We start from the raw sequence: 226,994 nt of genomic DNA, 5'->3' as shown, positions 1-226,994 counted from the left end.
GATCAACCGCAAGTTCCCGGCTGACAAGTTCGATGCCCTGTGGGCTCGCGTCGAGGCGTTCAACAACGCCCAGGATCACTTCGTTTCCTATGTTCACGTAGGGGCCGCAGCCGAGCACTACCTGCCGGTGAAGATGACCACCCAGACTGCCTGGCAGAACCTGTTCGGTCGTTGCCTGTTCATCAACCCGGAGCAGTACAATCCGGCTGGCCGCGACCAGTGGGAGATCCTCAACGTCGCCAACTTCGTGTGCGAGCCTGAGCGTGACGGCACCAACTCCGACGGTTGCGTGATCATCAACTTCGCCCAGAAGAAAGTGCTGATCGCTGGCATGCGCTACGCCGGCGAAATGAAGAAAGCCATGTTCTCGGTGCAAAACTTCCTGCTGCCGGCTGCCGACGTACTGCCTATGCACTGCGCAGCGAACATCGGCGAAGAAGGCGATGTGACCTTGTTCTTCGGCCTGTCCGGCACTGGCAAGACCACCCTTTCGGCTGACGAAAGCCGTTACCTGATCGGTGACGACGAGCACGGTTGGGGCGAAGGCGTTGTCTTCAACATGGAAGGCGGCTGCTACGCCAAGTGCATCGACCTGTCCGAAAAGAACGAGCCGGTCATCTGGAAAGCCATCAAGCACGGCGCGGTACTGGAAAATGTCGTTCTCGACGCCAACAAGCACGCCGACTACACCGATGTCAGCCTGACTCAGAACAGCCGTGCGGCCTACCCGCTGGAGCACGTTGCCAAGCGTTCGGAAGCGAACCTGGGCGGCGAGCCTAACGCAGTGATCTTCCTCACCTGCGACCTGACAGGTGTTCTGCCTCCGGTTTCGATCCTGAACAACGAGCAGGCGGCCTACCACTTCCTGTCCGGCTACACCGCGCTGGTCGGTTCCACTGAAATGGGTTCGGGCGGCGGCATCAAGTCGACCTTCTCCACCTGCTTCGGCGCACCGTTCTTCCCGCGTCCGGCTGGCGAGTACGCCGAGCTGCTGATCAAGCGTATCAACGGTTTCAACTCCAAGGTCTACCTGGTTAACACTGGCTGGACTGGTGGTGGCTACGGCGTTGGCAAGCGCTTCAGCATCCCCACCACCCGTGCTGTGATCGCTGCAATCCAGAGCGGCGCACTGGTCGGTGCCGAAACCGAGCACCTGGACATCATCAACCTGGACGTGCCGAAGGCCGTTCCGGGCGTTGAAACCGAACTGCTCAACCCGCGCACCAACTGGGCTGACAAAGCGGCCTACGACGAGGCTGCCAAAGGTCTGGCCAAGCTGTTCATCGAAAACTTCAAGAAGTTCGAGGTTTCCGACGCCATCAAAGCCGCTGGCCCGCAGCTCTAAGCCGAGCTCAGCCGCAACGAGAAAGCCGCCCCCAGGGGCGGCTTTTTTGTGGGCGCACATCGGGCCGTGGGCGCAGGCCATTGTAGGGCTTGCCCGCGAACGGGCCCGCATAGCAGCGAAAGTCTGGTTTTTCTGTTTCACTGTCAGCATCCATTGCGAAGACAAGAGCCAGTCAGATGACCGAAGCCCCTCAGCGAATTGCCTTCTCCCACTTCCACCCGATCCTCACCCGCCCCCAGGACAACGACCTGAACGGCCACATCGCCGGTGCAACGGTGCACGGTTTTTTCGAAACCGCGATCCAGGCGTTTCTCGTCGAGCAGGCCGAGCTGGACCTGCGGCACGGTGAACTGGCTGCCTTCGTGGTCAGTTCGGCTGCGGATTTCTACGCGCTACCGGGCTTCCCGGATTTGTTGGAGGTGGGGTTGGGCGTGACGCGTCTGGCGGGCAGCACGGTAGAGTACCGGCTGGCGCTGTACCGCCCGGGCGAATCGGACGCGTGCGCAGCGGGCACGGTAGTGCAGGTGTTCATCGAGCGCGCCAGTGGCCGGCCTGTGGCGTTGCCAGAGGCGCTGCAGGTGATCCTGTCCGGCCTCGTGCTGGAGCGGCAGGCATAAAAAAGCCCCGCTGGCAGGGGCGGGGCTTTTGTTGCCGAGGCAGGGCCCTCAGGCGTTAGTCGCGCCAGTGGCGCTTGTGCTTGCGGTGGCCATAGTGGTGACCACGGTCCCAGTGACGACGGTCGTCGTCGTAGCCGCGACGATAGCGGCGGCCCTCGTGGTAATCGTCTTCGTCGGCCTTGTTACCCATGTAGTTACCCAGTGCACCGCCGGCACCACCGCCGGCTGCCGCGCCAATGTAGCTACCTGTGGTACCGCCCACGGAGCGACCGACCACGTTACCACCTGCGGCGCCCAGCGCGCCGCCGATAGCGGCCTCACCACGCTGGCGTTTGTCTGCGCCCAGGGCGCCACCTGCCGCACCGCCCAGACCGGCACCAATGGCGCCGCCGGTGCTGCCACCGATGGAGTTGCCCACGACAGAGCCCAGTACCCCACCCAATGCGCCGCCAATGCCGGCCTCGGTGGTGCCGCCTGCCATGGCAACGCCGCTGAGCAAGCTGAAAGACAACAACAGAATCGAGGAGTACTTCTTCATCAAGAGAGCCTCATAGGGATGACGAGGCGAATTTGAGGCTAAGAGGCGTGGCTGGCAACGGAAATCCGACGAGTAACACGAGTTGTACACAATTCTCTAACTTGCTGTATTTACTATGAAACTTTATCGTTTTTAAGCTGTCTGAGACCTTTATGACAAAGCCCTGAGCCGCCACGGAACAGGGCTTTTTTCATTTTTACAGGATGCGCCCGTCCTCGCGCGCACGCTCCAGCCTGATGGCAATAAACTTCGATGTTGGCGTATGGCTACCAACGCCAATGCTCTCCAGCGGCACCAGCGGATTCACTTCCGGGTAATACGCCGCCGCCTGCCCGGCAGGTATGTCGAAGGCCAGCAAGGTAAAGCCCTGCACCCGGCGCACATGTTCATCCCCCCACAGCGAAACGATGTCGACCTTCTGCCCCGGCTGGAAGCCCAGGCGGATGATGTCGGCTTCGTTGGCGAACAGCACCTCGCGCTGGCCGCGCACACCGCGGTAGCGGTCGTCCAGGCCGTAGATAGTGGTGTTGTACTGATCGTGCGAGCGCATCGATTGCATGATCAGGTCTGGCAACTGGCCGCTGGCGCGTACGCGTTCGTCAAGCAGTGTGTCGGGCAGCAGGTTGGCCTTGAAGTTGGCGCGGCCGGTGCTGGTTGCCCATTCGCGGCTGGCCGCGCTGTTGCCCAGATAGAAGCCGCCCGGATTACGCAGGCGCTGGTTAAAGCCGCTGAAACCGGGAATGGTGTCGCCGATCAGGTCGCGGATGCGGTCGTAGTCGGCCACCAGCCAGTGCCAGTCCACCGGTTGTTTGCCCAGTGTGGCGGCAGCGATACCGGCGATCACCGCAGGCTCCGAGCGCATTTGCGTCGACAGCGGCTTGAGCTGGCCGTTGGAGGCGTGGACCATGCTGAACGAGTCTTCCACCGTGACTGCCTGCGGCCCGTCGGCCTGCAGGTCGATGTCGGTGCGGCCCAGGCACGGCAGGATCAGTGCCTGCTTGCCATGGATCAGGTGGCTACGGTTGAGCTTGGTGCTGATGTGCACGGTTAGTTCGCAGTTGCGCAGCGCTTGGGCGGTACGTTCAGTGTCGGGTGTGGCTTGGGCGAAGTTGCCGCCCAAGCCGATGAAGACCTTGGCCCGGCCATCGAGCATCGCGTGAATGGCTTCGACGGTGTTATGGCCATTGCGCCGTGGCACGGGGAAGCCAAAGCGCTTTTCGATGGCATCCAGCAGTGCCTCTGGCGGGCGCTCGTTGATGCCCATGGTGCGGTCACCCTGCACGTTGCTGTGGCCACGCACCGGGCACAGGCCGGCGCCGGGCACGCCGATGTTGCCACGCAGCATCTGCAGGTTGACGATTTCCTGAATGGTCGGCACCGAATGACGGTGTTGGGTGATGCCCATCGCCCAGCACATGATCACCCGCTTGCCACGGCAGTACATGCGCGCGGCCAGTTCGATATCGGCCAGGGGCAGGCCGGATTGTGCCTGGATGTGCGACCACGGCGTGGCGTCCACCACGGCCAGGTACTCGTCGACACCATGGCCATGTTCGGCAATGAAGGCGTGATCGAACACGGCCGGTTCGCCGTTGGCCTGGGCTTCGCGTTCCCATTGCAGGGCGAACTTGGCCATGCCACGCAGCATCGCCATGTCGCCACCCAGGGCCGGGCGGAAGAAGGCGGTGTTGGTCGGGCGGTCACTGTTGGTCAGCATTTCCAGTGGGTTCTGGGGGTGCTGGAAGCGCTCCAGACCACGCTCCTTGAGCGGGTTGATGCACACCACCTGGGCGCCACGTTTTACCGCATCGCGCAGTGGATCGAGCATGCGCGGGTGGTTGGTGCCGGGGTTCTGGCCCCAGACAAAAATGGAGTCGGCGTGCTCGAAGTCGTCGAAGGTGACTGTACCCTTGCCGACCCCGACGCTTTGCCCCAATGCCACGCCGCTGGCCTCATGGCACATGTTCGAGCAGTCAGGGAAGTTGTTGGTGCCGTAGGCGCGCACGAACAGTTGGTACAGGTACGCCGCTTCGTTGCTGGCACGTCCCGAGGTATAGAATTCGGCCTGGTCAGGGTTGGCCAGCTTGTTCAGTTCGCGTGCGATCAGGGCGAAGGCGGCATCCCAGCTGATCGGCAGGTAACGGTCGCTGGGGGCATCGTAGACCAACGGTTCGGTCAGACGCCCCTGGTACTCCAGCCAGTAGTCGCTCTGCTGCAGCAGCGAGGTGACGCTGTAACGGGCGAAGAAGGCAGCATCGACACGGCGTTTGGTAGCTTCCCAGTTCACCGCCTTGGCGCCGTTCTCGCAGAACTTGACCATGCCGCTTTCCGGCGAATCCCCCCAGGCGCAGCCGGGGCAGTCGAAACCGCCGTTCTGGTTGGTCTTGAGCAGGGCGCGAATGTTTTTCAGCGCGTTATCGCTGCCGACCCAGGCCTTGGCCACGCTACGCAGTGCGCCCCAACCGCCGGCGGGGCCGTGGTAGGGCTTGTAGCGAGGAGGGGAGGCTGGGGCGTTGTCCGGAAGAGGTTGGTACGAGGTCACGACTGTTACGACTCCGCCGCTGGGCTGTAGACCCGCGGTGCGCTGTGCTTGGGCAAATGGATAAGGTTGAGGTTGTGCTTGCGTGCCCATTGCAGGGCAAGGCCGGTGGGCGCTGACAGGCTGACCAGGGTCTGTATGCCGGCACGCAGTACTTTCTGGATCAGCTCCAGGCTGCAGCGGCTGGTGACGATGGCCAGGCCACCCTGGCTGTGGATGCCTTGCCGCAGCAGGGCGCCGATCAGTTTGTCGAGGGCGTTGTGCCGGCCGATGTCTTCGCGGCCGAGCAGCAGTTCGCCATGCTGGTCCATGAACAATGCTGCATGCACGGCGCCGCAATGCTGGCCCAGTGGCTGGAAGGCGTCGATGCGCTCGCGCAGGCCGACCAGCCACTGGGCCGGGGGCAGGGGCGCACCCGGCAATACGGCCAGGTCCGGCAGCGCCTGCTCCAGGGCCTCGACCCCACACAGGCCGCAACCACTGGTGCCGGCCAGTTGGCGGCGCTGGTTTTTCAGGTTCCAGAACGCCCGGCTGGAGATTTCCAGGTCGGCGTACATTGCCGAGCCACTGCCGGAGAGCTTGAGGTCGTAGATTTCTGCTGTGCCTTCGACAATGCCGCTGCCGACGCTGAAACCGACGGCGAAGTCTTCCAGGTCGGTAGGGCTGACCAGCATCACCGCCTGGTTGAGGCCGTTATAGACAATGGCCAGGGCCACTTCCTCGGCCAGCGGGGTGCTGTCGCGTTTGGCGTCGCTGAGCTGGACATAATCGTAGGTGTTGCTGGCGGCGGGCATGGACAAGGGCGATGAGGCCGCACAGACCGGAGGCTTGCTGTTCATCGGGGTGCTGAATACCGGCGGCTTTCTGATAGCACAAGCCTAGGCGTGCGGGCCGGCGGCGTCTAATCGCTAGGGTCTATGCCTTGATAGACCGCGTCGATTGGTTGCGCAGGGCAGGAGTGGTAAAGCTGGCCTAGACTCCTGTGTCCAAGGTTTCGTCAACAAGGAGAGCGCAATGAGCCTGTTCAGTTTCGTGAAGGAAGCCGGCGAGAAGTTGATCGACCTGCTTACCCCAGGCAACGCCAATGCCGAAGAGCAGCTTAAGAAACACGTGGAAGCTGTCGGCCTGGGCAACCCCAACATCACCGCCACTGTAGAGGGAGACAAGATCATCCTCAAGGGTGAAGTGGCCAGCCAGGAAGAGAAGGAGAAGATCATTCTGGCGGCGGGCAACATCAGCGGCGTGGCCAGCGTGGATGACCAGATCACTGTGACAGGGCCAGTGGTGAAGGCGGCCAGGTTCGTTACAGTGAAAAAGGGTGACACGTTATCGGCCATTTCAGTCGTGGTTTATGGCAACGCCAACCAGTACAACAAGATTTTCGAGGCCAACAAGCCGATGCTCTCGCACCCGGACAAGATCTATCCGGGGCAGGTGCTGCGTATTCCTGACTGATCTCTGAAACCTGTACCGGCCTCTTCGCGGGCGCGCCCGCTCCCACAGTATCTGTAGGAGCGGGTTCACCCGCGAAGAGGGCCTCATAGGCCTACCAGTAACTCCCGGTAATCCTCGACCGCCGCAAACTCTTCAGTATCCCGCGGCCCTGCTTTGCTATCTGGCTGGCGCACCGCCAGCAAGTGTCCCACACCAAACCGCCGTGCACTGCGCAGAATCGCCAGCGTGTCATCGATGAACAGGCTGCGTTCCGGTTCGAAGCCGATATCCGCCTGCAGGGCATCCCAGAACTGCGGGCTTTCCTTCGGGTAGCCATAGTCGTGCGAGCTGATCAGCCGCTCGAAGTACGGTGCCAGCTCCACCCGCTCCAGCTTCAGCGACAGCGAGTCACGGTGGGCATTGGTGATCATCACGACACGCTTGCCGGCCTGGCGAATCGCCGCCAGGAAGGTATCGGCATCCGGGCGCAGGGCTATCAGGTCGGCAATTTCCCGCTTCAACTCGCGAATGGGCAGGCGTAGCTCGCGGCTCCAGAAGTCCAGGCAGTACCAGTTCAATGTGCCGGCATTGCGTTCGAACAGCGGTTGCAGCTCCATTTCCGCCATGGCCCGGCTTACACCGTGCAGCTCGGCATAGCGCTGGGGCAGGTGGTCCAGCCAGAAGCGGTTGTCGTAATGCAGGTCGAGCAGGGTGCCATCCATGTCCAGCAGGACGGTATCGATGGCAGACCAGGGAAGAACAGGCATGGGAAACTCTCGATCAGTCGGCAAGCCACGGTATAGTAACCCGTTCACGCCAAGGAGCCGCCCCATGCGCCAGAAACCCACCGTACTCAGCCGCGAAATTGTCGCCAGCAGCCGCCTGTTTCGCGTCGAAGCCGTACAACTGCGCTTCAGCAATGGCGCCGAGCGCACCTATGAGCGCCTGGTGGGCCGGGGTAACGGCTACGGCGCGGTGATGATCGTGGCCATGCTCGATGCCGAGCACGTCGTGTTGGTGGAGGAATACTGCGGTGGCACTGATGAATACGAGCTGTCGCTGCCCAAGGGCCTGATCGAGCCGGGCGAGGACGTGCTGGCAGCAGCTGACCGGGAGCTCAAGGAAGAAGCCGGTTTTGGCGCACGCCAGCTGGAGCACCTGACCGAACTGTCGCTGTCGCCGGGCTACATGAGCCAGAAGATTCAGGTGGTGCTGGCCAGCGACCTGTACGAAGAACGGCTGGAAGGCGACGAGCCCGAGCCGATGCGGGTCGACAAGGTCAACCTGCGTGAGTTGTCAGCCCTGGCCATGCATCCGCAGTTCACTGAGGGCCGCGCCCTGGCGGCGCTGTACCTGGCCCGTGACCTGCTGATTCAGCGGGGGCTTCTGGAGCTATGAACGACCTGCAACTGATGCACGAAGTGGTCAAGCTGGCGCTGAGGGCAGGCGAGGCGATCCTGCCATTCTGGCGCGCCGATGTCGCGGTAACCAACAAGGCCGACGATTCGCCGGTTACCGCCGCCGACCTGGCGGCGCACCGGGTAATTGCCGATGGCCTGCTGGCGCTGGCGCCGCAGATTCCGGTGCTGTCCGAAGAGGACTGCAATATTGCGCTGGCCGAGCGGCAAGGCTGGAGCCGCTGGTGGCTAGTCGATCCGCTGGATGGCACCAAGGAATTCATTGCCGGCAGTGAAGAGTTCACGGTCAACATCGCCCTGATCGAGAACGGCGACGTGGTGTTTGGTGTGGTGTCGATGCCGACCAATGGGCGCTGCTACTTTGGTGGGCGCAGGATGGGGGCCTGGCGTGCAGATGCCGGCGAGGCAGCCCAACCGATCCAGGTTCGCAACGCTCCCCCGGAGGGCCAGCGGTTTACCGTGGTTGCCAGCCGTCGGCACTCAAGCGCGGAACAGGAAGCCCTGTTGTCCAGGCTTGGGGCTGCGGTGGGCGAGCTGGAGCTGGCCAACATTGGCAGCTCCTTGAAGTTCTGCCTGTTGGCCGAGGGCAGCGCCGATTGTTATCCGCGCCTGGCGCCGACTTCGCAATGGGATACTGCAGCGGCGCAAGGCGTGGTGGAAGGGGCCTGCGGCGAGGTGATCGGGCTGGATGGCTTGCCATTCCGGTATCCGCCACGTGAGTCGCTCCTTAACCCGTATTTCCTGGCATTGCCCGCCAATGCTGCATGGCGCCAGGCCTTCCTGAACCTGATCTAACTGCCCGGCACGATCCTGTAGGAGCGGCCTTGTGTCGCGAAAGGGCCGCAAAGCGGCCCCGACAATTCTGGCGGGGAAGCTGAAATCCTGGGGCCGCTTTGCGGCCCTTTCGCGACACAAGGCCGCTCCTACAAAGGCCGTGTTAGTTGTACTAGCGGTGCAGAACGTACTGGCCGCTGAATTTCACTGCAGGCTCGTCACTTTCGGCATTGCTCACGGTGGTTTCCAACGTCAACCGTGCCCGCCCACGCCGCTGGTACAGGGTCAGGAACCGCTCCCAGGTTTTCTCGTCCGGCGCCGCACAACGCGCCACCGCCGTGCCGGTCACTGGCAACGGGTAGCTGATTTGCCCTTCCTGGATGACGATATGCCCGTCATCGATCCCCAGTTCACGCAGGCGCAGGTGCAACCAGCCCCAACCTACCAGCACTGCTGCGCAGTACAGGCTGCCGCCGAACATGGTGCTTTTGTGATTGACGTTGGCCGCCAGCGGCAGCTGCAGGCGCAGGGTGTGCTGCTGCCAATCGATCACTTCCAGGCCCATCTCGCGTGTCAGGGGGATGTCGCTGTGCAGTACGGACTGCAGGTACTGGCTATCGGTGCTCATTAACGGTTGTCCTCTTGATCATCATGCCCGCCGCTGCCGCCCTCGAAGTTCAAGCCATGCTTGCGCAGCTTGTCATGCAGGGTTTTGCGGGGGATACCCAGTGCTTCGGCCAGGCTTCGCATGGATCCGTGCGGCTGGGCCAGTTCGGCGGCGATCAGCGAGCGTTCGAATTGCTCGACCTGTTCGCTGAGGTTGCCGCTCAGCAGTGGTGCTGCCGGTGTTGCTGCCGGGGGGGGCTGGCCATCCAGTGCCAGTTCCAGGCCAAGGGCGAAACGCTCGGCGGCGTTCTGTAGCTCGCGGACGTTACCTGGCCAGTCATGACGCAGCAGTAGGGCGCGTTGCGCGGGTTGCAGCGCATGCGGCGACAGACCATGACGTTGGCTGGCCGCATCGGCGAAATGCTGGAACAACACCAATATGTCGTCACCGCGTTCGCGCAGTGGCGGAATACGCAGCGGCGCCACGTTCAGGCGGTAATACAGGTCCGCGCGGAAACGCCCTTGGTCGGCAGCCTGACGCAGGTCTTCCTTGGTGGCGGCGATGACGCGGATGTCCAGCGGGACCAACTGGTTGCCGCCCAGGCGTTCCACTACCCGCTCTTGCAGCATGCGCAGCAACTTCACCTGTACATCCAGGCTCATGCTCTCGATTTCGTCGAGGAACAGCGTGCCGCCGTTGGCAAATTCGAACTTGCCGATACGGCGCTTCTGCGCGCCGGTGAACGCACCGGGCTCGTGGCCGAACAGTTCGCTTTCGACCACCGACTCGGCCAGCGCGCCGGCGTTGATCGCCACGAACGGCCCTTCGCTGCGGCTGGACAGGTCGTGCAAAGCGCGAGCCACCACCTCTTTGCCAGCGCCAGTCTCACCCAGAATCAACACGTCGGCTCGGGTGCCGGCCAAGGCGCCGATCTGCTCGCGCAGGCGCAGCATGGCCGGTGAATGGCCGACCAGGCGGGTTGCCAGTTGCTGGCGGTCGCTCAATGCCAGACGCAGGCTACGGTTGTCCAGCACCAGCCGGCGCAGCGCCAGGGCGCGGCGTACGCTGTCGAGCAGGGCGTCTGTGGCAAAGGGTTTTTCCAGGAAGTCATAAGCCCCGGCGCGCATCGCCTGCACCGCCAGGGGCACATCGCCATGGCCGGTAATCAGCAGCACCGGCAGTTCGCTGTCGCGGCTGTGCAGTTGTTCCAGCAACTGCAGGCCATCGATGCCCGGCATGCGGATGTCGCTGACCACCACGCCGGGCCAGTCGGCCTCGATACGTTCGGCCAGGCCTTGGGCTTCGGCCAGGGCGACTACCTTGAGCCCGGCCAGGTCCAGGGTCTGGCTCAAGGCTTGGCGCAAGTGGGGGTCATCGTCGACCAGGATGACCTGGGCTCGGCTGTCGATCAGTGTCTCGGTGGTCATGCCGAGGGGTCCTCCGAATTGGGCAAAGTAGCGCCAGACACGGCCACACGCAGCTGGAGGGTCAGCAATGCGCCGCCTTCCGGGTGGTTGGCCAGCAGCAGCTCACCGCCCAGGGCGCGCATCAGGCTTTCACAGATGGCCAGCCCCAGGCCCAGGCCCTGGGTACGCGTCTTGGTGGTAAAGAACGGCTCCTTAGCGTGCTCCAGGGCCTGGCGGCTGAAGCCGGGGCCGTTGTCACGGATGTACAGGTAGACGCAGTCATCACGCTGCTCGGCACTTAGCCACAGGCGGCGCGGGTTGGCTTTTTCAGTCAGGGCGTCGAGGGCATTGGCCAGCAGGTTGCCTAGCACTTGGCGCAGGCGGGTTTCGCCGGCCTGTACCCACAAGGTGGCTTCCGGCAGGTCGCGGATCAGTTCTACGGCCATTGCACGGCGGCGCTTGGCCAGCAGCGCCAGGGCATCGTCCAGAGCCGGCTGCAGGGCAACGCTCTCCGGGGCATGGCGGTCACGACGGGCGAAGGCACGCAGGTGGGCAATGATCGAGGCCATGCGCCCGGTCAGCTCACCGATCAGCTTGAGGTTGCCGCGGGCGTCTTCGGTACGTTGGTGGTCGAGCAGGATCTCGGCGTTTTCCGCGTAGCTGCGGATGGCGGCCAGGGGTTGGTTCAACTCATGGCTGATACTGGCCGACATGGTGCCGAGCACCGACAGCTTGCCGGCCTGCACCAGTTCGTCCTGCGCACGCACTGCCTCCTGCTGAGCGTTTTCGCGCTCCAGCACGGCATTTTTCAGGCGGGTATTCAGGCCTTCAAGGTCGGCGGTACGTTCAGCCACGCGCTTTTCCAGTTCCTGGCGGCCACGGGCTTCGAAGTCGATGCGGTCGATGTAATGGCGCCGCCGTTGCATTACCAGGCCGGCTAACAGCATCAGTACCAGCAACGTACCGGCACCGATGGCCATTACCGTCTGCACCGATCGATCAACCAGTGTGCGCGGGGCGAGGATGCTGACTTGCCAGCCAGTTTCCTTGATGTCGCGGGTCTGGGTGATCCAGGCCTGCGGGTTGAGCACCAGCGGCTGTGGGGCCTGGGTCGGATAGGGCTGGATGGCGATGATGGCCTGGCGCTCGGCGTCGGTCAGCGTGCGGGTAGCACGGAAGCGCCAGTCGGGCCGCGAAGTGAGGATGACCACGCCATTGTGATCGGTCAGCAACAGCTGCTCGGGCGTACGGCCCCACAGGGTTTCGGTGTGGTCGAGGTCGACTTTGACCACCAGCACGCCGACGATCCGCTCGCGGTCCCGCACGGCCGCGGCAAAAAAGTAGCCGCGCTTGGCCGAGGTGGTGCCCTGGCCGAAGAAGCGGCCCAGGTGGCCGGCCATGGCTTCGTTGAAGTAGGGGCGGAAGGCGAAGTTTCGGCCGACGAAGCTGTCGTGCTTGTCCCAGTTCGAGGCGGCCAAGGTGTTACCGCTGACGTCCATCAGGTACATCACCTCGGCACCGGTCTGCTGCACGATGTCCTTGAGCAGGCGGTTGGCGTTGGTCACCGCTTCCAGGCGGAAAGGGTCGGCCAGCACGCCACGCAGCGCCGGCAAGTCGCCGAGAATTTGCGGCAAGGTCTCGTAGCGGTGCAGGGTACCGAGCAGGTTGGCCACATACAGGTCGAGGGTCTGGCGGTTCTGCGAGGCCAGTTCTTCCTGGTAATAGCGTTCTGCCAAGTGATGCAAGGGCCACAGTAATGGGGCCAAGATCAGCGCCAGCAGGGCCAGGCTGCGCCAGCGGGGACGGCGTGGGGGCGTGGGTTTTGCAATCATCACGTAAATGCGCCAGAAAAGTCTGACGCAATTATGCGCTAGTTAAGGCAGCAGTTCCGCCTCTGCCAATGGCAGGCCCACCTTGTCCTTGTCCGACAACAGCGGTGGCTGCTGCAGCCCCCAGTCGATGGCCAGTTGCGGGTCGTCCCAGCGGATGCAGCGGTCGGCGCCCGGGTTGTAGTAGTCGGTGGTCTTGTACAGGAACTCGGCCGATTCACTCATCACCGCAAAGCCGTGGGCGAAGCCAGGCGGAATCCACAGCTGGCGATGGTTGTCGGCCGACAGGTGCACCGCGACCCATTTGCCGAATGTTGGCGAGCTTTTGCGCACGTCCACGGCGATATCGCGGATTTCCCCGTGCACCACGCGCACCAGCTTGCCCTGGGTGTTTGCCACCTGGTAGTGCAGACCACGGAGCACGCCCTTGATGGAGCGCGAGTGGTTGTCCTGAACGAACGCCACGTTCACGCCGGTTTGCTGCGAGAACTCACGGGCGTTGAATGCCTCGAAGAAAAAACCACGGCTGTCAGCGAACACCTTTGGCTCGATGATCAGTACTTCAGGGATTGCTGTAGGGATGATGTTCATAGCGGCTCGCTGGCCCGTCGTTCAAGTATTGACCCTAGTCGGCCTTGCCGAAAATTTCCGCGCGTAGCTGTAACAGGATGCATAAGGTGTGGCTATGGTAGACGGCAGGCCGTTCCTCTCACCAGACCAGCGCTGATATGTGCCGATTGTTATCGATTTAAATTCGCTGAATGGTGCGATATTCTTCAGTTTTCAGGCTTCAAATATCGATATATATCGGTTATAAATTGACAAACGCCCCAGCATACCCGGCTCAGGGCCATCACAGAGGTTACCCATGAAAACCCTCAACTCCACGCCCCGTGCCGATGGTTTCCACATGCCCGCCGAGTGGGCCCCGCAGACTCAGGTATGGATGGTCTGGCCGGAGCGCCCGGACAACTGGCGCCTGGGCGGCAAGCCGGCGCAGGCTGCCCACGTAACACTGGCCAAAGCCATTGCCCGTTTCGAACCTGTGACTGTCGCGGCCTCCGCCGGTCAATACGAAAACGCCCGGCGCCAACTCGACCAGCCGAACATTCGTGTGGTTGAAATCAGCAACGACGATGCCTGGGTGCGTGACACCGGCCCGACCTTTGTCATCAACGACCATGGCGAAGTGCGCGGTGTAGATTGGGGCTTCAATGCCTGGGGCGGCTTCGACGGCGGCCTTTACGCACCCTGGAACCGTGACGAGGAACTGGCCGCCAAGGTGCTGGAAATGGAGCGCTGCCAGCGCTACCAGACCGAAGGTTTTGTGCTTGAAGGTGGTTCGATCCACGTAGACGGTGAAGGCACCGTGATCACCACTGAGGAATGCCTGCTCAACCGCAACCGCAACCCGCACCTGAGCCGCGAGCAGATCGAAGCGGTGCTGCGCGATCACTTGGCGGTCGACACCGTGGTATGGCTGCCCGATGGCTTGTACAACGACGAAACCGACGGCCACGTTGACAACTTCTGCTGTTACGTGCGCCCCGGCGAAGTGTTACTGGCCTGGACCGATGATTCCAACGACCCCAACTATGCGCGCTGCCACGCGGCCATGGATGTGCTGAAGAACACCCGCGACGCCAAGGGCCGCGAGTTCATCGTGCACAAGATGCCGATCCCGGGCCCGCTGTTCGCCACTGCCGAAGAGTGCGCCGGTGTCGACCAGGTCGCCGGCAGCCAGGAGCGTGACCCGTCGGTGCGCCTGGCGGGTTCGTACGTGAATTTCCTGATCGTCAACGGTGGCATCATTGCCCCAAGCTTCGACGACCCGGCAGATGCTGAAGCCAGAGCCATCCTGGCAAGGATCTTCCCCAACCATGAGGTGGTGATGATCCCGGGTCGCGAGCTGCTCTTGGGGGGCGGCAACATTCACTGCCTGACCCAACAGCAGCCGGCGCCGGTCAAGCGCTGAACGCGTGGGGAATGAAGAGGCCCGTCATTTGACGGGCCTTTTTTGCGCAGGCGACGCCCGGAGGCCGAGCTGGCATACGTTTTGTATTGTTTTTCAAGCAGATAGCGAGATGGCACGGCCAGGCCGCGCCTCTTATCTGTAACAATACCTACGTAAATTTAGCCACTCACGGGCCAGGGAGTACGTGTGGACATGAACGCAGCAAGTGAGTCGGCTTTGCGCCCATCGGCAGTTGATCGCCAATCGCTCAGGCTTTTGGCGAAGCGGTTGAAACACCATGGAAGCATCAGGGTCAGGACGACCGACCCACGACGTCTGCTTGCCGGGCGATACCCCCAAGGGTTGATCAGCGAAGCAGAGATGCAGGCGCTGATGGCGGTGTGGCACTAATCGATTTACACCCTTACCTGCCTCTTCGCGGGCATGCTCGCTAAGAGGCCGGTCCAGGCAACTAAGATCAGAAACTGTAGCTACCCGTCACCACAAGGCTACGCGGATCGCCTACCTGGATCTGCGCCGCACTGGTCGCCGAGCTGTAATAGGTCTTGTCGGCAATGTTGCTCAACGCCGCCCGCACATCCCAGTCATGGGTCCGATACCCCGCCAGTGCATCCCAACGGCCATACCCTGGCAATACCGTGGTGTTCTGGTTGTCCGCATAACGCTCGCCCACCAGTGTCAGCCCGGTTTCGGCGTACCAGCCCAGCTCAGGTTTCCAGGTCACGAACAGGCTGCCGTTGCGCTTGGCCACGTCATTGATGCGGTTGCCTTCCTGGCCGTTATTGTCCTTGACGATGGTCGCATCCTGCAGGCCAATGCCGCCGCGTACAAACCAGTTGCCGACGATGTTGCCGGTGGCAGTCAGTTCGATGCCGCGCGAACGCTGCATGCCGCTGAGCAAGATGATGTTCGGGTCGTTCGGGTCGCGGGTGCGGCGGTTGTAAAGCTCCAGCTCGTAGATGGCCAGGGTGGTGGTCAGGCGCTGGTCCAACCAGTCGCTCTTTACGCCTATTTCTTTCTGCCGGGTCTCTTCCGGGTCGGTTTTATTGGTGTTGCCCGGCGCCCCCGGGGTGATGCCGATCAAGCCGCCACCCACCGGTGAGAACGTTTTGCTCCACGAGGCGTAGAACGAATGGTCGCGCCATGGCGTGTAGACCACGCCCAGGCGTGGGCTGGTGCTGTTGCTGTCCTGCGGTTCACGCACGCCATCCTTGTTGGTGGTTTCCACTTCGAACTGGTCAAAGCGCACGCCGGCGAGAACCTGCCACTGATCGTTCAGGCGAATCTGGTCCTGCAGATAAACCCCGCGACTGTCGACCACGGTGTGGTTGTTGCTCGATACCGCCAACGTACCATTGTGCGGCTGGCTGGGTTTGCCCAGGCCTGGCAGGCTCTGGTTGCCGGCGCTGTAAAGCAGCGGGTCGCGCCGCTGGTTGCCGAACTCCAGGCCCAGCAGCAGCTTGTGTTCAAGGCCCACGGTGTCGAAGTCGCCCTCGGCCTCCAGGTTGTTGAACAGGTTGCGGGTGTTCAGGTCCTGCTGCCAGCGTTGGCGGGTCAAGGTATTGGTGCCAGCGTTGTAGCCCGTGACATAGGTGTTGTCGAACTCGCTGTCGAGTTTGAACAGGCCCAGGGTGTGGCGCAGTTGCCAGGTTTCGTTCAACTGGTAGTTCAGGCGCGAGCGCAGCGACTGGGCGCGGTCGTCAATGTAGTCGCGATTGTCGCCGTAGGTGGCGCTGCGGCTGACGTCTGCCGGTCGGCCGTTGACACTCGGGATGCCCCGGTCTGGTGTGCGGTTGTAGCGGCTGTATTCGTACTGCACCAGCCAGTTCAGGTCGGGGGTGATCTGCCAGCTGATCGACGGGGCGAACAGCTGGCGGCTGCCGTTGATACCGTCGCGGAAGCTGTTGTTGTCCTGGTTGCCGATGTTCAGGCGCAGGCTGACCGTGTCGCTGGGGTCGGCGCTGAGGTCGGCATACAGGCTGCGCAGGTCTTCGCTGCCGGCCTGCGCTTCGATGGTCGAGCGGCGACCCGGCTCCGGCGCCTTGCTGACCCTGTTGACGATGCCGCCCTGGCTGCCACGGCCATACAGTACCGCTGCAGGCCCCTTCAGCACTTCGACCCGCTCGATGTTGTGCAGGTCGCGGATGTACTGGCTGTCGTCGCGGATACCGTCCAGATAGAAGTCGTTGCTGGCTTCGAAGCCGCGGATGCGGACGCTGTCAAAGCGGGTGTCGGCGCCGCTGCTGACGTTGGGGATACCCTCCAGCGCCTTGCCCAGCGTGTTGCTGCCGTAATCCAGCACATTGGCGGTTTTCACCGTATCGATGGCCTGCGGCACATAACGCACGGGCGTCGAGGTACGGGTTGCGGTGCTCACCTCCTTGACCCGCGGGCTGTCCTTCTCGCGCTCGCTGTCGGCGGTCACCGACGACTCCGGCAATGTGGTGGTGGCGGCACTGGCCAGGCTGGCGCTGAAAAACAGCGACAGGCCGAGCGTCAGGGGTGAAAGGCGGCAGGGTACAAGCATGGGCACATCCGGAACGGGCAGTTGAAAATAAAGTGCGGATGGTAATGCTTGTTATTTGCTCTTGCTCGAGTATTCGTAAAGGCTTGTCTTTACATATGTGTCTGTTTGTAACCACGTCAACGGGCACGCTTTGCCTGCCTGCAGGAAATTGTCCGATCGATCAAAGGGCAATTTCCTACACCAGATAAATTGACCGCTGATAGCGAAAACCTGCATGGAAATGCACCAGGCCGGCCGGTAATTTTGGTTATATCAACCTGCATTTCACGATTTTTTGACATTTGTAATCGCACGCGGCTAGGATTCGGCCAACGCCTGCTGGCCATGTTATTGGCCAAGCTGCTGCCAAGGGCCGCCGTGAACTTACCGGTCGGCCCGCCCGGCTGGATCCGCATAGCGTCGAACCTACGAAGGGGCGTTGGTTCCTGGCGTCATATTGCAGAGCGTTTTTGATTAAGAAATAAGGAAAACAACATGTTGAAAACCAGGATCAGCCTGGTCGCCCTGGCGATGATCGCCGCGACCCAGGCCCAGGCCAATGACCAGGCCGCCAGCAAGGGGTTCATCGAGGACAGTCACGCCAATGTCCTTCTGCGCAACGCCTACATCAACCGTGACAAGAAGCATGGCACCGACGACCAGATCGAATGGGGCCAGGCGTTCATCGCCAACTTCTCCTCCGGTTTCACCCAAGGCACCGTAGGCGTCGGTGTTGACGCATTCGGCCTGTACGCCGTGCGCCTGGATGGCGGCAAGGGTCACAACGGTGGTGGCGGCGTCGACTTCTTCAAACCGCACGAAACCACCAATGCCGAAGGCAACGCCAGCTCGCCGCACAACCTGGCGCGTGGTGGTGCTGCTGTGAAGTTCCGCATTTCCAACACCGTGCTGAAGTACGGTGACCAGATGCCAGCACTGCCAGTGCTGCAGTACGACGATGCGCGTCTGCTGCCAGAAAGCTTCACCGGCACCCTGATCACCTCCAAAGAGATCGAGGGCCTGGAGCTGAACGCCGGCCGCTTCACCCAGGAAGCGCGCAAGAGCGCCGAGCGCCGTGATGGTGGTGGCCTGAAGTCGATCAACGTCCTCGGTGGCAGCTACAAGTTCACCGACAACTTCACCGCTTCGCTGTACACCGCCGACAACGAAGACGTGATGAAGAAGCACTACCTGGGCTTGAACTACGTCTTCCCGATCGCCAGCGACCAGTCCCTGACCCTGGACTTCAACGGCTACAAGTCGGACATCAACAACAAGTACGTAAAAGCCGCAGGCCTGAACGGCGACTCCAACACCATCTGGAGCCTTGCAGCCACCTACGCGTACGGTGCGCACTCGTTCACCCTCGCTCACCAGCGCAGCACCGGCAGCACTGGCTACAACTACGGCTTCTACCAGAACGCCGGTGGTGTGGGTGACGGTGGTTCCACCATCTACCTGGCCAACTCGTACTGGTCCGACTTCAACGCCGAAGACGAGCGCTCCTGGCAGCTGGGCTATGGCCTGGACTTCGGTGCCTATGGCATTCCTGGCCTGACCTACAAGCTGGCCTACGTGGTGGGTGACAACATCAACACCCGTAACGTCGCCAACCCGCAAGGCTTCGGTGAAGGTAAAGAGCGCGAGATCTTCAACCAGATCCGTTACGTGGTGCAGGACGGCCCGGCCAAGGACCTGTCGATCAAGCTGCGTAGCTCGTTCTTGCGTACCAACAACGCCGTACAGCAGAACGGTTACAACGACGACGGCAACGAAGTCCGCGTATTCGTCGAGTACCCGATCAGCATCTTCTGATGCTGATCTGATGTATCGAACAGCCCCGGCCTATGCCGGGGCTGTTTCTTTTCGGCGAACGGTTACTGTTTGAGCCGGCGCTGGGCTTACGGTCTCCGGTGCAAAACTGTCGCTACGCGCCATCCGCCACATCCGCGCATAAAACTCGCTCTCGATCGAGCCACTGAGTAATTCGCCCGGTTTGAGGAATGTGTGCAAGTCTGAAAACAACCCGATTTCGCTGGGGCTGACACGCCGTGCCAGGTGCTTGGGCTTGAGCTCCGAAGGGTGCTCCAGGCCTGCGGCAGCCAGCATCTCGGCCAGTGCGTGCAGTGTGTTGCGGTGGAAACTGGCCACCCGCTCGGCCTTGTCTGGCACCACCAGGGCGCGCTGGCGCAGAGGGTCTTGGGTAGCCACCCCGGTCGGGCACTTGTTGGTGTGGCAGCTCTGCGACTGAATACAGCCAATGGCAAACATGAAGCCGCGTGCCGAATTGACCCAGTCAGCGCCGATGGCCAATACGCTGGCAATGTCGAAGGCGCTGACGATCTTGCCCGCCGCACCAATGCGGATGCTGGAGCGCAGGTTAAGGCCAACCAACGTGTTGTGCACGAACATCAGGCCTTCGCGCATCGGCACGCCCATGTTGTCGCTGAACTCGCGAGGTGCCGCGCCGGTGCCGCCTTCCTTGCCATCGACAACGATGAAGTCAGGGGTGATGCCGGTGGCGAGCATGGCCTTGGCGATGCCCATGAACTCCCATGGGTGGCCCAGGCAGAACTTGAAGCCCACGGGCTTGCCGCCCGACAGCTCGCGCAGGCTGGCCACGAACTGCAGCAGCTCGACCGGTGTGCGGAAGGCGCTGTGCGCCGCAGGCGAGATGCAGTCTTCGCCTACGCGCACGCCACGGGTCTCGGCAATTTCGGGGCTGACCTTATGGCCCGGTAAAATGCCGCCGTGCCCAGGCTTGGCGCCCTGGCTGAGCTTGATCTCGATCATCTTCACCTGCGCCGAGCGGGCCTGTTCGGCGAAGCGCTGTGGATCGAAACGACCGTCCTCGGTGCGGCAGCCGAAGTAGCCGCTGCCGATTTCCCAGATCAGGTCGCCGCCGTGTTCACGGTGGTACGGGCTGATGCTGCCTTCGCCAGTGTCATGGGCAAACCGGCCCATGCGTGCGCCGCGGTTGAGCGCGGCAATGGCGTTGGCGCTGAGGGCGCCGAAGCTCATCGCCGAGATGTTGAAGATCGAGGCCGAGTAGGGCACCCGGCATTGCGGCCCGCCGATGGCAATGCGGAACGAGGCAGGGTCTGGCGTGGCCACCGGTAGCATGGAATGGCTGATGAACTCGAAACCAGGTTTGTAGGCGTCGTTGAGTGTGCCGAACGCTTTCTCGGCGCTTTCGTTCTTGGCGCGGGCGTAGACCAGCGAGCGTTGCGAGCGGGAGAACGGCAGCTTGTCGTCGTCACCTTCGATCAGGTACTGGCGGATTTCCGGGCGGATGGTTTCGATCAGGTAACGGATGTTGCCCAGGATCGGGTAGTTGCGTCGCACCGCATGGTGGCTTTGACGCAGGTCATTTAGGCCGATCAGGCTGAGCAGCGCGGTGATCAGCGTTACCGGCCACAACCAGGCATGTTGGGCCAGCAGGGGCAGGCTGGCGAACGTGAAGACAAGGCAGAGTACGAGGCAGGCGTAGCGGCTGGGAAGAGAGTGTTTCATGGGTCCATCGCAGGCAGGATGACCGGGCATAGGATAGGCAAACGCAGGGGAGGGAAAACCTGGGTAATCGGTAAAAGACTGTTACCTGATTGCGAATTCCCAGGCCTGCGCAGCCCATCGCGACACAAGGCCGCCCACAGAAGATCGTGTTAGCCAGGCAGCATTATGCTGACCCGCAACCCACCGCTCTCACGGTTCGACAGCATAAGCTCACCCCCATGGCTGGCGGCGATCCGCTGAGCAATGCTCAACCCCAACCCATATCCGCCGGACGCCTGGTTACGTGATCCGTCACCGCGCACGAAGGGGTCGGTAATGGTCGCCAGCAGCCCCGGGGCAATCCCTGGCCCGCAGTCGTCGATATGAATGAACACACCTGTGGTGGCCCGTTCCAACGTGACCGAAATGTGCTTGGCGTAGCGCAACGCATTGACCAACAGGTTTTGCAGGCAGCGCTGCAACAGCAAGGCATCTCCCCGCACGCTGCCCGCCTTGCCGTGCACCGTAAGTGGTTCTTCGGCAGTGGCCAGGTCCGCACACTGGCGCGCAACCAATCGGTCCAGGTCCACCTGCTGCAAATTCTGCTGCTCTCCGGCACGCAGGTAATCCAGAACCTGGCCGATCATATCGTCCATCTGCGTGATGTTCTGCCGCAGGCGCTGGCGGTGTTCGTCATCGGGTAATCGCTCCAGACGCAGGCGCATGCGGGTCAGTGGGGTGCGCAGGTCGTGAGACACGGCGGCCAGGAAGTAGGCCTTGTCGTTGACCATGGCAATCAGCCGCTGCTGCATCGCGTTGAACGCCTGCGCCGCCTGGCGCACTTCCTCCGGGCCATCCAGCGCCAGGGGAGGCTGCTCGAGGTTGCTGCCCAGGCCGCGTGCGGCATCGGCCAGGCGCCGCAACGGGCGCAGGCACAGGCGCACGGCAACCAGGCATACCAGCATCACCGCGACGATGCGCAGCGCGTACACCCGCAGCAGGTAATCGCTGATCAGCACCCAGGCCGACTCGCCGCTCCAGCCCTGCAGTTCCTGGCCCGCAATGGTCAGCCAGCGGCCATCGGGCAGCGGCACCGCTAACTGGATATGCGCCTGGGCCGTGCGCAGGCCGAACAGGCTGCGCCAGACGATTGGCTGGCCTAGTTCGTCGGTAAGTTGCACGTTCATCAGGCGCACGTCCTGGGCATGGCCCAGCTCGTACTTCAGCGCCTGCTGCAACAACAGCTCGACGCGCCTGCGCCCGCGGCGCTCGTCATGCTCTTGCGCTGGCAGGCTTTCGACGCAGCGAAGCTGATAGTGGGCTGGCGCCTGCAGCGTACTGCCGTGGCATTCGGCCTGGGCAATCAGGGGTGCGCTGCGTGCAGCAACCAGTCGCACGGGCACCTCCAGCGCCTGAGCGAAACGCACATCGAACCAGATGCTGCTCGACATCAATTGGATTACCAGCGTGCCACTGACCATGATCAGCAGCAACTGACCAAACAAGGTGCGTGGCCACAGCCGGTTAAGCCAGCGCATGTCAGGCACCGGCCGCGAGGGGGGCGATACTCAGCAGGTAGCCTTCGTTGCGGATGGTCAGGATTTGCGCGCTCCCCGCCGGCGCCCGGCGCAGCTGCTGGCGCAGGCGGCTGACGCACATGTCCACCGAACGGTCATCGGGCAGGTGGTCGCGGCCGAACGCGCTGCGGGTCAGTTGGTCGCGGGAGACCACACGGTTGTTGGCTTCCAGCAGTTCGCGCAGTACGCGGTAGTCGGAGCGCGGCAGGGTCAGGGTCTCACCATCCGGGCGGGTGAGCAGGCGCTTGACGTGTTCCAGGCGAAAGCCTGCGAACAGCTGGGCGTCCACCACGGGTTCTTCGGCAGAGGTGCCCAGGCGTTGCGGACGACGCAGTACGGCTTTGATCCGGGCGATCAGTTCGCGTGGTTCGAAGGGCTTGGCCAGGTAGTCGTCGGCGCCCACTTCCAGGCCGATGATGCGATCCAGCGTGCTGCCCTTGGCTGACAGCATGATCACTGCCAACCCAGGTGTGGCCTGCAACTGCCTGCACAGGCTAAGGCCGTCCTCACCCGGCAGCATCAGGTCGAGCACCACCAGCTCCACTTTGTGCCGGGCCAGCTGGTCGCGCATCTGTTGACCGTCGGCGGCCGCCAGCACGTTGTAGCCGGCATCGGTCAGGTAATCACAAAGAAGTTCGCGGATCTCGTCGTCATCATCGACAACCAGCAGGGTCGTGCTCATGCAGAAAAACACCTGTTAGGTGAGGGCCGGTGGCGCTCGTTACGTTCAGTTACATCCCCGTACATGTCGGGTCTGGAGCCCGGAGGGCCGATCCCTAGAATCCTAACAAAAAATCATCTGCAAATACGAAGCCTTCCCAAATGAAGCCCCAAAGCATCACGACAGTGTTCACCCCCTTCAGTCAAAGCGGCAATCGCCTCAAGCCGCTGGCCTTCTGCGTCGCCGTTGCCATCAGCGGTGGTGCAGTGGCTGCCGACAGCAAACCCCTTGAACTGGACGCCACACAGATCGAAGACAGCGCATTACTGCCTGCCGACGAGGCCGGCCAATTGGGCTACACGGTCGAGAGCACCCGCAGCTCCACTGGCCTGGCACTGACCCCACGGCAGACACCGCAATCGGTTACCACCATCACCCGCCAGCAGATGGATGACCGCGACATCCATACCATCGAGCAGGCATTGGAAACCGCCCCAGGCGTAACGGCCAACAAGTCCGAGGTGGGTGGGCGCACCGACTACCGCGCGCGTGGTTATTCGATCAGCAACTGGAAGGTCGATGGCCTGCAGACGCAGGGCGGCTCGGATTTCAGTGGCAGCGGCAATGCGCTGAACATGGACCTGTACGAACGCATCGACATCGTGCGCGGTGCCAACGGCCTGCTGGGCGGCACCGGCGACCCCTCGGCCACTGTCAACCTGATCCGCAAGGCACCGACCAAAACCTTCGGCGGCAGCGCCTATGCCACCTACGGCAGCTGGGACAAGCGTCGTCTGGGGGCGGACTTGAACCTGCCGCTGTCCGAAGATGGCCGCCTGCGCTCGCGCTTCGTGATGACCCAGCAGGATGCCAACTCGTTCCGCGACAACCAGTCCGAGCGCTCCCGCGCCGCGCTGGCCAATTTCGCGTTCGACCTGGATGACGCCACCACCCTGGGCGCCGGTTACCAGTATGAGTACAACAAGGTTGTGGGTGGCGGCTGGGGCGCGAACATCCCGATCTGGTACCGCGACGGCAGCAAGACCGACTTGCCGCGCAGCACCAACGTGGTGCCCAGCTGGAGCTTTGGCGAGTACACCACCCGCACTGCGTTCGGTTCGGTCGAGCACCGCTTCGACAACGACTGGACCCTGGACGTGAAGGCCGCCCAGGCCACCACCGAAGCCCTGAACCACCGGGGCCTTGCCAAGGTGAACTCGGCAGGGCGCGGCAGCTACGGCGGCTATTGGGACCAGGACGGCAGTGGCGCCGTACTGAATGGTTTGCACAGCTCCAGCGACACCACCCAGCAGTCGGCGCAGATCGACCTGTCTGGCCCGTTCCAGCTGTTCGGCCGCACCCACCAGGCCATGGTTGGCTACAACGACAGCCGCACCGTCGGCTGGTCGCCCCAGTACACCTGCACCATGGTCGGCGACGGCATGACCAGCGCGCCTGCACTGGGTTGCCAGTTTCGCGCCAACAACGGCTTCCCGGTGACCGATTGGCACAATGGCGTGGATGACGACTACGACCTCATCGCCTCGCGCACCGGCCTTCACAGCAAGACCACCACCCGCCTGCAGGGCATGTACGCCGCCACTCGCCTGAGCATCACCGACCCGCTGTCGGTGATCGTTGGCGTGCGCACCAGCAACTATTCCTCGGTCACCCGCAGCGTGGCCGGCGAGCGCAGCAGCCAGGAAGAGAACGGTATCGTCACCCCCTACCTGGGCGCGGTGTACGACCTCAACGACAACTACTCGGTGTATGCCAGCTACACCGACGTCTTCACCCCGCAAACCTCTGAAACCAGCAGCGGCAGCAAGGTAGAACCGATTCGTGGGCAAAGCTACGAAACCGGTATCAAGGGTGAGTGGTTCGATGGCCGCCTGAACGCCTCGGCGGCCTACTTCCGCACCAAGCAGGAAAACAAGGCCGTGCTGGACGGCGACCTGACCACCCCGACCGGCGGCAGCGCCTACAAGGCCGGCTCCGGGCAGGAAACCGACGGTATCGACCTGGAAGTCGCGGGCGCCCTGACCCCCAACTGGAACGTCTACGCCGGTTACACCTACCTGCACTTCCGCCGCGTCGACAGTGACGGGCGCAGCGACCCGTCGCACCTGTTCAAGGCCTCTACCACCTACCGCCTGAGCGGCCCGCTCGACCGCCTGACCCTGGGCGCCGGCGTGACTGCGCAGACCAACATTCGCGCCATTTCCAGCCCGGCTGGCCAGCCTACCAACGGTGTGAGCAATGGTGCCACCGACGTGAACTGGTCCGGTTATGCCATCTGGAATGCCATGGCCAAGTACCAGCTCACCGATGAGACCAGCGTCAGCCTCAACGCCAACAACCTGTTCGACAAGCACTACTACACCCAGTACGGGTTCTATGCCGGGGCGATTTATGGCGACCCGCGTAACCTGTCGTTGACGGTAAGCACCGCGTTCTGATCAAGCCCTTCCACAGAGCCTGGCGCTGTACCTGTAGGAGCGGGTTCACCCGCGAACACCGGCGCAGCCGGTGCCTGCAACCGCATCGCCAGCTTCGCGGGCATGCCCGCGCCCACAGAACCAGCGGCAGGTTCAAGGCCTGCGCTGGGTCGCCAAGCGGCCCGTTTCTACCTGGGCTCTACCGCTTGCTCTGGATCAGCCGGCTTCTCCAAATGGCCCTCGAAGCTATTCCAATCCTCGCCAAACAGCTCCACCGGATGCATGGTCCGGTCTGCGCCATTGCCACAGGCTAGCGCCTTGGCAGGGCAGTACAGGTCGCAACCCCAGCAGATACGCTCGGGGTGGCGAGGGTTTGTGGGGAATTTCTTGGCCATGCTCATCCTCCCTCAGGCTGCCTGATCTGAACGTAAACCCCTCGAGCAGCCTGTCGTTTGACCGCCATCAATCCATTGGCGATCCAATGAGGTGAATGTTTTACAATCTTGCGAGCTTCGCCTTGGCGGGGTATCGCAGGGTCAATGATGCACATTGCTGTATCGCAAAAGGAGTTGCTTTGGAGCACCATTCAACCGGCAAGCGCGGCGTGAGTTACGATCCGCCGCAACGGCGGCAACGCAGGGACATCCCTTCCATCGTGCGCCGGGTGACGATGGGCGTTGTGGTCGTCTGGTTGGCATTTGTGGCAAGCCTGGGCGGGTGGATAACGCAGCGCCTTACGGCAGAAGAACTCGACAACCTGGCGGCAGGCGCCGAATACGAAGCCCAGATTACGGGGCGAATCGTAGACCGCCTGTTCACCGAAATGGCCAGCGTGGCCAACATGGTGGCCCGTCAAAGCGAAGTGATCCAACTCGCTGCCCGATATCGCCATGATCCGCCCGGCTTCGCCGCACTCACGCGCGAGGAGCGCGCTTCGAAGTTCACCCGTGACCCGCTGGTGCGAAGCGTGGGTAATTTCATGGATAGATTGGCCAGTGATCTTCACTATGCCCGTATCTACATGAACAACCTCTCAGACGATACGGTGACGGCCAGCAACTGGGCGGAGTCATTCAGCATCGTTGGCCAGATCTATACGGGCAGGGCCTACCTCATCGACGCATTGCGTACCGGCAGTGGTGAGATGTTCGGCATCGCCCGCCTGAACAAAACCCCCTCCTATTTCGTCGCCAGCCGCATCGACGATGCTGACGGCAAGCCACTTGGCTCTGTCACGGTCAAGTTCGATGCCCCGGACATAGCCCTCTACCTGACAGGGCGTCACATTGCCTTGATAGTGAACCGTCAGGGCCGTGTGACCACCGCGTCCAGCGAACTTTTCATGCTGCGTAACGTGGTGACACTGCTCCCGCCCGATATTCGCAGGCCTCTGGATGGCGACGAAGAGCCGGGCGAGCCCATGGATATACGCGCTGTGGCAGGCGCGGGTCAGGCCAATCAATGGCTCATTGACGGGCACCCTTATCTGGTGCATCGCCAGCCCCTGAACGACGCGCAATATCAGCTGCTGACGCTGGCAAAGCTTGATCACCTGCAGCCGATGCGTCAGCAGTACTACTGGACCGGAGCCTCTGTAGCCGCGCTCGGGTTGATCTTGATCCTGCTCTCCAGCCGTGTGGCCGGGCAGATGCTGTTGCGCCGCCAGGAAGAACGCTATGCGGCAAACTATGACGCGCTGACCGGGTTGAAGAACCGGCGTGCAATCCTGGCTGCCTTGCATCGGCATTTCGCGTTGGCGAAGCGAACAGGGCAGGGGGTGCTGGTGGCGTTTATCGACCTCGATGAATTCAAGGCGATCAACGACACGTACGGGCACGAGGTGGGGGACAAGTTCCTGATCGAAAGCAGCCGGCGCCTGCAGGGTGGATTGCGGGCGTCGGATGAACTTGGGCGCTGGGGCGGCGACGAGTTCGTTGTGATCGGCTTGACCGCTTCTGTCCACCCGGACGAAATGGCCAAAACTGCAGCCGCGATGCGCAGACGGCTGGTGCCGCTGCTGATTGGTAGCTACGAATTTGACGACTGCCGGTTCGACTATGCGGGTGCGAGTTTTGGTATTACGAGTGTTGATCCCGCTGCGACCTCGCTGCAGGCCGCGCTTAAAGTGGCGGATCAGTTGATGTATGCCGATAAAGAGGTGCGGCGGGGGTTGCGGAGGGTTTGAGAGGGGGCTGCTGGATCGAAAGCAAGCACCAAGCTTTCAGGAGAGGCCTTCGCAGCCCGCCCCTAAGCAAGCAGTCTCTCGCAGCTTGTTGCATCCGCCGCCGCATCCAGCTCAGCCCCAGCCAGATGCATAGCGGTGCGGCGCAGCAGTCGTTCTCTCAGCCATCTCGCATCGCATCATCAATGAACCCAGGTACCGAAGGTTTCCGTGCGACCAGCAAGTGTCAGCCTACCCAACGTCACAGTCTCACCTGTTTCCGGACACTCCATGTATGTCATGGAAAGATATCTTATAAAGGGGGTGAGCTAGCTGCCAGGCGTTTGGGTGATCACGATCTGGGGCGGTGAGCCGGCATCGTTCGAGGGCAGGGTCAGGGTTGTGCGAAAGCCGAGCTTGTCCAGCATGTCCATCATGGCGTCCAAGGTGAATTTCTCGATCTTGCCATTTGCAAGCTCGGATATGCGGGATTGGGTTACGTTCAGCTTGGCTGCGGCATCATGCTGTTTGAGGCCCATTTTTTTGATGCAGTCAGTGATGAAAATAGACAAGTCCATTTTCAAGGCCATTTTGCTGGCGGTATCTGCGTCGTGGGTGGCGTGGAAAGGGCTTTCTTGAAATTGAAGCGCCATTGGCTTGCCTCGGCAGAAATATATAAAATTTGCGATAAATCGTAGCGGGATTGGTTGGTGAGTCAAAGCGATTGTATTCGAGGGTGTGTCTGTTTTTGAGCTGAGCTGATGATTAGAGAATGGCATCTGCTGGGGTTGTTGGGGCTGCTGCGCAGCCCATCGCAGGCAAGCCAGCTCCTACACCGATCGTGGTGGCTTCGGGGCATTTGTAAGGCAGGGGATTGGGGGCTGCGGGGGGGAAAACAAAAAGGCTCACCTTTCGGTGAGCCTTTTTTGATACTGCGTATGGTGCGGCACCAGGAGTCGAACGATTTGTTATGTATATGATTTTCATGGAATTTATTTGATAGTTTAAATGGGGTTATCCCTTTAAGTATCCTTTTTCTGGGCATAGACCGAATCGGTCAGCACACCTGATTCTTAGCTATTCTGACCGTATTTGGATCGCTCTCCAAAAATGCAACTTGAGTTGTATTGCAACGGCCGAGCAGTAGGAAGCGGTGGTCGCTCTTCGGCGAGCCTAGTGTTGAGCATCGACTCACTATCTCTATCTTGCTTGGGCTGATATGGCTGCAGTAACAGAAATTGCTGCCAAAAGCGGACGGTGAGATAGAAGGCAAATCTATCCATTTCGTGCTACAGCTCATCGCGGGCTGTTCCCTACTGTTTTCGTGCAAGGATCATTTGAGAGCTGGATAGGTACGCCTAGCAGGCCCCTTCAAGGTTTTTAGGGGGGCGTATGAGGTCTCGGTTTTGTACAGAGCCTGGGGTCGGAGGTTCATGCCGGGCCTACTCCGAAGGGGAGATCCAGAATCAGGTATAAAGAGCAAGCCCCCTTCACATAACACGCGAGTGATGGCATTCTGCTCTCCACCATGGAAGAGGGAACGCCGTTGCCCACAGACGATCTAGGCATGAGAATATTGAATGCACTCACTCTGGAGAACTACGCCGTTCATTCAGTATAAGAGTTAAGTTAATTGTTTGATGATAATTAAGGTGGTTGGCTTTCTATTTAAAGAGGTTGCGTAGCAACTGAATGCCTCGGCTGTATATAATTAATATTAAGGAGCAAGATTAATGAATATTCAGTTTGATGTTGATTTAAATCAACAAGACATATCCGATATTAGCTTAATACTCGGCTGCGAAGAAGCTCAATTACCCGCCGTCTTGAGCAACTACGCAATGCCTGCTCTATTGGAATATCTCGCCATGGCACGCGGACAAAAAGCATTTAAAAGAGGTTCCGACATACTTGAATATCGGTTATTTCTTTTAATTGAACATGCTTTTTCAGGGCGGGTTCCGGATGAGCAAACAGTTAGTAAGATATTTCAGACAACCGCGACTGAAAGCAGGGGGTTAATTCGGTCAGTGATATCAAAATACCAGTACCTTCTTCGTGGGGCTATTGACGAAACATTAAAGGATGTACTTGCGAATGCTAGTCCAGAATCGGCTGCGGGACCGTACTGTGTGACTATGAATAGTGTGAATGTGATTGAGGAATTAAACAAAAAATTAGCAAATATAGATGGCACGTTGACCTCTATTGCAAAGAAAAGAGGAAGCGTTTCAACCTATGAGATTTCTAAGTCATCTTATGATGAGCTTTGTGGGGCTTTGGGCATTGCCCCAGTAACGTATCAGCCATGAGCGATGCAATATCTGCTGCTAGTCTTCTGATGGCTGTTGTTGCCATATTGTATGGGGCGTGGTATCAGGAAATTATACAAGCTATCAATGTTGTAATACCTAAGCATGATCGAGCTATCCCCCTTGTTACTGTGAATCAGGTTTTATTATCTCGGTGTGTACCTCTTACGTTTATGGCAATCGCGGTTTCTTTAGTTTTCTTGCCAGATGCTTTTGAGATTTTAAAGCACAGTTTGAGTGTGGCTGAACAGATGGGGTTTGGGGCCTACACTAAATATAGCTCAGTTAGGACTGCGTTTTGTTTAGTCGTTCTAGTAAGCTGTGCTGTTGCAGTGCATTTATTGATGCTTTTAAAAAGTTTGTTAAAGGTAAGAAGAGAACTTATGAGGTCTTGAGTGATTTTTGCGGGATTTTGTTGGTGAATGACTTTTAATGTGGGAAGTTGCAAGGCGCTGGCAGGATTCTTAAAGATTAATACCATGTGATGGGCTGTGAATGAAGACAGGGAATGGTTTTAAGTTTGAAATTTTGATAAATGATTTTTTTGAAAAAATTAATCCAGGTAGCGGTCTTGCGCCAGTCCATAATAAAAAAATAATAGGATTAATTAATGACTATGAGGATGGGGACTGGCGATTCTCTAAGTTTCAAAACTTCATATGGGATAATATCGCAGAAACTGCTCTGTCACAAAGAGAGCGTGATAGCTTAGTTAATCATTCGTTGCTAACCGCAGCCGCTAAAAACCTTAGGCTTACAGATAAGGATAAAGTTGGTGAGGGGAGTGAGCTAGCAGAAATTATCTTGTACGGTATTATGAAGCATCATTTTGGTGCTCTTCCAGTTGTCCCTAAGATTTTCTATAAGCAAAACCCCCAAGACAATGCTAAAGGAGCTGATAGCGTTCACATCGTAATAGCTGGTGATGAGTTTACAATATGGTTTGGTGAGGCAAAGTTTTATAAAAGCATTGAAGATGTAAGTCTCGCTAGGGTTGTTGAATCAGTTGCCAATTCAATAAAGTCTGAAAAATTAAAGAAAGAAAATTCGATAATTGTAAATGTCAACGATATTGATCTGATTGTTGATGACCAAGAGATGTGTGATCGGATTAGAACTGCTCTGTCACCTCAGGAGTCAATTGATGCGATAAAAAGTAAGATTAATATACCGATTCTATTGCTATATCAATGCGGTATTACAAGCTCACATGTCGAGATAACTGCATCTTATAGGGAGCAGGTGATTAATTATCAAAAGGAGCGTGCTGCTGCTTATTTCAAAAAGCAATTGACAAAAATGAAAAGTTCTCACAAATATGGAGATATTAATTTTCACATAATTTTATTTCCGGTGCCATCTAAAAAAACAATAGTTGATAAGTTTTTGGCAAATGTTAAGCACTATAAGGATCAGTAATCGTGGAGATTTTTAGTCGCTGCTCAGAAATCAATGAACTGATCAATGCAAACCAAGAAAATGAAGCAAGAAACTTGCTCATCAAGCTCTTGGCTTACCATGAATCCCAAGATATCGATCATAGCCCCCTAGTTAATCATTTAATACGCGCCACTGGATTGTATCCATATATCCAGAAAGAAACTGCATCTTGGCAGGACAGATACGTATATGAGGCGTTCAAGGTTGATACAGGCGGGTTGTTGCCAATAACCTTGCATCGAGAGCAGTCAAATTTACTCAAGTTATTGTTGAGTGGTGAAAGTTTGGCGATAAGTGCTCCAACTAGCTTTGGGAAAAGCTTCGTTATAGATTCGTTTATATCGATAAAGAGACCAAGAAACATTGTAATCATTGTCCCCACCATTGCGCTTACTGATGAAACACGTCGTAGACTTCATGTTAAATTTTCAGAAGAATACAAAATAGTAACTACGACTGATGCCGAACCTAGTGATAGAAATATATTTATTTTTCCGCAAGAGCGCGCGATAACATACATACCGAAGCTAAAAAAAATTGATCTTCTTGTTGTTGATGAGTTTTACAAGGCGAGCGCGACCTTTGACAAGGAAAGGTCAGCTGCGCTCATAAAAACCATCATGAAACTCAGCGCAATATCAAAGCAACGGTACTTTCTAGCTCCCAATATTTCAAGGCTAAATGAAAATCCATTCACAAAGGGAATGCGGTTTATTTGTCTTGATTTTAATACTGTTTTCTTAGAGAAGCATGACTTATATAAGAATATTAATGACGACTCTCAGAAAAGAGTGGCTCTTAGGAAAATCCTTAGGGAAAAACCAGGCAAGACATTGATTTATGCCGGAACTTATGCCGATATAGATAGGGTTAGTGATATTGCGCTGAAATCCCTTCCTGAGAAGGAAGGTAAGTTGTTGGATCAGTTTTCTAAATGGATTGCAAAAAATTACGGGAAAGATTGGAATCTAGTCGATTTAGTGAGGAGGTCGACCGGTATTCATAATGGACAGCTTCACCGATCCTTGAGTCAAATCCAGGTCAAACTTTTTGAAGAGACTGATGGGCTAAATAACATAATATCGACATCCTCGATTATAGAAGGTGTTAATACCTCGGCCCAAAATGTTGTGATATGGCGTAATAAAAATGGTAGTTCAAAGCTGACTGATTTCACCTATAAGAACATAATAGGTCGTGGTGGCCGTATGTTTAAGCATTTTATAGGTCATGTATATATTTTGGAAAAGCCTCCCGAGTCAGTTGATACATCTCTGGATTTGACTCTGCCAGATGCATTGCTTAGTGATATTAATGAGCAAGATTACAAGGGGGAGCTGTCAAAAGAGCAGATAGGAAAAATAATAGCTTATAGAGAAGAGCTTTCGGAAATTATTGGGTCGAATAATTTTGAGAAATTTCAAAATGATAATTTGCTCCAGTGTAGCGGGAGTGTTGTTAAAGCTATCGCGACTGACTTGTATGAAAATTCATCGGATTGGCGTGGTTTAGCATATTTAAACTCAAATGAGCCATTAAGCTGGGAACCTTATCTATACAGGCTGGTAAAGTTTCAGCCAGGCAGCTGGGAAATTGAGTACAGTAGGTTTGTCGCATTTGTGCAAATTATTTCTAATAACTGGGGTAGGACTATTCCTCAGCTTCTTAAAGAGCTTGAAAAGCACCGTATAGATATTAATTTGTTTTTCAAGCTTGAGAAAAATGCTACATATAAATTGTCTTCTCTGCTGAGGGATGTAAATACTCTGCAGAGGGTTATACTGAATAAGTCTAATATAGATATTTCTCCGTTCGCATCCAAAGTAGCGCATGCTTTTCTACCCTCAGTTGTTTATCAGCTTGAGGAATATGGCTTGCCAAGAATGATTTCAAGGAAAATTCACCAGTCGGAAATTTTGAATTTTGAAAATCAGGAGTTAACTATTCATCAAGCAATTGATGAATTTAATGAAATTGGATTCTTGCATGTTAAGCGGAATATAAAGAATCTAACTTATTTTGAAGCTTATATACTTGAGTACTTCTTTGAGGGAATTACTGGGGGGTAGGTTTTTTATCTATCCCAATTTTCACTATCTGAAAAAAGGGGCTTTACTTTGCTTTTTCTGACTTGATGAAATTCTGTTCTCTAGGATATACATTGAGTCGATTTTGTTGAAATGGTATCTCTCTTGGTTTTCGTTTTTCTTTTGGGGCTGAGTAAGAAAGCAAAAGATTTATTCACTGGATTGGCTTAGTGTTTGGTCATGGCTATCAATATTAGTGTTCGCTCAGAGAGTGAAAATCCATGAACTTTTTAGACGTCGAGCAAGCAGCCGGATCGTCAGCATGTAGTAATATCGCGTCGCCTCACTCCGCTGACTGAGGCGATGTTCGAGAAACCAAGCCAAATGTTTTCTCTGCCAAGCCCAAGGTATTTCTCGCTGCCAGCGTGCTGCGATTTCAGCTTGGATTACCTTTGCTTGGCGCAAATGGCGTTGCCGAGTTGCGTGTGAGCCGGTCAGTACGCCAGCCAGGAACAGTTCCATATCGAAGGGCTTACCCATGTCGGCCACCGATATAGGCAGCTATCACATCGATCCGACCGTGCCCCAGCTCATAGCTGATTTGCATGCGGGCATCACGGTCTAGGCACCTATCTATTTCGTAGCAGCGACCGCCATTGATAGGCGCCCGGAGTCGGGTGATCTGTTGATAGCGCTCACAGGCGTAAGCCGCTCGCAGTTCATGAAAGCCTTTGAGGTCATGTGTGTGCAGGACATCTCGCGCCGGGCGTACTACGTGTCGAAGCACACTCATGTAGCTTCCGTCAGGGGCAATCAGGTTTCGGCTACCTGCTGGCGAAACCTGCGCTGCAAATTCAAGCGCATCACGAACATACTGATCCACGGTAATCCAGCGCGACGCTGATGCACCGGCGCGGCCACCTTTGGTGCCATCCTGAATGTTAATCCTGCCAAGGTTGTTAGCCTCACGGCTTAATCGTGGCAGGTCGACCAAGATGGCTTCTCGCAAGCGCATGCCGGTGGCTCGGGCCAACAGCACAAGCGCGGCGGCGCGTTGACGATGTTGGCTGCAAAGTGCATTGACGATCTGCTTCACGTGCTCACGATCCTGGCCTTGCGGCACTGACTGCCGAATCCCGGAGCGCTGCATACCCAATGTCTTGCTCGGACTGGGCATTTTCACATACTGATCACCGCGAAGCGCCGCGATGGTCCTGTTAACGCTCGATAGCCGGTTTTGTGCGGTGCTGACAGCGAGGTCACCGCGCCTAACCACGTCACGCAGATACGCCGCATAGTCGGCCAACACTTTGCGATCAATCTGCCGCGCATCATTGATACCGGGCCCCTGTTCGGAGCGGCACCATTTGACGAATGCCTGCCACCGATCACTGTGCGCCTTGACCGTGCCGTAGTGGCCGCCGCCGAACATGTCCTTAAGCGCCTGCGGCCCTGCGTAGCTCAATTGCCTGCCATAACCGAAATTGCGACCATCGCGTCTGCCTACCAATGCCATGTCGGTCACCTCATCTGCCGTTCTCCGATCCTCGCCCCACGTCATCCCGCCAAGAATGTTGAGTGTTATCAGGTATCAAGGCCCCTGCGACCTGTGGGGATGTCCTCTAACGCGGGACTGGCGGCTCCTTACGACCGGGAGCAAGGGCATCTCATGATCTGGCCTCCTGAACACCGTTACCGGTGGGCGGGTGGAGGCTGCATTGGCTGACGAGACCAGTGCCGCGAGATCCTGAGCCGGGTGAGCGCAGCAATGCGATGACCGGGGCATGCCTGACTGTCAGTCAGGTGCAGTCCATTCCTTGGTCTGCGGCACCATCATCTACATCGCTGTTGCTGGAGACATCGGCGTTTGTCACGCCGATTGTCACGAGGGGAATTGCCGCAAAGCCATGTGCGACGTGAGCTGCAGCAGTAGTAGGAGCGTCCGTCTCTTTCCAGAGAAAGAGACGGGCGCAGGTTGGCGCATAAGAAATTGCCAAGCGGATAGGATGCTGCTGGGCAGGAGGGTAGGTTGGCTGCCGCATGGGCAACGATATTTAGTTGGCATCCATCACATGGGTGGTGACCGTACGAGCTACCGGACGCGAATCGTACTTGGGGGCGAACCACCGCGGTAGCGGCGTGACCTTTCAGGTTTCTGGCCACATTCGGCTGCCTCGGCAGCGCTTGCATCTACCGGTCTACGCTTGTGGACAATGTTCGTCAAGCAAAGCGATTTCAGGGGGTTAGCGCCTGTGGATAAAACTATCCCCCGGTGGACATCAGTGGTTTTCCACAGAAGACAACTGTGCCATTGGTTTTTAATAAGGTTAGGTCCATTGAAACGGGGCGGCTTTGCCGTCTCGTTTCAATGGACCCGCGCGGAGGAGCTTCATGCGGAGCTGTGGGTAACTTCACAGCGGGCTTGGGAGGTAGCGCGGCGGGCTACTCGGTCCTCTTGGCACTGCGAAGGCGCGTGACGTTCTCACCTGACTGATTGGCGAACTCATGCGGGGTGACATGCTCCTCGCGGTTTGCCTCCAGAAACCGGCTCCACCAAGTCATGATCATCCGGCGCTCTTCGAGGAACTCGGCCTTGTGGGTATAGGCGGCGCGGACGTTGTTGCGTTCCTTGTGGCTCATCTGCCGTTCGATGGCCGTCTCCGACCACAGCCCGGACTCAACCAGCGCACTGCACGCCATGGCTCGGAACCCGTGGCCGCAGATGTTCGTCTTGGTGTCGTAGCCCATCGTCCTGAGCGCAGCATTCACAGTGTTTTCGGACATCGGTTTCCATGGCTTGGCATCCCCAGCGAATACCAGGTCGAATTTGCCGGTGATCGCGTGGATTTGCTCAAGCAGGGCCACTGCTTGCGGCGATAAGGGTACGACGTGAATGTCCCCGGCCATCTTTGTACCCCTTGTGGAAAAGGGCACGCCGTCGAGGGCTGGGCGAGTGTCGGGGATCTCCCAGATACCTCGCTTGAGGTCGAACTCATTCCAGCGGGCGAAACGCAGCTCACTGGAGCGTACGAACACATGCAAAGACAGCATCACCGTGAGGCGCGTGAGCGGGCGACCTTTGTAGCCGTCGATACGCGCCTGCAGCTCAGGCAACCGCGATAAGGGTAGTGCGGGTCGATGTATAACCCGTGGTGTTTTGATCGACCCATCGAGGTCGTGGGCTGGGTTCGCCGTGATCAGCCGCAGCCGTTTGGCTTCGCGCATGATGCTTTGCAGGTAGTTCTTGACCCTGAGCGCCACGTCGATGGTGCCGCGCTTCGTCACGACCTCTAGTGGTTGCATGAGGTCGTGGGTGTCCAACTCAACGATTGCTCTGGCACCTATCAAAGGGAATACGTGAGTCTTTAACCGGCTGAGCACAGTCTTGGCGTGGCCCGGCGCCCACTTCGGCACCATCCCGGCATACCAATCGAGCGCAACGCTTTCGAAGGTACGGCCATTGATCACGGCTTGCACCTTGGCCTGCTGCTTAGACTGTATAGGGTCAATGCCATTGGCGAGTTGCTGTTTGAGCTCGAAGCGCTTACGGCGAGCGTCAGCCAGTCCGACCACCGGATAATTGCCGAGAGAGGTAAGGCCCTCGCGACCATCGGGCTTCACGTACCTGAGCCGCCAGCCTTTGCGGCCGTTGGGCTTCACGAGCAGGTAAAGACCGTCGCCGTCAAAAAGCTTGTACTCAGTTTCGCGAGCCTTTGCAGTGCGGCAGGCGTTATCGGTGAGGGGTGCCGTTGTGCGAGCCATAAGGGTACTTTCCAATATCGAATTGGTAGGTATCCTTAAAAGTACCCTTATTTGCGCTGGCTACCCTCGGAATCCGACGGAACGCCAAAACGAAAAAACCCGCCAGAAGGCGGGTTTTTCGGGGGTTCCAGAGATTTTGAAAGCTTTCTATGGAACCTTGAATGGTGCCGGCACCAGGAATCGAACCCGGGACCTACTGATTACAAGTCAGTTGCTCTACCATCTGAGCTATACCGGCAATGGGGCGTCATTATAGCGATCGTTTGGCGCCTGTAAACCACTTCCTTGCGATTGTTCGCAAAAGACCTAAGTCACCGGCCCAAAAGAAGAATTTTCCTACCAGCCGCGGTGCAGGGTGGTGACGCTAGGCTCGCTTTTGCCCGGGTTGAAAAACAGCTTGTCGTTGTCGCAACCGCGCTTGCGGCATGGGGCTTCTGTGCGCAGGGGCAGGCCGTTGTCGCCGCCCAGCTGCATGCCGGGGTGGTTCCAGCCCAGGTTGCTGTTGGGGTGGGGCGAGGTGCCGCTGGCGCAGCCGGTCAGGGCCAGGGCGAAGGTTAGCAGGGCGAGGGGGTTGGCTCGGGTCACGATGCTCAGGTCCGGTGGTCCATTGTCGGTTCTGGCGCAACGCCAGAAGGTCGCGGGGCTGGCGGGCAGCGCGCGACGTCACTTTTTAATGATTTGGGGGCGGATGATACACCGTTGTGGCGGTGGGGCATTAGCCTTGTGTTGTCTGGTAGGGCCTCTTCGCGGGTGAACCCGCTCCTACGACGGGGGGCGGGTAAGCCGGGTTATCTGTGTAAGGCAATTCTGAACCATGGGGCTAAAAGCTTCAGCATTTGAATGCTTCGGACGTATCCTACGCGCGCCGCCGAAGTGTCGCTGTTGTCGGGGAAATGGCTCACAGATACCGTTTGCGGGTCGCTCTGGCGACCGGGTGTGAGAACCCGACTTTGAACGTGTCGGCTGCGTAATGGCGATCGTGCGCGGGCAGACCTTGGTCTGGCCGAGCTTCCTACGTTCACTCGGTTTCTCACCTCGTGCACGGTTGCCGCCTTTGTTCCGTGAGAAAGAATGAACACGGCAACTCCTTTGAACTAGGGAGTTTGAAAAGTGAAAACGATCGATGCTGATCCCAACAGCCCCAAACCAATCACAACCGCAGGCGTGGAAACCTTCCTCGCAGCCGGCAACCCGTCCCTCAATCTGCTACGCGTAGAGCCCGGCGTCCCTATCGATGCTGCCTACGAGCATGTCTCGATCCTGATGGGCTACATCAAGCACCTGGTGCGCGAGGGGGATATGGAGGATGACCATAAATTTCTGGGGGCTGCCGATTACCTGTGCGACATGGCCAAGGCGCTGATGAACGATATCGAGATCGCCAAGGGCAAGGCGCATTAGGCATTGACGCGGTCATTTGTGGGAGCGGCCTTGCGGCCCTTTCGCGACGCAAGGCCGCTCCCACAAAAGCCGCTTGCGCTAACCACAAGAAATCTTTATGCACAAGTGGCATTTGGGACCTGAGCGAAAGGCATGCCGGATCGCTACGCCGCTGGTCTTTGCGCAAACGCCTGTTTTTACTGGGCTTCAGCCGCAGGCAGGAATAAGCCAAGCGCTTGAAATAGCGCTTGGATCCAACAGGTAATCACAAGCTTGTTCACAGACTTATCCACAGGTTGTGCTGCGGCTAACCGTCGCGTTCCGCGAGAATGAGCAGGTTGCGCGGGGTCAGCGGGTAGTCGCAGAACAGGCCCAGGCGCACGTCATAGCCTTGTTCTTTGAGGAACAGGGCGCGATCGAGTACCAGCCACATCTCAAGCGGCCGACGGAACAGGTTGCGTACGCGCTCCAGGTTCCGAACCTCGGCCAGGCGTTGCCAGCCCGCAGCTTCCAACATTGCCCAGTCCGGGTTGCCGCTCACTGGCAATTGCTTCAGTTCCGCCAGTTCACGGCAGTATTGCTCGAAGGGCTTCTCCAGCCAGGCCACCGGCAGGGAAGGCGTCGGCAGGTATTCGTCGGCCTGGCGCTGCTGGCGTTGCAGCAGGTCGAAGCCCAGGCGCCGGGCCATCGAGGTGTCGCGCTGGCGCCGCACGCGGGCGCCGGCAGTGACGGTTTCGCTCAAGGGCAGGCCCAGGTCGTCCAGCGACAGCTGCAGGCTCGACGCCTGCGCGGCTGTGGATAACGCCTGGTATTGCTGCGCGGCGATGCGGTTGTAGCAGCAGGGGGCTATGGCCAGTTGCCGGCAACCTTGCTGGCTGGCCAGTTGCATCAGGCGTACATGAAGGTCGCCACATGCATGCAGGGCTACCACGCTTTTATCGTCAGCCAGGTGGCGAGCGCTGTCGCTGGCCATCACATCCTGATGTACGTGCTGTGCGGGCAGGTGGTGGTGAGCGCTCAGGGTCTGGCCGGCGTTGACCAGCTCCAGGTCGTATTCCAGGCAGGTCAGCTGCTGGCCGGGTTGCAGCAGGCGACGGCCGAGGTGGCCTTTGCCGGCGCACCAGTCCAGCCAGTGCCGGGGCTGCTCGCGGAAGGCCAGGTGGCTGGCGAAGGCTTCGATCTGCTGCCATTTGCGGCCGGGGACAGCGACGTCCAGGCGGCGGGCGGCAGGCGGTAGATTGGTTTGCGGCAGGCTGCCCAGGGCGGCGAGTTGTTGTGCTTGTTCGGCCAGTTGCGGGAATGGGGCAGGCAAGCGGTCAGCGGCGCTGTCGGCTTCGGCGTCGGCCAGGGAACATTGGCGCAGGTAGGCGGCAAGCTCTGGATGGGTGGTTTCCCAGGGCAGTTGCAGGGTGGTGAAGGGGCGGGGTTTCCACAGCTGTTGGTGCTCGATCAGGAACTGGTCGAGGGCCTGGAAGCGGGTACTTAGGTGGTGGCTGTGGAGGTGGCTGGGCATGGGGATGTATGTTGGGTTTTAGGGCCTCTTCGCGGGTGAACCCGCTCCTACGAAGGTTGAGCATAGGCCTGTTGTAGGAGCGGGCATGCCCGCGAAGAAGGCTAGGAGATGTCAGCGGCCCTGGCAGGCATCCACGCGTAACCAGCGCTCCAGCAGCTTGAAGCCTTGCACCAGCAAGAACGAGATCACCAGGTAGAACACGCCTGCGGCGAAGAAGATTTCCACCGGCAGGTAGGTGCGGGCGATGATGGTTCGGGCCATGCCGGTCAGTTCCAGCAGGGTCACGGTACTGGCCAGGGCACTGGCCTTGAGCATCAGGATCACTTCGTTGCTGTACGCCGGCAGGCCGATGCGCGCAGCGCGTGGCAGCATGATGTAGAACAGCGCCTTGCCCCGCGACATGCCCAGCGCCCGCGCCGCTTCGATCTCACCTTTGGGGATCGCCTGCAGCGCGCCACGCAGGATCTCGGCGATGTACGCGGCGGTGTGCAGGGTCATGGTCAGCACCGTGCACCAGAACGGATCGCGCAGGTACGGCCACAGCGAGCTGGAGCGCACCGCATCGAACTGCGCCAGGCCGTAATAGACCAGGAACAACTGCACCAGCAGCGGCGTGCCGCGGAAGAAGAAGATGTAGCTGAACGGCACGGCGCGCACGTACCAGTGGCGCGAGGAACGGGCGATGCCCAGCGGGATGGCCAGGATCAACCCGGCAACCACGGCAATGGCCACCAATTCCAGGGTCAGGACCGCGCCTTCGGCCAGGCGTGGCAGCCATTTGAAGATGACTTCCCAATTCATTATTCAGCCCTCGCAAAGCCGCGAGCGGCGCGTTTTTCCATGAAATGCATACCGGTCATGGCAAGCACGGTCAGGCCCAGGTAGATGCAGGCCGCGACCATGTAGAAGGTGAACGGCTCCTTGGTCACGGTCACGCCAATTTGCGAGTGACGCATGATCTCTTCAAGGCCGATTACCGACACCAGGGCGGTGTCCTTCATCAGGATCATGAACAGGTTGCCAAGGCCGGGCAGGGCGATGCGCCACATCTGCGGCAGGATGATCCGCGAGAGAATACGGCCCTTGGACAGGCCCAGCGCCAGGCCGGCTTCGCGGTGGCCCTTGGGGATCGCCAGGATGGCGCCACGGAACACTTCGGTGGCGTAGGCACCAAAGCACAGGCCCAGGGCGATCACGCCCGCGGCAAATGCGCTGAGCTCCAGGCCCGGCATGTTCAGGGCTTCGCCGAGGCTGTTCATGAGCCCGACGGTGCCGAAATAGATAAGCAGCACCCACAGCAGTTCGGGCACGCCGCGAACCAGGGTCGAGTAGAAGCCGCCAAGCCATTGCAGCGGCTTGAGCGGGGAGGTCTTGGCCAGGGCGCCGAGCAGGCCCAGGACCAGCCCCAGCAGCAAGGCGCAAAGCGCCAGTTTTACGGTCATCAGGGTGCCGGCCATCATGGCCGGACCGAATCCGTGCAGGTCGATATTCATGGGCAGGTCATTTTAGGGACTGGCGCGCCGCAAGGGCGCGCCGGTCAGGGCGGATCATTCGATGCTGAACGGGAAGTACTTGTCGTTGATTTTCTTGTACGTACCGTCGGCTTTGATTTCTGCCAGGGCTTTGTTCAGGTCGTCGCGCAGCTTGGTGTCACCTTTGCGCACGGCAATGCCGATCTTGTCGCTGTCCATCACCGGCTCGCCCTTGAACTCGAAGTTCGAGCCGTCTTTGCTTTTCAGCCACTCGTACTGCACGTACTTGTCGGCCAGGATGCCGTCGATACGACCGGAAACCAGGTCAAGGTAGGCGTTTTCCTGGGTGTCGTAGAGTTTGACGTCGACATCCGGGTAGTTGTCTTCAAGGTAGGTGCCGGCCAGGGTGGCGCGCTGGGTGCCGATGACCTTGCCCTTCAGCGAGGCTTTGTCGGTCTTGAAGTCGACGTTTTTCGGCGCAATGAACTGCAGCTTGTTTGAGTAGTACGGCTCGGTGAAGTCCACAGCCTGCTTACGCTCGTCGGTGATCGACAGCGACGACACCAGGAAGTCGAACTTCTTGGCGTTCAGGGCCGGGATGATGCCGTCCCAGTCGGAGGTAACGACCGAGCATTCGACCTTCATCTTGGCGCACAGGGCGTCGCCGATGTCTTTGTCGAAGCCAACCACGTTACCGCTGGCATCCTTGTTGTTGAACGGTGGGTAGGCGGCTTCGATGCCCATGCGCAGTTTTTCTGCGGCCATGGCGTTTGCCGACATCACCAGCGTGGCAGCAGCTGCCAGGAGAAACTTCTTGTAGGTGTGCATGTATTGCTCCGTTAGCGGTGGCTGGACATGAATTGCTTGCAACGCGCCGAGGTCGGGTTTTCGAAGACCTGCTGCGGCGATCCCTGCTCTTCGACCAGGCCCTGGTGCAGGAAGACGACTTCACTGGACACATGGCGGGCAAAGCTCATCTCGTGCGTCACCAGCAGCATGGTACGGCCTTCTTCGGCCAATGCGCGGATAACGTTTAGCACTTCCTGGACCATTTCCGGGTCGAGCGCCGAAGTCGGCTCGTCGAACAGGATGACCTTGGGCTTCATGGCCAGGGTACGGGCAATGGCGGCGCGCTGTTGCTGGCCACCGGAAAGCTGGGCGGGGTAGCTGTGGCGTTTGTCGTAGATGCCCACCTTGTTCAGCAGGGCTTCGGCGGCTTCGATGGCCTCGGCCTTGCTTTGGCCGAGCACGCGGCGCGGCGCCTCGATGATGTTGTCGAGGATCGACATGTGCGGCCACAGGTTGAAGTTCTGGAAGACAAAGCCGATTTCGCTGCGCAGGCGATTGATCTGGCGGTTGTCGGCTGCGATCAGGTCGCCATTCTTGGCGGCCTTGAGCTTGAGGGCTTCGCCGGCGACCAGGATTTCGCCCTGGTGCGGGTTCTCGAGCAGGTTGATGCAGCGCAGCAGGGTGGACTTGCCGGAGCCGGACGACCCAAGGATGGAGATCACGTCACCGTCGCGAGCGGTCAGCGAAATGCCCTTGAGAATTTCCTGCTCGCCGTAGCGTTTGTGCAAATTGCGGATTTCCAGCGCGGGCGTGGCCTGAGCCATGTGCGGTCCTCATGTGTTCGGGTGCGTTCCCAGCTGTTGGCGGCCTTCCTGGCGTGCGCCAAGCTAGCATAGCGGCATTATGACGGCCAACAGGGTCGCCGGGGACTGGGGGCGCTGGTGGGGCAGTTTGTCGCATCGCTACAGCGTAACGTCGCGCGGATGTCTGCGAAGGTGTCGCCCAGCACCAGAGCCTTGATGAAAAAAGGCGCGATGGTGCCAGCTTTGGCCGGCTCATGGAAGCTGTTTTGACCCATTGGAGCGGTAAACCCGACCTTTTGCCAGTGCAAACGGGTTCACCCACGAATGCAACGCTCATGTCATCAGGTTGTACCCATGGGTTGCACTTTTTGGCATTGCGGTGGTGCACAGGTGTTACCGAGGAGCACCTTTGGTGCATTTGTAAGTGGGTATTTCAGTAATCCGATGTTTTGACGCTCTTTCGGTCATGCAATGGCCGAAAGCCCTCCAAGCCACAGTTTAAAAGGCCTACAGAACTTTCTGACGGGTGCATACGGCATGTGGCGCGCTTATTGCCAGTTGGAAACCGCCGATTGCAGCGACGCCTGGGTCAACCCCTGGTGCGCTCTACCCGCAGTCGGCGTGGTCCACTCCTTACAAAGGTAGTTTCAATGAGCGGTAACAATTCCAATGACCTCGCTCAGGGGCTCAAACAACGGCATGTCACCATGCTGTCCATCGCTGGCGTCATCGGTGCCGGCCTGTTCGTAGGCTCCGGCCACGCCATCGCAGCTGCCGGCCCTGCCGTGCTGCTGGCTTACGCTGCTGCCGGTACGCTGGTCGTGCTGGTCATGCGTATGCTGGGTGAAATGGCAGTCGCCTCGCCTGACACCGGTTCGTTCTCTACATATGCCGACCGCGCCATCGGGCGCTGGGCCGGTTTCACCATTGGCTGGCTGTACTGGTGGTTCTGGGTGCTGGTGATTCCGCTGGAGGCCAACGCCGCCGCGGCCATCCTACATGCCTGGTTCCCGGCGGTTGACCTGTGGGCGTTCTCCCTCATCATTACCCTGGCACTGACCCTTACCAACCTGTGCAGTGTGAAGAATTACGGTGAGTTCGAGTTCTGGTTCGCCCTGCTCAAAGTGCTGGCGATCATCGGCTTCATCGCCGTGGGCTGTGCTGCCTTGTTCGGCTTTGTACCGAGCAGCCAGGTGAGCGGTGCCAGCCACCTTTTCGATACCCAGGGCTTCATGCCCAACGGCCTGGGCGCAGTGCTGGCAGCCATGCTGACCACCATGTTCTCGTTCATGGGTACCGAAATCGTCACCATCGCCGCTGCCGAGTCGAAGGACCCGGGCAAGCAGATCAGCCGTGCCACCAACTCGGTAATCTGGCGTATCTGCCTGTTCTACCTGGTGTCGATTTTCCTGGTCGTGGCCCTGGTGCCGTGGAACGACCCGGCCCTGGCAGAGACCGGCTCCTACCAGACCGTGCTGAGCCGCATTGGCGTGCCGAACGCCAAGCTGATCGTTGACATCGTCGTGCTGATTGCCGTGACCAGCTGCCTGAACTCGGCGCTGTACACGTCTTCGCGCATGCTGTTCTCGCTGAGCAAGCGTGGCGACGCCCCGGCCATCGCCCAGCGCACCACCAAGGCGGCGACCCCGCACGTGGCGGTACTGCTGTCCACCGCAGCGGCGTTCCTTTGCGTGTTCGCCAACTTCGTGGCACCGGCCCAGGTGTTCGAGTTCCTGCTGGCCAGCTCGGGCGCCATCGCGCTGCTGGTGTACCTGGTGATTGCCGTGTCGCAGCTGCGCATGCGCGCCCAGCGTGAAGCCCGCGGCGAGAAGATCACCTTCAAGATGTGGCTGTTCCCGGGCCTGACCTGGGCGACCATTGCCTTCATCGTTGCCATTCTGGTGGTCATGGCGCTGCGTGAGGATCACCGTGCGGAGATCATTGCGACTGCGCTGCTGAGTATTGGTGTGGTGGCGGCCGGCTTGCTGGTGCACCGCAAGCGCGAGGCTGCCGGGCGGGTGGCGCTGGATAACTGATTCGCGCTGGCTGAAATGAAAAGGCCGCGCCCTGTGAAGGGCGCGGCCTTTTTTTGTTGTCTGGCAGGCCTTGGCGCGGGCAAACCACTGGATCACCACAAACCCGTAGGAGCGGCCGTGCGGGCTTCAGCCAAACTGCTTCTGCTGTTGCTGCTGCTTGGCCACGAGTTCGGAAGCGGCGATATAGGCATCCTGGAACTCATCACTCTCCAGCCAGGCCATGGTGGTTTCTTCGTCAGCGCCGTCCAGCCATTTGCGGTAGGCGTTGAACACCAGCACGATGTAGTCGGTGGCGTGTTCTTCCTTGTGCCCCTTGAGCACCAGGGCGAGCAGCGGATCCACCAGGAATACCGAGATCATTGGCACCAGGCCGCCTTCCTGGGCTTCCTTCATCTTGGTGAACATTGCGTCGTAGCTGCCCGACTCCATGGCCTTGTTGTACACCTGCTCGACGCTGGCGCTGGCGCTGGCGCTGTCGCCGGCGCTGGCCTTGACGGCTTGGCCGCTGCGTACCATGCGGTTCTGCTTGGCCTTGCTGGCGGCGCGCTTGGCGCGTTTCTGTTGCTTGGTAGGGGTGGCCATGGGGGCTTGAGTCCTTGGGTGGTGCTGGAAAAGTGCGTATTGAATCGCAGATGGCAGTGAAACCCAAGCGGCATTGGCGGGTCTGAGTCAGGCTGCCGGACATTCGGCATTCGCGCAAAGGACATTCACGGATGAAAGCACCCGTCATGCTCGGCCTGCTGGCCGCCGCTCTTGCCGGCTGCGGCAACATTGCCGCAGTCAAATCTTTCAATACCCCCTACGGCTCGCCCAGTGGCGGTGACACCGCACGCCTGCGGGTAATCGCCGACGGTATGGTACGTGCGGTACCGGAGAAGGACTGTGTGGACTGGTACAGCCCCGGTGCCGGAGTGATTGCGGTACCCACCAAAGGCTTCGCCGACCGTAATGGCGAAACCTTGGGCATGCCGGCCGGTGTATCTGCCCAGGCGGGTGACGCAGTCAGCGAAGTGCTGGTGCCTGCCGGTAAGCCGTTTACCCTGCACTTTCTCGATGGGGGGCGCTCGGCCGGCTATGACACGGTGCAGAACTGCCTGGGCATGTTCTCGTTCGTGCCGCAAAAAGGCGCCGACTATGAGCTGGTGGTGCACGGCTACAGCGCTTGCGGTGGCACGCTCAAGCGCCTGGACAAGGCCGAGGACGTGGCCCGGCGCAAAGCTGATTATTGCAGTGCCATGGCCAACTTCTAGGCCCTTCAGGCAGGCTGGGCGAGCGGTTCGTCCTCCTCGACGCAGCGTGAGGTGCGTCCGGCCAGCAGTTCATCGGGCGCATGGGCCATGCTGTCGCCCCTGCCCAGGGGCTGGCGAGTTGCGGCCATTTGATGCCGGTCAACCGCCTGCCTATAAACAGTTTGAAACAGCTACAAATTGGCTGTAGTGTGAACTGCGGTTTACATTTTTCCCATGCATACATTAATCCAATCCGAAACGTACCGAAGGTGGTTCGCTGCTTTGCGGGATCCGCGTGCGAAAGCTCGCATTAATGTCCGGTTGCGTCGGGTGGAGCTTGGCGTGATGGGGGCTGTAAGCCGGTTGCTGAGGGAGTGTCCGAGCTTCGGATCGACTATGGTCCGGGCTATCGGGTGTATTTCGTTCAGCGGGGTTATGAAGTGATCATCCTCCTGGCGGGTGGCGACAAAGCTAGCCAGGCCAGAGATATAAAATCTGCTATCAAGCTGGCTCGCGACCTCTAGGAGGCCACCATGACAACTATCAAACTGACCAAATGGGACGCTGTGGACCATTTGAAGACAGAAGAGGACATGGCCTTGTACCTTGAAGCCTGTCTTGAAGAAAACGACCCGGCGCTGCTCGCTGCTGCGTTGGGTGATATCGCTCGCGCGCGTGGCATGGCCCAACTGGCACGTGATACCGGGCTGACGCGGGAAGGGTTGTACAAGGCGCTGTCCGCTGAAGGTAATCCGAGCCTGGCGACCATCATGAAAGTGATGGCAGCGCTTGGGGTGAGGCTGCATGCCGAGGTGTTGCCGCGCTCTGCCGGGTAAGCCTTGTTCGGGTTTGGCTGCAGGTGGGATAGCTGCCTAATCCACAGCAAAAATCACAGACAACAAAAAACCCGCACTAGGCGGGTTTCTTGTTGTCGCTTCGGGTAACTTTGCAACCACCAGAAGCTGAAGGTGGTGCCCAGAGACGGAGTCGAACCGCCGACACGAGGATTTTCAATCCTCTGCTCTACCGACTGAGCTATCTGGGCGACGAGGTGAATTAAATAGATTTCCGGACCGCTCGTCAACGACTTTTTGAAAAAATTTTAAATTAATTCCGTCGCTTACGATTTTTGGGGTCATTCGGCCGGTGGAACGTAGCCTTCGGCCTGGGCGTATTCTTCGCCGGCGAAAAACTTGTCCATCTCAGCCTGGAGGAATTTGCGGTCCTCGGCGTTCATCATGTTCAGGCGCTTCTCGTTGATCAGCATGGTCTGGTGCTTCTGCCAGTCGGCCCAGGCTTTCTGCGAGATGTGTTCGAAGATGTCCTGGCCCTTGGCACCGGGATAGGGCGGGCGTTCCAGGCCTGGTAGTTCTTCTTGGTATTTGCGGCACATCACGGTGCGGGTCATCGGGCGTCTCCTGCAATCAGTTCGTCGGTCGCGCGTTCAAGCAGCTTTTTCACCGGAGCGGCGAGGCCCAGGCGCGGCGGGGTGGCGAGGTTATACCAGAGCCAGTCGGCCTCGGCCACGTGCTCGCCGACCGCGTCGACGCGCACCAGCCAAGGCTCGATCGCCAGCTGGAAGTGGCTGAAGGTATGGGTCAGGCCGTCCATGGCGTGGCGGCCGGCCAGGCGCAGGCCGTGCTGGTAGGCCAGGTCGTCGAGCTGGGCGATGTCGTCCAGCTCCGGAAGGCTCCACAATCCCCCCCACAGGCCGCTGGAAGGGCGGCGGTAAAGCAGGATGGCGCCTTCGTGGTTGGCCAGCAGTGGCATCAGTGTGCGCCGTTGCGGCAGCGCCTTGCGCGGTTTGGGCTCGGGGTAGCGGGTTTCTTCGCCGTGCAGGTGCGCTTCGCAGCCGCGCTGCAACGGGCAGATCAGGCAACTGGGCTTGCTGCGCGTGCACAGCGTGGCACCCATGTCCATCATCGCCTGGGTGTAGTGGTTGGCGCGATGTTGCGGGGTAAAGCGCTCGGCGGTGGCCCATAGCTGGTTGGCGACCTTGGGTTCGCCAGGGTAGCCAGGCTGGGCGGTATAGCGTGCCAGCACGCGCTTGACGTTGCCGTCGAGGATCGGTGCGCGGATGCCCATGCTGATGCTGGCGATGGCGCCGGCAGTGGAACGGCCAATGCCGGGCAGCTCGGTAAGCTGCTCGACGCTGCGCGGGAATTCGCCGCCATGTTGCTCGACGACGACCTTGGCGGCCTTTTGCAGGTTGCGTGCACGGGTGTAGTAGCCCAGGCCTGTCCACAGGTGCAGCACTTCGTCCTCCGGTGCCTCGGCCAGGGCTTGCACGGTTGGCAGGGCCTGCATGAAGCGGTCGAAGTAGTTGAGCACGGTGCTGACCTGGGTCTGCTGCAACATGATTTCCGACACCCACACGCGGTACGGCGTGATGCCCTGTTGCCAGGGCAGGTCATGCCGGCCGTGCTCGTCATACCAGTCCAGCACTGCGCTGGAGAACTGCTCGGGGCTCATCGCTTGAACAGCCCCTTGAGCGCGTCTTTCAGTTCCGGGCTCACTTTGTCTCCGAGTTTTTCATCAAGCTTCTCATCGATCTTGTCCTTCAGGCGGTTGCCGGCCAGCTTGGCGGCCACCTTGCCCAAGCCGTTCTGGTCCAGGCGGCAGGCCTTGGCGCCGAGTTCCAGCGGGCCGCGGCAGCGCAGGGGTACTTCAACCCCCACATAACGTTCGTTGACCTGGCAGGCCGGGTCCGGCATGGCACGCTGGTCGCCTTCGACGACGACGCCGATGTTGTAGTCCATACCCAGCACGCGCAGGTCGAGGTCACCATGGCCATTGACAGTCAGGCCCGGGATGCGCGCCTTGAGGTCCGGGTTGCTGGCGACGCCATTGCGTACCACCAGGCTGCCGCGCAGTTCCTGGAACGGAGTGTCCTTGCCGCGTGGTTCGCTGCTCAGCGTCTTGCGATTGAGCGTGGCGATGGCCTGGCACAGCTGCTGTTCCAGGTTGGCATTGACCAGCACGCCATCGTTGATGGCGAAGTTTGCGCTGCCATTCAGGGTATCGACCAGTGCTTTCTGGCTGTTACCGGTGGCTGTCAGATCACTGGTCAGGGTCAGCAGGCCCTTGACCGGCGGCGTCTGTTCCTTGCCTTCGGTCTTAATGAAGTGTTCCACCGGCACCCGCTGGATCGTGGTGTTCACACCCAGCTGTGGCACGGCAGGGCGCACGTCGACTGTGCCCTTGGCTTCGAAGGTGCCGTTGTACAGCGCTCCGCGCAGGGTTTGCAGGGTCAGCAGGCCGCCCTGGCCCACGGCCTTGAGCTGGGCGTCCTCGATCGGCAGCTTGTCCAGGGTCAACGAGCCGAAGGCCAGGTCGGCCTGCAGGTCGAGGGCGCGCAGACGGTCGACCGGCAGCAGCTTGTCATCGCTCCATGCCACTTGTGTCGGGGCGTTGGGCAGTGGTGTGGTGCCGGCACTGGCTACGGCGCTGGCCTCTTGTTGCTTGACCTCGGCCTGGCGCGCAGCGGTGGCGCCCTTGGCTTCTTCGCTCTTGGCCGGCAGGTAGCGGTCGGCGTCGAAGGTGTCGCCCTTAAGCTGGAGGCGCAGCGCTTGTTTGGCGAAATCTTCGACGGCCACACGGCCGCTGAAGGTGCTGTCGTCCAGCTTCACCGCCAGGTCTTCCAGGGCCAGGCTGCTGGGCGTGCCCTGCAGGCGAGTCACCAGCTCCAGCTTGGCGAAGGCGGCCGGGTCGTTGGTGGCCGGCAGCGGGTGGCCAATGCTTTCAAGGAAGGCGCGCAGGTTGAACTGGGCGATGGACAGGCCGCCGCTCAGCTGGGGTGCCTTGTCCAGATCCCGCAGGTTCAGCTCACCGAGGGCGCGCAGTTGGTTGGCCGAGACTTTCAGGCCGTTCCACGAGGCGACATTGGCGGCCAGGTCGACCAGCAGTTGGCCTTGGGCGGCGAAGGTCACGGTCTTGCCGCCGGTAGGCTCACCCGAGGTTTCGCCCGACAGGCGCATGTCTTCGAAGTTGTAGCGCTTGAGCTTGCGGTCGAAGCGCAATTCGCCGGCCAGCTCGGTGCGGACCTTGATGCTCGGCTGGCTGGCGCTGATGAAGGCGCTGGCCTTGAGCGGGATGTTTGCGCCTTCATGGACCGGGCCGGTGCTCAGCTGGATGCTTTCGGCACTGTAGTTTTGACCGGTCTTGGCATCGGTGTACTGCACGCGGGCGTTGTTCACGGTCAGGCTGTCGATGTCCAGCTTGATGGCGCGGTCGGTGCTGTCGGTGGTCGCAGGCGTCTGCTCGGCAGGTGCCTGTGTGGGTGCCTCGGTGCCTGCGCCATTCTGCGCGGGCAGCGGCTTGCCGATGTCCTCCCAGTTGCCATGGCCCTGCTCGTCACGCGCCAGGGTCAGGTTCAGGCCCTCGACACGTACGTCGCTCATTTGCACTTCGCGGCGTAGCAGCGGCAGCACACGGACCGAAAGGCCAAGCATCTGCAGGTCGGCGAACGGTTCCTTGGGTTTGTTCAAGGTAGCGATGCTGGCTTCGTGCAGCTCCAGGCCCAGCCACGGGAACAGGCTCCAGCCGATGTCACCGTTAAGGGTCAGTTCGACGTGGGCCTTGTCGCGTGCCAGCTGGCGAATCTCGTCTTTGTAGTCGTTGGGATCAAAGAGGTGGGTCAGGGCAAAGCCCAGCGCCACGATGATCAGCAGTAACCCGAGAAGCCCCAGTCCCAGGATTTTGCCGAACGCTTTCATGGGCGAGTCCTTTTAGTCCGTTAGTAAGTTCAGGCGGCAGAGTATAACGCTGTAGCGGTTACCCCTGCTTGTACGACTAGAGATGTAGGAAATTCCTACGCCTGCATCAGAGAGTACGGCTTTCGACAGCCTAATATTGAGCTTTTACCGGGCACATGACCGTATCAGTCCGGCAAAAATGAACGACGGCAGATTGCTTTCATGCTGCTTGATACTGCTACCCTTGCGCCGCTTCGCGAGCACCTTCCCTATAACAAGGATCAGATTCATGACCAGTACCGTCGCGACGGGAAGCTCGGCCAGTGAGCCAGGCTTCCTGTCGAAGGAACGCATAATCGCCCGCCCAGGCTTCAACCGCTGGCTGGTCCCGCCAGCTGCCCTTGCCATTCACCTGTGCATCGGTATGGCCTACGGCTTCTCGGTATTCTGGCTGCCTTTGTCGCAAGCCCTGGGGATCACCGCCCCCGTCGTCTGTGCGGCAGACATGAGCTTCATGGCCCGGATGTTCAGCACCGAATGCGACTGGCCAATCTCGATGCTGAGCTGGATCTACACCCTGTTCTTCGTCTTCCTCGGCTGCTCGGCGGCGGTGCTGGGCGGCTGGCTGGAGCACGCCGGCCCGCGCAAAGCTGGCCTGGTGTCGGCCTTGTGCTGGTGCGGTGGCATGCTGCTTTCGGCGATAGGTGTGAAAACCCATCAGCTGTGGCTGATGTGGCTTGGCTCCGGCGTGATTGGCGGTATCGGCCTGGGCCTGGGCTACATCTCACCCGTGTCGACCTTGATCAAGTGGTTCCCGGACAAACGCGGCATGGCCACCGGTATGGCGATCATGGGCTTCGGCGGCGGGGCCATGGTTGGGGCGCCGCTGGCCACCGCGCTTATGGGGCATTTTGGCAATGAGCACGAAGTTGGCGTATGGCAGAGTTTTGTCGCCATGGCAGCGATCTACTTCGTGTTCATGACCGCTGGCGCCCTGGCGTATCGCGTACCACCGACCGGCTGGAAACCTGAAGGCTGGGCTGCGCCGTTGAAAAATGCCAGTAACGCCATGGTCACCGACCGACACGTGCACGTCAGTGTGGCCTGGAAGACCCCGCAGTTCGCGCTCATCTGGCTGGTGCTGTGCCTGAACGTGTCGGCGGGCATCGGCATTCTGGGCATGGCTTCACCGCTGCTGCAGGAAGTGTTCGCCGGTAAATTACTGGGCAACGAACTGACCTTCAGCCAGCTGAGCACTGCGCAGCTGGCGCAGATTGCCGCGATCGCCGCAGGCTTCACCGGCCTGCTGAGCCTGTTCAACATTGGCGGCCGGTTCTTCTGGGCATCGTTCTCCGACTATATCGGCCGCAAGAACACCTACTTTGCCTTCTTCGCCTTGGGCGTGGGCTTGTACAGCCTGGTGCCGAACATGGGGCACCTGGGTAACGTGGCGCTTTTCGTGGCGGCGTTCTGCATCATCCTGTCGATGTATGGTGGTGGCTTTGCAACAGTGCCGGCCTATCTGGCCGACCTGTTCGGCACGCAGATGGTGGGTGCCATCCATGGCCGCCTGCTGACCGCCTGGGCGGCAGCCGGGGTGCTGGGGCCAGTGCTGATCACCTACCTGCGCGAGTATCAACTGGCAGCGGGCGTGGAGCGGGCGGCGGCTTATGACATGACCTTGTACATTCTCGCGGGTCTGCTGGTGCTGGGCTTTATCTGCAACATGCTGGTGCGCCCGGTGGCCGACAAACACTTCATGAGTGATGCCGAACTGGCGGCCGAGCGCGCGTTGAGCCATGACAAGGGCGCCGATGGGGCGCGGTCGCTGGAGTGGAAGGCGGCGCCAGGCAGCCTGCCGTTAGTGCTGCTGGCATGGGCGGTGGTGGTCGTGCCGCTGGCCTGGGGTGTGTGGGTGACACTGCAGAAGACTGCTGTCCTGTTCCATTGATGTAACTGCATGGGGGCGCTTTGCGCCCCTTTCGCGACGCAAGGCCGCTCCCACAGGGACCGCGTACGCTTCAGGGTTGTCCCTGTGGGAGCGGCCTTGTGTCGCGATGGGCTGCAAAGCAGCCCCCATTACGCAGTTGTATAGACCTGTAGCAGCATCCGGCCCGCGTAAAACCTGGCTTTGCCATATGTCATCCGCGTTTCAAGCTGGCGCGTTCTGGGCCTATAATGAAACCCTTTTCGCCCAATGATTTTGCGGAGCTGGTGATGGTCGAACGTAAGGCTTCCGTCGAGCGCAATACCCTGGAAACCCAGGTCAAGTGCTCGATCAACCTCGATGGCAGTGGCAAGGCCCGATTCGATATCGGTGTACCTTTCCTTGAACACATGCTGGACCAGATCGCCCGCCATGGGCTGATCGATCTGGATATCGAGTGCAAGGGTGACACGCATATCGACGATCACCATACCGTCGAAGACGTCGGCATCACCCTGGGCATGGCATTCGCCCAAGCGATCGGTGACAAGAAAGGTATCTTCCGCTACGGCCACGCCTACGTGCCGCTGGACGAAGCGCTGTCACGCGTGGTCATCGACTTCTCTGGCCGCCCAGGCCTGCAGATGCACGTGCCGTATACCCGTGCCAGCGTTGGCGGCTTCGATGTCGACCTGTTCCAGGAGTTTTTCCAGGGCTTCGTCAACCACGCCCTGGTAACTCTGCACATCGACAACCTGCGTGGCCACAATACCCACCACCAGATCGAAACCGTATTCAAGGCATTCGGCCGCGCCCTGCGCATGGCCATCACCCTCGACGAGCGCATGGCCGGGCAGATGCCTTCCACCAAAGGGTGCCTGTAAATGCAAACGGTAGCCGTAATCGACTATGGCATGGGTAACCTGCACTCGGTGGCCAAGGCGCTTGAGCACGTAGGTGCCGGCAAAGTGCTGGTTACCAGCGATGCCTCAGTGATCCGCGAGGCCGACCGCGTGGTGTTCCCGGGCGTGGGCGCGATTCGCGACTGCATGGCCGAGATCCGCCGCCTGGGCTTCGACAGCCTGGTGCGCGAAGTCAGCCAGGACCGCCCGTTCCTCGGCATCTGCGTCGGTATGCAGGCGCTGCTCGAGCACAGTGAGGAAAACACCGGCGTAGACTGTATCGGCCTGTTCCCTGGGCAGGTGCGCTTTTTCGGCAAAGACCTGCAAGAAGACGGTGAGCACCTGAAGGTGCCGCACATGGGCTGGAACGAAGTCAGCCAGACCATCGACCACCCGCTGTGGCACGACATCCCCGACCGCGCACGTTTCTACTTCGTGCACAGCTACTACATCAATGCCGGCAAGCCAGGCCAGGTGGTAGGGCGCGGTCACTATGGCGTCGACTTCGCCGCAGCGCTGGCCGACGGTTCGCGTTTTGCCGTGCAGTTCCACCCGGAGAAGAGCCATACCCATGGCCTGCAGCTGCTGCAGAACTTCATCGCCTGGGACGGGCGCTGGTAAATGAGCAGGTCGAAGACCAAGGCCGCGACCATCACCCTGGCCCCCGAGCAGGAGCGCGAAGCGCTCGAAACCTTGAAGCGTTTTCTCGAAGACCGCTTCGAGCTGCAGTTGGGGTCGTTCGAGGTGGCCGAGGTCCTCGAGCTGTTCAGCAAAGAGATTGCACCCCATTACTACAACAGGGCGATTGCCGATGTTCAGCTGCACCTCAAGGAGCGGTTCGAGAGCATCGAAAGCGACCTGTGGGCACTCGAGAAGCCCTGAAACCCAACAAATAGACAGGTTCCCAAGATGCTGATTATCCCCGCTATCGATCTGAAGGACGGTGCTTGCGTGCGCCTGCGCCAGGGCCGCATGGAAGACTCTACGGTATTTTCCGACGACCCGGTGAGCATGGCCGCCAAGTGGGTCGACGGTGGCTGCCGCCGCCTGCACCTGGTTGACCTCAACGGCGCCTTCGAAGGCCAGCCGGTCAATGGTGAAGTGGTTACCGCCATCGCCAAGCGCTACCCGAACCTGCCGATCCAGATCGGCGGCGGTATCCGTTCGCTGGAAACCATCGAACACTACGTCAAGGCTGGCGTCAGCTACGTGATCATCGGCACCAAGGCAGTCAAGCAGCCCGAGTTCGTCGCCGAAGCGTGCAAAGCCTTCCCGGGCAAGGTCATTGTCGGCCTGGATGCCAAGGACGGTTTCGTCGCCACCGACGGTTGGGCCGAAGTGAGTTCGGTGCAGGTCATCGACCTGGCCAAGCGTTTCGAGGCTGATGGCGTCTCGGCAATCGTCTACACCGACATTGCAAAGGACGGCATGATGCAGGGCTGCAACGTGCCCTTCACCAAGGCATTGGCTGAAGCCACCCGTATCCCGGTGATCGCCTCGGGCGGCATTCACAACCTGGGCGACATCAAGGCCCTGCTGGACGCCAAGGCCCCGGGCATCATCGGCGCCATCACCGGCCGTGCCATCTACGAAGGCACCCTGGATGTCGCTGAGGCCCAGGCCTTCTGTGACAACTATCAAGGCTGAGGACTGAACCATGGCACTGGCCAAGCGCATTATCCCTTGCCTGGACGTGGACAACGGCCGGGTGGTCAAGGGCGTCAAGTTCGAGAACATCCGTGATGCCGGCGACCCGGTGGAAATCGCACGTCGCTACGACGAGCAAGGTGCCGACGAAATCACCTTTCTCGACATCACCGCCAGCGTCGATGGCCGCGACACCACGCTGCATACCGTCGAGCGCATGGCCAGCCAGGTGTTCATCCCGCTGACGGTGGGTGGTGGCGTGCGGACCGTGCAGGACATCCGCAACCTGCTCAACGCCGGTGCCGACAAGGTCTCGATCAACACCGCCGCGGTGTTCAACCCCGAGTTTGTCGGCGAGGCGGCGGACCGTTTCGGTTCGCAGTGCATCGTTGTCGCCATCGATGCCAAGAAAGTGTCCGGGCCAGGTGAAGCGCCGCGCTGGGAGATTTTCACTCACGGCGGGCGCAAACCGACCGGGCTGGATGCAGTCGAGTGGGCGAAGAAGATGGAAGGCCTGGGCGCTGGCGAGATCCTGCTGACCAGCATGGACCAGGACGGCATGAAGAACGGCTTCGACCTGGGCGTTACCCGCGCTATCAGTGATGCGCTGGGCATTCCGGTGATTGCCTCGGGGGGGGTGGGTAACCTGCAGCACCTGGCAGACGGCATTCTGGAAGGGCATGCCAGCGCGGTGCTGGCGGCCAGCATCTTCCACTTTGGCGAGTACACCGTGCCTGAAGCCAAGGCTTACATGGCTTCGCGCGGGATCGTCGTCCGCTGACAGATTGCCGGGAGGGCTTTGCCCTCCATTCGCGAAACAAGGCCGCTCCCACCCGTACAGCGCTGAGCCTGAGGCTGATGCGGTACTTGTGGGAGCGGCCTTGTGTCGCGAAAGGGCCGCGAAGCGGCCCCAAAGGTCTCAACCGTGGTTCTTGCCGAGCAGCGCGTGGTAAAGCTCGGTATCCCCAAGAATCCCCACCACCTTGTCGTTATCCTGCAACACCAGCTTGTTGCCGGTCTGATAACGAATCTGCAGTGCCTCACGCATGCCGATGTCGGCGTGCACCACAGTCGGCCTGCGCTCCAGCAGCTCCACATCCTGCCCCGGTGCCCATCTCTGCATGTCCAGCCCATTCTGGCCCTGGCGTGCACGCTTGAGTGCGCCGCCTTCGCCAAGGTCCAGCCACGAATCGATACCTGGGTCCAGGCACACCGAGCCATTGACCCGCTTGCAGTTGTCCAGGCTGCGCATCAGGCTGCGCCCACACAGCACGTTCAGCGGATTGGTATGGGCGACGAAGGTTCGCACGTATTCGTCGGCCGGGTTCAGCACGATCTCCTCCGGCTTGCTGTACTGGATGATCCGCCCGTCCTTCATGATCGCGATTCGGGTACCCAGTTTCAGTGCCTCGTCCAGGTCGTGGCTGACGAACACGATGGTTTTGCTCAGCTTGGCCTGCAGGCCCAGCAGCTCATCTTGCAGGCCCTGGCGGATCAGTGGATCCAGTGCCGAGAACGGTTCGTCCATCAGCAGGATGTCGGCATCCATCGCCAGTGCCCGGGCCAGGCCCACGCGCTGCTGCATGCCGCCAGAAAGCTCATCCGGCTTCTTGTTGCGCCACTGGGTCAGGCCCACCAGCTCAAGCTTCTCGTCGACCAGCTTGCGCCGTTCCTTTTCCGGGCGACCCTGCATTTCCAGGCCAAAGCTGATGTTCTCGCGCACCGTCAGCCAAGGCATCAGGGCAAACTTCTGGAACACCATGGCAATGCGCTTGGTGCGCATCATCTTCAGCTCGGCCGCGGAGCAATTGGCAATGTCGATGTGCTTGCCTTCGTGCTCGACGAACAACTTGCCACGGCTGACAGTGTTGAGGCCGTTGATGCAGCGCAGCAGGCTTGACTTGCCCGAGCCGGACAAGCCCATCAGCACGCAGATCTCGCCCTTGTTGATATCGAGGTTGGCCTTTTCGACACCCACCACCAGGCCGGTCTGCTTGAGGATCTGCTCGCGGGTCTGGCCTTGGTCCAGCAGCGCCAGTGCCTCGCGCGGCTTGTTGGAGAAGATGACGTCGACGTCTTCGAAACGAATGATGCTCATGCCTCACCCCTTACCGGCAGTTCCGGTTGCTTACAGATACGGTCGAGCATGATTGCCAGCAGCACGATCGCCAGGCCCGCTTCGAAGCCCAGGGAAATATCGGCGGTGTTCAGTGCGTTGACCACAGGTTTGCCCAGGCCGTCAGCGCCAACCAGGGCGGCAATCACCACCATCGACAGCGACAGCATGATGCATTGAGTGACACCGGCGGCGATGCTTGGCATCGCGTGCGGCAGTTCGATACGGGTAAGCAGTTGACGGCGCGAGCAGCCAAAGGCCTTGCCGGCGTCCATCAGCTCTTGCGGTACGTCGCAGATGCCCAGGTAGGTCAGGCGAATGGGCGCAGCGATGGCGAACACCACGGTGGAAATCAGCCCCGGTACCACGCCCAGGCCGAACAGGGTCAGGGTAGGGATCAGGTAGACGAAGGTGGGCACCGTCTGCATCAGGTCGAGCACCGGGCGCATGGCGGTATAGAACATTGGTTTGTGCGCGGCGAGGATGCCCAGCGGCACGCCAATCACCACACATACCACCGTGGCGAAGGTGACCTGCGCCAGGGTTTCCATGGTTTCCTGCCAGTAACCCAGGTTGAGGATCAGCAGGAACGACAGGGCAACAAATGCGGTCAGTGCCCACTTGCGCTGGATGAAGTGCGCCAGGGCGGCGAACAGGGCGATAAGCACGAACGGGTTGAAGAAAGTCAGGGCGCTGGTGACGCCATGGATCATGAACTCCAGGCCTTGCGCGATGGCGTCGAAGTAATTCGCGCCGTTCTGGGTCAGCCATTCGACGAACGACGCGATGTACTGGCCCAGGGGTATTTTCTGATCGATAAGCATGATAGCGAGCTTCCACCTGCATAGATTGAAATCAACCCGAGGCAGGCACGGTCCTGCCCCGAGGTAGCGCTACTGCGTAGTTCGTTATTGCGTAAGCTTGGCCTTGACCGCCTCCAGGCCAGGCTTGCCATCAACGGTGGTAACGCCGGCCAGCCAGGCATCCAGTTTGCCCGGGTTGTCCTTGATCCATTTCTTGGCGGCGGCTTCTGGTTTCATCTTGTCGTCCAGGACGTAGCCCATCATGGTGCTTTCATCCTTGAGCTCGAACGACAGGTTTTTAAGCAGTTGGCCAACGTTGCTGCATTCCTGCGTATAGCCCTTGCGGGTGTTTGTCAGCACGGTCGCCTTGCCGAAGTCGGGGCCGAAGAAGTCGTCCCCGCCGGTCAGGTACTGCATCTTGAAGCGGGTGTTCATCGGGTGTGGCTCCCAACCCAGAAACACCATTGCCTCGCCGCGTTTCTGCGCGCGGTCAACCTGCGACAGCATGCCCGCCTCGCTGGACTGCACGATCTTGAAACCTGCGTCCTTCAAGCCAAAGGCGTTCTTGTCGATCATGCTCTGGATGGTGCGGTTACCGTCGTTACCCGGTTCGATGCCGTAGATCTTGCCGTCCAGTTCCTTCTTGAACTTGGGAATGTCGCTGAAATCCTTCAGGCCCTTGTCGTACAGCGCCTGGGGGACTGCCAGGGTGTACTTGGCGTTCTCCAGGTTGGCGCGCACGGTTTCTACCGTGCCCGCGTCGCGGTACTGCTTGATGTCGTTCTCCATGGTCGGCATCCAGTTGCCGAGAAACACGTCCAGGTCCTTGCCGGTGGCCAGCGACTTGTAGGTCACCGGTACCGAGATCATGGTGGTGTGGGTCTTGTAACCCAGGGCTTCGAGCACAACGCTGGTGGTCGCGGTCGTGACCGTGATGTCGGTCCAGCCGACATCGGAGAAGCGTACAGTCTGACATTGCTCGGGTTCGGCTGCTTGGGCCAGCAATGGCGCGGACAGCAACGCAACCAGTAACAGCGAGGGTGAACCTTTCATGGATGGACTCCTGAGATATTGTCTTCGGGTTCGCGTGGGTCGCCGGGCTTTCTGAAGGTCCGGTCGACCAGGCCTGCAGAGGGCAGGATGCGTGGCCGTGCTTTACGAGTCGCTTTCGATAATCCTCCAGCGCCGGGCAATCGCCTACTGGTTGGGTCGTATCCAGTACGGAACGGGTCGTATCCAGTACGGGCGATGTCGCTTATGGATTGTTCCACCCCCTCACCCGCATTTTTGCGTCACCAGGCCGCTGGAAAACGGCGCGGTGGGCGCAGTTTCTGGTTGAGAACAGCGCGGCGCTGCTGGACAAAAGTACGTCGGTTGCAGACGGCGAGGTGGGCGGTAAAAGCCCGATGATGCTGGCATTCAAGGCGGCCCGCTGTTTGAGCCTAGCAGCTACCCCGCCCTGCGCATGGCGCGCAGAGACAAGCCCAGCAAGAGGTGATTCGACAATGGCCATCAGCGTGTTCGACCTGTTCAAGATCGGTGTCGGGCCCTCCAGCTCCCACACCGTCGGCCCCATGCGTGCTGGCGCCCTGTTCGTTCAGGGCCTGCGCGAGCGCGGCGAGCTGGAGCGTGTAAAACGGATCGAAGTGCGGCTGTATGGCTCGCTGTCGGCCACCGGTATCGGTCATGGCACCGACAACGCCACCATCATGGGCCTGATGGGCGAGTGGCCTGACTCCATTGACCCGACCCAGATCGTGCCGCGTATCGCCGAGCTGCGCGAAACCAACACCCTGCAGCTCGATAGCCGCTTGCCCGTCGAATTCGTCTGGGCCCGCGACATGCTGCTGTTGGACGAGAACCTGCCGTATCACCCCAACGCCATGACCCTGATTGCCGAAGGGGAGCAGGGCGAGTTGCACCGCGACACCTATTACTCGGTGGGCGGCGGCTTTGTGGTCGATGCAGCCCAAGCCGCCAGCGGTGTGCTGGATGCTGACCAGACGGTATTGCCGTACGACTTCAACAGCGCCGCCGAACTGCTGCGCCTGTGCAAGCAAAACGACCTCAGCGTGTCGCAATTGATGATGGCCAACGAGAAAGTCTGGCGCAGCGAGGAAGAAATCCGCGCTGGCTTGCACAAGCTCTGGGAAGCCATGCAGGAATGCGTCAACAACGGCCTCAAGTACGAGGGCACGCTACCCGGCGGGCTGAACGTGCGTCGCCGCGCCGCCAAGCTGCACCGCAGCCTGCAGGAAATCGGCAAGCCCAACGTGATCGGCTCGACCATGAGTGCCATGGAATGGGTCAACCTGTTCGCCTTGGCGGTCAATGAAGAAAACGCCGCCGGCGGACGCATGGTGACCGCGCCTACCAACGGCGCGGCGGGCATCATCCCGGCGGTGCTGCATTACTACATGCGATTCAGCGATGCGGTTGATGAGTCCAGCGTTGTCGATTACTTCCTGGCCGCCGCCGCCGTGGGCATCCTGTGCAAGAAAAACGCTTCCATCTCTGGTGCCGAAGTGGGCTGCCAGGGGGAAGTCGGCTCGGCCTGCGCGATGGCCGCAGCGGGGCTTGCCGAAGTGCTCGGCGCCACCCCGCCACAGGTTGAGAACGCCGCTGAAATTGCCTTGGAACACAACCTTGGCCTGACCTGCGACCCGGTTGGCGGGTTGGTGCAAGTGCCGTGCATCGAGCGCAACGCAATTGCTGCCGTGAAGGCCATCAACGCGGTGCAGATGGCCTTGCGCGGTGATGGTGAGCACTTCATTTCCCTCGACCAGGTAATCCGCACCATGCGCGATACCGGGGCCGATATGCACGACAAGTACAAAGAGACCTCGCGCGGCGGCCTGGCGGTCAGCGCTATCGAGTGCTGATTTTCCTGACCTCAAGAGCGTCTTCGCGAGCAAGCCCGCTTCTACAGGACCTGTGTCATCCCTGTAGGAGCGGGCTTGCTCGCGAAGACGCCCTTGAGGCTGATGCAGGTGCAGCACAACCGTCGATGCCTCTTTATGGTGCGATGATGCGGCGCCCGCCTACCGATGGTCGGATGTCGCGATCAGTGTGGGCGTTGTCGGTGACACTTAAAGGTGTCGCTTCTGGGAAACCCACGCGGCGCGTGTCACTAAACTGCTCAACCGTTACAGGCAACGCGCTAGCTCGCCTGTTCTGGATGACGGGCCAACTTGATGCAAGCACTTGAAATGCCCAGTAAAGGCGTCGTTTTCAGGTTTTTTTGGATGGCCGTTCAATTTTAGGCACGGCGTTTGCGTTGAGATTGGCAAACCTACCCCCGGAAAATGACCGAGGGGTCATAACAAGAAGTAAGTGCCCGCCTGAGGCACACCCTGCATTTGTGTGAGGAGAAATCGCGATGACGTCGTACACCTCCGGGAATCCAACCCAGAACCGCACAACACCCCAGTCCATCGGGTTTCTTCTATTGGACAATTTCACCCTGATTTCCCTGGCATCGGCGGTCGAGCCACTGCGCATGGCCAACCAGCTGTCTGGCCGCGAGCTGTATCGCTGGCACACGTTGACGATCGATGGCGGCCAGGTGTGGGCCAGCGATGGTCTGCAAATCACACCGGATGCCGCAATCAGCAATGCTCCGGCTATCGACACCGTGATTGTCTGTGGTGGGGTTGGCATTCAGCGTTCGGTCACCCGTGAACACGTCACCTGGCTGCAAGCCCAGGCCCGTCAGTCGCGCAGGCTGGGCGCCGTGTGCACCGGCAGTTGGGCATTGGCCTGCGCTGGCCTGCTCGACGGCTTCGACTGCAGCGTGCACTGGGAATGCCTGGCCGCAATGCAGGAAGCCTTCCCACGGGTGAACATGAGCACCCGCCTGTTCACCCTTGACCGCAACCGCTTCACCAGCTCCGGTGGCACCGCGCCGCTGGACATGATGCTGCACCTGATCAGCCGTGATCACGGCCGTGAGTTGTCGGCGGCGATCTCCGAGATGTTCGTCTACGAGCGTATTCGCAATGAGCAGGACCACCAGCGTGTGCCGCTCAAGCACATGCTTGGCACCAACCAGCCAAAGTTGCAGGAAATCGTTGCGTTGATGGAGGCCAATCTGGAGGAACCGATCGACCTGGACGAACTGGCAGTCTATGTGTCGGTTTCGCGGCGCCAGCTGGAGCGCCTGTTCCAGAAGTACCTGCACTGCTCGCCTTCGCGCTACTACCTGAAGTTGCGCCTGATCCGTGCGCGGCAGCTGCTGAAGCAGACGCCGATGTCTATCATCGAAGTGGCATCGGTGTGCGGCTTCGTGTCCACACCGCACTTTTCCAAGTGCTACCGCGAGTACTTCGGCATTCCGCCGCGGGATGAGCGCGTGGGGTCCAACACTGCGCAACAGGTGGCGATGATGCCGATCCCGCAGGCCATGGCGCTGTCACCGCACAGTGGGCCGATGGCGGCACTGAGCCAGGCGCGCAACGAGTCGACCTTTGCCAGTGTAAGGCTCTGAAACAGGACTGGCCTCTTCGCGGGTAACCCCCACAGGAATTTGAACAACGCCTGTGGGAGTGGTTCTACCCGCGAAGAGGCCAGTACAGGAAACCCCGGTCAGGCGCGTTTGTTGAACTGCGCCAGCGCTGGCAACAGCTGTTTGTCGATCGCCTGGCGCACTGCCGGCAGGATTGTTGCACTCCCGGTATACATCTGCTCGACCATCCCCTTCAGCGCCCGCGCATTGGGCTCGGTCAGCCCTCGCACCACCGCCTCGCAGGCCTGCTCGGCAGTGGCCCCGGCGGGGATGTCGAAACCGCGCGCGCGCAGGTGGCCTGCCAGGTCGTCCTGATCAATCAAATCCGCATGCATCATGGCTGTTGTCCCTTTTATCGCGAGAGAGTTCTGCTTCATTCGCGATCGATTCTGTGACGAGCACGACAGCCCCGCAACAACAGAATGTCGCCATGGCTGCTTTGGCTAAGAACAGGTCGTTTACGGCTAAATCCCCTGCTCGGCAAGCCCGCACACTGAAGCCATTCACGGTACCAGAGGGTTTGGTCACCCTCGCTCACGCACAGTGGATGTTGCTCGCTCTTGGCCCCGCTAGCTCACGGCTTTGCGGGGTTATTTTTGCCCTTTCATCCACATTACCTAGCATTTTTGCCAGTAGATCAAATCCTCCTTTTCGACGTTTAGTGAGCACCTGTATTCCATAGGAGCGCAAAGCATGAAAGGGACGGTCTGGAAGGCATGTTTATTGGGCGCAGGATTGGTGATGGTTTCAGCTTGTAGCTCACCAACGCCTGAAGTCAGCACGACGACAAGTAGCGCATCGCAACTCTTCACCCTCGAACCCACCCCAGACCGGAACGCGCTGCAGCGCACAGCCAAGGGATACCTTGCCACCTTGCTTGCGGAACCGGCGAACGAACAGATCACCCTGGTCAACGCCAACCCGGCGCTGATCAGCAAAGACACGCAAGACCTGGCAATCACCTTGCCCGACGGCAAGACCGCGCAGTTCCACTTGCGTGACTTCAATACGATCACCAGCGGAATCGATGGTTGGGTCGGCTATAGGCCGTCGGCATGGAAGCAGAAGCATCCGTCATCAAGTTCGGAAATCGATAACGACCCGCTCTATTACCTGTCGATTGCTCGCGAGGGCGACAAGTTGGTGGGCAGGTTGTTGATCGACGGCCAGAATTACCGACTTGACTATGTTGGCCCTGGGCAGCATGCGTTGATCAAGGTGGACGAGTCGAAGTTGCCACCGGAAGGGGAGCCCCTTGTGTCGCCCGGAGCTCTTGCTCGCGATGACACTGTGGGCAAGGTTCCCCAATCGACCCACAGCACGATTCGTGTGCTGTTCGTGACGACGAATCAAGTGAGAGCTTCGAGACCCAACCCCCGGTTAGAATTGGCACAAGCATTGAATGATGCGAATCAGTACATGATCAATAGTAGAGTTGACATAACGTACGAGCTGGCGGGTTATTACGATGCTGCCTATGACGAGACTGGCAGATCTTATAATCAGCAACTTGAGGATATGGCGCCGGCTGCGCCACTTGGTGAGGGGATACTGCCCGTAAGAGACAGCCTGAAGGCAGATCTGGTTTCAATGTATTCAAGGGCAACTCAATATTGCGGGTTGGCGTACGTAACATCAAGCAAGACATCGGCTCATTCGGTTATTTCCTGTACTGAGTCATTGGCCCATGAACTGGGCCATAACCTGGGCGCTAATCACAATTGGGATGACGGGGATCCCGAAGGAAATCCACCGTACATGTACGGCTACAGGCTCGAGCTGGACGGGTACGGGTTCTTTCGTACCCAGATGTCTTATGACTGTGCGACTGGATGCCCTCGTATCGCCTACCACTCGAACCCTCGGTTGCTATACCGAAATTATCCAATGGGCACTCTCGCGCATCACGATGTCGCCCGTCGCTTCAACGAGCGCAGAGAAGTTGTCGAGAATTTTTACCCGAGGGAGGTGCAGTATACGCTGTACGAGCACGCCAATTTCCAGGGACGTTCATGTGTCGTGACCCATGTACGTACGTCGTCCTCCTGGCCGGGGGTCCAGTGTGGCGATGGTTGGGACAAACTCGTTTCCTCCGCTCGCATTCGTGGTTTCGTGCCGGGTATTCGGCTGAACTTTTTCACGCAAAACGGTGGGGCCCTAACTTTCACTAGTACTACCTACAGCGGTGACCTGGATATCCCCTTCCTGGACGATGACATTTCTCCCCCCGCAGGATTAACCATTGACCGAAGGGGCGAGAATCTCAATGACAACCTCTATCATATTGCATCGTTCTTTTAGGCCACCCTCTATCCACTCGCCGGCAGTTTGATAAGCCGTCCAACGTACGCGCTCTGCGGTACAGGCCCTTGATCATTGACGATGGACTGCAGGGCGGAGCTGCTGTATCGACTGAACGGGGCCGACCTCGGCCCCGCCAGGTCCACATGCAAGAGCATTTGCTCACTGGCGGCCAGCGCCTCGTCGCACCCGGCCCGGTGCAGGCTGTGGTAGACGTGCAGGCGCTTGCGATCAAAACCGATGATCTGTGTCTGCACCCACACTTCAGTGCCGAGTTTCACCTCATGCAGGTAGTTGATATGCGCCTCCAGGGTGAACAGTGAATGCCCACTCTTCCCACGGCTATCGGCATCCAGGCCGATGCGCTCCATCAGGGCATCGGTGGCGTAGCTGAAAATCAGCAGGTAGAAGGCATCGCGCAGATGCCCGTTGTAGTCGACCCAGTCCTCCTGGACTGGTGTGCGGTAGGTGATCAGTGCGGGCATCATGCTCTCCTCAGTCGCTGAATGACATGCCATGGTTGGCTTTGCTGTTTTTCACCGCTTCCAGCACTGCCAACAGGGTGTCATCACGGTAGCGCTCCAGCGCGGCGATGCTGTGCTCGCCCAATTGCTCCGAAGTGCCGTCGACAACATCGTCGATCAGTTTGTCGGTCAGCTCCGGCGCTGGCAGGTAGGTCCAGGGCAGCTTAAGGGCCGGGCCGAACTGCGACATGAAGTGACGCATGCCGGCATCGCCACCGGCCAGGGTATAGGTAAGGAATGTGCCCATGAACGACCAGCGCAAGCCTGCGCCGAAGCGGATCGCGTCGTCGATTTCGCCGGTGGTGGCCACGCCGTCGTTGACCAGGTGCAGCGCCTCACGCCACAGCGCTTCGAGCAGGCGGTCGGCGATGAAGCCGGGCACTTCCTTGCGCACATGCAACGGGCGCATGCCCAGGGCGGTGTAGATGGTTTTGGCGGCTTCAATGGCATCGGGAGAGGTGCGGCTGCCGCCGACAATTTCGACCAGTGGCAGCAGGTACACCGGGTTGAATGGGTGGCCGACGACGCAGCGCTCCGGGTGGGTGGAGGACTCGTAGAATTCACTGGGCAACAGGCCCGAAGTGCTGGAGCCGATGATCGCGTCGGGCTTGGCAGCGGCGCTGATCCGGGCGTGCAGGTCGAGCTTGAGGTCCAGACGCTCTGGCGCGCTTTCCTGGATGAAGTCCGCGTCGCGTACGCATTCTTCGATGGTGCTGACGAACTTCAGCCGGGCCTGAGAGGCACTTTGGGCCAGGCCTTGTTTTTCAAGCGCCGGCCAGGCGTTGGCGATACGTTTGCGCAGCGCCTGCTCGGCACCGGGTGCCGGGTCCCAGGCGATCACATCCAGGCCGTGGGCGAGGGCGCGGGCGACCCAGCCGCTGCCGATCACGCCGCTACCCAGGGCGGCAAAGGTCTTGATCTCGGTGATGAAACGCATAGCAATTCCTCAGAGCTGAATAGAAAGGTTCGGGTTAGCGCAAATCCGTGTGGGGGCGGGCATGCCCGCCAAGCAAGCGACGCGGTGGATAGCAAGGGCTTTGCCCGTGTTCGCGGGCAAGCCCGCTCCCACAGTTAACGCGCAGCTGAGATCGTTGAAGGGATCAGTGGCGCTTGAGGTTCATTTTTTCCCGGCCTTCTGCCGGGCTGAGTACGCGGCCACCCATGCGGGTGATGATCTCGCTTGCGCGTTCCACCAGTTGGCCATTGCTCGCCAGCACGCCACGGTCCAAATACAAGTTGTCTTCCAGGCCCACCCGCACATTGCCGCCGAGCAACACGGCCTGCGCGGCCATGGGCATCTGCATGCGGCCGATGCCGAAGCCGGCCCAGGTGACGTTGGCAGGCAGGTTGTCGACCATGGCCTTCATGGTGGTGGTGTCGGCCGGTGCGCCCCACGGGATGCCCAGGCACAGCTGGAACAACGGGTCTTCGAGCAGGCCTTCCTTCATCATTTGCTTGGCGAACCACAGGTGGCCGGTATCGAAGATTTCCAGCTCGGCCTTCACCCCCAGTTCGGTAATGCGCTTGGCGCCGGCGCGCAGTTGGGCCGGGGTGGACACGTAGATCGAGTTGCCGTCACCGAAGTTGAGGGTGCCGCAATCGAGGGTGCAGATTTCCGGCAACAGTGCTTCGACATGGGCCAGGCGCTCCAGCGGGCCGATCAGGTCGGTGCCTGGGCCGAACGCCAGCGGCGTTTCACCCGGGCCGATTTCCAGGTCGCCGCCCATGCCGGCGGTGAGGTTGACGATGATGTCCACGTCGGCTTCGCGGATGCGCTCCATGACTTCGCGGTAGAGGTTTACATCGCGGCTGAAACGGCCGGTCTGTGGGTCGCGGACGTGGCAGTGGACCACGGTGGCGCCGGCCTTGGCGGCCTCTACGGCGGATTCGGCGATCTGTTTGGGGGTGATCGGGACCAAGTGGCTTTTCGAGGCGGTGTCGCCGGCGCCGGTGAGGGCGCAGGTGATGATGACGTCGTGGTTCATGGCGGTTCCTTGTTATATCTGGGTAACAGGATCTCTGTAGGAGCGGCCTTGTGTCGCGAAAGGGCTGCGCAGCAGCCCCAGGGTCTATGCGGCGCTGCAGAAACCTGGGGGCTGCTTTGCGGCCCTTTCGCGACACAAGGCCGCTCCTACACCGACCGGTTTAACCTGTCAGTGGGGTCTACCGGCGAGAAAGGGCCGGATCAGTTGGCAGTGAGCTTGAGGTTGTCCGCGGCCGGCTTGCCATCGAAGCTGGTCACCCCCTCAAGCCAGCGCGCCTTGTCCTCGGGGTGGTCCTTGAGCCACTGGCGGGCCGATTCCAGCGCGTCCTTGTGGTCAAGCAGTGGCTGCATCATGCGGCTCTCGTCCTCGGCGCTGAACTTCAGGTTGGCCAGCAGGCGGTGGGCATTGGGGCAGCGTTCGGCGTAGTCCGGCGACGTCACCGTCCACACCGTCGCACGGCCTTCGTCAGGGCCGAGTGCATCCTGGCTGTCACCCAGGTAGGCCATGTCGATGTTCACGTTCATCGGGTGCGGCGCCCAGCCGAAGAACACCACGGCCTCCTTGCGCCGCACCGCGCGGTCGACGGCGGCGAGCATGCCGGCCTCGCTGGACTCGACCAGCTGGAACTTACCCAGGTCGAACTGGTTCTTGGTGATCATTGCCTTGATCTGGGTGTTGGCGCCGGAACCCGGTTCGATGCCATAGATCTTGCCGCCCAGCTCTTTCTCGAACTTGTGGATGTCGGCGAAGGTCTTCAGGCCCTTGTCGTAGAGGTATTTCGGCACGGCCAAGGTGGCGCGCGCGTCCTCCAGGCTTGGCTTGTCCAGTACTTTGACCTGGTTGGCATCGACGAACGGGGTAATGGTCTGGGTCATGATCGGGTTCCAGTAACCCAGGAACATGTCCAGGCGTTTGTCGCGGATGCCGGCGAAGATGATCTGTTGCGAGGCACTGGTCTGTTTGGTCTGGTACCCCAGGCCGTCGAGCAGTACCTGAGCCATGGCGCTGGTGGCAATGACGTCGGTCCAGTTGACCACGCCCAGGCGCACGTTCTTGCAGGCCGAGGGCTCGGCGGCGAAAAGCGGGGTGGCAACGATGCTGCTCAGGGCAAGGGACAACAGGCTGCGGCGGATCAAGCTGTGCATGGTGGCTCTCCATCGGCAGTGCATATTGTTATTGAGGGCGGCCTCTGCGGACCGTGTGAATACGCTACGCTGGCGGTACCTTGCCCAAGCGCACGCTAGCGACAGGAATTAGCACCTGGGCGACCAGTTTCGGTGGAGGAGGGGATGATGGAGACGATTGCCTTTCTGTTGGTGCCCGGCTTTTCCGCCATGGGTTTCATTTCGGCGGTGGAGCCACTGCGGGTGGCCAATCGTTTTGGTGGGCAGTTGTACCGGTGGCAGGTGCTTAGCCTGGACGGTGAGGCGGTGCTGGCGAGCAACGGCATGTCGATCAATGCCGATGCCGCCCTGGGGGAGGGGGAGCCGGCCAACATCCTGCTGGTGGTGGCGGGCTTCGAGCCATTGGCCAATGTCGCACCCAAACTGCTGCATGCGCTGCGCCGGCTCAACCACGAAGCTGTCATGCTCGGTGGCATCGACACGGGCGCGATGGTGCTGGCCGAGGCAGGGCTGCTCGAGGGTTACCGGGCAACATTGCATTGGGAGGCGCTGGAGGCATTCAAGGAACGCTATCCAGGCCTTCAAGCTACCCAGGAGCTGTTCGAGATTGACCGCAGTCGCATCACCTGTGCCGGCGGAACGGCCTCGATAGACTTGATGCTGCACCTGATTGCCCAGTCTCACGGCAGCGAACTGGCGGTCAAGGTGTCCGAGCAGTTCGTGCTGGGGCGCATCCGTCAGCGCCAGGATCACCAGCGCATGCAGATCGGTGCGCGTTATGGCATCAGTAACAAGAAGCTGGTCCATGCCATTGGTGAAATGGAAAAACACATCGAGCCACCGCTGAGCACGCTGGAACTGGCTGCCGCGATCAAGGTGACAAGGCGTCAACTGGAGCGTTTGTTTCGCATGCATCTTGATGCAACACCGAGCGGTTTCTACCTCGCGTTGCGGCTGGACAAGGCGCGCCAGCTGTTGGCCCAGACCGACATGTCGGTGACTGAAGTCAGCCTTGCGTGCGGTTTTGAACTGCCATCGTATTTCACGCGGCGCTACAAGCTGAGGTTTGGACGGTGCCCGCGGGAGGAGCGACGGCCCAGCGGTACAAAGTGAGCTTCAATCCAGTTCCCACTCTAGAAAGGCCCTTAGCTTCTCGCGATTCCTTGCTTGCAGATCCTTGCGAAGCGGGGCGAAGCCTGCTGCATTGAAGCGTGCACCCAGATGGTCGAATATCAGGTTTAACTTTCTGGTGGGCTCGACCGGGTCGGTAATGCAGTAGGCATAAAACAGGATCGCCACCGGGACCTGGTCCCCTTCATGGTCGAGTTCGATACTTAGGTGTGAAGAGGCGTTCATTACGCTGAAGGTATGCGTACCTGCCGACTGCAGAGCGGCTTGAACATTTTCTTCGAGGCTTGTGAACCAAGGTCCTTTCTCGCGCGGCGGGGGTAGATAGCCACTGTAAACATCGCTTAATGCAAGCAGGTGCGGCTCATACACAATGGTTTTATGTGTATGTTCGAACAGGGTGAATTTCAATGATTGCAAGGTGGCGAGAGCGACAGTGAACCATTGCTGAGGCTGGGTCTCCATCGAGTATTTTTCATTGGCCACTGCTTGTGAATAACGCAGGCATAGCTGCAAATCTTCCCATGTTTCGAGTGTCAGCCAGGAGGCATGCTTGTTTCTTAGTCGCTCCTCGAATACTCGGGTATCCAGGCTCGTATCTCCCATGTGGCATTGCTCCTTGATGGATGCATATGACCAGAACCGGGTACCAGGGAGCTGGTACCCAGTCTCGCTAATCAGATAGCGAGAAATGCGGCGATGTCGCCTTTTATCTTCTCATTCACCAGGTCACGAGCAGCGTCGAAGTGACGAACGCTGAACGTACCCTGTTGCGACGCGCGATAGACGCGGGTAGACGTTTTGTCGACCTTGCGGGTCAGGGCGCCTTCACGCTCGACTTTCGAGTCGTAGCTGGCCTGGAAGCTGGTCATGTGCATCGCAGGCAGGCCTTGTGGCGTCATTTCGCACTGGGCGACCACGAAGTTGCTCGATTTGCCGGATTCGCTATGGCTGTGCTTTTCCAGGTGCGCCTTGACTTCCGGCTTCTGCACGACAACTTGCAGAACACGCCTGGCGCAGGCGGCGCGACGAGGGTCCGCGGAGACGCTGATGGTGACGGACTTGGTAATCAGCTCTGCCAGGGTCAGGTTGTCTTCATCAATGGCATCTTCGGCATGTGCTGCGCCGGTCATGGTCCAGCCAAACTTGATCAGGCCATCGTTGTAGAAGTTGTACCACTCGCGCTGCTGGGTTTCCTTGTCAAACTTCTTGTTGGCCAGTTCGGTCATCAGGCGCATGCCGGCCAGGATGTCTTCTGCAATGTTGGCAGGCACATTGTCAGCGAAGACGCAGATGGTCTGGCCGGTAGCGGCTACGCGCTCTTGACCCTCTTTGCGGATCTTTTCCATTTCAACTTTGATGTCAGCCACTTTGTAATTCCTTGATAGTTGTGAGTTTCAAGACACACATGGTGAGCACGTGGTCTGAGGGCACTATCGAGCAATTACGCAGGGGGCATCAGCGGCATGTTGTTCCTCTGGAGTTGATCCTTCACTCGCACGTGCCGATCAATCTTCGGGTGCTGGCTCGTCACTGTTTTGCGAGCCCAGGCTGCGCAAATACTCTGCTCGCTCATCACTGCGCTGTGCAATGCAGCTGTTCCAGGCGATCTGGTAGGCCTTGCTGCCGGGTTGTTCAGCATGGGTTTCGACCTTGCAGTCTGCATCGCGCAGTTGGCTCCAGACTTTCTCGGCTGCCTCTATTTGCGACATCAGCCCAGCCTCGTCGCCGAACTGATCACGCATGCGCGCGACCAGGTCATCATAGGCCGACTGCAGCTCACGCTCGGCGACCTGCTTGTTGAATGCTGCACAGGCGAAGGTCTGCTGGTCGGTCTCCACATTGTCGCAAGGTGTGCTTTCGTCCTCATTGGCCTGGGCCCCGCTCACGACGGCCAGCAGCACCAGCCATGCCATTGATTTCATCCGTTTTCTCCTCAACAGGCTGTCGAATTGCAGGGATTCTCGCTCAGCCAGCGATCAGGCGGTAGCTCCCTGACCAAATGTTCATGTACCGGTTGCAAATGTCGTTATCGAGACTCCCTCTCATCCCCGGAGCACGCGCCAGACGCGCTCTTGTCGCGCATTGACGCTTTCGGCAAACCCCCTGTCGTTTTTGCACCGGGGCGCCTCGGGGCACAGGCATATGCTGGCCTCAAAGCGCCGGCAGAAGGTTTGGCGCGACCCAACTCTATAAAAGGGGACAGCCTGATGAGCCCAGCCGAACTACACGCCGACAGCATCGTCATCGATGGCCTGATCATCGCCAAATGGAACCGCGAGCTGTTCGAAGACATGCGCAAAGGCGGCCTTACTGCGGCCAACTGCACGGTGTCGGTCTGGGAAGGGTTCAAGGCTACGGTCGACAACATCGCGTCCAGCCAGAAGCTTATTCGCGACAACAGCGACCTGGTAATGCCAGTGCGCACCACCGCCGACATCCGCAAGGCCAAGGAGCTGGGCAAGACCGGCATCCTCTTCGGCTTCCAGAACGCCCATGCGTTCGAGGACCAGATCGCTTATGTGGACGTGTTCAAGCAGCTGGGCGTGGGCATCGTGCAGATGTGCTACAACACCCAGAACCTGGTTGGCACCGGCTGCTACGAGCGTGACGGCGGGCTGTCCGGCTTCGGTCGCGAGATCGTTGCCGAGATGAACCGCGTCGGCATCATGTGTGACCTGTCCCACGTTGGCTCCAAGACTTCCGAAGAAGTCATCCTCGAATCGAAAAAGCCGGTGTGCTACTCGCACTGCCTGCCCTCGGGCCTGAAAGAGCACCCGCGCAACAAGTCGGACGAAGAGCTGAAGTTCATCGCTGATCACGGCGGTTTCGTTGGCGTCACCATGTTTGCGCCGTTCCTGGCCAAAGGCATTGACTCGACCATCGACGACTACGCCGAAGCCATCGAGTACACCATGAATATCGTCGGTGAAGACGCCATCGGTATCGGTACCGACTTCACTCAAGGTCACGGCCAGGACTTCTTCGAATACCTGACCCATGACAAGGGCTACGCCCGCCGCCTGACCAACTTCGGCAAGATCATCAACCCGCTGGGCATTCGCACCGTCGGCGAATTCCCCAACCTCACCGAGACCTTGCTAAAACGCGGCCACTCCGAGCGTGTGGTACGCAAGATCATGGGCGAGAACTGGGTAAACGTCCTCAAGGATGTCTGGGGCGAGTAAGCCGCTCTCCAAGCCTGATAGCCCCTGCCAGCAACGCCGGGGCACCCACAAAAAAATTTTATGGAGTTGAGTTTCCATGGCCAAAATCGCCCCGCAATTGCCAATCGAAGTCGACAGCGAGACCGGTGTCTGGACCAGCGACGCCTTGCCGATGCTGTATGTGCCTCGGCATTTCTTCGTCAATAACCACATCGGTATCGAGGAAGTGCTGGGCGCCGACGCCTATGCCGAGATCCTCTACAAGGCTGGCTACAAGTCCGCCTGGCACTGGTGTGAAAAAGAGGCCGAATGCCATGGCCTGGAAGGCGTGGCGGTGTTCGAGCACTACATGAAGCGCCTGAGCCAGCGTGGCTGGGGCCTGTTCGAGATCCAGGACATCGACCTGGACAAAGGTACCTGCAGCGTCAAGCTCAAGCACTCTGCGTTCGTGTACGTCTATGGCAAGTGCGGCCGCAAGGTCGACTATATGTTCACCGGCTGGTTCGCTGGCGCGATGGACCAGATTCTCGCTGCCCGCGGCAGCAAGATCCGCACCGTGGCCGAGCAGGTCTATGGCGGGTCGGAAGAAGGCCACGAAGATGGCCTGTTCATTACAAAGCCGTTGTAAGCCGGAGATAGCGTCATGGCATTCGAAGCAATGTTCCAGCCGATCCAGATCGGCAAACTGACCATCCGCAACCGTGTGCTCAGCACCGCGCACGCCGAGGTCTACGCCACTGACGGCGGCATGACGACCGACCGCTATGTGAAGTATTACGAAGAGAAGGCCAAGGGCGGCATCGGCCTGGCCATCTGTGGCGGCTCGTCGGTGGTTGCCATCGACAGCCCGCAGGAATGGTGGGCATCGGTCAACTTGTCGACCGACCGCATCATCCCGCACTTCCAGAACCTTGCCGACGCCATGCACAAGCATGGCGCCAAGATCATGATCCAGATTACCCACATGGGCCGTCGCTCGCGCTGGGACGGCTTCAACTGGCCGACGCTGATGTCGCCATCGGGCATTCGCGAACCTGTGCATCGCGCCACCTGCAAAACCATCGAGGTGGAAGAGATCTGGCGGGTAATCGGCAACTACGCGCAGGCTGCGCGTCGCGCCAAAGAGGGCGGCCTGGACGGCGTGGAATTGTCGGCGGTGCACCAGCACATGATCGACCAGTTCTGGAGCCCACGGGTCAACAAGCGTACCGACGAGTGGGGCGGCACCTTTGAAGGCCGTATGAAATTCGGCCTGGAAGTACTGAAAGCCGTGCGCGCCGAAGTGGGTGACGACTTCTGCGTGGGCATGCGTATCTGTGGCGATGAGTTCCACCCTGATGGCCTTAGCCACGAGGATATGAAGCAGATCGCTGCCTACTACGACGCCACCGGCATGCTCGACTTCATCGGCGTGGTCGGTTCGGGTTGCGATACCCACAACACCCTGGCCAACGTCATCCCCAACATGAGCTACCCGCCGGAGCCGTTCCTGCACCTGGCGGCCGGTATCAAGGAAGTGGTCAAGGTCCCGGTGCTGCACGCGCAGAACATCAAAGACCCGAACCAGGCCACGCGCATTCTTGAAGGCGGCTACGTGGACATGGTCGGCATGACCCGTGCGCACATGGCCGACCCGCACCTGATCGCCAAGATCAAGATGGGCCAGATTGACCAGATCAAGCAGTGCGTCGGTGCCAACTACTGCATCGACCGCCAGTACCAGGGCCTGGATGTGCTGTGCATCCAGAACGCCGCGACCTCCCGTGAATACATGGGGGTGCCGCACATCATCGAGAAGACCACCGGCGTCAAGCGCAAGGTGGTGGTGGTGGGCGCAGGCCCTGCCGGCATGGAAGCGGCCCGCGTGGCTGCTGAACGCGGCCACGACGTGACCCTGTTCGAGAAGAGGGACCAAATCGGCGGGCAGATCACCATTGCCGCCAAGGCCCCGCAGCGTGACCAGATTGCCGGTATCACCCGCTGGTACCAGCTTGAGCTCGCTCGCCTGAAAGTCGACCTGCGCCTGGGCACTGCCGCTGATGTGGCCGCCATCCAGGACCTGCGCCCGGACGTCATCGTGCTGGCCGTAGGTGGGCACTCGTTCCTGGAGCAGAACGAGCACTGGGGCGCCGCTGAAGGGCTGGTAGTCAGCAGCTGGGATGTGCTCGATGGCAAGGTAGCGCCGGGCAAGAACGTGCTGGTGTACGACACCATCTGCGAATTCACCGGTATGTCGGTCGCCGACTTCATCGCCGACAAGGGCAGCCAGGTCGAGATCGTCACCGACGACATCAAGCCAGGCGTGGCCATGGGCGGCACGACCTTCCCCACCTACTACCGCAGCATGTACCCCAAAGAAGTGATCATGACCGGCGACATGATGCTGGAAAAGGTCTACCGCGAAGGCGACAAGCTGGTGGCGGTACTGGAGAACGAATACACCGGCGCCAAGGAAGAGCGCGTGGTCGATCAAGTCGTGGTTGAGAACGGCGTGCGCCCTGACGAAGAGCTGTACTACGCGCTCAAGGAAGGTTCGCGCAACAAGGGCCAGATCGATGTGGAGGCGCTGTTCGCCATCAAGCCACAGCCGATCCTCAGCCAGCCGGGCGAAGGCTACCTGCTGTACCGCATCGGCGACTGCGTGGCCCAGCGCAACGTGCATGCGGCGATCTACGACGCCTTGCGCCTGTGCAAGGACTTCTGATCGTTAACAGTCGCCGCCATCGGGCGCGATCCCTGTAGGAGCGGGTTTACCCGCGAATGCGTCAGCACTGACAACATTGTTGCCTGACCGGACGCATTCGCGGGTGGACCTGCTCCCACACGGGGCCAGTCTCGCCCTCTGGTCGGCGCAAGAATCCAGCTGTTTGTGGGAGCCTCCCATGTTGAACACCCTTCTACCCATCCTGCTGTTCGCTGCCCTTGGCTTGGCAGTGCTCGGTGCCTTGCGCCGGGTGCGCATGTGGCGCCGTGGCCGGCCGTCCCAGGTCAACCTGATCGGCGGCCTGCTGGCCATGCCGCGCCGCTACCTGGTGGACCTGCACCATGTGGTCGAGCGCGACAAATACATGTCCAAGACCCACGTGGCCACTGCGGGCGGCTTTGTGCTGTCTGCTGCTCTGGCCATTCTGGTGCATGGTTTTGGCCTGCAGAGCAAGATCCTCGGCTACGCACTGCTGGTAGCCACGGTGATCATGTTTACTGGTGCCATCTTTGTCTTCAAACGCCGCCTCAACCCGCCCTCCCGCCTGTCCAAGGGCCCGTGGATGCGCCTGCCGAAGAGTTTGCTGGCGTTCGCCGTGAGCTTCTTCATTGCCACCCTGCCGGTAGCCGGTATCCTGCCGGCCAACACCGGTGGCTGGGTGATGGTCGCCGTTCTGGGGCTGGGCGTGCTGTGGGGTGTGTCGGAACTGTTCTTTGGCATGACCTGGGGCGGCCCGATGAAGCACGCCTTCGCCGGTGCCCTGCACCTGGCCTGGCACCGCCGTGCCGAACGCTTCGGCGGCGGCCGCTCCACCGGCCTCAAGCCGCTGGACCTGGAAGACCCGAACGCACCCCTTGGCGTGGAAAAACCAGTCGACTTCACCTGGAACCAGCTGCTGGGCTTCGATGCCTGCGTGCAGTGCGGTAAATGTGAAGCCATGTGTCCGGCCTTTGCCGCTGGCCAGCCGCTGAACCCGAAAAAACTCATCCAGGACATGGTCATCGGCCTTGCCGGTGGCACTGACGCCCAATTCGCCGGTAGCCCGTACCCTGGCAAACCGATCGGCGAACACGGCGGCAATCCACACCAGCCAATCGTCAATGGCCTGGTCGACGCCGAAACGCTGTGGTCCTGCACCACCTGCCGTGCCTGTGTCGAGGAGTGCCCGATGATGATCGAGCACGTCGATGCCATCGTCGACATGCGCCGCCACCTCACCCTGGAAAAGGGCGCTACCCCGAACAAGGGCGCCGAGGTGCTGGACAACCTGATCGCCACCGACAACCCCGGCGGCTTTGCCCCCGGCGGGCGCATGAACTGGGCTGCCGACCTCAACCTGCGGCTGCTGTCTGAAGTGAAAGCGACCGACGTGTTGTTCTGGGTCGGTGATGGTGCTTTCGACATGCGCAACCAGCGCACTTTGCGTTCGTTTGTCAAAGTACTGAAAGCCTCGGGCGTGGATTTTGCCGTGCTCGGCCTGGAAGAGCGCGACAGCGGCGACGTGGCGCGTCGCCTGGGCGATGAGGCGACCTTCCAGCAACTGGCCAAGCGCAACATCCAGACCCTGGCCAAGTACAGGTTCCAGCGTATCGTCACCTGCGATCCGCACAGCTTCCATGTGCTGAAGAACGAATACGGCGCTCTGGGCGGTAACTACCAGGTGCAGCACCACAGCACCTATATCGCCGAACTGATCGCGGCCAAGAAACTCAACCTTGGCCAGCACAAGGGCGGCAGCGTCACTTACCACGATCCGTGCTACCTGGGCCGCTACAACGGCGAGTACGAAGCCCCGCGCGAAGTGCTCAAGGCGCTGGGGATCGAGGTGCGCGAGATGCAGCGCTCGGGCTTCCGTTCCCGTTGCTGCGGTGGTGGTGGCGGTGCGCCGATCACTGACATCCCTGGCAAGCAGCGTATTCCCGATATGCGCATGGACGACATCCGTGAGACCGAGGCCGAGCTGGTAGCCGTGGGTTGCCCGCAGTGCACCGCCATGCTTGAAGGCGTGGTCGAGCCGCGCCCACAGATCAAGGACTTGGCCGAACTGGTGGCCGACGTGCTGATCGAGGAGGACGCATCCACTGTCCCAAAGCCGCAAACGGCTAAACGTGAACCTGCGGAGGTGCACTGATGAGCGACATTATCCGCCGCGATCCACGCACCGAGTGGATCGCCCGTAACCGTCTGCATCCGCTGCATGCCGCGATGCAGACGCAGCAGACCAGCTGGATGGGGCCTAACGGCATCATTCGCAAGAACCCGCATGCGATTGCAGCAGGCTTTGTCGGCCCGGCCGGCATCAAGCGGATCGACCGCAGCGGCGCCCAGCAGGGCACCGGTGCGGGCGGTCGGCGCACGGCGGCGGTCGAGGTCAAGCTGCCACTGCACCAGGTGGCGGCGCCGGCGTTCTACATTGCCGTCGTGCCGGACATGGTTGGCGGCCGCCTGAGCAGCCACGACCGCGACCTGCTTGGCCTGGCCCACAGCCTGGCCGGCAGCGACGGGGCGGTGCTGGCCGTGGTGTTCAACGAGCACAAGGAAAGCAACTTTTCCACAGCCGGTGTCGACCGCCTGCTGGTTATCGAGGGCGAGGCCTTCGAGGGTTATGCACCGGAGCAACTGGTGCAAGGCCTGCGCGCTGTGGATAACCAGTTCGCGCCGCGCCACTGGCTGCTGCCCGACAGCCGCACCGGTGGCGGTGAACTGGGTCGGCGCTTGGGCGCCGCGCTGGGCGAGCGCCCGGCAACGCGGGTATGGCAGGTCAAGGACGGTCAGTGCATTGGCCGCGCCGGTGCCGGCCAGCAGGACCTGCAACGCGCCGTGCCACGTCTGATCCTGGCGGCGGCCGAGTGCGCCGAGCCGGTCAGCGAGACCCGTCACGAAGCGCTACCGGTGGAGTTGTCCACAAGTGTGGTGCGCAGCCTGCCGCGCATCGAAGACCTTGGTTCGGTGGCCGTCGACCCGGCCACCATCGCCATGGCCGAAGCGGAATTCATCGTCTCGGGCGGCAACGGTGTCAAGGACTGGGACCTGTACCACAAGGCCACCGCAGCCCTCGGCGCAACCGAAGGCGCTTCGCGGGTGGCGGTGGACGACGGCTTCATGCCGCGCAACCGCCAAGTCGGGGCCACGGGTACCTGGGTTACCGCACGCGTGTATGTGGCTGTGGGTATCTCAGGCGCGATCCAGCACCTGCAGGGTATCGGTGCCTGCGACAAGGTGGTGGCGATCAACATGGACCCAGGCTGCGACATGATCAAACGGGCTGACCTGTCGGTGATTGGCGACAGCTCGGCGATTCTCAAGGCGCTGATCGAGGCTGTGGACAACTTCCGCAGTGGCGGCCAGCGCGACGCGGCATAAGGGCACGAGCATGAGTACGAAAGTGATCAGCCTGGTTTCCATTGGCGCCCACCCAAGCTCCGGCCGCGCTCGCCGCGCCGAGCAGGATGCCCGCGCCGTAGAGCTTGGCTTGCAGCTGGCTGGGGATAACTTGCAGGTGGTGCACGCTGGCGACCCGCGCGAAGAAGCACTGCGCGCCTACCTGGGCATGGGCCTCGACCACCTCGACGTGCTGGAGCAACCGGCCGGTGCCGATGTGCTGGGCGTGCTGGGCGATTATCTGCGCGACGCCGGGGCCCAACTGGTGTTGACCGGTAGCCAGGCCGAGACCGGCGAGGGGTCGGGCATGTTGCCGTTCCTGCTGGCCGAAAAGCTCGGCTGGCCCCTGATTGTCGGGTTGGCCGAAGTGGAGTCGATCGACAACGGTACCGCCCAGGTGTTGCAGGCTCTGCCGCGTGGTCAGCGGCGTCGGCTGAAGGTACGCCTGCCGTTGCTGGCGACTGTGGATAACGCTGCGCCCAAGCCGCGCCAGAGCGCTTTTGGGCCCGCGCGCCGGGGGGTATTGGCGGCGCGTAATGTGGCCATCGTCGAAGATGAACTGTTGGCCGAAGCCGAGCTGCAACCGGCCCGCCCTCGGCCCAAGCGCTTGAAGGTGATCAAGGCCAAGAGCGGCGCTGACCGGATGAAAGCGGCGACGGCCAAGGCCAGTGGCGGTGGTGGCAAGGTACTGAAGGACGTTTCGCCGCAGGAAGGAGCTGAGGCGATCCTCAAGCTGCTGGTGGAAGAGGGTGTATTGCGCTGAGTCCCCCTGGGAGCGGCCTGTGTGACGCGATGGGCCGCTTAGCAGCCCTGTTAATTTGGGGCAGGATCCAGATCCTGGGGCCGCGCTGCGGCCCCTGCGACACAATCCATAGCCCATTCCCCTGTGTATAAGTTATTCATTTTCCCCGTCACATGCCCCAGCAAACTGGACGAACCGTCAGGTACGATGTTTTTGCCCACGGAATCTGTTCGCCAAGGTGTGGATAAATTGTTGGTGCATGGCTGGGAGCCTTATATAACGGCGCTTACACGGATTAGATCATAAAATGATCAGCTTCCCTCGGCATCGCCTGATGCGGGCATGCTGCTTTTTGCCAGGATTTTCCCACAATCTCTGTGAGCCGGTCTGTGGATAATCTGTTTGATAGCGGCTGTAGACCCCGCCGTTCCTGTCTTCGAGTGCTTTGATCAGAAAACAGCCAATCGGGGCTCACACACGCTTGAACCCCGAGTGCAGGTAAAAATTCAGGATCACCTGAGTCAAAACCTGTGAATAAGTACCAAGAACCTATCATTTCTATCAGTTAGCAGTCCTATTTCAGGCAAGTAAAATGAGCGATCACCATCGGGCGAGCGTTCATCATGCATGGCATGCTGCAAACAGTTACCCCTCCCCACATGGGCGGGATTTCAAGGTCGTATTCAGCATACGGGGCCTATGCCGGGGCAAGGAATATTGCCTTCGCCGGGCAGATGGTCGATCACCTGACGGGTTGCTATCACCTGGGCAACGGCCGGCGAACCTACAACCCTGTGTTGATGCGCTTTCACTCTGCCGACTCACTCAGCCCCTTCTCAGATGGTGGGCTGAATGCCTATGCCTATTGTGCTGGCGACCCGATCAACCGGGTCGACCCCAGTGGCGCCTTCTCGGTCACCTTGTTCGCCCGCAACCGGGTCGACGTGATTAGCCCGGTGATCAGTGGCATAAGCATGTTTTCGAGTTCGGTGACGCTTGGCGGGGCTGTCGCACGAACGGCCAGAAACGCGGTTGCCCGCTTGCAAAGTCAGCATTCCGGTACGCTCTATGCCGAGCCGAGCCTAAGATCCCGGATTGGTAATACAAGCCTTTTCTACGCAGGAGGAATGGGGGTTGCAGGCACCGCCTTGAGTGGTGTCGAGCAAGGGTGGATTGGTAATGTACTGACCACTAATGGCCGTCGCCTGGGGCTGGGCAACGCAATTGGGAACATCAGCGGTGGCTTGTTCTCCAACGCCGAGGCGGCACAGGCTGTATGGAGGGGGGTAGGACAGCCCGGAGTGTCGGGAGTAAGGGTAGCCTGGGAGACAGTCTATGAAGTCACCGGTGTGCGGATGGTTGTCGAAGGGGCTTCGTACGTGTGGGGCCGAGGCATGGCACTAGGGGCCAGGATCGCTTCGGCAGGTCGAGCAGCTGCGGATGCGTGGCGTGCCTGGGGTACTCAACCCAGTGCGCCGCCTCCGTCTCCGACTGGGGACACAAGGCAACCATAAACCCACTGGCACGGCAATTTGCCATGCCAGTGGGTGGTACGGGTTACTGCGCCTGCACTTCCTTCAGATACGGCGCAGGCTCCGCCCCCAGGTTGTTCAGTAGCCGCCCGCTGTACCAATCGATGAAGTTCACCACGCCAAACTCATAGGTCTTCGAGTAAGGCCCAGGCTGGTAAGCGGTGGAGTTGATCCCACGCTGGTTCTCTTCCGCCAGACGGCGGTCCTGGTCGTTGGTGGCATCCCACACCTTGCGCATGTTCTCGGGGTTGTAGTCCACGCCTTCCACGGCATCCTTGTGCACCAGCCACTTGGTGGTGACCATGGTCTCCTGGGCGCTGATAGGCCACACAGTGAACACGATCATGTGGTCGCCCATGCAGTGGTTCCACGAGTGCGGCAGGTGCAGGATGCGCATCGAGCCAAGGTCCGGGTTCTTGATGCGACCCATCAGCTTCTGGCAGGCCTGCTTGCCGTCCATGGTCATCGATACGGTGCCCTTGAGCAGCGGCATGCGCACGATGCGGTTACGCAGGCCGTGGCTCTTGTGCAGGTAAGGGATCTTCTCGGCTTCCCAGGCAGCGGCGGAGGCGGCCACGTGGTCCTTGAATTCCTGGCTGGCGCGCGGGTCGTTGGTGTCGTCCCATTCCAGCAAGGTTTGCAGCAGTTCCGGGTGCGAACCGTTGCAGTGGTAGCACTCGCGGTTGTTTTCCAGCACCAGCTTCCAGTTGGCCTTTTCCATCAAGGTAGTTTGCACCGCCACCTTGGTGTTCTCCATGTCGTACGGCTCCATGTAATGGTCCAGGGTGGCCAGGAACTCGTCGATGGCAGGCGGGTTTTCCGCCAGGCTGATGAAGATGTAGCCGCCGGCAACCTTCACGTTCACCGGCTTGAGGCCGTACTGGTTCATATCGAAGTCAGCACCCATCTCGGTGCCGGCGAACAGCAGGCGGCCGTCCAGCTCGTAAGTCCACTGGTGGTATGGGCACACCAGTTTGGCCACCTTGCCTTTCTCGCTGACGCACAGGCGCGAACCGCGGTGGCGGCAGACGTTGTGGAAGGCATGCACCTTGCCTTCGGCACCGCGCACCACAATGATCGGGTTCTTGCCGATCTGCAGGGTGATATAGTTGCCCTTGGCCGGGATCTCGCAGGTCATGCCGGCGATCAGCCATTCTTTATGGAAGATCTCCTGCATGTCGATCTGGAACAGACGCTCGTCGGTGTAGAAAGGCTGGGGCAGCGAGTAGGTGCGCTCGCGGGTCTGCAGCATCTCGGCGGTAGCCTTGCGTGCAGGTTCAAGTGGATCGCCCAGGCTCAGGGTTGCGGTGACGTCCATCGTGTATTCCTCGGGGCCGTATGCGGCCGGCAAAAGGTGGCTAATCGTTGTTGTGGTGCCGCAAGGCTGCTTCAGATAAAACAGCTCGTTCTTTTGCCGTGGAGTGTGCGTCCGAAGACGCCGCGAACCGTATCCATGGGCGACATGGCCGATTTGAATAACGACGCGCTAGCCCTTGTGCCACGGGGCTGGTCGCGATAAGCACGTCGATGTCGCAGGCAGGAATGTGCGTCGTCTTCAGCTTGCGCATTATCGCAGCATGAAAAGGGCCATAGTCGGCCGCTGGAGATGAACATGTCCGATACCTTCCTCAATCCGGTCACTACCCAGACCTGGGCCAACGGCCGCCACATCGTGCGCTGCGTCAAGGTCATCCAGGAGACCTGGGACGTGCGCACCTTCTGCTTCATGGCCGACCAGCCGATCATGTTCTTCTTCAAGCCAGGGCAGTTCGTCACCCTGGAGCTGGAGATCGAAGGCAAGCCCGTGATGCGCTCCTACACCATCTCCAGTTCGCCGTCAGTGCCCTACAGCTTCTCGATCACCGTCAAGCGCGTGCCGGGCGGCCTGGTTTCCAACTTCCTGCACGACACCATGCACGAAGGCCTCGAGCTGCCGGTGCACGGCCCGGTGGGGTTGTTCAACGCCATCGACTTCCCGGCCGGCAAGGTGCTGTACCTGTCGGGCGGCGTCGGTATTACCCCGGTGATGTCGATGGCGCGCTGGTTCTACGACACCAACGCCAATGTCGACATGGTGTTCGTGCACAGCGCCCGTTCGCCGAAGGACATCATCTACCACCGCGAGCTGGAGCAGATGGCCTCGCGTATCCCCAACTTCAGCCTGCACATCATTTGCGAGAAGCATGGCCTGGGTGAGCCTTGGGCGGGGTATCGCGGTTACCTGAACCAGCGGCTGATGGAGCTTATTGCGCCTGATTACATGGACCGTGTCGTGTTCTGCTGCGGCCCGACGCCGTACATGACGGCGGTCAAGCGCATGCTCGAAGCAGTCGGTTTCGACATGAAGAACTACCACGAGGAATCGTTCGGTGCCACGCCGGCGGAAGCCAAGGCCGATGCCGTGGAGCACGCCGAGCAGGCGGCCGATGCACCGGAACTGGACGTGTCCGACCTCAATCTGGTGGAGTTCATCGGCAGCGAGAAGAGCATCCGCATCGCCCCGGGTGAGACCGTCCATGCGGCGGCAGCCAAGGTAGGCCTGATGATCCCGAAAGCCTGCGGCATGGGTATCTGCGGCACCTGCAAGGTGCTCAAGCTGGGCGGTGAGGTGGAGATGGAGCACAACGGCGGCATTACCGAAGAGGACGAAGCCGAGGGTTATATCCTGTCGTGCTGCAGTGTGCCGAAAGGGGATGTGCGGATCGATTACTGATTAAGGGATGCTGGGGCTGAGAAGCGGCCCTCGGCGCTATCGGAGAGCTAGCAGATTTGTCAGTTCCAGAGTATCTGAAAGTGAAGTAACTTCACTTCAGACCACTTAGAGGATCTGTATGATGCCGCGCGCTTCGATTGCCGTGAATATATTGAGCCCGGTGCGGTACGATCCTTACGGCCTACAGCCTGGCAGACCTGAGTCATTGCTCGTATTCAATGGAGAGTTCCAAGATCGGTTCACTGGTAATTACTTGCTCGGCAACGGCAGAAGAGTATATCGCCCAGCGTTAAGGCGATTCTTATCTGCAGACCATCTGAGCCCATTTTCCAAGGGTGGCATCAGTGCTTATGCCTATTGCCTGGGCGATCCGATCAACAGGCATGACCCAAGCGGGGCGTTCAGTATTCTTGCGTTGTTAAAAAACGCTTTATGGTTAGGTTCGCGGATCAAAGCTGCCTGGTCTGGCCCGAGCAGGCTAAAAGTATTGTCTGAAACAGCGAAGTGGACGGCCCTCGTTGGTAGTAAGCTGGTTTCTTACGGCGTACCTGGTAGTACTGAGTTGGTCGCTGCCGCAGGCCTTGTGAAGGTTGGGGTGAAAGGATTTTCGACTGCCAAGTCCCTGAACAAAAAGCTTAAGGGAGGCGGCTATGGCCTCTCTGTGATGGATCTGGCAGAGGCCGAGTTCTCGCCCTTTGTTGGCCCTATCGCCAGCAGGTCTTCGAGCCCGATCAAAAGCGTTGAACAGATCAGGGCCGCATAGCGGCCCCAAGTCATTCAGATCAGGTACGGAAGCGTGCCACCAACCCATTCAGGTCCACGGCAAGGCGCGACAGCTCGGCACTCGCCGCGCTGGTCTGATGCGCCCCGGTAGCACTCTGCACCGACAGGTCATTGATGTTCACCAGGTTGCGGTCCACTTCCCGGGCCACTTGCGCCTGCTCTTCCGCTGCGCTGGCGATCACCAGGTTGCGCTCGTTGATCTGCGCCACCGCGCCGGCGATGGTGTCCAGTGCCATGCCCGCGCCGCGCGCGATGTTCAGTGTCGACTCGGCACGCTCGGTGCTGGTGCGCATCGATTCTACCGCCTCTTCCGTTCCACCCTGGATGCTGCCGATCATGCGCTCGATTTCGCTGGTCGACTGCTGGGTACGGTGAGCCAACGCCCGTACTTCATCGGCGACCACGGCAAAACCACGGCCCGCTTCACCGGCGCGCGCCGCTTCGATGGCGGCGTTCAGCGCCAGCAGGTTGGTCTGGTCGGCCAGGCCACGGATCACGTCCAGCACCTTGCCAATGTCGCGCGACTGCTCGGCCAGGTGGGTGATCAGCTTAGCGGTGGCCTGTACATCACCGCTCATGCGCTCGATCGCACCCACGGTTTCCATCACCAGGTCACGACCATCTCCGGTGGAGCGGCTTGCTTCACTGGAGGCTTCTGAGGTACTCACGGCATTGCGCGCCACTTCTTCCACCGCACTGGTCATTTCGGTGACTGCAGTGGCGGCCTGTTCAATCTCATTGTTCTGCTGCTGCAGGCCGCGGGCACTTTCGTCGGTGACGGCATTCAACTCTTCTGCCGCCGAGGCCAGCTGGGTGGCGGAGCCAGCGATCTGCTGCAAGGTGTCGCGCAGCTTGTCCTGCATGCGTGCCATGGCGCGCAACAGCCGGGCGGCTTCGTCGGTGCCCTCCGCGCGGATGACGTGGGTCAGGTCGCCGTCGGCGACTTGCTCGGCGCTTTTGAGCGCTTCTTCGATCGGCTTGACGATACTGCGGGTCAGCAGGAAGGCGCAGGCGAAGGTCAGTACGGTGGCGGCAATCAGCAGGCCGATCACCAGGGCGAAAGCGCTGGCATACTGGTTGGCGGCTTTCTCGTTGGTGGCGCGAGTCTGATCAGTGTTGATGCGCACCAAGGTGTCCATGACCTTGTTGATCTGCTCGGAGTTGGCCAGCAGGTCGCGGTTGAGCAGGTCACGCAATTCATCCAGGCGGTCGGCCTGGCTCAGTGTGCGCATGCGCGATTCCAGCTGGCGGTACTGGTTGAGCAACTGACCATACTGGTCGAACGCTGCCTGTTCGTCGGCGGCGACGATCATTGGCAAGTAGGCCTGGCGTGCCCGGTCGATCTGGCTGTTGCGCTGTTCCAGCAGATCGAACGTGTCGCGTTGGGTTGCCGGCTCGCGGTTGAGCAGCAGGCGGTAGGAAAGCGTGCGCATGCGCAGGTTCAGCGCGGTGAGTTCGTCGAGGATCTTGATGCTGGGCACGCTGACTTGCTCGATGGCAATGCCCGCCTGGCGGATGTTGCCCATCTGCACCAGGGAGAAGATACCAAGGCCGAGCATCAGCAGGCCGATGAGCGCGAAGCCGAGCAGCGCGCGCGGGGCAATATTCATGTTGCGTAGGGACATGGAGAGGAGGATCCAGGCAAGTGGGAAAAGGGCGACAAAACATGACTTGCCGGGCTATCGGTCGTGACTGGCCAGTCTTGAATGCGTCCGGGGAAAATTGTGCAACCAAGAACCTTTTCCTGACCGGCGGTTGATCCAGGTCGGAACAAGGGGGCGATTACCCTGTCAATCTGCGGGGCAGACACCTTATGAATCCGATATTTAATGGCGATGGGCTGCACTTTTCTTTATCGTGTGTGCCCCTCGCAACAACCTGAGATAGACCCATGCTGGAAGCTTCCCTGAATCAAATCGAGCAACTGGTCAGCGACCTGCTGCAGAAAAACGCTCAACTCATCGAGCAGAACACCGCCCTTGGCCAGGAACTGGCCCAGGCCAAGGAAGAGAACGAAACCCTGCAGCTGTCGCTGATGGAACAGGAAGAGAAGAACGGCGCCACCGCAGCACGTATCCAGGCCCTGGTCGAGCGCGCCAGCGCGGGCGTTGTTGGCGCATGAGACTGCAAGAGCAGCCGATCAATGTCGTGTCGATTCTCGGCATCGACTATTCGATCAAGGCGCCCGAAGGCCAGGAAGAAACCCTGGCCCAGGCGGTACGGATGCTCAACACAGCCCTTAACGAGACCAAGCGTCAGTACCCGACCTTGATCGGTGACAAACTGCTGGTGCTGGCTGCCCTTAACCTGTGCTCCAAACAGGTTGAACTGCAGAAAGAGCATCAGCAGACCCTTGCGCGCACTCAAGCGCAGATCGACGCCACGGTGGATGCCATCGTGCGGACCATCGCCGAGCAATAAGGCCTTACACCGTCCCCCCGTAGGAGCGGGTTCACCCGCGAAAGCATCAGCGGCTTCAACATCGCATTCGCGGGCAAACCCACCCCTACAGGGTGCATCTGATTGCGTCAGATCACTGGATTAACTGGATACGCAAGTGTATACACTTTCCGCAAAACAATAATGTGCGGGGGAGTAGGGGCATGCGTATCTGGCGTAAGAGCATCCAGTTGCAATTGATCACCAGCATGGGCGCTGCCTTGCTGGCGAGCATCCTGGTTGTGGTCATTATCTTCACCGTGGCGCTCAACCGCCTCACCGACCGCTACCTGGTCGACACTGCCCTGCCAGCCAGTATCGAAGCCATCCGCAATGACATCGAGCGCATGCTGGGCCAACCGTTGGTCGCTGCCGCGGACATTGCCGGTAACACCCTGCTGCGCGACTGGCTTGCTGCCGGTGAAGATCCTGCGCAGGCACCCCAATTCATCGAATACCTGGCCGCCGCCAAACAGCGCAACCACGCCTTTACTGCGCTGTTCGCCTCGACCGAAACCGGCCACTACTACAACGAGAACGGCCTGGACCGCACCCTTAGCCGTAGCAACCCCAAGGACAAGTGGTTTTACGGTTACATCGACAGCGGCGCCGAGCGGTTCATCAACATCGACATCGATGGTGCCACCGGCGAACTGGCACTGTTCATCGACTATCGCGTGGAAAAGGAAGGCAAGCTGGTGGGTGTGGCCGGCTTGGGCTTGCGCATGACCGAGTTATCGAAGCTGATCCACGACTTCAGCTTTGGCGAACACGGCAGGGTGTTCCTGGTGCGCAACGATGGCCTGATCCAGGTGCATCCCGATGCTGCCTTCAGTGGCAAGCGCCAGCTTGCCGAGCAGCTTGGCGCGTACGCAGCCAAGGGCGTCATGGCCGGAGGCGGGAGCCTGCGTAGCAGCCGCTTCAGCCGTGACGGTGAGCGCTACCTGGCGCTGGGCCTGCCGCTGCGCGACCTGAACTGGACCCTTGTGGCCGAAGTACCAGAGTCGGAAATCTACGCGCAAATGCATCAGGCCGTCTGGCTGACCAGCCTGATCGGTGGCGCCGTAGCGTTGGTGTCGCTGCTGTTGGTGGTATTGCTGGCGCGTGGCCTGGTGCGGCCGATCCGCCGCGTTACCGCCGCATTGGTTCAGATTGGCAGTGGAGCGGGTGATCTCAGCCACCGCCTGGACGATTCGCGTCAGGATGAGCTGGGTGACCTGGCCCGTGGTTTCAACCGCTTCCTGGACAGCCAACGCAGCCTGATCGGCGAGGTGTTGAGTACCTCCGAGCGGCTGCGGCGGGCCGTGGAGCAGGTCACCCAGGTGGTGGACAACACCGCCGAACGCTCCGGGCGCCAGCAGGAGATGACCGAAATGGTCGCCACTGCTGTACACGAGATGGGCCTGACCGTGCAGGACATCGCCCGCAATGCCGGCGATGCGGCCCAGGCGTCGCAGTCTGCACGAGACGAGGCGTTGCAGGCCCGCGAGGTGGTGCAACGATCCATTCGGGGCATCGAGGGCATGTCGGGCGACATCGGCAAGGCGGCCGATGCGGTCAGCCAGCTGGCCGACGAAGTCGCCTCGGTCGATGAAGTGCTCGCGGTAATCCGCAGCATTTCCGAGCAAACCAACCTGCTTGCACTGAACGCTGCCATCGAGGCCGCGCGGGCAGGGGAGATGGGGCGCGGGTTCGCTGTGGTGGCCGATGAAGTACGGACGCTTGCCCGGCGTACACAGCTGTCCACCGATGAAGTGCAGCAGATGATCCAGCGCCTGAAGCTAGGCGCAGGTTCGGCGGTGAGTTCAATGCAGGCAGGGCAGCAGGCGACCGGCAGTGGCGTGGAATCGAGCCAGCGCACCGGGGCATCGCTGAGCGCGATTACCGACCAGGTGGAGCACATCAGTGATATGAATCATCAGGTGGCCACGGCTACCGAGGAGCAGTCGGCGGTGACCGAGGAAATCAACCGGACGGTGCAGGGGATTTCCGATTTGGCGCGTGAGACGGCGGCGGAGGTGCAAGGGTGCCGCGAGGAGTGCCAGGCGTTGCGTGGGTTGGCTGATGACCTGGCGCGGCAGATGGGCGGCTTCAGGCTCTAGATCGCCGGGGCCGCAAGGCGGCCCCGGCACTCGCTCAGCCACCAATGATCGTGCGGATATCCGCCGCCAGCTCACGCACCCGCGCTTCTTCGGTATCCCACGAGCACATGAAGCGCGCGCCACCGCTGCCGATAAAGGTATAGAAGCGCCAGCCCTTGCCCCGCAGCGCCTCGATTGCGTGCTCCGGCATCTGCAGGAACACCCCGTTGGCCTCCACCGGGAACATCAGCTCTACGCCCGGCAGGTCACTGACCAACGATGCCAGCAGTTGCGCGCAATGATTGGCGTGGTTGCCATGGCGTAACCAGGCGCCATCTTCCAGCAGCCCAACCCATGGCGCCGACAGGAAGCGCATTTTCGACGCCAGTTGCCCGGCCTGCTTGCAGCGATAATCGAAGTCTTCGGCCAGCTGGCGGTTGAAGAACAGAATCGCCTCGCCCACCGCCATGCCGTTCTTGGTGCCGCCAAAGCACAGCACATCCACGCCGGCCTTCCAGGTCAGCTCGGCCGGGCTGCAGCCCAGGAACGCGCAGGCATTGGTAAAGCGTGCGCCGTCCATGTGCAGGTTCAGGCCCAGCTCCTTGCAGGTGGCGCTGATCGCCTTCAGCTCGTCGGGGCGGTACACCGTGCCGACCTCGGTGGCCTGGGTAATGGTCACCACGCGCGGCTTGGGGTAGTGGATATCCTGGCGTTTGAGCGCCACGTCGCGGATCGACTGTGGCGTCAGCTTGCCGTTGACGCTGGCTGCCGTCAGCAGCTTGGAGCCGTTGGAGAAAAACTCCGGCGCACCGCATTCGTCGGTTTCGACGTGGGCGGTCTCGGAGCAGATCACGCTGTGATAGCTCTGGCACAGCGACGCCAGGGCCAGGGAGTTGGCAGCGGTGCCGTTGAAGGCGAAGAACACTTCGCAGTTGGTTTCGAACAGCTTGCGGAAGTACGCCGATGCACGCTCGGTCCACTGGTCGTCGCCGTAGGCGCGGTCATGGCCGCGGTTGGCTTTTTCCATCGCCGCCCAGGCTTCGGGGCAGATGCCGGAATAGTTGTCGCTGGCGAATTGTTGGCTCTTGTCTGTCATGGCACGGTCCTGTGAACGACGCAGACCAGCACTCTAAACCATCGATTCAGCACTTGCCTATACAACCCGTGCATCGGCTGATTTTTGTATTGTCCGGGCTGGCCTTTTCGCGGTTGAACCCGCTCCCACAGGGCGCCGCAAGCCTTCAGAGCGCCGCCGTACCTGTAGGAGCGGGTTCACCCGCGAAAGGGCCAGCGCAAACAGCTCAACAGCGAATGTCGTAAACGCGCCATTGCAAGGCGTGCGCAGGCATCTGACCCGGCCCCGCCAGTCATAACATCGCCACAAAGGGCCACAGTGCCCCACGACAAAAAATGATCGCTGCCGGGAGATACACAATGTTCAGCAAGCAAGACCAGATCCAGGGTTACGACGATGCACTGCTGGCGGCGATGAATGCCGAAGAACAGCGCCAGGAAGATCACATCGAGCTGATCGCCTCGGAGAACTACACCAGCAAGCGCGTCATGCAGGCCCAAGGCAGCGGCCTGACCAACAAGTACGCCGAAGGCTACCCTGGCAAGCGTTACTACGGTGGCTGCGAGCACGTAGACAAGGTAGAGGCCCTGGCCATCGAGCGCGCCAAGCAGCTGTTCGGTGCCGACTACGCTAACGTCCAGCCGCACTCCGGCTCGTCGGCCAACGGCGCGGTGTACCTGGCCCTGCTGCAAGCCGGTGACACCATCCTGGGCATGAGCCTGGCCCACGGTGGCCACCTGACCCACGGCGCCAAAGTGTCGTCCTCGGGCAAGCTGTACAACGCTGTGCAATACGGCATCGACACCAACACCGGCCTGATCGACTATGACGAAGTCGAGCGCCTGGCGGTCGAGCACAAGCCGAAAATGATCGTTGCCGGTTTCTCGGCCTACTCCAAGACCCTCGATTTCCCACGCTTCCGCGCCATTGCCGACAAAGTGGGCGCGCTGCTGTTCGTCGACATGGCCCACGTTGCCGGCCTGGTTGCCGCTGGCCTGTACCCGAACCCGATCCCGTTCGCCGATGTGGTCACCACCACCACCCACAAGACCTTGCGCGGTCCGCGTGGCGGCCTGATCCTGGCCAAGTCGAACGAAGAGATCGAGAAAAAGCTGAACGCCGCTGTATTCCCGGGTGCCCAGGGTGGCCCGCTGATGCACGTGATCGCTGCCAAGGCGGTGTGCTTCAAGGAAGCGCTGGAGCCAGGCTTCAAGGCCTACCAGCAGCAAGTGATCGAAAACGCCCAGGCCATGGCCCAAGTGTTCATCGACCGCGGCTACGATGTGGTTTCCGGTGGCACCGACAACCACCTGTTCCTGGTCAGCCTGATCCGTCAGGGCCTGACTGGCAAAGACGCCGACGCCGCCCTGGGTCGTGCGCATATCACCGTCAACAAGAACGCTGTGCCGAACGACCCGCAGTCGCCGTTCGTCACTTCGGGCCTGCGTATCGGCACCCCGGCCGTCACCACCCGCGGCTTCAAGGTCGCCCAGTGCGTGGCCCTGGCTGGCTGGATTTGCGACATCCTCGACAACCTCGGTGACGCAGACGTCGAAGCCGATGTGGCGAAGAACGTCGCAGCGCTGTGCGCAGATTTCCCTGTCTACCGCTGAGTGGAGTCACACACCATGCAACGTTACTCGGGCTTCGGCCTTTTCAAGCACTCCCTCAGCCACCACGAAAACTGGCAGCGCATGTGGCGCACGCCAACCCCTAAAAAGGTCTACGACGTGGTCATTGTCGGCGGTGGCGGCCACGGCCTGGCCACGGCCTACTACCTGGCCAAGGAACACGGCATCACCAACGTTGCCGTGATCGAGAAGGGCTACCTGGGCGGCGGCAACACCGCCCGTAACACCACCATCGTGCGTTCCAACTACCTGTGGGACGAGTCGGCGCACCTGTACGAGCACGCCATGAAGCTGTGGGAGGGCCTGTCCCAGGACCTGAACTACAACGTGATGTTCTCTCAGCGCGGCGTCTACAACCTGTGCCACACCCTGCAGGACATGCGTGACTCCGAACGTCGGGTCAGTGCCAACCGCCTCAACGGCGTCGATGGCGAACTGCTCAACACTGCCCAGGTTGCGGCTGAAATCCCGTACCTGGACTGCTCGAAGAACACCCGTTACCCGATCCTCGGCGCGACCGTTCAGCGCCGTGGCGGCGTTGCCCGTCACGATGCCGTGGCCTGGGGCTTCGCCCGCGCTGCCGACGCCCTGGGCGTCGATCTGATCCAGCAAACCGAAGTGATCGGCTTCCGCAAGGAAAACGGCGCGGTCATCGGTGTGGAAACCAACAAAGGCTTCATCGGCGCCAAGCGCGTCGGCGTGGTTACCGCCGGCAACTCCGGGCACATGGCCAAGCTGGCCGGCTTCCGCCTTCCGCTGGAATCGCACCCGCTGCAAGCACTGGTATCCGAGCCGATCAAGCCGATCATCGACAGTGTGATCATGTCCAACGCCGTACACGGCTATATCAGCCAGTCCGACAAGGGCGACCTGGTAATCGGTGCCGGTATCGACGGCTGGGTTGGCTACGGCCAGCGCGGTTCGTACCCCGTGATCGAGCACACCCTGCAGGCCATCGTCGAGATGTTCCCCAACCTTTCGCGTGTTCGCATGAACCGCCAGTGGGGCGGCATCGTAGACACCTCGCCGGACGCCTGCCCGATCATCACCAAAACCCCGGTCAAGAACATGTTCTTCAACTGCGGTTGGGGTACTGGCGGCTTCAAGGCGACCCCCGGTTCGGGCAACGTCTTCGCCGCGAGCCTGGCCAAGGGCGAAATGCACCCACTGGCCGCGCCGTTCTCCATGGACCGTTTCTACAACGGCGCACTGATCGACGAACACGGCGCCGCCGCCGTCGCCCACTAACCGGAGACACCGTCATGTTGCATATTTTCTGTCCCCACTGCGGCGAGCTGCGCTCCGAAGAAGAGTTCCACGCCTCTGGCCAGGCGCACATCGCCCGCCCGCTGGACCCTAACGCCTGCTCCGACGAGGAGTGGGGGACCTACATGTTCTACCGTGACAACCCGCGCGGTATTCACCATGAACTGTGGGACCACGTTGCCGGCTGCCGCCAGTACTTCAACGTCACCCGTGACACCGTGACCTACGAAATTCTGGAAACCTACAAGATTGGCGAGAAGCCGCAAGTGACCGCCAACGGCAAAGCCGCCAGCGCCGCGTCGACCGTCAAAGGCCAAGGGGAAAAAGTATGAGCCAGACCTATCGCCTCGCCAGCGGCGGCCGTATCGACCGCAGCAAGGTCCTGAACTTCACCTTCAACGGCAAGACCTACCAGGGTTATGCCGGTGACAGCCTGGCCGCCGCGTTGCTGGCCAACGGCGTCGACATTGTCGGCCGTAGCTTCAAGTACTCGCGCCCACGCGGCATCATCGCCGCCGGTACCGAAGAGCCGAACGCCATCCTGCAGATCGGCTCCAGCGAAGCTACCCAGATCCCCAACGTGCGCGCCACCCAGCAGGCACTGTACGCGGGCCTTGTCGCCACCAGCACCAACGGCTGGCCGAACGTCAACAACGACGTCATGGGCATCCTCGGCAAGGTTGGCGGCAGCATGATGCCGCCGGGCTTCTACTACAAAACCTTCATGTACCCCAAATCGTTCTGGATGACTTACGAGAAGTACATCCGCAAAGCCGCCGGCCTGGGCCGTGCACCGCTGCAGAACGACCCGGACAGCTACGACTACATGAACCGGCACTGCGACGTGCTGATCGTCGGCGCCGGCCCTGCTGGCCTGGCTGCCGCACTGGCCGCTGCGCGCAGCGGTGCCCGCGTGATCCTGGCTGACGAGCAGGAAGAGTTCGGCGGCAGCCTGCTCGACACCCGCGAAACCCTCGACGGCAAGCCTGCTACCGACTGGGTCAACGCCGTGGTCAAAGAGCTGGAAGGCCTGCCGGAAGTGACCCTGCTGCCACGTGCCACGGTCAACGGCTACCACGACCATAACTTCCTGACCATTCACGAGCGCCTCACCGACCACCTCGGCGACCGCGCCCCGATCGGTCAGGTTCGCCACCGCGTGCACCGCGTTCGCGCCAAGCGCGTGGTACTGGCTGCCGGCGCCCACGAGCGCCCGCTGGTGTACGGCAACAACGATGTGCCGGGCAACATGTTGGCCGGTGCTGTTTCCACCTATGTTCGCCGCTATGGCGTAGCGCCGGGTCGCAAGCTGGTACTGTCGACCAACAACGACCACGCCTACCGCGCTGCACTGGACTGGCACGATGCCGGCCTGCAAGTGGTCGCGATCGCCGACGCCCGTCACAACCCACGTGGCTCGCTGGTTGAAGAAGCGCGTGCCAAAGGCATTCGCATCCTCACCTCCAGCGCCGTGGTCGAGGCCAAAGGCAGCAAGCACGTCACCGGTGCCCGTGTAGCGGCAATCGATGTGCAGGCGCACAAGGTCACCAGCCCAGGCGAAATTCTCGAGTGCGATCTGGTCGCGTCCTCGGGCGGTTACAGCCCGATCGTGCACTTGGCTTCGCACCTGGGCGGTCGCCCGGTATGGCGTGACGATATCCTTGGCTTCGTGCCGGGCGATGCCCCGCAGAAGCGCGAGTGCGTTGGTGGTATCAACGGCGTGTATGCCTTGGGCGATGTGATTGCCGATGGCTTCGAAGGCGGCGTCCGCGCAGCCACCGAGGCCGGTTTCAAGGCCACTGTCGGCACCCTGCCAAAAACCGTGGCGCGCAAGGAAGAGGCCACCGTGGCACTGTTCCTGGTGCCGCACGACAAAGGCACCAAGGGGCCGAAGCAGTTCGTCGACCAGCAGAACGACGTGACGGCGGCCGGTATCGAGCTGGCCACCCGTGAGGGCTTCGAGTCGGTCGAGCACGTGAAGCGCTACACCGCGCTGGGCTTCGGTACCGACCAGGGCAAACTGGGCAACATCAACGGCCTGGCCATCGCCGCCCGTTCGATCGGCATCACCATTCCGGAAATGGGCACCACCATGTTCCGTCCCAACTACACGCCGGTCACTTTCGGCGCGGTAGCGGGCCGTCACTGTGGTCACCTGTTCGAGCCCGTGCGCTTCACTGCCCTGCATGCCTGGCACGTGAAGAACGGCGCCGAGTTCGAAGACGTCGGCCAGTGGAAACGTCCGTGGTACTTCCCGAAAGCCGGTGAAGACATCCATGCTGCCGTCACGCGTGAATGCAAGGCCGTGCGCGACAGCGTCGGCCTGCTGGACGCCTCGACCCTGGGCAAGATCGACATCCAGGGCCCGGACGCGCGCGAATTCCTCAACCGCATCTACACCAACGCCTGGACCAAGCTCGACGTGGGCAAGGCCCGCTACGGCCTGATGTGCAAGGAAGACGGCATGGTCTTCGACGACGGCGTAACCGCCTGCGTCGGCGACAACCACTTCATCATGACCACCACCACCGGCGGCGCTGCCCGCGTGCTGCAGTGGATGGAGCTGTATCACCAGACCGAATGGCCAGAGCTGAAGGTGTACTTCACTTCGGTCACTGACCACTGGGCCACCATGACCCTGTCCGGCCCTAACAGCCGCAAGCTGTTGAGCGAGCTGACCGACATCGACATGGACAAGGAAGCCTTCCCGTTCATGACCTGGAAGGAAGGCAACGTCGGTGGCGTGCCGGCCCGCGTGTTCCGTATCTCGTTCACCGGTGAGCTGTCGTACGAAGTCAACGTGCAGGCCAACTACGCCATGGGCGTGCTGGAACAGATCATCGAGGCTGGCAAGAAGTACAACCTGACCCCGTACGGCACCGAGACCATGCACGTACTGCGTGCAGAGAAGGGCTTCATCATCGTTGGCCAGGACACCGATGGTTCGATGAACCCGGACGACCTGAACATGAGCTGGTGCGTTGGCCGCAACAAGCCGTTCTCGTGGATCGGCCTGCGTGGCATGAACCGCGAAGACTGCGTACGTGAGAACCGCAAGCAGCTGGTAGGCCTGAAGCCGGTCGACCCGACCAAGTGGCTGCCGGAAGGCGCCCAACTGGTGTTCGACCCGAAACAACCGATCCCGATGGACATGGTCGGCCACGTCACCTCCAGCTACGCGTCCAACTCCCTGGGCTACTCGTTCGCCATGGGTGTGGTCAAAGGCGGCCTCAAGCGCATGGGCGAGCGTGTCTACTCGCCGCAGGCGGATGGCAGCGTGATCGAGGCGGAGATCGTGTCTTCGGTGTTCTTCGATCCGAAGGGTGAGCGGCAGAACGTTTGAGGCCTTACCGGAAAGCCAGGTTGTAATGCGATCCCTGTAGGAGCGGGTTCACCCGCGAATGCGATGGTGGGCTCAGCGCCCTCTTTGCGGGTAAACCCGCTCCTACAGGATCCCTGCAACCCGTGACGATCCAGGTCTTACGGACTACAGAATTCAAGGCAGGTAAGAAATGAGCGCTATCAACGTCTTCCAGCAAAACCCCGGCGCCGAGGCCAAAGCCCAGTCGCCACTGCACCATGCCGACCTGGCCAGCCTGGTAGGTAAAGGCCGCAAGAACGCAGGCGTGACCCTGCGTGAACGCAAGTTCCTCGGCCACCTCACCCTGCGCGGTGACGGCCACAACCCGGAATTCGCCGCCGGCGTGCACAAGGCCCTTGGCCTGGAGCTGCCCGTGGCGCTGACCGTGGTCGCCAACAAGGACATGTCGCTGCAATGGGTCGGTCCAGATGAGTGGCTGCTGATCGTACCCGGCGGTCAGGAGCTGGCAGCGGAGCAAAAGCTGCGCGCGGCCCTTGAAGGCCAGCACATTCAGGTAGTCAATGTCAGCGGCGGGCAAAGCCTGCTGGAACTGCGCGGCCCGAACGTGCGCGACGTGCTGATGAAATCCACCAGCTATGATGTTCACCCGAACAACTTCCCGGTGGGCAAGGCCGTGGGCACCGTGTTCGCCAAGTCGCAACTGGTGATCCGCCGCACTGCAGAAGACACCTGGGAGCTGGTGATTCGCCGCAGCTTCGCCGACTACTGGTGGCTGTGGCTGCAGGACGCTTCGGCCGAATACGGCTTGAGCATCGAAGCGTAAGGAGCGCAGAACATGAGTCGGGCACCGGATACCTGGATTCTCACCGCCGACTGCCCGAGCATGCTCGGCACCGTCGACGTGGTGACGCGTTACCTCTTCGAGCAGCGCTGCTACGTGACGGAGCACCACTCCTTCGATGACCGGCAGTCGGGACGCTTTTTCATTCGCGTCGAGTTCCGTCAGCCGGATGATTTCGACGAGGCGGGCTTCCGGGCCGGCCTCGCCGAGCGCAGCGAAGCGTTCGGCATGGCTTTCGAGCTGACCGCGCCCAACCACCGCCCCAAGGTGGTGATCATGGTGTCCAAGGCTGACCATTGCCTGAATGATCTGCTGTATCGCCAGCGCATTGGTCAGTTGGGCATGGACGTGGTCGCGGTGGTGTCCAACCACCCTGATCTGGAACCACTGGCGCACTGGCACAAGATTCCCTACTACCACTTTGCACTCGACCCCAACGACAAGGCTGGGCAAGAGCGCAAGGTGTTGCAGGTGATCGAGGAGACCGGTGCCGAGTTGGTTATCCTCGCCCGTTACATGCAGGTGCTATCGCCTGAGCTGTGCCGGCGACTGGATGGCTGGGCGATCAATATTCACCACTCGCTGTTGCCTGGGTTCAAGGGCGCCAAGCCTTATCACCAGGCGTACAACAAGGGCGTGAAGATGGTCGGCGCGACCGCGCACTACATCAACAACGACCTGGACGAAGGGCCGATCATTGCTCAGGGCGTGGAAGTGGTGGACCACAGCCATTACCCGGAAGACCTGATTGCCAAAGGGCGCGATATCGAGTGCCTGACCCTGGCACGGGCTGTGGGGTATCACATTGAGCGGCGGGTGTTCCTCAATGCCAATCGGACGGTCGTGCTCTGAACCATTCAGGGGCTGCTGCGCAGCCCTATCGCGACACAAGGCCGCTCCTACAGGCGATTTCAGTCTCCTGTAGGAGCGGCCTTGTGTCGCGATAGGGCCGCAAAGCGGCCCCCTGCATTTGGCCTGCCGTAAAAAGGCATCCCCCTGTCGTTTTCAGTCAGCGCATCCCGCCCCATCCGGCCCACAATTCCCTGCATTCCAGAAACACATGCCGCCCATGAATGGCGGCGCGTTCCACCACCGCTGCATAAATAAAAATCAAGCGAGGTAAGAGCATGTCTGGCAATCGTGGAGTGGTGTATCTCGGCGCTGGCAAGGTCGAAGTACAGAAGATCGACTACCCGAAAATGCAAGACCCACGCGGCAAGAAGATCGAGCACGGCGTGATCCTCAAGGTGGTCTCCACCAACATCTGCGGCTCCGACCAGCACATGGTCCGCGGCCGCACCACTGCCCAGGTAGGCCTGGTCCTGGGCCACGAAATCACCGGTGAAATCGTCGAGATGGGGCGTGACGTCGAACGCCTGAAAATCGGCGACCTGGTGTCGGTACCGTTCAACGTCGCCTGTGGCCGCTGCCGCTCGTGCAAAGAGATGCACACCGGTGTCTGCCTCACCGTCAACCCGGCCCGCGCCGGTGGTGCCTACGGCTACGTCGACATGGGCGACTGGACCGGCGGCCAGGCTGAATACGTGCTGGTGCCATACGCCGACTTCAACCTGCTGAAACTGCCGGATCGCGACAAGGCCATGGAGAAAATCCGTGACCTGACCTGCCTGTCCGACATCCTGCCCACCGGCTACCACGGTGCCGTAACTGCCGGTGTCGGCCCAGGCAGCACCGTTTATGTTGCTGGCGCCGGCCCGGTCGGCCTGGCCGCTGCGGCCTCGGCGCGCCTGCTCGGCGCTGCTTGCGTGATCGTCGGCGACCTCAACCCGGCCCGCCTGGCTCACGCCAAGTCGCAAGGCTTCGAAGTGGTCGACCTGTCCAAGGACACCCCGCTGCACGAGCAGATCGTCGACATCCTCGGCGAGCCGGAAGTGGACTGCGCCGTCGACGCCGTCGGCTTCGAGGCCCGTGGCCATGGCCACGAAGGTGCCAAGCACGAGGCCCCGGCTACCGTGCTGAACTCGCTGATGCAGGTGACTCGTGTAGCCGGCAATATCGGTATCCCGGGCCTGTACGTAACCGAAGACCCGGGCGCGGTCGATGCCGCTGCCAAGATCGGCGCGCTGAGCATCCGTTTCGGCCTCGGCTGGGCCAAGTCCCACAGCTTCCACACCGGCCAGACCCCGACCATGAAGTACAACCGCCAGCTGATGCAGGCGATCATGTGGGACCGGATCAACATCGCTGAAGTGGTGGGGGTGCAGGTGATCAACCTGGATCAGGCGCCGGAAGGGTATGGCGAGTTCGATGCGGGTGTGCCGAAGAAGTTTGTGATTGACCCGCATAAGATGTGGGGTGCGGCTTAAAATCCAATAAAGATGCCCTCGTTCGAGGGCATCTTTGCATTATCAGGCTGCGATCTCCTGAATTGGGTATTTGCCACACCTCTATCCATGATGAGATGGGTGTTGTGTGGCAGTGGTCGGGAAGCCGAAGTCTTCCTAAGGTTGAATACCTATGCGAGTAGCTAATAAATCAATCGTGTCATTCAAGCTTGAAGGATTAGTTCTTCGTATTCCTGCAAGCTGATCGCCGGCGTCAAAGGCACGCCTAAGATTATCTTGCAGATAACGGTGGCGGTCTTCATATCTGGACGGCCTCAAGTAGGGGGTCATGTCATTAGCGTAAATTTCTGCAGCTGCTGATTTATACGAAGGGGGCACATTACCGACGGCTTCGTCATAGGAAGGAGGAAGAGCATAATCATGGCTTGTTGTTGAACTTATGGAGTCTTGCGAACTTGTTGAACTGACGGACCCTCGGCGTCCAGAAGAGGTGGAACGCGATGGTGCGTGAGATACTATGCTATTTCTGTTACTCAAGGTGGATATTTGTGGTGAGGATGAAGCGACGTCATTGATGGAGCGGGTATTTGACGACTGGGAGACGTTGCTTCGAGCAGGCTGCATGGGTCTTTGTCTCAATCCGGTTCTGTTCAAAACACCTTTGTAGAATCGTATGAATAAATTCGAATGGCCGCTTGGGTCCGAGTTGTTTATTGGGTCACTGGTACAATATGCATATGCATTTATCCCGCCTGCGCCAAACGGGCTCAAGCTGTCTTGGGAAAGAAAGCGCATCAAGCGTGGACTGTAAGCTCTGTAACCAGATCCCAAGATGTAAAAACCTGTCAGAGGCTCTGCGTATTCGCCGTTGAATCCAACTGATGTCCGCGCTGATGGGAGCGTTGCAGAATATCCATAGGCGGAATAAGTATGACCTTCTTCGCGTTCCATTGAATTTACCTCTTTTAGCGGTGATTCGATGATCGCTCAAGTCTCGCTGCATTTCGCAGGTGAGACTACTGGTAGAAATGACAGTTTTGAGGAACTCTTCAAGGCAGTACAACACCTCGGACGACTGGCCCGGCCCCCCCCCCCGAACGCCGAGTCGAATGCCTCGTTTCCTCGGCCATCCCTGCCCACGATATCCCTACCGATGAAAGCATCCACCCTGGCCCTGGCCGCAACCCCGGTGTTCGCCTTCAGCCTCAGCGACGCCACCAGCGCCGCGCCGATGTGGAAAAGAATAACTCCGGCGCCTGCAACTACACCGTCGGTATCATTATATTGCGCACCGACATTTTAATCACCGTACACCGGTTCTTATAAGCGGATGCTTTTGAGCGTTCTGTTAAGCTGTTTGAGGCGCCTACGTGAGTCCCCTAACTGGCTTTGGGTAAAGGTAATCAGCGCAAGTTGTCCACGGGGATTTTTGAGCTTTTTGAACATGGCTTCGGTAGAGGGCTCCAGCAGCACGCGAAATTCTCGCTGGTATAGTTCAAAAATCCTAAATTCCCTCTCCATGTAGCTTATTAGTGACTTACGCTCTTGGTAGAGCTCGCGCTTGAAGCGTAACCGCTCTTCGCGGTAGTAAATTGTCTTTGTCACTTCGCTGAAAGCGACCGTCTTTTTCCGCTTGACATGTTTTGGGTCCGAGCGGGTGTGGTGCAGGTTCTGTCTTTTGAGTGCGTCTGCACGGTGGTGTTTTCGAGAGCTATCCAAGGGTACGTTCAGTCCCATCTGCTTCATCCTCGCCTGCAATTGCGCAGGGGTGGGAGCATGCCCTGTAGTATCTAAAAGGTTGATGGGATCGTTTGCACAATAGGCGTAGGCGTTCAGCCCTCCTTCTGCAAACGGACTGAGGTCATCCGGCCCCCGAAAGCGCATCAAGGTCGGGCTGTAGTTGCGATAACCCTGGCCCAGCGCATACGAGCGGGTGAGCGGGTCGTACCGTTCACCGTTGAAGCCCGACACCGGTGCTTGGCCTGCTGGGCTGCCATGTTGGCCATAAGGACCATAAGCAAGCAGAATTACTGACACTGGGCCTGGCCTCACGAAAAGACAGTAAGCCGACATTCTTGTTCAAGCCCAGACCACGCACAACTGGTAGAAATAACAGGTGATCACCTTTGGTTGCGCAACGGCCCGCCCAATCCGCCTTGGAACAAACGTTCGAATCCTCAGTCAAACGTTCCGTTTCCCGGCCATCCCGGCCGACGAGGTTCCTCCCAATGAAAGCATTCACCCTGGCAACCCTGATGACCCTGGCCGCAAGCCCGGTGTTCGCCTTCAACCTCAGCAATGCTGCCAACGCCGTGTCTGCCCTGCAGAGCCAGAAATAGCTTGAGACTCATGTTTTTCTTATATAGTTAGCATCGTCGTATTGGTCGTCTTTAGGTGTGTGATGATCGAACCAGCTCTTCGTGTCTTTAGTTGCCTTGTATTTGGGTGTTTCTATTTTGGTAGAAATCAAAGTGGCAACGGCAGCTTCTACTGTTTCGTTTTGGTAATCAGGGCGGTATTTTTTAATGCCTTCATGTTTTCTTACTGCTATTGGTACGATCTCGAAGAGATTTTTCCGTGCAGCTTTCACGTTGTGTAAATCTTCTAGGTCATAGGTGCGGCGGTACTTTTTGTGGTTATTACTTAGCACTTTTGTTGTTTCTTCAAGGGTCGGGCGCATATCATCTAAAGCCTTAGTCCGTTGCTTAACCTTTTTATTTGAGCTCCTAAACCACGTGCGGGGTTTTAACAGTGAGAAGTGGCCCGATGGATCGGCCCTGTTTATGGGATCACCTTCACAGTAGCTGTAAGCATTCAGCCCACCTCTGCTGAAAGGGCTTAGTGTATCCGGACTGCCGAAACGCGCCAAGTTTGGATAATATATCCGGTACCCATTGCCCAGTGCGTACCCTTTTATAATCAGATCAAACCGTTGCCCGTTGAACGCGAGTAAGGCTGTTGAATTGCTCCTCTCAAAATGGCCAAAGGGCGAATACGCTATCGAGTCAGACGCCATGCCAAGCACGCAGTTGGCTTGGTCCACCTGGAGCATGTTGGCGGCCATTGCCTGCTCCAGTTGAGCTATCGCGATGTCTTGTGACCAAAGTATGTGGCGAGTGTCTTTGTCTGAAATCTCAGTTGCCAAGTGGTCATTTTGATACAAACGCATGACGCGGCTTGCCGCCGTCGTTCCTCGATTGTCGGCCAGTAAAGTTGCGCTTGGTTTTATTTTGTCCGTATTGGTCATCATCTCTTTGAGCCTCGAGAAGCGGTGAAACGGTTAGAGAAGTTCCAATCTGCGCGCCTGCGCATTTGATTACAACTGGCAGATTTATCAGGTGAGACTGCCCGGAACAAATCTTTAGGTCTTGAGTCAAAAGCCTCATTCCCCGGCCATCCCGGCCCACGAGGTCCCTCCCAATGAAAGCATTCACCCTGGCAACCCTGATGACCCTGGCCGCAAGCCCGGTGTTTGCCTTCAACCTCAGCGACGCCGCCAGCGCGGTGTCTGCCATGCAAAACCAAAAGCAGCAAGGCCAGGTGCAGGCCCCTGAGGCGCAGGCCAATTTGCTTAATACCCTGGGCAGCGAATTGAAGATCACTCCTGAACAGGCCGTGGGCGGGGCGGGGGCGATGCTGGGGTTGGCGCGCAATAACCTGAGCAGCGATGACTATGGGCAACTGACCAAGGCGGTGCCGGGGCTGGACCTGCTGGCCGGGGCCAATGCGCTGGGCGGCTTGAGTGGCCTGGGTGATTTGCTGGGCAAGAACAGCGAGAGCCAGTCGGCGTTGAGCAACGCACTGGGCAACAACGTGGAAAACCGTAGCGACCTGGACAATGCGTTCAAGGCACTAGGTATGGATACCGGGATGATCGGGCAGTTTGCGCCGTTGCTGCTGCAGTATCTGGGGCAGCAGGGGATTGCCGGGGCGTTGTTGCAGAATCTGGGGAGTTTGTGGACCACACCAGCGCCTTTGGCTCAGCCCTCGGTCTGACGGTCGGGTGAGGATTCTTGCGCTGCCTGGACGGGCCTCTTCGCGGATGAACCCGCTCCCACAAGGCATGCCTGAATGCTGCGGTGCCCAGTTGTAGGAGCGGGTTCACCCGCGAAGAGGCCCGTTCAGGCGGCAAAGATCTCAGCCCATCTCAGCCCGCAGCTGCTCGATCCGCTGGTCCTTCGCTACCCACAACTGGTTGACCCAGGCCTGCACCGTCTGGCGAAACTCAGGATCATTCTCGTAATCCCCCGCCCACAACGCCGGGTCCAGCTCCCGCACCTGAATGTCGATAATCACCCGGCTGATGCCGCCAGTGAGCAAGTCCCAAAACCCCGGTGCCTGGTTGCCGGGATACACGATGGTCACGTCCAGCAGCGCATCCAACTGCTCACCCAACGCCGCCAGCACAAACGCCACCCCACCCGCCTTGGGCTTGAGCAGGTAGCGATATGGCGACTGTTGCTCCTGGCGCTTTGCCTCGGTAAAGCGCGTGCCTTCCAGGTAGTTGACCACGGTCACCGGCTGGCGCTTGAACAGCTCGCAGGCGGCCTTGGTGATTTCCAGGTCCTTGCCCTTGAGCTCGGGGTGCTTTTCCAGAAACGCCTTGCTGTAGCGCTTCATGAACGGGTAATCCAGCCCCCACCAGGCCAGACCCAGCAGCGGCACCCAGATCAGCTCTTTCTTGAGGAAGAACTTGAAGAACGGTGTGCGGCGATTGAGGCTTTCGATCAGCGCCGGGATATCGACCCAGGTCTGATGGTTGCTCACCGCCAGGTACGAGGTGCCCCTGTGCAGGTTCTCGACGCCGCGGATATCCCACTTCGTTGGAATGCACAGGGCAAAGATGGCCTTGTCGATTTCCGACCAGGTTTCGGCCACCCACATCACTGCCCACGAGGCGTAGTCACGCCCACGGCCCGGCAGCACCAGTTTGAGCAGGGCGAAGACCAGCAGCGGGCAGATCAACACCAAGGTGTTGAGCAGCAGCAGCGTGGTAGTGAGAATGCCGGTCAGCAGGCGGCGCATAAAGAGACTCTTGTTGTAGGAGATAAATGGTAGGCAATGATATGCAGGGCAGTGGCTTACGCCAAATGTCCAATGCCCTGCGGTGGCAACAAATGTTTCACATTATGTTGATTAGGCTTGTGACAGCGAACCTACCTGCCCAGTGCAGTCTAAGCACTGACCCTTTCAAGGAAGCCTGCTTGTGAAATCTCTATTAGCCATGTTGTCGCTGTTGGCGCTGCCGGTGATGGCCGCCGAACCCACTATCTACGGCCGTTACGAGAATATTGCCTTGCCTGAACTGGGCGAAACCCTGAAAGCCAAGATGGACACCGGTGCCTTCACCGCGTCGTTGTCGGCCAAGGATATCGAGCTGTTCACCCGCGATGGCGACGAGTGGGTGCGCTTCCGCCTGGCGACCAAGGACTCGGACGGCAAGGTGTACGAGCACAAGGTCTCGCGCATCAGCAAGATCAAGGGCCGTGCCGACGAGGAAGACGAAGGCGATGCGCCGGAAATCTCCAAGCGCCCGGTGGTCGATCTGGAGCTGTGCCTGGGTGATGTGAAGCGCACCGTCGAGGTGAACCTGGTGGACCGCAGCAGCTTCAATTACCCGCTGCTGGTGGGGTCCAAGGCACTGCGCGAGTTCAAGGCGGCGGTCAACCCGGCCAAGAAGTTCACCGCGGGCAAGCCGAGCTGCTGACCTGAAGTTTGGTCGGGCACTTGTAGGAGCGCCCCGGCGAGGCCGCTCCTACAAGAGATTGCGGCGTCTGTCAGGCAGCCGGCGCTGTGGCGACCATCGACGGCCGCTTGACCACCTCGGCATACCACGCCGCCAACCCTGGCTGGCGCTCACGCCAGCCAAACCCGGGCTGGCGCAAGTCCAGATAGCCCAGCGCACAGGCCACGCCAATCGCCGCCAGGTCGAAGCCGGAGATCAGCTCCGGCAAGTGCTCCTGCTCCAGATTGGCCAGGCTACGGCGGATCTTGTCACCCTGCGCCTGCAGCCAGCCATCCCAGCGCTTGTCTTCTGGCCGCAGGAAGCTCTCATACCGGCTCGACACCGCCGCATCCATGATCGCGTCGGCCTGTGATACCAAGGTCATGCGCCGCCAGCGCGCCGAGCCTTCTCGCGGCAGCAGCGGCAGGCCAACGTGCTGCAGGTCGAGGTACTCGCAGATCACCCGGCTGTCATGCAGCACGGTGCCGTCTTCCAGGCGCAGGGCCGGGATCTTGCCGATCGGGTTATCCAGGTTGAGCTGCGGGTCGCCACTCACTGGGCTGATGTTCACCGGCTGCAGTTGCACCCGCTCAAGCTGGCCGGTTTCGTGCAACACCACCATGACCTTGCGCACGAAAGGCGACAACGGCGAGTGGAACAGGGTCATCGTGCTCATGCTTCAGTTACCTTGCAGGCTGGGTGGCAGGCACACGCCGGTACCGCCGATGCCGCAGTAGCCGTCCGGGTTCTTGGCCAGGTACTGCTGGTGGTAGGCCTCGGCGAAGTACACGGTCGGCGCCTGGTCGATCTCGGTGGTGATCTGGCCGAAGCCGGCCTTGGTCAACTCGGCCTGGAAGGCGTCGCGGCTGGCCTTGGCTTGTTCCAGCTGTTGCGGGCTGGTGCAGTAGATGGCCGAGCGGTACTGGGTGCCGATGTCGTTGCCTTGGCGCATGCCTTGGGTCGGGTTGTGCAGCTCCCAGAACATTGCCAGCAGTTCGCGGTAGCTGACCTTGTCCTTGTCGAACACCACCAGCACCACTTCGGTGTGGCCGGTCAGGCCTGAGCAAACTTCTTCGTAGGTGGGGTGCGGGGTGAAGCCGCCGGCATAGCCGACCACGGTGCTGACCACCCCTTCACGCTGCCAGAAGCGGCGCTCTGCGCCCCAGAAGCAACCCAGGCCGAAGATGGCGAAGTCGATGGCGCCTTCGAAGAATGGACCGAGCAGGGGGGTGTCTTTGAAGACGTAGTGGAACTCGGGCAGGCTCATTGGCGTTTCGCGGCCAGGCAGAGCCTGTTCCGCGGTTGGCATGACGTTTTTGTTCACCAGGATTTCCGAACGCAGGACCATGACCGTTCCTCTGTCTTTATTCAGTGGGTAGGGGATTGGGCATTCGCGGGCATGCCCGCTCCCACAGGTACAGCACAGGTTTCAAAGGTTGTGGTGTTCCTGTGGGAGCGGGCGTGCCCGCGAAAGGGCCCGAATGGCTTCTATAGTGCCCGAGGTTTAAGCCGCTGTCAGGCCACCGGGCCACGCGGGTAGCGCTTCAGTCGCTCAGCCAGTTCGCGCCCCGGAATAGGCCGATCAAACAGGTAACCCTGGCCCACGTCGCAGCGGTGGCGGCGCAGGAACGCCAGCTGCGCCGGCGTCTCGATCCCTTCGGCCACCACCTTCAGCTTCAGGTTGTGGGCCATGGCCACCACCGCCGAGGTGATTTCCATGTCGTCCTGGTTGTCGGGGATTTCGTTGATGAAGCTGCGATCGATCTTGAGGGTGTCGATCGGAAACTTCTTCAGGTAGCTCAGCGACGAATAACCGGTGCCGAAGTCGTCCATGGCCAAGGTCAGGCCCAGGGCCTTCAGCTCGTCAAGCTGGCGGTGGGTGTCTTCGCTGGCTTCCAGCAGCAGGCCTTCGGTCAACTCCAGCTCCAGCAGGTGCGGGGGCAGGGCTTCTTCCTTGAGGATGGTGCTGATCGACGCCACCAGATCCGGGTCGGAAAACTGTTTGGGGGACAGGTTGATGGCTACATGCAGGTTGCCCATGCCGGCCTTGCGCAGTTGCTGGCTCATGCAGCACGCCTGGCGCACCACCCATTTGCCGATAGGGATGATCAGGCCGGTTTCCTCGGCCACGCTGATGAACTGGTCCGGGCGGATCATGCCGCGTTCGGGGTGGTTCCAGCGCAGCAGCGCCTCCAGGCCCAGCAGGCGACCGCTGCGCAGGCACAGCTTGGGCTGATAGAACACTTCCAGCTCATTCTGGGTCAGGGCACGGCGCAGGTTATTCTCGACGAACAGCTTGTAGCTGGCTTCGGCATTGAGCACTTCGGTAAACACCTGTACCTGGTGTTTACCGTTGGCCTTGGCCTTGTGCAATGCAAGGCCGGCATTCTTCATCAGGCTGGCCGGGTCGACGCCGTGCAACGGTGCACAGGCCAGGCCTACCGAGGCGGTGACGTTGATCAGCTGGTTGTCGACGAACATCGGCTTGTCGAGGGTGCACAGCAACTGCTGGGCAACGCCTTGGCCATCTTCAATGCTGGTGTCGTCGAGCAGCACGGCGAACTCGTTACTGGCAAAGCGCGCCAGGATGCCACCGCTGTGCAGGCTGTTGCGCAAACGCCTGGCCAGGCTGATCAGCAGTTTGTCGCCGGTCTGGTGGCCAAGGCTGTCGTTGATGCGTTTGAAGTTGTCGATGTCCACCAGCAGCAGGCACATCGAGCTTTCGCCATCGCGGGCGAAGCGCTCGTCCAGGCTGCGGATGAACGCCGGGCGGTTGCCCAGGTTGGTGAGGTTGTCGGTGTAAGCCAGGCGTTCGATGCGTTGCTGGGCCAGCTTGGTCTGGGTGACGTCTTCGTAGATGCCGATGTAGTGGGTCAGCTCACGGTTGTCACCATACACCTTGGAAATCGACAACTGGCCCCAGTACGGCTCCAGGTTTTTGCGCCGGCTCTTGAACTCGCCCTGCCAACTGTTGCCCATGGCCAGGCTCGACGGCGAGTCGAACAGCAGTTCGCTGAGGTTCTCCAGTGCCGGGAGCTCACCCAGCTGGCGGCCCTGCACTTCGTCGGTACTGTACTGGGTGATGGCGGTGAAGCTGGGGTTGACGTACTCCACCCGGCCGTCGCGGTTCACCAGCAGAAAGGCGCTGGCGCTTTGCTCGACCGCCCGCTGGAACAGGTGCAGGGCGCTGGCCGCGGCCCGTCGTTTGTGGCTTGTAATCACTTGGGCGAACTGGTCGGCCAGCTCGCCGGCAAAGGCAATTTCGTCCGACTGCCAGGCCCGTGGCTGGCCGGTTTGCTCCAGGCACAACACGCCGATCACCTGGCCATCAACACGGATGCTGGCGTCGAGCATGGCCTTGTTTTCCGGGCGCATGCTTTGCGCCAGGGCGCGCGTGCGTGGGTCGTGGCCGGCGTTGTGAGCGTCGATGGCGCGGCTTGCGTGCAGTGCATCCAGGTAGTCGGGGAAGCGGCTGGCATCGATGGCTTCGGGCTGGCGATGCTCCTGGGCGTCGCGGTACCAGGCGATGATCGGTTCCAGGCGTTGGTCTTCCAGGTGCCAGATGCTGGCGCTGTCGACCTTGTAGATTTCGCAGGCGCTCTGGGTGATCAGCTGGGCCGCTTCGAGCAGCGAGTTGCCCGCGCTGTAGCGATGGCGGGCAAGGCGCAGGATAAGGTCCTGCTGGCCGCGCACCCGCTCCAGGTGCTCCAGCTGTTCCTGCTGCGTGCGCTGGTTCAGCTGCAGGGCCAGTTGCAGGCGGTTGTTGCGTGACTCCAGGTCGCTGGCGCCGGGTTCGCCGGCCTCTTCCTGCTGGTCGTCAAGCACGCTCAGGTAGCCGCGCAGCAGCTGGCGGTTGTGCTGCTTGTAGGCTTCACCCGCTTCCAGCAGGCGCAGCGAAGTGCTTGGCGTGTGCAGGGTGTAACGCACGCGATAGTAGCCGCGCTGGGCCAGTTGCGACTGGATTTCGTCGTGCAGCCGGTAGCGTGCTTCGGGTTCCATCAGGCTGGCGTAGGGCGCGTCAATCAGGGCACACAGCTCGCCGGTTTTCAGGCCGAACTGGCGCTCACAGGCCGGGTCTAGGTAGAGCATGGCCCAGGTGGCTTCGTTGAGCCTTTCGAAACGCAGCATGCCGAGCCGCGAGGGCACGGGTAACTGTGTCACGACCTCGGCCGCCACACGGCTGGCGGCATCGGGTTGGCTTTTCATCGAAGACTCGCTTGAAGAGGGAACGCTGCCTTGTGGCTGCGGCTGGTTTGGCAAGGTTGCATCATGTCCTGAGGGCTGGCAAGCGGCCATGTGTGATGCTGTGGACAGGTTATCGGCTGAGGTGGCCGGTTCTGCAGTTTGGCTGGAGATTTTGGGGCCGCTTTGCGGCCCATCGCGACACAAGGCCGCTCCCACAATGGACTGCGATTGCCTGTGGGAGCGGCCTTGTGTCGCGAAAGGAGGGCGAAGCCCTCCCAGCTTTTTCCAGGCAAAAAAAAGCCCCGCCAATCGACGGGGTTGAGGTACGAGCGTGGCAGCTCGAAAAGGGTACTGCCCCTCGCAAGGAGGGGCAGTGTGCTGACTTACAGCAGCATGGTGCGGATATCACCCAGCACGTCGCCCAGGCGCTTGGTGAAGCGCGCGGCGGCAGCGCCGTTGATCACACGGTGATCGTAGGACAGCGACAGCGGCAGCATCAGCTTTGGCTGGAAGGCCTTGCCATCCCAGACTGGCTGCATGGTCGCCTTGGAGACGCCCAGGATAGCCACTTCCGGCGCATTGACGATCGGCGTGAAGCCGGTGCCGCCAATGTGGCCGAGGCTGGAGATGGTGAAGCAAGCGCCTTGCATCTCGTCGGCCGACAGCTTCTTGGTGCGCGCCTTCTCGGCCAGTGCAGCGGCTTCGGCAGCCAGTTGCAGCAGGCTCTTCTGGTCGACGTTCTTGATCACAGGGACCAGCAGGCCGTCCGGGGTGTCCACGGCGAAGCCGATGTGCACGTACTTCTTGCGGATGATGGCCTTGCCGCTTGGTGCCAGCGAGCTGTTGAAGTCCGGCAGTTCCTTGAGCAGGAAGGCGCAGGCCTTGAGCAGCAGTGGCAGCACGGTCAGCTTCACCCCAGCCTTCTCGGCCACGGCCTTCTGCGCAACGCGGAAGGCTTCCAGCTCGGTGATGTCGGCGGAGTCGAACTGGGTCACGTGCGGCACGTTGAGCCAGCTGCGGTGCAGGTTGGCAGCACCGACCTGCATCAGGCGGGTCAGGGCCACTTCTTCCACTTCACCGAACTTGCTGAAGTCCACGGCAGGGATTGGCGGGATGCCAGCACCACCGGTCGCTCCGGCGGCTGCCGGTGCTTCCTTGGCCTTCTGCATCATGGCCTTGACGTAGACCTGCACGTCTTCTTTGAGGATGCGACCGTGCGGGCCGGTGGCAGCAACTGCACCCAGCTCGACACCGAATTCACGGGCCAGCTGACGAACAGCGGGGCCTGCGTGAACCTTGGCATTGCTGCCAGCGGCCGGTGCGGTCGCAGCCGGTGCAGGGGCAGCAGCCGGGGCAGCAGCGGCAGGTGCGGCAGCCGGAGCAGCCTCAGCCTTGGCAGGTGCATGAGCAGGTGCAGGAGCAGGTGCCGGCGCGGCAGCCGGGGCTGCACCCGCCACTTTCAGCTTGAAGATCAGGTCGCCAGTGCCGACTTCGTCTTCCAGCTTGCACAGCACTTCTTCGACCACGCCGGCAGCCGGCGACGGGATTTCCATGGAGGCCTTGTCGGACTCCAGGGTAATCAGCGACTGGTCGGCTTCGACGGTGTCGCCGACTTTGACCAGCACTTCGATGATCTTGGCCTTGCCCGACGAACCGATGTCCGGCACGTGGATGTCCTGCACGCTGGCAGCAGCCGGGGCTGCGGCCGGAGCAGCAGGCGCGGCTTCAGCGGCTGGCGCTGGCGCTGCAGCCGGAGCTGCGGCAGCGGCCGGTGCCTCAGGGGCCGCAGCAGCGGCGCCCTCAGCTTCCAGGACCAGCAGCTCGTCGCCTTCTTTCAGGCGGTCGCCCAGCTTGACCTTCAGTTCCTTGATGACGCCGGCCTTGGGCGCCGGAATTTCCATCGAGGCCTTGTCGGACTCCAGGGTCAGCAGGCTCTGGTCAGCCTCGATACGATCACCGACCTTGACGAACAGCTCGATGATTTCACCTTCACCGCTGCCGATGTCAGGTACGCGAATGAGTTCGCTCACTTAAAAATACTCCTCAGCAGTCCAGGGGGTTGCGCTTGTCCGGGTCGATACCGAACTTGACGATAGCGTCTGCAACAACCTTGGGTTCGATCTCGCCACGGTCAGCCAGGGCTTCCAGGGCAGCCAGCACCACGAAGTGGCGGTCGACTTCGAAGAAGTGACGCAGCTTCTTGCGGCTGTCGCTGCGACCGTAACCGTCGGTACCCAGGACTTTGAACTCTTTGCTCGGTACCCACTGGCGAATCTGTTCGGCGAACAGCTTCATGTAGTCGGTAGAGGCGATGACCGGGCCTTTGCGACCGTTCAGGCACTGCTCGACGTAGGTCTGCTGTGGCTTCTGGCCAGGCTTCAGGCGGTTGGCGCGTTCCACGGCCAGGCCGTCGCGGCGCAGTTCGTTGAAGCTGGTGACGCTCCACACGTCGGCACCGACGTTGAACTCTTCACGCAGGATCTTCGCGGCTTCGCGGACTTCGCGCAGGATGGTGCCGGAGCCCATCAGCTGTACGTGGTGCGCGGCTTCGCGGGTGTCCTCTTCCAGCAGGTACATGCCCTTGATGATGCCTTCCTCGACACCGGCCGGCATGGCTGGCTGCTGGTAGGATTCGTTCATCACGGTGATGTAGTAGAAGATGTCCTGTTGCTCTTCCGTCATCTTCTTCATGCCGTCCTGGATGATCACCGCCAGCTCGTAGCCGTAGGTCGGATCGTAGGTGCGGCAGTTCGGGATGGTGCCCGCCATCATGTGGCTGTGACCGTCTTCGTGCTGCAGGCCTTCACCGTTGAGGGTGGTACGGCCGGCGGTACCGCCGATCAGGAAGCCACGGGTGCGGCTGTCGCCAGCGGCCCAGGCCAGGTCGCCAATGCGCTGGAAACCGAACATCGAGTAGAAGATGTAGAACGGCAGCATCGGCTGGTTGTGGCAGCTGTACGAGGTACCGGCAGCGATGAACGACGACATGGCGCCGGCTTCGTTGATGCCTTCCTCGAGGATCTGGCCCTTCTTGTCTTCGCGGTAGAACATCACCTGGTCTTTATCGACTGGCTCGTAGAGCTGGCCGACCGACGAGTAGATGCCCAACTGACGGAACATGCCTTCCATACCGAAGGTACGGGCTTCGTCCGGGATGATCGGAACGATGCGCTGGCCAATGTCCTTGTCCTTGACCAGCTGCGCCAGAATACGCACGAAGGCCATGGTAGTGGAGATTTCGCGGTCACCCGAGCCGTCCAGGATCGCTTTCAGCGTTTCCAGTGGCGGGGTCGGCACGCTGAAGCTCTTGGCACGGCGCTGCGGTACGAAGCCACCCAGGGCTGCGCGGCGCTCGGCCAGGTACTTGGCTTCGGCAGAGCCTTCTTCCGGCTTGAAGAACGGCAGGTTCTCCAGGTCGGCATCCTTGACCGGGATGTCGAAGCGGTCACGGAAGTGACGCAGGCTGTCGACGTCGACCTTCTTGGTGTTGTGCGCGGTGTTCTTGGCTTCGCCAGCACCGGTGCCGTAACCCTTGATGGTCTTGGCCAGGATGACGGTCGGCTGCTCTTTGTGGTTCACAGCCTGGTGATACGCCGCATAGACCTTGTACGGGTCATGACCGCCACGGTTGAGCTTCCAGATCTCTTCGTCGGACAGGTCTTCGACCATGGCCTTGAGTTCCGGGGTGTTGAAGAAGTGCTCGCGAACGTACGCGCCGTCTTTGGCTTTGTAGTTCTGGTATTCGCCGTCGATGACTTCGTCCATGCGGCGCTGCAGGGCACCGTTGGTGTCCTTGGCCAGCAGTGGGTCCCAGAAACGGCCCCAGACGACCTTGTTGACGTTCCAGCCACCGCCACGGAACACGCCTTCGAGTTCCTGGATGATCTTGCCGTTGCCGCGAACCGGGCCGTCGAGGCGCTGCAGGTTGCAGTTGATGACGAAGATCAGGTTGTCCAGCTTCTCGCGGCCGGCCAGGGCGATTGCACCCAGGGATTCCGGCTCGTCGCACTCACCGTCGCCCATGAAGCACCAGACCTTCTGCTTGCCGGCCGGGATGAAGCCGCGGGCTTCCAGGTACTTCATGAAGCGTGCCTGGTAGATCGCCTGGATCGGGCCCAGACCCATCGAAACGGTCGGGAACTGCCAGAAGTCAGGCATCAACCATGGGTGCGGGTACGAGGACAGGCCGTTGCCGTCCACTTCCTGACGGAAGTTGTTCATCTGGTCTTCGCTGATGCGGCCTTCCATGAAGGCACGGGCGTAGACGCCAGGCGAAGCGTGGCCCTGGAAGAAGATCAGGTCGCCGCCGTGTTCTTCGGTAGGGGCCTGGAAGAAGTAGTTGAAGCCGATGTCGTACAGGGTGGCACTGGAGGCGAAGCTAGAGATGTGTCCGCCCAGGTCCGAGTCTTTCAGGTTGGTACGCATGACCATGGCCAGCGCGTTCCAACGCACCATCGAGCGAATGCGGCGTTCCATGAACAGGTCGCCAGGCATGCGTGCTTCGTGGGTGACAGGGATGGTATTGCGGTATGGCGTGGTGATGGCATACGGCAGCTGAGAGCCACTACGGGTGGCCAGCTCGCCCATACGGGTCATCAGGTAATGAGCGCGGTCTTCGCCTTCTTTGTCGAGGACCGACTCCAGGGCATCCAGCCATTCCTGGGTTTCGATTGGATCGAGGTCTTGCATGGCTTGCTCCAGGGCGGAAAGGCAACCAGAATCGATTGCCTGAGATTGCGACTGGCCTTATGGGCAGACGTCGTGAATTCTTGGATTACCGGGGTGTCTTCCGGCGCGTTGTAGTTTTACTACATTTGCTTTCGCATTTCATGCTTTTACACGACACGAGTAGTAGTAAAACTACATTTGTGCGACGTTTGGTCGCACCTTGGCTTGTGAGGAAAAACGTTCATGTTGGTTGGCATTGTGTCGCGAACGGGTGGTTCTTGATGTTTATTGCCAAGTTTTCGTTTTTTTCAGCTATTTCCAACTTTTGTACGACAGTCCAACCGTGGTCCGGCTTCCCCTTGGCCGCTTTTTCCCCTCTATTTCACGCCGATCAAGGATAGACCATGCGCCTACCTTTGCCCTCCGATCTGCCTGCCACCTTGCAGCCACTGGTCACTCGCAACCAGCAGTTCATCAGCGATGCCGTGGCCGGCCACCCCGAACTCGACCTGCAGGCCTGGAGCCCGCTGCACCGGCAGCAGTTCGACCAGGTGGCTGCTGCCAGCGAGTTCGTGCTCAGCCTGGCCCAGCGCGAGCCCGCCATGCTGTTCGCCCTGCTGGCCAGTGGCGAGCTGGAGCGGCGGTACGCCCCGGGTGAGCTGCGCGGGCAGATCGCCGCAACCGCCCAGGCGGCACAGAGCGAGGACGAGCTGGCGCGCAATCTGCGCCGCGCGCGCAACCGCCAGCAACTGCGCATTATCTGGCGCGACATTACCCGTCAGGCGGAGCTTGGCGAAACCTGCCGTGACCTGTCGGACCTTGCCGATGCGGCCATCGACGAAGCCTACCAATGGCTGTACCCGCGCCATTGCCAGCAATTCGGCACGCCCATCGGCAACCGCAGCGGCCAGCCGCAGCACATGGTGGTGCTGGGCATGGGCAAGCTGGGTGCGGTGGAGCTTAACCTGTCGTCGGACATCGACCTGATCTTCGGTTTCCCGGAGGGCGGTGAAACCGAAGGGGTGAAGCGCTCGCTGGATAACCAGGAGTTCTTCACGCGCCTGGGCCAAAGGCTGATCAAGGCGCTGGACCCGGTCACCGTCGACGGCTTTGTATTTCGCGTTGACATGCGCCTGCGTCCCTATGGTTCGGCGGGTGCCCTGGTGCTCAGCTTCAATGCACTGGAGCAGTACTACCAGGACCAGGGCCGCGACTGGGAACGTTACGCGATGATCAAGGCGCGGGTGGTGGCCGGCGACCAGGCGGCCGGCGCGCAGTTGCAGGAGATGCTGCGCCCGTTCGTGTACCGCCGCTACCTGGACTTTTCCGCAATCGAAGCGCTGCGCACCATGAAGCAGCTGATCCAGCAGGAAGTGCGGCGCAAGGGCATGGCCGAGAACATCAAGCTGGGTGCCGGTGGTATTCGCGAAGTGGAGTTCATCGCCCAGGCCTTCCAGCTGATCCACGGCGGCCGTGACCTCAGCCTGCAGCAGCGGCCGTTGCTCAAGGTGCTGGCCACCCTGGAAGGCCAAGGCTACCTGCCGCCAGCAGTGGTGGCCGAGTTGCGCGAAGGCTATGAGTTCCTGCGGTACACCGAGCACGCCATCCAGGCCATTGCCGACCGCCAGACGCAAATGTTGCCGGAAGGTGAGACCGATCAGGCACGCGTGGCCTACGTGCTCGGTTTTGCCGACTGGCAGAGCTTCCACGACCAGTTGATGTACTGGCGTGGCCGTATCGACTGGCATTTCCGCCAGGTCATTGCCGATCCGGATGATGAAGACGGTGAAGGCGAACTGGTGGTAGGTGGTGAGTGGTCGCCGTTGTGGGAGCAGGCGCAGGATGAAGAAGCCGCCGGCCGGCAATTGCAGGAGGCTGGCTTCAAGCAACCCGCCGAAGCCTTGAGGCGCCTGGCTGGGCTGCGTTCCAGCCCGCAGTTGCGCTCGATGCAGCGCATCGGCCGTGAGCGACTTGACGCATTCATCCCACGGCTGCTTGCCCAGGCGGTGGAGCATGACGACCCCGACCTGGTGCTTGAGCGGGTGTTGCCATTGGTCGAGGCTGTGGCAAGGCGTTCTGCCTACCTGGTACTGCTGACCGAAAACCCCGGTGCCTTGCGCCGCTTGCTGACGCTGTGCGCCGCCAGCCCGTGGATTGCCGAGCAGATTGCCCTTTACCCGTTGCTGCTCGACGAACTGCTCAATGAGGGCCGCTTGTTCAGCCCTCCCTTGGCGCCAGAACTGGCCAGCGAGCTGCGCGAGCGCCTGACGCGCATCCCCGAGGACGACCTGGAACAGCAGATGGAGGCGCTGCGCCATTTCAAGCTGGCCCACAGCCTGCGCGTGGCCGCCTCGGAAATCAGCGGCAACCTGCCGTTGATGAAAGTCAGCGACTACCTGACCTGGCTGGCTGAAGCCATCCTCGACCAGGTGCTGGCCTTGGCCTGGCGCCAGACCGTGGCCCGTCACGGCCAACCCAAGCGCAGCGACGGCAGCCTGTGCGACCCGGGTTTCATCATCATCGGTTACGGCAAGATGGGCGGCCTGGAGCTGGGCCACGGTTCGGACCTGGACCTGGTCTTCATCCATGACGGCGATCCACAGGCGGAAACCGACGGTGCCAAGCCTATCGACAGCGCGCAGTTCTTCACGCGTCTGGGGCAGCGCATCATCCACCTGCTGACCACCCAGACCAACTCGGGCCAACTGTACGACGTGGATATGCGCCTGCGCCCGTCCGGCGCGTCGGGCCTGCTGGTCAGCTCGCTGGGCGCCTTCGAGCGCTACCAGCAGAATGAAGCCTGGACATGGGAACACCAGGCGCTGGTACGGGCCCGTGTGCTGGTGGGTTGCAAGCAGGTGGGTGCGGCATTCGAAGGTGTGCGCGCCAAGGTACTGGGCCAGGCCCGCGACCTGGAAAAACTGCGCGGCGAGGTGAGTGAAATGCGTGCCAAGATGCGTGACAACCTCGGTACCAAGGCTACGGCTGCCGGTACTGCGGCGAACGCCTTCGACGCCGGCGTACCCTTCGATATCAAGCAGGATGCCGGCGGTATCGTCGATATCGAATTTATGGTGCAATACGCCGCTTTGGCCTGGTCCCATGAGCATCCGGCCATACTTCGATGGACCGATAACATCCGCATTCTGGAAGAGCTGGAGCAGGCGAACTTGATGCCGGCCAGTGACGCGGTGCTGTTGCGTGAAGTGTACAAGGCGTTCCGCTCGGCCTCCCACCGCCAGGCCCTGCAAAAGCAGGCCGGGGTGATCGATGCGGCGCAGTTTGCCGATGAACGCCGTGAAGTGCGGCGGATCTGGGGTGAACTGGGGCTGACTTGAGTTTTCTGGGGCCGCTGTGCGGCCCTTTCGCGACACAAGGCCGCTCCCACAATTGGCCGGCGTATGCAGTACCTTGTGTGGGAGCCGCTTTGTGTCGCGATGGGCTGCAAAGCAGCCCCAAAGGCTCATGCCTCACCACCGGTGTTACACTGTCGGCCACATAGCCTGAATATAAAGAGGGGAGGCCAGGCTGTACCGCAGCCTGTAGCCTCCCCGAGCGTTTCTGGACTAAGCATGAGAATACTGATCATTGGCCCCAGCTGGGTCGGCGACATGGTGATGGCGCAGACCTTGTTCCAGTGCCTGAAACAGCAGCACCCCGACTGCGTGATCGACGTGCTGGCCCCTGAATGGAGCCGGCCGATCCTCGAACGCATGCCTGAAGTGCGTCAGGCCTTGAGCTTCCCGCTCGGCCACGGCGCGCTGGAGCTGGCCACGCGGCGGCGCATCGGCAAGTCCCTGGCCGGCCAGTACGACCAGGCCATTCTGCTGCCCAACTCGCTCAAGTCGGCGCTGGTGCCCTTTTTTGCCGGCATTCCCAAACGCACCGGCTGGCGCGGTGAAATGCGTTTCGGCCTGCTGAACGATGTGCGCAAGCTGGACAAGGCCCGCTACCCGCTGATGATCGAGCGCTTCATGGCCCTGGCCTACGCGCCCGGCACCGAGCTGCCGCAGCCCTACCCGCGCCCCAACCTGCAGATCGAAGCGCAAAGCCGTGACGCCGCCCTGGTCAAGTTCGGCCTGGAACGGGACCGTCCGGTACTGGCGCTGTGCCCTGGCGCCGAGTTTGGCGAAGCCAAGCGCTGGCCGGCAGAGCACTATGCTGCTGTGGCCGATGCGATGATTCGCCAAGGCTGGCAAGTGTGGCTGTTCGGCTCGAAGAACGATCACCCGGTCGGTGAGCAGATCCGCGAACGGCTGATTCCGGGGTTCCGTGAAGAGTCGTCCAACCTGGCCGGTGAGACCTCGCTGGCCGAGGCTATCGACCTCATGTCCTGCGCCCATGCCGTGGTGTCCAACGACTCCGGCCTGATGCACGTGGCCGCTGCGTTGAACCGTCCATTGGTAGCCGTATACGGCTCGACTTCACCCGGCTTCACCCCGCCGCTGGCCGAACAGGTGGAAGTGGTGCGCACCGGTATAGAGTGCAGCCCGTGCTTTGACCGCACCTGTCGCTTCGGCCATTACAATTGCCTGCGTCTGCTGGAACCGGGCAAAGTGATTGCCGCCCTGCACAGCCTCAGCGGACCGGACCTGATCGATACCGTGGCCGAGGTCGACTAAGTGCGGGTACTGATCATCAAGACCTCGTCGCTGGGGGATGTAATCCACACCCTGCCGGCGCTTACCGATGCTGCCCATGCCATTCCCGGCATCCGTTTCGATTGGGTGGTTGAAGAAGGCTTCGCCGAAATCCCCAGTTGGCACCCCGCGGTCGACCAGGTCATCCCGGTGGCGATCCGTCGCTGGCGCAAGAACCTCTGGCAAACCATCAAGAGTGGCGAGTGGAAGGCGTTCAAGCAGCGCGTGCGCGAGCGCAAGTACGACCTTGTGATCGACGCCCAGGGCCTGGTCAAGTCGGCCTGGTTGACCCGTTACGTGAAGGCACCCGTAGCTGGCCTGGATCGCTACTCGGCGCGCGAAGGCTGGGCCAGCCGCTTCTACGACCGGCCTCTGTCGGTCGCTACCGGCCAGCACGCGGTAGAGCGTGTACGCCAACTGTTTGCCATGGCCCTGGCCTATGACCTGCCGGAAGGCATCGGCAACTACGGCCTGGACCTCGACCGCCTGCAACTGCCGCCGGCTGCGCCCTATGTGGTGTTCCTGCATGGCACCACCTGGGCGACCAAGCACTGGCCCGAAGCCTACTGGCGCGAACTGGCCGAGCGCATGGGCCGGCGTAAGCTGGAAGTGCGCCTGCCTTGGGGTAATCCGGCTGAGAAGGCGCGGGCCGAGCGAATAGCCCAAGGCTTGAACAACTGTCAGGTGCTCCCCAAATTGAACCTTGCCGGCGTCGCCCGTGTTCTGGCGGCGGCAAAGGCCTGCGTGGCGGTCGATACCGGCCTTGGCCACCTGGCGGCGGCACTCGATGTGCCCACCATTTCGCTGTTTGGCCCTACCAACCCGGGCCTGACTGGCGCCTACGGACGGACCCAGATTCACCAGGCCAGTGACTGGCCTTGCGCTCCCTGCCTGCAGAAGAAGTGCACGTACAAACCGAGCGCCGATGACCTGGCCCGGTTCGATCTGAAACGCGAGTGGCCGCTGTGCTTCACTCGCCTGAATCCCGAGCATGTGGCGAGCCGCTTGAGCGCGTTGCTGCTGGCTGAGGATGTCCGTTGATGCAACTGGCTTTCGTGCTTTACAAATATTTCCCCTTCGGCGGGCTGCAGCGCGATTTCATGCGCATTGCCCTGGAATGCCAGAAGCGGGGCCACCAGATCCGTGTGTATACGCTGATCTGGGAGGGTGACATTCCGCCGGGTTTCGAAGTGCTGGTGGCGCCGGTGAAGGCGATCTTCAACCACCGCCGCAACGAGAAGCTCAGCGCCTGGATGTCCGCCGATCTGGCCAAGCGCCCGGTCGACCGCCTGATCGGCTTCAACAAGATGCCGGGGCTGGACGTGTACTACGCCGCCGACGGCTGCTTCGAGGACAAGGCACAGACCCTGCGCGGTGGCCTCTACCGCCGCTGGGGCCGCTACCGGCACTTTGCCGAGTACGAGCGTGCGGTGTTCGCCAAGGACGCACATACCGAAGTGCTGATGATTTCCGAAGTGCAGCAGCCGCTGTTCATCAAGCATTACGGCACCCCGGTAGAACGCTTCCACCTGCTGCCGCCCGGCATTTCCCAGGACCGCCGTGCGCCGGCCAATGCCGCCGAGATCCGCGCCGAGTTCCGCAAGGAATTCAACCTGGGGGATGACGACCTGCTGCTGGTGCAGATTGGCTCAGGCTTCAAGACCAAGGGCGTGGACCGCAGCCTCAAGGCACTGGCCGCGCTGCCGTCAGCCCTGCGCAAACGCACCAGGCTGATGGTGATCGGCCAGGACGACCCCAAGGTATTCCAGCTGCAAAGCGCCACCCTGGGTTTGGGCGACCAGGTGCAGTTCCTCAAGGGCCGTAGCGACATCCCGCGCTTCCTGCTGGGCGCCGACCTGCTGATTCACCCGGCGTACAACGAAAATACCGGTACGGTGCTGCTCGAAGCGTTGGTCGCCGGCTTGCCCGTGCTGGTGTCCAAGGTGTGCGGTTATGCCCACTACATTGCCGAGGCCGACAGTGGCCTGGTGCTGGACGAGCCGTTCGAACAAGAGCAGCTCAACGGCTATCTGCAGCGCATGCTCGAAGACCCGCAGGCGCGTGCCAGCTGGTCGCGCAATGGCCTGGCATTTGCTGATAGCGCCGATCTGTACAGCATGCCGCAGCATGCTGCCGACGTGATCCTGGGGCAAAAAACCGCATGAAGCTGATATTGGCCGAACCCTTCAAACGCCTGTGGGCCGGGCGTGATGCCTTCGACGCCGTGGAGGCGCTGCAAGGCGAGGTCTATCGCGAGCTGGAAGGGCGCCGCACGCTGCGCACCGAAGTGGCTGGCGAGGGCTTTTTCGTCAAGATCCACCGCGGCATCGGCTGGGGCGAGATCTTCAAGAACCTGCTCACCGCCAAGCTGCCGGTGCTCGGTGCCGGCCAGGAATGGCTGGCCATCCAGCGCCTGCATGAGGTGGGTGTGCCGACCATGACCGCAGTCGCCTACGGCGAGCGCGGCAGCAACCCGGCCACGCAGCACTCGTTCATCATCACTGAAGAGCTGGCGCCGACCATCAGCCTGGAAGACTTCAGCATCGACTGGGTCAAGCAGCCGCCCGAGCCGCGCCTGAAGCGTGCCCTGATCGCCGAGGTGGCGAAAATGACCGGCGGCATGCACCGCGCCGGGGTCAACCACCGCGATTGCTACATCTGCCATTTCCTGCTGCACACCGACCGACCGGTTACGGCGGATGACTTCAAGCTGTCGGTGATCGACCTGCACCGCGCGCAAACCCGTGCCAGAATCAGCCGCCGCTGGCGCGACAAAGACCTGGCTGCGCTGTACTTTTCGGCCCTGGACATCGGCCTGACCCAACGCGACAAGCTGCGCTTCCTGCGCGGTTACTTCCAGCGTCCGCTGCGGCAGGTGCTGAAGGACGAAGCCGCGCTGCTCGCCTGGCTGGAGCGCAAGGCCCAGAAACTCTACGATCGCAAGCAACGCTATGGGGACGCACTCTGATGGCGAGTTGGACACTGGCGCCGGGGTACGAACACCTGGCGGCGGACTTCGGCAGCCTCGACGCGGTGTTCGCCATCCAGGGCGAACGGCTGACCCGCGACCCGCTCAGTGAGGTGGTACGCATCGAGCGTGACGGGATCAACTACTACGTCAAGCGCTACACCGGGGCCGGCAAGCACATGCGCCGGTATTTGGGGCGGCCACGCATCAAGGCCGAATGGCAAAACCTCAAGCAGTTCGCCAAATGGGGGATCCCCACCGCCGAAGTCGTGGCTTGGGGCCTGGAGCGCAACGGCCTGGCCTTTGGCCGTGGCGCTATGATCACCCGTGAACTGCCGCACACCGAAGACTTGTCGGCCCTGGCCGATAACAACGATGCGCGTTTGGCCGACCGCGCCTGGGTCGACCATGTCAGCCGTCAACTGGCGCGCCATACCCGGGTCATGCACGAACACCGCTTTGCCCATAACGACCTGAAGTGGCGCAACCTGCTGGTCGATGACCAAGGCACGCTGTTCTTCATCGACTGCCCAACCGGCGACTTCTGGCGCGGTTTCATGTGGCGCCACCGGATGATCAAGGACCTGGCATGCCTGGACAAAGTGGCCAAATACCACCTGTCAGCTACCCAGCGCCTGCGCTTCTACCTCCAATACCGCGGCCGCGACCGGCTGAATGTGCGTGACAAGAAGCGCATTCATCGAGTACTGGGCTTTTTCGAGGGAAGGGAATGACCGATTACCTGGCCAGCGCGGACCTCGCGCTGCTCAAGCGCCATGGCCTGGACAACTTCGAGGCGCTGTGGGCGCTGCAACTTGATGCTGTGGACGAACCCAACACCGGCCGTGGTGGCTGGAGCAGCGTCTTCCGTCTGGAGCTCGAAGGCAAGGGCTACTACCTCAAGCGCCAGAGCGACTACCTGACCCGTACCTTGCACCGGCCGTTCGGCGAGCCCACCTTCGCCCGCGAATTCCGCAACATCAGTCGCTACCAGAAGCTGCGCATTCCGGCATTGCAGGCGGTGTTCTACGGCGAGCGCAAGCAGGGCGGCAAGCACCGGGCCATCCTGATGACCCGCGCGCTGGACGAATGGGCCGACCTCGACAGCCTGCTGGCGCGTTGGCCGCGGTTGGATGAAGCTGAGCGCACTGGCATCCTGCAGGCTTGCGGTCAGCTGGCGCGTACCCTGCACAGCGCCGGCCAGGTGCATGGCTGCTTCTACCCCAAGCACATTTTCCTGCGTCAACGCCGCGAGGGTTGGGACGCGCAACTGATCGACCTGGAAAAGACCCGGCCGCTGCTGTTCGGCATGCGTGACCGCCTCAAGGACCTGGAGCCGCTGCTGCGCCGCGCCCAGGCCTGGCGCGTGCAGGATGTACGTACGTTGCTGGCTACCTACCTGGGGCAGCCGGCTGACGGCGCGCTGGTCGACACCTGGCTGCAACGGCTGACGCAACGCCGTCGTGAAAAAGAGGCCCGCTGATGCGTTTGTCTGAACTGAAGGATGCCGGGCGCAGCCCGACGCTGCCCCTGAGTATCACGTTGGTTGATGCCGCCGGCAGCGCTGACTTGCAATTGCTCAGCCTGCTGCGCGTGCTGCCGGGGCAGCGTTATGTGGGCGCTGGTGTCTGGCGTGGTACACCGGTGCTGGCGAAGTTGCTGGTCGGTAGTAGCGCCGCACGGCATTTCCAGCGCGAACTGCAGGGTGTGAAATGGCTGGCCGAACAAGGCCTGACCACACCGACGCTACTGGCTGACGGCCTCAAGGAAGGCGAGGGCGGCTGGCTGCTGTTCGAGTTCCTTGACGGTGCCCAAAGCCTGGCCGATGCCTGGGCCGCAGTGGAAAACCTGCCAGTGCTGGCGGACGAGCAGCACCTGGTACTGGGCGAAGCGCTCACGGCTGTGGCGCACATGCACGCCCAAGGCCTTTGGCAGCAAGACCTGCACCTGGACAACCTGCTGCGCCATGCCGGCAAGCTGTACCTGATCGACGGTGCGGGCATAAGGGCGGAAACACCCGGGCAGCAGTTGTCGCGTCCACGGGTGCTGGAAAACCTCGGGGTGTTCTTCGCCCAGTTGCCCAAGCGCCTGGAACCGTTCATCGAAGAGCTGCTGGTACATTACCTGCTGGCCAATGCCGAGCATGCGTTGCCGCTGGAAGCGCTGCAGAAACAGGTGGACAAGGTGCGCAGCTGGCGGCAGAAGGACTATCTGGACAAGGCTGGCCGCGAGTGCAGCCTGTTCAGCGTCCAGCGCACCCTTTCGGGCTTACAGGCGATCCGCCGCAGTGAGGTCGAGGCCATGCAGCCTGTACTGGAACAGGCCGATGCGCTGATCGACAAAGGCCATTTGTACAAGACCGGTGGCGCTGCCAGCGTGGCGCGCATCGAGGTCAATGGTCGCCAGTTGGTGATCAAGCGCTACAACATCAAGAACACCGCGCATTGGTTCAAGCGCTTCTGGCGCCCGAGCCGAGCCTGGCATTCCTGGATTGAAGGCCATCGCCTGGAATTTCTCGACATCGCCACGCCACGCCCCCTCGCGGTGCTGGAACAGCGGGTGCTGGGCCTGCGCAGCCGTGCTTACCTGGTCACCGAGTATGTCGACGGTCCGGACCTGACGGCTTGCTTTGCGCCCTACGTCGAAAGCGGCGATGCGCCCGAGGAGCAGGTGGATGCCTTGGTGCACGTGATGCAGCAGCTGATTCACGAGCGCATCAGCCACGGTGACTTCAAAGGCCATAACCTGTTCTGGCACAACGGCCAATGGTCGTTGATCGACCTTGATGCCATGTGCCAGCACGCCACCCAGCTCAGCTTCGCTCCGGCCTATGCCCGTGATCGGGCACGGCTGCTGCGCAACTGGCCCACTGGCAGTGCCTTGCATCAGCGGCTGGACCGGCTGTTGCCAAAACTGGTCGACTGAGGCCGCCGGTTCCGGCGGTCAGTGGGCCGGCGGTGGTTGATCTGGCAGTGTCAGCCAGTCACTGCTGCGCCCTGCCTGGCGAACGCGTATCAGCCACTGGCCGTTTTCGTGGCGCAGCACCGCCCACGGCACCACGCCGGCGTTGCTGGCAACGGCAATCTGCAAGTGGTAATGATCCGGCAGCAGGTGACGGCGCACAGGCAACTGCCCGTCCTTGAGCGCCAGGTACAGCTGATCGTCCGCCTCAAAAAGTCCTTGTTCGCTATGTACCGGCAGGCCGGCCACAGGCGCTTGCAGATAGCAGTCCTGCAGTAATTGCTTCAGGTCGGGCAGCCCGTCGTACCAGAGCACCGGTGAGTCGATGACCCACTGCCCATTGGCCTTGCGCTTGAGCGGTTGCTGCAGATAGGCATCTGGCTGGTCGGGGTCGATGGCCCGCCAGCGGTAGCCGTCGAAGCTGACTTGGTAATAGCGGTTGTCGTTGTCCTTGACGAAGTACAGCGATTGCCCGCCAAACGCCGAACTTTGTTCGTAGACACCTTCACCGTAGATGCCGTCTATGCGATAGCGCAGGCTGCTGCTGCCCGGTTGTATCTGGAGGCGTGCGGGCAGCGGCAGTGGCGGTTGTTTGGGGATCCCGCGCAGGGATCGGCGTAGCACTCTGGAACCCAGAAAACTGGTACCCGCATCGTTGAGGTGGCTCAGCGCCTGATAGGCATGGCGCATCACCCCTTCGACATCCTCTTGCTTGAAGGCCTCGGCCCCGTCCCAGATATCGATTGCCATACGGCCGATCGACAGCACCAGCAACGCACGGTTGGGCAGCAGCAGGCTGATGAAGTCCAGCAAACGCCAGCTCAGCGCCATGATCGACTCTGCATTCACTTCGCGGGTGGTCGTGCTTTCGGCATCGGCCTGGGCGATCAGCGCCCGGGCCTCGGCCATGTAGTAGGCGAAGAAAAGGTCGTCTTTGACTTCGGGCGTGGTCAAATGCGTGCTCAGACGCCCCTTGTTCAGCAGCCGCTGCACCGTGGCAGCAGGCAGCAATGGCAGGCGCTGGGCTACGTATGCGCTCAACGCGGGCTGTTGGCGCAATGTGCGAAGCAGTTCGCGGGTTGTGCGAAAACGGCGCCAGGCCCTGCGGTCTGGGGCATCCGGGGTGTACAGCACGCATGCTGCAGACTTGTAGGGGATGCTGTTGAGCAGAAGCACGCCCTGCAGGGTATGGCCCATGATGTTCAACTGTCGAACAGTGACTGGGTAGCCTGCTACTGGCGCACGCAGTGCGTTGTGCGGTTGGTCCAGCACTGCGCACACCCAGTTGTAGCCATGTTCGAAAGGGTCTTCACCAAAGTGGCCAGCGTAGCGCGCCTTGACGGCTTCAGCGCGCATGCGGGCATGGTTGACCTTGCTGTGCGCAGCCAGGCGCCATTTGCCCGCTCTGGAACTGATGAGCTGGGTGTGCAGGTACTTTGCGTAGCTGTCACCCACGTTCAGTTCCCGGACCAAGTGCTTGACATACTGCGGCGTGAGCCCGGCGGGCGTGGCTTTACCGTGTGCATGGATCACCCGGGCAGTAAGCCAGTAGTCAGTGTCGAACCACGGCAAGTTCTTGAGGGCGAGCTCTTCGAGGGTGCTGACTTCCTCGACCATTTCCACCATCTCGTCGCCCACGCGGCGCATGCCTGCATAGGTGACATAGGATGAGAGGGCGAAGGGATGCATGATGGCGCCCGTGCGGCGGGCACGCACGACCAGGATTTTGATATCGCGAGGATCTGTGTCGTACCCCAGGTCGTGTCTCAGGCGCTCGCGAAGGCGTGCGTTGGCCCAGGCCAGCAGGCTATTGCGTTGCTTGAAGTCGTTGAGGCTCAGTACTCCCGGTGCAGCAGCCTGCTCGGCGATTGCCACCAGCGTTTGCATGGCCTGCATCATATGGCTAAGGCCTTGCGCAGAAGTATTGCGCAGCCAGTTGGGCAGGTTCTTCTCAAGCAATTGGGAGTAGCGTGTTTGCAGGAGGGGTTTGGCGCCGACTTCATGCCATAGCGCCAGTGCTTTATGTATTCGGGTGTGCTGGTCGGGTGAGCCGTTGCTCCACAAGCCGGTGGCACTCAGGCGTTGGCGTTGGGCTTCTATCACACTGTCGATCTGGGCCTCCAGCAGGCTGTCGGCGTACCAGTCATAGCGCAGCCGCTGTGATAGGCGAGCGCGGTCTGCCTGCGCGTCAGGGTACAGATGCAGCAAGGGTTTGCTCTGGATTGGGTCTTCCAGGCGTTCGCAAAGCTCTTGGTGCAGTGCGCCCAGCGATTCGAAGACTTCTATGCCTTGTGACAGGCTGCACAGCACGGCCATGCCTGGCGCATCCTTGGGCGTGAGCATGGAGCCCTCGGCGGTACCGGCAGTGATGACGAGCGTGCCCGGCAGGTAGCTGCGCCAGTTGGGCCGTATGCCTTCAAGCAGCACGCGATACACCTGCGGCCTTTTGGCCAGGGGCATATGCCTGCGCTGGGAGGGTAGCGGCTGTTGCAGGCAGGCCCATAGTTGATCGGCTGAGCGGTAGCCCAAGGTCTCGTCGCCCAGGCGCAACTCAACCTCGGCCAGCATCAGCGCCTTGCGCAGTGCCAGCAGCTTCTGTCTGGGTGTTTCACCTTGCTCATCGGCCGTAGTCCAGAAGCTGGCCAGTTCGCCGTGCAGCCAGGTGCGTGTGTTGGGGTTGATGGGGTGTTGAAGGTCGAGGGTCGGAAGGCCGTCGAGCAGGTCACCGATCTGTCGGTCGATCTGTTCCAGTTGTTCGAGGGGGCGCATGGGGCGGTTCCTTGGTTGAGGAAAACCCCATGCTTGGCAATACCTGCGGTTGCGGGGTGGTAGCGGGCTAGCGCCCCCGACGCCAGAGCAGCCCGCGCAGGCTCAGCAGGGCCGGCAGGCCCAGGCCGGCCCATGCCAGAACGTCCCAGCCACCGTCGCCGAGCAGTGCGGCGAACAGGCCCAGGAAGCCAAGCAGGGCAATCAACGCTGGCCAGGCGAAGAGGCGCGCAGTGGCTTGTGACCTGTGGCTCATGCACGCGCCTCCCTGGGTCTGCGCTGCTTGCCCCACCACAGGTAAAGGCCGCTGCCGAGCACGATGATTGTCAGCACGTCCAGCAAAGCCCAGAGGATCTGCATCGGTCGCCCGCCGTAATCGCCGAAATGCAGCGGCAGCGACAGGCCCATGGCATCCATGTACCAGGGACGGTCGCCTACGGCAGTCACTGCAAGAGTGCGAGCATCGATCAGTACCGGCGTGAACAGGTGCGAACTCAGGTGGGTGGCACCGTTCATGAATACCGCATAGTGGTGCTCGCTGGAGAAACGCGTGCCTGGAAACGCGATGAAGTCCGGGCGCATGCCCGGCGCGGCCTGTTCGGCAATGTCCAGCAGGCGAGTGGCTGGGGCGCGTTCGACGAGCGGCGGGGCGTCGCGGTAGGGCGCAACCATCGCAGCCAGGCTGTCGTTGCGCCAGGCTGCGATGACCAGGTCGGACAGGGCGCTGATCACCCCGGTCACGCTCACCGTCAAGGCCCAGGCCAGGGTGACCACGCCGATCAGGTTGTGCAGGTCGAGCCAGCGCAGGCGGCGGGATTTCTTGTGGCGTACGGTGCCGAATTCCAGGCGGCGCATGAACGGCGCATAGAGCACGGTGCCGGAGACAATCGCGACAATGAACAATACGCCCATGAAGGCCAGCAGCAGCTTGCCCGGCAGGCCTGCGAACATGTCCACATGCAGGCGCAGCATCACCATCATGAAACCGCCGTTGGCGGCCGGCATCGCTATGGCTTCGCCCGTTCGGGCATCGAGCATGAAAGTGTGCGACAGGTTGGGGTCGGTGCCGGCGGTGGCGGCGGTAATGGCGACCACGCCGTTGGGCTCGTCTTCATCGTAGCCGAAGTACTGCATGACCTCGCCGGGACGATGTTGTTCGGCCTTGAGTACCAGTTGCTGCAGGTCGAGGTGCGGGGTGCCTGCCGGCATTTCACGCAGTTCAGGGGCGTCGCCCAGCAGGTGTTCGAGTTCGTGGTGGAAGATCAGCGGCAGACCGGTGACTGCCAGCAACAGCAGGAACAGGGTGCAGACCAGGCTGCTCCAGGTGTGGATCAAGGACCAGCGGCGGATGGTGGGGCTCTTCATCACGGTACCGATTTTTTCTCTGTAGGATCGTGGGGCCGCAAAGCGGCCCCCGCTCACTCAGAACTTATAAGTGGCGCTGGCGACAACGCTGCGCTCATCGCCGTAGTAGCAGTAGTACGCGTCACAAGTAGACAGGTAATCCTTGTTCAGCAGGTTGGTGGCGGTGACCGCTACCGACGCGTCCTTCAGGCTGCCGTTCAGGCGACCTAGGTCGTAATGCACCGACCCATCGAAGACGGTGTAGGCCTTGGCCTTGCCCAGGTAGCTATTGCCTTGGTCGCCGTAGGTATTACCGGTATACCGCGCGCCCAGGCCGATGCCGAAGCCGTCGAGCACGCCCGAGTGCCAGGTATAGTCGCCCCAGATGGACGCTTGCTGGTTAGGCATCAGTTGCAGGCGGTTACCTTTGAAATCGCCATCCTGCACTTCGGACTTGGCCAGGGTGTAGGCGGCAATGACCTTCAGGTTGTCGGTCACATCGGAAACCGCTTCCAGTTCAAGGCCGCGGACTTTCACTTCACCGGTCTGGCTGGTGATGGTCACACCACCGACCGTGTTGGTGACCGAGACGTTTTTCTGAGTCAGGTCGTACACGGCTGCCGACAACAGGGTGTTGGACCCCGGCGGCTGGTATTTCACGCCCAGCTCCCACTGCTTGCCTTCGGTGGGCTTGAACGAATCCAAGGCTGACACACTGGCATTGCTGGACGGCTGGAACGACTCGGCATAGGACAGGTACGGCACGAAGCCCGAGTCGAACACGTAGCTGATGGCTGCGTTGCCGCTGAACTTCTTGTCCCGCTGGGTATTGGTGGCATCGCCCTGGTTGAAGAACTTGGTGCCGGTGTGCACCCAGTCTTCACGACCGCCCAGGGTCAGGCGCCAGTTACCAAGCGCCATCTGGTCCTGCACATACAGGCCAGTCTGACGGGTTTTCTGGTTGTAGTCGTAAAACGCGGTCGAGCGATCCGGGCGAGTGATCGGCAGCCCGTAGACCGGGTTGTTGACGTTGCTGTCCGGCACGGTGAAGTCGAAGATCGACAGGTAGTTGGTGTTGATGCGCTGGTGGTCCAGACCGATCAACAGCGTGTGGTTGACGTCCCCGGTCGCGAAGTCCGCCTGGAAGTTGTTGTCCACCGCGAACTGGCTGATGTCTTCATCGGTGTTGGTGGACATGCGGCTGACAGTGCCATCGTCTTTGACCGGGCCGCCGGGCTCGTAGTAACTGCCAGGGGTGATGGTCTGGAACGACAGGTCCGACTTGGTGTAGCGCAGGTTCTGGCGGAACTGCCAGACGTCGTTGATGCGGTGTTCGAAGGCGTACCCCAGCGCGTAGTAGGTGCGGTCGTAGAACTCGTAATCCGGGTCACCCAGGTTCTTGTGGTGTGAGATCTTGCCGAACGGCATGTCGATCTTGGTGCCCTGGATGGGCCGGAATTGGCTGGTGGCGCCGGTATCGTCACGGGTGAACTGGGTGAGGAAGGTCAGCGTCGTGTCTTCGTCGATGTTCCAGGTCAGGCTTGGGGCAATGTTGTAGCGCTTGTTGTCGATGTGGTCGATCTGGGTGCCACTGTCACGGATAACGCCACTGACGCCATAGAGAAAGCGACCTTCATCGTCGACCTTGCCGGTGCTGGCGAAGTTGATCTGACGATGGTTGTCGCTGCCGTATTGAAGCTCGATTTCGTGGGCGCTTTCGGCTTGCGGACGGCGGCTGACCATGTCCAGCAGGCCGCCAGGTGGCGTCTGGCCGTAGATCGAAGAGGCCGGGCCGCGAAGCAGGGCGAGGCGGTCGAGGTTCCAGGTTTCGGCTTTCGGGTTGGCATACACGCCGCGTGGCAGCGGCAGCCCATCCAGAAATTGCGTTGGCTCGAAGCCGCGCACGCGCATCCAGTCATACCGTGTATCGCTGCCGAAGCTGGCGGAGACGATACCTGGCATATAGCGCACTGCATCATCCAGGCTGTGTACACCGCGGTCTTTCATTTGCTCGCGGGTGGCGACAGAGATGGAGCGGGGGACTTCCACCAGTGCCGTGTCAGTCTTGGTGCCAGCAGCGGTGCGCTTGGCCACGTAGCCTTCAACCGGGCCCCATGCACTTTCGCTGGCGCTGGTAGCATTCACTGTGGTTTCCGGCAGGGCCAGTGTGCCATCCGGCGCGGCCACCAGGCTGTAGCTGCCCGCGGTGCTCTGCTGCAACTGCAGGCCGGTACCGCTCAGGGCCGCTTGCAGGGCGCCCAGACCATCGTATTGGCCGCTTACCGGGGCCGAGGTGCGTCCGCTGACCAGTGCCGGGTCAATGGCCAAGGCAATGCCGGCCTGGCTGGCGATCTGGTTGAGCGTGCTGGCCAATGGCGCGCTGGGCAGGTTGTAGGCGCGCGAGGTGGACTGCTCGGCGGCGAACAAGGCAGGGCTGGTCAGCGGGGCGGCCAGGCCGATGGCCAGGGCCATCAGGCTGGGGCGCAGGATATGATCAACGGCACGGGACATGCGGTGGTTCCTCGACGGGTAAGTGCTTGCTGCTTCCTTGCCGAGCGAGATCTAAAAAGTGACAGGATGAATCTGAAAAATATTGAGAATTATTTAAAGGGGTTTTGCCGGCACCGGCCTCTTCGCGGGTGAACCCGCTCTTACGACGACCCCGATGGGTGTCCACCAACGCGGTAGGAGCGGGTTTACCCGCGAATACGCAAGCAGCAGCAACCAACGGCGGGTGGAGATGGGCCAGCAGGTCCGGCCTATTTGGAAGTGACGTTCACCCACCACTGGGTATGCCGCTCGATTTTCACCGGCAACGCCGGCACCAGCGAGGCCAGCGCCAGGTCGGTGTTGGTCAGCGGGAAGCTGCCGGTCACACGCAGGTCGGCGACCTTGGCATCCACCCCGAGGTAGCCGCTGCGGTACTGGCCCAATGTGGCGAGCAGGTCGCCCAGGCGTACGTTGTCGACCACCAGCATGCCGCGGGTCCAGGCATCGGCGCCGGCAGGCACCGTGCCAACCTCGCCGAGGCTGTTGGCGTTCATCAACACCTGCTGGCCTTCGCGTAACACCTGTTCGTCGCCGCTGTTATGCGGCATGGCGGCGACCGAGGCTTGGAGCACTTCCAGGCGCGTACCGCCGGCTTCGCGGCGCACCAGGAAGCGCGTGCCCAGTGGCCGCAGGCGACCGTCCTCAGTACTTACCAGCAGCGGGCGCGAGTCCTGGTGGCCGGTTTCGACCGAGATTTCGCCTTGGTGCAGCACGATCACCCGTTGCGCGCCGGTGTAGTCGATGTCCACGGCGGTGTGGGTGTTCAGGCTCAGCAGTGTGCCGTCTTCCAGGCGCAAGGTACGCAACTCACCCGTGGCGGTACGCTGGTCGGCCAGCCAGTAGCTGGGTGCCAGCGACGGGGCGCCGACCCATGCCAGCAGCGCGCCGAGCAGAAACGTGCCGGCCAGCCCGCCGCCAACCTTGCCAATGCGTCGCCGCAGGCTGGCGCGTGTTTGCAGCAGCGCCTGGCGTGCCGGGCCTGCCGCCGCACTAACGCGTTGGTCCATGGCGCCGAGCTGGCGCCAGGCACGTGCGTGCTCTTCGCTGGCGGCATGCCAGCGCATGAATTCGTTGCGTTCATCAGGCGTGCTACTGCTGTCGCCCAGGCTGAGTTTCCAGGCAATGGCGGCTTCCAGGACCCGGGACGAAACCGGGACGTTGTTCACGTCGGCTCCCCGTAGAGAGCTACGTAGCACTGACGCATCCCTTGGGCGATGTACTGGCGCACCCGCGACACCGAAACGCCAAGGCGCTCGGCAATCTCGGCATGGCCCATGCCGTCAAGACGGCTATGCAGAAACGCCGCACGAGCCTTGCTCGACAGCTTGCCGAGCAGGCGATCTATGGCTTTGAGATCTTCAAGGATCAGGTGCTGCATTTCTGGCGAGGGCTGTTCGGCTTCAGGGATCAATGCCAGCTCGGCCAGGTAGGCTTGTTCCAGCGCGGTGCGGCGGAAGTGGTCGAACATCAGCCCCTTGGCGACGGCGGCCAGAAACGCGCGGGGTTCGCGGGGTGTGTCCAGTTGCTCACGACCCAGCAGGCGCACGAAGGTGTCCTGGCTCAGGTCTTCTGCACGTTGGCGGCAGGCCATGCTGCGTTGCAGCCAGGCGAGCAACCAGCCGCGGTGGTCGCGGTACAGCGCACCGACCAGATCGGCATGTGGGCTTTGTGCAGAAGACAAGCAGCGTCCCCCCGGAACGAATGCATTAACTAACGATAATTATTCGCGATTGTTGCAGAGGGGAGGGGGTGGGTGCAATGGACGCTTATCGGATTGCTACCATGGGGCTGGGGTTGAGTTATGTGGTGCCGGTGAGATAGAGCGCCGCCCGCGCGGCGCTCGATCTCACCGACGCTGCAAATCCCACGCCCTACAAACCGTGGCTCTGCATCTTGCGCCGTCGCCACCCGCGCAACCGTTGCTCCAGCTGCAGCGGGCTGTCCAGCTGCTGGCGCCGGGCCTGGCTGAACAGGATCAGCGCCAGTTCTGCGGTCACCTGGGCATCGGCACTGGCATGATGGCGTTCTTCAACCTGCAAGCCAAACCGCGCGACCCAGTCATCCAGCCCGGCCTCACGCAGCACTGTGTCGGGGTTGAGCATCGGCGCCAGTTCGGCAATATCGAGGAATGGCGACTGCAAGCGGTATCCCAGGCTTTCTTTCAGCGCACGCGCCAGCATGCGCTGGTCGAATGGTGCGTGAAACGCCAGCACCGGGCTGTTGCCAATGAAATCGAGCAAATCCAGCAGGGCCTCGGCCGGGTCGCAACCGGCAGCCAATGCACTGGGGCCCAAGCCGTGGATCAGTACGCTGGCGTTGGTCTTCTGCAAAGGCCGGTGCAGTGTGCGTTCGAACTGCTGGGCAAAGTCGATGGCACCGTCTTCGATGGCCACCGCCCCGATCGACAGTACCTGATCACGGTTGGGGTTGAGCCCGCTGGTTTCCAGGTCCAGCACCACCCAGCGCTGCTCGCGCAGGGTACATACCCCAAGCGGCAGGGGCTTGGGTAACCGGGCCAGGCGCTGGCGCTTGGCGTGGTCCAGCTCGGGCGCGCTGGGGCGCAGCCAGGCGAACAGGCTCATAGCTGATACCGCAAGGCCAGGCTGCTTTGCAGGCGCTGAGCCTGGCGCAGCGACTCGCGCAGGATGCGCCGGTCCAGGTGGTTGAGGCTGTCCGGGTCGACCCGGTTGGAATAAGGCAGGTTGTCGCGTATCTGGCGTTGGTGCTGCTGCATGCGGGTTTGCTGGATGAAGTGGTAGGCCTCTTCATAGGCGGCGCCGTCCAACGGCTCGATCACGCCCTTGGCCACCAGTTGGCGTAGACGCTCCAGGGTATTGCAGGCAGCTATGCCATGGGCCAGAGCCAGCAAACGGGCACCATCAACGAAGGGCGTCAGGCCCTGGACCTTAAGGTCGAGGGTCGCCGTCTTGTCGTTGCCCTGGCGTGTCAGCACGAACTCGCGCAACCGGCCCACCGGTGGGCGTTGGCGCAGGGCGTTGTCAGCCATCATGCGCTGGAAGATGCGGTTGTCGGCTACCTGTGCCAGCAGGCCCTGGCGCAGTTGCTCGCAGCCTTGCTCGTCGCCCCACACCACACGCAGGTCGAAGTAGATGCTCGAGCCCAGCAGGTTCTCCGGGCTGGCTTCGCGAACAAACCCGGCAAAGCGCCGCGCCCACTCGCTGCGCGACAGGCACAGTTCGGGGTTGCCGGCCATGACGTTACCCATGCACAGGGTGAAACCGCACTGGGCCAGGCACTGGTTGATGTATTGCGCCAGCGGCAGCAGACGAGCGCGGATTGCGTCGGCCTCGGCGCTGTCGACTGCTTCGAAGAGGATGCCGTTGTCCTGGTCGGTGTGCAGGGTCTGCTCGCTTCGCCCCTCGCTGCCAAAGCACAGCCAGCTGAACGGTACGCCCGGGTCGCCACGTTCGGCCAGGGCCAGTTCGATGACCCGGCACACGGTATGGTCGTTGAGCAAGGTAATGATCTGGGTGATCTGCGTCGACGATGCACCATGGGCCAGCATGCGTTCTACAAGCTGGCTGATTTCGCCGCGCAGCGAAACCAGCGTATCCAGGCGTGGCGCATGGCGTATGGTGCGCGCCAGGTGAACCAGATCGACCCGTTGCAGGGAGAACAGGTCGCGCTCGGAAACCACGCCGCACAGGCGTCCGTTTTCCACCAGGCATACGTGGGCAATGTGCCGCTCGGTCATGGCCATGGCGGCATCGAAGGCGCTGGCCTGGGGTGGGAGGTAGAACGGTTTGGCTGTCATGTGCCGGTCGATGGCGGCGCCCAGGTCGGCATCTATTGTCGCTACCACCTGGCGCAGGTCGCGCAAGGTGAATATACCGATGGGGTAGCGCTGTGGATCGACCACCACGATGCTGCCTACCTGTTGCTCGTGCATCAGCCGCACGGCTTCGCGCAGGGACGTATTGGCGCTGCACACCACCGGGTGACGCATGGCCAGTTCACCCAATGGGGTGTTGAGCGAGTACTGGGTGCCGAGGGTTTCCACAGCGCGCTGGCGTACTTGCTGATTGACCTGATCGAGCAGGCTGCTGACACCGCGCAGGGCAAAATCCCGAAACACATCAGACATCGTGAACACGCGAATGAAGGCGGCCTTGTTCAGTTGCAGGCAGAAGGTGTCTTCCCCGGCCAGGTGCTCGGTGCGGGTCGCGCGCTCACCCAGCAAGGCCGCCAGCGGGAAGCACTCGCCGCTGGTGATCTCGAACGTGGTCTCGACACCCGGTTTGGCCAGGTGCTGGCGCTCGCCAACCACGCGGCCCTGCTTGACGATGTAGAAGTGCTCGACCGGCCCGTCGGCAGGTTTGACGATGCTTTCACCGCAGGCGTAGAAGCGCAGCTGGCACTGCTCGACCAAGAAGGCCAGGTGGCTGTGCTCCATCTGATTGAACGGCGGAAAGCGCTGCAGGAACTGCAATGTACCTTGGATGTTTTGCAGTACTGCTGTCTTGCCCGCCTGGCTGTAGGCGTCCTTTTTGCTCATGAAACTGACCGTATCGCTATGCCGAACTATATATATCTATATATAGCTACCGGCCATGTTGTTCTCTGCCTCCATGGTCGGCTTGCGGCGGGGTGGTGCCCATTGGACGTAAGTCTATGAGCGCCCTTGTTAAAGACCCGACGAAAGGCGAAACGGGTTACGCAAGTCCTGCGGTCCTAATGCTGAAGCGGAATTATTTTGACGAGACAAGCATGCCCGAGCACACCGACATCCTGAGCGACGCCGAGCGCGAGGCCTTGGCCGTGATAAACCAAAGTGCGCCTGTGGCAGCCAGACCGTTGGTGCTTGTGGTGGAGGACAACGCGGTTAACCGGGAGGCGCTGATCCTGTACCTGAAAAGCCGGGGCATCGATGCGGTGGGGGCGGATGGGGCCGAGGAAGCCAGGTTGTACCTGCACTACCAGAAGCGTATCGGGTTGATGATTACCGATTTGCGCATGCAGCCTGAAAGTGGACTTGACTTGATCAGGACGATTCGCGCCTCGGAGCGGGCTGCGTTGTCGATCATTGTGGTGTCGGGTGACACCGATGTGGAAGAAGCAGTGGATGTGATGCACCTGGGGGTGGTGGATTTCCTGCTTAAACCGGTGGATTTGGGCAAACTGTTGGAGCTGGTGAAGAAAGAACTGAAAATGGGTTGATGCGCCGTGGGGAGCCGCAAAACGGTCCCCCCCCACGGCGCAGATGTTACTTACAAACCGTTACGCGCCTTGAACTCGCGGCGACGGCGGTGCAGTACCGGTTCGGTATAACCGTTCGGTTGCTTGCCACCTTCCACCACCAGTTCCACAGCCGCCTGGAACGCCACGTTGTCGTCGAAGTTCGGCGCCATCGGGCGGTACAGGGGGTCGCCAGCGTTCTGCTGATCGACCACCACGGCCATGCGCTTGAGGCTTTCCAGCACCTGTTCCTGGCTGACCACGCCGTGGCGCAGCCAGTTGGCCAGCAGCTGAGCAGAGATGCGCAGGGTGGCGCGGTCTTCCATCAGGCCGACGTTGTTGATGTCCGGCACCTTCGAGCAACCCACGCCCTGGTCGATCCAGCGCACCACGTAGCCGAGAATGCCCTGGGCGTTGTTGTCCAGCTCGTTGCGGATCTCTTCTGCCGACCAGTTGGTGTCGGCAGCCAGTGGAATGGCCAGAATGTCGTCCACCGACGCCGGGGTACGTGAAGCCAGTTCACGCTGGCGCGCCTGTACGTCCACCTTGTGGTAGTGCAGGGCGTGCAGGGTGGCGGCAGTTGGCGACGGTACCCAGGCGGTGTTGGCACCGGCCAGCGGGTGGGCGATCTTCTGCTCGAGCATGGCGGCCATCAGGTCAGGCATGGCCCACATGCCTTTGCCGATCTGCGCACGGCCTTGCAGGCCGGTGGCCAGGCCAACGTCGACGTTGTTGTTTTCGTAGGCGCCGATCCACTTCTCGTTCTTCATGGCACCTTTGCGCACCACGGCGCCGGCTTCCATCGAGGTGTGGATTTCATCGCCAGTGCGGTCAAGGAAGCCGGTGTTGATGAACGCCACGCGCTCGGCGGCTGCCTTGATGCAGGATTTGAGGTTGACCGTGGTACGGCGTTCCTCGTCCATGATACCGACCTTGACGGTGTTGCGCGGCATGCCCAGCAAGTCTTCGACCTGGCTGAAGATCTCGGCGGCGAAGGCCACTTCCTCAGGGCCGTGCATCTTCGGCTTGACGATGTACACGCTGCCACTGCGGGTATTCTTGCGGCTAGTGTTGCCATTGAGGTTGTGCAGGGCGATCAGGTTGGTGAACAGCCCGTCCTGGATACCTTCGGGAATTTCGTTGCCCTGGGCATCGAGGATCGCCGGGTTGGTCATCAGGTGGCCAACGTTGCGCACGAACAGCAACGAACGACCGTGCAGGGTCACACTGCCGCCGTTAGGCGCAGCGTACTCGCGGTCCGGGTTCATGGTGCGGGTGAAGGTTTTGCCACCCTTGCTCACGCTTTCGGCCAGGTCGCCTTTCATCAGGCCCAGCCAGTTGCGGTAGACGATGACCTTGTCGTCAGCATCTACGGCTGCAACCGAGTCTTCGCAGTCCATGATGGTGGTCAGTGCCGACTCCATCAGGATGTCTTTGACGCCAGCGGCGTCGGTGCTGCCGACCGGGGTGCTGGCATCGACCTGGATTTCGAAGTGCAGGCCGTTGTGCTTGAGCAGCACGGCAGTGGGGGCGGCGGCGTCACCCTGGAAGCCGATCAGTTGCGCATCGTCGCGCAGGCCGCTGTTGCTGCCGTCTTTCAAGGTAACAACCAGCTTGCCGCCTTCGATGCGGTAGCCCGTGGAGTCGACGTGCGAGCCGGCGGCCAGTGGCGCGGCTTCGTCGAGGAAGGCGCGGGCGAAGGCGATGACCTTGTCGCCACGCACCTTGTTGTAGCCCTGGCCTTTTTCGGCGCCGCCTTCATCGCTGATGGCGTCGGTGCCGTACAGGGCGTCATACAGCGAACCCCAGCGGGCGTTGGCGGCGTTCAGGGCGAAGCGGGCGTTCATCACCGGAACGACCAGTTGCGGGCCGGCCATGTGGGCGATTTCTTCGTCCACGTTCTGGGTGGTGGCCTGGAAATCGTCGGCTTGTGGCAGCAGGTAGCCGATTTCCTGGAGGAATGCTTTGTAGGCTGCGGCGTCGTGGGCCTGGCCTTTGCGTGCCTGGTGCCAGGCGTCGATCTTGGCTTGCAGCTCGTCGCGCTTGGCGAGCAGGGCTTTGTTCTTTGGAGCGAGGTCATTGATGATCTTCTCTGCACCCGCCCAGAACTGCTCGGCGACGATGCCGGTCCCGGGGATGGCTTCGTTGTTCACGAAGTCGTACAGGACCTTGGCGACCTGAAGGCCACCGACTTGAACGTATCCAGTCATTGCTTGCCTCACTCTGCTCAGCTATTTCGCTCTTCTGTATTAAGCCTGTAGCGCTTCTCTAAACACGGCACCAGTGCATGCCCCCGGATTTGCTCGAGGGCGGCTGGGTGCGGCCTGCCAGACAGGCTGGCAGGCAGTGTGCGTATTTTCACAGGCGCCTTGGCAGACATCCATACGACGTTTTGTAGTCCGCGCCACGGGATACTACATGAAGCAGTAGGCGGGGCAAAATCAGACTAAAAGCGCCGTTATGCGACCCGTTGGTCGCGTATGGTCACGCTGGGAGTGGGTATGTTCGCAAAAAACAGGTGGATTGTTCCAGATAAATCTTGAAACAGTACACGATTGTCTGTGCGGATTGCCCTGCGGCAGGTTGCCGCGCCTTGCCTATACTGACTCGATCCCCCGATTTTCTGCCGCCCGGCGCGGTCCGACACGAGGAAGGGCTTGTGGATCATCTTGTACTGACTGTAATTGCCCCTGACAAGGCCGGCCAGGTCGAACGTATTGCCCAATGCATCGCCGACCACAGTGGTAACTGGCTGGAAAGCCGCATGTCGCGTATGGCCGGGCAATTTGCTGGCATTCTGCGGGTGGCGGTGCCGGCAGAGAATTACGCCGAGCTGGTGGCCTCGCTGCAGGCGCTGGCCAGGTATGACATTCGCGTGCTGATTGCCGAGAGCGGCATCGAGCCGTCGTGCACCTGGAAGCCGATTGCCATGGAGCTGGTGGGCAACGACCGGCCAGGGATCGTGCGGGACATTACCCGCTTGCTGACCGAGCTGCAGGTAAACGTCGAGCGGTTTTCCACAGAAGTGCGGCCGGCGCCAATGAGCAGTGAGCCGTTGTTCCACGCCGACGCATTGCTCGCGCTGCCGCTGACCTTGCCGCTGGATGAACTGCAGCAGCGGCTGGAGAGCCTGGCGGATGACTTGATGGTGGAGTTGAAGCTGCGGGCAGAGGATTGATCAGAGATTGCGGGGGCGCTTTGCGCCCAATCGCGACAAAAGGCCGCTCCCACAGGGTCCTTGAGCGGCCCCCTGGGTTATCCCTATATCACGGGGAAGGCCCTGTGGATAAGCTGGGGGTGTACCTCTCTAGCCCAATTACGGCGTGGCTTCCACTGCTTTGATCAAAAAACAGTCAGAAATCAGCATCTTGTGCACAAACTACGGGGACGAGGGTGTGGATAACCTTTGGAGATGTATCCGCAGGCCACGAACCACATGGCCTGCAGAGTTTTGAGTGTTTTTTGATCAGCTACGTTTGCGCAAGTTCAACCATGCATCAACGCTGTAAATCGCCAAACCTGCCCAGATGAACATGAAGGCCGCCAGGGTGCTCGACGACAAATGCTCATCGAACAGCACTACAGCCTGCAACAGCACCAAGGTCGGTGCCAGGTACTGCAGGAAGCCCAGCGTGGTGTACGGCAGGTGCCGTGCGGCGGCGTTGAAGCATACCAGCGGCACCAGCGTTACCGGCCCGGCCGCCATCAGCCACAGCGCCTCGCTGCTGGTATAGAACGCGCCCTGGGCACTCATCGCCGCCGGGTGCAGCAACAGCCAGCCCAGGGCCAGCGGTACCAGCATCCAGGTTTCCACCACCAGGCCGGGCAGTGCTGCCACCGGCGCCTGCTTGCGGATCAGCCCATAGAAGCCGAAGCTCAACGCCAGCACCAGTGACACCCACGGCAGGCTGCCTACTTGCCACACCTGCTGGGCCACGCCAACGGCAGCCATGCCCACCGCCAGCCATTGCAGGCGGCGCAGGCGCTCGCCAAGAATCAGCATGCCCAGCAGTACGTTGATCAGCGGGTTGATGTAATAGCCCAGGCTGGCCTCGAGCATACGGCCGTTGTTCACCGACCACACATAGGTCAGCCAGTTACCGGCGATCAGTGCCCCGCTCAGTGCCAGGATGCCCAGCCGGCGCGGGTTGTTGCGCAGTTCCCGCCACCAGCCGGGGTGTTTCCACACCAGTAGCAGCAGCGAGCCGAACAGTGCTGACCAGAGCACCCGGTGGACAATGATTTCCACCGCCGGGACGCTCTGGATTGCCTTGAAGTAGAGGGGGAAAAGGCCCCAGATGATGTAGGCGCTCAGGCCCAGTATGTACCCGCGACGCGGGTTTGCGGCGTGCATGCAGAATCCTTGCTTAGGTTGCTAAATAAAGCGACGCCTATTGTAGACAGAGCCGGGCGTGCTTCTAGAACAATTTCAGCGGTGCTTCATCCAGCGCAGCCATCTGTTCGCGCAAGGCGAGAATCTGGTCGCCCCAGTAGCGCGGCTGGCCGAACCAGGGAAAGCTGGGCGGGAACGCGGGGTCATCCCAGCGCCTGGCCAGCCAGGCGCTATAGTGCAGCTGGCGCAGGGCGCGCAGGGGCTCGATCAGGGCCAGCTCGCGCGGGTCGAAGTCGTGGAACTCGTTGTAGCCGTCGATCAGCTCGGCCAGTTGCCCCAGGCGCTCCTCACGGTTGCCGGCCAGCAGCATCCACAGGTCTTGCACCGCTGGGCCCATGCGGCAATCGTCGAGGTCGACTACGTGGTACACCTCGTCACGGTGCATCAGGTTGCCGGGGTGCAGGTCGCCGTGCAGGCGGATGAGCTGGTGGGGTGTGCGAGCGTAGATGTCCTCCACCCGCTTTAGCAGATCGCGGGCCACGGACTCGAACGCCGGCAGCAGTTCACGCGGGACAAAATGACCCTCCAGCAGGGTGTTCAGCGAGGCGTGGCCAAAGTTGTCCACCGCCAGCGCCTCGCGGTGCTTGAATGGTTTGCTGGCGCCCACGGCATGCAGGCGGCCAAGTAACTGGCCCAGGCGATACAACTGGTCGAGGTTGCCAGGCTCGGGGGCGTGGCCGCCGCGGCGGGGGAACAGCGTGAAGCGGAAGCCCTTGTGTTCGAACAAGGTGCGGTCATCGTGCTGCATGGGCGCAACCACCGGGACTTCGCAGTCGGCGAGTTCGGCCGTGAAGGCGTGTTCTTCGAGGATGGCTGCATCGCTCCAGCGGCCTGGGCGGTAGAACTTGGCAATCAGCGGCTGCGCGTCTTCGATGCCCACCTGGTACACGCGGTTCTCGTAGCTGTTCAGCGCCAGCACCCGAGCGTCGCTGAGAAAGCCCAGGCTTTCCACTGCGTCCAGGACCAGGTCGGGGGTGAGGGTGTCGAAGGGGTGGGACATGGTGGCTCCGGAGGGTAAGCGGCGTGGGGACATGGTACCGCTTTATACCGGTGCCGGCCCCTTCGCGAGCGTGCCTGCGAACCGCGCACAGCGCGGCCAGACTACGCGGGAACCCCGATCAACACAGAAGATGGGTGAAACTGCACCCGCACCACACTGCCATCCACGACCTGCTGGGCAGCCAACCACTTTGCATCAGCCATGGCACACAGGGTCTGCCCGTTGCCTAACGCCAGCCTGATTTCACTGGGCCCATCGACCTCTGCCAGCACTTCCTCCACCTTCGTGCAAAGGCAATTGCTCCCCGCTTCGGCCTCTTCCCCCTCCGCCAACAACCGCACCCACCCGGCCTTGAGCAGCGCCACGACCGTTGTTCCCAGTGTCAGCTCCAGGCGCGCAGTGCTGTCGTGGGTGATCAGCGCATCGATCTGCAGCCCGCCGCTCAATGCCAGGCTGACGCGGTCATACCGGCCTTCAGGGCGCAGGCCGCTGACCTGGCCCTGCAACTGGTTACGCGCACTGGTGCGCAGCATCAGGCGCCCGAGCAGTTCGAGGTCGCCGGACTCTTCGGCAGCTTCAAGGATTTGTGCCTGCAGGGCCTGCAGCCGTTGGTACAGGCGCAACACCCGCTCGCCTTCCGGCGACAAGTGCGCACCGCCACCGCCACGGCCACCGGTGCTGCGCTTGACCAAGGGCTGGCTGGCCAGATTGTTGAGCTCGTCGATGGCATCCCAGGCTGCCTTGTAGCTGATACCCGCGGCCTTTGCGGCGCGGGTGATCGAGCCTTGTTCGGCAATGTGCTGCAGCAGCGCGATGCGCTGTGGGCGGCGGGCGATGTGCTGGGTGAGAAGGGGGGGTAGGGACATGGGTATTCCGTATACAAGGATGCTTTACAAATGGGCAGGTCGCGCCTGGTCATACATACCCCGGTTTGGGCGTACGTGCCAGGCAATACACATCCACCCGCCGTGCACCGGCCTTGCGCAGTGCCTGGGCAATAGCCTGCGCTGTGGCACCGGTGGTCAACACATCATCGACGATGGCGACATGCTTGCCTTCAAGTTCGCCCGTTACCGCGAACGCCTGGCGCAAATTGCGCCGCCGTGCCTTGGCGCCCAGATGTTGCTGTGCCGGTGTCTCGCGCGTGCGCATCAGCAAACGCTCGTTGCAACTTACCCCTACGTGCGACGACAACCACCGCCCAAGCATCCCCGCCTGGTTGAACCCCCGCTCACGCAGTCGACGCCTGGCCAAAGGCACAGGCAACAGCAGGTCAGGGCGAGGCACCCCTTCGGCATAGCGATATTGCAGCCCCTGCGCCAGCAGCTCAGCCATCAGGCGCCCCAAAGGCCATTGGCGATTGTGCTTGAAACGGCTGATCAACGTGTCCACCGGAAAGCCGAAATGCCACAGGGCAATGACCTGATCGAAGGCTGGCAAGCAGCGGGAGCACTGGCCGCAGGTCAGGCCGGTCAGGGGCAGGGGCAAGGCGCAATACTGGCAATGTTCACCCAGCCAGGGCAGCTCCTGCTCGCAGGCGATGCACAGCGGGTAGTGCTGCTCGGCAGGCTCATCGCACAACAAACATATCTGATTAAAAAGTGAGCACTTGTAAACCAGTCTCTTCCAGTGCAGTTGACAGTTCATAGGCCTTCCATGACTATGCGAGCTATCCGTGATGCGCTGGCGGGCTTTCCTGTCCCGGCGCCAGCTACAGCCTAAACAAGGAAACGCCGATGAGCGCCAGCACAACTGCAACAACACGTCACGACTGGTCCCTGGCCGAGGTCAAGGCGCTGTTCCAGCAACCGTTCAATGACTTGCTGTTCCAGGCGCAGACCGTGCACCGCGCGCATTTCGACCCCAACCGCGTGCAGGTTTCGACCTTGCTTTCGATCAAGACCGGCGCCTGCCCGGAAGATTGCAAATATTGTCCACAGTCCGGCCACTACAACACCGGGCTGGAAAAACAGAAGCTGATGGAAGTGCAGAAGGTGCTGGAAGAAGCTGCCCGCGCCAAAGCCATCGGCTCTACCCGTTTCTGCATGGGGGCGGCGTGGAAGCACCCGTCGGCCAAAGACATGCCCTACGTGCTGGAGATGGTCAAAGGCGTCAAGGCCATGGGCCTGGAAACCTGCATGACCCTCGGCAAGCTCGACCAGGAGCAAACCAAGGCACTGGCCCAGGCTGGTCTGGACTACTACAACCACAACCTCGACACCTCGCCGGAGTTCTACGGCAGCATCATCACCACGCGTACCTACAGCGAGCGCCTGCAGACCCTGGCCTACGTGCGCGATGCCGGGATGAAGATCTGCTCTGGCGGTATTCTGGGCATGGGTGAGTCGCTGGATGACCGCGCCGGCCTGCTGATCCAGCTGGCCAACCTGCCCGAGCACCCGGAGTCGGTGCCGATCAACATGCTGGTCAAGGTAGCCGGCACGCCGCTGGCCGAGGAAGAGGACGTCGATCCGTTCGACTTTATCCGTATGCTGGCCGTGGCCCGTATCCTCATGCCCAAGTCTCACGTGCGCCTGTCCGCCGGCCGCGAGCAGATGAACGAGCAGATGCAGGCCCTGGCCTTCATGGCTGGCGCCAACTCGATCTTCTACGGCGAAAAGCTGCTGACCACTGCCAACCCCCAGGCCGACAAGGACATGCAGCTGTTCGCACGCCTGGGTATCAAGCCCGAAGCGCGTGAAGAGCACGCCGACGAAGTGCACCAGGCAGCCATCGAGCAAGCGCTGGTCGAGCAGCGCAGCAGCGAGATGTTCTACGACGCCGCGACAGCCTGATATGGCTTTCGACCTGGCTGCGCGCCTGGCCGAACGGCGCGCCGCAGACCTGTATCGGCAGCGGCCATTGCTGGAAAGCCCGCAAGGGCCGGAAGTCGTGGTCGACGGCCAGCGGTTGCTGGCCTTCTGCAGCAACGACTACCTGGGCCTGGCCAACCACCCTGAGGTAATCGCCGCCTGGCAGGCCGGCGCCGAGCGCTGGGGGGTGGGGGGTGGTGCCTCGCACCTGGTGGTTGGCCACAGCGCACCGCACCATCAGGTTGAAGAGGCACTGGCTGAACTTACCGGCCGCCCGCGCGCACTGTTGTTCTCCACCGGTTATATGGCCAATCTGGGCGCCATCACCGCGCTGGTGGGGCAGGGCGACACGGTGCTGCAAGACCGCCTCAACCATGCTTCGCTGCTGGATGGCGGGCTGCTCAGTGGCGCCCGCTTCAACCGCTACCTGCATAACGACCCGGCCAGCCTGGCCAGCCGCCTGGACAAGGCGGTCGGCAATACCCTGGTGGTGACCGATGGCGTGTTCAGCATGGACGGTGACCTGGCCGACCTGCCGGCGCTGGCCGATGTCGCTCGTGCCCGCGGTGCCTGGCTGATGGTCGACGACGCCCATGGTCTGGGCACCCTGGGCGCTCAAGGCGGCGGCATCGTCGAGCACTTTGGCCTGGGCGTGGATGACGTACCGGTGCTGATCGGCACGCTGGGCAAGGCTTGCGGCACTGCAGGTGCCTTTGTTGCCGGCAGCGATGCGCTGATCGAGGCGCTGGTGCAGTTCGCTCGCCCCTACATCTACACCACCAGCCAGCCACCGGCGCTGGCCTGCGCCACACTCAAGAGCCTGGAGCTGCTGCGCCGCGAAACCTGGCGTCGTGAGCACCTGGCAGCCCTGATTCGCAAGTTCCGAGAAGGCGCGCAGCAGATAGGGCTGCAGTTGATGGACAGCCCCACGCCGATCCAGCCCATCGTGATCGGCGACAGTGCGCAGGCGTTGCGCCTGTCACGCCTGCTGCGTGAGCGCGGCTTGCTGGTGACGGCCATCCGTCCACCCACCGTGCCGGCTGGCAGCGCACGCCTGCGGGTAACCTTGAGCGCAGCGCACAGCGAGGCGCAGGTGCAGCTATTGTTGAATGCATTGGCCGAGTGTTATCCACAGTTGGAGAACGCCGATGCGTAATCGACTTGTCCTATTGCCCGGCTGGGGCTTAGGAACTGCTGCGCTGGAGCCGCTGGCCGCCAGCCTGCGTGCCCAGGATGCCCGCCTGCAGGTAGAGCTGATGCCCCTGCCAGAACTGGCCCACAGCGATGTGCAGGCCTGGATCGACCACCTGGACCGCAAGCTGCCCAGCAATGTCTGGCTGGGTGGCTGGTCACTGGGTGGCATGTTGGCCAGCGCGCTGGCGCACCAGCGTGGCGACCACTGCTGCGGGCTACTGACCTTGGCCAGCAACCCCAGCTTCCTGGCCCGGCCAGATTGGCCCCATGGCATGGCCGAAGACACCTTCGGCACCTTCCTCGACGGCTGCCGCAACCATACCCAGGTCACCCTCAAGCGTTTCCGTACCTTGTGCAGTGACGGCGCCTTGCAGCCGCGCACCCTGTTGCGCCAACTGGGTGTCGGCGTGCCGGATACCGACCCGTTGTACCTGGCCACTAGCCTTGAAGTGCTGGCCAAGCTGGACACCCGCGAAGCCTTGCAGGCCTATGGTGGCCCGCAACTGCACCTGTTCGCCGGCAGCGATGCGCTAGTGCCGGCAGAGGCGGCAAAGGCGTTGAGCGAGCTGTTGCCCGATGTGGAAGTGGGCCTGGTCGAAGACAGTTCCCACGCGTTCCTGCTGGAGTACCCGCAGGAGCTGGCAGCGGGCATCAAGAGTTTTCTGCATGAGAGTGGCGATGACTGACCTTTCCCGTCCGACCCTGCCCGGCACATTGCCCGACAAGCGCCAGGTCGCGGCCTCGTTCTCCCGCGCCGCGGCCAGTTACGACAGCGTGGCGGCCCTTCAGCGCGCTGTAGGCCAGAGCCTGCTGGAGCAACTGCCGGCAGGCCTTCAGCCGTCACACTGGCTGGACCTGGGCAGTGGCACCGGCCATTTCAGCCGCATGCTGGCTGAGCGTTTCGCCCAGGCCAGCGGCGTGGCGGTGGATATTGCCGAAGGCATGTTGCTTCATGCCCGTCATGTAAAGGGTGGGGCGCAGTATCACGTGGTTGGCGACGCCGAGCGTTTGCCGCTGTGCGATGGCAGCGTCGACCTGGTGTTTTCCAGCCTGGCGGTGCAGTGGTGCGATCAGTTCGCCAGTGTGCTGGCCGAGGCGCAGCGGGTGCTGCGCCCAGGCGGTGTATTGGCGTTCAGCAGCCTGTGCGTGGGCACCCTCGACGAACTGCGCGCCAGTTGGCAGGCGGTGGATGGCCTGGTGCATGTAAACCGCTTCCGCCGTTTTGAGGACTATCAGCGCCTGTGCGCAGCCAGCGGTTTTGAACAGCTTGAGCTGCAGCGGTGCCCGCATGTGCTGCACTACCCGGATGTGCGCAGCCTGACCCACGAACTGAAGGCGTTGGGGGCACACAATCTGAACCCCGGGCGACCTTCCGGCCTCACCGGCCGGGCGCGAATGCAGGGCCTGTTGCAGGCCTATGAGGCATTTCGCCAGCCTGCGGGGCTGCCAGCCACCTATCAAGTGGTCTATGGTGTGTTGCGCAAGCCACAGGCGTAAGGGGAACACGATGAGCCAGGCCTTTTTCATTGCCGGTACCGATACCGATGTCGGCAAGACCACCATCGCCGCCGGCCTCTTGCATGCGGCGCGTTTGCAGGGCATGAGCACGCTGGGTGCCAAGCCGGTCGCCTCGGGCTGCACGATGACACCGAAAGGCTTGCGCAATAGCGATGCCCTGGCGCTGATCGACGAAAGCACGGTCAAGCTGCCCTATGAGCAGGTCAATCCGTTTGCCTTCGAGCCTGCCATTGCCCCGCATGTGGCGGCGCGCGAGGCCGGGGTGACGCTGGCTGTGCCAGAACTGCTCGCGGCGATGCGCAATGTGCTGCAACAAAATGCCGACTTCACCCTGATAGAGGGGGCCGGTGGCTGGCGCGTACCGCTGTCGGGCCTGGAGAACCTGTCCGACCTTGCCGTTGCCTTGCGGTTGCCGGTGATTCTGGTGGTAGGCGTGCGGTTGGGTTGCATCAGCCATGCCTTGCTCAGCGCCGAGGCGATCGAGCGTGATGGGCTGCAGTTGGCGGGTTGGGTGGCAAACATCATCGAGCCGCGCACCTCGCGCCTGGAAGAGAACCTGGCCAGCCTTGCAGAGCGCTTGCCGGCGCCTTGCCTGGGGCGGGTGCCCAAGCTCAAGCAGGCCAGTGCCGACATGGTGGCTGAGCATCTGCAGCTGGATTTGCTGGATTAGTGTGTTGCAGGCCAGTGCAGAAATACCCAAGGCCTATCAACTGGCATTGAGCCATTATTGATTTAAACGGGCCTTTTCGCGCCCAGCCTGCTTTAATTGGGGCTGTTCGTCATCCAGCGTCAATGGAGTCCTGACATGGAAATCACCGGTAGCTCCGCCTACTACGCGGGCCTGAGCGCAATCCAGACCGGCCAGAGCCGCGTCGATCAGGCCGCCAGCCAGATCGCCAACACCACTGCCGAACGTACCGCCACCAGCCAGTCCAGCGATTTTCAGGCCGAGCGCCTGCGCGCGGTCGACCGCAGCCAGCAGATGGACATGGCCACCAGTGTCGTGCAACAGGCGGTGGGCAAGACCGAAGTCGAGCTCGGCGCAAAGGTTGCCAAGGCATCCGACGAAATGCTCGGCCGGATCATCGACACCTACGCCTGATACGGCGCCCCCTCCCAAACTTGGCGCGTTCCTTTGTAGGAGCGGGCTTGCCCGCGAATGCGTCCGCTTAGACAACAATTTTGTCTGGTCGGGCCTCTTCGCGGGCAAGCCCGCTCCTACAAGGGGTTGTGCCATGGCGTGACCGATTTGCCATTTTTCGTGGCGTAAATGGCACCATGGTCCCTCCTTGACAGAAAGCTAAGCTAAACGTAAGTTTCAAACAACTGTTTGATCGGCTTCCGCCAAGCGCGGGTCACCCCACAGAACTCACCTAGAGGTTCATCGCAATGCCTGACTACAAAGCCCCCTTGCGTGATATCCGCTTCGTTCGCGACGAGCTGCTTGGCTATGAGGCGCACTATCAGAGCCTGCCGGGCTGCCAGGACGCCACGCCCGACATGGTCGACGCGATCCTTGAAGAAGGCGCGAAGTTCTGTGAGCAGGTGTTGTCGCCGCTGAACCGCGTGGGTGACCAGGAAGGCTGCACCTGGAGCGAATCGGGGGTGAAAACCCCAACCGGCTTCAAGGAGGCCTACCAGCAGTTCGTCGAAGGCGGCTGGCCGAGCCTGGCACATGACGTCGAACATGGCGGCCAAGGCCTGCCAGAGTCGCTGGGCCTGGCGCTGAGCGAAATGGTCGGTGGCTCAAACTGGTCGTGGGGTATGTACCCCGGCCTGTCGCATGGCGCGATGAACACTATTTCTGCGCACGGCACTGCCGAGCAACAGCACACCTACCTGACCAAGCTGGTGTCCGGTGAGTGGACCGGCACCATGTGCCTGACCGAACCGCACTGCGGCACCGACCTGGGCATGCTGCGCACCAAGGCCGAGCCACAGGCCGACGGCAGCTACAAAGTGTCGGGCACCAAGATCTTCATTTCGGCCGGTGAGCACGACATGGCCGACAACATCGTCCATATCGTCCTGGCCCGCCTGCCGGACGCACCGGCCGGCACCAAGGGCATTTCGCTGTTCATCGTGCCGAAGTTCCTGCCCAACGCCGAAGGCGGTGTGGGCGAGCGCAACGGCGTGAGCTGCGGCTCGATCGAACACAAGATGGGCATCCACGGTAACGCCACCTGCGTCATGAACTTCGATGCGGCAACCGGCTACCTGATCGGCCCAGCCAACAAAGGCCTGAACTGCATGTTCACCTTCATGAACACTGCTCGCCTGGGTACCGCGCTGCAAGGCCTGGCCCACGCCGAGGTGGCGTTCCAGGGTGGCCTGAAGTACGCCCGTGAGCGCTTGCAGATGCGTTCCCTGACCGGCCCGAAAGCACCGGACAAGGCCGCTGACCCGATCATCGTCCACCCGGACGTGCGGCGCATGCTGCTGACCATGAAGGCCTTCGCCGAAGGCAACCGCGCGATGGTGTACTTCACTGCCAAGCAGGTGGACATCGTCAAGTACAGCCAGGACGAAGAAGAGCGCAAGAAGGCTGACGCCCTGCTGGCGTTCCTGACCCCGATCGCCAAGGCATTCATGACCGAAGTCGGTTTCGAAGCCGCCAACCACGGCGTACAGATCTACGGTGGCCATGGCTTCATCGCCGAATGGGGCATGGAGCAGAACGTGCGCGACAGCCGTATCTCCATGCTGTACGAAGGCACTACCGGTATTCAGGCCCTCGACCTGCTTGGTCGTAAAGTGCTGATGACTCAAGGCGAAGCACTGAAGGGCTTCACCAAGATCGTGCACAAGTTCTGCCAGGCGCAGGAAGGTAACCCAGCGGTCAAGGAGTTCGTCGAACCGTTGGCGGCCATCAACAAGGAGTGGGGCGAACTGACCATGAAAGTGGGCATGGCTGCCATGAAGGACCGTGAAGAAGTGGGTGCGGCTTCGGTCGATTACCTGATGTACTCCGGCTATGCCTGCCTGGCTTACTTCTGGGCCGACATCGCCCGCCTGGCCGCCGAGAAACTGGCAGCCGGTACCAGCGAGGAGGCGTTCTACACCGCCAAGCTGCAGACTGCCCGCTTCTACTTCCAGCGCATCCTGCCACGTACCCGTACCCATGTGGCGACCATGCTGTCGGGCGCCAACAACCTGATGGCGATGGACGAAGAGCACTTCGGCCTGTCGTACTGATACTGGCGATGTACCCAAAACCCGCCTGCCCTGACCGGCAGGCGGGTTTTTTTTACGTCTTCAGGTTCAGCGTGGTCCGTCGTAGGAGCGGGTTCACCCGCGAAAGGGCCGGGCCTGCTGGCCAATCTCCACCCGCCGTTCAGTGTTGCCGCTGCCACCGCATTCGCGGGTAAACCCGCTCCTACCACACTGATCGGTGATGGCCACACATCAGGGGTTGGACACAGGCCGCTGTAGGAGCGGGTTCACCCGCGAAGGATGCGACACGGTGCGTGAGAAGTGCGTTCATCCAACCGCAAATTCAACTGTTCCAGTGCACTGCCGATGAAGTGAGGGCACAATGCCATTATTGATCTGCCGGGTTGGAGATTACCCTTGTTTCGTTTTAACGCTGTTCGGGCAAGCCACTTCCTGCCGTCGCTGTTCTTGTTGCTGGCAGGGCTCGCCGCAGCCTATGTGAGAGACCTCAGCGTCTTTTTCACATCGCTGTTCAATGTCCTTCCTACCTTGGTTCTACTGCTGGGCGGCGCCTACTGCGCGGTTTACCGTCGCCAGCGTGAGCTGTTCCTGATGCTGACGGTGTACATCGCCTACTTCCTGCTCGATACCCAGACCGATTTTTACCGTGACCATGGCCGCGTGCGTGAGGACGCCGCGGTGATCTTCCACCTGGTCTGCCTGTTGCTGCCGGCGCTGTTCGGGCTGTATGGCGCCTGGCAGGAGCGTACGCACCTGCTGCAGGACCTGGTCGCCCGCGGTGCCGTGCTGTTTGCCGTGGGCAGTGTGGCGGTGGCCCTTCAGCAAAGCTACCCCGAGGCGTTGCTGACCTGGTTGGCGGAGATCCGCTGGCCGGCTTTGCATGGCCACTGGATGAGCCTGATCCAGATGGTCTACCCACTGTTCCTTGGGGTGTTCATTCTGCTGGTGGTGCAGTACCTGCGTGCACCCCGGCCGCTGCACGCCGCGCAGTTGATCGGCCTGCTGGGCATTTTCTGGATGCTGCCGCAAACCTTCATCCTGCCGTTTACCCTGAATATCATGTGCAGCCAGGTAATGCTGATGATCGCCGCAGCAGTGGCGCACGAGGCTTATCAGATGGCGTTCCGTGACGAGCTGACAGGCCTGCCGGGGCGCCGTGCGCTGAACGAGCGCATGCAGCGCCTGGGGCGTAACTATGTGATCGCCATGACCGATGTCGACCACTTCAAGAAATTCAACGACACCCACGGGCACGATGTCGGGGACCAGGTGCTGCGGTTGGTCGCCAGCCGCTTGTCCAAGGTCACCGGCGGTGGCCGCGCCTACCGTTATGGCGGGGAAGAGTTCGCCCTGGTGTTCGCCGGCAAGACCGCCGAAGAATGCGTGCCGCATGTGGAAGCCGTGCGTGAAGTGATCGCCAATTATGTGATGCACCTGCGCGATCAGCACAACCGTCCGCAGGACGATACCGCCGGGCGCCAGCGCCGGGCTGGCAGCGCCGGCGGCACGGTCTCGGTCACCATCAGTATCGGCGTGGCCGAGCGCCAGGCCGATCATCGCAACCCCGAGGCTGTGCTGAAATCCGCCGACCAGGCGCTTTACAGTGCCAAAGGCGCGGGGCGCAATTGTGTCATGGTGCATGGGCGACAATTACTGCGAGGGGCAGTACGCACGGCGTGACCAGGTGCGACTATATGGTCGATTGATGACCCTATGTCTCGCAAAAGTTGTTCGGTTACACTGCCAGTAACCCCAGTGTCGCGGTTCCCAGAGACCGCCCCGACCCGACTAGCGAGAGGTTGTCATGGCTGACTATATAGCGCCCCTGCGCGACATGCGCTTCGTACTGAATGAAGTTTTCAACGTGGCCGAGCAGTGGACGCAGTTGCCCGGGCTGGCCGAGGTTGTCGATGCCGACACGGCCATGGCCGTGCTGGAAGAAGCCGGCAAGGTCACTGCCAAGACCATTGCGCCGCTCAGCCGCGCCGCTGACGAAGAGGGCTGCCACTGGGACAACGGCGCGGTACGCACCCCAGCCGGTTTTATCGAGGCCTACAACACCTACGCCGAAGGCGGCTGGGTGGGCGTGGGCGGCGACCCGCTGTTCGGCGGTATGGGCATGCCCAAGGCCATCTCGGCCCAGGTCGAGGAAATGGTCAACGCGTCCAGCCTGGCCTTCGGCCTGTACCCGATGCTGACCGCCGGCGCCTGTCTGTCTATCAACGCCCACGCCAGCGAGGCTTTGAAGGAAAAATACCTTCCAAACATGTATGCCGGCGTTTGGGCCGGCTCCATGTGCCTGACCGAGCCGCATGCCGGTACTGACCTGGGCATTATCCGCACCAAGGCCGAGCCCCAGGCTGACGGCAGCTACAAGGTCAGCGGCACCAAGATCTTCATCACCGGTGGCGAACACGACCTGACCGAAAACATCATCCATCTGGTGCTGGCCAAGTTGCCGGATGCACCGGCGGGGCCGAAAGGTATTTCGCTGTTCCTGGTGCCCAAATTCCTGGTCAATGAAGACGGTAGCCTCGGCGCGCGGAACCCGGCCACCTGCGGCTCGATCGAGCACAAAATGGGCATCCAGGCCTCGGCTACCTGTGTGATGAACTTCGACGAAGCAGTCGGCTATATCGTCGGCGAGCCGAACAAGGGCCTGGCGGCCATGTTCACCATGATGAACTACGAGCGCCTGGGCGTCGGCATTCAAGGCCTGGCCTCGGCCGAGCGCTCGTACCAGAACGCCGTGGAGTACGCCCGCGATCGCCTGCAAAGCCGTGCCCCGACCGGCCCACAAGCCAAGGACAGGGCTGCCGACCCGATCATCGTCCACCCGGACGTGCGTCGCATGCTGTTGACCATGAAGGCGCTGGTCGAAGGTGGCCGCGCCTTCTCTACTTACGTGGCCATGCAGCTGGACAGTGCCAAGTACAGCGAAGACGCCAGCGTGCGCAAACGCAGCGAAGAGCTGGTGGCACTGCTGACGCCGGTGGCGAAGGCCTTTCTCACCGACCTGGGCCTCGAGTGCACAGTGCACGGCCAGCAGGTATTCGGCGGGCATGGTTACATTCGTGAGTGGGGGCAGGAGCAGTTGGTGCGCGATGTGCGCATTACCCAGATCTACGAGGGTACCAATGGCATCCAGGCCCTCGACCTGATGGGGCGTAAAGTGGTTGCCAGCGGCGGGGCATACTACAGGCTGTTCTCTGACGAGATTCGCCAGTTCATTACCGGTGCAGGCAGCGAACTGGACGAATTCACCAAGCCACTGGGTGCTTCGCTCGATCAGCTCGACGGGTTGACCGAGTGGGTATTGCAGCAGGCCAAGGGCAACCCGAATGAAATTGGCGCGGCTTCGGTCGAGTACCTGCATGCCTTTGGCTATGTTGCCTATGGCTACATGTGGGCACTGATGGCGCGGGCAGCGCAGGCGGGCGAAGGGGATGCGCCGTTCTATTCGGGCAAGCTGGGTACGGCGCGGTTCTACTTTGCGCGGTTGCTGCCACGGGTGGATTCGTTGGTGGCTTCGGTGAAGGCGGGAAGTGAATCGCTCTACCTGCTGGAGGCCGAGCAGTTCTGATCGTTTTTTTGGGGCCGCTGCGCAGCCCAATCGCGACGCAAGGCCGCTGCCATAGGTATCCGAAGCGGCCCCAGCCATGGGATGTCTGTGAATGAATCGCCTGTGTAAGCTTTTTCCTACACGACGTGGTGACTTTTCACCACTGTTCCAAGATTGGATCCACGGTTAATCTTTACCACATGGACGTTGCGCAGGAAGCGCAAAGGACAGATCAAGGACGACGACGAAGGACCACCTGCCAGGATGGCGGGGCGATACGGATGTCACAGGGAAACAGTCTGGAAAACCCCGCTTCGGCGGGGTTTTCTTTGTGCGCGTGTTTTAGGCCAGCACATCCAGCGGTGATGCCCCCAACAGGCGGGCGTCCGTCTCTTCCTCAAGCAATGTGCGCAGCAGCTCTACAGAGGCCTGCTGGCGCTGGGCATCGCGAAATACCAGGCCAACCTTCAACGGCACGCGCGGTTCGCTCAACGGCTTCCACAGCAGCCCCTGATCATCTTCGGCGGCCTCCTTGGCGCGCCCCGGCAGAATGGTAGCCAGCGCTGTGTGCGCGAGGCTATCGAGAATGCCTGCCATATTGTTCATCTCGGCCTGCACCTGCGGCCGTCGGCCCTGGCTGGCCAGCTGCGCCTGCCAGATCTGGCGGATCTGGAACTCCTCGCCCAGCATCAGCATGGGCAACTCGGCGGCCTGACGGATGGACACCTTCTTGAAGTCCTTCAGCGGGTGGGTATCGGGTATGACCAGTTGCAGCTCATCTTCGTACAACAGCAGGCCATGCAGCCCTGGCTGGCGCGGCGGCAAGTAGCTGATGCCGATGTCCAGGTTGCCATTGAGCAGGCGCCGTTCGATCTCCAGCCCCGACAACTCGTAAATCTGCACGACCAGATGAGGTTGAGCCTTGCGCAGCCGTTCCAGCAGCTGCGGTATCAGACTTGGCCGCACGGTCTGCAATACACCGATAGCCAAGGTGCGCAGCGACTGGCCCTTGAAGTTGCGCATAGCCTCGTGGGCTCGCTGCAGGCCGTCCAGCAACGGCAGGGCATGGTTGTACAAGGTGTGGGCGGCCAGGGTCGGCAGCAAGCGTTTGTTGCTGCGCTCGAACAGGCTCAGGTCGAGGCTGTGCTCCAATTGGCGAATCTGCTGGGAAAGCGCCGGCTGTGACAGCGACAGGCGTTCAGCGGCACGGCCTACGTGGCCTTCTTCGTACACCGCGACGAAATAACGCAGTTGGCGGAAATCCATAAGCAACACTTATCGAAAATGCTGGAAAAACGAAATGGTCGAAAACCCTGCTGAAGCCTAGTCTATCGCCGTATTACAAAGGGTTACAGCGATGATTCGGTCGATTGTTACCCCGGATGAAAAACACTTTTGATAGGCAAGGCAAAATATCGAGTGGCGGCACCAAGACCGCCCCGTGGCTGCCCTTTACCGTGATTGGTTGGAGCCCTGATGAACCTGTTCAACCTGCGCCGTCCGGCTCCTGCCGCCGCCGCCGAGCCCAAGCGTGCGCCGGTGATCGTGCCGCACGCGTCTGAGCTGTCGCCTGAGCGCCTGATGCCCGGCGCCGAACGTGCAGCGCAGGTATTCGTGCGTGGCCAGGGCTCGTGGTTGTGGGACAACGAAGGGCATGCCTACCTGGACTTCACTCAGGGCGGTGCGGTCAACAGCTTGGGCCACAGCCCCAGCGTGCTGGTCAAAGCGTTGGGCAACCAGGCTCAGGCGTTGATCAACCCGGGCTCGGGCTTCCACAACCGTGGCCTGCTGGGGCTGGTCAACCGGCTGTGTCAGAGTACCGGCAGTGACCAGGCCTACCTGCTCAACAGCGGTGCCGAGGCCTGTGAAGGGGCGATCAAGCTAGCGCGTAAGTGGGGCCAACTGCACCGCAATGGCGCCTATCACATCATTACCGCCAGCCAAGCCTGCCATGGCCGTAGCCTCGGCGCGCTGTCCGCGTCCGACCCGTTGCCGTGCAATCGCTGCGAACCTGGCCTGCCGGGTTTCAGCAAGGTGCCGTTCAATGACCTCGCGGCGCTGCACGCCGAGGTGGATTCACGCACCGTGGCAATCATGCTCGAGCCGATACAGGGCGAGGCGGGTGTTATTCCCGCTACTCAGGAATACCTCAAGGGCGTGGAAACGCTCTGCCGCGAGCTGGGCATCCTGCTGATCCTTGATGAGGTGCAGACCGGTATTGGTCGCTGTGGTGCGCTGCTGGCCGAGGAGCTCTATGGCGTGCGCGCCGACATCATTACCTTGGGCAAGGGCCTGGGGGGCGGCGTGCCGCTGGCCGCCTTGTTGGCGAGGGGCAAGGCATGCTGCGCCGAGCCGGGTGAGCTGGAAGGCAGCCATCACGGCAACGCGCTGATGTGCGCCGCCGGCCTGGCGGTGCTGGACAGCGTGCTGGAACCTGGCTTTCTGGCCCAGGTTCAGGACAACGGTCGTCACCTGCGTGAAGGCCTGAGCCGCCTGACCGGGCGCTATGGTCAGGGTGAAGTGCGTGGTCAGGGGCTGCTCTGGGCCCTGCAACTGAAAGAAAACCTGGCCCGCGAGCTGGTGGCCGCGGCCCTGCAAGAAGGCCTGCTGCTCAATGCGCCGCAAGCGGATGTCGTGCGCTTTTCACCGGCGCTGACTGTGAGCAAAGGCAACATCGACGAAATGCTGCTGCGCCTGGCACGCGCTTTCGCCCGCCTGCATGCCCGGCAGCAGGCCCGTCGTGAAGTGCCGGCGTAGCGGCCTGGCAAAGAATTCAACGAACCGTCTGGCGTTCCTGCGCATCGCCCCTGGCCTGTTTCATTCGGCCCGGGGCGTTTTTTTTGCCTGTGGAACCTCTACGGCGGGCAGCTAGTCTTTGATGTAACCCTTCAGGAGAGACTCGCATGGACTTTATTCGCATCATCATCGCCATCATCCTGCCGCCGCTGGGGGTGTTCCTGCAGGTCGGGTTTGGTGGGGCGTTCTGGCTGAATATTCTGCTGACCTTGCTGGGGTACATTCCGGGGATCGTGCATGCGGTGTATATCATCGCCAAGCGTTGATACAGGCAGAGATTGGCCCCTGCAGGAGCAGCGCAAGGTCGCTCCTGCTCGGGGCGCCTGGAACTATTGCGCCAATACCCGGCAATAGAATTTCCACTCTTCTTCCAAGGCATGCGCCAGGTTCTCCGCCTTGCGGAACCCATGCCGCTCCTGCGCATAAAAATGCCCTTCAGCGTCGATCCCGTTGGCCTGTAGCGCCGCCAACATGGCGCGTGTCTGATCCGGCACCACCACCGCATCCAGCTCACCCTGGAAGAAAATCACCGGCACCTTGATGCGCTCCGCATGCAGCAGCGGCGTGCGCTGGCGATAGCGTTCAGCGTCCCGCTGCGGGTCGCCGATCAGCCAGTCCAGATAGTCGCCCTCGAACTTGTGGGTAGCACGGCCCAGGGCTATCGGGTCGCTGACCCCGTACAGGCTGGCGCCGGCGCGAAACACGTCTTGGAACGCCAATGCGCACAAGGTGGTGTAACCCCCGGCGCTGCCGCCGCGGATGAACGCCTTGCGTTTGTCGACCACGCCCTGAGCTGCCAGGTATTCGACCACCGCGCAGGCATCGGCCACATCGCTCTCGCCCCAGCGCTGGTGCAGTGCCTGGCGGTAATCCCGACCATAGCCGGTGCTGCCCCGGTAGTTGAGGTCGGCCACGGCAAAGCCGCGCTGGGTCCAATACTGGATACGCGGGTCGAGCACGGGATAGCAGGCTGAGGTTGGCCCGCCGTGGATGAACACCACCAGCGGTGCGGCGCCTTGCGGCTGCGCTGGCGGGTAGAAGAAACCATGGGCCTGCTCGCCGTCACTGCTGTAGTGGATTGGTTGCGGCAGGCTGATTTGCTCTGCCGGCAGCATTTCGGCACCACCGGCCAGCACGCGTACTTCATGGTTGCTGCGGTCAATGGCAATGACTGCCGGTGGGCTGATGGGCGACGCGGCAATGGCATACAGGTGTTCGCTGTCCATGGCCAGGCTGCGAAAGCGTGTGTAGGCACTGGCGAAACGCTCCATACGGCCATCTTCACCGCGCAGCCCCAATTGCCCGAAGCCGTCTTCGAACCAGCTGGCCAGGTAGCTTTGCGGGCCCAGTGCCAACCAGGTACAGGCGCCCAATTGCCAAGGCGCAGCAGCATGGTCCGCCGGTGCGGCAGGCAACGCCTGCCATTGGCCATCGACCTCACCCCAGGGTTGCCAGAAGCCATTGCGGTCAGACAGGCAGTAGAGCCGACCTTCGGCATCGAAGCGTGGTTGTTGCAGCGATTCTTCTGCGGCGGCTACACATTGCGCCGGCCCCCAGTGGCCGCTGGCATCGCGCGCGCGATACATCAGCCGGGTGACGGTCCAGGGCTGCGCCGGGCGTTCCCATTCGATCCACGCCAGGCGCTGGCCATCGGCACTGACAGCAGGCGAGGCGTAGAAGCCGGCGCCCTCGGCGAGCACCTGGCGGCTGCTGTCACCCAGAGCGACCAGGCGGTGCTCTACCTGCTCGGCATGGCGCTCTTCGACGGCCAGCACCTGGCCGTCGTGCCACTGCACATCGCCGTAGCGGCAGCTGACATCCTGGGTCAGTGCACGTGGTACCAGATCGTCCAGCGGCTGGGTGTAGACCTGCTGGTCCTTTTCGTTGACGAACACCAGCCCGTCGCCACCCAGGCAGAAGCTGCTGCCGCCGTACTCATAGACCCGGCTGCGTACGCTGAAGCCGTCCGGGGTCAGGCAGCGGGCCTGGTAGTGCAGCCAGTGCCAGATACGGCACGCTCCATCGGCCGGGCGGAATTCGTTCCAGAACACCCCGTCGGCACTGACCTTGAGTTCGGCGAAGTCGGTGCCGGCGGCGACCGCCTGGGCCGCGCTGAACTCAGCCGCGGGCGATGACACGGGAGTTTCGATCATTGCGGAAGGTCATCTGTTCGATCGCGAGCTGGGCGGTTTCTGCCTCTTCGCGGGCCTTGAGGATGATGCCGTGCTCGGCCGACTTGGCGCACACCGGGTCTGCGTTGCTGGCATCGCCGGTCAGCATGAAGGCCTGGCAGCGACAGCCGCCGAAGTCCTTTTCTTTCTCGTCGCAGGAGCGGCAAGGTTCGCGCATCCATTCATAGCCACGGAAGCGGTTGAAACCGAACGATTCATACCAGATATGGTGCAAGTCGTGATCGCGTACATTCGGAAACTGCACGGGCAGCTGGCGGGCGCCGTGGCAGGGCAATGCGGTACCGTCCGGGGTAATGGTGAGGAACAGGTTGCCCCAGCCGTTCATGCAGGCCTTGGGACGCTCTTCGTAGTAGTCCGGGGTAACGAAGATAAGCTTGCACGGGTTGCCCTCGGCCTTGAGCTTGTCCCGGTATTCGTTGGTGATACGTTCGGCCCGCTCGAGCTGCGCGCGGGTTGGCAGCAGCCCGAGGCGGTTGAGGTGTGCCCAGCCATAGAACTGGCACGTGGCGAGCTCGACAAAGTCGGCCTCAAGGGCAATGCACAACTCGATGATGCGGTCGATCCTGTCGATGTTGTGCCGATGGGTGACGAAGTTGAGCACCATCGGGTAGCCGTGGGCTTTCACCGCGCGGGCCATTTCCAGCTTCTGTGCAAACGCCTTTTTCGAGCCGGCCAGCAGATTGTTCACCTGCTCGTCGCTGGCCTGGAAACTGATCTGGATATGGTCCAGGCCGGCCTTCTTGAAGTCGGCGATGCGCGCCTCGGTCAGGCCGATACCCGAGGTGATCAGGTTGGTGTAGTAACCCAGGCGACGGGCCTCTGCGATCAGTTGCGCAAGGTCCTGGCGTACCAGCGGTTCACCGCCGGAAAAGCCGATTTGTGCGGCCCCCATTTCCCGCGCTTCAGCCATCACCTTGAACCACTGTTCGGTGCTCAGTTCCTGGCCCTGGGCGGCGAAATCCAGCGGGTTGGAGCAGTAAGGGCACTGCAGCGGGCAGCGGTAGGTGAGCTCGGCCAGCAGCCACAGCGGCAGGCCGACCTCGGGTGTGGGCGGCAACTCAGGCGAGGACGATCCAGTGTTCGGCACGGGCCACCTCCATGAACTGCTCGATGTCGTCCGCCACTTCCGGGACACCGGGGAATTGCTGTTCGAGTTCGCTGATGATCGCTGCCACGTCACGCTGGCCGTCGATCAGGCCACCGATCAGGCTCGCGCTGTCGTTGAGCTTGATCATGCCTTCGGGGTACAGCAACACATGGCCCTTTTGCGCCGGCTCGTACTGGAACCGGTAGCCGGGGCGCCAGTTCGGTACCTGGTTACGGTCGAAACTCATAGGGTGATTCCCTTGTGCCACACCCGTTCCTGGGTGACGGAGTGATAGGGTGGGCGGTTCAGTTCGTAGGCCATGCTCATGGCATCGAGCATGCTCCAGAGGATATCCAGCTTGAACTGCAGGATCTCCAGCATACGCTCCTGGCCCGTGCGGGTGGTGTAGTGCTGCAGGGTAATGGCCAGGCCGTGTTCCACATCGCGTCGAGCCTGGCCCAGGCGGGTACGGAAATACTCGTAGCCGGCGGGGTCGATCCATGGGTAGTGCTGCGGCCAGCTGTCCAGGCGTGACTGGTGGATTTGCGGGGCGAACAGCTCGGTCAGCGAGCTGCTGGCGGCTTCCTGCCAGCTGGCGCGGCGGGCAAAGTTGACATAGGCGTCGACGGCAAAGCGCACGCCAGGCAATACCAGTTCTTGCGAGCGCAATTGGTCCGGGTCCAGCCCGACAGCCTGGCCCAGGCGCAGCCAGGCTTCGATGCCGCCATCCTCGCCGGGAGCACCATCGTGGTCGAGCAGGCGCTGGATCCACTCGCGGCGCACTTCGCGGTCCGGGCAGTTGGCCAGAATCGCGGCATCTTTCATCGGGATATTGACCTGATAATAGAAGCGGTTGGCCACCCAGCCCTGGATCTGCTCGCGGGTGGCGCGGCCTTGATACATCGCCACGTGGTACGGGTGATGGATGTGATAGTAGGCGCCCTTGGCGCGCAGAGCCTGCTCGAATTCGGCAGGGGACATTGGCAGTGCGTCGCTCATCGGGCCTCCTTACAACTCGATGCTCATGCCATCGAAGGCAACTTCCACGCCGCGGCGCAGGACTTCGGCGCGCTCGGGGGAGTTTTCATCCAGAATCGGGTTGGTGTTGTTGATGTGTATGAGCACTTTGCGCTGGCGAGGGAAGCCGTCCAGCACTTCGAGCATGCCGCCCGGGCCGTTCTGCGCCAGGTGGCCCATCTCGCGGCCGGTGCGGGTACCGACACCGCGGCGCTGCATTTCATCGTCTTCCCACAGGGTGCCATCGACCAGCAGGCAGTCGGCGCCGCGCATCATCGCCAGCAGATTGTCATCGACCTGGCCCAGGCCCGGGGCGTAGAACAGCTTGCCGCCGGTGCGGGTGTCCTCGACCAGCAGGCCAAGGTTGTCACCCGGGTGCGGGTCGAAGCGGTGTGGCGAATAAGGCGGCGCGGCGCTGCGCAGGGGGAACGGGGTGAACGTGAGGTTGGGGCAGGCGTCGATCACGAAGCTGCCTTGCAGCTCGATACGGTTCCACTGCAGGCCACCGTTCCAGTGGCTAAGCATGTTGAACAGCGGGAAACCGGTGGTCAGGTCCTGGTGGACCATGTCCGTGCACCACACCTGATGCGGGCAGCCTTCGCGCAGGCTGAGCAGGCCGGTGGTGTGGTCGATCTGGCTGTCCAGCAGGACGATGGCGTTGATACCGGTGTCGCGCAGTGCCCGGGCCGGCTGCATCGGCGCAAACGCCTGCAGTTGGGCGCGGATGTCGGGCGAGGCATTGCACAGTATCCAGTGCACACCGTCGTCGGACAGGGCGATGGATGACTGGGTGCGCGCCGTGGCTTGCAGGGTGCCATCACGGTAGCCCTTGCAGTTGACGCAGTTGCAGTTCCACTGCGGGAACCCGCCACCGGCGGCGGAGCCGAGAACCTGGATGTACATGGCCACTCTCTATGCAGAAACCGGATCGGAAAAACGAAAACGCCCCGGCAGGCCGAGGCGCGAAACCCTGAGCCTGGCTTAGCGGTTAGCGAAGTACATGGTGACTTCGAAGCCGATACGCAGGTCAGTGTATGCAGGTTTGGTCCACATGGAATTACTCCTTCCGAATGAGGGTTGGGTTGTTCAGCTACTACTTGGGTACCGCCATGGGTTGGCAGTTCCCTGAAACCGGGATTGCGCTATCTTACAAGAAAAATTTGAACCGGAAGGTTAATTATTCGAGAAGCGCCGTTGCAGTTCGCGTAATAATCATCGATTTTCACCCCGCCAGGAAATGTCTGGCGCGGCAGCGTTGGCCAAACATAGCCAAGCGGAACCTGGGGCGAGCAGGTGGCTCAGCAGGTGGTCCAGATCCGTCTGCCGCGTCATCAGGATAGACCTGCGCAGCCCATCCAGCCTATCGGCTTGTGTGCCCAAGTGTGTCTGCCACGCCCATTCGGCGACATCGGCATTGGCCATGGCGGGCTCCTCGAATTGCCCAGCCAGTGCCTGGCGAGCGGCCGGGTCAAGGGTGACGCCATGGCGCAGCAGGCTGAGCAGGTGGTCGAGTACCTGTACCTGACCGGTGTGGGGCGACTGCACGCCGAACAGCAGCCCACCGACCCCCTCGATCTGACGAAAGGCGCTGAACACCGCGTAGCCGAGTTGCAAGTCTACCCGCAGGCGCTGGTAAACCGGCCCTTGAAGCAATTGGGCTAACAGGCGGCCTGTGGCTTCTTTGGCCGCAGGCATCGGGCAGAACAGCAGCAGGGCATGTTCGCTGCCTGGCACTTGGGCATGCTGCCAGCGGTGGTTTGCCCATGATGGCAGGGGGCCGGGCCGCGAGCCTTGCCCAGGGCACTGCAGCAGCGCGGTGCCCAAGGCGTTTAGCGCGGTATCCTCGAAGCCTGCAGCCATGCCATGCCACTTAGTGTGCAGCCACAGGCTGTCGAGTTGCTGCTGGGTCAGCGTACAGGCAGGCACCACTGTGGGCTGGCTACCCCGTACCGCGTCTGGCAGTTGCGTGAGCAGGGCCCTGATCGGGATCTGGGCCGGGGACTGCGCGGTGCAGGGTAGCCAGCAACTGGCAGGTGGCTTGAGCATCAATGCCAAGGCTTGTTCCACTGCCCGCAGCACTGCTGCTGGCAGGCCGGCGCAGCGCAACTGCCAGTATTCGCCGGCGCTGCTGTACTGCAGTTGCACGCCGGCGCGCTCACAGCGTTCCTGCAGTGGCGCCAGGGCCTGTTCCAGCACACGCTGTAGCGGCTGGCGCAAAGGCGAAGGTACATGCCAGCGCAGGTACAGCGCAGCGTATTGGCGCGCGGGCGGGAGCTGGTCACTGATCTTCAGCGCTGCCGGCAGCGGCTGCGCCTTGGCATGGGGCAGGTCAACCCTCAGCAATGGGTCGACTGGCAAGCGCTGCCAATTGCCATGGTCGCTACCTGGCAGGCTTTCCAGCAGGGCGTCAAGCGCCTGCAGCCCTTGGGCATCCAGCTTGGCGAACGGCTGGCCTGTGTTGTCCCGGCGGGCCAGCTCGAGCGCGCTGGCACTGTGCGCACGGCTGTGCTGCAGCAAGCCGAATTGGTGGTTCAACTGTTCGCGGTCGGCCTGGCGGATGAACTTGAACCAGCCTTGCAGCAGGGCACTGGCTTCGTCCGGGCAAGCGTCGGCACTGAGCTTCAGGTCAAGGTGCCACAGTAGCTGACCGGCGAACGCATACAGCTTTTCGGCCGTGAAACGCTGTAGCCAGCCACGTTCGCGAAGCGCCCCCAGCCAGGTTCCTGGGCGGCTGTCCTCCAGGTAAGCGATCAGCAGTTCCAGGGCATGCTCGGCACCGCTGGGGAGGTTTTGGTGAGTGAAGGTCAAAGCGCTCGCGACTGCTGGCAGTGGCGGCGGAAGCATTTGCGGCACGCGCTCCCTTGCGACGAACATTTCGGCATGCTGCCGGGCAAGGCCCTCAAGTTCATGCAGCGGCTGTGGACCACAAAGGCTCAAGCAGATCTGGCCGCCTTGGTAGAAGCGCTGATGAAACCCCGCAAGCGCTTGCTGGAAGGCCGCATCGTGCAAGGCCAGGGTGTATCGATTGCCAGCATGAAAAGCGCCCAGTGGATGCTTGGCTGACACTGACTGCAGCAAGGCGAACTGCTGTTGGGCCGATGGATTGCGCGACCAGGCGATGAACTCGGCGTGGATCACTTCGCGTTCACGGCGTTGGCGTTCGATGCCGAGATCCGGTTCTGCCAGCATTTGGCACAGGCGCTCCAGACCACCGCCGAGCGTGTTGGGTGGCACCTCGAAGAAAAAGTCGGTGGCGCGTTCGCGGGTGCTGGCGTTGACCTGGCCGCCCAGGGCTTGCACGTAGCGCATCAGGCCGTCTTCCAGCGGGAAGCGCGGGGTACCGAGGAAGAACAGGTGTTCGAGGAAGTGCGCCAGACCGGGCCACTTGGCCGGCGCGTCGTGGCTGCCTGCGTGCACCCGCAGCGCGGCGGCCGAGCGCTTGAGGCGCGGGGCGTGGCGCAGGGTCAGTTGCAAGCCGTTGGCGAGGGTGAGTTGGCGGATGGCGTCAGGCATGGGGGCTCCGGTGGCTGCCTTCCATGCTAACCGATTTGCTTGCAGGCCCGGCCTTTTCGCGGGTATGGCGCCGGTATGAATGGCAGCGCAGACCCCGTGGGAGCGGGCGTGCCCGCGAATGGGCCGCACAGCGGCCCTGTCAGCCTTTACGCAGATGCAGCTCCTGGCGCAAATCGGTCAGGTAGGGAAACGCCAGGCGCCCCTGCACCACCCGCTCATGCTCTAGCTCTGCCAGCAACTGGCACTCATCCCGCCCGGCCATGGCCAGCAAGCTGCCATCCGGGCCGATGATGCTGCTCTGCCCGCAATACTCGATCTGGTCTTCCGCGCCGCAGTAGTTGGCATATACCAGGTAGCACTGGTTTTCCTGGGCGCGCGCTCTCACGGTCACCTGGCAGGTAAAGTCGTAGGGCGTCATGTTCGCCGTCGGCACCAGGATCAGCTCGGCGCCATCCAGCGTCAGGCGTCGGGCGTTCTCCGGGAACTCGATGTCGTAGCAGATCAGCAGGCCAACCTTCCAGCCTTCCAGTTCCACCACCGGGAAGTGGTCCGCACCCGGGCTGAACATCGAGCGGTCCAGTTCACCGAACAGGTGCGTCTTGCGGTAATTGCTCAGGCTGCGGCCATGCGCATCAATCAGCTGCACGCTGTTGTAGATTGCCCCGTCGTCGCCGCGCTCCGGGTAGCCATAGACAATGGCGATGCGGTGCGCCTGGGCGATCTCTACCACGGTCATGGCTGCCGGGCCATCGGCGGCCTCGGCCAGGCGCTCGACCTGGGCCAGGCCGATGTTGTAGCCGGTCAGGAACATCTCCGGGCACACCAGCAATTGTGCGCCGCGTTCGGCTGCCAGCTGCGCCTGGTGGCGCAGCCGTTGCAGGTTGCCGGGCACGTCCAGCGGCTTGGGTGCGCCCTGGAACAGAGCGATACGCATGGTGCCTCCTTGTCTCAATCTGCCAGGGCGATCGGGCCGATTTCGTTGAACACATCGCCCGGGCCCGGGTTCTCGGGGTGGGTGTGGCCACCAAAGTGGTTCATGATACCCCACACCGCATTCAGCGACGTCTGCACTGCGCCTTCAACCCAGGCGGGGGTCCATGACACGTCGTCACCGGCAATGAAGATACCGCGCTGCTCCGCCGGCATGTCCTGCTGCATGAAGTGCGCGTACATGCGCTGGTTGTAGCGGTAATGGCCCGGAAGCGCGCCTTTGAAGGCGCCCAGGAAGTACGGGTCGGCCTCCCAGGAAACCGTGATTGGGTCGCCGATGATGTGGCCGGCGATATCGGTCTTCGGGTAGATCTTCTTCAGCGCATCCAGGGCCAGTTGTACGCGCTTCTCCACCGGGTGCGGCAGCATCTTCAGTGCGTCGCTCATCCACGAGTACGACAGGCAGATCACCCCGGGCTTGTCGTTGCCGTTGTCGAACAGGTAAGTACCGCGGGTGAGGCGATCGGTGAGGGTCATGCTCAGCAGGTCACGGCCGGTTTCCGGGTCCTTGTCCTTCCAGAACGGACGGTCGACCATGACGAAGGTCTTCGACGACTGCATGTAGCGGGTACGGTCCAGGGCCATCCACATCTTTTGCGAGAACAGCGATTCCTCGCAGTCGATCTGGGTGGTCAGCAACCAGGTCTGGCAGGTGGCGAGTACTGCGCTGTAGTGGCGGGTATCGCCCCAGTTGTCGGTGACCGCCAGGCGGCCATCGGCGGCGCGGGCGATGCGCTTGACCCCGGTACGCGGTGCGCCGCCATGCAACGTGCTCAGGCTGGTGCCCTGCGGCCAATGCACGCAACGTTCCGGTACGTGGCGCCAGATGCCTTGTGGCACTTGTTCCACGCCCCCGACCACCAGGTGCTGGTGGTCGTCGCAGTTGGTCATCACCACGCGGAAGATTTCCAGCATCGAGTTGGGGAAGTCCGAGTCCCAACCGCCGGTGCCGAAACCGACCTGGCCGAACACTTCGCGGTGCTGGAAGCTCAGCTTGGCAAAAGAGCGCGAGGTGGCGACGAAGTCGTAAAAGGTGCGGTCGTCCCACAGTGGCACCAGCTTGTTCCAAAGTTCCTTCAGGCGCGGTACATCACGGTCGCGGATGGCCTGTTGGATATCGGCGAACTGCGCACCGCTCTCCAGCGCATCGGCCCAGGCATCGGCTACCTCGTGAAACAGTTGCGGCAGGTCGGTGGGCTTTTCGGCGTAGTAGGTCTGGCCTTCCAGATCAATCACCGTGCTGCCCGAAGCCGGGGTCAGCGGGTTGGGGAAGGGTTTGGTTTCCAGGCCCAGCTTGTCGACGTAGTGGTAGAAGGCGGTGGACGACACCGGGAAGCGCATGCCACCCAGCTCGGCAACGATCCCGTCAGTACCATTGAAAGCTTGCGATCGCAGCCTGCCGCCCAGCTTGGAAGCCTCGTACACCACCGGCTTGAGGCCCAGCTTCATCAACTCGTAGGCCGCTACCAGGCCGGCGATACCGGCACCGACAATGGCCACTTCTTCCCCATGGCGCTCAGCCGGAATGCTGCCCAGGCCTGCCGGGTGTTCCAGCCAGTCGTCGAAGGCAAAAGGGAAATCCGGGCCGAAAATGGTGATTGGCTTCTTGCCGTCGGCGGGGTGGCGGTTCTTCTTGTTCATGAAATGACCTTGCCAGAGAGGCTGCGCGAGGAGCGGAGCCTGAGTATAGGAGATGCCTGGCTGTCATTTTAGGGAGTGGGGTGTTCGTTATTAAGGTGCAGAGTGTTGTCTTAATGTAGTTTATTTCGTCGAAATGATTAGGTTTGTGTTCATTAAGACGAGACACGCGGTCGGGTTGATTCAACAGCCGCACTGGCCGTCTGTAGGAGCGGGTTTACCCGCGAATGCGTCGGTAGATTCTCTACCCCATTCGCGGGCTGCCCGCTCAAAGCGGCTGCCCACGGTCCACCTTGCTGCTGAGAATGATCGAGGTGGTGGTTTTCTCCACCCCGTCGAGACTCCCAATCTGGTCGAGCAACTGATCCAGCTGCTCGGGCGAGTCCGTGCGCAGCCAGGCCACATAGTCGAATTCGCCGCTCACCGCACACAGCTGCTGCACCTGGCCCATGGCACTCAGGCGACGCACCACGTCCTTGCCGGAGCGTGGCTGCACCTTGATCCCGACATACGCCTGCAGCCCGCCGCCTATCACGCGCTGGCCCAGGCGTACGCCATAGCCGGAGATAACCTTATTCTTCTCCAGCCGTTCCAGGCGCGAGTTGACGGTAGTGCGGGCGATGCCCAACTGGCGGGCGAGGGTGGCGACGCTTTCGCGGGCGTTGATCTGCAGCAGGGCGATCAGCTGGCGATCGATTTCATCCAGCGTGATGGAGCGGGAATCCGACATGGCGAGTCTCTACGGTTGGCCCGCTAGCCTAGCCACCCTGTGCCAATCAGGGCAAGGCCAGGTACAGTCGATCACCGTTGACGGCGCCGGCTTGGCACCTTTTGTGGGAACGGCCCCGCATGTCCGAAGGCTGCGTCTTCGGCACCAATTCGGCATGATGAAGCGCTAGTCCAACGGGAACCTCTGCGTGAATCTCGACCACCTGCTCGAATGCTGGCGACTGGAAGTCTCCAACAAGAAAAGGCCCGGACGCCCTATCAGCCTGCTGTTCAACGTGCTGCGCCGCGCACGCAAGGACAACAAACTGCGTTTCCTCTTCGCCTATCGCCTGGCCCAGTACCTCAACGCCTGCGGCGGCCTGGCCCGGCGTCACGCCCAGCGCATGCAACAGCGGCTCAACCTCAAGTATGGGGTGGACATCGACATCGGCGCCCAGATTGCCCCCGGCCTGCGCATCGCGCACCTGCCGGGGGTGGTGATTACCCGGTATGTCAGCATCGGGCGCAATTTCTTCATCCGGCAGAACTGCTCGATCGGCATCAAGACCCTGGGGCTGGATGAGTACACATTGCGCATTGGTGACAATGTGAGCATGGGCGCCAACAGTTGCATCGTTGCTGATTGCATCGACATTGGCGACGACGTGGTGATCGGCGCGATGTCGTTGGTTACGCGGGATATTCCGTCTGGCATGACCTTCTACAACCCACGGCAGGTCGAGATGCGTCCGGGAGGGGCTCTGTAGCCAGCTTCTTGGCGTCCGTTGTCACGGGGCAGGCCCAGGTTCATTCATAGGCTTGCTCATCTGTGAGCCGATTAGCGAGCATATTCGGCTCATTTTGTGAGCTGATAATGGCGGCTATTCGGCTCATTGTCTGATCCTCAAGCTAGGGTGTTTGGCTTGAAGTATCGATAGGGCACCTTTCCGCGATCATCGGCGTGCTGCGTGATCGGCTTTTTGGTGGGGCTGATTTCGCTGAGATACCGTTTCAGCGCTACTTCCAAGGTCATGCGCTCGGCGCCGCTGCGCTGGATGTACACGCCCTAATCATCTATTTCTTGCGGGCATGAAAAAGCCGCGCAGTGCGCGGCTTCTAAGCTGGTGGGCCCACACGGACTCGAACCGTGGACCAAAGGATTATGAGTCCTCTGCTCTAACCAACTGAGCTATAGGCCCTCAGTAAGTGGGCGGATTATAACGAGGGTTTCGCACCTGTGCCATCTGAAAGATCCGATAGTGCTATGCGAAGAAACGCAGCTGCAAATTCCTCCGGCGGTAGTGGGAGACTGACGATGTAGCCCTGGATCTGCTCGCAGCCCTCGGCCGCCAGAAAACGTTGCTGGGCCTGGTTCTCCACGCCTTCGGCAATGATGGTCAGCTGCATGCTGCGGCCCAGGGCAATGATCGCCCGGGCAATGGCGGCGTCGTGTGGATCGTCGGGCAGGCCGCGGATGAACGACTTGTCGATCTTGAGTATGTCCAGCGGCAGGCGCTTCAGGTAGCTCAGCGACGAATAGCCAGTGCCAAAGTCGTCGATGGCTAGCTGTACGCCGAGTTTCTTCAACTGGTACAGCACGGCCAGGGCTTCTTCTGCCTGGCTCATGATGAAGTTCTCGGTGATTTCCAGCTGCAGGTCACCGGCCCTCAACTGGTATTGCTTGAGCAGTTGTTCGATGCGCCGTGCCAGGTGTGGGTGGCGCAGCTGGGCGCCGGCAAGGTTGATCGACAGCGGGCCGAAGGGTTCGTAGTGCTGCTTCCAGGCCTGCATCTGCCGGCAGGCTTGCTCCAGTACCCAGTCGCCGAGCTGCAGGATGGTGCCATTCTCTTCCGCCAAGTGGATGAAATGTTCCGGCGGCACCTCACCAAAGGTCGGGTGGCTCCAGCGGATCAGCGCTTCGGCACCTACCAGGCTTTGGGTCTTCAGGCTGAGCTTGGGCTGGAAACACAGGCTCATTTCGTTGCGTTCGACGGCCCGGCGCAGCTCATGCTCCAGGGCGATGCGCTCGCTGGCCTGGGCGGTGAGGTCGCGGGTGTAGGCTTCGACGCGGTTGCGGCCTTTGGCCTTGGAGCGGTACATGGCGGCGTCGGCGTTGCGGATCAGTGTGGAGACGTCAGTGCCATCCTGTGGGTAAAGACTGATGCCGATGCTGGCGCTGGTGAAAAACTCGTGTTCGCCGGCCTGGAACGGTGCGTTGAAGCAGGCCAGTAGTTTGTTGGCGATAGTGCTGGCGTCACTGGGCTTGTGCAAGCCGGGCAGCAGAATGATGAATTCGTCGCCACCCAGGCGGGCTACGGTGTCAACGTCGCGTACCTGCTCTTTAAGGCGCTGGGCGATGCCCTTGAGCAGCAGGTCGCCGACCGGGTGGCCAAGGCTGTCGTTGATGTGCTTGAAGCGGTCGAGGTCCAGGAACAGCACTGCGCCTTGGCGGTTGGATACCTGCGCGCAGGTGAGTACGCCCTGCAGCCGGTTTTCGAACAAGGTGCGATTGGGCAGGCCGGTCAGCGGGTCGTGGTGGGCCTGGTAGTCGAGTTTGGCCTGGGCGTGCTTGATGCTGGAGATGTCTGCAAAAACCGCCACGAAGTGAGTGATCTCGCGGTCGCTGTTGCGCACGGCGCTGATGGTCAGCCAGCTTGGGTAAAGTTCGCCGTTCTTGCGCTTGTTGTAGATTTCGCCCTGCCAGTGGCCCTCGTCGGTCAGCTGGTGCCACATGGCCAGATAGAAAGCACTGTCGTGCTGGCCAGAGGCAAGCAGGCGCGGGGTCTGGCCGAGGGCCTCGATCTCGCTGTAGCCGGTGATTTCGCTGAAGGCGCGGTTGACGGCACTGATGCGCTGGTCAATGTCGGTTATCAGCACGCCTTCGGCAGTGTTCTCGAACACAGTGGCGGCCAGCTGCAGTTTTTCTTGCATCAGGTGACGCTCGGTGATGTCACGGGCGATGGTCAGCATGCAGTCGATGCCGGCAATCGGCAGGGGCCGGGCGGACAGCTCGCACAGTCGGATCTGCCCGTCGCTGCGGCGGATATGGCAGGTGAAGTCGCGCACGAAGCCGTCACGGTTGAGCTGGTCGACCAGGCGCTTGCGCTCGTTGAGGTCGACCCAGATACCCAGGTCCAGCGAGGTCTGGTCGATGGTTGGGTTGAGGTCGTAGCCGGTGAGGCGGCAGAAGCCTTCGTTCACCTCCAGCAGCAAACCGTCGCTCTGGCGCGATAGCAGCAGCCCGTCGGGCGAAGCGTGGAAGGCCTTTGCGAACTTTTCTTCTGAAGTTTGCAGCTGCTGCTGGGTCTCCTTGAGCTGGCTGATGTCGCGTACCGCCACTACCAGCGCGGGTGTGCCGTCCAGTTCGAAGGTTTCAGCCGAAGTCAGGCCGGTGAACAATTGGCCGTTGCTGCGGCGGAAGCTCATTTCCAGGTTTCGGATACCCCCTTGGTGCAACCTTTGAAGCAGGTGTGGACCACTGCCCTCTACGCCCCACAGGTCAAGCTCGGTGGCAGTGCGGCCAATGACCTGGTCTGGGGGTAGTCCGATCTGCTCTTCGAAAGCCTCGTTCACCTCCAGCAGGCAGCCATCGCTGTGGCGTGCGATCAGCAAGATATCGGGGCACTGCTGGAATACCGAGGCGAACTTCTGTTCGGACAGGCGCAGTGCGTCCTCCGTGCGCTTGGTTTCGCTGATGTCGATCATCAGTCCGCGCATCACTGGCTGGTGGCCGTGCTCGATCATGCTGACGATGTTGCGTACCCAGAGGGGCTGGCCGTCAGCCCGGATGACCCGGTAGTCCAGGCTGTGGTCGCGCCCCGCTGCGGTCTCGCTGTCGCAGTAGGCCTGGGCCCAGAGCGCGTCCTCCGGGTGCAGGATGCTGCGCCAGAAACCGGGCCTGAGCCAGTCACTCAACGGGTAGCCGAGCAGATCTTCGGCATGGGGTGAAACGTAACTGTAGGTGAAGTCGTTGGCATCGGCTTCCCAGGCGATGGCTGACAGGCTCTCGACCAGGCCGCGGTAGTGGTACTCGCTGCTGCGCAGTTCTTGCTCAAGGGCGATGCGCCGGGAAATTTCCGAGCTGAGCCGGCGGTTGATGCGAATGACCACTGCCAGCACCGCCATCAGCAACAGCACCGTTGGCAGGCCGTACACCAGCAGGTCGGACCAGAACATCCGCTGGTCGACCACATTGCCCACCCAGTGCTGCTGGATCTGGCTGATTTCGCTGCTGCTCATATCGGCCATCACTTTGTCGAGAATGCCGACCAGCACGCTCTTGTCGCGGGGAACGGCCATCGCCAGCTGGTAGCGGTAGGGCGTTTCGCCGCTGACGTAAAGGCCGTCGAGCTTGAGTTGGCGCAGGCTCCAGATACTGGAAGCGAGGTCGCCGACGACGGCATCCACTTGGTCGGTGGCCAAGGCTTGCAGCGTGGAGCTGACGTTTGGCAGGGCGACCAGGTTGAGGTCCGGGTGGTGGGTACGCAGCAACTCATGCGGGGCGTAGTTTTCGACCACGGCAATTTTCAGGCCGTACAGGTCAGCCAGCTTACGTGGTTGTGCGCCGCCTTTGTGCGCGAGAATGACAATGGGGAAGTCGAGGTACGGGCGAGTGAAAGCCAGGAAGCCCTGGCGTTCGGGGGTGGACATGATGCCGGGCAGCAGGTCGATACGGCTTTCCCGCGCCTGCGCCAACACCTCGGTCCAGCTGCTGGGCTCGACCGGTTTGAACGTCACGCCCAGGCGCTGCTGGATCATGGCGATGTAGTCGGCGGCCAATCCCTGGTACCGGCCCTCCTGGTCGCGAAACTCGAACGGTGGCCAAGAGGCGTCCACACCCAGCTTTAACTGCGGGTGGGCAGCCAGCCAGGCGTTCTCCTCATCTGTCAGGGTCAGGGCGCCGGCCGTTGTGTTCCACAAAATCAGGATCAGCAACAGAATGGCCGGCTTCAAGGACATGGCGGCCTCGCATTCAGGTGGTCTGAAGTCGAGTGTAGACGGGCATTGCTGCAGGTGTGCAACGGAAGGCGGGCTTTATGTTGCGGGCCACTAAAGAAAAACCCCGGCCTGGGCCGGGGTTTTGTCATCACTCGTCGAGGAAGGAGCGCAGGTGCTCGCTGCGAGTCGGGTGGCGCAGCTTGCGCAACGCCTTCGCTTCGATCTGACGGATCCGCTCACGCGTTACGTCAAACTGCTTGCCCACCTCTTCGAGGGTGTGGTCGGTGTTCATGTCGATACCGAAACGCATGCGCAGCACCTTGGCTTCACGTGCAGTCAGGCCCGAGAGCACGTCACGGGTGGCTTCCTTGAGGCTTTCGACCGTGGCTACGTCGATCGGGGACTGCATGGTCGAGTCCTCGATGAAGTCGCCCAGGTGCGAGTCTTCGTCGTCACCGATCGGGGTTTCCATGGAGATCGGCTCTTTGGCGATCTTCAGTACCTTGCGGATTTTGTCCTCAGGCATTTCCATGCGCTCGCCCAGCTCTTCCGGAGTCGGTTCGCGACCCATTTCCTGCAGCATCTGGCGGGAAATACGGTTGAGCTTGTTGATCGTCTCGATCATGTGCACCGGAATACGGATGGTGCGTGCCTGGTCGGCGATCGAACGGGTGATCGCCTGACGGATCCACCAGGTGGCATAGGTCGAGAACTTGTAGCCGCGACGGTATTCGAACTTGTCCACCGCTTTCATCAGACCGATGTTGCCTTCCTGGATCAGGTCGAGGAATTGCAGGCCACGGTTGGTGTACTTCTTGGCGATGGAAATCACCAGACGCAGGTTCGCCTCGACCATTTCTTTCTTGGCGCGGCGGGCCTTGGCTTCACCGATCGACATGCGACGGTTGATTTCCTTGATCTCGGCAACGGTCAGGCCGGTTTCGGTCTCAAGGTCGATCAGCTTCTGCTGGCAAGCGACGATGGCAGCGTTCTTTTCACCCAGGGCGGCAGCCCACTTGGTGTTGCGCTTGGCCAGGTCACCGCTCCAGGTCTGGTCGGTTTCGTTGCTTGGGAACATGCGCAGGAAGTCGGCTCGCGGCATGCGGGCGTCACGCACGCACAGCTGCATGATGGCGCGTTCTTGCTGGCGCAGACGGCTCAGGGCGTCACGTACCCGCTCTACCAGTACCTCGAACTGCTTCGGTACCAGTTTGATCGGCATGAACAGGTCGGCCAGGGCCTGCAGGGCCTCGATGCTTTCCTTGTGGCTACGACCATTTTTCTTCAGGACCTTGGAGGTGGCCTGAAGCTGATCGGATACCGCACCGAAGCGCTGGGCCGCGACTACCGGGTCCGGGCCGCTCTCGGCCTCTTCCTCGTCGTCACTGCTTTCGGCTTCTTCTTCGTCGTCGTCGGACTCTTCCTTCGCAGCAGCGGCCTTGGCACCTGGAATCGGCACTTCTTCGGTCGGCGCGGCGATATTGTCGTCAGGGTCGATGTAACCGCTGAGAACGTCCGACAGGCGGCCACCCTCAGTGGTGACGCGGTCATATTCGCCGAGAATATAGTCGACAGTGCCCGGGAAGTGGGCGATGGCGCCCATGACTTCACGAATGCCTTCCTCGATACGCTTGGCGATTTCGATCTCGCCTTCGCGGGTCAGCAGCTCGACAGTACCCATTTCGCGCATGTACATGCGCACCGGGTCGGTCGTGCGGCCGATATCGGTTTCAACTGCCGCCAATGCAGCAGCGGCTTCTTCGGCCGCGGCTTCATCGGTGTCGGCTTCCGCCAACAGAAGGGCATCCGCATCCGGAGCACTCTCGAATACGTTGATCCCCATGTCGTTGATCATGCGGATGATGTCTTCCACCTGTTCCGGATCTGAAATATCCTCAGGCAGGTGGTCGTTGACCTCCGCGTAAGTCAGGTAGCCCTGCTCACGACCGCGGGTGATCAACTCTTTGATACGAGACTGCTGTTGCGCTTTTCCGGACATAACACCCTATCCACTGAAGGTCTTGGCGGGCAAAAAACAAGCCGAGGATTATACCCGAGCATGGGCCTCACGCGCCAGATGAGGTCGGCGTTTGTGCGGGAACATTTCGGCTCAGCAGGGCGAGGAGCTGGGTTTTTTCCTCACTGGTCAATTCGCTTTGACGTGATTTCCTGAGCAGTTGTTCCAGGCTGCGCTCGCGTTGGCGGGCGGACAAGCTAGTTATAGTGTCGAAAAACTGTTGTTCAAGGTTGTCGGCCACGATAAGCCATTCCTTTTCCGCCAGGGCCCGTAGCAGGCGGCCCTGTTCGGTGCCATGCCAACGTGCGATCAACTGCATTGAGCTTAGCCCAGGATTTTTCTGCGCGGCTTCGATCAACGCTACCAGCAGCTGGCTGTACAGGTGTTCTTCGTCGGCGAAGTGGCTGGCATCTTCCACCTTGCCGGCCAGTAGTGGGTGATGCAGCAGGGTGCGCAAGGCGGCCAGGGTGGGCGGCTCGACCGGTGCTGGCACGCGGGGAGGTGCTTCGTCGCGTTGCTGCCAGGGCTTGCCGCCCTTGCGGCTCTTGTCCCAGGGTTTGTCGCTCCACGGCTTCTTGCTGCCACCCTTGTTGGGTTTCCATGCCTGCTCCTGATGAACGGGGGCATAGTCGTGCTGCGGCATGTCGCCGTAGTCGGGGGTGTAGCTGGCCATGGCGTCGTAGTCGTAGCCAGGGTCGTAGTCCGGCATGCTGCTGGTCGCCGGAGCGTGTTGCGCCAACTGCTCGACCTGCTGCGGGTCGAGGCCGGTGATTTCCTTCAGGCGGTTGCGCATCAGCTGACGCAGGTTGGCGCCGGGGATCTTTTCGATCAACGGTGCGGCCAAGGTCGCCATATGCGCCTTGCCTTCCAGCGAGCGCGGGTCGGCTTCGACGCCCAATTGCTCGAAGAAATAGTCGGCCAGCGGTTGGGCGTGCTGGTTGATGCGGGCCATGAAGGCGTCGGTACCTTCGGCGCGCACCAGGCTGTCCGGGTCTTCACCTTCGGGCAGGAACAGGAAGCGTGCGCGACGGCCGTCCTGCAGGTTCGACAATGTCGATTCCAGTGCGCGCCAGGCGGCCTTGCGCCCGGCCTGGTCGCCGTCAAAACAGAACAGCACGCTGGGCACCACGCGGAACAGGCGCTTGAGGTGCTCTTCGCTGGTGGCGGTGCCAAGGGTGGCCACGGCATTGCGCAGGCCTTGCTGGGCCAGGGCAATGACGTCCATGTAGCCCTCGACGACGATGATCTCGTCGAGGTTGCGGTTGTGCTTGCGCGCCTCGTACAGCCCGTACAGCTCCTGCCCCTTGTGGAACACCGGGGTTTCCGGGGAGTTCAGGTACTTGGGCTTGTCGTCGCCGAGCACCCGGCCACCGAAGGCGATGATGCGCCCGCGGCTGTCACGTATCGGGAACATCACCCGGTCGCGGAAGCGGTCGTAGCGCTTGCCGCTCTCGGCGTTCTCGATCAGCAGGCCGGCATCGATCATCACCTTCTGCTGCAGGGTGTCGGCACCCAGGTGCTTGAGCAGGTTGTCCCAGCCGGGTGGGGCAAAGCCCAGGCCGAAGTCGCGGGCAATTTCCCCGGACAGGCCGCGGCCCTTGAGGTAGTCCACCGCTGCCTTGCGGGACGGGTGGCTACGCAGGGCCTGGCGGTAAAACTCCGAGGCAGCGTCCAGTAACGGGTACAGTGGCGAGTCAGTGGGCTGGCGCGGCTTCTGGTCGCGGCGGCCTTGCTCGCGGGGGACTTCCATGCCGGCGGCACGGGCCAGTTCCTCGACGGCCTGGGGGAAGTCCAGGTTGTCGTGGTCCATGACAAAGCCCAAGGCGTTGCCACCGGCGCCACAGCCGAAGCAGTAGTAGAACTGCTTGTCGGGGCTGACCGTGAAGGACGGGGTTTTTTCTTTGTGGAACGGGCAGCAGGCGGAGTAGTTCTTGCCGGTTTTTTTCAGCTGGACGCGCGAACTCACCACGTCGACGATGTCGAGGCGGTTGATCAGGTCGTCAATGAAACTCTGGGGAATCAGCCCGGCCATGGCAGTCTCGTCATCTGGCAACTGGCAAGTCTAATCGCTCACGCGCCGAATGGGGCGAGTGCTGCTTGGGGAAGTGCGAGGGAATGTGTGCTCGTCGCCAGCCCCTAGGGGCCCGTCAGTCGGACGTGCACGTCTGGTCATACAGCAAGGAAGACCAGCTCTGACGTTTCAGGCAGGTTGCCCATGATGCAGTTCGCATGAAGCTTGTGCAGGGCCTTGAGCTAGCTGCTCAAGTTTGAAACGACCACTGCCATCGCCCGGGGGTTAGCCGGGCAGGGCAGAAGCTTTGCGTTGAACGCCTGTATTAGTACAGACGAACGGCGCGGCGCTGTTCGCGCTGAACTTTCTTGGCGTGACGCTTAACAGCTGCAGCTGCTTTGCGCTTACGCTCTGCGGTCGGCTTCTCGTAAAACTCGCGGCTACGAACTTCAGCCAGTACACCGGCTTTTTCGCAGGAGCGCTTGAAACGACGCAGAGCTACGTCGAAGGGTTCGTTCTCTTTAACTTTGACGGCTGGCATCCAGGGCTACCTTAATTCATTACCGGGGTAGACGTGCTCCTGGCAAAACAAAGGTGTGCTGGAGAACGTCGGTTTTCAAGGGTTGCGGATGTTAACCCTTAGCAAGCCGGAATGCAAAGCCTCTGATCGAAAACCGCTGGTCGGCACCCGACACGGGGACTATCATGCGCGGCTTCGAATTCAGCCCCCCACAAGGGACGAGCCCATGCTAGTACTGGGATTGGAAACATCCTGCGACGAAACCGGCGTCGCATTATACGACAGTGAACGCGGTTTGTTGGCCGACGCACTGTTCAGCCAGATCGACCTGCACCGCGTCTTCGGCGGCGTGGTGCCCGAGCTTGCCTCGCGTGATCACGTCAAGCGTATGCTCCCGCTCATCCGCCAGGTGCTGGACGAGGCAGGCTGCGTTGCCACCGAAATCGACGCCATCGCCTACACCGCGGGCCCCGGCCTGGTGGGCGCCTTGCTGGTGGGCGCTTCCTGTGCCCAGGCGCTGGCCTTTGCCTGGGACATCCCGGCGATCGGTGTGCACCACATGGAGGGTCACCTGCTGGCGCCCATGCTGGAAGAAAACCCGCCAGAGTTTCCGTTCGTCGCTTTGTTGGTTTCCGGTGGTCATACCCAGCTGGTTCGGGTCGATGGCATCGGTCAGTACGAACTGTTGGGCGAGAGCCTGGACGATGCTGCCGGTGAAGCGTTCGACAAGACCGCCAAGCTGATCGGCCTCAATTATCCGGGTGGTCCGGAAATTGCGCGTCTGGCCGAACAAGGTGTGGCCGGGCGCTTCGTGTTCCCGCGGCCAATGACCGATCGACCAGGCCTGGAATTCAGCTTCAGTGGCCTCAAGACCTTCGCCCTGAACACCTGGCAGCAATGCAAGAATGCTGGCGACGACAGTGAGCAAACCCGTTGCGACCTGTCCCTGGCATTCCAGCAGGCGGTGGTGGAGACTTTGACCATCAAGTGCAAGCGGGCGCTCAAGCAGACCGGCCTCAAGCGGCTGGTCATCGCCGGTGGCGTGAGTGCCAACAAGGCCCTGCGCGCGTCCCTGGAGGACATGCTCGGTAGCATCAAGGGCAACGTGTACTACGCACGCCCGCAATTCTGTACCGACAATGGTGCGATGATCGCCTACGCCGGTTGCCAGCGCCTGCTGGCCGGGCAGCAGCAAGACCTGGCGATCAGCGTGCAGGCACGCTGGCCAATGGAACAGTTGCCGCCGCTGTAAGGTAGCGCGACGAAGGTTCAGAAATGCCGTTCGCGCCCTGCAAACAGGTCGCGCAGGTTGTTGCGGTGGCGCCACACGATCATCACTGTCAGCACGCTGATCGGCAGCAGGGCTTCGGGCTCGCGCCAGGCCAGCAATGGCAGGGTGAGGGGCGTGGCGATCAGTGCGGCCAGTGAGCTGGTACGCGTGAGGTAGAAGGTCAGCAGCCAGGCGCCGATGGCCAGTAGCGCGGCCGGGAAATACAGGCCCATGAGCATGCCGGCAGCTGTCGCCACGCCCTTGCCGCCCTTGAAACGGAAGTACAGGGGGAACAGGTGGCCCAGCACCGCGCAGATGCCCACCCAGGCCTGCGCGTGCAGGTCCAGCCCGGCAACCCGGGCGAGCAATACCGGCAAAAGGCCCTTGCACAGGTCGCCAAGCAGGGTCAGGATCGCCAGTTTACGGCCTGCCAGGCGTAGCATGTTGGTGGCGCCGGCATTGCCTGAGCCGCTGGAACGCGGGTCCGGGCTGCCCGAGAGGCGGCTGAGAACAATGGCGAAGGACAGCGAGCCGAGCAGGTAGGCGAGCAACGCCAGTAACCAAAACATGCTAACTATTCCGGGCGAGGACGCCCTGATTCTAACGGCGCCAGTCGCCCTTGTCGTGCTGTGGAGAGAAGTGCTTGGACAGAGTGTTCATCGAAGGCCTGGAAGTCGATACCGTTATCGGTGCCTATGACTGGGAGCGGGATATTCGCCAGTGCTTGCGCCTGGACCTGAGCTTTGCCTGGGACAACCGCCCGGCCGCCGCCGGAGACGACCTGAACCTGGCCCTGGATTACGCCAGTGTCTCGGCGCGCATCCAGGCGTTTGCCGAACAGGCCCGTTTCGAGCTGGTTGAAACATTTGCCGAACGCCTTGTGGCAACCCTGATGGACGAGTTCCACATCCCTTGGGTGCGCCTGAAGCTCACCAAGCCGGGCGCGGTGCCGGCGGCCCGTGGTGGTGTAGGCGTGGAGATCGAGCGCGGATGTCTTTGAGCACGGTTTACCTGGGCCTGGGCAGCAATATCGACCGTGAGGCGCATTTGTGCGCCGGGCTCGATGCGTTGGCTGGCATCCTGACCGACATGCGCTGTTCGCCGGCATTCGAAAGCCAGGCGGTGGGCATCAAGAGCGGGCCGTTCATCAACTTCGTGGTGACTGGGCAAACCGCATTGCCGTTGATCGAGCTGGACCGCCGGCTGAAATTCATCGAGGCCGACAATGGCCGCTATGCACCTGACCGCAAAGGGTTGCCGCTGGATATCGACGTGCTGATGTATGACGATTTGCACGGTACCTTCGATGGGTTGGTATTGCCCCGTGCCGAGATTTTGAAGAACGCTTTTGTGCTGTGGCCACTGTCGTTGCTGGCACCCGACCTGGTGCATCCGGGGGTGGGCAAGTGCATGGCGCAGCTGTGGCAGGAAGCGCAGATCGATCAGGTATTGGCCCCGGTCGCCTTTGAGTGGCGCGGGTTGCAGTTGACGCCCGCTTAAGCCTGTATCGGCCTCTTCGCGGGTAAACCCGCTCCTACGACAGCCTGTGCGTGTGTAGGAGCGGGTTCACCCGCGAATACGGTGGCGGCTGCGGCGGTGAACAGCGGGGGAAATTGGCCAGCAGGCCCGGCCCATTCGCGGGTAAACCCGCTCCTACAATTTCGCCGCGAAGGCCGGTAGGTCTAACCGCGCTGGTACGCTTCGAGCGCTTTCAGCCGTTCACCCTTGAGTGCTTCGCCCAGTGCCGGCCCCGTCAGCCCGGCTTGCACCAACGGCTTCACATCCACCGCTCGCGCCGCCGCTGCTGCGCCTCGCAGGTAATCAGCCTGTGGGTAACCCTGCTCGCCATCGCCCAGCGCCGCCATCTCGCAAACGACCAAAAAATCCTCAAATCGCTGCGGCCGTCGGTAAACATCGAATTTCTGCAACAGCTCCAGCAGGGCCGTGGCAGGCAGTTCGAGCGCCTGATTGCCCTGCACCAGGCATTCCCCTGTCAGCATGGCCAGTTCCTGGCAATCACGCGGGGCCTTCAAACGCTGGTTGAGGGCTTTGATCGATGTCGGGGCCAACCCCCGCAACAGGCAGGCCCAGCGCACGTGCAGTGGTTGTTCGTGCTCCGCTGCCTGCTCCAGCGCCGCCAGTGTCCGGGCGCTGTCATCGAGCTCAGGCAGCAGCTCCTGCAGAGCCCCGCACGCGTTCAGCACCTGGAAGAACACCTGCGGTTGCACTTCCATCAGCGCGCGCTCGATTTCCTTCCAGCTGCGCTCGGCAGTGAGTGCCTGCAGTTCGCCCGAGGCGCTGATCTGGCGCATTAGCGCCAAGGTGTCATCGGCAACCCGGAACCCCAGTGATGCGTAACGGGCAGCAAAACGTGCAACACGCAGCACGCGCAAAGGATCTTCGGCGAACGCCGGGGAAACATGGCGTAGCAGGCGGTTATCCAGATCTTGCTTGCCTTGATAGGGGTCGTATACCGTGCCTGCCTCATCCTCGGCCATCGCATTGATGGTGAGGTCGCGGCGAATCAGGTCCTCTTCCAGGGTCACGTCAGGGCTGGCGTGAAAAGTGAACCCGCCGTAGCCTCGCCCACTCTTGCGCTCGGTACGCGCCAGGGCGTATTCCTCACCGGTTTTCGGGTGCAGGAACACCGGGAAATCGGCACCCACCGGCCGATAGCCCTTGGCGAGCATTTCTTCGACGGTGGCGCCCACCACCAGCCAGTCGATGTCGCTGACAGGGCGGCCGAGCAAACGGTCGCGCACGGCGCCGCCAACTTTGTAGATGTGCATGTGCAGCTCTCCATAACTGCCGACAGGATAACCCGTCGGCGGTCATGGGGTCGCATCAGAGGTGGTGGATAACGGCCAGGTCCATGCGACCGTAATCGGCGCTTTCGCCATGCTCGCCGCGCGGCGGCATGTGGTGAGTGCTCATCACTTGCTCGCCCTGCACGGTCTCCAGGTGGATATCGAAGCCCCACAGGCGATGCAGGTGCTTGAGCACTTCCTCGGTCGAGTCGCCCAGCGGTTTGCGGTTGTGCTGCTGGTGTCGCAGGGTCAGCGAGCGGTCGCCGCGGCGGTCGACACTCCAGATTTGTACGTTCGGTTCACGGTTGCCCAGGTTGTACTGCGCTGCCAGCTGCTCCCGAATCACCCGGTAGCCGGCCTCATCATGGATGGCGGGCACCAGCAGGTCGTCGCGCTGGTCGTCATCGAGGATGCTGAACAACTTCAGGTCGCGCATCACCTTGGGCGACAGGTACTGCAGGATGAAGCTCTCGTCCTTGAAGCTGCTCATGGCAAACTTGATGGTAGAAAGCCAGTCGCTGCCGGCAATGTCGGGGAACCAGTGGCGATCTTCTTCGGTGGGGTGTTCGCACATGCGGCGGATATCGGTGTACATCGCAAAGCCCAGCGCGTAGGGGTTGATGCCGCTGTAGTACGGGCTGTCAAAGCCGGGCTGAAACACCACGCTGGTGTGCGACTGCAAGAACTCCATCATGAAGCCTTCGGTAATCAGCCCCTCGTCGTAGAGGTCGTTCATCAGGGTGTAGTGCCAGAAGGTTGCCCAGCCTTCGTTCATGACCTGGGTCTGGCGTTGCGGGTAGAAGTACTGGGCGATCTTGCGCACGATGCGCACTACCTCACGCTGCCAGGGTTCCAGCAGCGGGGCGTTCTTCTCGATGAAATACAGGATGTTTTCCTGCGGTTCGGCGGGGAAGCGCCCCTCATCGCGGTCGTTACCCTTTTCGGTGTTTTTCGGGATTGTCCGCCAAAGGTCGTTGATCTGACGCTGAAGGTGCTCTTCGCGCTCCTGTTGCCGGCGCCGCTCTTCTTCCGCAGAAATAGGGTAAGGCCGCTTGTAGCGGTCGACACCGTAGTTCATCAGGGCGTGGCAGGAGTCGATCAAGTCCTCCACAGCATCGATGCCGTGGCGCTCTTCGCACTGGGCGATGTACTGCTTGGCGAACACTAGGTAGTCGATGATCGAACTGGCGTCAGTCCAGGTGCGGAACAGGTAATTGCCTTTGAAAAAACTGTTATGGCCGTAGCAGGCGTGCGCAATCACCAGTGCCTGCATGCACATGGTGTTTTCTTCCATCAGGTAGGCGATACAAGGGTCGGAGTTGATCACGATCTCGTAGGCCAGGCCCATCTGGCCGCGGCTGTAGGACTTTTCTGTACTGAGGAACTGCTTGCCGTAGGACCAGTGGTGGTAGCCCAGCGGCATGCCGACCGAGGCGTAGGCGTCCATCATCTGCTCGGCAGTGATGACCTCTATCTGGTTGGGGTAGGTGTCCAGGGCGTAACGCTCGGCCAGGCGGCTGATTTCCCGGTCGTAGGTCTGAATCAGCTCGAACGTCCACTCGGACCCAGTGGAAATAGGTTGGCGTCTCTGTGCTCTGGCGGTCATGTGGCTAACCTGCGCTGGAAGAGTTCACGGAAGACCGGGTAGATGTCGCCGGCCGATACCAACTGCTGCTGGGCGAAGGTGTCGGGGAACGCATCTCCGATACGCTCGTATTCATACCACAGCGCCTGGTGTTCACGGGGGGTGATCTCAACGTAAGTGTAGTACTGCACATGCGGCATGATCTGTTTGGAGAGGATGTCGCGGCAGATGGGCGAGTCGTCGTTCCAGTTGTCGCCATCAGAAGCCTGCGCGGCATAGATGTTCCAGTCGCTGGCCGGGTAGCGCTCGGCCATGATCTCCTGCATCAGCTTGAGGGCACTGGAGACGATGGTGCCGCCGGTTTCCCGCGAATAGAAGAACTCTTCCTCATCGACTTCGCGGGCGCTGGTGTGATGGCGAATGAACACGACTTCGATGCGCTCGTAGTTACGCTTGAGGAACAGGTACAGCAGGATGAAGAAGCGCTTTGCGATGTCCTTGGTGGCCTGGGTCATCGAGCCGGATACGTCCATCAGGCAGAACATCACTGCCTTGGAGCTGGGGTTGGGTTGCTTGACCAGCAGGTTGTACTTGAGGTCGAAGGTGTCGAGGAAGGGCAGGCGGTTGATACGTGCCTTCAGCCGCTCGATTTCCTGTTCGACTTCCTGGATGTCGGTGAAATTGTCCGGCTCTTCGACCCGCAGGCGATCGAGTTCCTTTTGTGCTTCGCGCAGCAGGGCGCGGCTGCTGCCGGTCAGGGCGATACGCCGGGCATGGGCCGAGCGCAGGGTGCGCACGATGTTGATGCGTGACGGGTTGCCTTCGTTGGCGATGCCGGCGCGAACAGTCTTGAAGGTATCGGCGCCAGTCAGGTGACGTTTGACCAGGTTGGGCAGCTCAAGGTCTTCGAACATGAATTCGAGAAATTCTTCCTGGGTGATCTGGAAGACGAATTCGTCCATGCCCTCGCCGGAATTGCCGGCCTTGCCGCGACCGCCACCACCTCCACCGCCTTGCGGCCGTGGGATGTGTTCACCGGCAGTGAATTCTTTGTTGCCAGGATGCACGATGGTCTGTTTGCCCCCGCGACCATGATGCAAGACGGGTTCGTCGATGTCGCGACCGGGAATACTGATTTGCTCGCCGTGTTCCATATCCATGATGGAACGGCGGCTCACCGCCTCTTCGACGGCCTTCTTGATATGTTCGCGGTACCGCCGCAGGAAGCGCTGGCGGTTGACCGTGCTCTTGTTCTTGCCGTTCAGGCGTCGGTCTATAACGTAGCTCATGGTCCCTCCGGTGACTGGATGCAGCTGCAACCCACAAGCTGCAAGCCACAAGCTTCAAGCTGCAAGAAAGAACAGCCACCGCCGCTGCAAGCTGTGACGCGGGCAGCAATGCCAACGCCAGGCAGCTTGCAGCTTGCGGCTCGTAGCTTGCCGCTTTATTGCGATTTCCTGACCCGCAGGTACCATTCCGACAGCAGGCGCACCTGTTTGTCGGTATAGCCACGCTCCACCATCCGGGTGACGAAGTCGTTGTGTTTCTTCTGGTCCTCTTTGCTGGCCTTGGCGTTGAAGCTGATGACCGGCAGCAGGTCTTCGGTGTTGGAGAACATTTTCTTCTCGATCACGACCCGCAGCTTTTCATAACTCAGCCAGCTTGGATTCTTGCCATTGTTGTTGGCGCGTGCGCGCAGTACGAAGTTGACGATCTCGTTGCGGAAGTCTTTCGGGTTGCTGATGCCAGCCGGTTTCTCGATCTTCTCCAGTTCCTCGTTGAGCGCAATGCGGTTGAGAATTTCGCCGGTTTCCGGGTCGCGGTATTCCTGATCCTGGATCCAGAAGTCTGCATACAACACGTAGCGGTCGAAGATGTTCTGGCCGTATTCGCTGTAGGACTCCAGGTAGGCGGTCTGGATTTCCTTGCCGATGAACTCGATGTAGCGCGGTGCCAGGTATTCCTTCAGGTAGCGCAGATAGCGTTCGCGCACTTCAGCCGGGAATTGTTCCTGTTCGATCTGCTGCTCGAGGACATACAGCAGGTGCACCGGGTTGGCGGCAATTTCGTGTGGGTCGAAGTTGAACACCTTGGACAGGATCTTGAAGGCGAAGCGAGTGGACAGGCCGTTCATGCCTTCGTCGACACCCGCAGAGTCCCGGTATTCCTGGATCGACTTGGCCTTTGGATCGGTGTCCTTGAGGTTTTCCCCATCGTAAACGCGCATCTTGGAATAGATGTTGGAGTTCTCTGGCTCTTTCAGGCGTGAAAGCACAGTGAACTGAGCCAGCATCTTGAGCGTATCTGGCGCACAGTGGGCCTTGGACAGCGAACTGTTGATCAGCAGTTTGTCGTAGATCTTTATTTCATCGCTGACCCGCAGGCAGTACGGCACCTTGACGATATAGATCCTGTCGATGAACGCTTCGTTGTTCTTGTTGTTACGGAAGGTGTGCCACTCCGATTCGTTGGAGTGCGCCAGCAGAATGCCGGTATAGGGAATCGCCCCAAGGCCTTCAGTACTGTTGTAGTTGCCTTCCTGGGTGGCGGTGAGCAAGGGGTGCAGGACCTTGATTGGCGCCTTGAACATTTCGACGAATTCCATCAGGCCTTGGTTGGCCCGGCACAGCGCGCCCGAGTAGCTATAAGCATCGGCGTCGTTCTGTGGGTATTCCTCGAGTTTGCGGATATCGACCTTGCCGACCAGGGCCGAGATGTCCTGGTTGTTTTCATCGCCGGGTTCGGTCTTGGCAATGGCGATCTGGTTAAGAATCGACGGGTACAGCTTCACCACCTTGAACTTGGAGATGTCACCGCCAAATTCCTGCAGGCGCTTGGTGGCCCAAGGCGACATGATGGTATTGAGGTAGCGCCGTGGGATGCCGAACTCTTCCTCGAGAATGGCCCCGTCTTCGGTGGCATTGAACAAGCCCAAAGGTGACTCGAATACCGGCGAGCCCTTGATCGCGTAGAACGGCACCTTTTCCATCAGCTGCTTGAGTTTTTCCGCCAGCGACGACTTGCCGCCGCCTACCGGGCCCAGCAGGTAAAGGATCTGTTTCTTCTCTTCCAGGCCTTGGGCGGCGTGGCGGAAGTACGACACGATCTGATCGATGCACTCTTCCATGCCATGGAAGTCGGCAAAGGCCGGATAGCGACGGATAACCTTGTTGGAGAAGATTCGCGACAGCCTGGAGTTGGTAGAGGTGTCGATCAGTTCTGGCTCACCGATGGCCAGCAACAGCCGTTCGGCCGCCGATGCGTAGGCACTGCGATCCTCTTTGCACAGCTCGAGGTACTCCTGCAGCGAGAGTTCTTCCTGGCGCGTAGACTCGAAACGTTGTTGGAAGTGGCTAAAAATACTCATGACGTCACCTCGCTCGATACGTGGAGACGACGCCGGATCAGTCAGCTGATGCTGGCATGCAACCGGGTTGGCCGATTGCTGTATACCCCCCAGAACACCCTGTAACGCTACCGATGACCCGCACGCCGGTGTACCGGCTCTCCCCTTTTTTGGATGGCCTGAGCTTAAGCGTAGTTGGTTATCTGCAAGGTCAAGGGGCGAGGAGGGCAGAAGTTACGAACGACCGTTCGTCAGATAAGCCGCAAGCCCGCATGGGGCGCGGGCTGCAGGAAAAATGAAAAAAATTATTCAGTGCTGCCTTGGGCAGTCTCGGTCGGGTAGGTCGCACGCCACAGTTCGAAGCCGCCGTCCACGCTGTACACGTCGGAGAAACCCTGGCCTACCAGGTAGGCGGCAGCGCTTTGGCTGGAATTGCCGTGATAGCAGACCACCAGGGTTGGCGCGTCGAGGTCGGCGTTGCGGATGAAATCGGCGACCGAGTGGTTATCCAGGTGCCGGGCGCCGGTGATGTGGCCGGCGGCGAAGGCCTGCGGGTCACGAATGTCGACGACGACCGCACCTTCTTTCTTGCGAAGCTCCAAGGCCTGCTCAGGAGGGATGCGCTTGAATTCGCTCATGGGTACTACTTCCTTCAGGTGTGGTCGTTGAGTGTAGTGGGTTGTGCCGGCTGGCGCAGGGTGCCGTCGTCGGCGCAGTCGCAGCGGTGGTATTCACCGCTGTCGACGTTGTACAGGGTCATGGCGCCGCCCCACACGCAGCCAGTGTCCAGGGCGATGACATCGGGCTCGGTGACCTCACCCTGCAGTGCGGCCCAATGGCCAAAGATGATCTTCACATGGCGTGAACGACGGTCCTTGTGCGCGTACCAGGCTTTGTAGCCTTTGGGCGCGCTACCCAGGCCTTCCTTGCTCTTGAGGTCGAGTTTGCCATCGGCTGTGCAGAAGCGCATGCGGGTGAAGTAGTTGGTGATGACCCGCAGGCGGTCGACGCCGGCGAGGTTCTTGCTCCACTTGTTCGGCTCGTTGCCATACATACCGTCGAGATACAGCTGCAGGCGGGTGTCGTCACGCAGCACTTCCTCGACCTCGGCGGCGAGCTCCAGGGCTTTGCCAAGGGTCCATTGTGGCGGTATGCCGGCATGCACCAGGGCGATGCCGCGGGGCTCGTCGTAATGCAGCAGTTTTTGCTGGCGCAGCCAGTCGAACAGCTGGTCGGCGTCCGGCGCTTCGATGATCTCGCGCAGTGTGTCGCTTTTCTTGAGGCGCTCGACGTTGTGCCAGGCGGCCAGCAGGTGCAGATCATGGTTGCCCAGCACGCAGACCAGCGAATGACGGATCGAGTACAGAAAGCGCAGGGTTTCCAGCGACTCGGGGCCGCGGTTGACCAGGTCGCCGACCAGCCACAGGCGGTCGACGGCGGGGTTGAAACTGACACGATCAAGCAGGCATTTGAGTGGCTGCAGGCAGCCCTGCAGGTCACCGACCGCGTAGGTGGCCATCAGTGCAGCGCTCCGGGCACTGCCAGCCGGAAGGGGGCAATCTCGGCGTCGAAGCGCTTACCGTCTTCGGCGAACATCTGGTAGCTGCCCTGCATGGTGCCAACACGGGTGCTGATGACGGCGCCACTGCTGTAGGTGTGGCTCTGGCCAGGGTCGATGTTGGGTTGCTGGCCGACCACACCGGCGCCGCGTACTTCCTCAACCTCGCCGTCACCGTTGGTGATAAGCCAGTGGCGCGACAGCAACTTGGCGCTGAGCGAGCCGTTGTTCTGCACGGTAATGGTGTAGGCGAAAGCGAAGCGACTGTTTTCGGGGTCGGATTGTTCTTTCAGGTAGCGGGTCACGACGCTGACGTCGATTTGATAGCGGGGGTCGGACATGCAAGGGCCTTGGGCGAACTGACGCAATAATGCAGTCTAGGCCATTGGGAGGGGGGAGGGCCAGCGGTGATAGGGCTTGGGGGGAGTTGTCTGTGCCGACCTCTTCGCGGGTAAACCCGCTCCTACAAGGGGTCGCACAGGATTTGAGGGTTGTGCGATCCCTTGTCGCCCGCGAAGAGGCCGGAACGGGCTAAATCAGGCTGGTTGCTGATCAGCCAGTTGGTCAGCCAGGCGAACGAAGGCTGCCAGGTCGAGCTGTTCAGGGCGCAGGCTGCCATCAACGCCGGCAGCCTCGATGGCGGCGCTGTCCAGCAGGCCTTTCATGGTGTTGCGCAGCGTCTTGCGGCGCTGGTTGAACGCTTCGCGAACGACACGCTCAAGCAGCAGGTGGTCCTTGGCCGGGAACGGCAGCACTTCGTGCGGCACCAGGCGGACGATCGCCGAATCCACTTTCGGGGGTGGGTTGAAGGCCCCGGGGCCGACATTGAACAGGTGCTCCACGCGGCAGTGGTACTGCACCATGATCGACAAGCGCCCCCAGTCACCGCCGCCAGGGCCGGCGGCCATGCGCTCGACCACTTCCTTCTGCAGCATGAAATGCATGTCGCGGATCAGCCCGGCGTGGCTGAGCAGGTGGAAGATAAGCGGGGTGGAGATGTTGTAGGGCAGGTTGCCAACCACCTTGAGGCTGCGCGGCGGCACGCCCAGCTGGTTGAAGTCGAACTTTAGGGCGTCACCCTGGTGCAGGCGGAAGTTGCTGCGATCGGCGAACTTGTGCTGAAGGATCGGCACCAGGTCTTTGTCCAGCTCCACCACGTCCAGCTGTGCGCCACTGCCCAGCAGGCCTTCGGTCAGGGCGCCCTGGCCCGGGCCGATTTCCAGCAGGTGTTCGCCGGCCTTGGCGTTGATGGCACGCAGGATGCGGTCGATGATACCGGCGTCGTGCAGGAAGTTCTGGCCGAAGCGCTTGCGCGCCCGGTGTTGGTATTGCTCGTTCATGGTCGGTTCTCGGCCATCTGGTAGGCGGTTTCCAGTGCGACGCGCAGGCTGCCGGTGTCGACTTTGCCAGTGCCGGCCAGGTCCAGGGCGGTGCCGTGGTCAACCGACGTGCGGATGATCGGCAGGCCCAGGGTCACGTTCACTGCAGCGCCGAAACCTTTGTACTTGAGTACGGGAAGGCCCTGGTCATGGTACATCGCCAGCACCGCATCGCAGTGCTCCAGATATTTGGGGGTAAACAGGGTATCGGCCGGCAGCGGCCCGCGCAGGTCCATGCCTTCGGTGCGCAGACGGGCCAGGGTCGGCTCGATGATGTCGATTTCTTCGCGGCCCAGGTGGCCGCCCTCGCCCGCGTGCGGGTTGAGGCCGCACACGAGGATACGCGGGTTGGCAATGCCAAACTTGTCGCGCATGTCGGCATGCAGGATACGGGTTACACGTTCGACGCGCTCTGCAGTGATAGCGTCGGCAACATCACGCAGTGGCAGGTGTGTGGTCACCAGGGCCACACGCAGGCCGCGGGTGGCCAGCATCATTACCACTTGCGCGGTGCGGGTCAGTTCGGCAAGGAATTCGGTATGCCCGGAAAAGGCGATACCGCTTTCGTTGATCACACCCTTGTGCACCGGGGCCGTGATCATTCCGGCGAAGTGCCCGTCCAGGCAGCCTTGCCCGGCGCGGGTCAGGGTTGCCAGCACGAACGCTGCGTTGGCCTTGTCGAGCTGGCCTGGTACCACCGGGGCCGCCAGAGGGGTATCCCAGACGTACAGGCTACCTGCGGGGGCCGGGCGGTCAGGCCATTGGCCCGGGGCTACCGGCAGCAGGCTGACGGCCAGCCCCAGCTGCGTGGCCCGCTCGGCGAGCAGGTCACGGCTGGTGATGGCGATCAGGGGGTGGGGCTGGGCGTCTGCCGCGAGCAGCAGGCACAGGTCGGGGCCTATGCCGGCCGGCTCGCCGGGGGTGACGGCGAAGCGCAGGGGCTTCACTGGGCGGCCTGGTCAGCGCCAGGCAGCTTGATTTCAACGTAGGCTTCGTCGCGGATCTGGCGTAGCCAGGTTTGCAGCTCTTCGTCGTACTTGCGGTTGCGCAGTACGCTCAGGGCCTGCTGTTCGCGAGCCTGCTCGGTGCTGTCGGTGGCGCGGCGGCCCAGCACTTCCAGGACGTGCCAGCCGTACTGGGTCTTGAACGGTTTGGTCACTACGCCTTGCTGGGCATTGGCCATCTGTTCACGGAACTCCGGTACCAGGCTGTTCGGGTCGACCCAGTTGAGGTCGCCGCCGTTGAGTGCCGAGCCTGGGTCTTCCGAGAAGCTCTTGGCCAGTTCGCCGAAGTCTTCGCCGCTCTTGATCCGATCATACAGGCGCTCGGCCAGCTGCTTGGTGGCCGCCTCGCTGCGGATCTCGCTTGGCTTGATCAGGATGTGGCGTACATGCACTTCGTCACGCAGCACGTTCTCGCTGCCACCGCGCTTCTCCTCGAGCTTGAGGATGATGAAGCCGTTGGGGATGCGAATAGGCTGGGTTATTTCGCCCACCGGCATGCTGCTGAGCATCTTGGCGAAGTCGGGTGGCAGCTGACCGGCTTTACGCCAGCCCATCTCGCCGCCCTCCAGGGCGTTTTCGCTGGCCGAGTTGGCAATCGCCATCTGGCCGAAGTCGGCACCCTGGCGCAGTTGCTGGTACACGTCACCGACCTTGCGCGCAGCCTTCTGGATATCGTCCGAGTTGGCGGCTTCCGGGGTCGGGATGAGGATGTTGGCCAGGCGGTACTCTTCCGACATCTGCATCTTGCCCAGGTCCGAGGCCAGGAAGTTCTTCACTTCCTGCTCGGACACCTGAATGCGTTCGGCAACGCGGCGTTGGCGCACGCGGCTGATGATCATCTCGCGCTTGACCTGCTCGCGAGCGTCGTCGAACGACAGGCCGTCACGGGCCAGCGCCGCGCGGAACTGGTCCAGCGACATACCATTGCGCTGGGCAATGGTGCCAATGGCCTGGTTCAGCTCTTCGTCGGTGATGCGGATGCCAGAGCGCTCGCCGATCTGCAACTGCAGGTTCTCGACGATCAGGCGTTCCAGTACCTGCTGTTCAAGGGCGCTGGTCGGCGGCACGCCGCCGCCGCGCTTGGCGATGGTTTGCTGGACCTCATGGACACGCTGGTCCAGCTGGCTTTGCATGACCACGTCGTTGTCGACGATAGCCACTACGCGATCAAGAGGTTGCACCGCGGCATGCACCGCGCCACTCAGCAAAGCGACGCCCAGCAACACTGGGCGCAGACGATCAATAAGCTTGGTCTTCACGTTCACGGTAACCTTGAATGCCTTGGTCGAGGAAAGACTCGACCTTGTTGCCAACTACGCCGCCGAGGCCTTTCAGGACGATCTGAAGGAAGACACCGTGGTCGCCTTTTTCGTTCTGCGGAAGGGCCTGGCTGAAATCGTCGTAGTCGATCCAGTAACGGTTGATCAGGCGCAGCTTCCAGCAGCAGTTGTCGTATTCGAAACCACCCATGGCTTCCAGGGTACGGTTGCGGTTGTAGTCATGCTGCCAGCGAGCGATAACGTTCCACTGCGGCACAATCGGCCAGATGACCGAGAAATCGTGCTGCTGGATCTTGTAGTAATCCTTGATGTAGTTCGGATCGCCCGGGGTGCCATAGCTACCACCCTCTGTCCATTTTCCGGTCGTTGAGTCGTAGGCAATGGTGTCATTGCGGTAGCGATAACCGAGGTTGACCACCTTGTTCGGGTTGTCTTCAGGCTGGTAATGGAACATCGCGCTGCCCGAGCGGGTGCTGCGGCTGTCCGGGTCCCAGTTGAAGTCCGAATTGAAGCGCCAGTCGCGATTGAAGTAGTAGTTGTACAGCAGCGCGTATGGCGAAACATGAGCCTTGGAGGAGTCACGAGTACGGTAGTCGATGCCTGGCAGCTGAACCTTGCGGTCCTTGAAGTATAGCGCTTGGCCGATGCTGAAGTTCTGGCGCTCGAAGCCGTTTTCTTCGATCCAGCGGGTGGTCGCGCCCAGCGACAGCTTGTTCTCGTCGCCGACGCGGTCGGTGCCGCTGAAACGGTTATCGCGGAATAGCGAGTCGTAGCTGAAGAGGGTCTCACCCGTATCGAACAGCGGGATATCCTTTTGGTCCTTGTACGGGACGTAGAGGTAGAACATGCGTGGTTCGAGAGTTTGGCGATAGTTGTTGCCGAACATCGAGGTGCTGCGGTCGAAGTACAGGCCACTGTCCACGCTGAAGATCGGGATATCACGGTTCAGCGTACTGCTATAGCTGCCATATGCTGGATCTGCCGACTGTGTGATTGCTTCGGCCTTGCCCTTGCTATCGAGGTCAAGATCGTAGTGGGTATACGCGTACTTTAACTTTGGTGTGACGAAGCCATAGCTGGCATTCATTGGCAGACTGATCGATGGTGCCACGTTCAGACGAGTACCGTTGGCGCGGGCAATGCCGGTGACGTTCTCATCCAAGCGGCGACCTTCTTCCCCGGCAGAAGAGTCCGGATTACCATCTTTGTCGCGGACGAAATCGTCCTTCAGGTCACGATCAAAACGAACAGCCTCAGTCTCGTACCCAAGGTTCAAACCGCCAGGTTGGAACGGCAGCGTACCGTTCAGGGTCAGCTGCGGCAGGCGATCATACGGCGTGATCTGCGAGATGGTAGCCATCTCGTAGGCATGCACATTCAACCGCGCGGTGTAGCTGTCGCCTCGGTAGGTCAACGCACCCTGCTGGTTCAGCAGGTCGCGGCTTTCCACGCCAATCTGGTCGGTTTCCAGGTCCTGGAAGTAGAACGGGTCGCTGATGTCGGTGTAGTCCACCTCGGTCATCAGGCGTTCGTCCAGGCCACCCTTGTGCTGCCAGTTGACCATCCAGCGCTGATCTTTGTAATCCGTCTGATCTTTGCGGTCGTCGTTCTTGTCGTTCAGGTAGGCGCCACCGAACTGGCCTTCGCTGGAAGGCGTCAGGTAGCGGAACTCGCCTTCCATCAGCAGGCCGCGCTTGGCCATGTAACGCGGGTACAACGTGGCGTCGTAGTTGGGCGCCAGGTTGAAATAGTACGGCGTGACCAGCATGAAGCCGGTGTCGCTGCTGGTGCTGAACGAGGGCGGCAGGAAACCGGACTGGCGACGGTCGTCAATCGGGAAGTAGATGTACGGTGTATAGAACACCGGGAAATCCTTGACCCGTAGCGTAACGTTGGTCGCGGTACCGAAACCGGTGGCCGGGTTCAGGGTGATGTTGTTGCCCTTCAGCTGCCAGGCGTTGCTGCCCGGTTCGCAGGTGGTGTACGTACCGTCCTTGAGGCGGATGATGGCGTTTTCGCCACGCTTGGCGTACAGGGCACTGCCGCGTATGTGCGACTTGTGCATCACGTATTCGGCGTTGTCGACCTGGGCTTCGCCAGTGTCGAGCTGGATCTGAGCCTCGTCACCGACCACCAGCGAACCGTTGTCACGGATCTTGACGTTGCCCTTGAGCTCGCCACGGTTTTCGGCCTGGTAGAGGTTGGCCTCGTCGGCTTCGGCCTGCATGCTGCCCTGGCGCATCACCACGTCACCGGCGAGGGTAGCGATCTGCTGCTCCTGCTGGTACTTGGATACCTTGGCGTTGATGTAGGTCGGCGACTCGTCCTTCGGCGTGGTGTCGGCCATACCCGGGCGGGTTGGCTCGATATACGCGCCACCGCAGTACGGGCCGGTTTCAGCCAGCTGCGCGGCGGTGAGCTTTTCACGCGGAACCCAGTCCAGGTGGCTGTAGTCTTCGCTGCGCGACTTCAGCCCACGGCCCTTGGCCTCGGTAACCAGCACGGGCCGGTCCGCAGTTTCGGCTTCGCCTGCCGCTTCGGTACCGGAGCTGACGGCTGCACCTTCGTGCACCGGGCGCGGCGGCAAGTTGTTGACTGGGGTTTTGGGCTTGCAGTCCCAACCACCGGCGGCGGACACTTGGCAGTCGAACTGTTCGGCTGCCACTACGTATGAGGTGGCCAGAGGTTGCAGGGCCAGCAGACCGCCGGTTACCAGCAACGGAAACTTTCTACGAAACGCGGGGGATTTCAATGCCATCTTATTAGTCCGGGCTTCCTGCGTGCCATCTGCCCGCGTGTGGGGCCGCACGCCTCTCGATGGTCTGAAAAAGATGCTGGATAATAAAGCATGACCCGCTTGACGGCTAGGGCCGTCGGAGACCCTTGCAATGCCTGAACACGATGTACGCCTGCAACAACTGACGGTCTGGCTCGATGAGCAGCTCAATGAACTTTTCCGTGACAACGCCTGGGGTGAGGTGCCTGCAGGCAGCTTGACCGCTGCCAGCAGCGACGCCAGCTTCCGCCGCTACTTCCGCTGGCAGGGCGCCGGCCACAGTTTCGTGATCATGGATGCGCCGCCCCCGCAGGAGAACTGCCGACCGTTCGTCGCCATCGACCACCTGCTGGCCAGCGCTGACGTACATGTGCCGGTGATCCACGCCCAGGACCTGGAACGCGGCTTTTTGTTGCTTGGGGATCTGGGCACTCAGACATACCTTGACATCATCAATGCCGACAACGCTGACGGCCTGTTCGCCGACGCCATCGATGCCCTTCTGAAGTTCCAGCGTTTGCCGATGGACGCACCGCTGCCCAGCTACGACGACGCCCTGCTGCGCCGTGAAGTGGAACTGTTCCCCGAATGGTACGTGGGGCGTGAGCTGGGCCTGACCTTCACCGATGCACAGAAGGCCACCTGGCAGCGCGTCAGCCAGTTGCTGATCGACAGCGCCCTGGCGCAACCCAAGGTGCTGGTACACCGTGACTACATGCCGCGCAACCTGATGCAGAGCATACCCAACCCTGGTGTGCTGGACTTTCAGGATGCGGTATACGGCCCGGTCACCTACGACATTACCTGCCTGTTCAAGGACGCCTTTGTCAGCTGGCCGCAGGCGCGGGTCGAAGGCTGGCTGAGCGACTACTGGCAGCAGGCGCAGGCGGCCGGCATCCCGGTGCATGCCGAGTTCGAAGCCTTCCACCGCGCCAGCGACCTGATGGGCGTGCAGCGGCACCTGAAGGTGATCGGTATCTTCGCCCGTATCTGCCACCGCGACGGCAAGCCGCGCTACCTGGGCGACGTGCCGCGTTTCTTCGCCTATATAAATGAAGTGATCGGTCGCCGGCCCGAATTGGCGGAGCTGGGTGAGCTGATTGCCGAGTTGCAGGCCGGAGCGCGTGCATGAAGGCCATGATCCTGGCTGCGGGGAAGGGCGAGCGCATGCGCCCGCTGACCCTGCACACCCCAAAACCGTTGGTCCCGGTCGCCGGCCAGCCGCTGATCGAGTACCACCTGCGCGCCCTGGCGGCAGCGGGCGTGACCGAAGTGGTGGTCAACCATGCCTGGCTTGGCCAGCAGATCGAAGACCATCTGGGCGACGGTAGCCGCTTCGGCCTGAGCATCCGCTATTCACCTGAAGGTGAGCCGCTGGAAACCGGCGGCGGCATCTTCAAGGCCCTGCCTTTGTTAGGTGAAGCGCCGTTCCTGCTGGTGAATGGCGATGTCTGGACCGACTACGACTTCGCGCGCCTGCAGACTCCCCTGCAAGGCCTGGCTCACCTGGTGCTGGTTGACAACCCTGGCCATCACGGAAGCGGTGACTTCCGCCTGCTGGGCGAGCAGGTCGTTGACGGCGATGACGCGCCAGGCACGCTGACCTTCAGCGGCATTTCGGTGCTGCACCCGGCGCTGTTCGAAGGTTGCCAGGCGGGTGCCTTCAAGCTGGCACCGTTGCTGCGTCAGGCGATGGCCGCCGGCAAGGTATCTGGCGAACACTACCGTGGGCACTGGGTTGATGTTGGCACGCTTGAGCGGCTGGCCGAGGCTGAGTCTTTGATTGGCGAGCGCGCCTGACATGTGGTGGCCAGGCACGGTGATTGGTGTGGGTGCCGGTTTCGCTGTTGCGAGCATACCGGGTGCCTTGCTCGGTGCGTTGCTTGGGCAGGCCATCGACCGCCGGCTGCGCTTGCAAGGCTGGGAAGATATGCGCGAGCGCCTGGGTGGGCGCCCTGCATTACGCGACGATGAGTTGTTGTTCGTGATGCTCGGGCGCCTGGCCAAGTGCGATGGCCGGGTAGCCGAGCAGCATATCCAGCAGGCGCGTCAGGAGATGGTGCGCCTGGACCTGGCCGAGGCAGCCCGGCTGCGCGCCATCAATGCGTTCAACCGTGGCAAGGCGGGCAAGGACCGGCTTGGTAGTCACCTGCGGCGCATCAGTCAGCAGCCCCACGCAGCGGAAGGTACCTTGCGGGCCTGTTGGCGCATGGTCTGGGCTGACGGCAAGATGGGCAACAAGGAGCGTGAACTGCTGCTGGACTGGGGGCAGAAGCTGGGCATGAGCCGGCGCCAGGTGCAGGCCATGTCGCTGGAGTACGAGCCACGCAAGGCCACGGGGGCAGAAGGCGTGCCCATGACCTATGCCGCAGCGTTGCGCTTGCTGGCGGTGGACGCAGACACCGACACCGATAAGGTCAAGCAGGCGTATCGTCGGCTTGTCAGCCGGCATCACCCGGACAAGCTGGCGGGTACCGGTGCCAGCGAGGCGCAGGTGCGTGAAGCGACCGCGCGTACCCGTGAGTTGCACCAGGCCTATGCCATGATCCGCAAGCGGCGCGGCCTTTGACGCCCCGCCGCCAGGATCAAGACGAACTCAGCCCTGAGGGCTCATCCACCCCCGCACCCGGCGGAACAATTGCTCTTGTTCGGCAGCTTTGTTTCCCGGTATGGCGATCAATGACAATTGCCGGTACTGGCTATCCTTCTGCCGCTTGCTGGCCTGCAGCCGTTGCTGGGCGGCGTTGCGGTCAGCGCTGCGGGTGGCGTAGTAGATATCGGCTGTGGGTACCTTCAAGGTTGGGGCCAGGCTTTCCAGGTCATGCTCCACCCGTGCAGGGGTCTGTGCAGCGACCATCACCAGTTTTTGTACCTGCGGTGGCTGCTTCTCGCTCAAGTAGCGCGCCGCCCAATACGCACCGCTACCATGGCCGATCAGTACGATGCTGCGGGCATTGTGTTGCTGGGCGAACGCCACGGCGGCATCCAGGCGGGCGAAGATGCGGTCGGCATCTGCTGGGTCGGCCTGCTCGCTGGCTTGTTCGGCATCGGTGCTTTCTGCTGTGTCGGCATCGGCTGCCGTGGCTTGGGCCACGTTGGCGTTGGCGTCGGCCGGTACGTCCTTGACCGGCGCGCTTTCGCCTTTATCTGGTGCAGGCGCTGTCGGTGGTGTGGCTTCGACCCGCGCTTGCGGGCTGTCTGCGAGCAGGTCGGGCAGGCTGACGCTCAGGCTGTGCCAGCCGATATCAGGGAATTTTTGCCGCAGTGGGCCGACTGCATTTGGCCAGTCGGCCGTTTCGCCTGCACCGGGGACAATGATCACCGCCCCTTGCGGATCGTTGTCGTTGGCCGGCTTCCACAGGGCCAGAAAGCTGTCGGCACCGGCCTGCAGGGTCTGCTGCTCAGCCTTGGGCAGCAGCCGCTCCAGCGCCTGGGCATCCTCCTGGCTGCGTTCCAGCAAGGGTGGGCGTGGGGCCTCGGCAGCCGGTGCCGTGGTCGTTGCAGGTGCTTTTTCGGCATCGGCGGCCAAGGCGCCGAGTGGAAGGACCGAGGCCAGGCAGCACATTGCCAGCGTCGTGCGATAAAGTGTGGACATGAGTCAACCCAAGGCCAGAATGAAACCGGCAGCCTAATAGTATTTGCCCGCGACGGCCATGCTGCATGGCCGTCTTTGCCAAGTCGAGCGTATAGATGAAGCGAGTGCGTCGCCTGTTGGTTATCGGCTGCTTATGGCTGCCCTTGATTGCCTGGGCCAGGCCCGAGGCACTGCCCTCTGTGGTGCTGGAGCCTGACCAGCAGCAGTGGCTGGACACCCACCGCAGCCTGCGTGTCGGCCTGGTGTTGCAGGCGCCCTACGCTCAGTTCGACCGGCGTCTGCAGCAACTGTACGGGGCCAATGTGGAGCTGGTGAACAGCCTGGCGCAGGCGCTGCGGCTGGACCTCACCTGGCGTTACTTCAGTGACCAGGCCAGTTTGGAGCATGCCCTGCAAAGCGGCGAAATCGACTTCGCCCCTGGCCTTACCCAGACGCCAGCCAGCCTGCGCCTGTGGCTATTCAGCGACCCGTACATGCGCGTGCCACAGCTGGTGGTGGGGCCGCGCACCGGGGCCATGGCCGTGGAGCTGGAAAAGCTTGAAGCCGAGCAACGCGTGGCGGTGCGCATGCCAAGCCCGCTGGCGGATTACCTGCGCGGCAACTACGGCAACCTCAACCTGCAGGGGGTGCCCGACGATCGTGAGGCCTTGCAACTGGTGGTAGGTGGTCAGGCCAGTTTCGCCGTGCTGGATGAAGCGCAGCTCAGCCGCCTGTCGCGCGAGAGCGAGTTCGGTGAGCTGGCGGTGGTCGGCGATATTGGCCTGCCGCAGCTGTTGCGTATCGGTTCGCGGCGCGACTGGCCGCTGCTGGCCGATGTACTTGAACGTGGCTTGCAGGCAGTGCCGGCCAAGGAGCTGGAACAACTGCATCAGCGCTGGTTGCAGCCGAAGTACCCGCGCCTGAGCGAATCGCCGGGCTTCTGGCAGAACATGGCCTTGCTGTTCGGTCTGTTGCTGTTGTGTGCCTTGGCCACGCTGGTGTGGCAACGCCGTCAGCAGCGCCAGCTGGAGCGCAGCCTGTTGGCCGCGCGGGAAAGCCTTGTTGAGCGCCAGGTGCGCGAGGAGGCGTTACGCCTGAGCCAGTTCGCCATCGATCAGAGCACCGTAGGTATCCTCTGGGTCAACTGGGACAGCCATGTGCGTTACGCCAACCATGCCGCAGAGCGCATGTTGGGCTACAGCGAAGGGGCGTTGCTGGAAAGGCCGCTGAGCGACTTCGAGCCGAGCCTGAACATGGACCGTTGGCTAGAGCTGTGGAAGGGAGCGCGGACAGGGGCGGGGGGTGTCGGTCAGTTTGAGACGCAATGCCGACGGGCTGATCAAAGCTTGCTACCCGTGGAGCTGTCGCTGAGCTTTCTGCGCTTTCGTGATTCCGAATATCTGGTGGTCTACCTCGCCGATGTCACCGAACGCCACCGTGCCTTGGCAGCCCTTCGCGAAAGCGAGGCGCGGCTCAAGGGCATTGCTGGCAACGTACCAGGGTTGGTGTTTCGCCTGGAGCGTGACCCGGCCGAGGGCGATCTGGAGTTCCCCTATATCAGTGAGGGTAGCGAGGCTTTGGTGGGTTATGCACCTAGCGAGATCCAGCACCCGCAGATGGGCCTGCGTAACCTGGTGCACCCCGAGGACCGTGCTGATTATCACAGGGTGCAGGACCTGGCCCTGGCCAGCGACAAGGACTGGTCCTGGCAGGGGCGCATCCTCACCCGGCAGGGCGAACAGCGCTGGGCCGATATCAAGGCCAGCGCCCGGCACCTGGGCAACGGCCAGGTGGTGTGGGACGGTGTAGTCTGGGACATCACACAGGGCAAGCGGGCTGAGCTTGCGCTGGCGAAGTCCCAGGAGCAGTTGCGCGAACTCTCGGCCCACCTGGAGAGCGTGCGTGAAGAAGAAAAAGCCCGTATCGCCCGCGAAGTGCATGATGAACTGGGGCAGATGCTGACCGTGCTCAAGCTGGAAGTGTCGATGTGCGAGCTGGCCTATGCCGAGCTGGACCCGGGCCTGAATGATCGCCTGGCGAGCATGAAGCGCCTGATCGCCCAGTTGTTCCAGTTGGTGCGCGATGTCGCCACTGCCTTGCGTCCGCCGATCCTTGATGCCGGCATTGCCTCGGCCATCGAATGGCAGGCGCGGCGTTTCGAGACACGCACGCAAATCCCCTGTCTGGTGCAAGTACCGGATAATCTGCCAGCATTGAGTGATGCCAAGGCCACCGGGCTGTTTCGTATCCTTCAGGAGGCGCTGACCAATGTGATGCGTCACGCTCAGGCGCACAGCGTAGAGATTGAGCTGGTACGTGAGGGCGGACAGTTGCGCATGACGGTCAGCGATGATGGCCAAGGCTTTTGCCGCGAGCAGACCCGGCCCACCTCATTTGGCCTGGTGGGTGTGCGTGAGCGGGTGCTGATGCTGGGGGGGAGCATGGCGCTGGACAGTGAGCCGGGCGAGGGCACCAGCCTGAGCGTGGCCATTCCGTTGGAGTAGGAGAGCAATCGTGATTCGAGTACTGGTGGCCGAAGACCACACCATTGTCCGGGAAGGCATCAAGCAGTTGATTGGCCTGGCCAAGGACATGCAAGTGGTGGGGGAGGCCGGTAATGGCGAGCAGTTGCTCGAAACCCTGCGCCACACACCGTGCGAGGTGGTACTGCTGGATATCTCGATGCCGGGTGTGAACGGTCTGGAGGCGATCCCGCGTATCCGTGCGTTGCACGAAGCGCCAGCGATCCTGATGTTGTCGATGCACGATGAGGCACAGATGGCGGCGCGGGCGCTGAAGGCCGGTGCGGCGGGCTATGCCACAAAAGACAGTGACCCGGCATTGTTGTTGACGGCGATTCGTCGGGTGGCCGGTGGCGGGCGTTATATCGACCCGTCGCTGGCCGACCGCATGGTGTTCGAAGTAGGCCTCACCGAATCCCGGCCGTTGCACACACTGCTTTCGGAGCGGGAGTTTTCGGTGTTCGAGCGCCTGGCCCAAGGCGCCAACGTCAACGACATCGCCCAGCAGTTGGCGCTGTCAAGCAAGACCATCAGCACCCACAAGGCGCGCCTGATGCAGAAGTTGAAAGTGAACTCGCTGGCGGAGCTGGTGAAGTACGCCATGGAGCACAGGCTGGTCTGATTGCGACATACGGGTGCCCGAAACTTGCCTAAGCCTCTGTGGGAGCGGGCATGCCCGCGAACGGGCCTGGCCTGCTGATCTCTATGGCTGAGCCGGCCTCTTCGCGGGCATGCCCGCTCCCACAGGTTTCGTGGTTGGCTCGCAAGGGCATTCCAATCCCGCCATTGTTGTAGGGCGATCCCTACAACAAATCTTCCATCCGGATGATGGCATTCTCTCAGCACCCCCGATTTTCGGGCGCTTGCGTCTCTTCTACTCTTTTGCCTACGCAGTCATCCAACAAGAAGGTGCAGGCATGAGCGAGGCGAAGTCGAACGCTGCAACCAGCGAAACGCTGGTCAGCTTCCGTGGTGTGCAGAAGAGCTACGACGGCGAGTCGCTGATCGTCAAAGACCTCAACCTGGATATTCGCAAGGGCGAGTTCCTCACCCTGCTTGGCCCGTCCGGCTCTGGCAAAACCACCAGCCTGATGATGCTGGCGGGCTTCGAAACCCCCACCGCCGGTGAAATCCAGCTTGCCGGCCGCTCGATCAACAACGTGCCGCCGCACAAGCGTGATATTGGCATGGTGTTCCAGAACTACGCGCTGTTTCCGCACATGACCGTGGCCGAGAACCTGGCCTTTCCGCTGACCGTGCGCAACCTGAGCAAGACCGACATCAGCGAGCGGGTCAAACGTGTGCTGAACATGGTCCAGCTCGACGCTTTCGCCAAACGCTACCCCGGCCAGTTGTCCGGCGGCCAGCAGCAGCGTGTGGCGCTGGCCCGGGCATTGGTGTTCGAGCCGCAACTGGTGCTGATGGACGAGCCGCTTGGCGCGCTGGACAAGCAGCTGCGCGAACACATGCAGATGGAGATCAAGCACATTCACCAGCGCCTTGGTGTGACCGTGGTGTACGTGACCCACGACCAGGGCGAAGCGCTGACCATGTCCGACCGCGTGGCGGTGTTCCACCAGGGTGAAATCCAGCAGATCGCCGACCCGCGCACGCTGTACGAAGAGCCCTGCAACACCTTCGTCGCCAACTTCATCGGCGAGAACAACCGCATAAGCGGCACCCTGCTGGCCAGCGATGGCAAACGTTGCCAGGTGCAGCTGCCTCGCGGTGAGCGGGTCGAAGCGCTGGCGGTGAATGTCGGCCAGGCCGGCGAGCCGGTGACCCTGTCGATACGCCCGGAACGCGTGCGCCTGAACGGCCACAGTGAAAGCTGCGTGAACCGGTTCTCTGGCCGGGTGGCCGAATTCATTTACCTGGGCGACCACGTGCGGGTGCGTCTGGAAGTTTGCGGCAAAGGCGACTTTTTCGTGAAGCAGCCTATTGCCGAGCTCGACCCGGCATTGGCCGTGGGCGATGTGGTACCGCTGGGCTGGGAGGTGGAGCACGCCCGCGCGCTCGATCCGATTGCCGAAGCCCATTGATGGATTGCTTCACCAACCCTGTACTGTGGAGAGAATAATAATGCGCAAGCAGTTGAAACTGACCGCCCTGGCTTTGGGGCTGTTTACCGCTGGCCAGGCCATGGCCGCAGACCTCACCGTGATTTCGTTCGGGGGCGCCAACAAGGCCGCCCAGGTCAAAGCGTTCTACGAACCCTGGGAAAAGGCGGGTAATGGCAAGATTGTCGCGGGTGAGTACAACGGCGAAATGGCCAAGGTCAAGGCGATGGTCGACACCAAAAGTGTGTCGTGGAACCTGGTAGAGGTTGAGTCGCCAGAGCTGGCGCGCGGTTGCGACGAGGGCATGTTCGAAGAGCTCGACCCGGCCCTGTTCGGCAATGAGGCCGACTATGTGCCTGGTGCCATTCAACCTTGCGGCGTGGGCTTCTTCGTCTGGTCCACGGTCATGGCCTACAACGCCGACAAGCTCAAGACCGCCCCCACCAGCTGGGCCGATTTCTGGGACACCAAGCAGTTCCCTGGCAAGCGCGGCCTGCGCAAGGGCGCCAAGTACACCATGGAATTTGCTCTGATGGCCGACGGTGTCGCGCCCAAGGACGTCTACAAAGTGCTGGCGACCAAGGAAGGCCAGGACCGCGCCTTCAAGAAACTCGACGAACTCAAGCCCAGCATCCAGTGGTGGGAAGCAGGTGCACAGCCACCGCAGTTCCTGGCCTCTGGCGACGTGGTCATGAGCTCTGCCTACAACGGGCGTATTGCCGCTGTGCAGAAAGAGAGCAACCTCAAGGTGGTGTGGAACGGCGGCATCTACGACTTCGATGCATGGGCAATTCCTAAAGGCGCCAAAAACGTCGAAGAGGCGAAGAAGTTTATCGCCTACAGCGTCAAGCCCGAGCAGCAGAAGATCTACTCCGAAAACATCGCCTATGGCCCGGCCAACGCCAAGGCCGTGAGCCTGCTGTCGGACGACGTGAAGAAAGACATGCCGACCACGCCTGAGAACATCGCGAACCAGGTGCAGATCGACGTGGCGTTCTGGGCCGACAACAGCGAGCAGCTGGAGCAACGCTTCAACGCCTGGGCGGCGAAGAAGTAAACGTCCAGTGTGTGGGGCCGCAAGGCGGCCCCCAATTCAGCCTGTATTGCGGAGTTCGCCATGGCCATTGCAGTGCCCCTCAACGAAGGCGCAGGTTCAAGTCTCAAGCAGCGCCTCAAACACGCCGAGCGGGTCAACCGCTGGAAGGCGCAGGCGTTGATCGCGCCGCTGGCGCTGTTTCTTCTGCTGGTGTTCCTGGTGCCGATTGCGGCGCTGCTGTACAAGAGCGTCGGCAACCCTGAAGTGGTCGACGGCCTGCCGCGCACGGTGGAAGTCATCAGCCAGTGGGATGGCAAAAGCCTGCCAGGCGAGGACGTTTACAAGGCGCTGAGCCAGGACCTGGCCGAGTCGCGCAAGAACCAGACCCTTGGTGACCTTTCCAAACGCTTGAACATGGAGCTGGCCGGTTACCGCAGCTTGTTGACCAAGACTGCCCGTGCACTGCCCTTCAAGGCTGAGCCTGCCTCTTACAAAGATGCATTGCAGGCTGTCGATGAGCGTTGGGGCGACCCGGCTTATTGGCAGGCGATCCGCCGCAATACCAGTTCGGTGACTTCTTTCTACCTGCTGGCCTCGGTGGATCATCGCATCGATGACCTTGGTGAGCTGGCCAAGGCCACCCCGGACCAGGCCATTTACCTGGACATTTTTGTCCGTACCCTGTGGATGGGGGTGGTGATTACCACTATCTGCCTGGTACTCGCCTACCCATTGGCCTACTTGTTGGCCAACCTGCCGACCCGGCAGAGCAACCTGCTGATGATTCTGGTGCTGTTGCCTTTCTGGACATCGATTTTGGTGCGGGTGGCGGCCTGGATCGTGCTGCTGCAGTCGGGCGGGCTAATCAACAGTGCGCTGATGGCCATGGGCATCATCGACCAGCCGCTGGAACTGGTGTTCAACCGCACAGGCGTCTACATCTCGATGGTGCACATCCTGCTGCCGTTCATGATCCTGCCGCTGTACAGCGTGATGAAGGGTATTTCCCCGAGCTACATGCGTGCGGCGATCTCGCTGGGCTGCCACCCGTTCGCCAGTTTCTGGCGGGTGTACTTCCCGCAGACTTATGCCGGTGTTGGCGCCGGTTGCCTGCTGGTGTTCATCCTTGCCATCGGTTACTACATCACCCCGGCGCTGCTGGGTAGTCCGAACGACCAGATGGTCAGCTACTTCGTCGCCTTCTACACCAACACCAGCATCAACTGGGGCATGGCCACCGCACTGGGCGGGCTGTTGCTGCTGGCGACCGTGCTGTTGTACCTGATCTATAGCTGGCTGGTCGGCGCCAGCCGTCTGCGCCTGAGCTGAGGAGCCTGTCATGCTGAGCCCATACATGTCGCCCGTGGAGCGGGTCTGGTTCTACAGCCTGCGTATTCTCTGCGGCTTGATCCTGCTGTTCCTGATCTTGCCAGTGCTGGTGATCGTGCCGCTGTCGTTCAACAGTGGCAGCTTCCTGGTGTACCCGCTGCAGGGCTTCTCGCTGCAGTGGTATCAGGACTTCTTCGGCTCGGCCGAATGGATGCGTGCGTTGAAAAACAGCATCATCGTTGCCCCGGCGGCCACGGTGCTGGCCATGGTGTTCGGCACGTTGGCGGCCATCGGCCTGACCCGTGGCGATTTCCCCGGCAAGTCGCTGGTGATGGCGCTGGTGATCTCGCCCATGGTGGTGCCGGTAGTGATCATCGGGGTGGCCAGTTACCTGTTCTTCGCCCCTCTGGGCATGGGCAACAGTTTCATCTCGCTGATTCTGGTGCATGCGGTACTGGGTGTGCCGTTCGTCATCATTACCGTGTCGGCGACGCTGCAGGGGTTCAACTACAATCTGGTGCGTGCGGCGGCCAGCCTGGGCGCTTCACCTCTGCTGGCTTTCCGCCGTGTGACCCTGCCGCTGATTGCGCCCGGTGTCATCTCGGGAGCCCTGTTTGCCTTTGCCACCTCGTTTGACGAGGTGGTAGTGACGCTGTTCCTCGCCGGGCCGGAGCAGGCAACCCTGCCGCGGCAGATGTTCAGCGGTATTCGCGAGAACCTGAGCCCGACCATTGCCGCGGCGGCAACCTTGCTGATTGCGTTCTCGGTGTTGTTGCTGCTGACCCTGGAGTGGTTGCGTGGGCGTAGCGAGAAGCTGAGGACTCAACAGCCGGCTTGATGATGGGCTGCCTGTGCCGGCCTCTTCGCGGCTAAAGCCGGAAGAGGCCGGCACAGGTTGCGTTGGTCGACACCAATTGATACCAATCAGCCTTCATCGCTTTCCCTGAGTTACAATGCGCGCCACCGTGAATTTGCCAACAGGTGCGCCATGCAGCCCTACGCTATTGCCCCCTCCATTCTCTCTGCCGATTTCGCCCGCCTGGGTGAGGACGTCGACAAGGTATTGGCTGCGGGTGCAGACATCGTCCACTTCGATGTCATGGACAATCACTATGTCCCCAACCTGACCATCGGCCCGATGGTTTGCACCGCTCTGCGCAAGTACGGCGTTACTGCGCCGATCGACGTGCACCTGATGGTCAGCCCGGTTGACCGCATCATTGGCGACTTTATCGAAGCGGGTGCCACCTACATCACCTTCCACCCTGAAGCCACGCAGCACATCGACCGTTCGCTTCAGCTGATCAGGGATGGTGGCTGCAAGGCCGGCCTGGTGTTCAACCCGGCCACCAGCCTGGACGCCCTGAAGTACGTGATGGACAAGATCGACATGGTGCTGCTGATGAGCGTCAACCCAGGCTTCGGCGGGCAGAAGTTCATCCCCGGCACCCTCGACAAGCTGCGCGAAGCGCGTGCGCTGATCGACGCCAGTGGCCGTGATATCCGTCTGGAGATCGATGGTGGCGTAAACGTCAACAACATCCGCGAGATCGCTGCCGCTGGCGCCGACACCTTCGTGGCCGGCTCGGCGATCTTCAACGCCCCGGACTACCAGGAAGTGATCGCCAAGATGCGCGCCGAACTGGCCCTGGCCCGCCCATGAGTGGCTTCGAGCAGCTGTTCCCGGGGACGCTGCCCAGGCTGGTAATGTTCGATCTGGACGGCACCCTGATCGATTCCGTGCCTGACCTGGCCGCCGCTGTGGACCGCATGCTGCTCGAACTGGGGCGCCCGCCTGCTGGCCTTGAGGCCGTGCGCCACTGGGTTGGCAATGGCGCCCAGGTGCTGGTGCGCCGTGCTTTGGCGGGCGGCATCGACCATGCCGACGTGGACGATGCGCTGGCGGAACAGGCGCTGGCGCTGTTCATGGACGCTTATGCCCAAAGCCATGAGCTTACTGTGGTCTACCCCGGCGTGCGCGACACCCTGCGCTGGCTGCGCAAGCAGGGCGTTGAGATGGCGCTGATTACCAACAAGCCTGAGCGCTTTGTTGGCCCGCTGCTGGACCAGATGAAGATCGGTAATTTCTTCCGCTGGATCATTGGTGGCGACACCCTGCCGCAGAAAAAGCCCGACCCGGCGGCGTTGCTGTTCGTCATGCAGATGGCCGGTGTTACCCCGCAGCAGTCCCTGTTTGTCGGTGATTCGCGCAGTGACGTGCAGGCGGCCAAGGCGGCTGGCGTGCAATGCGTGGGCCTGACCTACGGCTATAACCATGGCAGGCCGATCGACGACGAATTCCCCAGCCTGGTAATCGACGACCTGCGCGCATTGCTGCCCGGTTGCGCAGACCCGGCCACTGGGATAACGTTGGCGGACCTTCAAGCCTCACAAGACAGAGAGTCCACCGTGGCGGTTACTGGCAAATTCTGGATGAAAGTCATCAAGGCCTTGGCCCGTTGGCGTTGGCGCGCCTGACTTCAGCCTGCCGGCGTGTGCCGGCCCGTCCGTTTGCCTGACCTATTGCTGCTTGCCACGAGACTACTCATGAACCGCGAAGAATTCCTGCGCCTGGCCGCTGCCGGCTACAATCGTATTCCCTTGGCCTGTGAAACCTTGGCCGACTTCGACACGCCGCTGTCGATCTACCTGAAACTGGCTGACCAGCCCAACTCGTACCTGCTCGAATCGGTGCAGGGCGGCGAGAAGTGGGGCCGTTATTCGATGATCGGCTTGCCATCACGCACCGTGATGCGCGTGCATGGCTACCATGTCAGCATCCTGCACGATGGCGTCGAGGTGGAAAGCTGTGAGGTCGAAGACCCACTGGCATTCGTTGAAACCTTCAAGGACCGCTACAAAGTTGCCGATATCCCCGGCCTGCCGCGTTTCAATGGCGGCCTGGTCGGCTATTTTGGCTACGACTGCGTGCGCTATGTAGAAAAGCGCCTGGGCGCCAGCCCCAACCCAGACCCACTGGGCGTGCCGGATATCCTGCTGATGGTGTCCGACGCGGTGGTGGTGTTCGACAACCTGGCGGGCAAGATGCACGCCATCGTGTTGGTCGACCCAGCTGAAGATCAGGCTTTCGAACAGGGCCAGGCACGCCTGCAAGGCTTGCTGGAAACCTTGCGCCAGCCAATCACTCCGCGCCGCGGCCTGGACCTGAGCGGCCCGCAGGTGGCCGAGCCGGCCTTCCGCTCCAGCTACACCCGCGAGGATTACGAAAACGCCGTCGGTCGTATCAAGGAATACATCCTGGCCGGGGACTGTATGCAAGTGGTGCCGTCGCAGCGCATGTCGATCGACTTCAAGGCTGCGCCTATCGACCTGTATCGCGCGTTACGTTGCTTCAACCCGACGCCCTACATGTACTTCTTCAACTTCGGTGACTTCCATGTGGTCGGCAGTTCGCCCGAAGTGCTGGTACGTGTCGAGGACAACCTGGTCACCGTGCGCCCGATTGCCGGTACCCGCCCACGTGGTGCGACCGAAGAGGCCGACCGTGCCCTGGAAGACGACCTGCTGTCGGACGACAAGGAAATTGCCGAGCACCTGATGCTGATCGATCTGGGCCGCAACGATGTCGGCCGTGTGTCTTCGACCGGCAGTGTGCGCCTGACCGAGAAGATGGTGATCGAGCGTTACTCCAACGTGATGCACATTGTTTCCAACGTTACCGGCCAGCTGCGTGAAGGCCTGACGGCGATGGATGCACTGCGGGCGATTCTGCCGGCTGGGACCTTGTCGGGGGCGCCCAAGATCCGCGCGATGGAGATCATCGACGAGCTGGAACCGGTCAAGCGTGGGGTTTACGGCGGTGCCGTCGGCTATTTTGCCTGGAACGGCAACATGGATACCGCAATTGCCATTCGTACTGCAGTGATCAAGGATGGCGAGCTGCATGTGCAGGCCGGTGGCGGCATCGTTGCCGACTCGGTACCGGCGCTGGAATGGGAAGAAACCATCAACAAGCGCCGGGCGATGTTCCGTGCGGTGGCGTTGGCAGAGCAGACTTCCGCCCGATAAATTGATTGGGGCTGCTGCGCAGCCCATTCGCGGGTAAACCCGCTCCTACAAGGCAGTCGTAGGAGCGGGTTTACCCGCGAATGGGCCGCAAAGCGGCCCCCAGCAATTTAGAAGTCCACACTAACCCCCACGCTAACTCCCTGCTGCGTCAACTCATCACTCTTGCGCCAGTTGTAGTTCCCGCGCAAATGCACCCCTGCCACCATTTCATGGCTCACACCCAGGCTCGCCCGGGTCAGGTCGCTGTGCGGCGTATACCCGGTCAGGGTGAAGTCATTCGCTGGCAAGGTGGTCAGGTGCATCGTCACATCCTGCTGGTCGTCCTCGAACTCATGCTCCTGTGCCACTTCGGCAAAAAGCCGGGTATTCGTCTGTACCTGCACACTGCCCAGCAGCCCCAGGCCCAAGCGGCGTGATGTGCGCTCCTGGTCATCGAAGCCAAGCGCCGTCGAGCGCCCGCTCTTCTCGTCGTAGCCATCCACCTTCACCCGCGCATAGTCGGCACTGATGAAAGGTGCCAACTGCCAGTTGCTGGTGTCGGCCGCCAGGTTGTAGCCCAACCGCCCGGACATTGCCCAGGCCTCGCCGTCGGTGTCGCCTTTTTCACTGCGGTCATTCACGCCCAGGGCGAAGGTTCGCTTGAGGTCGCTGTAATCCAGGTGCCCGGCGGTCAGCGCCGCGTCGCCCCACCAGCGGTCCTGCCGGTATTGGGCAAAGGCGCTGGCCATATAGCTGTTCAGCCTGTAGTCCGAGTCCTGTTCGCCAGCTTCCAGCTTCTGCCGGTACACACCGCCGGCCAGGCCCAGGCGCCAGGCGTCGTTCAGGCGATAGCTGCCGCCCACGGTCAGGTTGTAGCCGCGGCCGTCACCGCTGGCCGCGCTGTGCTGGCCGTCGAAGTCCAGGTCCTGAGCGCCGCTGGCGACAAAGGCTTGCCATTGGCCAACGGCTTGCCAAGGCGTCTGCCACTGATTGCGCAACTCATCCTGATGAGCCCGCAGGCTGGCGTGGGCCATTTCCGGTAGCAGGGTCAGTTCCCAAGGGGCTGCGAGGATCGAGTAGGCGTAATCGGCAATCAGCTGCTGGCCTGCAATGGTCGGGTGTACCGAGTCGTTGAACAGGAGTTTGGTCGGGTCTGGCGTGGTGCCACTGATGCCGTACACCGGGTTTTCCAGGCAGCTATCGCCGCTGTAGCAGGTGCCGACCAGGTTCTGGTCGCTGGCCAGGCCGAACTGGCCGGGGCTGGCCAGCGCCTCGCTCAACAGCGTAGGGATGTTGAGTGGAATGATCTGGGCATCGATCTGCCCTAGTTGGCTGACCAGTGACTGGTTGAACGCAGCGGAGAGCAATGACAGTGGGTTTTGCTGGGGCGTGCCGCTGAAATTGGGCGTTTGGCCGAGGTCAGGTAGCAGCCAGACCATGATGTAGCGCGCGCCGCCTTGCTGAAGGGCTTGGGCGCTGGCAGCCAGACGGGCGCCGGCGGCTACGGCGTCGGCCGGGCTATTCACCAGGCCCTGCAGGAAGTCGTTGCCGCCGCCTGTCAGGTAATACAAGGCATTTGGGTCGGCGCGCAGGCCGTTGGCCAGGTAGCCGGGGCGCTGGCGCAGCACCAAACCGGCATTGGGGTTTCCTGGTGGGATGACGGTCTCGGACGTTGTCGTGATCGAGTCCAGGATCTGCTGGGTGGTGTACCCGCCGACTGCCCAGTTATTACCATCAGGCTGGATGCCTATAGACGTCGACGGATTCAGGTCGTCTGGCGCGACGCCCAGGCGGCCACCGAGGATCATCGGTGACACCGGAGCGAAATTGCCGTCGGCATCGCGGTTGGTGAAACGCGCGCCTGGGGTACCGCCGCCCAGGTCGGGAAACTGCCCTGCATCGGCGAGGCTGTCGCCAAATACGACGAGGGTTGAATAGGGCGAAGGACCGGCCAACGCCTGGCTGCAGGCCAGGGCCAGTGAAGCGAGGGCAAAGCGCAATAACGGGGCTTTTCGCATCAGGGAACATCCTTTTCTTTGTTTTTATCAGGACAACCCCATCGACCTTAGCAAATCGTAGTGCTTCGCTCCCAAGTCCATTCGTTTCCCCGTGTTTACAGGCATATTGCGCCCGTCGCCCCGGTAGGCTACTGTGCCGGGACGTATGAGCGAGACCTATCCTGTGTTGATCGTCAGCAAACTCTTGATGCGCGTAATCAAGGCCCACGCCCGTTGGCGTTGGCGCGCCTGACTTTATCTCCTGCCGGCCCGCCCGGCCCGTCCCCGTTTGCCTTCTTGTTTACCGCCCGTTGTGGCAAAGCCGCGCCTGTGGCTGGTGCAGGAAGGTTCGAATCATGAAGTCAGTAGATTCAAGAGGTTTAACACCATGTTACTGATGATCGACAATTACGACTCATTCACTTACAACGTCGTTCAGTACCTTGGCGAGCTGGGTGCCGAGGTCAAGGTTATTCGCAATGACGAATTGACCATTGCCCAGATCGAGGCCCTCAACCCTGAGCGCATCGTCGTATCCCCGGGCCCGTGCACGCCAAGCGAGGCGGGCGTGTCCATCGAGGCCATCCTGCATTTCGCCGGGAAGTTGCCAATTCTCGGCGTATGCCTGGGCCACCAGTCAATCGGGCAGGCCTTTGGCGGCGACGTTGTACGTGCACGCCAGGTCATGCACGGCAAGACCAGCCCGGTATATCACCGCGACCTGGGCGTGTTCGCCAGCCTTAACAACCCGCTGACCGTGACCCGTTACCACTCGCTGGTGGTAAAGCGTGAAACCTTGCCCGACTGCCTGGAAGTTACCGCCTGGACCTCCCATGCCGACGGTTCGGTGGATGAGATCATGGGCCTGCGCCACAAGACGCTGAATATCGAAGGGGTGCAATTCCACCCTGAGTCGATCCTGACCGAACAGGGCCACGAACTGTTCGCCAACTTCCTCAAGCAGACCGGCGGCCGCCGTTAAGGATCGAACATGGATATCAAGAGTGCGTTGAGCCGTATCGTCGGCCAGTTGGACCTGACTACCGAAGAAATGCGCGAGGTCATGCGCCAGATCATGACCGGTCAGTGCAGCGAGGCGCAGATAGGCGCTTTCCTGATGGGCATGCGCATGAAAAGCGAAAGCATCGACGAAATCGTCGGTGCGGTCTCGGTGATGCGTGAGCTGGCCGAAAAGGTCGAGCTGCAAAGCCTCGACGGTGTCGTTGATATTGTCGGTACCGGCGGTGATGGTGCGAACATCTTCAACGTGTCCACCGCTTCGTCCTTCGTCCTGGCGGCGGCGGGCTGCCCGGTGGCCAAGCATGGTAACCGCGCAGTATCGGGCAAGAGCGGCAGTGCCGACCTGCTGGAAGCTGCCGGCATCTACCTGAACCTGACGCCAACTCAAGTGGCACGCTGCATCGACAGCCTGGGCATCGGCTTCATGTTCGCGCAAAGTCACCACTCGGCCATGAAACATGCCGCTGGTCCACGTCGAGAACTGGGGTTGCGCACCCTGTTCAATATGCTCGGCCCGCTTACGAATCCGGCCGGAGTGAAGCATCAGGTGGTCGGTGTGTTCGCGCAAACCCTTTGCCGCCCGCTGGCTGAGGTGCTGCAGCGCCTGGGTAGCAAGCATGTGCTGGTCGTGCACTCGAAGGATGGCCTGGACGAGTTCAGCCTGGCTGCACCCACCTTCGTTGCCGAACTGAAAAACGACGAAATCACTGAATATTGGGTTGAGCCGGAAGACCTCGGCATGAAGAGCCAGAGCCTTCATGGCCTGGCTGTCGAGAGCCCTCAGGCTTCGCTGGAGTTGATCCGCGATGCGCTGGGCCGGCGCAAGACCGAGAATGGTCAGAAGGCCGCCGAGATGATCGTGCTCAATGCTGGCGCGGCGCTGTATGCCGCTGACCATGCCATGAGCCTGAGAGCGGGTGTAGAACTGGCCCATGATGTACTGCACACCGGCCTGGCCTGGGAAAAGCTGCAGGAATTGGGTGCCTTTACTGCAGTATTCAAGGTGGAGAACGAAGCATGAGTGTGCCGACGGTGCTGGAAAGGATCATTGCCCGCAAGTTTCAGGAAGTGGCCGAGCGCAGTGCGCGCGTCAGCTTCGCCGAACTGGAGGGCCTGGCCAAGGCCGCTGACGCCCCGCGAGGCTTCGCCAACGCGCTGATCGAGCAAGCCAAGCGCAAGCAGCCAGCGGTGATTGCCGAAATCAAGAAGGCTTCGCCAAGCAAGGGCGTGATCCGCGAGCACTTCGTGCCAGCGGAAATCGCGGTCAGCTACGAGAAGGGCGGGGCCACCTGCCTGTCGGTGTTGACCGATGTCGACTATTTCCAGGGTGCCGATGAGTACCTGCAGCAGGCCCGCGCAGCGGTTTCGCTGCCGGTGATCCGCAAGGACTTCATGGTCGACCCTTACCAGATCGTCGAAGCCCGGGCCCTGGGGGCAGATTGTGTACTGCTGATCGTGTCGGCGCTGGATGACGTGAAGATGGCTGAACTGGCCGCCACTGCCAAGGACGTCGGCCTCGACGTGCTGGTAGAAGTGCACGATGGCGATGAACTGGAGCGCGCGCTTAAAACCCTGGATACGCCGCTGGTGGGGGTGAACAACCGCAACCTGCACACCTTCGAGGTCAGCCTGGAAACCACCCTTGACCTGCTGCCGCGCATACCGCGTGACCGTCTGGCGATTACCGAAAGCGGTATTCTCAACCGGGCCGATGTGGAGCTGATGGCAATTAATGAGGTTTACTCGTTCCTGGTGGGGGAGGCGTTCATGCGCGCCGAGCAGCCTGGCCTGGAATTACAGCGGCTGTTCTTCCCCGAACAGGTGAAGAAGACTGTTCAGCAACTGGACTGATCAAATGAAGCCGGCGTTTTTGCCGGCTTTTTTGTAAGCCCGTTTCTACCCGGGTATGCGTCCGGTTGTAGGCGCGGGTTTACCCGCGAAGAGGCCCTTGAAATCAACATCATAGGTGGATCAATGACCGATCAACCCCTGGCCCTGACTGTCGAACAGGGCCTGCACGCCGAGCAGGAACTGCTGGCCGCCGTCTGCCGCGGCGAACGCGAGAGTGGTGTGCTGTTCTGGCGCCCCACCGACCACGCGCTGGTCATGCCTCGGCGCATGAGCCGGCTGGGCAACTTCGAGGTCGCCTGCGCGGAATTGGCCATTGCTGGCTGGCCAGTGCTGCTGCGAGAAACCGGCGGTGAGCCGGTGCCGCAGTCGCATTCGACGGTGAACGTTGCACTGGTCTACGCCGCGCCGCGCAGCGAAGGCGACCACGGCCGTATCGAAAATGCCTACGAGCGCCTGTGTCTGCCGCTGTGCGATGTGCTGCGCGAGTGGGGCGGGGTAGCTTCAGTCGGGGAAATCGACGGGGCCTTCTGCGATGGCCGCTACAACGTCAACCTCAATGGCCGCAAACTGGTGGGTACCGCCCAGCGCTGGCGTCAGGGCCTGGGTGGCAAGCGCCCGGTGGTGCTGGTGCACGGTGCGTTGCTGCTGGACAACGAGCGTGAGTCGATGGTGGCCGCGGTCAACCGCTTCAACGAGTGCTGTGAGCTGGAGCAGCGCTGTCGCGCCGATGCGCACATCGCCCTGCACGAAGTGGCGCCGGCAGCGCCCTGGTTCGAGCGCCTTTCGCAGGCCTACGCCAAGGTACTGGCCGAGTTGCCCAAGGACTAGCGGGTGCCGTAGACCACCATGGTCTTGCCCTTGACCTGCACCAGGCTGCGTTCCTCGAGGTCCTTGAGAACGCGGCCGACCATTTCCCGAGAGCAACCGACGATTCGGCCGATTTCCTGACGGGTAATCTTGATTTGCATGCCATCGGGGTGGGTCATGGCGTCGGGCTGCTTGCACAGTTCCAGCAGGCAACGGGCAACGCGCCCGGTCACGTCGAAAAATGCCAGATCGCCTACCTTGCGGGTAGTGTTGCGCAGACGCTGGGCCATCTGGCTACCCAGGGCATAGAGGATTTCAGGCTCCTGGCGCGCCAGTTCGCGAAACTTCTCGTAGCTGATTTCGGCCACTTCGCATTCGGTCTTGGCGCGTACCCAGGCACTGCGCTGCTGAACGCCATCAACGGGCTCGAACAGGCCTAGCTCGCCAAAGAAATCGCCATTGTTGAGGTAGGCGATGATCATTTCATGGCCCTCGTCGTCCTCGATGAGGATGGTGACCGAACCCTTGATGATGAACGACAGTGTCTCGGCCTGGTCGCCGGCGCAGATGATATTGCTTTTGGCGGTGTAGCGGCGGCGCTGGCAGTGTACCAGCAGCTTGTCGATGTTCTTTATCTTGGCGGGTAGGGCGGAGGCAACCATCACGAAATCCTGTTCGATACGACGCATAGGCTTTTTATAGAGGTTGGCTGACGGCGAGCGCCAGTCATTTGGCGCCAGCTTATCAGACACTACAGGATGTTTCGGTACTAAACCGACACATCTCGTGCTTTTCCCACAGCTGCACAAGGTCTAAGCTGACACCCTTTTCCGAAAATCAGGAGTCCGGGTAGATGAAGGCACGTATCCAGTGGGCCGGTGAGGCAATGTTTCTCGGCGAATCGGGGAGCGGCCATGTCGTCGTAATGGACGGCCCGCCCGAGGCCGGCGGCCGCAACCTGGGCGTGCGACCGATGGAAATGCTGTTGCTGGGCCTGGGTGGCTGCAGCAGCTTTGATGTGGTGAGCATTTTGAAGAAGTCGCGCCAGGCAGTGGAAAGCTGCGAGGCATTTCTGGAAGCAGAGCGCGCCAGCGAAGACCCGAAGGTGTTCACCAAGATTCACATGAACTTCGTGGTGAAGGGGCGTGGGCTGAAAGAAGCGCAGGTCAAGCGGGCTGTGGAACTGTCGGCGGAAAAGTATTGCTCGGCTTCGATCATGCTCGAGCGTGCCGGGGTTGAGATTACCCATGGGTACGAAATCGTAGAGCTGGGTTAAGGCTGGGTTTTCGGGGCCGCTTGCCGCCCTCGTGGAAGCGGGCGAACCCGCTCCCACATGCGCCCCGGGCGAGCTTCAGTTGCGCAGGGCCGGAAGGGCCATCCGTAACCATTGCGGAAGACTGCTTCTTAGCGCCTGGCTCAACCGCTCCCGGCGCTTCTGGTAAACCAGTCCAAGCCAGATAACCCCCAGCCCGATCATGGTCAGCACCACCGGGAACAGCAACGACTGGGCAAACACCTCGTACGACAGATATCCCAGGTAAGCCGCCACCCCCAGCGCACCAAACACCATGAACACCGGGCGACGCAGCAGCACCGCCATGCCCATCAGCGCAATGTTGATCAGGCAGTACATGGCCTTGCCCAACTCACTCCCGCTGTCCAGCAGCGTCAACCCGCCCCAGAATGCTGCCAGCCCGGCGAGGTAACCCCAACGGGCGTAGTCTTCACGCGTGCGGCCGTCTATCACGAGGAAAACCACCAGCAAGCCCAGCCCAAACCACAGGGATACGTGGCGACGCTGCTCCCAACTGAACGGAGAGCCGAAGAACCACTCGCTAAGGTCCATCGACATGAACCACAAGGCCACGGCCATGGGCATGACGATGAACGGGTAGGGGATCAGCCGCAGCATTAGCAGCCCGGCAAGCACCGTGGCTGCTTCCATCGCCAGCCAGCCGCCCTGCACGTAGGTGTAGTACTGGTGGTAGTCGGCCTGCGCATCGTCCAGTGGCCACCAGCCGATCATGCGTTCGATAGCGAATACCGCCAGCGGCACAATGCTGACTGCTACTGCTGCCAGCACGCCGGCGGCGACGGGCTGGGCGCGGCGTTGCAGATTGAGGGCGAACAAGGTGATCAGCAGGATGTAGAGGCTGACGATGATCAACAACGCGCCGTCACCGAGGCTCATCCAGGCCTCGGTGAGCAACCAGCCCAGGGCCGCCATGATCAGCATGGCGCCAAAGTAGAAGGCAACATGGGCCAGCTGAAAGCTGCCACGTGGTGCGGCTTGCTGGCGCAGAAACGCCAACAGGCTTTGGTCCTGCCCTGGTTGGAGAATGCCTGCCTGCACGGCGCGCGCCAGGTCCTTGGCGTCGAATCGATCCGTCATGGTGATGCCTTCAGATGCGGTATGTGCTCTTGGTCATGACCTTGGCCAGCAAGCTCATGCCAAAACGGACGGGGGCCGGGAAGCGATAACCACCGGCTTCCAGTGCAGACTCGGCGTGCTGCTCTTCGTCGATGCGCATTTGCTCGAGAATGGCCCGTGATTTTTCATCTTCGGGCGGGAGCTGCTCCAGGTGCTCGTCGAGATGCTTGCACACCTGATGTTCGGTAGCGGCGACGAAGCCCAGGCTGACCTTGTCGCTGACCAGCCCGGCCAGCGCGCCAATGCCGAACGACATGCCGTAGAACAGAGGGTTGAGCACGCTCGGGTGGCTGTTCAGCTGGCGAATACGCTGCTCGCACCAGGCCAGGTGGTCCACTTCTTCCTCGGCGGCATGCTCCATGGCCTTGCGCACTGACGGCAGCTTGGCGGTCAGGGCCTGGCCTTGGTACAGCGCCTGGGCGCAGACTTCACCGGTATGGTTGATGCGCATCAGCCCGGCAATATGACGGGCCCGTAGCTCGTCCAGGTCGACGTCTGGCTGGACGATGGCCGGCGATGGCCGGGCGGGTTGGCCGCTGAAAGGCAGCAAGGTGCGCATGGCAGTATCGGCCTGCAGCAACAAGCGGTCGAGCGGCGAGTAGTGACGTTCGGTAGCCATCGGGCACCTCCGCAAGAATGTGCCCGACAGTTTACCGCAATAGCGGCGGGGTCGCTTGTCGTGGGTCAGCCCGGTGGCCAGTTCATCTGGCGCTGGCCAAGCACGTGCATATGGATGTGGTAGACGGTCTGGCCGCCTTTGGGGTTGCAGTTCATGACCACGCGGAAACCTTCCTCGCAGCCTTGTTCGACAGCCAGGCGCTGGGCGGTGAACAGGATGTGGCCAGCCAGGGCCTTGTCTTCTTCGGTCAGGTCATTGAGGGTGCGAATGTGCTTTTTCGGGATGACCAGAAAATGTACCGGTGCCGCGGGTGCAATGTCCTTGAAGGCCAGGATCTGGTCGTCTTCATAGATGATATCTGCCGGGATTTCCCGGTTGATGATTTTGAGGAATAGATCGTCCACAGCACTTGCTCCATGGTGAGGGTCGGGCCGAGTGTACTCAGACGGGCGCCGCTCGCCCAGTAGCTATTCCATGCCTAAGGGGCAATAGCGGCGGTGGATCGCTCCGGCCAGCTTGCGCACCACCCAGCGCGGCAACAGGCGCGGTGCGAACGCCAGCCAGCGGTTGCGCCGGCCGGGCATGATCAGTGCGCGGTTCTTGTCCAGTGCCCGCACGGTGTACAGCGCCACTTCCTCTGGGCTGAGACAGCGCGGCTTGCCATCGAGCCGCGCAATGCGCCGGCGTGCGGAACGTACCGGGCCAGGGCACAGTACAGAGACCTTGATGCCGGTGCGCTTGAGTTCTTCGCGCAGGGCCTGGGAAAAGCTCAACACGTAAGCCTTGCTGGCGGCATAGGCGGCCATCCATGGGCCAGGTGCCACCCCGGCCAGCCCGGCGACGTTGAGAATCTGCCCGCCACCCTGTATCGCCATCAGGTTACCGATGGCGTGGCACAGGCGGCTCAGGGCCAGCACGTTGACTTCCAGCAGATCTTGTTCGTCGGCCCATTCATGGGCCAGGAACGGCCCATAGGTGCGCAAGCCTGCGCAGTTGACCAGCAAATCGATACGCCGCTCACCTTCTTCCAGCTCTAGCACGAAGCCTGAAAGGCGCAACGGCTGACTGAGGTCGCAGGCGCGGAACAGCACCTCGACACCGAAACGCTGGGTCAGCTCGATGGCGACAGGCTCCAGCGTTTCTCGTTGGCGTGCCACCAGGATCAGGTTGCGCCCGCGCCGTGCCAGCGCTTCCGCCAAGGCCAGGCCCAGGCCGCTGGAAGCACCAGTGATCATGGCGTAACGGGTCATGCAAGGCTCCTGGGGGCGGAAGAGGGCGCCTAGTGTACAACTTGCCCGTGCAAGGTGTTGCCTTTTGCTACAAGGCGCGGGCGCGCAAAACCTGGCAGCGTTCCAGGGCTTGTCGGTACTCGCCATGCAGGCGCTCGATCAATGCGCTGGCGCTGGGCAGGTCATGGATGTCTCCGACGCCCTGGCCCGCTGACCATACGGTCTTCCAGGCCTTGGCTTCGTCATCGATCGGTTTGAGCTTGCCTTGCACCTGCCCTCCCTTGAGGGTGTTCATGTCGTAGCCGGCCTGCTCCAGGCTCTGACGCAGGAAGCTGGCGGGGATGCCGGACACCACGGGTGTGTGGATGATGTCGGCGGCATGGGCATCCAGCAGCATCTGTTTGTAGGCGCCCTGAGCCTGGCTTTCTGTGGTGGCGATGAAGCGCGTGCCCATGTACGCCAGGTCCGCCCCCAGCAGTTGTGCGGCCAGGATTTCGTGGCCGTGGTTAATGCAACCAGCCAGCAGCAGGGTCTTGTCGAAGAACTGGCGAATTTCTGCTGCCAGGGCGAACGGGCTCCAGGTGCCGGCATGGCCGCCTGCGCCTGCGGCGACGGCGATAAGGCCATCGACACCTGCTTCGGCGGCTTTTTCGGCATGCCGGCGGGTGGTGACATCGTGGAGCACCAGGCCGCCGTAGCCGTGCACGGCATCGACCACTTCCTTTACCGCCCCCAGGCTGGTGATAACGATGGGTACACGGTGTTCGACGCACAAGGCCAAGTCGGCCTGCAGGCGCGGGTTGGTCGGGTGGACGATCAGGTTGACGGCGTAGGGCGCTGGCGCCTGCAGTTGAGCCAGGCCAGCCTCGATCTCCTCCAGCCAAGCCTTGAAGCCAGCGCTGTCGCGTTGGTTCAGGGCCGGGAAACTGCCAACCACGCCGCTGGCGCAGCAGGCCAGCACCAGTTGGGGGTTGGAGATGAGGAACATCGGCGCGGCAACCACCGGCAGCCGCAGGCGTTGTTCGAGCGAGGCAGGTAGCGACATGGCAAGGCTCCTTGAGCGGGTGGCTATGTCAGAACGGTTTCACCACCACCAGAATGACGATACCCAGTAGGATCAGCACGGGCACTTCGTTGAACCAGCGATAGTAGACGTGGCTGCGGGCGTTGGTGCCATTGGCGAAGCGTTTGCGCTGGGCACCGCACACGTGATGGTAGCCGGTCAGCAGGATCACCAGGGTGAGCTTGGCATGCAGCCACCCCTGGCTCAGCCAGCCGGGGGTGAGGTACAGCATCCAGGCGCCAAAAACATAGGTGGCGATCATCGCCGGGTTCATGATGCCGCGATACAGCTTGCGCTCCATGGTCACAAAGCGTTCCTGGCTGATGCTGTCCTGGCTCTGGGCGTGGTAGACGAACAGCCTGGGCAGGTAGAACAGGCCGGCGAACCAGCAGACCACGCTGACGATATGCAGCGCTTTGATCCATAGGTAAAGCATGGAGGGAGTTCCTTCAGATAATCACGGTCGTCAGATAGTAGTGGTCAAGCGCCCGAAGGGTCACCCGAAGAGTTGTTACAGGCGCCCCGCGCCCCTATTATCGTGCGCTTTCCAGACGGCTCGTTGATAAGGGGCAAGCGTTATGATCAAGGTCGGTATCGTCGGCGGCACGGGTTACACCGGCGTCGAACTGTTGCGTCTGCTGGCACAGCATCCACAGGCCGAAGTGGCGGTCATCACTTCGCGCTCCGAGGCGGGCGTGGCGGTGGCGGACATGTACCCGAACCTGCGCGGCCACTATGACGGCTTGGCGTTCAGCGTGCCGGACAGCAAGGCTCTGGCCGCCTGTGATGTGGTGTTCTTCGCCACTCCACATGGTGTTGCGCACGCCCTGGCTGGTGAGCTGTTGGCGGCTGGCACCAAGGTGATCGACCTGTCTGCCGACTTCCGTCTGCAGGATGCCGCTGAGTGGGGCAAGTGGTACGGTCAGCCCCATGGCGCGCCAGAGCTGCTCAAGGACGCCGTGTATGGCCTGCCTGAAGTCAACCGCGAGAAGATCCGCCAGGCACGCCTGATCGCTGTGCCGGGTTGCTATCCGACTGCCACCCAGCTGGGCTTCCTGCCGCTGCTGGAAGCAGGGCTGGCTGACCCGTCGCGCCTGATCGCCGACTGCAAGTCGGGTGTCAGCGGCGCTGGCCGTGGCGCTGCGGTGGGTTCGCTGTTCTGCGAGGCCGGCGAGAGCATGAAAGCCTATGCAGTCAAGGGGCACCGTCACCTGCCAGAGATCAGCCAAGGCTTGCGCCTGGCCGCTGGCAAGGATATCGGCCTGACATTCGTGCCGCACCTGACACCGATGATCCGTGGCATCCACGCCACCCTTTACGCGAACGTGGTCGATACCTCCGTCGACCTGCAGGCGCTGTTCGAGAAACGCTACGCCGATGAACCGTTCGTCGACGTGATGCCAGCAGGCAGCCATCCGGAAACCCGTAGCGTGCGTGGTGCCAACGTCTGCCGCATTGCCGTTCATCGCCCGCAGGGTGGTGACCTGGTGGTGGTGCTGTCGGTGATCGACAACCTGGTCAAGGGCGCCTCCGGCCAGGCGGTGCAGAACCTCAACATCCTGTTCGGGCTGGATGAACGCATGGGCCTGTCCCATGCCGGCTTGCTGCCGTAAGGCCGCCAGCATTGAAAAAGGCCCGCGTCGTGCGGGCCTTTCTGCAGGTCGCGACTAAAGCCGCACAATTCTTGACCGATTTTCTCGGGAAAGCGGATAATGCGCGTCATCGAGTTTTATGGCGGCTACCGCGCCGGGAGAATCAACATGAGCGTCGAAACCTTCACCCCTACCGGTCTGGAATTTACCCACGGGGCAGCCCAGAAGGTGAAGAACCTGGTCAGTGAGGAAGGCAATGAGCGTCTGAAGCTGCGAGTGTTCGTTACCGGTGGCGGTTGCTCGGGCTTCCAGTACGGCTTCACCTTCGATGAAGACGTGGCCGAAGATGACACCATTGTCGAGCGCGAGGGCGTTTCCCTGGTGGTCGACCCAATGAGCTTCCAGTACCTGGCGGGTGCCGAAGTGGACTACCAGGAAGGCCTGGAAGGTTCGCGTTTCGTGATCAAGAACCCGAATGCCGCGACCACCTGCGGTTGCGGGTCGTCGTTCTCGATCTAAGGGCGGGCATACGAAAACGCCGCGCAATTGCGCGGCGTTTTTTTTGCGGGCGTAGCGGCTATGCCGGGTAGATTGCGCCCAGTACGCGCAGGCCTTTGGCGGCAGTGACGCTGGGGCGGTTGGCGGCGATACCCTCCAGGCAGCAGTGCGCCAGCCAGGCGAAGGCCATGGCTTCGACCCAGTCCGGGTCTACACCATAGGCCCCAGTGCTTGCTACACGGGCTGCGGGTAGCAGTTGGCCAAGACGGGCCATCAGCGCGCCGTTGCGGGCGCCCCCACCACAGACCAGCAGCGCCTCGGTGCCTTGCTGGGCGTTGCCAAGCGAATCGATGATGCTGCGTGCGGTCAGCTCCAGCAGTGTCGCCTGCACGTCCTGGGCTCGGTATGCCGGCAGGTTGGCCAGGTGGCGATCCAGCCAAGGCAGGTTGAACACCTCGCGGCCGGTACTCTTCGGGCCGCTGCCGGCAAAGAACGGGTCAGCCATCAGTACGCTGAGCAACCCGGGTTGCACCACACCCGAGGCAGCCCAGGCACCATCTGCGTCGTAGGCGTGGCCGAGCTCGCGTTCGATCCAGGCATCCAGCAGCACGTTCCCCGGGCCGCAATCGAACCCATGAACCGGCTTGTCCTGTTCGATGAGGCTGAGGTTGCTGAAACCGCCTACGTTGAGGATTGCCAGGCGTCGGCCAAGCTGGCTGAACAAGGTTTCGTGGAAGGCCGGTACCAGTGGCGCGCCCTGGCCGCCGGCAGCTACGTCGCGACGGCGGAAGTCGGCGACCACGCTGATGCCGGTCAGTTCGGCGAGCAGTGCTGGGTTACCGATCTGCACAGTAAAGCCGCGGGCCGGTTCATGGCGAATGGTCTGACCGTGGCTGCCGATGGCGCGAACGGCTTCGGGCTTCAGTCCCTGGCGAACCAGCAGTTGGCGGATACCTTCGCCGGCCAGGCTGGCCCAGCGGTTTTCCGCCAGTGCTGCACGGGCGATCTCATCAGGGCCGCTGCTGCACAGGGCCAGCAGGTCCTGGCGCAGGTCGGGGGGCATGGGCAGGTAGTGGGTAGCGAGCAGTTCAAGCTGCTCGCCTTGTTCGATCAGGGCGATATCCAGGCCATCGAGGCTGGTGCCGGACATCACCCCCAGGTAGAGCGCCATGGCTTAGCGCTTGTTCGCTGCGAGCAGGGTGGCCTTTTCCTGATCCATGCGGGCGATCAGCGGCTGGCTTTGCTGCAGGAAGCGCTGACGCTCGTTCTTGGCAATCGGGTCAGCCATTGGCACCTTCTGGCTCAGCGGGTCGACGTGCACGCCGTTGACCTGGAACTCGTAGTGCAGGTGTGGGCCGGTGGACAGGCCGGTAGTGCCGATGTAGCCAATGATCTGGCCCTGCTTGACCGTACTGCCGGTCTTGATGCCTTTGGCAAAGCCCTGCATGTGGCCATACAGCGTCTTGTAGCGGTTGCCATGCTGAATGATCACGGTATTGCCGTAGCCACCCCGGCGCCCGGCCAGTTCGATGCGACCGTCACCGGCTGCCTTGATCGGTGTACCTCGTGGGGCCGCGTAGTCGACGCCTTTATGGGCGCGGATCTTGTTCAGGATAGGGTGCTTGCGACCGGCGGAAAAGCGCGAGCTGATACGGGCGAAGTCCACCGGGGTACGGATGAATGCCTTGCGCAGGCTGTTGCCGTCGGCGGTGTAGTAGGTAGTGTTGCCCTGCTTGTTGGTGTAGCGCACGGCAGTGTAGGTTTTGCCGCGGTTGGTGAAGCGCGCAGAGAGGATGTTACCGGTGCCGACGACCTTGCCGTCCATCACCTTCTGTTCGTAGACCACGTCGAACTCGTCCCCTGGGCGAATATCCTGGGCGAAGTCGATGTCGTAACCCAGCACGCGCGCCATGTCCATGGTCATGCTGTGGGACAGGCCGGCGCGCTGGGCGGAAGCTGACAGCGAGCTCTTGATCACGCCGTGGGCATAGGCGGTGCGTATCACCGGTTTGCTGATTTCACGGTTGAATGTGTAGCCCTTGGCGGTTTTAGTCAGGCGGATGGTTTCGAGGTTGCTGACTTTGCTGTGCAGACTGGCCAGTTGGCCATCCTTGTCGAGCTCGAATTGCAAGACCTGGCCGTGCTTGAGCTGGCTGAATTGCTTGGCCTGCTTGTTGTTGGCCAACAAGTCATGCACCGCATTGGCTGGCAGGCCGACCTTGGCGAACAGGGTGGACAAGGTATCGCCGCGGGCCACGGTGACTTCGCGGTGGCCAGGCTCCTTGGTGGCCTCGGCAACCGGTGCGGCGGCCGGGGCCTGCTGATCGGCCTTCTGGGTTTCGGGGGTAGCCTCTTCGATCTGGGCGAAAGGCGAGCCTTGCTCACCTTCGGTTTGCACCAGTGGCGCGGCGCGGGATTCGTCTTTCAGCTGTTCGGCAGGGCTTTCGAGCTCAAGGTTGAGGGTGGTTTTCTTGGCTTCCACTTCGCTGGAAGGAAATACCAGCAAAGCCAGGCTGAGCAGGGCGGCGATGCCGCTGGCGGCCAACAGATGGCTCTTCGGATAAAGCGGGGGCGCTTTAGGCGGTTCGTTGGTCATGGGCAAGGTGACTTTGAAAAAAGTGAAATGGAAAAGATGAATGACATGATGAAGATGAAATAACTGTATAAAATATAACCAAATCCATTTTCACGCAAGGGCGCGTAGACGCCGCAAGCCAGTGCTCGGGTCACATTCCTTTGCGAAACTTGTATTTGACGGCCGATCTTGTATGGTTGGCTCCCCCTGAATCTGAGCCTTGCGGGTTTGTCTATGAAGTCGGTTGAAGAGCAGCTGGCGCTTATCAAGCGCGGTGCGGAAGAAGTACTGGTCGAGTCGGAACTGGTGGAGAAGCTCAAGCGCGGCCAACCTCTGCGTATCAAGGCCGGCTTCGACCCGACCGCTCCGGACCTGCACCTGGGTCACACGGTGCTGATCAACAAGCTGCGTCAGTTCCAGGATCTGGGTCACCAGGTAATCTTCCTGATCGGTGACTTCACCGGCATGATCGGCGACCCGAGCGGCAAGAGCGCCACGCGCCCGCCGCTGACCCGCGAGCAGGTGCTGGACAACGCCGAGACGTACAAGCAGCAGGTATTCAAGATTCTCGACCCGGCCAAGACCGAAGTCGCGTTCAACTCCACGTGGATGGACAAGCTGTCCCCTGCCGACTTCATTCGCCTGGCTTCGCAGTACACCGTCGCGCGCATGCTGGAGCGTGACGACTTCGACAAGCGTTACACCACCAACCAGCCGATTGCCATCCACGAGTTCCTCTACCCGTTGGTGCAAGGCTATGACTCGGTGGCGCTGAAGGCGGATGTGGAGCTGGGTGGTACCGACCAGAAGTTCAACCTGCTGATGGGGCGTGAACTGCAGCGGTCGTATGGGCAGGAAGCACAGAACATTGTGACCATGCCGTTGCTCGAAGGGCTTGACGGCGTGAAGAAGATGTCGAAGTCGCTGGGCAACTATGTCGGCATCCAGGAAGCACCGGGTGTGATGTACAGCAAGCTGGTGTCGATCCCGGATACCCTGATGTGGCGTTACTTCGAGTTGCTGAGCTTCCGTTCGATGGAAGAAATCGAGCAGTTCCGTGCTGATGTAGCCAATGGGGCTAACCCGCGTGACATCAAGATCAAGCTCGCGGAAGAGATTGTGGCGCGCTTCCATGGTGAGGAGGCTGCGGCCAATGCTCACCGCGCTGCGGGCAACCGTATGAAGGAAGGCGAGTTGCCGGAAGACTTGCCGGAGATCGAAGTGGCTGCGACGGAAGATCTGCCGATCGCGGCCGTGCTGAATCGGGCCGGGCTGGTGAAGAACTCGGCACAGGCCCGTGATTTGCTGAGTGGCGGCGCGGTGAAGGTTGATGGTGCCGTGGTCGACAAGGACTTCATGTTTGTCCTTGGTGCTACTCATGTATGCCAGGCGGGTAAGAAGTCGTTTGGCCGGGTTACCCTCAAGGCTGAGTGATTGCCTGATGGTGTAGCTATATAGAAGCGGGGAGGCCGGTAGGCCTCCCCGCTTTTTTTTTGGGGTTTGGTTGTTGCTGTTCTAGGGGAGAGGTGGGGTGGGTATGTCTTGAGATGGTGTTGTCGGTGATATGTGTCTGCCATAACCCCTGCAGCGCCTGTGAGACCGAGCGCCGCCCGCGCGGCGCTTCGCGAGTAAACCCGCTCCTACGTTTGTTTCGGGCCAATTATGCCTGTGGGGTTTGCGCGCGAACGCCCTGGCGCATGGCTCGATATCGCGTCGTACCAACAAGGCGGTCGCGCGCGCCCGGCACAGGAGGGACTGGCCCGAAACAAACGTAGGAGCGAGCTTGCTCGCGAAGCGCCGCGCGGGCGGCGCTCGATCTCACAGGCGCTAAATGCGTTGTGGCGAACACCTGGTAGCCTTGATACGGTCTTTTTCCCCCTATATTCCACTTCATTGAAATTAAAGGTTGACGCCCTCTCGAATCCCCTTATAATGCGCCCCACTTCCAGCGACAACGGAACGACAAACTTCTTGAA

195 protein-coding genes, 3 tRNA genes and 5 pseudogenes (1 of these 203 running past the window's edge) are annotated in these 226,994 nt (G+C 61.3%); 97 read left to right on the top strand and 106 right to left on the bottom strand.

The annotated features are described in order from the left end of the window. On the top strand, window positions 1–1,345 hold the 3' portion of the coding sequence (locus LVS58_RS15560; protein ID WP_233691814.1) for a phosphoenolpyruvate carboxykinase. 197 nt of this gene lie to the left of the window's left edge; 1,345 of the gene's 1,542 nt are visible here — the last part of the coding sequence; its start codon lies off the left edge, out of view; it ends in the stop codon at window positions 1,343–1,345. Between the two features lie 176 nt (window positions 1,346–1,521). Continuing rightward, window positions 1,522–1,962: an acyl-CoA thioesterase gene (locus LVS58_RS15555; RefSeq protein WP_233691813.1), complete on the top strand. Its 441-nt coding sequence runs from the start codon at window positions 1,522–1,524 to the stop codon at window positions 1,960–1,962. 55 nt (window positions 1,963–2,017) lie between these two features. Here LVS58_RS15555 and LVS58_RS15550 read toward each other — a convergent pair whose 3' ends face one another. The 3 genes from LVS58_RS15550 to fdhD form a co-directional block, all read right to left on the bottom strand. Continuing rightward, on the bottom strand, window positions 2,018–2,500 hold the full coding sequence (locus LVS58_RS15550) for a glycine zipper domain-containing protein (protein ID WP_233691812.1): 483 nt from the start codon (window positions 2,498–2,500) through the stop codon (window positions 2,018–2,020). A gap of 196 nt (window positions 2,501–2,696) precedes the next feature. Further along, complete coding sequence (locus LVS58_RS15545; protein WP_233691811.1) at window positions 2,697–5,042, bottom strand: FdhF/YdeP family oxidoreductase; 2,346 nt, start codon at window positions 5,040–5,042, stop codon at window positions 2,697–2,699. Window positions 5,043–5,047: 5 nt separating this feature from the next. Further along, window positions 5,048–5,878 carry a formate dehydrogenase accessory sulfurtransferase FdhD gene (gene fdhD / locus LVS58_RS15540; protein WP_233691810.1) on the bottom strand — a complete coding sequence of 277 codons (831 nt, stop codon included), beginning with the start codon at window positions 5,876–5,878 and terminating at the stop codon, window positions 5,048–5,050. A 175-nt stretch (window positions 5,879–6,053) separates the two neighbouring features. Between fdhD and lysM the strand changes: the two genes are divergently transcribed. Further along, window positions 6,054–6,494 carry a peptidoglycan-binding protein LysM gene (lysM, locus tag LVS58_RS15535; protein ID WP_233691809.1) on the top strand — a complete coding sequence of 147 codons (441 nt, stop codon included), beginning with the start codon at window positions 6,054–6,056 and terminating at the stop codon, window positions 6,492–6,494. 83 nt (window positions 6,495–6,577) lie between these two features. Here lysM and yrfG read toward each other — a convergent pair whose 3' ends face one another. Further along, window positions 6,578–7,240: a GMP/IMP nucleotidase gene (yrfG, locus tag LVS58_RS15530; protein ID WP_003255795.1), complete on the bottom strand. Its 663-nt coding sequence runs from the start codon at window positions 7,238–7,240 to the stop codon at window positions 6,578–6,580. Window positions 7,241–7,304: 64 nt separating this feature from the next. Between yrfG and nudE the strand changes: the two genes are divergently transcribed. Then, window positions 7,305–7,871 (top strand): ADP compounds hydrolase NudE, encoded by a 567-nt coding sequence (nudE, locus tag LVS58_RS15525; RefSeq protein WP_233691808.1) that lies wholly within the window; start codon window positions 7,305–7,307, stop codon window positions 7,869–7,871. After that, the gene (cysQ, locus tag LVS58_RS15520) at window positions 7,868–8,686 is read left to right on the top strand and encodes a 3'(2'),5'-bisphosphate nucleotidase CysQ (protein WP_233691807.1); all 819 of its coding nucleotides are present in this window, start codon (window positions 7,868–7,870) and stop codon (window positions 8,684–8,686) included. Before nudE ends, cysQ begins: the two co-directional genes overlap by 4 nt. 151 nt (window positions 8,687–8,837) lie before the next feature. Here the strand turns inward: cysQ and LVS58_RS15515 are convergent, their stop codons facing one another. The 4 genes from LVS58_RS15515 to rfbC are packed head-to-tail and all read right to left on the bottom strand — an operon-like array spanning window position 8,838 to window position 13,098. After that, entirely contained in the window at window positions 8,838–9,293 is a 456-nt protein-coding gene (locus LVS58_RS15515) for a thioesterase domain-containing protein (protein WP_233691806.1), read from the bottom strand. Further along, window positions 9,293–10,699: a sigma-54-dependent transcriptional regulator gene (locus tag LVS58_RS15510; protein ID WP_233691805.1), complete on the bottom strand. Its 1,407-nt coding sequence runs from the start codon at window positions 10,697–10,699 to the stop codon at window positions 9,293–9,295. The genes LVS58_RS15515 and LVS58_RS15510 overlap by 1 nt, the downstream gene beginning before the upstream one ends. Beyond that, complete coding sequence (locus LVS58_RS15505; RefSeq protein ID WP_233691804.1) at window positions 10,696–12,510, bottom strand: sensor histidine kinase; 1,815 nt, start codon at window positions 12,508–12,510, stop codon at window positions 10,696–10,698. Before LVS58_RS15505 ends, LVS58_RS15510 begins: the two co-directional genes overlap by 4 nt. Window positions 12,511–12,552: 42 nt before the next feature. Next, window positions 12,553–13,098: a dTDP-4-dehydrorhamnose 3,5-epimerase gene (rfbC, locus tag LVS58_RS15500; protein WP_233691803.1), complete on the bottom strand. Its 546-nt coding sequence runs from the start codon at window positions 13,096–13,098 to the stop codon at window positions 12,553–12,555. Window positions 13,099–13,375: 277 nt separating this feature from the next. Here rfbC and aguA point away from each other — a divergent pair, with 277 nt between their 5' ends. Together aguA and LVS58_RS15490 are read left to right on the top strand one after the other, a co-directional pair. Then, on the top strand, window positions 13,376–14,482 hold the full coding sequence (gene aguA / locus LVS58_RS15495; protein WP_233691802.1) for an agmatine deiminase: 1,107 nt from the start codon (window positions 13,376–13,378) through the stop codon (window positions 14,480–14,482). A 192-nt stretch (window positions 14,483–14,674) separates the two neighbouring features. Further along, on the top strand, window positions 14,675–14,872 hold the full coding sequence (locus LVS58_RS15490; RefSeq protein WP_011953221.1) for a hypothetical protein: 198 nt from the start codon (window positions 14,675–14,677) through the stop codon (window positions 14,870–14,872). A 67-nt stretch (window positions 14,873–14,939) separates the two neighbouring features. On the opposite strand, the gene LVS58_RS15485 is transcribed toward LVS58_RS15490, so the two are convergent. Beyond that, complete coding sequence (locus LVS58_RS15485; RefSeq protein ID WP_233691801.1) at window positions 14,940–17,009, bottom strand: TonB-dependent receptor; 2,070 nt, start codon at window positions 17,007–17,009, stop codon at window positions 14,940–14,942. A gap of 474 nt (window positions 17,010–17,483) precedes the next feature. Here LVS58_RS15485 and LVS58_RS15480 point away from each other — a divergent pair, with 474 nt between their 5' ends. Then, window positions 17,484–18,803 (top strand): OprD family porin, encoded by a 1,320-nt coding sequence (locus LVS58_RS15480; RefSeq protein ID WP_233691800.1) that lies wholly within the window; start codon window positions 17,484–17,486, stop codon window positions 18,801–18,803. 30 nt (window positions 18,804–18,833) lie between these two features. Here the strand turns inward: LVS58_RS15480 and LVS58_RS15475 are convergent, their stop codons facing one another. From LVS58_RS15475 to LVS58_RS15465, 3 genes are all read right to left on the bottom strand, one after another. Further along, a complete protein-coding gene (locus LVS58_RS15475) occupies window positions 18,834–20,501 on the bottom strand; it encodes an FMN-binding glutamate synthase family protein (RefSeq protein ID WP_233691799.1) in 1,668 nt (555 codons plus the stop codon). Window positions 20,502–20,650: 149 nt separating this feature from the next. Then, window positions 20,651–22,018 carry an ATP-binding protein gene (locus tag LVS58_RS15470; protein ID WP_233691798.1) on the bottom strand — a complete coding sequence of 456 codons (1,368 nt, stop codon included), beginning with the start codon at window positions 22,016–22,018 and terminating at the stop codon, window positions 20,651–20,653. A gap of 1 nt (window position 22,019) precedes the next feature. After that, window positions 22,020–22,739 (bottom strand): response regulator, encoded by a 720-nt coding sequence (locus tag LVS58_RS15465; protein WP_233691797.1) that lies wholly within the window; start codon window positions 22,737–22,739, stop codon window positions 22,020–22,022. A 140-nt stretch (window positions 22,740–22,879) separates the two neighbouring features. On the opposite strand from LVS58_RS15465, the gene LVS58_RS15460 reads away from it, so the two are divergent. Further along, complete coding sequence (locus tag LVS58_RS15460; protein ID WP_233691796.1) at window positions 22,880–25,177, top strand: TonB-dependent siderophore receptor; 2,298 nt, start codon at window positions 22,880–22,882, stop codon at window positions 25,175–25,177. A 167-nt stretch (window positions 25,178–25,344) separates the two neighbouring features. Here LVS58_RS15460 and LVS58_RS15455 read toward each other — a convergent pair whose 3' ends face one another. Then, window positions 25,345–25,551: a DUF3079 domain-containing protein gene (locus LVS58_RS15455; protein ID WP_233691795.1), complete on the bottom strand. Its 207-nt coding sequence runs from the start codon at window positions 25,549–25,551 to the stop codon at window positions 25,345–25,347. A gap of 179 nt (window positions 25,552–25,730) precedes the next feature. On the opposite strand from LVS58_RS15455, the gene LVS58_RS15450 reads away from it, so the two are divergent. Further along, a complete protein-coding gene (locus tag LVS58_RS15450) occupies window positions 25,731–27,341 on the top strand; it encodes a sensor domain-containing diguanylate cyclase (protein WP_233691854.1) in 1,611 nt (536 codons plus the stop codon). A gap of 305 nt (window positions 27,342–27,646) precedes the next feature. Here LVS58_RS15450 and LVS58_RS15445 read toward each other — a convergent pair whose 3' ends face one another. Further along, complete coding sequence (locus tag LVS58_RS15445; RefSeq protein WP_233691794.1) at window positions 27,647–27,970, bottom strand: helix-turn-helix domain-containing protein; 324 nt, start codon at window positions 27,968–27,970, stop codon at window positions 27,647–27,649. A gap of 1,080 nt (window positions 27,971–29,050) precedes the next feature. Here LVS58_RS15445 and LVS58_RS15440 point away from each other — a divergent pair. From LVS58_RS15440 to LVS58_RS15425, 4 genes are all read left to right on the top strand, one after another. Continuing rightward, on the top strand, window positions 29,051–29,629 hold the full coding sequence (locus LVS58_RS15440; protein WP_233691793.1) for a hypothetical protein: 579 nt from the start codon (window positions 29,051–29,053) through the stop codon (window positions 29,627–29,629). Then, window positions 29,626–30,024, top strand: a complete 399-nt coding sequence (locus tag LVS58_RS15435; protein ID WP_233691792.1) for a hypothetical protein — start codon at window positions 29,626–29,628, stop codon at window positions 30,022–30,024. The genes LVS58_RS15440 and LVS58_RS15435 overlap by 4 nt, the downstream gene beginning before the upstream one ends. 100 nt (window positions 30,025–30,124) lie before the next feature. Further along, window positions 30,125–31,048, top strand: coding sequence for a HamA C-terminal domain-containing protein (locus LVS58_RS15430; RefSeq protein WP_233691791.1), 924 nt, complete (start codon window positions 30,125–30,127; stop codon window positions 31,046–31,048). A 2-nt stretch (window positions 31,049–31,050) separates the two neighbouring features. Beyond that, window positions 31,051–33,138, top strand: coding sequence for a DEAD/DEAH box helicase (locus LVS58_RS15425; RefSeq protein WP_233691790.1), 2,088 nt, complete (start codon window positions 31,051–31,053; stop codon window positions 33,136–33,138). A gap of 222 nt (window positions 33,139–33,360) precedes the next feature. Here LVS58_RS15425 and LVS58_RS15420 read toward each other — a convergent pair whose 3' ends face one another. The 5 genes from LVS58_RS15420 to LVS58_RS15400 all read right to left on the bottom strand — a co-directional run bounded on the left by LVS58_RS15420 (window position 33,361) and on the right by LVS58_RS15400 (window position 37,443). Next, on the bottom strand, window positions 33,361–33,636 hold the full coding sequence (locus LVS58_RS15420) for a hypothetical protein (protein ID WP_233691789.1): 276 nt from the start codon (window positions 33,634–33,636) through the stop codon (window positions 33,361–33,363). Further along, window positions 33,629–34,612 (bottom strand): integrase domain-containing protein, encoded by a 984-nt coding sequence (locus tag LVS58_RS15415; RefSeq protein ID WP_233691788.1) that lies wholly within the window; start codon window positions 34,610–34,612, stop codon window positions 33,629–33,631. Before LVS58_RS15415 ends, LVS58_RS15420 begins: the two co-directional genes overlap by 8 nt. Window positions 34,613–35,538: 926 nt before the next feature. Beyond that, window positions 35,539–36,858, bottom strand: a complete 1,320-nt coding sequence (locus tag LVS58_RS15410) for a tyrosine-type recombinase/integrase (RefSeq protein WP_233691787.1) — start codon at window positions 36,856–36,858, stop codon at window positions 35,539–35,541. Between the two features lie 162 nt (window positions 36,859–37,020). Then, window positions 37,021–37,096: transfer RNA gene (locus LVS58_RS15405), tRNA-Thr, on the bottom strand. Window positions 37,097–37,194: 98 nt separating this feature from the next. Then, on the bottom strand, window positions 37,195–37,443 hold the full coding sequence (locus LVS58_RS15400; RefSeq protein WP_233691786.1) for a hypothetical protein: 249 nt from the start codon (window positions 37,441–37,443) through the stop codon (window positions 37,195–37,197). A gap of 525 nt (window positions 37,444–37,968) precedes the next feature. Between LVS58_RS15400 and LVS58_RS15395 the strand changes: the two genes are divergently transcribed. Beyond that, on the top strand, window positions 37,969–38,259 hold the full coding sequence (locus LVS58_RS15395; RefSeq protein WP_233691785.1) for a DUF3077 domain-containing protein: 291 nt from the start codon (window positions 37,969–37,971) through the stop codon (window positions 38,257–38,259). 286 nt (window positions 38,260–38,545) lie between these two features. Here LVS58_RS15395 and LVS58_RS15390 read toward each other — a convergent pair whose 3' ends face one another. The 5 genes from LVS58_RS15390 to LVS58_RS15370 form a co-directional block, all read right to left on the bottom strand. Further along, window positions 38,546–39,751, bottom strand: coding sequence for a methyltransferase (locus LVS58_RS15390; RefSeq protein ID WP_233691784.1), 1,206 nt, complete (start codon window positions 39,749–39,751; stop codon window positions 38,546–38,548). Between the two features lie 111 nt (window positions 39,752–39,862). Then, a complete protein-coding gene (locus LVS58_RS15385; RefSeq protein ID WP_233691783.1) occupies window positions 39,863–40,552 on the bottom strand; it encodes an ABC transporter permease in 690 nt (229 codons plus the stop codon). Continuing rightward, on the bottom strand, window positions 40,552–41,244 hold the full coding sequence (locus tag LVS58_RS15380) for an ABC transporter permease (RefSeq protein ID WP_003255749.1): 693 nt from the start codon (window positions 41,242–41,244) through the stop codon (window positions 40,552–40,554). Before LVS58_RS15380 ends, LVS58_RS15385 begins: the two co-directional genes overlap by 1 nt. Window positions 41,245–41,298: 54 nt before the next feature. Then, window positions 41,299–42,051, bottom strand: coding sequence for an ABC transporter substrate-binding protein (locus LVS58_RS15375; protein ID WP_019439074.1), 753 nt, complete (start codon window positions 42,049–42,051; stop codon window positions 41,299–41,301). Window positions 42,052–42,062: 11 nt separating this feature from the next. Continuing rightward, complete coding sequence (locus LVS58_RS15370; protein WP_003255746.1) at window positions 42,063–42,836, bottom strand: ABC transporter ATP-binding protein; 774 nt, start codon at window positions 42,834–42,836, stop codon at window positions 42,063–42,065. 629 nt (window positions 42,837–43,465) lie between these two features. Here LVS58_RS15370 and gabP point away from each other — a divergent pair. Further along, window positions 43,466–44,851, top strand: coding sequence for a GABA permease (gene gabP, locus LVS58_RS15365; protein WP_233691782.1), 1,386 nt, complete (start codon window positions 43,466–43,468; stop codon window positions 44,849–44,851). A gap of 126 nt (window positions 44,852–44,977) precedes the next feature. Here gabP and LVS58_RS15360 read toward each other — a convergent pair whose 3' ends face one another. Next, complete coding sequence (locus LVS58_RS15360) at window positions 44,978–45,433, bottom strand: hypothetical protein (RefSeq protein WP_233691781.1); 456 nt, start codon at window positions 45,431–45,433, stop codon at window positions 44,978–44,980. Between the two features lie 131 nt (window positions 45,434–45,564). Between LVS58_RS15360 and LVS58_RS15355 the strand changes: the two genes are divergently transcribed. From LVS58_RS15355 to LVS58_RS15345, 3 genes and pseudogenes are all read left to right on the top strand, one after another. Next, window positions 45,565–46,101 (top strand): hypothetical protein, encoded by a 537-nt coding sequence (locus tag LVS58_RS15355; RefSeq protein WP_233691780.1) that lies wholly within the window; start codon window positions 45,565–45,567, stop codon window positions 46,099–46,101. A 213-nt stretch (window positions 46,102–46,314) separates the two neighbouring features. Further along, window positions 46,315–46,604, top strand: a pseudogene (locus LVS58_RS15350) (type II toxin-antitoxin system RelE/ParE family toxin). A gap of 9 nt (window positions 46,605–46,613) precedes the next feature. Beyond that, window positions 46,614–46,916, top strand: a complete 303-nt coding sequence (locus LVS58_RS15345; protein WP_233691779.1) for an addiction module antidote protein — start codon at window positions 46,614–46,616, stop codon at window positions 46,914–46,916. 133 nt (window positions 46,917–47,049) lie between these two features. Here LVS58_RS15345 and LVS58_RS15340 read toward each other — a convergent pair. From LVS58_RS15340 to LVS58_RS15325, 4 genes are all read right to left on the bottom strand, one after another. Further along, window positions 47,050–47,125: transfer RNA gene (locus tag LVS58_RS15340), tRNA-Phe, on the bottom strand. A 90-nt stretch (window positions 47,126–47,215) separates the two neighbouring features. Beyond that, window positions 47,216–47,488: an oxidative damage protection protein gene (locus LVS58_RS15335; RefSeq protein WP_003255742.1), complete on the bottom strand. Its 273-nt coding sequence runs from the start codon at window positions 47,486–47,488 to the stop codon at window positions 47,216–47,218. After that, window positions 47,485–48,552 carry an A/G-specific adenine glycosylase gene (mutY, locus tag LVS58_RS15330; protein ID WP_233691778.1) on the bottom strand — a complete coding sequence of 356 codons (1,068 nt, stop codon included), beginning with the start codon at window positions 48,550–48,552 and terminating at the stop codon, window positions 47,485–47,487. The genes LVS58_RS15335 and mutY overlap by 4 nt, the downstream gene beginning before the upstream one ends. Next, complete coding sequence (locus LVS58_RS15325; RefSeq protein ID WP_233691777.1) at window positions 48,549–50,795, bottom strand: AsmA family protein; 2,247 nt, start codon at window positions 50,793–50,795, stop codon at window positions 48,549–48,551. The genes mutY and LVS58_RS15325 overlap by 4 nt, the downstream gene beginning before the upstream one ends. Window positions 50,796–51,063: 268 nt before the next feature. Here LVS58_RS15325 and LVS58_RS15320 point away from each other — a divergent pair, with 268 nt between their 5' ends. From LVS58_RS15320 to hisF, 6 genes are all read left to right on the top strand, one after another. Then, the gene (locus LVS58_RS15320) at window positions 51,064–52,725 is read left to right on the top strand and encodes an OFA family MFS transporter (protein ID WP_233691776.1); all 1,662 of its coding nucleotides are present in this window, start codon (window positions 51,064–51,066) and stop codon (window positions 52,723–52,725) included. 266 nt (window positions 52,726–52,991) lie between these two features. Continuing rightward, window positions 52,992–53,585 carry an imidazoleglycerol-phosphate dehydratase HisB gene (hisB, locus tag LVS58_RS15315; protein ID WP_003255736.1) on the top strand — a complete coding sequence of 198 codons (594 nt, stop codon included), beginning with the start codon at window positions 52,992–52,994 and terminating at the stop codon, window positions 53,583–53,585. Beyond that, window positions 53,586–54,224 (top strand): imidazole glycerol phosphate synthase subunit HisH, encoded by a 639-nt coding sequence (hisH, locus tag LVS58_RS15310; protein ID WP_233691775.1) that lies wholly within the window; start codon window positions 53,586–53,588, stop codon window positions 54,222–54,224. Then, entirely contained in the window at window positions 54,225–54,485 is a 261-nt protein-coding gene (locus LVS58_RS15305; protein ID WP_233691774.1) for a DUF2164 domain-containing protein, read from the top strand. It abuts the gene before it with no gap. Between the two features lie 27 nt (window positions 54,486–54,512). Next, complete coding sequence (gene hisA, locus LVS58_RS15300; RefSeq protein WP_233691773.1) at window positions 54,513–55,250, top strand: 1-(5-phosphoribosyl)-5-[(5-phosphoribosylamino)methylideneamino]imidazole-4-carboxamide isomerase; 738 nt, start codon at window positions 54,513–54,515, stop codon at window positions 55,248–55,250. A gap of 10 nt (window positions 55,251–55,260) precedes the next feature. Further along, window positions 55,261–56,031, top strand: a complete 771-nt coding sequence (gene hisF / locus LVS58_RS15295; RefSeq protein ID WP_003255729.1) for an imidazole glycerol phosphate synthase subunit HisF — start codon at window positions 55,261–55,263, stop codon at window positions 56,029–56,031. 138 nt (window positions 56,032–56,169) lie between these two features. Here the strand turns inward: hisF and choV are convergent, their stop codons facing one another. From choV to LVS58_RS15280, 3 genes are all read right to left on the bottom strand, one after another. Beyond that, window positions 56,170–57,348: a choline ABC transporter ATP-binding protein gene (choV, locus tag LVS58_RS15290; RefSeq protein ID WP_233691772.1), complete on the bottom strand. Its 1,179-nt coding sequence runs from the start codon at window positions 57,346–57,348 to the stop codon at window positions 56,170–56,172. Beyond that, window positions 57,345–58,193 (bottom strand): choline ABC transporter permease subunit, encoded by an 849-nt coding sequence (choW, locus tag LVS58_RS15285; RefSeq protein ID WP_172830946.1) that lies wholly within the window; start codon window positions 58,191–58,193, stop codon window positions 57,345–57,347. Before choW ends, choV begins: the two co-directional genes overlap by 4 nt. A gap of 81 nt (window positions 58,194–58,274) precedes the next feature. Continuing rightward, a complete protein-coding gene (locus tag LVS58_RS15280; protein ID WP_180688979.1) occupies window positions 58,275–59,222 on the bottom strand; it encodes a choline ABC transporter substrate-binding protein in 948 nt (315 codons plus the stop codon). Window positions 59,223–59,674: 452 nt separating this feature from the next. Between LVS58_RS15280 and LVS58_RS15275 the strand changes: the two genes are divergently transcribed. After that, window positions 59,675–61,051: an L-serine ammonia-lyase gene (locus LVS58_RS15275; RefSeq protein WP_233691771.1), complete on the top strand. Its 1,377-nt coding sequence runs from the start codon at window positions 59,675–59,677 to the stop codon at window positions 61,049–61,051. 497 nt (window positions 61,052–61,548) lie between these two features. Then, window positions 61,549–62,655, top strand: a complete 1,107-nt coding sequence (locus LVS58_RS15270) for a GlxA family transcriptional regulator (RefSeq protein WP_233691770.1) — start codon at window positions 61,549–61,551, stop codon at window positions 62,653–62,655. 98 nt (window positions 62,656–62,753) lie between these two features. Here LVS58_RS15270 and LVS58_RS15265 read toward each other — a convergent pair whose 3' ends face one another. Next, entirely contained in the window at window positions 62,754–63,011 is a 258-nt protein-coding gene (locus tag LVS58_RS15265; protein ID WP_009682891.1) for a hypothetical protein, read from the bottom strand. A gap of 355 nt (window positions 63,012–63,366) precedes the next feature. Between LVS58_RS15265 and LVS58_RS15260 the strand changes: the two genes are divergently transcribed. Continuing rightward, window positions 63,367–64,974 carry a zinc-dependent metalloprotease family protein gene (locus tag LVS58_RS15260; protein WP_233691769.1) on the top strand — a complete coding sequence of 536 codons (1,608 nt, stop codon included), beginning with the start codon at window positions 63,367–63,369 and terminating at the stop codon, window positions 64,972–64,974. A gap of 8 nt (window positions 64,975–64,982) precedes the next feature. On the opposite strand, the gene LVS58_RS15255 is transcribed toward LVS58_RS15260, so the two are convergent. The 4 genes from LVS58_RS15255 to choX all read right to left on the bottom strand — a co-directional run bounded on the left by LVS58_RS15255 (window position 64,983) and on the right by choX (window position 68,628). Further along, window positions 64,983–65,459: a thioesterase family protein gene (locus LVS58_RS15255; protein WP_233691768.1), complete on the bottom strand. Its 477-nt coding sequence runs from the start codon at window positions 65,457–65,459 to the stop codon at window positions 64,983–64,985. Window positions 65,460–65,469: 10 nt separating this feature from the next. Next, window positions 65,470–66,435 (bottom strand): L-carnitine dehydrogenase, encoded by a 966-nt coding sequence (locus tag LVS58_RS15250; RefSeq protein WP_233691767.1) that lies wholly within the window; start codon window positions 66,433–66,435, stop codon window positions 65,470–65,472. A gap of 163 nt (window positions 66,436–66,598) precedes the next feature. Further along, window positions 66,599–67,483, bottom strand: a complete 885-nt coding sequence (locus LVS58_RS15245) for a 3-keto-5-aminohexanoate cleavage protein (RefSeq protein ID WP_233691766.1) — start codon at window positions 67,481–67,483, stop codon at window positions 66,599–66,601. A gap of 200 nt (window positions 67,484–67,683) precedes the next feature. Further along, entirely contained in the window at window positions 67,684–68,628 is a 945-nt protein-coding gene (gene choX / locus LVS58_RS15240; RefSeq protein ID WP_233691765.1) for a choline ABC transporter substrate-binding protein, read from the bottom strand. Window positions 68,629–68,772: 144 nt separating this feature from the next. On the opposite strand from choX, the gene LVS58_RS15235 reads away from it, so the two are divergent. Continuing rightward, the gene (locus tag LVS58_RS15235; protein ID WP_233691764.1) at window positions 68,773–69,720 is read left to right on the top strand and encodes a GlxA family transcriptional regulator; all 948 of its coding nucleotides are present in this window, start codon (window positions 68,773–68,775) and stop codon (window positions 69,718–69,720) included. A gap of 3 nt (window positions 69,721–69,723) precedes the next feature. Here LVS58_RS15235 and LVS58_RS15230 read toward each other — a convergent pair whose 3' ends face one another. The 3 genes from LVS58_RS15230 to LVS58_RS15220 all read right to left on the bottom strand — a co-directional run bounded on the left by LVS58_RS15230 (window position 69,724) and on the right by LVS58_RS15220 (window position 71,660). Next, complete coding sequence (locus LVS58_RS15230; RefSeq protein WP_233691763.1) at window positions 69,724–70,341, bottom strand: hypothetical protein; 618 nt, start codon at window positions 70,339–70,341, stop codon at window positions 69,724–69,726. A gap of 71 nt (window positions 70,342–70,412) precedes the next feature. Further along, a complete protein-coding gene (locus tag LVS58_RS15225; protein WP_233691762.1) occupies window positions 70,413–71,105 on the bottom strand; it encodes a hypothetical protein in 693 nt (230 codons plus the stop codon). A gap of 138 nt (window positions 71,106–71,243) precedes the next feature. Beyond that, window positions 71,244–71,660: a lysozyme inhibitor LprI family protein gene (locus LVS58_RS15220; RefSeq protein ID WP_233691761.1), complete on the bottom strand. Its 417-nt coding sequence runs from the start codon at window positions 71,658–71,660 to the stop codon at window positions 71,244–71,246. Window positions 71,661–71,945: 285 nt separating this feature from the next. Here LVS58_RS15220 and LVS58_RS15215 point away from each other — a divergent pair, with 285 nt between their 5' ends. The 7 genes from LVS58_RS15215 (at window position 71,946) to LVS58_RS15185 (ending at window position 81,243) form a co-directional block, all read left to right on the top strand. Then, a complete protein-coding gene (locus tag LVS58_RS15215) occupies window positions 71,946–72,923 on the top strand; it encodes a dipeptidase (protein ID WP_003255700.1) in 978 nt (325 codons plus the stop codon). Between the two features lie 76 nt (window positions 72,924–72,999). Next, a complete protein-coding gene (locus LVS58_RS15210) occupies window positions 73,000–73,530 on the top strand; it encodes a DUF5943 domain-containing protein (protein WP_233691760.1) in 531 nt (176 codons plus the stop codon). Window positions 73,531–73,545: 15 nt separating this feature from the next. Next, complete coding sequence (gene dgcA, locus LVS58_RS15205) at window positions 73,546–75,606, top strand: dimethylglycine demethylation protein DgcA (RefSeq protein ID WP_003255697.1); 2,061 nt, start codon at window positions 73,546–73,548, stop codon at window positions 75,604–75,606. A 178-nt stretch (window positions 75,607–75,784) separates the two neighbouring features. After that, the gene (gene dgcB, locus LVS58_RS15200) at window positions 75,785–77,737 is read left to right on the top strand and encodes a dimethylglycine demethylation protein DgcB (protein WP_233691759.1); all 1,953 of its coding nucleotides are present in this window, start codon (window positions 75,785–75,787) and stop codon (window positions 77,735–77,737) included. Further along, window positions 77,737–78,969: an electron transfer flavoprotein subunit alpha gene (gene etfA / locus LVS58_RS15195; protein WP_233691758.1), complete on the top strand. Its 1,233-nt coding sequence runs from the start codon at window positions 77,737–77,739 to the stop codon at window positions 78,967–78,969. The genes dgcB and etfA overlap by 1 nt, the downstream gene beginning before the upstream one ends. Window positions 78,970–78,979: 10 nt before the next feature. Then, window positions 78,980–79,750 carry an electron transfer flavoprotein subunit beta gene (gene etfB / locus LVS58_RS15190; RefSeq protein WP_003257512.1) on the top strand — a complete coding sequence of 257 codons (771 nt, stop codon included), beginning with the start codon at window positions 78,980–78,982 and terminating at the stop codon, window positions 79,748–79,750. Between the two features lie 602 nt (window positions 79,751–80,352). Next, window positions 80,353–81,243: an RHS repeat-associated core domain-containing protein gene (locus LVS58_RS15185; RefSeq protein WP_325175985.1), complete on the top strand. Its 891-nt coding sequence runs from the start codon at window positions 80,353–80,355 to the stop codon at window positions 81,241–81,243. 43 nt (window positions 81,244–81,286) lie between these two features. On the opposite strand, the gene gbcA is transcribed toward LVS58_RS15185, so the two are convergent. Continuing rightward, window positions 81,287–82,579, bottom strand: a complete 1,293-nt coding sequence (gene gbcA / locus LVS58_RS15180) for a glycine-betaine demethylase subunit GbcA (protein ID WP_014589386.1) — start codon at window positions 82,577–82,579, stop codon at window positions 81,287–81,289. 294 nt (window positions 82,580–82,873) lie between these two features. On the opposite strand from gbcA, the gene gbcB reads away from it, so the two are divergent. Both gbcB and LVS58_RS15170 read left to right on the top strand, forming a co-directional pair. Next, window positions 82,874–83,974 carry a glycine-betaine demethylase subunit GbcB gene (gbcB, locus tag LVS58_RS15175; RefSeq protein ID WP_233691757.1) on the top strand — a complete coding sequence of 367 codons (1,101 nt, stop codon included), beginning with the start codon at window positions 82,874–82,876 and terminating at the stop codon, window positions 83,972–83,974. A gap of 121 nt (window positions 83,975–84,095) precedes the next feature. Continuing rightward, a complete protein-coding gene (locus tag LVS58_RS15170; protein WP_233691756.1) occupies window positions 84,096–84,737 on the top strand; it encodes an RHS repeat-associated core domain-containing protein in 642 nt (213 codons plus the stop codon). Between the two features lie 19 nt (window positions 84,738–84,756). Here LVS58_RS15170 and LVS58_RS25330 read toward each other — a convergent pair whose 3' ends face one another. Together LVS58_RS25330 and LVS58_RS25325 are read right to left on the bottom strand one after the other, a co-directional pair. Then, entirely contained in the window at window positions 84,757–85,620 is an 864-nt protein-coding gene (locus tag LVS58_RS25330) for a methyl-accepting chemotaxis protein (protein WP_406669825.1), read from the bottom strand. Continuing rightward, window positions 85,612–86,367: pseudogene (locus LVS58_RS25325) on the bottom strand (MCP four helix bundle domain-containing protein); the annotation flags it as partial. The pseudogene LVS58_RS25325 and the gene LVS58_RS25330, both read right to left, overlap by 9 nt. 281 nt (window positions 86,368–86,648) lie before the next feature. Here LVS58_RS25325 and LVS58_RS15160 point away from each other — a divergent pair. The 4 genes and pseudogenes from LVS58_RS15160 (at window position 86,649) to LVS58_RS25315 (ending at window position 89,298) form a co-directional block, all read left to right on the top strand. Further along, window positions 86,649–86,879, top strand: coding sequence for a hypothetical protein (locus LVS58_RS15160; protein WP_233691754.1), 231 nt, complete (start codon window positions 86,649–86,651; stop codon window positions 86,877–86,879). Beyond that, a complete protein-coding gene (locus LVS58_RS15155) occupies window positions 86,876–87,178 on the top strand; it encodes a cell division protein ZapA (RefSeq protein WP_110744749.1) in 303 nt (100 codons plus the stop codon). Before LVS58_RS15160 ends, LVS58_RS15155 begins: the two co-directional genes overlap by 4 nt. 182 nt (window positions 87,179–87,360) lie before the next feature. Further along, window positions 87,361–88,434: pseudogene (gene mcpH / locus LVS58_RS25320) on the top strand (methyl-accepting chemotaxis protein McpH); the annotation flags it as partial. Window positions 88,435–88,560: 126 nt separating this feature from the next. Further along, window positions 88,561–89,298 carry a methyl-accepting chemotaxis protein gene (locus LVS58_RS25315; RefSeq protein WP_370588310.1) on the top strand — a complete coding sequence of 246 codons (738 nt, stop codon included), beginning with the start codon at window positions 88,561–88,563 and terminating at the stop codon, window positions 89,296–89,298. A 34-nt stretch (window positions 89,299–89,332) separates the two neighbouring features. On the opposite strand, the gene LVS58_RS15145 is transcribed toward LVS58_RS25315, so the two are convergent. Then, window positions 89,333–90,373 (bottom strand): threonine aldolase family protein, encoded by a 1,041-nt coding sequence (locus LVS58_RS15145; RefSeq protein ID WP_233691752.1) that lies wholly within the window; start codon window positions 90,371–90,373, stop codon window positions 89,333–89,335. A 338-nt stretch (window positions 90,374–90,711) separates the two neighbouring features. Here LVS58_RS15145 and LVS58_RS15140 point away from each other — a divergent pair, with 338 nt between their 5' ends. The 7 genes from LVS58_RS15140 to fdhA all read left to right on the top strand — a co-directional run bounded on the left by LVS58_RS15140 (window position 90,712) and on the right by fdhA (window position 99,739). Further along, window positions 90,712–91,965 (top strand): serine hydroxymethyltransferase, encoded by a 1,254-nt coding sequence (locus LVS58_RS15140; protein WP_003255681.1) that lies wholly within the window; start codon window positions 90,712–90,714, stop codon window positions 91,963–91,965. 15 nt (window positions 91,966–91,980) lie between these two features. Continuing rightward, window positions 91,981–93,231 carry a sarcosine oxidase subunit beta family protein gene (locus LVS58_RS15135; RefSeq protein ID WP_003255680.1) on the top strand — a complete coding sequence of 417 codons (1,251 nt, stop codon included), beginning with the start codon at window positions 91,981–91,983 and terminating at the stop codon, window positions 93,229–93,231. 14 nt (window positions 93,232–93,245) lie between these two features. Beyond that, window positions 93,246–93,581, top strand: coding sequence for a sarcosine oxidase subunit delta (locus LVS58_RS15130; protein ID WP_019436925.1), 336 nt, complete (start codon window positions 93,246–93,248; stop codon window positions 93,579–93,581). After that, window positions 93,578–96,592, top strand: a complete 3,015-nt coding sequence (locus LVS58_RS15125; protein ID WP_233691751.1) for a sarcosine oxidase subunit alpha — start codon at window positions 93,578–93,580, stop codon at window positions 96,590–96,592. Before LVS58_RS15130 ends, LVS58_RS15125 begins: the two co-directional genes overlap by 4 nt. A 169-nt stretch (window positions 96,593–96,761) precedes the next feature. Beyond that, complete coding sequence (locus LVS58_RS15120) at window positions 96,762–97,394, top strand: sarcosine oxidase subunit gamma (protein ID WP_003255677.1); 633 nt, start codon at window positions 96,762–96,764, stop codon at window positions 97,392–97,394. Between the two features lie 12 nt (window positions 97,395–97,406). Next, window positions 97,407–98,264: a formyltetrahydrofolate deformylase gene (purU, locus tag LVS58_RS15115; RefSeq protein WP_233691750.1), complete on the top strand. Its 858-nt coding sequence runs from the start codon at window positions 97,407–97,409 to the stop codon at window positions 98,262–98,264. A 275-nt stretch (window positions 98,265–98,539) separates the two neighbouring features. Further along, a complete protein-coding gene (gene fdhA / locus LVS58_RS15110) occupies window positions 98,540–99,739 on the top strand; it encodes a formaldehyde dehydrogenase, glutathione-independent (RefSeq protein ID WP_060480490.1) in 1,200 nt (399 codons plus the stop codon). 135 nt (window positions 99,740–99,874) lie between these two features. On the opposite strand, the gene LVS58_RS25310 is transcribed toward fdhA, so the two are convergent. Together LVS58_RS25310 and LVS58_RS15100 are read right to left on the bottom strand one after the other, a co-directional pair. Then, a complete protein-coding gene (locus LVS58_RS25310) occupies window positions 99,875–100,669 on the bottom strand; it encodes an RHS repeat-associated core domain-containing protein (RefSeq protein ID WP_442796466.1) in 795 nt (264 codons plus the stop codon). A gap of 369 nt (window positions 100,670–101,038) precedes the next feature. Beyond that, window positions 101,039–101,755 (bottom strand): RHS repeat-associated core domain-containing protein, encoded by a 717-nt coding sequence (locus LVS58_RS15100; protein ID WP_233691749.1) that lies wholly within the window; start codon window positions 101,753–101,755, stop codon window positions 101,039–101,041. 191 nt (window positions 101,756–101,946) lie between these two features. Between LVS58_RS15100 and LVS58_RS15095 the strand changes: the two are divergent. Next, a pseudogene (locus tag LVS58_RS15095) lies at window positions 101,947–102,054 on the top strand (DUF2780 domain-containing protein); the annotation flags it as partial. An 11-nt stretch (window positions 102,055–102,065) separates the two neighbouring features. Here the strand turns inward: LVS58_RS15095 and LVS58_RS15090 are convergent. Further along, window positions 102,066–102,968, bottom strand: a complete 903-nt coding sequence (locus tag LVS58_RS15090; RefSeq protein ID WP_233691748.1) for an RHS repeat-associated core domain-containing protein — start codon at window positions 102,966–102,968, stop codon at window positions 102,066–102,068. A 170-nt stretch (window positions 102,969–103,138) separates the two neighbouring features. Between LVS58_RS15090 and LVS58_RS15085 the strand changes: the two genes are divergently transcribed. Further along, a complete protein-coding gene (locus LVS58_RS15085; protein ID WP_233691747.1) occupies window positions 103,139–103,714 on the top strand; it encodes a DUF2780 domain-containing protein in 576 nt (191 codons plus the stop codon). Between the two features lie 141 nt (window positions 103,715–103,855). Here LVS58_RS15085 and LVS58_RS15080 read toward each other — a convergent pair whose 3' ends face one another. After that, window positions 103,856–104,743, bottom strand: coding sequence for an acyltransferase (locus LVS58_RS15080; RefSeq protein WP_233691746.1), 888 nt, complete (start codon window positions 104,741–104,743; stop codon window positions 103,856–103,858). 181 nt (window positions 104,744–104,924) lie between these two features. On the opposite strand from LVS58_RS15080, the gene rloA2 reads away from it, so the two are divergent. Then, window positions 104,925–105,425 (top strand): retropepsin-like aspartic peptidase RloA2, encoded by a 501-nt coding sequence (gene rloA2 / locus LVS58_RS15075; protein ID WP_233691745.1) that lies wholly within the window; start codon window positions 104,925–104,927, stop codon window positions 105,423–105,425. A 70-nt stretch (window positions 105,426–105,495) separates the two neighbouring features. Here the strand turns inward: rloA2 and LVS58_RS15070 are convergent, their stop codons facing one another. The 5 genes from LVS58_RS15070 to aceE all read right to left on the bottom strand — a co-directional run bounded on the left by LVS58_RS15070 (window position 105,496) and on the right by aceE (window position 114,317). Beyond that, on the bottom strand, window positions 105,496–106,119 hold the full coding sequence (locus tag LVS58_RS15070) for a glutathione S-transferase (RefSeq protein WP_233691744.1): 624 nt from the start codon (window positions 106,117–106,119) through the stop codon (window positions 105,496–105,498). A 3-nt stretch (window positions 106,120–106,122) separates the two neighbouring features. Continuing rightward, window positions 106,123–106,791: a peptide-methionine (S)-S-oxide reductase MsrA gene (msrA, locus tag LVS58_RS15065; protein ID WP_233691743.1), complete on the bottom strand. Its 669-nt coding sequence runs from the start codon at window positions 106,789–106,791 to the stop codon at window positions 106,123–106,125. Between the two features lie 167 nt (window positions 106,792–106,958). Next, window positions 106,959–109,649, bottom strand: a complete 2,691-nt coding sequence (locus LVS58_RS15060) for a putative bifunctional diguanylate cyclase/phosphodiesterase (RefSeq protein WP_233691742.1) — start codon at window positions 109,647–109,649, stop codon at window positions 106,959–106,961. Between the two features lie 362 nt (window positions 109,650–110,011). Continuing rightward, entirely contained in the window at window positions 110,012–111,658 is a 1,647-nt protein-coding gene (aceF, locus tag LVS58_RS15055) for a dihydrolipoyllysine-residue acetyltransferase (protein ID WP_233691741.1), read from the bottom strand. A gap of 13 nt (window positions 111,659–111,671) precedes the next feature. Further along, window positions 111,672–114,317: a pyruvate dehydrogenase (acetyl-transferring), homodimeric type gene (gene aceE, locus LVS58_RS15050; protein WP_010951693.1), complete on the bottom strand. Its 2,646-nt coding sequence runs from the start codon at window positions 114,315–114,317 to the stop codon at window positions 111,672–111,674. 383 nt (window positions 114,318–114,700) lie between these two features. On the opposite strand from aceE, the gene glnE reads away from it, so the two are divergent. The 8 genes from glnE (at window position 114,701) to LVS58_RS15010 (ending at window position 124,829) form a co-directional block, all read left to right on the top strand. Then, a complete protein-coding gene (gene glnE, locus LVS58_RS15045; RefSeq protein WP_233691740.1) occupies window positions 114,701–117,634 on the top strand; it encodes a bifunctional [glutamate--ammonia ligase]-adenylyl-L-tyrosine phosphorylase/[glutamate--ammonia-ligase] adenylyltransferase in 2,934 nt (977 codons plus the stop codon). Window positions 117,635–117,868: 234 nt separating this feature from the next. After that, window positions 117,869–118,918 (top strand): lipopolysaccharide heptosyltransferase II, encoded by a 1,050-nt coding sequence (gene waaF, locus LVS58_RS15040; RefSeq protein WP_233691739.1) that lies wholly within the window; start codon window positions 117,869–117,871, stop codon window positions 118,916–118,918. After that, on the top strand, window positions 118,919–119,977 hold the full coding sequence (gene waaC / locus LVS58_RS15035) for a lipopolysaccharide heptosyltransferase I (RefSeq protein ID WP_233691738.1): 1,059 nt from the start codon (window positions 118,919–118,921) through the stop codon (window positions 119,975–119,977). It abuts the gene before it with no gap. Beyond that, a complete protein-coding gene (locus LVS58_RS15030) occupies window positions 119,977–121,101 on the top strand; it encodes a glycosyltransferase family 4 protein (RefSeq protein ID WP_233691737.1) in 1,125 nt (374 codons plus the stop codon). Before waaC ends, LVS58_RS15030 begins: the two co-directional genes overlap by 1 nt. Next, window positions 121,098–121,904 carry a lipopolysaccharide core heptose(I) kinase RfaP gene (gene rfaP / locus LVS58_RS15025; protein WP_233691736.1) on the top strand — a complete coding sequence of 269 codons (807 nt, stop codon included), beginning with the start codon at window positions 121,098–121,100 and terminating at the stop codon, window positions 121,902–121,904. Before LVS58_RS15030 ends, rfaP begins: the two co-directional genes overlap by 4 nt. Continuing rightward, complete coding sequence (locus LVS58_RS15020; protein ID WP_233691735.1) at window positions 121,904–122,638, top strand: lipopolysaccharide kinase InaA family protein; 735 nt, start codon at window positions 121,904–121,906, stop codon at window positions 122,636–122,638. Before rfaP ends, LVS58_RS15020 begins: the two co-directional genes overlap by 1 nt. Continuing rightward, on the top strand, window positions 122,635–123,387 hold the full coding sequence (locus LVS58_RS15015; RefSeq protein WP_233691734.1) for a lipopolysaccharide kinase InaA family protein: 753 nt from the start codon (window positions 122,635–122,637) through the stop codon (window positions 123,385–123,387). The genes LVS58_RS15020 and LVS58_RS15015 overlap by 4 nt, the downstream gene beginning before the upstream one ends. Then, window positions 123,387–124,829: a lipopolysaccharide kinase InaA family protein gene (locus LVS58_RS15010; RefSeq protein ID WP_233691733.1), complete on the top strand. Its 1,443-nt coding sequence runs from the start codon at window positions 123,387–123,389 to the stop codon at window positions 124,827–124,829. Before LVS58_RS15015 ends, LVS58_RS15010 begins: the two co-directional genes overlap by 1 nt. A gap of 18 nt (window positions 124,830–124,847) precedes the next feature. Here the strand turns inward: LVS58_RS15010 and LVS58_RS15005 are convergent, their stop codons facing one another. The 8 genes from LVS58_RS15005 to LVS58_RS14970 all read right to left on the bottom strand — a co-directional run bounded on the left by LVS58_RS15005 (window position 124,848) and on the right by LVS58_RS14970 (window position 136,041). Next, the gene (locus LVS58_RS15005; RefSeq protein WP_233691732.1) at window positions 124,848–127,634 is read right to left on the bottom strand and encodes a dermonecrotic toxin domain-containing protein; all 2,787 of its coding nucleotides are present in this window, start codon (window positions 127,632–127,634) and stop codon (window positions 124,848–124,850) included. A gap of 67 nt (window positions 127,635–127,701) precedes the next feature. Then, on the bottom strand, window positions 127,702–127,887 hold the full coding sequence (locus LVS58_RS15000; protein ID WP_011953272.1) for a hypothetical protein: 186 nt from the start codon (window positions 127,885–127,887) through the stop codon (window positions 127,702–127,704). After that, window positions 127,884–128,996: a PepSY-associated TM helix domain-containing protein gene (locus tag LVS58_RS14995; RefSeq protein WP_233691731.1), complete on the bottom strand. Its 1,113-nt coding sequence runs from the start codon at window positions 128,994–128,996 to the stop codon at window positions 127,884–127,886. The genes LVS58_RS15000 and LVS58_RS14995 overlap by 4 nt, the downstream gene beginning before the upstream one ends. A gap of 57 nt (window positions 128,997–129,053) precedes the next feature. Beyond that, window positions 129,054–131,486: a TonB-dependent siderophore receptor gene (locus tag LVS58_RS14990; protein WP_233691730.1), complete on the bottom strand. Its 2,433-nt coding sequence runs from the start codon at window positions 131,484–131,486 to the stop codon at window positions 129,054–129,056. A 248-nt stretch (window positions 131,487–131,734) separates the two neighbouring features. Beyond that, window positions 131,735–132,691, bottom strand: a complete 957-nt coding sequence (locus LVS58_RS14985) for a FecR domain-containing protein (RefSeq protein ID WP_233691729.1) — start codon at window positions 132,689–132,691, stop codon at window positions 131,735–131,737. Further along, window positions 132,688–133,206, bottom strand: coding sequence for an RNA polymerase sigma factor (locus tag LVS58_RS14980; RefSeq protein WP_233691728.1), 519 nt, complete (start codon window positions 133,204–133,206; stop codon window positions 132,688–132,690). Before LVS58_RS14980 ends, LVS58_RS14985 begins: the two co-directional genes overlap by 4 nt. Before the next feature lie 190 nt (window positions 133,207–133,396). Continuing rightward, window positions 133,397–134,107, bottom strand: coding sequence for a 3'-5' exonuclease (locus LVS58_RS14975; RefSeq protein ID WP_233691727.1), 711 nt, complete (start codon window positions 134,105–134,107; stop codon window positions 133,397–133,399). After that, window positions 134,104–136,041: a putative nucleotidyltransferase substrate binding domain-containing protein gene (locus LVS58_RS14970; RefSeq protein ID WP_233691726.1), complete on the bottom strand. Its 1,938-nt coding sequence runs from the start codon at window positions 136,039–136,041 to the stop codon at window positions 134,104–134,106. Before LVS58_RS14970 ends, LVS58_RS14975 begins: the two co-directional genes overlap by 4 nt. 116 nt (window positions 136,042–136,157) lie before the next feature. Between LVS58_RS14970 and LVS58_RS14965 the strand changes: the two genes are divergently transcribed. Then, window positions 136,158–136,703, top strand: a complete 546-nt coding sequence (locus LVS58_RS14965; protein WP_233691725.1) for a response regulator — start codon at window positions 136,158–136,160, stop codon at window positions 136,701–136,703. Between the two features lie 50 nt (window positions 136,704–136,753). Here LVS58_RS14965 and LVS58_RS14960 read toward each other — a convergent pair whose 3' ends face one another. Further along, entirely contained in the window at window positions 136,754–138,931 is a 2,178-nt protein-coding gene (locus LVS58_RS14960) for a malate synthase G (RefSeq protein ID WP_233691724.1), read from the bottom strand. Window positions 138,932–139,380: 449 nt separating this feature from the next. Between LVS58_RS14960 and LVS58_RS14955 the strand changes: the two genes are divergently transcribed. Next, window positions 139,381–139,899, top strand: coding sequence for a glycine cleavage system protein R (locus LVS58_RS14955; protein ID WP_233691723.1), 519 nt, complete (start codon window positions 139,381–139,383; stop codon window positions 139,897–139,899). Window positions 139,900–140,187: 288 nt separating this feature from the next. Here LVS58_RS14955 and rarD read toward each other — a convergent pair whose 3' ends face one another. The 4 genes from rarD to LVS58_RS14935 form a co-directional block, all read right to left on the bottom strand. After that, window positions 140,188–141,075: an EamA family transporter RarD gene (rarD, locus tag LVS58_RS14950; protein WP_003255619.1), complete on the bottom strand. Its 888-nt coding sequence runs from the start codon at window positions 141,073–141,075 to the stop codon at window positions 140,188–140,190. A gap of 64 nt (window positions 141,076–141,139) precedes the next feature. Continuing rightward, on the bottom strand, window positions 141,140–142,114 hold the full coding sequence (locus LVS58_RS14945; protein ID WP_233691722.1) for a serine/threonine protein kinase: 975 nt from the start codon (window positions 142,112–142,114) through the stop codon (window positions 141,140–141,142). Window positions 142,115–142,215: 101 nt separating this feature from the next. Next, the gene (locus tag LVS58_RS14940) at window positions 142,216–142,980 is read right to left on the bottom strand and encodes a TOBE domain-containing protein (RefSeq protein ID WP_233691721.1); all 765 of its coding nucleotides are present in this window, start codon (window positions 142,978–142,980) and stop codon (window positions 142,216–142,218) included. Between the two features lie 49 nt (window positions 142,981–143,029). Next, on the bottom strand, window positions 143,030–143,761 hold the full coding sequence (locus tag LVS58_RS14935) for a ComF family protein (RefSeq protein WP_233691720.1): 732 nt from the start codon (window positions 143,759–143,761) through the stop codon (window positions 143,030–143,032). An 89-nt stretch (window positions 143,762–143,850) separates the two neighbouring features. Between LVS58_RS14935 and bioB the strand changes: the two genes are divergently transcribed. The 9 genes from bioB (at window position 143,851) to LVS58_RS14890 (ending at window position 154,396) form a co-directional block, all read left to right on the top strand. Beyond that, window positions 143,851–144,909 (top strand): biotin synthase BioB, encoded by a 1,059-nt coding sequence (gene bioB, locus LVS58_RS14930; RefSeq protein ID WP_014589423.1) that lies wholly within the window; start codon window positions 143,851–143,853, stop codon window positions 144,907–144,909. 1 nt (window position 144,910) lies between these two features. After that, window positions 144,911–146,083 (top strand): 8-amino-7-oxononanoate synthase, encoded by a 1,173-nt coding sequence (gene bioF / locus LVS58_RS14925; RefSeq protein WP_233691719.1) that lies wholly within the window; start codon window positions 144,911–144,913, stop codon window positions 146,081–146,083. Next, window positions 146,076–146,807: an alpha/beta fold hydrolase gene (locus LVS58_RS14920; protein ID WP_233691718.1), complete on the top strand. Its 732-nt coding sequence runs from the start codon at window positions 146,076–146,078 to the stop codon at window positions 146,805–146,807. The genes bioF and LVS58_RS14920 overlap by 8 nt, the downstream gene beginning before the upstream one ends. Beyond that, on the top strand, window positions 146,800–147,618 hold the full coding sequence (bioC, locus tag LVS58_RS14915) for a malonyl-ACP O-methyltransferase BioC (RefSeq protein ID WP_233691717.1): 819 nt from the start codon (window positions 146,800–146,802) through the stop codon (window positions 147,616–147,618). The genes LVS58_RS14920 and bioC overlap by 8 nt, the downstream gene beginning before the upstream one ends. Window positions 147,619–147,628: 10 nt before the next feature. Further along, the gene (gene bioD / locus LVS58_RS14910; protein ID WP_003255605.1) at window positions 147,629–148,309 is read left to right on the top strand and encodes a dethiobiotin synthase; all 681 of its coding nucleotides are present in this window, start codon (window positions 147,629–147,631) and stop codon (window positions 148,307–148,309) included. A 135-nt stretch (window positions 148,310–148,444) separates the two neighbouring features. Beyond that, window positions 148,445–148,741 carry a pyrroloquinoline quinone biosynthesis protein PqqE gene (locus tag LVS58_RS14905; RefSeq protein WP_233691716.1) on the top strand — a complete coding sequence of 99 codons (297 nt, stop codon included), beginning with the start codon at window positions 148,445–148,447 and terminating at the stop codon, window positions 148,739–148,741. 287 nt (window positions 148,742–149,028) lie between these two features. After that, window positions 149,029–150,834, top strand: coding sequence for a phenylacyl-CoA dehydrogenase (locus tag LVS58_RS14900; protein ID WP_233691715.1), 1,806 nt, complete (start codon window positions 149,029–149,031; stop codon window positions 150,832–150,834). A gap of 375 nt (window positions 150,835–151,209) precedes the next feature. Next, complete coding sequence (locus LVS58_RS14895) at window positions 151,210–152,493, top strand: GGDEF domain-containing protein (RefSeq protein WP_233691714.1); 1,284 nt, start codon at window positions 151,210–151,212, stop codon at window positions 152,491–152,493. A gap of 124 nt (window positions 152,494–152,617) precedes the next feature. Then, window positions 152,618–154,396: an acyl-CoA dehydrogenase C-terminal domain-containing protein gene (locus tag LVS58_RS14890; protein WP_233691713.1), complete on the top strand. Its 1,779-nt coding sequence runs from the start codon at window positions 152,618–152,620 to the stop codon at window positions 154,394–154,396. Between the two features lie 321 nt (window positions 154,397–154,717). On the opposite strand, the gene LVS58_RS14885 is transcribed toward LVS58_RS14890, so the two are convergent. Beyond that, complete coding sequence (locus LVS58_RS14885; protein ID WP_003255599.1) at window positions 154,718–155,641, bottom strand: LysR family transcriptional regulator; 924 nt, start codon at window positions 155,639–155,641, stop codon at window positions 154,718–154,720. Between the two features lie 210 nt (window positions 155,642–155,851). Between LVS58_RS14885 and LVS58_RS14880 the strand changes: the two genes are divergently transcribed. Both LVS58_RS14880 and LVS58_RS14875 read left to right on the top strand, forming a co-directional pair. Beyond that, entirely contained in the window at window positions 155,852–157,132 is a 1,281-nt protein-coding gene (locus LVS58_RS14880; RefSeq protein ID WP_233691712.1) for an aspartate aminotransferase family protein, read from the top strand. A gap of 146 nt (window positions 157,133–157,278) precedes the next feature. Continuing rightward, window positions 157,279–157,437 carry a YqaE/Pmp3 family membrane protein gene (locus LVS58_RS14875; RefSeq protein ID WP_009681539.1) on the top strand — a complete coding sequence of 53 codons (159 nt, stop codon included), beginning with the start codon at window positions 157,279–157,281 and terminating at the stop codon, window positions 157,435–157,437. Window positions 157,438–157,500: 63 nt separating this feature from the next. Here the strand turns inward: LVS58_RS14875 and LVS58_RS14870 are convergent, their stop codons facing one another. The 10 genes from LVS58_RS14870 to LVS58_RS14825 all read right to left on the bottom strand — a co-directional run bounded on the left by LVS58_RS14870 (window position 157,501) and on the right by LVS58_RS14825 (window position 168,338). After that, window positions 157,501–159,324 (bottom strand): S9 family peptidase, encoded by a 1,824-nt coding sequence (locus tag LVS58_RS14870; RefSeq protein ID WP_233691711.1) that lies wholly within the window; start codon window positions 159,322–159,324, stop codon window positions 157,501–157,503. Then, the gene (gene pqqE / locus LVS58_RS14865; RefSeq protein WP_442796465.1) at window positions 159,290–160,450 is read right to left on the bottom strand and encodes a pyrroloquinoline quinone biosynthesis protein PqqE; all 1,161 of its coding nucleotides are present in this window, start codon (window positions 160,448–160,450) and stop codon (window positions 159,290–159,292) included. The genes LVS58_RS14870 and pqqE overlap by 35 nt, the downstream gene beginning before the upstream one ends. Further along, the gene (gene pqqD / locus LVS58_RS14860; RefSeq protein WP_010951728.1) at window positions 160,422–160,697 is read right to left on the bottom strand and encodes a pyrroloquinoline quinone biosynthesis peptide chaperone PqqD; all 276 of its coding nucleotides are present in this window, start codon (window positions 160,695–160,697) and stop codon (window positions 160,422–160,424) included. Before pqqD ends, pqqE begins: the two co-directional genes overlap by 29 nt. Continuing rightward, window positions 160,694–161,449: a pyrroloquinoline-quinone synthase PqqC gene (gene pqqC, locus LVS58_RS14855; RefSeq protein WP_108078213.1), complete on the bottom strand. Its 756-nt coding sequence runs from the start codon at window positions 161,447–161,449 to the stop codon at window positions 160,694–160,696. Before pqqC ends, pqqD begins: the two co-directional genes overlap by 4 nt. 9 nt (window positions 161,450–161,458) lie before the next feature. Continuing rightward, window positions 161,459–162,370: a pyrroloquinoline quinone biosynthesis protein PqqB gene (pqqB, locus tag LVS58_RS14850; RefSeq protein WP_233691710.1), complete on the bottom strand. Its 912-nt coding sequence runs from the start codon at window positions 162,368–162,370 to the stop codon at window positions 161,459–161,461. A 78-nt stretch (window positions 162,371–162,448) separates the two neighbouring features. Further along, on the bottom strand, window positions 162,449–162,520 hold the full coding sequence (gene pqqA, locus LVS58_RS14845) for a pyrroloquinoline quinone precursor peptide PqqA (protein WP_003243383.1): 72 nt from the start codon (window positions 162,518–162,520) through the stop codon (window positions 162,449–162,451). 159 nt (window positions 162,521–162,679) lie between these two features. Then, window positions 162,680–164,980 carry a pyrroloquinoline quinone biosynthesis protein PqqF gene (pqqF, locus tag LVS58_RS14840; RefSeq protein ID WP_233691709.1) on the bottom strand — a complete coding sequence of 767 codons (2,301 nt, stop codon included), beginning with the start codon at window positions 164,978–164,980 and terminating at the stop codon, window positions 162,680–162,682. Window positions 164,981–165,119: 139 nt separating this feature from the next. Next, the gene (locus LVS58_RS14835; protein ID WP_233691708.1) at window positions 165,120–165,914 is read right to left on the bottom strand and encodes a carbon-nitrogen hydrolase family protein; all 795 of its coding nucleotides are present in this window, start codon (window positions 165,912–165,914) and stop codon (window positions 165,120–165,122) included. A gap of 14 nt (window positions 165,915–165,928) precedes the next feature. Next, window positions 165,929–167,611 carry a flavin monoamine oxidase family protein gene (locus LVS58_RS14830; protein ID WP_233691707.1) on the bottom strand — a complete coding sequence of 561 codons (1,683 nt, stop codon included), beginning with the start codon at window positions 167,609–167,611 and terminating at the stop codon, window positions 165,929–165,931. Window positions 167,612–167,876: 265 nt separating this feature from the next. Continuing rightward, entirely contained in the window at window positions 167,877–168,338 is a 462-nt protein-coding gene (locus tag LVS58_RS14825; protein WP_233691706.1) for an Lrp/AsnC family transcriptional regulator, read from the bottom strand. Window positions 168,339–168,525: 187 nt separating this feature from the next. Between LVS58_RS14825 and LVS58_RS14820 the strand changes: the two genes are divergently transcribed. Then, a complete protein-coding gene (locus LVS58_RS14820; protein WP_233691705.1) occupies window positions 168,526–169,083 on the top strand; it encodes a serine acetyltransferase in 558 nt (185 codons plus the stop codon). A 188-nt stretch (window positions 169,084–169,271) separates the two neighbouring features. Here LVS58_RS14820 and LVS58_RS14815 read toward each other — a convergent pair. The 6 genes and pseudogenes from LVS58_RS14815 to rpsU form a co-directional block, all read right to left on the bottom strand. Continuing rightward, window positions 169,272–169,382, bottom strand: a pseudogene (locus LVS58_RS14815) (site-specific integrase); the annotation flags it as partial. Between the two features lie 56 nt (window positions 169,383–169,438). After that, window positions 169,439–169,515, bottom strand: a tRNA-Ile gene (locus LVS58_RS14810). Window positions 169,516–169,531: 16 nt separating this feature from the next. Beyond that, entirely contained in the window at window positions 169,532–173,275 is a 3,744-nt protein-coding gene (locus LVS58_RS14805) for a bifunctional diguanylate cyclase/phosphodiesterase (protein WP_233691704.1), read from the bottom strand. A 127-nt stretch (window positions 173,276–173,402) separates the two neighbouring features. Beyond that, the gene (gene rpoD / locus LVS58_RS14800) at window positions 173,403–175,253 is read right to left on the bottom strand and encodes an RNA polymerase sigma factor RpoD (RefSeq protein ID WP_233691703.1); all 1,851 of its coding nucleotides are present in this window, start codon (window positions 175,251–175,253) and stop codon (window positions 173,403–173,405) included. A gap of 67 nt (window positions 175,254–175,320) precedes the next feature. Further along, complete coding sequence (dnaG, locus tag LVS58_RS14795; protein WP_233691702.1) at window positions 175,321–177,303, bottom strand: DNA primase; 1,983 nt, start codon at window positions 177,301–177,303, stop codon at window positions 175,321–175,323. A gap of 304 nt (window positions 177,304–177,607) precedes the next feature. Further along, window positions 177,608–177,823 (bottom strand): 30S ribosomal protein S21, encoded by a 216-nt coding sequence (rpsU, locus tag LVS58_RS14790; RefSeq protein ID WP_003255575.1) that lies wholly within the window; start codon window positions 177,821–177,823, stop codon window positions 177,608–177,610. A 205-nt stretch (window positions 177,824–178,028) separates the two neighbouring features. Here rpsU and tsaD point away from each other — a divergent pair, with 205 nt between their 5' ends. After that, window positions 178,029–179,054 (top strand): tRNA (adenosine(37)-N6)-threonylcarbamoyltransferase complex transferase subunit TsaD, encoded by a 1,026-nt coding sequence (tsaD, locus tag LVS58_RS14785; RefSeq protein WP_021782705.1) that lies wholly within the window; start codon window positions 178,029–178,031, stop codon window positions 179,052–179,054. A gap of 17 nt (window positions 179,055–179,071) precedes the next feature. Here tsaD and plsY read toward each other — a convergent pair whose 3' ends face one another. Continuing rightward, a complete protein-coding gene (plsY, locus tag LVS58_RS14780) occupies window positions 179,072–179,641 on the bottom strand; it encodes a glycerol-3-phosphate 1-O-acyltransferase PlsY (protein ID WP_004576187.1) in 570 nt (189 codons plus the stop codon). Window positions 179,642–179,715: 74 nt separating this feature from the next. Here plsY and folB point away from each other — a divergent pair, with 74 nt between their 5' ends. Next, window positions 179,716–180,072: a dihydroneopterin aldolase gene (folB, locus tag LVS58_RS14775; protein WP_004576188.1), complete on the top strand. Its 357-nt coding sequence runs from the start codon at window positions 179,716–179,718 to the stop codon at window positions 180,070–180,072. Next, window positions 180,063–180,572, top strand: coding sequence for a 2-amino-4-hydroxy-6-hydroxymethyldihydropteridine diphosphokinase (gene folK, locus LVS58_RS14770; RefSeq protein ID WP_010951738.1), 510 nt, complete (start codon window positions 180,063–180,065; stop codon window positions 180,570–180,572). Before folB ends, folK begins: the two co-directional genes overlap by 10 nt. 182 nt (window positions 180,573–180,754) lie before the next feature. Here the strand turns inward: folK and LVS58_RS14765 are convergent, their stop codons facing one another. From LVS58_RS14765 to LVS58_RS14715, 11 genes are all read right to left on the bottom strand, one after another. Then, on the bottom strand, window positions 180,755–181,861 hold the full coding sequence (locus tag LVS58_RS14765) for a multifunctional CCA addition/repair protein (protein WP_233691701.1): 1,107 nt from the start codon (window positions 181,859–181,861) through the stop codon (window positions 180,755–180,757). Window positions 181,862–181,916: 55 nt separating this feature from the next. Beyond that, window positions 181,917–183,485, bottom strand: a complete 1,569-nt coding sequence (locus tag LVS58_RS14760; protein ID WP_233691700.1) for a SpoVR family protein — start codon at window positions 183,483–183,485, stop codon at window positions 181,917–181,919. Then, entirely contained in the window at window positions 183,482–184,753 is a 1,272-nt protein-coding gene (locus LVS58_RS14755; protein WP_003255564.1) for a YeaH/YhbH family protein, read from the bottom strand. The genes LVS58_RS14760 and LVS58_RS14755 overlap by 4 nt, the downstream gene beginning before the upstream one ends. A 155-nt stretch (window positions 184,754–184,908) precedes the next feature. Next, a complete protein-coding gene (locus LVS58_RS14750; RefSeq protein ID WP_104960674.1) occupies window positions 184,909–186,831 on the bottom strand; it encodes a PrkA family serine protein kinase in 1,923 nt (640 codons plus the stop codon). A gap of 284 nt (window positions 186,832–187,115) precedes the next feature. Next, entirely contained in the window at window positions 187,116–187,448 is a 333-nt protein-coding gene (gene glpE / locus LVS58_RS14745) for a thiosulfate sulfurtransferase GlpE (protein WP_233691699.1), read from the bottom strand. 14 nt (window positions 187,449–187,462) lie between these two features. Beyond that, window positions 187,463–188,329 carry a symmetrical bis(5'-nucleosyl)-tetraphosphatase gene (locus LVS58_RS14740; RefSeq protein ID WP_233691698.1) on the bottom strand — a complete coding sequence of 289 codons (867 nt, stop codon included), beginning with the start codon at window positions 188,327–188,329 and terminating at the stop codon, window positions 187,463–187,465. After that, on the bottom strand, window positions 188,329–188,709 hold the full coding sequence (gene apaG, locus LVS58_RS14735) for a Co2+/Mg2+ efflux protein ApaG (RefSeq protein ID WP_003255559.1): 381 nt from the start codon (window positions 188,707–188,709) through the stop codon (window positions 188,329–188,331). Before apaG ends, LVS58_RS14740 begins: the two co-directional genes overlap by 1 nt. Window positions 188,710–188,904: 195 nt before the next feature. After that, the gene (rsmA, locus tag LVS58_RS14730) at window positions 188,905–189,708 is read right to left on the bottom strand and encodes a 16S rRNA (adenine(1518)-N(6)/adenine(1519)-N(6))-dimethyltransferase RsmA (RefSeq protein WP_233691697.1); all 804 of its coding nucleotides are present in this window, start codon (window positions 189,706–189,708) and stop codon (window positions 188,905–188,907) included. Then, window positions 189,705–190,694 carry a 4-hydroxythreonine-4-phosphate dehydrogenase PdxA gene (pdxA, locus tag LVS58_RS14725; protein WP_233691696.1) on the bottom strand — a complete coding sequence of 330 codons (990 nt, stop codon included), beginning with the start codon at window positions 190,692–190,694 and terminating at the stop codon, window positions 189,705–189,707. The genes rsmA and pdxA overlap by 4 nt, the downstream gene beginning before the upstream one ends. Continuing rightward, complete coding sequence (gene surA / locus LVS58_RS14720) at window positions 190,691–192,010, bottom strand: peptidylprolyl isomerase SurA (protein ID WP_442796464.1); 1,320 nt, start codon at window positions 192,008–192,010, stop codon at window positions 190,691–190,693. The genes pdxA and surA overlap by 4 nt, the downstream gene beginning before the upstream one ends. Further along, window positions 191,991–194,789 (bottom strand): LPS-assembly protein LptD, encoded by a 2,799-nt coding sequence (locus tag LVS58_RS14715; RefSeq protein WP_233691694.1) that lies wholly within the window; start codon window positions 194,787–194,789, stop codon window positions 191,991–191,993. Before LVS58_RS14715 ends, surA begins: the two co-directional genes overlap by 20 nt. 130 nt (window positions 194,790–194,919) lie before the next feature. Here LVS58_RS14715 and LVS58_RS14710 point away from each other — a divergent pair, with 130 nt between their 5' ends. The 3 genes from LVS58_RS14710 to LVS58_RS14700 are packed head-to-tail and all read left to right on the top strand — an operon-like array spanning window position 194,920 to window position 197,376. Then, the gene (locus tag LVS58_RS14710; protein WP_233691693.1) at window positions 194,920–195,939 is read left to right on the top strand and encodes an aminoglycoside phosphotransferase family protein; all 1,020 of its coding nucleotides are present in this window, start codon (window positions 194,920–194,922) and stop codon (window positions 195,937–195,939) included. Next, window positions 195,936–196,607, top strand: coding sequence for an N-acetylmuramate alpha-1-phosphate uridylyltransferase MurU (gene murU, locus LVS58_RS14705; protein WP_233691692.1), 672 nt, complete (start codon window positions 195,936–195,938; stop codon window positions 196,605–196,607). Before LVS58_RS14710 ends, murU begins: the two co-directional genes overlap by 4 nt. Window position 196,608: 1 nt before the next feature. Beyond that, the gene (locus tag LVS58_RS14700) at window positions 196,609–197,376 is read left to right on the top strand and encodes a TerB family tellurite resistance protein (RefSeq protein ID WP_233691851.1); all 768 of its coding nucleotides are present in this window, start codon (window positions 196,609–196,611) and stop codon (window positions 197,374–197,376) included. 27 nt (window positions 197,377–197,403) lie between these two features. Here the strand turns inward: LVS58_RS14700 and LVS58_RS14695 are convergent, their stop codons facing one another. Beyond that, window positions 197,404–198,402, bottom strand: coding sequence for an alpha/beta hydrolase family protein (locus LVS58_RS14695; protein WP_233691691.1), 999 nt, complete (start codon window positions 198,400–198,402; stop codon window positions 197,404–197,406). Between the two features lie 95 nt (window positions 198,403–198,497). Between LVS58_RS14695 and LVS58_RS14690 the strand changes: the two genes are divergently transcribed. The 9 genes from LVS58_RS14690 to trpE all read left to right on the top strand — a co-directional run bounded on the left by LVS58_RS14690 (window position 198,498) and on the right by trpE (window position 209,357). Then, the gene (locus LVS58_RS14690) at window positions 198,498–200,885 is read left to right on the top strand and encodes a PAS domain-containing sensor histidine kinase (protein WP_233691690.1); all 2,388 of its coding nucleotides are present in this window, start codon (window positions 198,498–198,500) and stop codon (window positions 200,883–200,885) included. A 7-nt stretch (window positions 200,886–200,892) separates the two neighbouring features. Beyond that, window positions 200,893–201,525 carry a response regulator gene (locus LVS58_RS14685; RefSeq protein ID WP_233691850.1) on the top strand — a complete coding sequence of 211 codons (633 nt, stop codon included), beginning with the start codon at window positions 200,893–200,895 and terminating at the stop codon, window positions 201,523–201,525. Window positions 201,526–201,820: 295 nt separating this feature from the next. Further along, window positions 201,821–202,945: an ABC transporter ATP-binding protein gene (locus tag LVS58_RS14680; protein ID WP_233691689.1), complete on the top strand. Its 1,125-nt coding sequence runs from the start codon at window positions 201,821–201,823 to the stop codon at window positions 202,943–202,945. Window positions 202,946–202,985: 40 nt separating this feature from the next. Further along, window positions 202,986–204,020 (top strand): ABC transporter substrate-binding protein, encoded by a 1,035-nt coding sequence (locus tag LVS58_RS14675; RefSeq protein WP_233691688.1) that lies wholly within the window; start codon window positions 202,986–202,988, stop codon window positions 204,018–204,020. A 60-nt stretch (window positions 204,021–204,080) separates the two neighbouring features. After that, complete coding sequence (locus LVS58_RS14670) at window positions 204,081–205,328, top strand: ABC transporter permease (RefSeq protein WP_233691687.1); 1,248 nt, start codon at window positions 204,081–204,083, stop codon at window positions 205,326–205,328. A gap of 10 nt (window positions 205,329–205,338) precedes the next feature. Then, a complete protein-coding gene (locus LVS58_RS14665) occupies window positions 205,339–206,166 on the top strand; it encodes an ABC transporter permease (protein ID WP_233691686.1) in 828 nt (275 codons plus the stop codon). 150 nt (window positions 206,167–206,316) lie between these two features. Then, window positions 206,317–206,991: a ribulose-phosphate 3-epimerase gene (gene rpe, locus LVS58_RS14660; protein ID WP_233691685.1), complete on the top strand. Its 675-nt coding sequence runs from the start codon at window positions 206,317–206,319 to the stop codon at window positions 206,989–206,991. Beyond that, on the top strand, window positions 206,988–207,806 hold the full coding sequence (locus LVS58_RS14655) for a phosphoglycolate phosphatase (protein ID WP_233691684.1): 819 nt from the start codon (window positions 206,988–206,990) through the stop codon (window positions 207,804–207,806). Before rpe ends, LVS58_RS14655 begins: the two co-directional genes overlap by 4 nt. A 69-nt stretch (window positions 207,807–207,875) precedes the next feature. After that, window positions 207,876–209,357, top strand: a complete 1,482-nt coding sequence (trpE, locus tag LVS58_RS14650) for an anthranilate synthase component I (RefSeq protein ID WP_233691683.1) — start codon at window positions 207,876–207,878, stop codon at window positions 209,355–209,357. A 107-nt stretch (window positions 209,358–209,464) separates the two neighbouring features. On the opposite strand, the gene estP is transcribed toward trpE, so the two are convergent. Beyond that, a complete protein-coding gene (estP, locus tag LVS58_RS14645; protein ID WP_233691682.1) occupies window positions 209,465–211,354 on the bottom strand; it encodes an esterase EstP in 1,890 nt (629 codons plus the stop codon). Window positions 211,355–211,721: 367 nt separating this feature from the next. On the opposite strand from estP, the gene LVS58_RS14640 reads away from it, so the two are divergent. The 4 genes from LVS58_RS14640 (at window position 211,722) to LVS58_RS14625 (ending at window position 215,032) form a co-directional block, all read left to right on the top strand. Beyond that, a complete protein-coding gene (locus tag LVS58_RS14640) occupies window positions 211,722–212,315 on the top strand; it encodes an aminodeoxychorismate/anthranilate synthase component II (protein WP_004574924.1) in 594 nt (197 codons plus the stop codon). A 9-nt stretch (window positions 212,316–212,324) separates the two neighbouring features. Then, window positions 212,325–213,374 (top strand): anthranilate phosphoribosyltransferase, encoded by a 1,050-nt coding sequence (trpD, locus tag LVS58_RS14635; protein ID WP_233691681.1) that lies wholly within the window; start codon window positions 212,325–212,327, stop codon window positions 213,372–213,374. Next, on the top strand, window positions 213,371–214,204 hold the full coding sequence (trpC, locus tag LVS58_RS14630) for an indole-3-glycerol phosphate synthase TrpC (RefSeq protein WP_103443394.1): 834 nt from the start codon (window positions 213,371–213,373) through the stop codon (window positions 214,202–214,204). The genes trpD and trpC overlap by 4 nt, the downstream gene beginning before the upstream one ends. A gap of 123 nt (window positions 214,205–214,327) precedes the next feature. Then, complete coding sequence (locus tag LVS58_RS14625; protein ID WP_209968346.1) at window positions 214,328–215,032, top strand: lipoate--protein ligase family protein; 705 nt, start codon at window positions 214,328–214,330, stop codon at window positions 215,030–215,032. Here the strand turns inward: LVS58_RS14625 and crp are convergent. After that, complete coding sequence (crp, locus tag LVS58_RS14620; RefSeq protein WP_233691680.1) at window positions 215,029–215,673, bottom strand: cAMP-activated global transcriptional regulator CRP; 645 nt, start codon at window positions 215,671–215,673, stop codon at window positions 215,029–215,031. The genes LVS58_RS14625 and crp overlap by 4 nt on opposite strands. A gap of 191 nt (window positions 215,674–215,864) precedes the next feature. On the opposite strand from crp, the gene LVS58_RS14615 reads away from it, so the two are divergent. Continuing rightward, a complete protein-coding gene (locus LVS58_RS14615; RefSeq protein WP_004376171.1) occupies window positions 215,865–216,287 on the top strand; it encodes an OsmC family protein in 423 nt (140 codons plus the stop codon). A 75-nt stretch (window positions 216,288–216,362) separates the two neighbouring features. Here the strand turns inward: LVS58_RS14615 and LVS58_RS14610 are convergent, their stop codons facing one another. From LVS58_RS14610 to hemJ, 6 genes are all read right to left on the bottom strand, one after another. Next, on the bottom strand, window positions 216,363–217,403 hold the full coding sequence (locus tag LVS58_RS14610; protein WP_233691679.1) for a DUF2157 domain-containing protein: 1,041 nt from the start codon (window positions 217,401–217,403) through the stop codon (window positions 216,363–216,365). 10 nt (window positions 217,404–217,413) lie between these two features. Beyond that, window positions 217,414–218,061 carry a 2-polyprenyl-3-methyl-6-methoxy-1,4-benzoquinone monooxygenase gene (coq7, locus tag LVS58_RS14605; protein ID WP_233691678.1) on the bottom strand — a complete coding sequence of 216 codons (648 nt, stop codon included), beginning with the start codon at window positions 218,059–218,061 and terminating at the stop codon, window positions 217,414–217,416. Window positions 218,062–218,126: 65 nt separating this feature from the next. After that, window positions 218,127–218,465 (bottom strand): histidine triad nucleotide-binding protein, encoded by a 339-nt coding sequence (locus LVS58_RS14600; RefSeq protein ID WP_003255518.1) that lies wholly within the window; start codon window positions 218,463–218,465, stop codon window positions 218,127–218,129. A gap of 63 nt (window positions 218,466–218,528) precedes the next feature. Further along, window positions 218,529–219,311, bottom strand: a complete 783-nt coding sequence (locus LVS58_RS14595; RefSeq protein ID WP_233691677.1) for an SDR family NAD(P)-dependent oxidoreductase — start codon at window positions 219,309–219,311, stop codon at window positions 218,529–218,531. Between the two features lie 67 nt (window positions 219,312–219,378). Next, the gene (locus LVS58_RS14590) at window positions 219,379–220,335 is read right to left on the bottom strand and encodes an NAD(P)H-dependent flavin oxidoreductase (protein ID WP_233691676.1); all 957 of its coding nucleotides are present in this window, start codon (window positions 220,333–220,335) and stop codon (window positions 219,379–219,381) included. A gap of 28 nt (window positions 220,336–220,363) precedes the next feature. Further along, window positions 220,364–220,789 (bottom strand): protoporphyrinogen oxidase HemJ, encoded by a 426-nt coding sequence (gene hemJ, locus LVS58_RS14585; RefSeq protein ID WP_233691675.1) that lies wholly within the window; start codon window positions 220,787–220,789, stop codon window positions 220,364–220,366. A 142-nt stretch (window positions 220,790–220,931) separates the two neighbouring features. Between hemJ and argC the strand changes: the two genes are divergently transcribed. After that, window positions 220,932–221,966 carry an N-acetyl-gamma-glutamyl-phosphate reductase gene (gene argC, locus LVS58_RS14580; RefSeq protein WP_012270224.1) on the top strand — a complete coding sequence of 345 codons (1,035 nt, stop codon included), beginning with the start codon at window positions 220,932–220,934 and terminating at the stop codon, window positions 221,964–221,966. Between the two features lie 147 nt (window positions 221,967–222,113). Continuing rightward, on the top strand, window positions 222,114–222,464 hold the full coding sequence (gene erpA / locus LVS58_RS14575; RefSeq protein ID WP_233691674.1) for an iron-sulfur cluster insertion protein ErpA: 351 nt from the start codon (window positions 222,114–222,116) through the stop codon (window positions 222,462–222,464). A 58-nt stretch (window positions 222,465–222,522) separates the two neighbouring features. Here the strand turns inward: erpA and LVS58_RS14570 are convergent, their stop codons facing one another. Together LVS58_RS14570 and LVS58_RS14565 are read right to left on the bottom strand one after the other, a co-directional pair. Further along, window positions 222,523–223,614, bottom strand: a complete 1,092-nt coding sequence (locus tag LVS58_RS14570; protein WP_233691673.1) for an anhydro-N-acetylmuramic acid kinase — start codon at window positions 223,612–223,614, stop codon at window positions 222,523–222,525. Between the two features lie 3 nt (window positions 223,615–223,617). Then, entirely contained in the window at window positions 223,618–225,039 is a 1,422-nt protein-coding gene (locus tag LVS58_RS14565; protein ID WP_233691672.1) for a peptidoglycan DD-metalloendopeptidase family protein, read from the bottom strand. 213 nt (window positions 225,040–225,252) lie between these two features. On the opposite strand from LVS58_RS14565, the gene tyrS reads away from it, so the two are divergent. Beyond that, window positions 225,253–226,452 carry a tyrosine--tRNA ligase gene (gene tyrS, locus LVS58_RS14560; RefSeq protein ID WP_233691671.1) on the top strand — a complete coding sequence of 400 codons (1,200 nt, stop codon included), beginning with the start codon at window positions 225,253–225,255 and terminating at the stop codon, window positions 226,450–226,452. The last annotated feature ends 542 nt before the right edge of the window (window positions 226,453–226,994 follow it).

The organism is Pseudomonas sp. JR33AA, assembly GCF_021378985.1.
GTDB lineage: Bacteria > Pseudomonadota > Gammaproteobacteria > Pseudomonadales > Pseudomonadaceae > Aquipseudomonas > Aquipseudomonas alloputida.
This window is presented reverse-complemented; position numbering and strand designations above follow the sequence as displayed.

Excerpts from the sequence above, each read along its gene's own strand:
- LVS58_RS15555 (WP_233691813.1), top strand. The coding sequence starts at position 1,522 with ATGACCGAAGCCCCTCAGCGAATTGCCTTCTCCCACTTCCACCCGATC.
- LVS58_RS15550 (WP_233691812.1), bottom strand. The coding sequence starts at position 2,500 with ATGAAGAAGTACTCCTCGATTCTGTTGTTGTCTTTCAGCTTGCTCAGC.
- fdhD (WP_233691810.1), bottom strand. The coding sequence starts at position 5,878 with ATGAACAGCAAGCCTCCGGTCTGTGCGGCCTCATCGCCCTTGTCCATG.
- lysM (WP_233691809.1), top strand. The coding sequence starts at position 6,054 with ATGAGCCTGTTCAGTTTCGTGAAGGAAGCCGGCGAGAAGTTGATCGAC.
- yrfG (WP_003255795.1), bottom strand. The coding sequence starts at position 7,240 with ATGCCTGTTCTTCCCTGGTCTGCCATCGATACCGTCCTGCTGGACATG.
- nudE (WP_233691808.1), top strand. The coding sequence starts at position 7,305 with ATGCGCCAGAAACCCACCGTACTCAGCCGCGAAATTGTCGCCAGCAGC.
- cysQ (WP_233691807.1), top strand. The coding sequence starts at position 7,868 with ATGAACGACCTGCAACTGATGCACGAAGTGGTCAAGCTGGCGCTGAGG.
- LVS58_RS15515 (WP_233691806.1), bottom strand. The coding sequence starts at position 9,293 with ATGAGCACCGATAGCCAGTACCTGCAGTCCGTACTGCACAGCGACATC.
- LVS58_RS15510 (WP_233691805.1), bottom strand. The coding sequence starts at position 10,699 with ATGACCACCGAGACACTGATCGACAGCCGAGCCCAGGTCATCCTGGTC.
- LVS58_RS15505 (WP_233691804.1), bottom strand. The coding sequence starts at position 12,510 with ATGATTGCAAAACCCACGCCCCCACGCCGTCCCCGCTGGCGCAGCCTG.
- rfbC (WP_233691803.1), bottom strand. The coding sequence starts at position 13,098 with ATGAACATCATCCCTACAGCAATCCCTGAAGTACTGATCATCGAGCCA.
- aguA (WP_233691802.1), top strand. The coding sequence starts at position 13,376 with ATGAAAACCCTCAACTCCACGCCCCGTGCCGATGGTTTCCACATGCCC.
- LVS58_RS15490 (WP_011953221.1), top strand. The coding sequence starts at position 14,675 with ATGAACGCAGCAAGTGAGTCGGCTTTGCGCCCATCGGCAGTTGATCGC.
- LVS58_RS15485 (WP_233691801.1), bottom strand. The coding sequence starts at position 17,009 with ATGCTTGTACCCTGCCGCCTTTCACCCCTGACGCTCGGCCTGTCGCTG.
- LVS58_RS15480 (WP_233691800.1), top strand. The coding sequence starts at position 17,484 with ATGTTGAAAACCAGGATCAGCCTGGTCGCCCTGGCGATGATCGCCGCG.
- LVS58_RS15475 (WP_233691799.1), bottom strand. The coding sequence starts at position 20,501 with ATGAAACACTCTCTTCCCAGCCGCTACGCCTGCCTCGTACTCTGCCTT.
- LVS58_RS15470 (WP_233691798.1), bottom strand. The coding sequence starts at position 22,018 with ATGCGCTGGCTTAACCGGCTGTGGCCACGCACCTTGTTTGGTCAGTTG.
- LVS58_RS15465 (WP_233691797.1), bottom strand. The coding sequence starts at position 22,739 with ATGAGCACGACCCTGCTGGTTGTCGATGATGACGACGAGATCCGCGAA.
- LVS58_RS15460 (WP_233691796.1), top strand. The coding sequence starts at position 22,880 with ATGAAGCCCCAAAGCATCACGACAGTGTTCACCCCCTTCAGTCAAAGC.
- LVS58_RS15455 (WP_233691795.1), bottom strand. The coding sequence starts at position 25,551 with ATGGCCAAGAAATTCCCCACAAACCCTCGCCACCCCGAGCGTATCTGC.
- LVS58_RS15445 (WP_233691794.1), bottom strand. The coding sequence starts at position 27,970 with ATGGCGCTTCAATTTCAAGAAAGCCCTTTCCACGCCACCCACGACGCA.
- LVS58_RS15440 (WP_233691793.1), top strand. The coding sequence starts at position 29,051 with ATGAATATTCAGTTTGATGTTGATTTAAATCAACAAGACATATCCGAT.
- LVS58_RS15435 (WP_233691792.1), top strand. The coding sequence starts at position 29,626 with ATGAGCGATGCAATATCTGCTGCTAGTCTTCTGATGGCTGTTGTTGCC.
- LVS58_RS15430 (WP_233691791.1), top strand. The coding sequence starts at position 30,125 with ATGAAGACAGGGAATGGTTTTAAGTTTGAAATTTTGATAAATGATTTT.
- LVS58_RS15420 (WP_233691789.1), bottom strand. The coding sequence starts at position 33,636 with ATGGGTAAGCCCTTCGATATGGAACTGTTCCTGGCTGGCGTACTGACC.
- LVS58_RS15415 (WP_233691788.1), bottom strand. The coding sequence starts at position 34,612 with ATGGCATTGGTAGGCAGACGCGATGGTCGCAATTTCGGTTATGGCAGG.
- LVS58_RS15410 (WP_233691787.1), bottom strand. The coding sequence starts at position 36,858 with ATGGCTCGCACAACGGCACCCCTCACCGATAACGCCTGCCGCACTGCA.
- LVS58_RS15390 (WP_233691784.1), bottom strand. The coding sequence starts at position 39,751 with ATGCCCAGCCACCTCCACAGCCACCACCTAAGTACCCGCTTCCAGGCC.
- LVS58_RS15385 (WP_233691783.1), bottom strand. The coding sequence starts at position 40,552 with ATGAATTGGGAAGTCATCTTCAAATGGCTGCCACGCCTGGCCGAAGGC.
- LVS58_RS15380 (WP_003255749.1), bottom strand. The coding sequence starts at position 41,244 with ATGAATATCGACCTGCACGGATTCGGTCCGGCCATGATGGCCGGCACC.
- LVS58_RS15375 (WP_019439074.1), bottom strand. The coding sequence starts at position 42,051 with ATGCACACCTACAAGAAGTTTCTCCTGGCAGCTGCTGCCACGCTGGTG.
- LVS58_RS15370 (WP_003255746.1), bottom strand. The coding sequence starts at position 42,836 with ATGGCTCAGGCCACGCCCGCGCTGGAAATCCGCAATTTGCACAAACGC.
- gabP (WP_233691782.1), top strand. The coding sequence starts at position 43,466 with ATGAGCGGTAACAATTCCAATGACCTCGCTCAGGGGCTCAAACAACGG.
- LVS58_RS15360 (WP_233691781.1), bottom strand. The coding sequence starts at position 45,433 with ATGGCCACCCCTACCAAGCAACAGAAACGCGCCAAGCGCGCCGCCAGC.
- LVS58_RS15355 (WP_233691780.1), top strand. The coding sequence starts at position 45,565 with ATGAAAGCACCCGTCATGCTCGGCCTGCTGGCCGCCGCTCTTGCCGGC.
- LVS58_RS15345 (WP_233691779.1), top strand. The coding sequence starts at position 46,614 with ATGACAACTATCAAACTGACCAAATGGGACGCTGTGGACCATTTGAAG.
- LVS58_RS15335 (WP_003255742.1), bottom strand. The coding sequence starts at position 47,488 with ATGACCCGCACCGTGATGTGCCGCAAATACCAAGAAGAACTACCAGGC.
- mutY (WP_233691778.1), bottom strand. The coding sequence starts at position 48,552 with ATGAGCCCCGAGCAGTTCTCCAGCGCAGTGCTGGACTGGTATGACGAG.
- LVS58_RS15325 (WP_233691777.1), bottom strand. The coding sequence starts at position 50,795 with ATGAAAGCGTTCGGCAAAATCCTGGGACTGGGGCTTCTCGGGTTACTG.
- LVS58_RS15320 (WP_233691776.1), top strand. The coding sequence starts at position 51,064 with ATGACCAGTACCGTCGCGACGGGAAGCTCGGCCAGTGAGCCAGGCTTC.
- hisB (WP_003255736.1), top strand. The coding sequence starts at position 52,992 with ATGGTCGAACGTAAGGCTTCCGTCGAGCGCAATACCCTGGAAACCCAG.
- hisH (WP_233691775.1), top strand. The coding sequence starts at position 53,586 with ATGCAAACGGTAGCCGTAATCGACTATGGCATGGGTAACCTGCACTCG.
- LVS58_RS15305 (WP_233691774.1), top strand. The coding sequence starts at position 54,225 with ATGAGCAGGTCGAAGACCAAGGCCGCGACCATCACCCTGGCCCCCGAG.
- hisA (WP_233691773.1), top strand. The coding sequence starts at position 54,513 with ATGCTGATTATCCCCGCTATCGATCTGAAGGACGGTGCTTGCGTGCGC.
- hisF (WP_003255729.1), top strand. The coding sequence starts at position 55,261 with ATGGCACTGGCCAAGCGCATTATCCCTTGCCTGGACGTGGACAACGGC.
- choV (WP_233691772.1), bottom strand. The coding sequence starts at position 57,348 with ATGAGCATCATTCGTTTCGAAGACGTCGACGTCATCTTCTCCAACAAG.
- LVS58_RS15280 (WP_180688979.1), bottom strand. The coding sequence starts at position 59,222 with ATGAAAGGTTCACCCTCGCTGTTACTGGTTGCGTTGCTGTCCGCGCCA.
- LVS58_RS15275 (WP_233691771.1), top strand. The coding sequence starts at position 59,675 with ATGGCCATCAGCGTGTTCGACCTGTTCAAGATCGGTGTCGGGCCCTCC.
- LVS58_RS15270 (WP_233691770.1), top strand. The coding sequence starts at position 61,549 with ATGACGTCGTACACCTCCGGGAATCCAACCCAGAACCGCACAACACCC.
- LVS58_RS15265 (WP_009682891.1), bottom strand. The coding sequence starts at position 63,011 with ATGATGCATGCGGATTTGATTGATCAGGACGACCTGGCAGGCCACCTG.
- LVS58_RS15260 (WP_233691769.1), top strand. The coding sequence starts at position 63,367 with ATGAAAGGGACGGTCTGGAAGGCATGTTTATTGGGCGCAGGATTGGTG.
- LVS58_RS15255 (WP_233691768.1), bottom strand. The coding sequence starts at position 65,459 with ATGCCCGCACTGATCACCTACCGCACACCAGTCCAGGAGGACTGGGTC.
- LVS58_RS15250 (WP_233691767.1), bottom strand. The coding sequence starts at position 66,435 with ATGCGTTTCATCACCGAGATCAAGACCTTTGCCGCCCTGGGTAGCGGC.
- LVS58_RS15245 (WP_233691766.1), bottom strand. The coding sequence starts at position 67,483 with ATGAACCACGACGTCATCATCACCTGCGCCCTCACCGGCGCCGGCGAC.
- choX (WP_233691765.1), bottom strand. The coding sequence starts at position 68,628 with ATGCACAGCTTGATCCGCCGCAGCCTGTTGTCCCTTGCCCTGAGCAGC.
- LVS58_RS15235 (WP_233691764.1), top strand. The coding sequence starts at position 68,773 with ATGATGGAGACGATTGCCTTTCTGTTGGTGCCCGGCTTTTCCGCCATG.
- LVS58_RS15230 (WP_233691763.1), bottom strand. The coding sequence starts at position 70,341 with ATGGGAGATACGAGCCTGGATACCCGAGTATTCGAGGAGCGACTAAGA.
- LVS58_RS15220 (WP_233691761.1), bottom strand. The coding sequence starts at position 71,660 with ATGAAATCAATGGCATGGCTGGTGCTGCTGGCCGTCGTGAGCGGGGCC.
- LVS58_RS15215 (WP_003255700.1), top strand. The coding sequence starts at position 71,946 with ATGAGCCCAGCCGAACTACACGCCGACAGCATCGTCATCGATGGCCTG.
- LVS58_RS15210 (WP_233691760.1), top strand. The coding sequence starts at position 73,000 with ATGGCCAAAATCGCCCCGCAATTGCCAATCGAAGTCGACAGCGAGACC.
- dgcA (WP_003255697.1), top strand. The coding sequence starts at position 73,546 with ATGGCATTCGAAGCAATGTTCCAGCCGATCCAGATCGGCAAACTGACC.
- dgcB (WP_233691759.1), top strand. The coding sequence starts at position 75,785 with ATGTTGAACACCCTTCTACCCATCCTGCTGTTCGCTGCCCTTGGCTTG.
- etfA (WP_233691758.1), top strand. The coding sequence starts at position 77,737 with ATGAGCGACATTATCCGCCGCGATCCACGCACCGAGTGGATCGCCCGT.
- etfB (WP_003257512.1), top strand. The coding sequence starts at position 78,980 with ATGAGTACGAAAGTGATCAGCCTGGTTTCCATTGGCGCCCACCCAAGC.
- LVS58_RS15185 (WP_325175985.1), top strand. The coding sequence starts at position 80,353 with ATGCATGGCATGCTGCAAACAGTTACCCCTCCCCACATGGGCGGGATT.
- gbcA (WP_014589386.1), bottom strand. The coding sequence starts at position 82,579 with ATGGACGTCACCGCAACCCTGAGCCTGGGCGATCCACTTGAACCTGCA.
- gbcB (WP_233691757.1), top strand. The coding sequence starts at position 82,874 with ATGTCCGATACCTTCCTCAATCCGGTCACTACCCAGACCTGGGCCAAC.
- LVS58_RS15170 (WP_233691756.1), top strand. The coding sequence starts at position 84,096 with ATGCCGCGCGCTTCGATTGCCGTGAATATATTGAGCCCGGTGCGGTAC.
- LVS58_RS25330 (WP_406669825.1), bottom strand. The coding sequence starts at position 85,620 with ATGCAGGACAAGCTGCGCGACACCTTGCAGCAGATCGCTGGCTCCGCC.
- LVS58_RS15160 (WP_233691754.1), top strand. The coding sequence starts at position 86,649 with ATGCTGGAAGCTTCCCTGAATCAAATCGAGCAACTGGTCAGCGACCTG.
- LVS58_RS15155 (WP_110744749.1), top strand. The coding sequence starts at position 86,876 with ATGAGACTGCAAGAGCAGCCGATCAATGTCGTGTCGATTCTCGGCATC.
- LVS58_RS25315 (WP_370588310.1), top strand. The coding sequence starts at position 88,561 with ATGACCGAAATGGTCGCCACTGCTGTACACGAGATGGGCCTGACCGTG.
- LVS58_RS15145 (WP_233691752.1), bottom strand. The coding sequence starts at position 90,373 with ATGACAGACAAGAGCCAACAATTCGCCAGCGACAACTATTCCGGCATC.
- LVS58_RS15140 (WP_003255681.1), top strand. The coding sequence starts at position 90,712 with ATGTTCAGCAAGCAAGACCAGATCCAGGGTTACGACGATGCACTGCTG.
- LVS58_RS15135 (WP_003255680.1), top strand. The coding sequence starts at position 91,981 with ATGCAACGTTACTCGGGCTTCGGCCTTTTCAAGCACTCCCTCAGCCAC.
- LVS58_RS15130 (WP_019436925.1), top strand. The coding sequence starts at position 93,246 with ATGTTGCATATTTTCTGTCCCCACTGCGGCGAGCTGCGCTCCGAAGAA.
- LVS58_RS15125 (WP_233691751.1), top strand. The coding sequence starts at position 93,578 with ATGAGCCAGACCTATCGCCTCGCCAGCGGCGGCCGTATCGACCGCAGC.
- LVS58_RS15120 (WP_003255677.1), top strand. The coding sequence starts at position 96,762 with ATGAGCGCTATCAACGTCTTCCAGCAAAACCCCGGCGCCGAGGCCAAA.
- purU (WP_233691750.1), top strand. The coding sequence starts at position 97,407 with ATGAGTCGGGCACCGGATACCTGGATTCTCACCGCCGACTGCCCGAGC.
- fdhA (WP_060480490.1), top strand. The coding sequence starts at position 98,540 with ATGTCTGGCAATCGTGGAGTGGTGTATCTCGGCGCTGGCAAGGTCGAA.
- LVS58_RS25310 (WP_442796466.1), bottom strand. The coding sequence starts at position 100,669 with ATGGAACGCGAAGAAGGTCATACTTATTCCGCCTATGGATATTCTGCA.
- LVS58_RS15090 (WP_233691748.1), bottom strand. The coding sequence starts at position 102,968 with ATGATGACCAATACGGACAAAATAAAACCAAGCGCAACTTTACTGGCC.
- LVS58_RS15085 (WP_233691747.1), top strand. The coding sequence starts at position 103,139 with ATGAAAGCATTCACCCTGGCAACCCTGATGACCCTGGCCGCAAGCCCG.
- LVS58_RS15080 (WP_233691746.1), bottom strand. The coding sequence starts at position 104,743 with ATGCGCCGCCTGCTGACCGGCATTCTCACTACCACGCTGCTGCTGCTC.
- LVS58_RS15070 (WP_233691744.1), bottom strand. The coding sequence starts at position 106,119 with ATGAGCACGATGACCCTGTTCCACTCGCCGTTGTCGCCTTTCGTGCGC.
- msrA (WP_233691743.1), bottom strand. The coding sequence starts at position 106,791 with ATGGTCCTGCGTTCGGAAATCCTGGTGAACAAAAACGTCATGCCAACC.
- LVS58_RS15060 (WP_233691742.1), bottom strand. The coding sequence starts at position 109,649 with ATGAAAAGCCAACCCGATGCCGCCAGCCGTGTGGCGGCCGAGGTCGTG.
- aceE (WP_010951693.1), bottom strand. The coding sequence starts at position 114,317 with ATGCAAGACCTCGATCCAATCGAAACCCAGGAATGGCTGGATGCCCTG.
- glnE (WP_233691740.1), top strand. The coding sequence starts at position 114,701 with ATGCGCCTACCTTTGCCCTCCGATCTGCCTGCCACCTTGCAGCCACTG.
- waaF (WP_233691739.1), top strand. The coding sequence starts at position 117,869 with ATGAGAATACTGATCATTGGCCCCAGCTGGGTCGGCGACATGGTGATG.
- LVS58_RS15030 (WP_233691737.1), top strand. The coding sequence starts at position 119,977 with ATGCAACTGGCTTTCGTGCTTTACAAATATTTCCCCTTCGGCGGGCTG.
- rfaP (WP_233691736.1), top strand. The coding sequence starts at position 121,098 with ATGAAGCTGATATTGGCCGAACCCTTCAAACGCCTGTGGGCCGGGCGT.
- LVS58_RS15020 (WP_233691735.1), top strand. The coding sequence starts at position 121,904 with ATGGCGAGTTGGACACTGGCGCCGGGGTACGAACACCTGGCGGCGGAC.
- LVS58_RS15015 (WP_233691734.1), top strand. The coding sequence starts at position 122,635 with ATGACCGATTACCTGGCCAGCGCGGACCTCGCGCTGCTCAAGCGCCAT.
- LVS58_RS15010 (WP_233691733.1), top strand. The coding sequence starts at position 123,387 with ATGCGTTTGTCTGAACTGAAGGATGCCGGGCGCAGCCCGACGCTGCCC.
- LVS58_RS15005 (WP_233691732.1), bottom strand. The coding sequence starts at position 127,634 with ATGCGCCCCCTCGAACAACTGGAACAGATCGACCGACAGATCGGTGAC.
- LVS58_RS15000 (WP_011953272.1), bottom strand. The coding sequence starts at position 127,887 with ATGAGCCACAGGTCACAAGCCACTGCGCGCCTCTTCGCCTGGCCAGCG.
- LVS58_RS14995 (WP_233691731.1), bottom strand. The coding sequence starts at position 128,996 with ATGAAGAGCCCCACCATCCGCCGCTGGTCCTTGATCCACACCTGGAGC.
- LVS58_RS14990 (WP_233691730.1), bottom strand. The coding sequence starts at position 131,486 with ATGTCCCGTGCCGTTGATCATATCCTGCGCCCCAGCCTGATGGCCCTG.
- LVS58_RS14975 (WP_233691727.1), bottom strand. The coding sequence starts at position 134,107 with ATGAGCCTGTTCGCCTGGCTGCGCCCCAGCGCGCCCGAGCTGGACCAC.
- LVS58_RS14970 (WP_233691726.1), bottom strand. The coding sequence starts at position 136,041 with ATGAGCAAAAAGGACGCCTACAGCCAGGCGGGCAAGACAGCAGTACTG.
- LVS58_RS14965 (WP_233691725.1), top strand. The coding sequence starts at position 136,158 with ATGAGCGCCCTTGTTAAAGACCCGACGAAAGGCGAAACGGGTTACGCA.
- LVS58_RS14960 (WP_233691724.1), bottom strand. The coding sequence starts at position 138,931 with ATGACTGGATACGTTCAAGTCGGTGGCCTTCAGGTCGCCAAGGTCCTG.
- rarD (WP_003255619.1), bottom strand. The coding sequence starts at position 141,075 with ATGCACGCCGCAAACCCGCGTCGCGGGTACATACTGGGCCTGAGCGCC.
- LVS58_RS14945 (WP_233691722.1), bottom strand. The coding sequence starts at position 142,114 with ATGTCCCACCCCTTCGACACCCTCACCCCCGACCTGGTCCTGGACGCA.
- LVS58_RS14940 (WP_233691721.1), bottom strand. The coding sequence starts at position 142,980 with ATGTCCCTACCCCCCCTTCTCACCCAGCACATCGCCCGCCGCCCACAG.
- LVS58_RS14935 (WP_233691720.1), bottom strand. The coding sequence starts at position 143,761 with ATGAACTGTCAACTGCACTGGAAGAGACTGGTTTACAAGTGCTCACTT.
- bioB (WP_014589423.1), top strand. The coding sequence starts at position 143,851 with ATGAGCGCCAGCACAACTGCAACAACACGTCACGACTGGTCCCTGGCC.
- bioF (WP_233691719.1), top strand. The coding sequence starts at position 144,911 with ATGGCTTTCGACCTGGCTGCGCGCCTGGCCGAACGGCGCGCCGCAGAC.
- LVS58_RS14920 (WP_233691718.1), top strand. The coding sequence starts at position 146,076 with ATGCGTAATCGACTTGTCCTATTGCCCGGCTGGGGCTTAGGAACTGCT.
- bioC (WP_233691717.1), top strand. The coding sequence starts at position 146,800 with ATGACTGACCTTTCCCGTCCGACCCTGCCCGGCACATTGCCCGACAAG.
- bioD (WP_003255605.1), top strand. The coding sequence starts at position 147,629 with ATGAGCCAGGCCTTTTTCATTGCCGGTACCGATACCGATGTCGGCAAG.
- LVS58_RS14905 (WP_233691716.1), top strand. The coding sequence starts at position 148,445 with ATGGAAATCACCGGTAGCTCCGCCTACTACGCGGGCCTGAGCGCAATC.
- LVS58_RS14900 (WP_233691715.1), top strand. The coding sequence starts at position 149,029 with ATGCCTGACTACAAAGCCCCCTTGCGTGATATCCGCTTCGTTCGCGAC.
- LVS58_RS14890 (WP_233691713.1), top strand. The coding sequence starts at position 152,618 with ATGGCTGACTATATAGCGCCCCTGCGCGACATGCGCTTCGTACTGAAT.
- LVS58_RS14885 (WP_003255599.1), bottom strand. The coding sequence starts at position 155,641 with ATGGATTTCCGCCAACTGCGTTATTTCGTCGCGGTGTACGAAGAAGGC.
- LVS58_RS14880 (WP_233691712.1), top strand. The coding sequence starts at position 155,852 with ATGAACCTGTTCAACCTGCGCCGTCCGGCTCCTGCCGCCGCCGCCGAG.
- LVS58_RS14875 (WP_009681539.1), top strand. The coding sequence starts at position 157,279 with ATGGACTTTATTCGCATCATCATCGCCATCATCCTGCCGCCGCTGGGG.
- LVS58_RS14870 (WP_233691711.1), bottom strand. The coding sequence starts at position 159,324 with ATGATCGAAACTCCCGTGTCATCGCCCGCGGCTGAGTTCAGCGCGGCC.
- pqqD (WP_010951728.1), bottom strand. The coding sequence starts at position 160,697 with ATGAGTTTCGACCGTAACCAGGTACCGAACTGGCGCCCCGGCTACCGG.
- pqqC (WP_108078213.1), bottom strand. The coding sequence starts at position 161,449 with ATGAGCGACGCACTGCCAATGTCCCCTGCCGAATTCGAGCAGGCTCTG.
- pqqB (WP_233691710.1), bottom strand. The coding sequence starts at position 162,370 with ATGTACATCCAGGTTCTCGGCTCCGCCGCCGGTGGCGGGTTCCCGCAG.
- pqqF (WP_233691709.1), bottom strand. The coding sequence starts at position 164,980 with ATGCCTGACGCCATCCGCCAACTCACCCTCGCCAACGGCTTGCAACTG.
- LVS58_RS14835 (WP_233691708.1), bottom strand. The coding sequence starts at position 165,914 with ATGCGTATCGCTCTGTTCCAGGGCGCACCCAAGCCGCTGGACGTGCCC.
- LVS58_RS14830 (WP_233691707.1), bottom strand. The coding sequence starts at position 167,611 with ATGAACAAGAAGAACCGCCACCCCGCCGACGGCAAGAAGCCAATCACC.
- LVS58_RS14825 (WP_233691706.1), bottom strand. The coding sequence starts at position 168,338 with ATGTCGGATTCCCGCTCCATCACGCTGGATGAAATCGATCGCCAGCTG.
- LVS58_RS14805 (WP_233691704.1), bottom strand. The coding sequence starts at position 173,275 with ATGTCCTTGAAGCCGGCCATTCTGTTGCTGATCCTGATTTTGTGGAAC.
- rpoD (WP_233691703.1), bottom strand. The coding sequence starts at position 175,253 with ATGTCCGGAAAAGCGCAACAGCAGTCTCGTATCAAAGAGTTGATCACC.
- dnaG (WP_233691702.1), bottom strand. The coding sequence starts at position 177,303 with ATGGCCGGGCTGATTCCCCAGAGTTTCATTGACGACCTGATCAACCGC.
- rpsU (WP_003255575.1), bottom strand. The coding sequence starts at position 177,823 with ATGCCAGCCGTCAAAGTTAAAGAGAACGAACCCTTCGACGTAGCTCTG.
- tsaD (WP_021782705.1), top strand. The coding sequence starts at position 178,029 with ATGCTAGTACTGGGATTGGAAACATCCTGCGACGAAACCGGCGTCGCA.
- plsY (WP_004576187.1), bottom strand. The coding sequence starts at position 179,641 with ATGTTTTGGTTACTGGCGTTGCTCGCCTACCTGCTCGGCTCGCTGTCC.
- folK (WP_010951738.1), top strand. The coding sequence starts at position 180,063 with ATGTCTTTGAGCACGGTTTACCTGGGCCTGGGCAGCAATATCGACCGT.
- LVS58_RS14765 (WP_233691701.1), bottom strand. The coding sequence starts at position 181,861 with ATGCACATCTACAAAGTTGGCGGCGCCGTGCGCGACCGTTTGCTCGGC.
- LVS58_RS14760 (WP_233691700.1), bottom strand. The coding sequence starts at position 183,485 with ATGACCGCCAGAGCACAGAGACGCCAACCTATTTCCACTGGGTCCGAG.
- LVS58_RS14755 (WP_003255564.1), bottom strand. The coding sequence starts at position 184,753 with ATGAGCTACGTTATAGACCGACGCCTGAACGGCAAGAACAAGAGCACG.
- LVS58_RS14750 (WP_104960674.1), bottom strand. The coding sequence starts at position 186,831 with ATGAGTATTTTTAGCCACTTCCAACAACGTTTCGAGTCTACGCGCCAG.
- glpE (WP_233691699.1), bottom strand. The coding sequence starts at position 187,448 with ATGAGCGAATTCAAGCGCATCCCTCCTGAGCAGGCCTTGGAGCTTCGC.
- LVS58_RS14740 (WP_233691698.1), bottom strand. The coding sequence starts at position 188,329 with ATGGCCACCTACGCGGTCGGTGACCTGCAGGGCTGCCTGCAGCCACTC.
- apaG (WP_003255559.1), bottom strand. The coding sequence starts at position 188,709 with ATGTCCGACCCCCGCTATCAAATCGACGTCAGCGTCGTGACCCGCTAC.
- rsmA (WP_233691697.1), bottom strand. The coding sequence starts at position 189,708 with ATGAACGAGCAATACCAACACCGGGCGCGCAAGCGCTTCGGCCAGAAC.
- LVS58_RS14715 (WP_233691694.1), bottom strand. The coding sequence starts at position 194,789 with ATGGCATTGAAATCCCCCGCGTTTCGTAGAAAGTTTCCGTTGCTGGTA.
- LVS58_RS14710 (WP_233691693.1), top strand. The coding sequence starts at position 194,920 with ATGCCTGAACACGATGTACGCCTGCAACAACTGACGGTCTGGCTCGAT.
- murU (WP_233691692.1), top strand. The coding sequence starts at position 195,936 with ATGAAGGCCATGATCCTGGCTGCGGGGAAGGGCGAGCGCATGCGCCCG.
- LVS58_RS14700 (WP_233691851.1), top strand. The coding sequence starts at position 196,609 with ATGTGGTGGCCAGGCACGGTGATTGGTGTGGGTGCCGGTTTCGCTGTT.
- LVS58_RS14695 (WP_233691691.1), bottom strand. The coding sequence starts at position 198,402 with ATGTCCACACTTTATCGCACGACGCTGGCAATGTGCTGCCTGGCCTCG.
- LVS58_RS14690 (WP_233691690.1), top strand. The coding sequence starts at position 198,498 with ATGAAGCGAGTGCGTCGCCTGTTGGTTATCGGCTGCTTATGGCTGCCC.
- LVS58_RS14680 (WP_233691689.1), top strand. The coding sequence starts at position 201,821 with ATGAGCGAGGCGAAGTCGAACGCTGCAACCAGCGAAACGCTGGTCAGC.
- LVS58_RS14675 (WP_233691688.1), top strand. The coding sequence starts at position 202,986 with ATGCGCAAGCAGTTGAAACTGACCGCCCTGGCTTTGGGGCTGTTTACC.
- LVS58_RS14670 (WP_233691687.1), top strand. The coding sequence starts at position 204,081 with ATGGCCATTGCAGTGCCCCTCAACGAAGGCGCAGGTTCAAGTCTCAAG.
- LVS58_RS14665 (WP_233691686.1), top strand. The coding sequence starts at position 205,339 with ATGCTGAGCCCATACATGTCGCCCGTGGAGCGGGTCTGGTTCTACAGC.
- rpe (WP_233691685.1), top strand. The coding sequence starts at position 206,317 with ATGCAGCCCTACGCTATTGCCCCCTCCATTCTCTCTGCCGATTTCGCC.
- LVS58_RS14655 (WP_233691684.1), top strand. The coding sequence starts at position 206,988 with ATGAGTGGCTTCGAGCAGCTGTTCCCGGGGACGCTGCCCAGGCTGGTA.
- trpE (WP_233691683.1), top strand. The coding sequence starts at position 207,876 with ATGAACCGCGAAGAATTCCTGCGCCTGGCCGCTGCCGGCTACAATCGT.
- estP (WP_233691682.1), bottom strand. The coding sequence starts at position 211,354 with ATGCGAAAAGCCCCGTTATTGCGCTTTGCCCTCGCTTCACTGGCCCTG.
- LVS58_RS14640 (WP_004574924.1), top strand. The coding sequence starts at position 211,722 with ATGTTACTGATGATCGACAATTACGACTCATTCACTTACAACGTCGTT.
- trpD (WP_233691681.1), top strand. The coding sequence starts at position 212,325 with ATGGATATCAAGAGTGCGTTGAGCCGTATCGTCGGCCAGTTGGACCTG.
- trpC (WP_103443394.1), top strand. The coding sequence starts at position 213,371 with ATGAGTGTGCCGACGGTGCTGGAAAGGATCATTGCCCGCAAGTTTCAG.
- LVS58_RS14625 (WP_209968346.1), top strand. The coding sequence starts at position 214,328 with ATGACCGATCAACCCCTGGCCCTGACTGTCGAACAGGGCCTGCACGCC.
- crp (WP_233691680.1), bottom strand. The coding sequence starts at position 215,673 with ATGGTTGCCTCCGCCCTACCCGCCAAGATAAAGAACATCGACAAGCTG.
- LVS58_RS14615 (WP_004376171.1), top strand. The coding sequence starts at position 215,865 with ATGAAGGCACGTATCCAGTGGGCCGGTGAGGCAATGTTTCTCGGCGAA.
- LVS58_RS14610 (WP_233691679.1), bottom strand. The coding sequence starts at position 217,403 with ATGACGGATCGATTCGACGCCAAGGACCTGGCGCGCGCCGTGCAGGCA.
- coq7 (WP_233691678.1), bottom strand. The coding sequence starts at position 218,061 with ATGGCTACCGAACGTCACTACTCGCCGCTCGACCGCTTGTTGCTGCAG.
- LVS58_RS14595 (WP_233691677.1), bottom strand. The coding sequence starts at position 219,311 with ATGACCCGTTACGCCATGATCACTGGTGCTTCCAGCGGCCTGGGCCTG.
- LVS58_RS14590 (WP_233691676.1), bottom strand. The coding sequence starts at position 220,335 with ATGTCGCTACCTGCCTCGCTCGAACAACGCCTGCGGCTGCCGGTGGTT.
- hemJ (WP_233691675.1), bottom strand. The coding sequence starts at position 220,789 with ATGCTTTACCTATGGATCAAAGCGCTGCATATCGTCAGCGTGGTCTGC.
- argC (WP_012270224.1), top strand. The coding sequence starts at position 220,932 with ATGATCAAGGTCGGTATCGTCGGCGGCACGGGTTACACCGGCGTCGAA.
- erpA (WP_233691674.1), top strand. The coding sequence starts at position 222,114 with ATGAGCGTCGAAACCTTCACCCCTACCGGTCTGGAATTTACCCACGGG.
- LVS58_RS14570 (WP_233691673.1), bottom strand. The coding sequence starts at position 223,614 with ATGGCGCTCTACCTGGGGGTGATGTCCGGCACCAGCCTCGATGGCCTG.
- LVS58_RS14565 (WP_233691672.1), bottom strand. The coding sequence starts at position 225,039 with ATGACCAACGAACCGCCTAAAGCGCCCCCGCTTTATCCGAAGAGCCAT.
- tyrS (WP_233691671.1), top strand. The coding sequence starts at position 225,253 with ATGAAGTCGGTTGAAGAGCAGCTGGCGCTTATCAAGCGCGGTGCGGAA.